General features: G+C 41.9%; 219 protein-coding genes, 6 tRNA genes, 6 pseudogenes, 1 riboswitch and 2 other annotated features (2 of these 234 running past the window's edge). Of the genes and pseudogenes, 37 read left to right on the top strand and 194 right to left on the bottom strand.

The window, feature by feature from the left end:
• Positions 1 to 500, bottom strand: partial view of an epoxyqueuosine reductase QueH gene (locus tag NQ508_RS08335; RefSeq protein WP_006427274.1) — the 5' portion only. The gene continues 157 nt to the left of window position 1, outside the view; 500 of the gene's 657 nt are visible here — the first part of the coding sequence; its start codon is at positions 498 to 500; the stop codon falls past the left edge of the window.
• Between the two features lie 113 nt (positions 501 to 613).
• On the opposite strand from NQ508_RS08335, the gene NQ508_RS08340 reads away from it, so the two are divergent.
• Together NQ508_RS08340 and NQ508_RS08345 are read left to right on the top strand one after the other, a co-directional pair.
• The gene (locus NQ508_RS08340; RefSeq protein WP_006427273.1) at positions 614 to 1390 is read left to right on the top strand and encodes an ABC transporter ATP-binding protein; all 777 of its coding nucleotides are present in this window, start codon (positions 614 to 616) and stop codon (positions 1388 to 1390) included.
• Positions 1374 to 2207, top strand: a complete 834-nt coding sequence (locus NQ508_RS08345; protein WP_006427272.1) for an ABC transporter permease — start codon at positions 1374 to 1376, stop codon at positions 2205 to 2207. The genes NQ508_RS08340 and NQ508_RS08345 overlap by 17 nt, the downstream gene beginning before the upstream one ends.
• A 9-nt stretch (positions 2208 to 2216) precedes the next feature.
• On the opposite strand, the gene NQ508_RS08350 is transcribed toward NQ508_RS08345, so the two are convergent.
• The 18 genes from NQ508_RS08350 to ylxM form a co-directional block, all read right to left on the bottom strand.
• Positions 2217 to 2753 (bottom strand): prepilin peptidase, encoded by a 537-nt coding sequence (locus NQ508_RS08350; RefSeq protein WP_006427271.1) that lies wholly within the window; start codon positions 2751 to 2753, stop codon positions 2217 to 2219.
• Between the two features lie 32 nt (positions 2754 to 2785).
• Positions 2786 to 3895 carry a ComEC/Rec2 family competence protein gene (locus NQ508_RS08355; RefSeq protein ID WP_006427270.1) on the bottom strand — a complete coding sequence of 370 codons (1110 nt, stop codon included), beginning with the start codon at positions 3893 to 3895 and terminating at the stop codon, positions 2786 to 2788.
• Positions 3896 to 3989: 94 nt separating this feature from the next.
• Positions 3990 to 4062, bottom strand: a tRNA-Thr gene (locus NQ508_RS08360).
• 69 nt (positions 4063 to 4131) lie between these two features.
• Positions 4132 to 4260: a hypothetical protein gene (locus NQ508_RS08365; RefSeq protein ID WP_006427269.1), complete on the bottom strand. Its 129-nt coding sequence runs from the start codon at positions 4258 to 4260 to the stop codon at positions 4132 to 4134.
• Between the two features lie 4 nt (positions 4261 to 4264).
• Positions 4265 to 5161 (bottom strand): mechanosensitive ion channel family protein, encoded by an 897-nt coding sequence (locus tag NQ508_RS08370; protein ID WP_006427268.1) that lies wholly within the window; start codon positions 5159 to 5161, stop codon positions 4265 to 4267.
• A gap of 14 nt (positions 5162 to 5175) precedes the next feature.
• Positions 5176 to 6009, bottom strand: coding sequence for a peptidoglycan editing factor PgeF (gene pgeF, locus NQ508_RS08375; RefSeq protein ID WP_006427267.1), 834 nt, complete (start codon positions 6007 to 6009; stop codon positions 5176 to 5178).
• Between the two features lie 9 nt (positions 6010 to 6018).
• Positions 6019 to 6399, bottom strand: coding sequence for a YraN family protein (locus NQ508_RS08380; protein ID WP_044919891.1), 381 nt, complete (start codon positions 6397 to 6399; stop codon positions 6019 to 6021).
• Between the two features lie 64 nt (positions 6400 to 6463).
• Complete coding sequence (locus NQ508_RS08385) at positions 6464 to 7123, bottom strand: ribonuclease HII (RefSeq protein ID WP_022415027.1); 660 nt, start codon at positions 7121 to 7123, stop codon at positions 6464 to 6466.
• Positions 7116 to 7682 (bottom strand): signal peptidase I, encoded by a 567-nt coding sequence (gene lepB, locus NQ508_RS08390; protein ID WP_006427263.1) that lies wholly within the window; start codon positions 7680 to 7682, stop codon positions 7116 to 7118. The genes NQ508_RS08385 and lepB (NQ508_RS08390) overlap by 8 nt, the downstream gene beginning before the upstream one ends.
• 41 nt (positions 7683 to 7723) lie before the next feature.
• The gene (ylqF, locus tag NQ508_RS08395; protein ID WP_006427262.1) at positions 7724 to 8572 is read right to left on the bottom strand and encodes a ribosome biogenesis GTPase YlqF; all 849 of its coding nucleotides are present in this window, start codon (positions 8570 to 8572) and stop codon (positions 7724 to 7726) included.
• 20 nt (positions 8573 to 8592) lie between these two features.
• Positions 8593 to 9252: a signal peptidase I gene (gene lepB / locus NQ508_RS08400; RefSeq protein WP_006427261.1), complete on the bottom strand. Its 660-nt coding sequence runs from the start codon at positions 9250 to 9252 to the stop codon at positions 8593 to 8595.
• 118 nt (positions 9253 to 9370) lie between these two features.
• Positions 9371 to 9718, bottom strand: coding sequence for a 50S ribosomal protein L19 (gene rplS, locus NQ508_RS08405; protein WP_006427260.1), 348 nt, complete (start codon positions 9716 to 9718; stop codon positions 9371 to 9373).
• Between the two features lie 103 nt (positions 9719 to 9821).
• Positions 9822 to 10637: a tRNA (guanosine(37)-N1)-methyltransferase TrmD gene (gene trmD / locus NQ508_RS08410; RefSeq protein WP_006427259.1), complete on the bottom strand. Its 816-nt coding sequence runs from the start codon at positions 10635 to 10637 to the stop codon at positions 9822 to 9824.
• A gap of 14 nt (positions 10638 to 10651) precedes the next feature.
• Positions 10652 to 11158, bottom strand: coding sequence for a ribosome maturation factor RimM (gene rimM / locus NQ508_RS08415; RefSeq protein ID WP_022415030.1), 507 nt, complete (start codon positions 11156 to 11158; stop codon positions 10652 to 10654).
• A 137-nt stretch (positions 11159 to 11295) separates the two neighbouring features.
• Positions 11296 to 11526, bottom strand: a complete 231-nt coding sequence (locus NQ508_RS08420) for a KH domain-containing protein (protein WP_006427257.1) — start codon at positions 11524 to 11526, stop codon at positions 11296 to 11298.
• Between the two features lie 24 nt (positions 11527 to 11550).
• Entirely contained in the window at positions 11551 to 11796 is a 246-nt protein-coding gene (gene rpsP / locus NQ508_RS08425; RefSeq protein ID WP_006427256.1) for a 30S ribosomal protein S16, read from the bottom strand.
• Between the two features lie 80 nt (positions 11797 to 11876).
• Entirely contained in the window at positions 11877 to 13226 is a 1350-nt protein-coding gene (ffh, locus tag NQ508_RS08430) for a signal recognition particle protein (protein ID WP_006427255.1), read from the bottom strand.
• Between the two features lies 1 nt (position 13227).
• Positions 13228 to 13572, bottom strand: coding sequence for a YlxM family DNA-binding protein (ylxM, locus tag NQ508_RS08435; RefSeq protein WP_237998623.1), 345 nt, complete (start codon positions 13570 to 13572; stop codon positions 13228 to 13230).
• Positions 13573 to 13752: 180 nt separating this feature from the next.
• Between ylxM and NQ508_RS08440 the strand changes: the two genes are divergently transcribed.
• The 4 genes from NQ508_RS08440 (at position 13753) to NQ508_RS08455 (ending at position 15695) form a co-directional block, all read left to right on the top strand.
• A complete protein-coding gene (locus tag NQ508_RS08440) occupies positions 13753 to 14421 on the top strand; it encodes a DnaJ domain-containing protein (RefSeq protein ID WP_006427253.1) in 669 nt (222 codons plus the stop codon).
• Between the two features lie 68 nt (positions 14422 to 14489).
• Complete coding sequence (locus NQ508_RS08445; protein ID WP_044919887.1) at positions 14490 to 14792, top strand: hypothetical protein; 303 nt, start codon at positions 14490 to 14492, stop codon at positions 14790 to 14792.
• 320 nt (positions 14793 to 15112) lie between these two features.
• A complete protein-coding gene (locus NQ508_RS08450) occupies positions 15113 to 15391 on the top strand; it encodes a hypothetical protein (protein ID WP_173819802.1) in 279 nt (92 codons plus the stop codon).
• Between the two features lie 34 nt (positions 15392 to 15425).
• On the top strand, positions 15426 to 15695 hold the full coding sequence (locus NQ508_RS08455) for a hypothetical protein (protein WP_006427251.1): 270 nt from the start codon (positions 15426 to 15428) through the stop codon (positions 15693 to 15695).
• 41 nt (positions 15696 to 15736) lie between these two features.
• Here the strand turns inward: NQ508_RS08455 and NQ508_RS08460 are convergent, their stop codons facing one another.
• Entirely contained in the window at positions 15737 to 16213 is a 477-nt protein-coding gene (locus NQ508_RS08460; protein ID WP_022415034.1) for an acyl-CoA thioesterase, read from the bottom strand.
• Between the two features lie 159 nt (positions 16214 to 16372).
• Between NQ508_RS08460 and truA the strand changes: the two genes are divergently transcribed.
• The gene (gene truA, locus NQ508_RS08465) at positions 16373 to 17110 is read left to right on the top strand and encodes a tRNA pseudouridine(38-40) synthase TruA (RefSeq protein ID WP_006427249.1); all 738 of its coding nucleotides are present in this window, start codon (positions 16373 to 16375) and stop codon (positions 17108 to 17110) included.
• Between the two features lie 390 nt (positions 17111 to 17500).
• Here the strand turns inward: truA and NQ508_RS08470 are convergent, their stop codons facing one another.
• The 8 genes from NQ508_RS08470 to garR form a co-directional block, all read right to left on the bottom strand.
• The gene (locus NQ508_RS08470; RefSeq protein ID WP_006427248.1) at positions 17501 to 18247 is read right to left on the bottom strand and encodes a DeoR/GlpR family DNA-binding transcription regulator; all 747 of its coding nucleotides are present in this window, start codon (positions 18245 to 18247) and stop codon (positions 17501 to 17503) included.
• Between the two features lie 78 nt (positions 18248 to 18325).
• Positions 18326 to 19435, bottom strand: a complete 1110-nt coding sequence (locus tag NQ508_RS08475; RefSeq protein WP_006427247.1) for a cation diffusion facilitator family transporter — start codon at positions 19433 to 19435, stop codon at positions 18326 to 18328.
• Between the two features lie 222 nt (positions 19436 to 19657).
• The gene (locus tag NQ508_RS08480) at positions 19658 to 21070 is read right to left on the bottom strand and encodes a GntP family permease (protein WP_022415973.1); all 1413 of its coding nucleotides are present in this window, start codon (positions 21068 to 21070) and stop codon (positions 19658 to 19660) included.
• An 81-nt stretch (positions 21071 to 21151) separates the two neighbouring features.
• On the bottom strand, positions 21152 to 22162 hold the full coding sequence (gene pdxA / locus NQ508_RS08485) for a 4-hydroxythreonine-4-phosphate dehydrogenase PdxA (RefSeq protein WP_006428014.1): 1011 nt from the start codon (positions 22160 to 22162) through the stop codon (positions 21152 to 21154).
• Between the two features lie 15 nt (positions 22163 to 22177).
• A complete protein-coding gene (locus NQ508_RS08490) occupies positions 22178 to 23482 on the bottom strand; it encodes a four-carbon acid sugar kinase family protein (RefSeq protein ID WP_044920258.1) in 1305 nt (434 codons plus the stop codon).
• Positions 23483 to 23775: 293 nt separating this feature from the next.
• Positions 23776 to 25188 carry a GntP family permease gene (locus NQ508_RS08495; RefSeq protein ID WP_006428016.1) on the bottom strand — a complete coding sequence of 471 codons (1413 nt, stop codon included), beginning with the start codon at positions 25186 to 25188 and terminating at the stop codon, positions 23776 to 23778.
• Between the two features lie 118 nt (positions 25189 to 25306).
• Positions 25307 to 26731 carry a four-carbon acid sugar kinase family protein gene (locus NQ508_RS08500; RefSeq protein WP_044920260.1) on the bottom strand — a complete coding sequence of 475 codons (1425 nt, stop codon included), beginning with the start codon at positions 26729 to 26731 and terminating at the stop codon, positions 25307 to 25309.
• Positions 26732 to 26743: 12 nt separating this feature from the next.
• Entirely contained in the window at positions 26744 to 27634 is an 891-nt protein-coding gene (gene garR, locus NQ508_RS08505; RefSeq protein ID WP_171054387.1) for a 2-hydroxy-3-oxopropionate reductase, read from the bottom strand.
• 377 nt (positions 27635 to 28011) lie between these two features.
• Here garR and NQ508_RS08510 point away from each other — a divergent pair, with 377 nt between their 5' ends.
• Complete coding sequence (locus NQ508_RS08510) at positions 28012 to 28656, top strand: GntR family transcriptional regulator (RefSeq protein WP_006428019.1); 645 nt, start codon at positions 28012 to 28014, stop codon at positions 28654 to 28656.
• 62 nt (positions 28657 to 28718) lie between these two features.
• Here the strand turns inward: NQ508_RS08510 and NQ508_RS08515 are convergent, their stop codons facing one another.
• A complete protein-coding gene (locus NQ508_RS08515) occupies positions 28719 to 29723 on the bottom strand; it encodes a bifunctional HD family hydrolase/N-acetyltransferase (RefSeq protein WP_044920262.1) in 1005 nt (334 codons plus the stop codon).
• A 71-nt stretch (positions 29724 to 29794) separates the two neighbouring features.
• Positions 29795 to 30652, bottom strand: coding sequence for a patatin-like phospholipase family protein (locus NQ508_RS08520; RefSeq protein ID WP_006428021.1), 858 nt, complete (start codon positions 30650 to 30652; stop codon positions 29795 to 29797).
• A gap of 254 nt (positions 30653 to 30906) precedes the next feature.
• On the opposite strand from NQ508_RS08520, the gene NQ508_RS08525 reads away from it, so the two are divergent.
• On the top strand, positions 30907 to 32538 hold the full coding sequence (locus tag NQ508_RS08525; RefSeq protein ID WP_006428022.1) for an ABC-F family ATP-binding cassette domain-containing protein: 1632 nt from the start codon (positions 30907 to 30909) through the stop codon (positions 32536 to 32538).
• Positions 32539 to 32750: 212 nt separating this feature from the next.
• Here NQ508_RS08525 and NQ508_RS08530 read toward each other — a convergent pair whose 3' ends face one another.
• Complete coding sequence (locus NQ508_RS08530; protein ID WP_022416009.1) at positions 32751 to 33272, bottom strand: hypothetical protein; 522 nt, start codon at positions 33270 to 33272, stop codon at positions 32751 to 32753.
• Positions 33273 to 33320: 48 nt separating this feature from the next.
• Complete coding sequence (locus tag NQ508_RS08535; protein WP_044920228.1) at positions 33321 to 33959, bottom strand: histidine phosphatase family protein; 639 nt, start codon at positions 33957 to 33959, stop codon at positions 33321 to 33323.
• 204 nt (positions 33960 to 34163) lie between these two features.
• Between NQ508_RS08535 and NQ508_RS08540 the strand changes: the two genes are divergently transcribed.
• Positions 34164 to 34643: an S-ribosylhomocysteine lyase gene (locus tag NQ508_RS08540; protein ID WP_006427928.1), complete on the top strand. Its 480-nt coding sequence runs from the start codon at positions 34164 to 34166 to the stop codon at positions 34641 to 34643.
• 60 nt (positions 34644 to 34703) lie between these two features.
• On the opposite strand, the gene rplT is transcribed toward NQ508_RS08540, so the two are convergent.
• The 17 genes and pseudogenes from rplT to NQ508_RS08625 all read right to left on the bottom strand — a co-directional run bounded on the left by rplT (position 34704) and on the right by NQ508_RS08625 (position 50836).
• Positions 34704 to 35060, bottom strand: a complete 357-nt coding sequence (gene rplT / locus NQ508_RS08545; RefSeq protein WP_006427929.1) for a 50S ribosomal protein L20 — start codon at positions 35058 to 35060, stop codon at positions 34704 to 34706.
• A 36-nt stretch (positions 35061 to 35096) separates the two neighbouring features.
• The gene (rpmI, locus tag NQ508_RS08550; RefSeq protein WP_006427930.1) at positions 35097 to 35294 is read right to left on the bottom strand and encodes a 50S ribosomal protein L35; all 198 of its coding nucleotides are present in this window, start codon (positions 35292 to 35294) and stop codon (positions 35097 to 35099) included.
• A 32-nt stretch (positions 35295 to 35326) separates the two neighbouring features.
• On the bottom strand, positions 35327 to 35821 hold the full coding sequence (gene infC / locus NQ508_RS08555) for a translation initiation factor IF-3 (protein WP_006427931.1): 495 nt from the start codon (positions 35819 to 35821) through the stop codon (positions 35327 to 35329).
• Between the two features lie 294 nt (positions 35822 to 36115).
• Positions 36116 to 36979: a DegV family protein gene (locus tag NQ508_RS08560; protein ID WP_006427932.1), complete on the bottom strand. Its 864-nt coding sequence runs from the start codon at positions 36977 to 36979 to the stop codon at positions 36116 to 36118.
• Between the two features lie 46 nt (positions 36980 to 37025).
• Entirely contained in the window at positions 37026 to 38375 is a 1350-nt protein-coding gene (locus NQ508_RS08565) for an MATE family efflux transporter (protein ID WP_006427933.1), read from the bottom strand.
• 129 nt (positions 38376 to 38504) lie between these two features.
• Positions 38505 to 39869 carry a spore germination protein gene (locus tag NQ508_RS08570; protein WP_044920230.1) on the bottom strand — a complete coding sequence of 455 codons (1365 nt, stop codon included), beginning with the start codon at positions 39867 to 39869 and terminating at the stop codon, positions 38505 to 38507.
• Between the two features lie 85 nt (positions 39870 to 39954).
• Complete coding sequence (locus NQ508_RS08575) at positions 39955 to 40470, bottom strand: dCTP deaminase/dUTPase family protein (protein WP_006427935.1); 516 nt, start codon at positions 40468 to 40470, stop codon at positions 39955 to 39957.
• Positions 40471 to 40615: 145 nt separating this feature from the next.
• The gene (locus NQ508_RS08580; RefSeq protein WP_006427937.1) at positions 40616 to 41389 is read right to left on the bottom strand and encodes an ABC transporter ATP-binding protein; all 774 of its coding nucleotides are present in this window, start codon (positions 41387 to 41389) and stop codon (positions 40616 to 40618) included.
• The gene (locus tag NQ508_RS08585; protein WP_006427938.1) at positions 41382 to 42263 is read right to left on the bottom strand and encodes an ABC transporter permease; all 882 of its coding nucleotides are present in this window, start codon (positions 42261 to 42263) and stop codon (positions 41382 to 41384) included. Before NQ508_RS08585 ends, NQ508_RS08580 begins: the two co-directional genes overlap by 8 nt.
• 66 nt (positions 42264 to 42329) lie before the next feature.
• Positions 42330 to 43346 (bottom strand): ABC transporter substrate-binding protein, encoded by a 1017-nt coding sequence (locus NQ508_RS08590; RefSeq protein ID WP_044920233.1) that lies wholly within the window; start codon positions 43344 to 43346, stop codon positions 42330 to 42332.
• A 151-nt stretch (positions 43347 to 43497) separates the two neighbouring features.
• Positions 43498 to 43767, bottom strand: a binding site (T-box leader).
• 125 nt (positions 43768 to 43892) lie between these two features.
• Positions 43893 to 44054, bottom strand: a pseudogene (locus NQ508_RS08595) (sodium:alanine symporter family protein); the annotation flags it as partial.
• Between the two features lie 238 nt (positions 44055 to 44292).
• Positions 44293 to 45225 (bottom strand): homoserine O-acetyltransferase MetA, encoded by a 933-nt coding sequence (gene metA / locus NQ508_RS08600; protein ID WP_006427941.1) that lies wholly within the window; start codon positions 45223 to 45225, stop codon positions 44293 to 44295.
• 4 nt (positions 45226 to 45229) lie between these two features.
• A complete protein-coding gene (locus NQ508_RS08605) occupies positions 45230 to 46573 on the bottom strand; it encodes an AI-2E family transporter (protein WP_006427942.1) in 1344 nt (447 codons plus the stop codon).
• Positions 46574 to 46778: 205 nt separating this feature from the next.
• A complete protein-coding gene (locus NQ508_RS08610; RefSeq protein ID WP_006427943.1) occupies positions 46779 to 47117 on the bottom strand; it encodes a DUF1540 domain-containing protein in 339 nt (112 codons plus the stop codon).
• A 74-nt stretch (positions 47118 to 47191) separates the two neighbouring features.
• Positions 47192 to 49120, bottom strand: coding sequence for a threonine--tRNA ligase (gene thrS / locus NQ508_RS08615; RefSeq protein WP_044920235.1), 1929 nt, complete (start codon positions 49118 to 49120; stop codon positions 47192 to 47194).
• Between the two features lie 460 nt (positions 49121 to 49580).
• Positions 49581 to 50348, bottom strand: coding sequence for a YdcF family protein (locus NQ508_RS08620; protein ID WP_006427945.1), 768 nt, complete (start codon positions 50346 to 50348; stop codon positions 49581 to 49583).
• Complete coding sequence (locus tag NQ508_RS08625) at positions 50333 to 50836, bottom strand: SEC-C metal-binding domain-containing protein (RefSeq protein WP_006427946.1); 504 nt, start codon at positions 50834 to 50836, stop codon at positions 50333 to 50335. Before NQ508_RS08625 ends, NQ508_RS08620 begins: the two co-directional genes overlap by 16 nt.
• Before the next feature lie 95 nt (positions 50837 to 50931).
• On the opposite strand from NQ508_RS08625, the gene NQ508_RS08630 reads away from it, so the two are divergent.
• A complete protein-coding gene (locus NQ508_RS08630; RefSeq protein ID WP_242654764.1) occupies positions 50932 to 51228 on the top strand; it encodes a hypothetical protein in 297 nt (98 codons plus the stop codon).
• Here the strand turns inward: NQ508_RS08630 and NQ508_RS08635 are convergent.
• The 3 genes from NQ508_RS08635 to cls all read right to left on the bottom strand — a co-directional run bounded on the left by NQ508_RS08635 (position 51198) and on the right by cls (position 54725).
• Positions 51198 to 51377: a hypothetical protein gene (locus tag NQ508_RS08635; protein WP_022415996.1), complete on the bottom strand. Its 180-nt coding sequence runs from the start codon at positions 51375 to 51377 to the stop codon at positions 51198 to 51200. The genes NQ508_RS08630 and NQ508_RS08635 overlap by 31 nt on opposite strands.
• A gap of 352 nt (positions 51378 to 51729) precedes the next feature.
• Positions 51730 to 53022 (bottom strand): adenylosuccinate synthase, encoded by a 1293-nt coding sequence (locus tag NQ508_RS08640; RefSeq protein ID WP_022415995.1) that lies wholly within the window; start codon positions 53020 to 53022, stop codon positions 51730 to 51732.
• Positions 53023 to 53162: 140 nt separating this feature from the next.
• On the bottom strand, positions 53163 to 54725 hold the full coding sequence (cls, locus tag NQ508_RS08645) for a cardiolipin synthase (RefSeq protein WP_006427951.1): 1563 nt from the start codon (positions 54723 to 54725) through the stop codon (positions 53163 to 53165).
• Positions 54726 to 54934: 209 nt separating this feature from the next.
• Between cls and NQ508_RS08650 the strand changes: the two genes are divergently transcribed.
• On the top strand, positions 54935 to 55279 hold the full coding sequence (locus NQ508_RS08650; protein ID WP_022415994.1) for a hypothetical protein: 345 nt from the start codon (positions 54935 to 54937) through the stop codon (positions 55277 to 55279).
• Between the two features lie 167 nt (positions 55280 to 55446).
• Here the strand turns inward: NQ508_RS08650 and pdxR are convergent, their stop codons facing one another.
• From pdxR to NQ508_RS08665, 3 genes are all read right to left on the bottom strand, one after another.
• A complete protein-coding gene (gene pdxR / locus NQ508_RS08655; protein WP_006427953.1) occupies positions 55447 to 56844 on the bottom strand; it encodes a MocR-like pyridoxine biosynthesis transcription factor PdxR in 1398 nt (465 codons plus the stop codon).
• A gap of 59 nt (positions 56845 to 56903) precedes the next feature.
• The gene (locus NQ508_RS08660; RefSeq protein WP_006427954.1) at positions 56904 to 58577 is read right to left on the bottom strand and encodes a glutamine--tRNA ligase/YqeY domain fusion protein; all 1674 of its coding nucleotides are present in this window, start codon (positions 58575 to 58577) and stop codon (positions 56904 to 56906) included.
• A 145-nt stretch (positions 58578 to 58722) separates the two neighbouring features.
• Positions 58723 to 60054 (bottom strand): MATE family efflux transporter, encoded by a 1332-nt coding sequence (locus NQ508_RS08665; RefSeq protein ID WP_006427955.1) that lies wholly within the window; start codon positions 60052 to 60054, stop codon positions 58723 to 58725.
• Between the two features lie 177 nt (positions 60055 to 60231).
• Here NQ508_RS08665 and NQ508_RS08670 point away from each other — a divergent pair.
• Positions 60232 to 60304: transfer RNA gene (locus NQ508_RS08670), tRNA-Thr, on the top strand.
• A 74-nt stretch (positions 60305 to 60378) separates the two neighbouring features.
• On the opposite strand, the gene NQ508_RS08675 is transcribed toward NQ508_RS08670, so the two are convergent.
• The 22 genes from NQ508_RS08675 to NQ508_RS08780 all read right to left on the bottom strand — a co-directional run bounded on the left by NQ508_RS08675 (position 60379) and on the right by NQ508_RS08780 (position 84946).
• A complete protein-coding gene (locus tag NQ508_RS08675; RefSeq protein ID WP_155115991.1) occupies positions 60379 to 61392 on the bottom strand; it encodes a galactose ABC transporter substrate-binding protein in 1014 nt (337 codons plus the stop codon).
• 7 nt (positions 61393 to 61399) lie between these two features.
• Positions 61400 to 62041, bottom strand: a complete 642-nt coding sequence (locus tag NQ508_RS08680; RefSeq protein WP_006427957.1) for a hypothetical protein — start codon at positions 62039 to 62041, stop codon at positions 61400 to 61402.
• Positions 62028 to 63767, bottom strand: a complete 1740-nt coding sequence (locus NQ508_RS08685) for a cache domain-containing sensor histidine kinase (protein WP_006427958.1) — start codon at positions 63765 to 63767, stop codon at positions 62028 to 62030. The genes NQ508_RS08680 and NQ508_RS08685 overlap by 14 nt, the downstream gene beginning before the upstream one ends.
• Positions 63757 to 65355, bottom strand: a complete 1599-nt coding sequence (locus NQ508_RS08690) for a response regulator transcription factor (RefSeq protein WP_080543143.1) — start codon at positions 65353 to 65355, stop codon at positions 63757 to 63759. Before NQ508_RS08690 ends, NQ508_RS08685 begins: the two co-directional genes overlap by 11 nt.
• Positions 65356 to 65547: 192 nt before the next feature.
• Positions 65548 to 66933, bottom strand: a complete 1386-nt coding sequence (gene melB, locus NQ508_RS08695) for a melibiose:sodium transporter MelB (protein ID WP_006427960.1) — start codon at positions 66931 to 66933, stop codon at positions 65548 to 65550.
• A 277-nt stretch (positions 66934 to 67210) separates the two neighbouring features.
• The gene (gene galE, locus NQ508_RS08700; protein WP_055193641.1) at positions 67211 to 68233 is read right to left on the bottom strand and encodes a UDP-glucose 4-epimerase GalE; all 1023 of its coding nucleotides are present in this window, start codon (positions 68231 to 68233) and stop codon (positions 67211 to 67213) included.
• Between the two features lie 128 nt (positions 68234 to 68361).
• Complete coding sequence (sigH, locus tag NQ508_RS08705) at positions 68362 to 68967, bottom strand: RNA polymerase sporulation sigma factor SigH (protein ID WP_022416339.1); 606 nt, start codon at positions 68965 to 68967, stop codon at positions 68362 to 68364.
• Positions 68968 to 69036: 69 nt separating this feature from the next.
• Complete coding sequence (gene rlmB, locus NQ508_RS08710) at positions 69037 to 69801, bottom strand: 23S rRNA (guanosine(2251)-2'-O)-methyltransferase RlmB (protein ID WP_044920247.1); 765 nt, start codon at positions 69799 to 69801, stop codon at positions 69037 to 69039.
• Between the two features lie 45 nt (positions 69802 to 69846).
• The gene (locus tag NQ508_RS08715; protein WP_006427964.1) at positions 69847 to 70290 is read right to left on the bottom strand and encodes a Mini-ribonuclease 3; all 444 of its coding nucleotides are present in this window, start codon (positions 70288 to 70290) and stop codon (positions 69847 to 69849) included.
• Positions 70275 to 71681 carry a cysteine--tRNA ligase gene (cysS, locus tag NQ508_RS08720; protein WP_006427965.1) on the bottom strand — a complete coding sequence of 469 codons (1407 nt, stop codon included), beginning with the start codon at positions 71679 to 71681 and terminating at the stop codon, positions 70275 to 70277. Before cysS ends, NQ508_RS08715 begins: the two co-directional genes overlap by 16 nt.
• Positions 71678 to 72382 carry a serine O-acetyltransferase EpsC gene (gene epsC, locus NQ508_RS08725; RefSeq protein WP_006427966.1) on the bottom strand — a complete coding sequence of 235 codons (705 nt, stop codon included), beginning with the start codon at positions 72380 to 72382 and terminating at the stop codon, positions 71678 to 71680. The genes cysS and epsC overlap by 4 nt, the downstream gene beginning before the upstream one ends.
• 86 nt (positions 72383 to 72468) lie before the next feature.
• Positions 72469 to 72714, bottom strand: a binding site (T-box leader).
• A 15-nt stretch (positions 72715 to 72729) separates the two neighbouring features.
• A complete protein-coding gene (locus NQ508_RS08730) occupies positions 72730 to 74760 on the bottom strand; it encodes a sensor histidine kinase (RefSeq protein WP_006427968.1) in 2031 nt (676 codons plus the stop codon).
• A 49-nt stretch (positions 74761 to 74809) separates the two neighbouring features.
• On the bottom strand, positions 74810 to 75517 hold the full coding sequence (locus NQ508_RS08735; protein ID WP_044920248.1) for a response regulator transcription factor: 708 nt from the start codon (positions 75515 to 75517) through the stop codon (positions 74810 to 74812).
• Between the two features lie 118 nt (positions 75518 to 75635).
• The gene (locus tag NQ508_RS08740) at positions 75636 to 76640 is read right to left on the bottom strand and encodes a GNAT family N-acetyltransferase (RefSeq protein ID WP_006427970.1); all 1005 of its coding nucleotides are present in this window, start codon (positions 76638 to 76640) and stop codon (positions 75636 to 75638) included.
• 85 nt (positions 76641 to 76725) lie between these two features.
• Positions 76726 to 77277, bottom strand: coding sequence for a 2-C-methyl-D-erythritol 2,4-cyclodiphosphate synthase (gene ispF, locus NQ508_RS08745; protein ID WP_006427971.1), 552 nt, complete (start codon positions 77275 to 77277; stop codon positions 76726 to 76728).
• 41 nt (positions 77278 to 77318) lie between these two features.
• Positions 77319 to 77660 carry a hypothetical protein gene (locus NQ508_RS08750; protein ID WP_044920243.1) on the bottom strand — a complete coding sequence of 114 codons (342 nt, stop codon included), beginning with the start codon at positions 77658 to 77660 and terminating at the stop codon, positions 77319 to 77321.
• Positions 77661 to 77943: 283 nt separating this feature from the next.
• Positions 77944 to 78017 (bottom strand) — tRNA-Met (locus NQ508_RS08755).
• 8 nt (positions 78018 to 78025) lie between these two features.
• Positions 78026 to 78099 (bottom strand) — tRNA-Met (locus NQ508_RS08760).
• A 21-nt stretch (positions 78100 to 78120) separates the two neighbouring features.
• Positions 78121 to 78193, bottom strand: a tRNA-Val gene (locus NQ508_RS08765).
• A gap of 439 nt (positions 78194 to 78632) precedes the next feature.
• On the bottom strand, positions 78633 to 79967 hold the full coding sequence (gene gdhA, locus NQ508_RS08770) for an NADP-specific glutamate dehydrogenase (protein ID WP_006427973.1): 1335 nt from the start codon (positions 79965 to 79967) through the stop codon (positions 78633 to 78635).
• A 391-nt stretch (positions 79968 to 80358) separates the two neighbouring features.
• Positions 80359 to 84126 (bottom strand): phosphoribosylformylglycinamidine synthase, encoded by a 3768-nt coding sequence (locus NQ508_RS08775; protein ID WP_006427975.1) that lies wholly within the window; start codon positions 84124 to 84126, stop codon positions 80359 to 80361.
• Between the two features lie 154 nt (positions 84127 to 84280).
• Entirely contained in the window at positions 84281 to 84946 is a 666-nt protein-coding gene (locus NQ508_RS08780; RefSeq protein WP_006427976.1) for a TIGR01906 family membrane protein, read from the bottom strand.
• Between the two features lie 145 nt (positions 84947 to 85091).
• Between NQ508_RS08780 and NQ508_RS08785 the strand changes: the two genes are divergently transcribed.
• A complete protein-coding gene (locus tag NQ508_RS08785; protein ID WP_006427977.1) occupies positions 85092 to 85970 on the top strand; it encodes a LysR family transcriptional regulator in 879 nt (292 codons plus the stop codon).
• A gap of 172 nt (positions 85971 to 86142) precedes the next feature.
• Here the strand turns inward: NQ508_RS08785 and NQ508_RS08790 are convergent, their stop codons facing one another.
• Positions 86143 to 88509: a helicase C-terminal domain-containing protein gene (locus tag NQ508_RS08790; protein WP_006427978.1), complete on the bottom strand. Its 2367-nt coding sequence runs from the start codon at positions 88507 to 88509 to the stop codon at positions 86143 to 86145.
• On the bottom strand, positions 88506 to 89063 hold the full coding sequence (locus tag NQ508_RS08795) for a TetR/AcrR family transcriptional regulator (RefSeq protein WP_006427979.1): 558 nt from the start codon (positions 89061 to 89063) through the stop codon (positions 88506 to 88508). Before NQ508_RS08795 ends, NQ508_RS08790 begins: the two co-directional genes overlap by 4 nt.
• 181 nt (positions 89064 to 89244) lie before the next feature.
• Here NQ508_RS08795 and glgB point away from each other — a divergent pair, with 181 nt between their 5' ends.
• A complete protein-coding gene (glgB, locus tag NQ508_RS08800) occupies positions 89245 to 91029 on the top strand; it encodes a 1,4-alpha-glucan branching protein GlgB (RefSeq protein ID WP_006427980.1) in 1785 nt (594 codons plus the stop codon).
• A 565-nt stretch (positions 91030 to 91594) separates the two neighbouring features.
• Positions 91595 to 92656 (top strand): uroporphyrinogen decarboxylase family protein, encoded by a 1062-nt coding sequence (locus NQ508_RS08805; RefSeq protein WP_006427982.1) that lies wholly within the window; start codon positions 91595 to 91597, stop codon positions 92654 to 92656.
• 100 nt (positions 92657 to 92756) lie between these two features.
• On the opposite strand, the gene NQ508_RS08810 is transcribed toward NQ508_RS08805, so the two are convergent.
• The 15 genes from NQ508_RS08810 to NQ508_RS08880 form a co-directional block, all read right to left on the bottom strand.
• A complete protein-coding gene (locus tag NQ508_RS08810; protein WP_006427983.1) occupies positions 92757 to 93641 on the bottom strand; it encodes a methylcobalamin--coenzyme M methyltransferase in 885 nt (294 codons plus the stop codon).
• On the bottom strand, positions 93638 to 95431 hold the full coding sequence (locus tag NQ508_RS08815) for an ASKHA domain-containing protein (RefSeq protein ID WP_242654766.1): 1794 nt from the start codon (positions 95429 to 95431) through the stop codon (positions 93638 to 93640). The genes NQ508_RS08810 and NQ508_RS08815 overlap by 4 nt, the downstream gene beginning before the upstream one ends.
• Before the next feature lie 37 nt (positions 95432 to 95468).
• Positions 95469 to 96500: a methylcobamide--CoM methyltransferase gene (locus NQ508_RS08820; RefSeq protein WP_006427985.1), complete on the bottom strand. Its 1032-nt coding sequence runs from the start codon at positions 96498 to 96500 to the stop codon at positions 95469 to 95471.
• 80 nt (positions 96501 to 96580) lie between these two features.
• Positions 96581 to 97237 (bottom strand): corrinoid protein, encoded by a 657-nt coding sequence (locus NQ508_RS08825; RefSeq protein WP_044920246.1) that lies wholly within the window; start codon positions 97235 to 97237, stop codon positions 96581 to 96583.
• A 437-nt stretch (positions 97238 to 97674) separates the two neighbouring features.
• Positions 97675 to 99081 carry a dihydrolipoyl dehydrogenase gene (gene lpdA / locus NQ508_RS08830; RefSeq protein WP_006428867.1) on the bottom strand — a complete coding sequence of 469 codons (1407 nt, stop codon included), beginning with the start codon at positions 99079 to 99081 and terminating at the stop codon, positions 97675 to 97677.
• 52 nt (positions 99082 to 99133) lie between these two features.
• On the bottom strand, positions 99134 to 100132 hold the full coding sequence (locus NQ508_RS08835) for a lipoate--protein ligase (RefSeq protein WP_006428868.1): 999 nt from the start codon (positions 100130 to 100132) through the stop codon (positions 99134 to 99136).
• 24 nt (positions 100133 to 100156) lie between these two features.
• Positions 100157 to 101581: an aminomethyl-transferring glycine dehydrogenase subunit GcvPB gene (gene gcvPB / locus NQ508_RS08840; RefSeq protein WP_006428869.1), complete on the bottom strand. Its 1425-nt coding sequence runs from the start codon at positions 101579 to 101581 to the stop codon at positions 100157 to 100159.
• The gene (gene gcvPA / locus NQ508_RS08845) at positions 101575 to 102894 is read right to left on the bottom strand and encodes an aminomethyl-transferring glycine dehydrogenase subunit GcvPA (protein WP_006428870.1); all 1320 of its coding nucleotides are present in this window, start codon (positions 102892 to 102894) and stop codon (positions 101575 to 101577) included. Before gcvPA ends, gcvPB begins: the two co-directional genes overlap by 7 nt.
• A gap of 34 nt (positions 102895 to 102928) precedes the next feature.
• A complete protein-coding gene (gcvH, locus tag NQ508_RS08850) occupies positions 102929 to 103309 on the bottom strand; it encodes a glycine cleavage system protein GcvH (RefSeq protein ID WP_006428871.1) in 381 nt (126 codons plus the stop codon).
• Between the two features lie 115 nt (positions 103310 to 103424).
• On the bottom strand, positions 103425 to 104513 hold the full coding sequence (gene gcvT, locus NQ508_RS08855) for a glycine cleavage system aminomethyltransferase GcvT (RefSeq protein WP_006428872.1): 1089 nt from the start codon (positions 104511 to 104513) through the stop codon (positions 103425 to 103427).
• Positions 104514 to 104581: 68 nt separating this feature from the next.
• Positions 104582 to 105829 carry a serine hydroxymethyltransferase gene (locus NQ508_RS08860; RefSeq protein WP_006428873.1) on the bottom strand — a complete coding sequence of 416 codons (1248 nt, stop codon included), beginning with the start codon at positions 105827 to 105829 and terminating at the stop codon, positions 104582 to 104584.
• Positions 105830 to 105930: 101 nt separating this feature from the next.
• A riboswitch (glycine riboswitch) is annotated at positions 105931 to 106004 on the bottom strand.
• Between the two features lie 285 nt (positions 106005 to 106289).
• Positions 106290 to 107123: an Mrp/NBP35 family ATP-binding protein gene (locus NQ508_RS08865; protein ID WP_006428874.1), complete on the bottom strand. Its 834-nt coding sequence runs from the start codon at positions 107121 to 107123 to the stop codon at positions 106290 to 106292.
• Between the two features lie 5 nt (positions 107124 to 107128).
• Positions 107129 to 107506 carry a RidA family protein gene (locus NQ508_RS08870; protein WP_006428875.1) on the bottom strand — a complete coding sequence of 126 codons (378 nt, stop codon included), beginning with the start codon at positions 107504 to 107506 and terminating at the stop codon, positions 107129 to 107131.
• A gap of 4 nt (positions 107507 to 107510) precedes the next feature.
• A complete protein-coding gene (locus NQ508_RS08875; protein ID WP_044920752.1) occupies positions 107511 to 108458 on the bottom strand; it encodes an ornithine cyclodeaminase family protein in 948 nt (315 codons plus the stop codon).
• 1 nt (position 108459) lies between these two features.
• Positions 108460 to 109854, bottom strand: coding sequence for an MATE family efflux transporter (locus tag NQ508_RS08880; protein WP_006428878.1), 1395 nt, complete (start codon positions 109852 to 109854; stop codon positions 108460 to 108462).
• Between the two features lie 170 nt (positions 109855 to 110024).
• On the opposite strand from NQ508_RS08880, the gene NQ508_RS08885 reads away from it, so the two are divergent.
• The 3 genes from NQ508_RS08885 to NQ508_RS08895 are packed head-to-tail and all read left to right on the top strand — an operon-like array spanning position 110025 to position 113258.
• Positions 110025 to 110957: an ABC transporter ATP-binding protein gene (locus tag NQ508_RS08885; RefSeq protein ID WP_006428879.1), complete on the top strand. Its 933-nt coding sequence runs from the start codon at positions 110025 to 110027 to the stop codon at positions 110955 to 110957.
• 14 nt (positions 110958 to 110971) lie between these two features.
• A complete protein-coding gene (locus NQ508_RS08890; protein ID WP_044920755.1) occupies positions 110972 to 112114 on the top strand; it encodes an ABC transporter permease in 1143 nt (380 codons plus the stop codon).
• Positions 112101 to 113258 (top strand): ABC transporter permease, encoded by a 1158-nt coding sequence (locus NQ508_RS08895; RefSeq protein ID WP_006428881.1) that lies wholly within the window; start codon positions 112101 to 112103, stop codon positions 113256 to 113258. Before NQ508_RS08890 ends, NQ508_RS08895 begins: the two co-directional genes overlap by 14 nt.
• 29 nt (positions 113259 to 113287) lie before the next feature.
• Here the strand turns inward: NQ508_RS08895 and NQ508_RS08900 are convergent, their stop codons facing one another.
• The 23 genes and pseudogenes from NQ508_RS08900 to NQ508_RS09010 form a co-directional block, all read right to left on the bottom strand.
• Positions 113288 to 113809, bottom strand: coding sequence for a phosphatase PAP2 family protein (locus tag NQ508_RS08900; protein ID WP_006428882.1), 522 nt, complete (start codon positions 113807 to 113809; stop codon positions 113288 to 113290).
• Positions 113810 to 113864: 55 nt separating this feature from the next.
• Positions 113865 to 115211 carry an MATE family efflux transporter gene (locus tag NQ508_RS08905; RefSeq protein ID WP_006428883.1) on the bottom strand — a complete coding sequence of 449 codons (1347 nt, stop codon included), beginning with the start codon at positions 115209 to 115211 and terminating at the stop codon, positions 113865 to 113867.
• A gap of 71 nt (positions 115212 to 115282) precedes the next feature.
• Positions 115283 to 115804, bottom strand: coding sequence for a hypothetical protein (locus NQ508_RS08910; protein ID WP_006428884.1), 522 nt, complete (start codon positions 115802 to 115804; stop codon positions 115283 to 115285).
• A gap of 7 nt (positions 115805 to 115811) precedes the next feature.
• The gene (locus NQ508_RS08915) at positions 115812 to 115979 is read right to left on the bottom strand and encodes an excinuclease ABC, A subunit (RefSeq protein ID WP_195369355.1); all 168 of its coding nucleotides are present in this window, start codon (positions 115977 to 115979) and stop codon (positions 115812 to 115814) included.
• An 899-nt stretch (positions 115980 to 116878) separates the two neighbouring features.
• Entirely contained in the window at positions 116879 to 117406 is a 528-nt protein-coding gene (locus tag NQ508_RS08920) for an MFS transporter (RefSeq protein WP_006428886.1), read from the bottom strand.
• 440 nt (positions 117407 to 117846) lie between these two features.
• A pseudogene (locus tag NQ508_RS08925) lies at positions 117847 to 118610 on the bottom strand (ATP-binding protein).
• Positions 118607 to 120151, bottom strand: a complete 1545-nt coding sequence (gene istA / locus NQ508_RS08930; RefSeq protein ID WP_006428889.1) for an IS21 family transposase — start codon at positions 120149 to 120151, stop codon at positions 118607 to 118609. Before istA ends, NQ508_RS08925 begins: the two are co-directional and overlap by 4 nt.
• Before the next feature lie 485 nt (positions 120152 to 120636).
• Positions 120637 to 121224 carry a TIR domain-containing protein gene (locus tag NQ508_RS08935; RefSeq protein ID WP_006428890.1) on the bottom strand — a complete coding sequence of 196 codons (588 nt, stop codon included), beginning with the start codon at positions 121222 to 121224 and terminating at the stop codon, positions 120637 to 120639.
• Positions 121225 to 121242: 18 nt separating this feature from the next.
• Complete coding sequence (locus NQ508_RS08940; protein ID WP_155116006.1) at positions 121243 to 122463, bottom strand: tetratricopeptide repeat-containing protein; 1221 nt, start codon at positions 122461 to 122463, stop codon at positions 121243 to 121245.
• Between the two features lie 25 nt (positions 122464 to 122488).
• Positions 122489 to 122899, bottom strand: a complete 411-nt coding sequence (locus NQ508_RS08945; RefSeq protein ID WP_006428892.1) for a TIR domain-containing protein — start codon at positions 122897 to 122899, stop codon at positions 122489 to 122491.
• Between the two features lie 812 nt (positions 122900 to 123711).
• Positions 123712 to 124815, bottom strand: a complete 1104-nt coding sequence (locus NQ508_RS08950; RefSeq protein WP_044920759.1) for a Fic family protein — start codon at positions 124813 to 124815, stop codon at positions 123712 to 123714.
• Between the two features lie 20 nt (positions 124816 to 124835).
• Complete coding sequence (locus NQ508_RS08955) at positions 124836 to 126185, bottom strand: hypothetical protein (protein ID WP_006428894.1); 1350 nt, start codon at positions 126183 to 126185, stop codon at positions 124836 to 124838.
• A 76-nt stretch (positions 126186 to 126261) separates the two neighbouring features.
• Complete coding sequence (locus NQ508_RS08960) at positions 126262 to 126606, bottom strand: hypothetical protein (RefSeq protein WP_005339644.1); 345 nt, start codon at positions 126604 to 126606, stop codon at positions 126262 to 126264.
• Between the two features lie 73 nt (positions 126607 to 126679).
• Positions 126680 to 126928, bottom strand: a complete 249-nt coding sequence (locus NQ508_RS08965) for a hypothetical protein (RefSeq protein ID WP_242654814.1) — start codon at positions 126926 to 126928, stop codon at positions 126680 to 126682.
• A 50-nt stretch (positions 126929 to 126978) separates the two neighbouring features.
• The gene (locus NQ508_RS08970; protein WP_005339647.1) at positions 126979 to 127164 is read right to left on the bottom strand and encodes a helix-turn-helix domain-containing protein; all 186 of its coding nucleotides are present in this window, start codon (positions 127162 to 127164) and stop codon (positions 126979 to 126981) included.
• A 283-nt stretch (positions 127165 to 127447) separates the two neighbouring features.
• Positions 127448 to 128860: a 23S rRNA (uracil(1939)-C(5))-methyltransferase RlmD gene (gene rlmD / locus NQ508_RS08975; RefSeq protein WP_006428896.1), complete on the bottom strand. Its 1413-nt coding sequence runs from the start codon at positions 128858 to 128860 to the stop codon at positions 127448 to 127450.
• A gap of 83 nt (positions 128861 to 128943) precedes the next feature.
• On the bottom strand, positions 128944 to 129873 hold the full coding sequence (locus NQ508_RS08980) for an NYN domain-containing protein (RefSeq protein WP_006428897.1): 930 nt from the start codon (positions 129871 to 129873) through the stop codon (positions 128944 to 128946).
• Between the two features lie 190 nt (positions 129874 to 130063).
• Complete coding sequence (locus NQ508_RS08985; RefSeq protein ID WP_006428898.1) at positions 130064 to 130309, bottom strand: hypothetical protein; 246 nt, start codon at positions 130307 to 130309, stop codon at positions 130064 to 130066.
• 150 nt (positions 130310 to 130459) lie between these two features.
• On the bottom strand, positions 130460 to 132706 hold the full coding sequence (gene pcrA, locus NQ508_RS08990; RefSeq protein WP_044920762.1) for a DNA helicase PcrA: 2247 nt from the start codon (positions 132704 to 132706) through the stop codon (positions 130460 to 130462).
• Positions 132707 to 132734: 28 nt separating this feature from the next.
• On the bottom strand, positions 132735 to 133172 hold the full coding sequence (locus NQ508_RS08995) for a DUF3783 domain-containing protein (protein WP_044920765.1): 438 nt from the start codon (positions 133170 to 133172) through the stop codon (positions 132735 to 132737).
• 221 nt (positions 133173 to 133393) lie between these two features.
• Positions 133394 to 135295: an ABC transporter ATP-binding protein gene (locus tag NQ508_RS09000; protein WP_006428901.1), complete on the bottom strand. Its 1902-nt coding sequence runs from the start codon at positions 135293 to 135295 to the stop codon at positions 133394 to 133396.
• Position 135296: 1 nt separating this feature from the next.
• Positions 135297 to 137042 (bottom strand): ABC transporter ATP-binding protein, encoded by a 1746-nt coding sequence (locus NQ508_RS09005; RefSeq protein ID WP_006428902.1) that lies wholly within the window; start codon positions 137040 to 137042, stop codon positions 135297 to 135299.
• 66 nt (positions 137043 to 137108) lie between these two features.
• Entirely contained in the window at positions 137109 to 137561 is a 453-nt protein-coding gene (locus tag NQ508_RS09010) for a MarR family winged helix-turn-helix transcriptional regulator (RefSeq protein WP_022415378.1), read from the bottom strand.
• A 218-nt stretch (positions 137562 to 137779) separates the two neighbouring features.
• Between NQ508_RS09010 and NQ508_RS14275 the strand changes: the two are divergent.
• Positions 137780 to 138364 (top strand): annotated as a pseudogene (locus NQ508_RS14275) (DUF1836 domain-containing protein); the annotation flags it as partial.
• Positions 138365 to 138463: 99 nt separating this feature from the next.
• On the opposite strand, the gene NQ508_RS09020 reads toward NQ508_RS14275, so the two are convergent.
• Positions 138464 to 138778: a YerC/YecD family TrpR-related protein gene (locus tag NQ508_RS09020; RefSeq protein WP_022415376.1), complete on the bottom strand. Its 315-nt coding sequence runs from the start codon at positions 138776 to 138778 to the stop codon at positions 138464 to 138466.
• Between the two features lie 64 nt (positions 138779 to 138842).
• Positions 138843 to 139568, bottom strand: a complete 726-nt coding sequence (locus tag NQ508_RS09025; RefSeq protein WP_006428906.1) for a phosphatase — start codon at positions 139566 to 139568, stop codon at positions 138843 to 138845.
• A gap of 244 nt (positions 139569 to 139812) precedes the next feature.
• Between NQ508_RS09025 and NQ508_RS09030 the strand changes: the two genes are divergently transcribed.
• Together NQ508_RS09030 and NQ508_RS09035 are read left to right on the top strand one after the other, a co-directional pair.
• Positions 139813 to 140061, top strand: a complete 249-nt coding sequence (locus tag NQ508_RS09030) for a hypothetical protein (protein WP_006428907.1) — start codon at positions 139813 to 139815, stop codon at positions 140059 to 140061.
• A gap of 110 nt (positions 140062 to 140171) precedes the next feature.
• Positions 140172 to 141164 (top strand): asparaginase, encoded by a 993-nt coding sequence (locus NQ508_RS09035; RefSeq protein ID WP_006428908.1) that lies wholly within the window; start codon positions 140172 to 140174, stop codon positions 141162 to 141164.
• A 79-nt stretch (positions 141165 to 141243) separates the two neighbouring features.
• Here the strand turns inward: NQ508_RS09035 and NQ508_RS09040 are convergent, their stop codons facing one another.
• The 13 genes and pseudogenes from NQ508_RS09040 to NQ508_RS09100 form a co-directional block, all read right to left on the bottom strand.
• Positions 141244 to 141450 (bottom strand): hypothetical protein, encoded by a 207-nt coding sequence (locus NQ508_RS09040; RefSeq protein ID WP_006428909.1) that lies wholly within the window; start codon positions 141448 to 141450, stop codon positions 141244 to 141246.
• Positions 141451 to 141508: 58 nt separating this feature from the next.
• Positions 141509 to 141766 (bottom strand): hypothetical protein, encoded by a 258-nt coding sequence (locus NQ508_RS09045; protein ID WP_006428910.1) that lies wholly within the window; start codon positions 141764 to 141766, stop codon positions 141509 to 141511.
• A gap of 328 nt (positions 141767 to 142094) precedes the next feature.
• Positions 142095 to 143447: an MATE family efflux transporter gene (locus NQ508_RS09050; protein ID WP_006428912.1), complete on the bottom strand. Its 1353-nt coding sequence runs from the start codon at positions 143445 to 143447 to the stop codon at positions 142095 to 142097.
• Positions 143447 to 144736: an L-cysteine desulfidase family protein gene (locus tag NQ508_RS09055; protein ID WP_006428913.1), complete on the bottom strand. Its 1290-nt coding sequence runs from the start codon at positions 144734 to 144736 to the stop codon at positions 143447 to 143449. Before NQ508_RS09055 ends, NQ508_RS09050 begins: the two co-directional genes overlap by 1 nt.
• Before the next feature lie 18 nt (positions 144737 to 144754).
• On the bottom strand, positions 144755 to 145711 hold the full coding sequence (locus tag NQ508_RS09060) for a ketopantoate reductase family protein (protein ID WP_006428914.1): 957 nt from the start codon (positions 145709 to 145711) through the stop codon (positions 144755 to 144757).
• Between the two features lie 267 nt (positions 145712 to 145978).
• Positions 145979 to 146098, bottom strand: a pseudogene (locus NQ508_RS14280) (carboxymuconolactone decarboxylase family protein); the annotation flags it as partial.
• Between the two features lie 20 nt (positions 146099 to 146118).
• On the bottom strand, positions 146119 to 146409 hold the full coding sequence (locus NQ508_RS09070) for a hypothetical protein (RefSeq protein ID WP_006428917.1): 291 nt from the start codon (positions 146407 to 146409) through the stop codon (positions 146119 to 146121).
• Positions 146410 to 146442: 33 nt separating this feature from the next.
• Positions 146443 to 146805: a VOC family protein gene (locus NQ508_RS09075; RefSeq protein WP_006428918.1), complete on the bottom strand. Its 363-nt coding sequence runs from the start codon at positions 146803 to 146805 to the stop codon at positions 146443 to 146445.
• 68 nt (positions 146806 to 146873) lie between these two features.
• Complete coding sequence (locus tag NQ508_RS09080; RefSeq protein ID WP_006428919.1) at positions 146874 to 147290, bottom strand: C-GCAxxG-C-C family protein; 417 nt, start codon at positions 147288 to 147290, stop codon at positions 146874 to 146876.
• Between the two features lie 60 nt (positions 147291 to 147350).
• Positions 147351 to 147479, bottom strand: coding sequence for a hypothetical protein (locus NQ508_RS09085; RefSeq protein WP_006428920.1), 129 nt, complete (start codon positions 147477 to 147479; stop codon positions 147351 to 147353).
• 263 nt (positions 147480 to 147742) lie between these two features.
• A complete protein-coding gene (locus tag NQ508_RS09090) occupies positions 147743 to 149140 on the bottom strand; it encodes a sodium-dependent transporter (protein ID WP_022415374.1) in 1398 nt (465 codons plus the stop codon).
• A gap of 132 nt (positions 149141 to 149272) precedes the next feature.
• A pseudogene (locus NQ508_RS09095) lies at positions 149273 to 149533 on the bottom strand (ABC transporter ATP-binding protein); the annotation flags it as partial.
• Positions 149497 to 149859: a TetR/AcrR family transcriptional regulator gene (locus NQ508_RS09100; RefSeq protein WP_006428923.1), complete on the bottom strand. Its 363-nt coding sequence runs from the start codon at positions 149857 to 149859 to the stop codon at positions 149497 to 149499. The pseudogene NQ508_RS09095 and the gene NQ508_RS09100, both read right to left, overlap by 37 nt.
• A gap of 149 nt (positions 149860 to 150008) precedes the next feature.
• Here NQ508_RS09100 and NQ508_RS09105 point away from each other — a divergent pair, with 149 nt between their 5' ends.
• A complete protein-coding gene (locus NQ508_RS09105; protein ID WP_006428924.1) occupies positions 150009 to 151097 on the top strand; it encodes an ABC transporter substrate-binding protein in 1089 nt (362 codons plus the stop codon).
• A 160-nt stretch (positions 151098 to 151257) separates the two neighbouring features.
• Here the strand turns inward: NQ508_RS09105 and NQ508_RS09110 are convergent, their stop codons facing one another.
• The 7 genes from NQ508_RS09110 to ptsP form a co-directional block, all read right to left on the bottom strand.
• Positions 151258 to 151761 carry a CarD family transcriptional regulator gene (locus NQ508_RS09110; RefSeq protein WP_044920808.1) on the bottom strand — a complete coding sequence of 168 codons (504 nt, stop codon included), beginning with the start codon at positions 151759 to 151761 and terminating at the stop codon, positions 151258 to 151260.
• A 262-nt stretch (positions 151762 to 152023) separates the two neighbouring features.
• Positions 152024 to 153844, bottom strand: coding sequence for a DUF6320 domain-containing protein (locus NQ508_RS09115; protein WP_044920771.1), 1821 nt, complete (start codon positions 153842 to 153844; stop codon positions 152024 to 152026).
• A gap of 31 nt (positions 153845 to 153875) precedes the next feature.
• Positions 153876 to 154838: an alpha/beta hydrolase gene (locus NQ508_RS09120; protein WP_006428927.1), complete on the bottom strand. Its 963-nt coding sequence runs from the start codon at positions 154836 to 154838 to the stop codon at positions 153876 to 153878.
• A complete protein-coding gene (locus NQ508_RS09125; protein WP_006428928.1) occupies positions 154838 to 155575 on the bottom strand; it encodes a DUF975 family protein in 738 nt (245 codons plus the stop codon). Before NQ508_RS09125 ends, NQ508_RS09120 begins: the two co-directional genes overlap by 1 nt.
• A gap of 17 nt (positions 155576 to 155592) precedes the next feature.
• Complete coding sequence (locus NQ508_RS09130) at positions 155593 to 157431, bottom strand: ABC-F family ATP-binding cassette domain-containing protein (protein WP_006428929.1); 1839 nt, start codon at positions 157429 to 157431, stop codon at positions 155593 to 155595.
• A 123-nt stretch (positions 157432 to 157554) separates the two neighbouring features.
• The gene (locus tag NQ508_RS09135) at positions 157555 to 158937 is read right to left on the bottom strand and encodes an NCS2 family permease (RefSeq protein ID WP_006428930.1); all 1383 of its coding nucleotides are present in this window, start codon (positions 158935 to 158937) and stop codon (positions 157555 to 157557) included.
• A gap of 51 nt (positions 158938 to 158988) precedes the next feature.
• Entirely contained in the window at positions 158989 to 160614 is a 1626-nt protein-coding gene (gene ptsP / locus NQ508_RS09140; RefSeq protein ID WP_006428931.1) for a phosphoenolpyruvate--protein phosphotransferase, read from the bottom strand.
• 217 nt (positions 160615 to 160831) lie between these two features.
• On the opposite strand from ptsP, the gene NQ508_RS09145 reads away from it, so the two are divergent.
• Positions 160832 to 161029 (top strand): cold-shock protein, encoded by a 198-nt coding sequence (locus NQ508_RS09145; protein ID WP_006428932.1) that lies wholly within the window; start codon positions 160832 to 160834, stop codon positions 161027 to 161029.
• A gap of 204 nt (positions 161030 to 161233) precedes the next feature.
• On the opposite strand, the gene NQ508_RS09150 is transcribed toward NQ508_RS09145, so the two are convergent.
• The 11 genes from NQ508_RS09150 to NQ508_RS09200 all read right to left on the bottom strand — a co-directional run bounded on the left by NQ508_RS09150 (position 161234) and on the right by NQ508_RS09200 (position 173930).
• Positions 161234 to 161974 carry an SseB family protein gene (locus tag NQ508_RS09150; protein WP_006428933.1) on the bottom strand — a complete coding sequence of 247 codons (741 nt, stop codon included), beginning with the start codon at positions 161972 to 161974 and terminating at the stop codon, positions 161234 to 161236.
• An 18-nt stretch (positions 161975 to 161992) separates the two neighbouring features.
• Complete coding sequence (locus tag NQ508_RS09155) at positions 161993 to 162436, bottom strand: hypothetical protein (protein ID WP_006428934.1); 444 nt, start codon at positions 162434 to 162436, stop codon at positions 161993 to 161995.
• 15 nt (positions 162437 to 162451) lie between these two features.
• A complete protein-coding gene (locus NQ508_RS09160; protein ID WP_006428935.1) occupies positions 162452 to 163783 on the bottom strand; it encodes a phenylacetate--CoA ligase family protein in 1332 nt (443 codons plus the stop codon).
• A gap of 18 nt (positions 163784 to 163801) precedes the next feature.
• A complete protein-coding gene (locus tag NQ508_RS09165) occupies positions 163802 to 164371 on the bottom strand; it encodes an indolepyruvate oxidoreductase subunit beta (protein WP_006428936.1) in 570 nt (189 codons plus the stop codon).
• On the bottom strand, positions 164371 to 166119 hold the full coding sequence (iorA, locus tag NQ508_RS09170; RefSeq protein WP_006428937.1) for an indolepyruvate ferredoxin oxidoreductase subunit alpha: 1749 nt from the start codon (positions 166117 to 166119) through the stop codon (positions 164371 to 164373). Before iorA ends, NQ508_RS09165 begins: the two co-directional genes overlap by 1 nt.
• Positions 166120 to 166229: 110 nt before the next feature.
• A complete protein-coding gene (locus NQ508_RS09175) occupies positions 166230 to 166706 on the bottom strand; it encodes a pyridoxamine 5'-phosphate oxidase family protein (protein ID WP_155116007.1) in 477 nt (158 codons plus the stop codon).
• A 53-nt stretch (positions 166707 to 166759) separates the two neighbouring features.
• Positions 166760 to 167323, bottom strand: coding sequence for a tRNA 5-(aminomethyl)-2-thiouridylate-methyltransferase MnmM (gene mnmM, locus NQ508_RS09180; RefSeq protein WP_044920811.1), 564 nt, complete (start codon positions 167321 to 167323; stop codon positions 166760 to 166762).
• Positions 167324 to 167369: 46 nt separating this feature from the next.
• A complete protein-coding gene (locus tag NQ508_RS09185) occupies positions 167370 to 171911 on the bottom strand; it encodes a PolC-type DNA polymerase III (RefSeq protein ID WP_006428940.1) in 4542 nt (1513 codons plus the stop codon).
• Positions 171904 to 172965 carry a flavodoxin-dependent (E)-4-hydroxy-3-methylbut-2-enyl-diphosphate synthase gene (gene ispG, locus NQ508_RS09190; protein ID WP_006428941.1) on the bottom strand — a complete coding sequence of 354 codons (1062 nt, stop codon included), beginning with the start codon at positions 172963 to 172965 and terminating at the stop codon, positions 171904 to 171906. Before ispG ends, NQ508_RS09185 begins: the two co-directional genes overlap by 8 nt.
• A gap of 159 nt (positions 172966 to 173124) precedes the next feature.
• Positions 173125 to 173583, bottom strand: coding sequence for a hypothetical protein (locus NQ508_RS09195; RefSeq protein ID WP_006428942.1), 459 nt, complete (start codon positions 173581 to 173583; stop codon positions 173125 to 173127).
• A gap of 113 nt (positions 173584 to 173696) precedes the next feature.
• Positions 173697 to 173930, bottom strand: coding sequence for a hypothetical protein (locus tag NQ508_RS09200; protein WP_022415359.1), 234 nt, complete (start codon positions 173928 to 173930; stop codon positions 173697 to 173699).
• A 180-nt stretch (positions 173931 to 174110) separates the two neighbouring features.
• Here NQ508_RS09200 and NQ508_RS09205 point away from each other — a divergent pair, with 180 nt between their 5' ends.
• Entirely contained in the window at positions 174111 to 174470 is a 360-nt protein-coding gene (locus tag NQ508_RS09205; protein ID WP_006428944.1) for a helix-turn-helix domain-containing protein, read from the top strand.
• Positions 174471 to 174477: 7 nt separating this feature from the next.
• Here NQ508_RS09205 and NQ508_RS09210 read toward each other — a convergent pair whose 3' ends face one another.
• The 13 genes and pseudogenes from NQ508_RS09210 to rho all read right to left on the bottom strand — a co-directional run bounded on the left by NQ508_RS09210 (position 174478) and on the right by rho (position 187368).
• Positions 174478 to 175194: a type 1 glutamine amidotransferase gene (locus tag NQ508_RS09210; protein WP_044920814.1), complete on the bottom strand. Its 717-nt coding sequence runs from the start codon at positions 175192 to 175194 to the stop codon at positions 174478 to 174480.
• A 14-nt stretch (positions 175195 to 175208) separates the two neighbouring features.
• The gene (locus tag NQ508_RS09215) at positions 175209 to 176549 is read right to left on the bottom strand and encodes a MurT ligase domain-containing protein (RefSeq protein ID WP_006428946.1); all 1341 of its coding nucleotides are present in this window, start codon (positions 176547 to 176549) and stop codon (positions 175209 to 175211) included.
• Positions 176550 to 176555: 6 nt separating this feature from the next.
• Positions 176556 to 177515, bottom strand: a complete 960-nt coding sequence (locus NQ508_RS09220; protein ID WP_006428947.1) for a carbohydrate kinase family protein — start codon at positions 177513 to 177515, stop codon at positions 176556 to 176558.
• A gap of 404 nt (positions 177516 to 177919) precedes the next feature.
• A pseudogene (locus NQ508_RS09225) lies at positions 177920 to 178960 on the bottom strand (3-deoxy-7-phosphoheptulonate synthase); the annotation flags it as partial.
• Positions 178961 to 178967: 7 nt separating this feature from the next.
• Positions 178968 to 179480, bottom strand: coding sequence for a COG2426 family protein (locus NQ508_RS09230; protein WP_006428949.1), 513 nt, complete (start codon positions 179478 to 179480; stop codon positions 178968 to 178970).
• 12 nt (positions 179481 to 179492) lie between these two features.
• Complete coding sequence (gene hisC, locus NQ508_RS09235) at positions 179493 to 180548, bottom strand: histidinol-phosphate transaminase (RefSeq protein ID WP_006428950.1); 1056 nt, start codon at positions 180546 to 180548, stop codon at positions 179493 to 179495.
• A gap of 9 nt (positions 180549 to 180557) precedes the next feature.
• On the bottom strand, positions 180558 to 181745 hold the full coding sequence (locus NQ508_RS09240) for a pyridoxal phosphate-dependent aminotransferase (RefSeq protein WP_006428951.1): 1188 nt from the start codon (positions 181743 to 181745) through the stop codon (positions 180558 to 180560).
• A 42-nt stretch (positions 181746 to 181787) separates the two neighbouring features.
• Positions 181788 to 182699, bottom strand: coding sequence for a DUF2156 domain-containing protein (locus NQ508_RS09245; RefSeq protein WP_006428952.1), 912 nt, complete (start codon positions 182697 to 182699; stop codon positions 181788 to 181790).
• Positions 182700 to 182759: 60 nt separating this feature from the next.
• The gene (gene prfA, locus NQ508_RS09250) at positions 182760 to 183836 is read right to left on the bottom strand and encodes a peptide chain release factor 1 (protein WP_006428954.1); all 1077 of its coding nucleotides are present in this window, start codon (positions 183834 to 183836) and stop codon (positions 182760 to 182762) included.
• Positions 183837 to 183854: 18 nt separating this feature from the next.
• On the bottom strand, positions 183855 to 184718 hold the full coding sequence (gene prmC, locus NQ508_RS09255) for a peptide chain release factor N(5)-glutamine methyltransferase (RefSeq protein WP_006428955.1): 864 nt from the start codon (positions 184716 to 184718) through the stop codon (positions 183855 to 183857).
• Positions 184690 to 185616: a DUF1385 domain-containing protein gene (locus NQ508_RS09260; protein WP_006428956.1), complete on the bottom strand. Its 927-nt coding sequence runs from the start codon at positions 185614 to 185616 to the stop codon at positions 184690 to 184692. The genes prmC and NQ508_RS09260 overlap by 29 nt, the downstream gene beginning before the upstream one ends.
• Before the next feature lie 110 nt (positions 185617 to 185726).
• A complete protein-coding gene (gene rpmE / locus NQ508_RS09265) occupies positions 185727 to 185930 on the bottom strand; it encodes a 50S ribosomal protein L31 (protein WP_022415351.1) in 204 nt (67 codons plus the stop codon).
• 100 nt (positions 185931 to 186030) lie between these two features.
• Positions 186031 to 187368, bottom strand: a complete 1338-nt coding sequence (rho, locus tag NQ508_RS09270; RefSeq protein WP_055180426.1) for a transcription termination factor Rho — start codon at positions 187366 to 187368, stop codon at positions 186031 to 186033.
• Between the two features lie 264 nt (positions 187369 to 187632).
• Between rho and NQ508_RS09275 the strand changes: the two genes are divergently transcribed.
• The 3 genes from NQ508_RS09275 to NQ508_RS09285 are packed head-to-tail and all read left to right on the top strand — an operon-like array spanning position 187633 to position 190221.
• The gene (locus tag NQ508_RS09275) at positions 187633 to 188781 is read left to right on the top strand and encodes an NAD(P)-dependent malic enzyme (protein ID WP_006428959.1); all 1149 of its coding nucleotides are present in this window, start codon (positions 187633 to 187635) and stop codon (positions 188779 to 188781) included.
• A gap of 1 nt (position 188782) precedes the next feature.
• The gene (gene mnmL, locus NQ508_RS09280) at positions 188783 to 189706 is read left to right on the top strand and encodes a tRNA modification radical SAM protein MnmL/YtqA (RefSeq protein ID WP_006428960.1); all 924 of its coding nucleotides are present in this window, start codon (positions 188783 to 188785) and stop codon (positions 189704 to 189706) included.
• Positions 189707 to 189708: 2 nt separating this feature from the next.
• Entirely contained in the window at positions 189709 to 190221 is a 513-nt protein-coding gene (locus NQ508_RS09285) for a DUF4364 family protein (RefSeq protein ID WP_022415348.1), read from the top strand.
• Between the two features lie 207 nt (positions 190222 to 190428).
• Here NQ508_RS09285 and hemW read toward each other — a convergent pair whose 3' ends face one another.
• The 17 genes from hemW to NQ508_RS09370 form a co-directional block, all read right to left on the bottom strand.
• On the bottom strand, positions 190429 to 191535 hold the full coding sequence (hemW, locus tag NQ508_RS09290; protein ID WP_006428962.1) for a radical SAM family heme chaperone HemW: 1107 nt from the start codon (positions 191533 to 191535) through the stop codon (positions 190429 to 190431).
• Positions 191535 to 193349, bottom strand: coding sequence for a translation elongation factor 4 (lepA, locus tag NQ508_RS09295; protein ID WP_022415347.1), 1815 nt, complete (start codon positions 193347 to 193349; stop codon positions 191535 to 191537). Before lepA ends, hemW begins: the two co-directional genes overlap by 1 nt.
• Positions 193350 to 193391: 42 nt before the next feature.
• Positions 193392 to 194372: a DNA polymerase III subunit delta gene (holA, locus tag NQ508_RS09300; RefSeq protein ID WP_006428964.1), complete on the bottom strand. Its 981-nt coding sequence runs from the start codon at positions 194370 to 194372 to the stop codon at positions 193392 to 193394.
• Between the two features lie 56 nt (positions 194373 to 194428).
• Entirely contained in the window at positions 194429 to 196621 is a 2193-nt protein-coding gene (locus NQ508_RS09305) for a DNA internalization-related competence protein ComEC/Rec2 (RefSeq protein ID WP_044920775.1), read from the bottom strand.
• 3 nt (positions 196622 to 196624) lie between these two features.
• Positions 196625 to 197545 (bottom strand): GerMN domain-containing protein, encoded by a 921-nt coding sequence (locus tag NQ508_RS09310; protein ID WP_242654821.1) that lies wholly within the window; start codon positions 197543 to 197545, stop codon positions 196625 to 196627.
• A 16-nt stretch (positions 197546 to 197561) separates the two neighbouring features.
• Positions 197562 to 199025 carry a sensor histidine kinase gene (locus NQ508_RS09315; RefSeq protein WP_006428967.1) on the bottom strand — a complete coding sequence of 488 codons (1464 nt, stop codon included), beginning with the start codon at positions 199023 to 199025 and terminating at the stop codon, positions 197562 to 197564.
• Positions 198982 to 199671, bottom strand: coding sequence for a response regulator transcription factor (locus tag NQ508_RS09320; RefSeq protein ID WP_006428968.1), 690 nt, complete (start codon positions 199669 to 199671; stop codon positions 198982 to 198984). Before NQ508_RS09320 ends, NQ508_RS09315 begins: the two co-directional genes overlap by 44 nt.
• Before the next feature lie 15 nt (positions 199672 to 199686).
• A complete protein-coding gene (locus NQ508_RS09325; protein ID WP_006428969.1) occupies positions 199687 to 200454 on the bottom strand; it encodes a helix-hairpin-helix domain-containing protein in 768 nt (255 codons plus the stop codon).
• A gap of 64 nt (positions 200455 to 200518) precedes the next feature.
• Positions 200519 to 200950, bottom strand: coding sequence for a DMT family transporter (locus NQ508_RS09330; RefSeq protein WP_044920779.1), 432 nt, complete (start codon positions 200948 to 200950; stop codon positions 200519 to 200521).
• 71 nt (positions 200951 to 201021) lie between these two features.
• Complete coding sequence (locus NQ508_RS09335; RefSeq protein ID WP_044920820.1) at positions 201022 to 202197, bottom strand: aspartate aminotransferase family protein; 1176 nt, start codon at positions 202195 to 202197, stop codon at positions 201022 to 201024.
• A 15-nt stretch (positions 202198 to 202212) separates the two neighbouring features.
• Positions 202213 to 203112 (bottom strand): acetylglutamate kinase, encoded by a 900-nt coding sequence (gene argB / locus NQ508_RS09340; RefSeq protein ID WP_022415339.1) that lies wholly within the window; start codon positions 203110 to 203112, stop codon positions 202213 to 202215.
• Positions 203113 to 203182: 70 nt separating this feature from the next.
• Entirely contained in the window at positions 203183 to 204406 is a 1224-nt protein-coding gene (gene argJ / locus NQ508_RS09345; protein WP_022415338.1) for a bifunctional glutamate N-acetyltransferase/amino-acid acetyltransferase ArgJ, read from the bottom strand.
• Positions 204407 to 204526: 120 nt separating this feature from the next.
• Positions 204527 to 204973, bottom strand: a complete 447-nt coding sequence (locus tag NQ508_RS09350; RefSeq protein WP_006428974.1) for a GNAT family N-acetyltransferase — start codon at positions 204971 to 204973, stop codon at positions 204527 to 204529.
• A 93-nt stretch (positions 204974 to 205066) separates the two neighbouring features.
• Positions 205067 to 206107 carry an N-acetyl-gamma-glutamyl-phosphate reductase gene (argC, locus tag NQ508_RS09355; RefSeq protein WP_006428975.1) on the bottom strand — a complete coding sequence of 347 codons (1041 nt, stop codon included), beginning with the start codon at positions 206105 to 206107 and terminating at the stop codon, positions 205067 to 205069.
• A 407-nt stretch (positions 206108 to 206514) separates the two neighbouring features.
• A complete protein-coding gene (locus tag NQ508_RS09360) occupies positions 206515 to 207897 on the bottom strand; it encodes a permease prefix domain 1-containing protein (protein ID WP_044920782.1) in 1383 nt (460 codons plus the stop codon).
• The gene (locus NQ508_RS09365; protein ID WP_006428977.1) at positions 207890 to 208225 is read right to left on the bottom strand and encodes a PadR family transcriptional regulator; all 336 of its coding nucleotides are present in this window, start codon (positions 208223 to 208225) and stop codon (positions 207890 to 207892) included. The genes NQ508_RS09360 and NQ508_RS09365 overlap by 8 nt, the downstream gene beginning before the upstream one ends.
• 324 nt (positions 208226 to 208549) lie before the next feature.
• Positions 208550 to 209920 carry an NAD(P)/FAD-dependent oxidoreductase gene (locus tag NQ508_RS09370; RefSeq protein ID WP_006428978.1) on the bottom strand — a complete coding sequence of 457 codons (1371 nt, stop codon included), beginning with the start codon at positions 209918 to 209920 and terminating at the stop codon, positions 208550 to 208552.
• Between the two features lie 458 nt (positions 209921 to 210378).
• On the opposite strand from NQ508_RS09370, the gene NQ508_RS09375 reads away from it, so the two are divergent.
• On the top strand, positions 210379 to 211605 hold the full coding sequence (locus NQ508_RS09375; protein ID WP_006428979.1) for an argininosuccinate synthase: 1227 nt from the start codon (positions 210379 to 210381) through the stop codon (positions 211603 to 211605).
• A gap of 55 nt (positions 211606 to 211660) precedes the next feature.
• Here NQ508_RS09375 and NQ508_RS09380 read toward each other — a convergent pair whose 3' ends face one another.
• Entirely contained in the window at positions 211661 to 212623 is a 963-nt protein-coding gene (locus NQ508_RS09380) for a dipeptidase (RefSeq protein ID WP_006428980.1), read from the bottom strand.
• A 281-nt stretch (positions 212624 to 212904) separates the two neighbouring features.
• Here NQ508_RS09380 and NQ508_RS09385 point away from each other — a divergent pair, with 281 nt between their 5' ends.
• Together NQ508_RS09385 and NQ508_RS09390 are read left to right on the top strand one after the other, a co-directional pair.
• Positions 212905 to 213087 (top strand): hypothetical protein, encoded by a 183-nt coding sequence (locus NQ508_RS09385; protein WP_006428981.1) that lies wholly within the window; start codon positions 212905 to 212907, stop codon positions 213085 to 213087.
• A 15-nt stretch (positions 213088 to 213102) separates the two neighbouring features.
• Positions 213103 to 213360: a spore coat protein gene (locus NQ508_RS09390; RefSeq protein ID WP_044920823.1), complete on the top strand. Its 258-nt coding sequence runs from the start codon at positions 213103 to 213105 to the stop codon at positions 213358 to 213360.
• Between the two features lie 476 nt (positions 213361 to 213836).
• On the opposite strand, the gene NQ508_RS09395 is transcribed toward NQ508_RS09390, so the two are convergent.
• From NQ508_RS09395 to NQ508_RS09415, 5 genes are all read right to left on the bottom strand, one after another.
• Complete coding sequence (locus NQ508_RS09395) at positions 213837 to 215651, bottom strand: ABC transporter ATP-binding protein (protein WP_006428983.1); 1815 nt, start codon at positions 215649 to 215651, stop codon at positions 213837 to 213839.
• A 1-nt stretch (position 215652) separates the two neighbouring features.
• Complete coding sequence (locus NQ508_RS09400; protein WP_006428984.1) at positions 215653 to 218100, bottom strand: ABC transporter ATP-binding protein; 2448 nt, start codon at positions 218098 to 218100, stop codon at positions 215653 to 215655.
• A 46-nt stretch (positions 218101 to 218146) separates the two neighbouring features.
• Complete coding sequence (locus NQ508_RS09405; RefSeq protein WP_237998694.1) at positions 218147 to 218644, bottom strand: MarR family winged helix-turn-helix transcriptional regulator; 498 nt, start codon at positions 218642 to 218644, stop codon at positions 218147 to 218149.
• A gap of 186 nt (positions 218645 to 218830) precedes the next feature.
• On the bottom strand, positions 218831 to 219277 hold the full coding sequence (gene dtd / locus NQ508_RS09410) for a D-aminoacyl-tRNA deacylase (protein ID WP_006428986.1): 447 nt from the start codon (positions 219275 to 219277) through the stop codon (positions 218831 to 218833).
• A 15-nt stretch (positions 219278 to 219292) separates the two neighbouring features.
• Positions 219293 to 220168 (bottom strand): DMT family transporter, encoded by an 876-nt coding sequence (locus tag NQ508_RS09415; RefSeq protein WP_044920826.1) that lies wholly within the window; start codon positions 220166 to 220168, stop codon positions 219293 to 219295.
• Between the two features lie 212 nt (positions 220169 to 220380).
• Between NQ508_RS09415 and NQ508_RS09420 the strand changes: the two genes are divergently transcribed.
• Positions 220381 to 220725 carry a hypothetical protein gene (locus NQ508_RS09420; protein WP_006428988.1) on the top strand — a complete coding sequence of 115 codons (345 nt, stop codon included), beginning with the start codon at positions 220381 to 220383 and terminating at the stop codon, positions 220723 to 220725.
• Positions 220726 to 220850: 125 nt separating this feature from the next.
• Here NQ508_RS09420 and NQ508_RS09425 read toward each other — a convergent pair whose 3' ends face one another.
• The 7 genes from NQ508_RS09425 to NQ508_RS09455 form a co-directional block, all read right to left on the bottom strand.
• Positions 220851 to 221171, bottom strand: coding sequence for a DUF6465 family protein (locus NQ508_RS09425; protein WP_022415329.1), 321 nt, complete (start codon positions 221169 to 221171; stop codon positions 220851 to 220853).
• A gap of 84 nt (positions 221172 to 221255) precedes the next feature.
• Positions 221256 to 222032 carry a tRNA threonylcarbamoyladenosine dehydratase gene (locus NQ508_RS09430; RefSeq protein ID WP_044920788.1) on the bottom strand — a complete coding sequence of 259 codons (777 nt, stop codon included), beginning with the start codon at positions 222030 to 222032 and terminating at the stop codon, positions 221256 to 221258.
• Between the two features lie 121 nt (positions 222033 to 222153).
• Complete coding sequence (locus NQ508_RS09435; RefSeq protein ID WP_006428992.1) at positions 222154 to 222633, bottom strand: HD domain-containing protein; 480 nt, start codon at positions 222631 to 222633, stop codon at positions 222154 to 222156.
• Between the two features lie 27 nt (positions 222634 to 222660).
• Positions 222661 to 223164: an NUDIX hydrolase gene (locus NQ508_RS09440; protein ID WP_006428993.1), complete on the bottom strand. Its 504-nt coding sequence runs from the start codon at positions 223162 to 223164 to the stop codon at positions 222661 to 222663.
• An 87-nt stretch (positions 223165 to 223251) separates the two neighbouring features.
• Positions 223252 to 223776, bottom strand: coding sequence for a hypothetical protein (locus NQ508_RS09445; protein WP_006428994.1), 525 nt, complete (start codon positions 223774 to 223776; stop codon positions 223252 to 223254).
• A gap of 235 nt (positions 223777 to 224011) precedes the next feature.
• Positions 224012 to 224082 (bottom strand) — tRNA-Trp (locus tag NQ508_RS09450).
• 216 nt (positions 224083 to 224298) lie between these two features.
• Positions 224299 to 224952: an ECF transporter S component gene (locus NQ508_RS09455; protein ID WP_006428996.1), complete on the bottom strand. Its 654-nt coding sequence runs from the start codon at positions 224950 to 224952 to the stop codon at positions 224299 to 224301.
• Between the two features lie 260 nt (positions 224953 to 225212).
• Here NQ508_RS09455 and coaBC point away from each other — a divergent pair, with 260 nt between their 5' ends.
• The 5 genes from coaBC (at position 225213) to NQ508_RS09480 (ending at position 230201) form a co-directional block, all read left to right on the top strand.
• Positions 225213 to 226409, top strand: coding sequence for a bifunctional phosphopantothenoylcysteine decarboxylase/phosphopantothenate--cysteine ligase CoaBC (coaBC, locus tag NQ508_RS09460; RefSeq protein ID WP_006428997.1), 1197 nt, complete (start codon positions 225213 to 225215; stop codon positions 226407 to 226409).
• A 56-nt stretch (positions 226410 to 226465) separates the two neighbouring features.
• The gene (locus tag NQ508_RS09465) at positions 226466 to 226669 is read left to right on the top strand and encodes a hypothetical protein (RefSeq protein ID WP_006428998.1); all 204 of its coding nucleotides are present in this window, start codon (positions 226466 to 226468) and stop codon (positions 226667 to 226669) included.
• Between the two features lie 198 nt (positions 226670 to 226867).
• Positions 226868 to 228541, top strand: a complete 1674-nt coding sequence (locus NQ508_RS09470; protein WP_006428999.1) for an alpha-glucosidase — start codon at positions 226868 to 226870, stop codon at positions 228539 to 228541.
• An 80-nt stretch (positions 228542 to 228621) separates the two neighbouring features.
• On the top strand, positions 228622 to 229308 hold the full coding sequence (locus tag NQ508_RS09475; protein ID WP_006426148.1) for a helix-turn-helix domain-containing protein: 687 nt from the start codon (positions 228622 to 228624) through the stop codon (positions 229306 to 229308).
• Positions 229308 to 230201, top strand: coding sequence for an IS3 family transposase (locus tag NQ508_RS09480; protein WP_226851847.1), 894 nt, complete (start codon positions 229308 to 229310; stop codon positions 230199 to 230201). Before NQ508_RS09475 ends, NQ508_RS09480 begins: the two co-directional genes overlap by 1 nt.
• 109 nt (positions 230202 to 230310) lie before the next feature.
• Here NQ508_RS09480 and NQ508_RS09485 read toward each other — a convergent pair whose 3' ends face one another.
• A protein-coding gene (locus tag NQ508_RS09485; RefSeq protein ID WP_006429000.1) for a Gfo/Idh/MocA family protein crosses the window boundary here: on the bottom strand, positions 230311 to 230686 show its end. 599 nt of this gene lie beyond the right edge of the window; the window shows 376 of its 975 coding nt (coding positions 600–975); the start codon falls outside the window, past its right edge; it ends in the stop codon at positions 230311 to 230313.

Raw genomic sequence — 230686 nt, forward strand, 5'->3', positions numbered from 1 at the left:
TATGCCACGCCATACTCTTCTGCAAGTTTCAATCCAATCTCATTCAATTTTGCTGCATTCTTAAGCGGGCTGATGCTGAGCGTCGTCGTGAAGTACTCATATCCTCCGGCTTTTGCAATCTCTGCGGCCTCTCTTAAGCGGAGTTCATAGCATTTGAAGCAGCGCACGCCGCCTTCTTTTACTTCTTCCAGTCCCTTTGCCATCGCATAGAATTTCTCTTTCTCATAGCTGCCCGCAATGAACTGCACCGGATATTTCGTATGCATCGCCCCGATCAGTGTCTGCTGTTCGATGATGCGCTTGCTGTATTCACTCTCCGGGTAAATGTTCGGGTTGTAATAAAGTACCGTGATCCTGAAGTAATTGCTTAAGTATTCCAGCACATAACTGCTGCACGGAGCACAGCAGCTGTGAAGGAGAAGGGTTGGTACCTTTTCTTCTTTTTGCAGATGATCGATCAGTTTATCCAGTTCTTTCTGGTAATTTATCTTTGTTAACATCTAATTATCCTCTCTTCTCTACATATCAGCATTTTACCACACCCGCCTTTTTTATTCACCTATTTTCTGTTCCGGTCATATCATATTATATACTTCACATCCAGGAGGTTCCTATGGAACAGATTTTGAACCTACAGCATATTTCTTATACGTATCATACTTTAGAAGGGGAAACCCCGGCCCTGTCTGATATCTCATTTTCTTTGAACAAAGGGGAATTTGCCGCCATCGTGGGACCTTCCGGCTGTGGAAAATCCACGCTGCTTTCTCTGATCTGCGGTCTTTTGCCTTGCAGTGACGGACAGATCACAATCAATGGCAGACACCTGAAAGAGAGTACAACTAATGTAGGATATATGCTGCAACACGATGAATTGTTTGAATGGCGCACGATCTATAACAATGTGATCCTTGGGCTGGAAATCCAGCATGCTCTGACGGCCCGGACGAAAAAGCGGGCACATGAACTTCTTAACATCTATGGTCTGAGTGATTTTGAGAATTCCAGGCCTTCGGAATTATCCGGAGGAATGCGCCAGCGTGCTGCCCTGATCCGTACATTAGTTCTGGAACCGGAACTATTACTTCTGGATGAACCTTTTTCCGCCCTTGATTACCAGACCCGGTTACAGGTTGGCGATGATATCGGACAGATCATCCGAAATGAGAAGAAATCCGCGCTTCTTGTAACACACGATCTTTCGGAAGCTATTTCTCTTGCCGACAGGGTAATTGTTCTTTCCCGTCGTCCGGCAGCCATCATTCAGACTATTCCGCTTATCTTTCATCTGGAAGAAGATACTCCTATGAACAGACGAAATGCACCGGAATTCAAATCTTATTTTAATCTGATATGGAAGGAGCTAAATCAGGATGAAAAATCTTCATAAAAGCCTAGGTACCGGTGCTCCGGCGGCACTTTCCACCGGACACCGGCACTATCTCAGACATTATCATTTTCACAGACTGCTGGTTATATTCTTCCGGATCTTCCTTTTAACGGGATTTTTATTCCTTTGGGAATTTTGTGCGTCACACCAGATCATAGATTCTTTCATCTTCAGCAGTCCCTCCAAGATCATGAATGTTTTACTCTTAATGATTTCGGATCATAGTATTTTTCTACATCTCGGCGTCACCTTATACGAAACTTTCGTCAGTTTCTTTCTTGTTATTTTCGTCAGTATATTATTTGCAATTCTTCTGTGGTACAGTAATAACCTTTCGGAAATCCTGGAACCTTACCTTGTCGTATTAAACAGCCTTCCGAAATCTGCACTGGCCCCTCTTCTTATTGTCTGGCTTGGCGCTACAAAAACCACGATCATTGTAACCGGAATGTCCGTCGCTATCTTCGGTAGTATACTCAATCTGTATACCAGTTTCCGCTCTACAGATCCCGGAAAGATTAAGTTAATCTATACCCTCAGAGGGAACCATCTGCATGTACTGACCAAAGTAATCCTTCCTTATTCTATTCCGGCTATTATCAGTAACATGAAAGTTAATATCGGATTATGCCTGGTCGGCGTCATCATCGGTGAATTTCTGGCCGCCAAAGAAGGCCTTGGATATCTTATTATCTACTCAAGCCAGGTCTTCAAAATGGATTGGCTTCTTATGAGCATATGTATTCTCTGCGTCTTCGCGATATTTTTGTACGCTCTGATTGATTTCGGAGAAAAACTTTATTTTAAACATTTTTAAACCTCCGCATCAGATTCCCTGCCAAAACCATAAGATCAGCTGATCTCCTGCAAATAAGGTCATCATAATTCCCAGCACCAAAAACGGTCCAAATGCAAATTCATCCTTTCTGGTCAGCTTTCCACATTTCAGCATAATAAGGCAATATCCTCCTGCAAGCATAATCGCACATGCCATCGAACAAATGATTTTCTCTTTTCCAAGCAGAAATCCGGAAACTGCCATGAATTTGATATCGCCTCCTCCAAATGCCCCGGGAATCAGAATGGATAAGACCAGCATCGGTCCTGCCACAGCTGCTGCCCCGGGGATCCGGTTGTATAAATCACTGTTCCCTGTCAGTACCATATCTGCTGCTGCGATCAGCAATATATAAATATGATATCTGCCGGGGATCTTACGGGTACTGTGATCCGTTAATGCCACCCGGCATAAGATTCCGAGATAACATAATAACCGTATCCCGTTCAAAGATATTGCAGTGGCTTTCGTATAGTTAAGAAAGCCATCTGCTATTGTTCTTACTTCTACCATCTCCTGATTCATTTACTGTTATTCTTTTTGGGCCATTTTTTGTATCAATAACATTTCCCGCAAGGTTTAAGGCCCTGTGCCTCTGCTTCTTCCTTTGTCTCTTTCTTTGCCGTATCCGGATTCATATTACCGCAGTGGTTCGTTTTATGGTATTTTGAACCAGTTGCCGATACCCATACTTGGTCTTCGGTTACTTTCTGCGTTGTCTGTTTCGTTACCGTCTGTTCCGTCACAGTCCCCTTATCTGATTCATCTCCCGGTGTATAATCATTACACGGTGCCGCACTCCAATTCAGATTTTTACCGTCACTTGTTACTGTGACCGTTCCCTGTTTGTCGGTTCTGTACACCTGGATTTCCATACTCTGAAGTTTATCCATCGTATCTTTGTCCGGGTGTCCGTATTTATTATCTTTCCCACAGCTGATCACCGCATATTCCGGTACGGTTTTCTGAAGGAAATCCCAGGATGTTGCCGTTGCTGATCCATGGTGTCCGGGTACCAGTACATCACAGTTTAAATCTATACCGGAATTGCACATCGCCTTTTCGCTTTCATGCTCTGCATCTCCCGTAAAGATAAAACTGTTCTCTTTATTTGTAAGTTTTATTGCAACGGAATTATTGTTACTTCCCTTAGCTTCTATCGTCTCCGGTGCCAGTATTTGAAACGAAGCACTTCCAAGCCTGTAAGATTTTCCTACCGGCGGATGCTTCATTTTCAATCCGTCTTCTTTCACAGCTTTTACAAATGACCGGTATAACTTACTGGTATGTACATAGTTACTGGATATAACATTTTTCACCTTAAAGCTCTTCAGGCATCCGATCAGACCCGCCATATGATCAGCATCATAATGGCTGCTGATCAGATAATCAATCTTCGTAACGCCCTGTTCTTTCAAATAAGCTACAACAAATCTTGAAGTCTTTCGATCTCCTCCATCATAGATCAGATTTTTCCCATCCGACTGAACCAGAATAGATAATCCCTGTCCTACATCAAGGAAATGCACTTTCACTGTCCCTGATGGAACAGTTGAGTTATTTTCCGCAGCCTGCGTCCGTACACTCACAGACACCCCTGTCATTGCCAGTGCCATAAAGATCGAAAGCAGTGCCGATAACAGTCTTTGCCTCCATATTTTTTTCATTTTTCTTCTCCCCTTTCACACCCACAATTCTATTATACACGAAAAAAAGAATCCCTACATCAAGGATTCTTCTTTATATCTCATTCTGTATATAAGCTGGAAATCGGACTTGAACCGACGACCCCTTCATTACGAGTGAAGTGCTCTACCAACTGAGCTATTCCAGCATGCTCTTATAACAGGCACGAATATAATTATACCGTATTTTCACATATTTGCAAGTACTTTTTTAATTATTATACGTTCTTTTCCGAAAAAGATTTTAACAGATTCTCATATGCAAACCAGAAATTCTGCCACGGCCGCTTAGGATTCTCTCTTCCATGCACGTCACGGCAGATCTGTCTGGCCTTACATATTTTCATCCAGCTATTTATCCTCTTTCATGTGCACCGTCACTTGTGGATATGGAATCTCAATTCCATTCTCATCCAGTTCCACTTTAATTTCTTCCAGCAGTCTCCATCTGGTCGCCCAGTACTCTTCGTTCTTCACCCAGGCACGGATACCGAGCACGACTGCACTGTCCGCAAGATCATTTACAAAGACATTCATCTGTTCTTCTTTTAGAATACTTGCATCTTCCGACAACAGCTTTTCGATCATTGATTTTGCCTTTTTGATATCGGCATTATAAGAAATGCCTACCCGCAGATCCAGTTGTCTTTCGTCTTTTGCCGTTGCATTGGTGATACTGTTATTCGTCAGCATTCCATTCGGGATTACGATGGTCTTATTGTCAATCGTACTTAATTTTGTATAAAAGATCTGAATTTCTTTTACTGTTCCTTCTTTTCCATTCGTATCTTCAATAATATAATCCCCTACCACAAATGGCTTTAACAGAAGAATCAGCACGCCTCCCGCAAAATTGGAAAGACTTCCCTGTAACGCAAGACCGATAGCCACACCACTGGATGCCAGTAACGCCGCCACCGATGTAGTATCAAATCCAAGACTGGAGATCAGGCAAAAGATCAGAATCCCGTACAATCCATATTTCAAAAGTGAGTCTACAAACTGTTCAACTCCTTTATCTGCTTCCGAACGTTCAAATGAACGCCTCACAATCTTCCTGATCCACTTTATCACCAGTCTTCCGATAAAGAAAGCAACCAGTGCCGCCAGCACTTCCAGTCCAAATGTAATCAGTCCCGGAATACTGTCCTGCAGATATTGGGTAATCTGATTTACCTGTTTTACCGCCTGCTGGGTAGCTTCGGTCACTTCCTGAGTCGTATCTGTGATCGTTGTTGTATCTGTCATATCGTTTGCTCCTCTTATTTCAGTGCCAGAAATGCACTTAGATTTCCTCTTTTATTTCCCGTTGTGCGATGTGAAAACAGAATATCCGGGTTACAGTGTGTACACACATTTGTCACAGCAATATGCTTCTTCAAAATTCCGGCTTCCTCGAATACCAATTCATTTGCTTTCCACAGGTTCAACTGATATTTACCGTTTTCTTTCTGATAGAATAATTCTGGCCAGTATTTTTCTTCAAAGCTTTTCTGAAATTTTACAATTACATCTTCACTTACCTCGTAACAGTCCTGACATATAGACGGACCAATGGCCGCAAGTATGTCTTTAGGATCCGAACCATATGTTTTTTGCATCAGTTCCACTGTTACTTTTCCGATCTTTCCAACCGTTCCTCTCCAGCCCGAATGCGACAGTCCGATCGCTTTTTTCACAGGATCTACAAAATACAGTGGTACGCAATCCGCATAAAATGTCACCAGACAGATTCCCGGTACATTTGTGATCATTCCGTCCGTTTCCATAAAACGTCTTCCCTTGTCCTCTGCTCTTACTACCGCCACATTTGTTGTATGTGTCTGGTTGGTAAACGTCATATCTTCCGGCTTTACTCCGATGGCTCTTGCAATCCTTCTCTGGTTTTCCTCAACATCTTCCGGATCATCGCCTCTTGTTGTGCTGATGTTCATAGTTGCCCAGCATCCCTTGCTGACACCTCCGAGTTTTGTAGAAAATCCATGATGCACGATTCCCGTTTCTTCTAACATTGGATAACTCAGAAACGGAACCCCATCTACTGTTTTTTCATCAAATATATGTTCCTGATTTTTATACTGTAATCCAAGACTCATTCTCTTCTCCTATATTTCCACATAATCAAATGCATTCTGATATAAAATGATCCTGTCATCTTCTATACTTACTACATCAAACCTGCACGGGATTTCATCTATTCCATTCACCGTCATATAATAAAGTGCACTTTTTGAGATAACTCTCTGTTTGGCATAATCTACCGCCTCTGCCGGAGTTCCTTTCCGGTCATCTGCCCGGTACTTCACCTCGCAAAACACCAGATAATCGCCATCTCTGGCTATTATATCGATTTCTCCGAGTTTGCACCGATAATTATATTCCAGAATTTCATATCCTTTTTCTGTCAGATATACTCCTGCCATTCTTTCATAATAACTTCCGGTTTCACGGTTATTTCGTCTTTGTCCTCTTTTCGACCCTGCCATTCTTTCATTCCTTTACACTGCTGATTCCATGCCTGGATACCGATTTTCCGCACTGTCTGCATCTTTATATATATTTCTTTATAAAAGTCCTTCTGTGTATCGGAGATGGTCCCAGTTCTTTCAGCCCCTCAATATGCTTCTTCGTTCCATACCCTTTATTACTTGCGAAATCATACCCCGGAAGTACTTTATCATACTCCACCATCAGCCGGTCTCTTGTTACTTTTGCAATGATACTTGCCGCCGCAATAGACACGCTCTTGGCATCACCTTTAATGATCGGCACCTGTGGGATCTCTACCTCCGGTATTGTTACTGCATCATTCAACAAAAGATCCGGCTGCACCTTTAGATTGCCGATTGCCATACGCATCGCCTCATAAGTAGCCTGCAAAATATTGATCTCATCAATTCTTGCCGGACTTACAACACCGATTCCCGTTGCAACAGCACGTTCCATAATCTCATCGTACAATGCCTCTCTTTTTTTCTCTGAAAGTTTCTTTGAATCATTCAGATACAAAATCGGGTCATCCTTTGGCAAGATAACCGCACCTGCCACCACCGGACCTGCAAATGGCCCACGGCCTACTTCATCAATACCGCAAATATACTGGCAGTCGCTGTGTTCTTTTTCATAAACACTCATTGCTTCTGTTCTTTCCAGTTCTTTTTTCAGTTTTTCCTGTTGCCTTTTTAGTTTTTCTTCTTCTCGTTTATTCATGACGGATCACTCCTATATTGTCAAATGGATAAATTCTTACCCATGCCCTGCCAATCAGATCTTCTTTTGTCAGTACGCCTACACTTGGATCCCTGCTGTCCATACTATGGTTACGATTATCTCCCATAACAAAATACTCATTTTCTTTTAATGTAATCGGATCTGCGGCAGTCTGTGGATCTTTGATCAATTCATTTCCATAGATATCGCTCAAAAGCCTCTCTCCGTCAATGTATACATATCCGTCTTTTATCTGCACAGTCTCTCCCGGCATTCCGATGATACGTTTGATATAATATGTATTTTCTTCGTATTTGTACGGAAATACAATAATGTCATAACGTTTCGGATCACGGAAGCGGTAACTGATCTTATCCACGATCAGATTATCCCCGTTTTGCAACGTTGTCTCCATGGAAGATCCACTCACTCTTGTTCTCTGCCCTACAAATGTTATGATAAAATACGTTAACCCTATGATCAGCAGAATATAGACAATCCATCCTCCAAGCTCTCTCAAAATGCTTTCTTCTGCATCTTCTCTTGAACGTCTAGCCATGTTCTTTTGTTGTTTCCCTTCTATACTTTCTGCCTCTGTTTTTAATATGCATCCGGGTACTCCAGTGTCAGTTTGCCCAAACGTCCGTTGCGGAAGTCATCCATCAGAAGAACCGAAGCTTTTTCTGTATCCAGTTCATTTCCACGAACCAGACAATGTCTGCTCTCTGCAATTTTTTCCAGCATTCCGTATGGATCCGTGTCTTCTTCTACATTATATTTATTCTCAAGTACTCCCGGATAATTTTCATTCATAAACTTTACAAGTTCTGCCGCAAGTTCTTCTGTCTGAAGGATCTCATCTTTGATCGATCCGATAAATGCCAGTTTCAGGCCTACTGCCTGATCTTCAAATCTTGGCCACAGGATTCCCGGTGTATCCAGAAGCTCCACATTTTTATTCAGTCTGATCCACTGCTTTCCTTTTGTCACTCCCGGTTTGTTACCGGTTTTTGCACATGCCTTTCCCGCAAGTGCATTGATAAATGTTGATTTTCCTACATTCGGAATTCCCACTACCATAGCTCTGACCGGACGATTCAAAATCCCACGCTTTCTGTCTCTTTCAATCTTTTCTTTACATGCTTCCTGGATCACACCATTGATAGATTTGATCCCGCCGCCTTTCTTGGAATTTACCTTCACAACAGAGAATCCTTTTTCACGAAAATATTCTGACCAGGCATCATTCCACTTATCTTCTGCCAGATCTGACTTATTTAAAAGGATCAATCTTGCTTTATTCTTTCCCAGTTCATCAATATCCGGATTTCTGCTGCTGATCGGAACTCTGGCATCAACCAGTTCAATAACCAGATCTATTAATTTGATATTTTCCTGCATCATGCGTTTTGCTTTCGTCATGTGCCCAGGATACCATTGAAAATGCATATATTATTTCTCCTTATCTTCTATTTCACAAATCCCCAGTCTTTTTTCGGGGATGCCACAAACCATGCCTTTCCATATATATAAGAACGTTTTACTTTTCCTATATCGGCACTACGGCTGTCCTCACTGTTTTTTCTGTTATCTCCCAGAACAAAATATTCATCACCGCCAAGTTTCAACTTCTCACCGGCAATTCCAGCTGTATCTATTTTTGTTGTTTTATAATCTTCTTCCAGTTTTTTACCGTTAATATAGACCTGATTCTCCACAATCTGTACCGTCTCGCCCGGAAGTCCGACAATCCTTTTGGTATAATAATGCGAATTCTCATTGCCTTTCGGTTTGAACACGATAACATCTCCCCTTTTCGGTGAAGAAGCATTGTACACAATCCGGTTTACCAGTACTACATCTGCATTCTTAAGCACCGGACTCATGGAATCTCCTACCGTACTGACCCGTTGTCCCCAGTACCACACAGCAACAAATGCCACCAGACAGGTGACCACGATCTTAAAAATCCAGGTAAATGTAGAAGCGATCATTTCAAGATTAAGATGTATCTTTTTCTTTGCTTTTGGAAGATTTCCGAAGCCTTTTTTCTTTGCTTTGCGTCTGCGATAACCGGTTTTCCGGGATCTTCTTCTTTTTTCAAAATCCAGATTACTTCTGCGTCTCATAAAATCCCCTTATACTGAAAACTTGCCACTGGCAACTTTTCTTACATACTTTGATATATCAGAAAAAGGACAATTACATTATGTAGTTGTCCTTTTTCTCATTTTGTTACATTTTCGATTATTTTACTAATTCTTTAACTTTAGCTTTCTTACCAACGCGGTCTCTTAAGTAGTTCAGTTTTGCTCTTCTTACTTTACCTCTTCTTACTACTTCGATCTTCTCAACGTTTGGTGAGTGTACCGGCCAAGTCTTCTCAACACCGATTCCGTTAGAAAACTTTCTAACTGTAAATGTTTCTCTTGCTCCGCCACCCTGTCTCTTCAGGACTGTTCCTTCGAAAACCTGTACTCTTTCACGGTTTCCTTCTTTGATCTTTCCGTAAACTTTAACAGTATCTCCTACGTGAAATTCTGGTGCTACTTCTTTTAACTGAGCAGCTTCAATGTTCTTAATAATATCGTTCATTATGTGTGACCTCCTTGTTTACTTGGATGTTCTTAATACATTCGTACCAGAGGACCATCTATTTCTTCACAACATGCTACATTTTATCATACCCTGCAACAAATTACAAGGATTTTTTTACTTCTTTTTGCACTTCTTCGGCCAGTTTTTTTTCTTTTTCTGTAAGTTCGGCTTTTTCAAGCAGATCCGGCCGGTTCTTTGCAGTGCGGATCACAGACTGTTCACGTCTCCATTTTTCAATATTGGCATGATGCCCGGACATCAGTATCTCCGGCACTTTTCTGTCATGCCATACTTCCGGTCTGGAATATTGCGGATATTCCAGCAGATTATCCTGAAAGCTCTCGAACTCGGCGGACACATCATTATGAAGTACCCCCGGAACCAGCCGGGATATCGCATCGATCATGATCATTGCCGGAAGCTCACCTCCTGTCAGGACATAATCTCCGATAGATACATAATCTGTAACGATCTCTTCCAACACACGTTCATCAATGCCTTCGTAATGACCGCACAAAAATACCAGATCTTCTTCCTGTGCAAATTCCTCTGCCATGGACTGGTTGAATGTCTTTCCCTGCGGAGACAGATAGATGACTCTGGTACGCTTCTGCTCTCCTGACATCTCTTTCTTCTCACCAGATGCCAGCTTTTCTTCTGTGGCTTTTGCCTTTCTTTCCGTAATCTGCCTTGCCAGTGCATCATAGCACTGATACACCGGTTCTGCCTGCATCAGCATACCTGCACCTCCGCCATACGGATAATCATCCACGCTGTGATGCTTGTTAAATGCATAATCTCTGATATTTAATGCCTCTATAGACAGAAGCCCTTTATTTACCGCACGTCCGATGATGCTGGTATTCAATCCATCCATAACCATCTCCGGAAATAACGTCATAATATAAAAATTCATAGATTATCCTCTTTCTAGATCAGACCATCCATCAGATGGATCTTCATCTTCTGATTTTCTATATCAACATCCAGGATACATTCGCGGATCGCCGGAACCAATACCTCGCCGTGTTCATCTGTATCGATCACATAGACATCATTTGCACCGGTCTCCATAACATCTTTTAATGTTCCGAACGGTTTATCATCCTCTGTTACGACCTCGATTCCGATCATATCGGCGATAAAGTATTCATCCTCTTCCAGTTCCACCGCATCTTTACGTTCTACAAGAAGTGGACATCTTTTATAACGCTCAATATCATTAATATTATCAATTCCCTTGAACTTCAGGATTACAAACTGCTTAAAGAATTTGACACCCTGGACTTCCAGAGATTTTTTCTCTCTTCCGGTGTCTAACAGTACATGTTTTAACGATTTAAAACGATTCGGGTCATCTGTGGTCGGAAATACTTTAACTTCCCCACGCACTCCGTGTGTCGAAGTAATGACACCTACCTGTAATAATTCTTCCATAAATACTCCTTTTTCACTTTCTGCGTTTCCGACGCTCCAGCGGCTTCTTTTGTACATATGATTCTGCCGTATAAGATAAGCGGGACAGACCACAAGCGGGCCTGTCCCGGGACAAAATGGGAATCCCCATTAGTTATTTAGTCCATGATATCTACGATAACTTTCTTATCTTCCTTTGCTGCTGCGGCTTTCACGACTGAACGGATTGCCTTTGCAATGCGGCCCTGTTTTCCGATTACTTTACCCATATCAGATTCAGCAACTCGTACTTCCAGAACTGTCGTCTTCTTCTCTTCGCGTTCATTTACAACAACGCTTTCTGGATCGTCGACTAATGCTTTCGCAATTACTTCAACTAATTCCTTCATAAATGCACACCTCCAGTGGCATAATTATTTTTCGATGCCTGCTGCCTTTAAGATCTTTGCAACTGCTTCTGTAGGCTGAGCTCCGTTAGCAAGCCATTTCTTAGCTGCTTCTTCGTCAACTTTGATTACACTTGGATCACAGTTCGGATCGTATGTTCCGATCTCGTCGATGAATCTTCCGTCTCTTGGTGATCTAGAATCTGCTACGATGATTCTATAGAAAGGAGCCTTCTTCTGTCCCATTCTTCTTAATCTCATTTTTACTGCCATGTTAGTTTACCTCCGTAAAATTATAATATTTTCATAGTTTATTTTTATCTATATAACGCGGAATTCGCGGTATATCATGTTTAGAACGGAAATCCGAATTTCTTCTTCTTTCCCGGCTTGCCAAATTGTTTCATCAGTTTTTTCATCTCGTTGAACTGCTTGATCATACGGTTCACTTCGCTGATGTCCACCCCTGCACCTTTGGCAATTCTGTGCTTTCTGGATGGAGAAAGGATATCCGGATTGGCTCTTTCCGCCGGTGTCATGGAATGAATGATTGCTTCCATTCTTCCCATCTTCCTCTCGGCTTCTGCCGTCTGCTCGTCGTCTAATCCCTTCATCTTACCGCCCATACCTCCAAGGCCCGGCAGCATGTTCATAATATTTCCAAGACCACCCATGTTCTTCATCTGCTTGATACTTTCCAGATAATCGTCAAAATCAAACTGGTTCTTCTTAAGCTTCTGGGTCATCTCTCTGGCTTTTTCTTCATCGATCTCGGCTTCCGCCTTTTCGATAAGCGACAGGACATCTCCCATTCCCAGGATTCTCGATGCCATACGATCCGGATAGAACTGTTCCAGATCTGAAAGCTTCTCTCCCATACCTACATACAGGATCGGCTTTCCGGTAACTGCCTTTACGGACAGCGCCGCACCACCTCTTGTGTCACCGTCTAATTTCGTAACGATCACACCATCGATGCCGACCTTTTCATTGAACTCTTTTGCCACATTTACGGCATCCTGTCCGGTCATTGCATCAATGACGAGTATGGTCTGATGTACTTCTACTTCTTCTTTGATCTCTTCAAGCTCAGCCATCATGTCTTCATCAATATGAAGTCGTCCGGCTGTATCGAGGATCACGAGGTCGTTGCCATTCTTCTGCGCATGTTCGATCGCTGCCTTGGCGATGTTCGCCGGCTTGTGGTTTTCTCCCATGGAGAAGACTTCCACACCCTGCTTCTCACCGTTGACCTGTAACTGCTTGATCGCAGCCGGTCTGTAGACATCACATGCGACCAGCAGCGGTTTCTTGCCCTTTAACTTGAACTTTCCGGCAAGCTTTGCTGTCGTGGTTGTCTTACCTGCTCCCTGAAGACCTGCCATCATGATAACTGTGATGGCTTTTCCAGGCTGAAGCTTAATCTCTGTGGTCTCAGATCCCATCAGATTGATCAGTTCTTCATTTACAATCTTGATCACCATCTGCCCCGGGTTCAGACCGTTCATGACATCCTGACCGATCGCGCGTTCCTGTACGCTCTTAATGAAGTCTTTTACCACTTTAAAGTTAACATCCGCCGCAAGTAATGCACGTTTGATCTCTTTTAAAGCTTCTTTGACATCATCCTCTGTCAGACGTCCTTTGCTTCTCAGGTTTTTAAATACATTTTGAAGTTTTTCTGTCAAACTGTCAAATGCCATGCTATAACTCCTCTATAATTTCATCGGATATCTTCCGGATGTCTGCAACTAACTTTTCCGCATTCTCCTTTTCATATCCGTCCAGCAATTCATCAATCTGCTTTACTTTTTCTCTGATCGACACGAACTTCTCTACCAGATGAAGTTTCTCTTCGTAGCCTTTCAGTGTCTGGGAACATCTCTTTACCAGGTCATGTACGCCCTGTCTGCTGATTCCCTCTTCTCTTGCGATCTCGCCAAGTGATAGGTCCTCAAGAACAAACTGTTCATACACTTCTTTCTGATGATCGGTAAGTAGTTCTCCATAAAAATCATATAATAATGCCTGTTCTAATATTTCATTCATGTCTTTCACCTGTGATATCATATAACACTTCTGTGCAGGTGTCAAGTATTTTTTCTTTACACCTTAATTTTTCAAAATAAAATTGATTTCCACGCAACTTTGTCGTAATATATCTGATGGAAGATATTGCCGTCTGCAGTATCTTCTAATCAGGTCCATATATTATAAGGGGAGAATATAATGGCAAAAAAGAATTATTACAAGATACTTGGTGTGTCACGAACAGCTTCTCCTGAAGAGATTTCTGCTGCCAAGAACAGACTTGCAAAAAAATATCATCCCGATGCCAACATGAAGGATGGTATCGATACAACTAAGAAAATGCAGCGTATTCTGGAAGCTTACCGAATACTTTCCGACCCAAAGAAGCGTGCTTCCTATGACCGCAAAGTATTCGGAAAGCCATCGTCAGACTCTGACCGGAATTTCGATCTGTTCAACCTGCATAATAATATAGAAGAAACAGATCCGGTCATCGGTACACCATTCGTGAATTACTGGCGGGCGGCAGACTCCTTATACGATATCACTTTAGAAAGCGAACAACTTTTCAAAGATAAGAATAAAGAAAATACACGATCGGCCCGCTTGTCAGACCTGGCAGCCCAGGCACTTAGCTATGCCGTAACCCTGCGCGAAGCCGAGATTCCTGAAAAGTACTGGCTGCCCGCGATCATGGACTGGCTGCTTTTCACCTGGTACAAGAACAGAAATCTTCCGGTATCTTATTTATTGAAACTTTACGATGAATATTCAAAAAAAGAACTCAACGGATTCAAACGTGTAAAAATCCAAAAAGAGCAGCTTCATTTCCAGCATTCTTTAAAACGGCTGGTTAATTACGGATAATTTTCATCTCACACATTTACACCATCTGCATATTATGTACTGTAAACATCATTATTGGAGGATTCAATATGAGCGATTTAGGTACAGCAAACTGTGGATGTGGCTGCGAAGGACGCGACAGATTCGGCGGAGACTGTGGATGTGGTGGATGTAACGGCGGATGCGGATGCGGCAACAACGGATGTGGCTTCGGCAATAACAGCTGCCTGTGGATCATCCTTCTTCTCTGTTGCTGCGGCGGTTTCGGCAACGGCTGTGGATGCGGCAACAACGGATGTGGCAACGACAGCTGCCTGTGGATCATCCTTCTTCTCTGCTGCTGTGGTGGTTTCGGCAACGGATGCGGCAATGGCTGTGGATGCGGATGCTAGACAACATAATATTTCCTGCATAGGACTTAAGAGACGGAGTCATTTTTCCGTCTCTTTTTTCATATATATTTATAACGCTGATCCTGGGAGGAGCCACTATGGCCGGAAAACCTTCAAAACCAATGACACCATTTGATAAATCTGTCACACCCTCCTATTTATATAAATTGAAGCTGTTTCTTTCCTTTCTGCCTCCTTCCACTCAGCGCTTCCTTGCCGTCTATATCAAATTTTCCGAATTCCGGTATACGATGGATTATTTCCGCGGACTGCCGTTTCATGCATTTTCTTTTCAATCTATCGGTGAACTCGCACCCTATATGGATGAAAACGAACGGAATATGATGGACCAGATGACTTCTATGCTGCAGATAATGGAAATGATGGTGATGGCACAGACCGATTCTACGTCCGGAGGTTCCGATTCTTGCGGTCCTGCAGGACCTGTTGATCTTATGAAGACAATGATGTCCGGCGAAGATATGGAAATGTTCCAAAATTACATGGACCTGTTCGACCAGGAACTTTCCTCGCCTGGAACCTCTGCCATGAAAGGAGACTCTTCACATGAATGGAACAACGAATCATACAGCGAATGAAAACACTTCCGAAAACAATTTCTCAAACAGTTGGATGGATCATCCGGCCATGAAGGGAATGGACCCGGTCAAACTGGAGTTGATCCGGCTTGCAGCCAAACAGACCGCCGGCAAAAGCGGGAGATCTCTGGCTCCCGTTATGATGGCGCTCATCACCAGTGCGAACAAGAAAGGGATCCAGTTCACTCCACAGGAAATGTCTCTCATCCTCGACATTCTGAAAGAAGGACGTTCCAGAGAAGAACAAAATCAGATCGACCAGATGGTGCAGATGGTCCGTACACACATGAAAAACAATACTTAATTCCTTTTCGTTCTCAGATATGCGCAAAGAAGAAGGACAGTTTAAAGCCCTTCTTCTTTGCGCATCATACGGAGTTCTCTTCTCTTTTCTCCCTTTTCCCATTCTTCTTTTTCTTCTTCCGTCTCAAGGTCCAGTCTTGGCACCCTGACCGGTTTGTCATTCTTATCCAATGCTACCATTGTAAAATACGCATGATTAATCGGTGTACGCTCCCCACTTAACGCTTCTACATACGTATCCACCTTTACTTCCATGGATGTATTACCGACATAGGTTACCTTTCCTATGATCACAACTGTATCTTTGACATATGCACCGCGCAGGAAACTTAAGCTGTCTACAGATGCCGTAATTACATTTCTTCTTGTGTGACGTTTTGCCACCATACCCGCCACTTCATCGATCCACTGCATAAGTGCTCCTCCGAACAAACGGTCTGACGCATTCAAATGTTGCGGCCTTACCATATGGACTGTCTCCACGATTGAATCCGATACCTTTCTGCTTTCTATTTCCACAAAAAACACCTCTCTTTTTCTTTTTAAGCTCTTTTATTATAGCACCGGATTTGTTATACTTAAACTAATTTCAATGTAAGTATTCTGAAATTCATGTATTTAGTTATATACAACATCAATTATTAGACAGGCTGCATTTCGCAGCAGAATGGAGTTTTCATGAGAAATATAAAATTAACGATCGAATACGACGGAAGCCGTTACCAGGGATGGACCAGACTGGGAAAAGATGAATCCGGCAATACCATCTCTAATAAAATTACTGAAGTTTTAAAAAAAATGACTGAAGAAGATGACCTGGAGCTTTTCTGTGGATGCCGCACAGAAGTCGGTGTACATGCCTATGCACAGATTGCCAATTTCAAGACTTCTTCTTCCACAACGACACAGAACATCAAACATTACCTGAACCGTTACCTTCCGATGGATATCGCAATCATCGATGTAAAAGAGGTTCCAGAACGTTTTCACGCACAGCTGAACGCCACATCCAAGACCTATGTATACCGTATGACGATCGACGATGTACCGAGCGTCTTTGACCGCAAATACACTTACCATTGCTACCGTATCCCGGACAAACGTCTGATGCAGCAGGCCGCCGAGAAACTCACAGGACGTCATGATTTCCGCAACTTCTCCAGTGCAAAGAAAACGAAATCTACGGTCCGTGAGATCTTTGATATTGATATCTATGGTGACATTGAAGAAATGCAGATCCTGATCCATGCGGATGATTTTCTTCATAATATGGCACGTATCATTGTCGGAACGCTAATGGATATCGGACTTGGCAACCGATCTGTGCAGGATATTGATGATATCTTTGCGGGAATTCTCGAAGCAAGTGCGCCTTGTGATCCGAAGGGATTGTATTTGCAGGAGATTACGTATTAAATTTAATTACTATTGAATGCATGAAGCGGTCGTTACCCGGACCTCCATAAAACTTAGGAACTCTTTCCTGTTCAGATTCCGTCGGCGGGAAAATCTAAAGGGACAAAATTCTGCTAAAAGCAGGCTTTCAAAATTTGAAACTCGGCATACGCTTCAAACAGTCAAATTTTGAAAACCTAACGCAGAATTTTGTCCCTTAAGATTTTCCAACACCTTCTCCATATTCACTGGAAAGAGTTCCTAAGTTTGGAAGTATACAAAAAGCCGGAAAGTCAAGGTTTTCACCACAACTTTCCGGCTACACACAAAAGTTACAATTCCGCTGTTGAATTTTCAGTAGCATTGGCCAATCACGACATGAGAAAGACCACGATACTGCATTAAACAGGATTATACAACAATAATCCGCACCCGTCTCGCCTTCAGCACTTCCACTTCCTCCGGCAGAAATTCACGATCCGTAACCACTCCTGTATAGTCTTCTAACTGATTGATCCAGGTCATGGATTGTTTTCCGAATTTTGACTGGTCTACTGCCAGATAGGATCTTGCGCACTGCTTCGGAACCTGGCGTTTCAGCCACATCTTTTCATGTGTCGGTGTTGTTACCTGGAATTCTTCGTTGATGGAAGCTGCTCCAAAGAATCCTACATCAAACCGGAAATCCTTCAGCATCTCTGTCGCATATCTGCCAAACAGACTTCCCGTCTCTTTCTGTACCATACCGCCACATATGTATACTTTCGCATCACTGTTTTTTAATACCTGTGCAATCTCCAGATCATTTGTCACAATGATAATATCTGGGATGTCCCGGATTAATTTTGCGATCTCGCAGGTTGTCGTCCCCGCATCCAGAAATACTGAATCTTGCGGATGTACAAATTCTACACATTTTCTTGCAATTGCTTCTTTACTGTTCTTATTACTGGTCTGCTTTGTCTCATAAGCAACCTCTTGTTTCGCGACCGCACCTCCATGACACCGTTCGATCATATTACCGCTTTCCAACTTCATCAGATCTCTCCGAATTGTCATGGAACTTACATTCAATTCTTTAGCCAGCTCATCTACCTGCACACTTCCATTCTCTTTGATCAATTCAACGATCATTGCCTGTCTTTCTGCCGCAAGCATATTATCTCCTCCCACATTACGCCAGATCTGCGATCTGCAGTCTTTTCATTTTTTACTTTATAAATAAATTTATAGAAATTATACAAATTCTGTCTCTATTGTCAGTGATATCTCATATTCCGGATACTGTTTCTTCATATAGTCTGTAAATGATTTTCGCAGTCCCTCCCAGTCTCTGAGCGCATAGTCCACAATAAAATCACAATAAAGAGTATTGGTTCCTTTGCTCAGATATAACGCATGAAAGCTCTTCACGTGCTCATTTACACGTACAAATTTTCCAATGTATCGACGGATGTCAACGACACTTGAAGTATCCTCATCGACTGCATAGATTCCGAATACCATCGTCACATGATATTCTTCCATGATCCGAAGCTGCAGTCTGTGAATCTCTTCATATACCTCTCCAATGCTTCTTTTATGATCAATTTCGATATTCACCGAGCCCGAATAGCGGTCCGGTCCATAATCGTGCAACATCATATCTATCGCACTGATCACCCCGTCTGTTGCACGGATTTCTTTATATAACTGTCTTGCAAGTTCTTCTTTTCCTGAACGACCGATCAGATCCGACGCCGTATTCTTAAGCGCATCTACCCCACTCTTTATAACTACAAAGGAAAATACAATACCCGCATATGCATCCAGTGAAAATCCTGTAAATAAAAATATTACAGATGACAAAATCGTAAGTCCCGAGAAAAACGAATCATTCCTTCCGTCTTCTCCCACTGCCAGAAGTACTTCCGATTCCACTGATTTTCCTATCTTTATTGTATACATTCCAAGGCAGAACTTCGTCACAGCTGTTCCCGCCACGATCAGAACCATCAGCATACTGACCTTCATATCCGATGGATGTAAAATTCCATCTATCGACTCTTTCAACATACTGATCCCCGCATACAAAATCAGAATACCGACCACCATGCCGGTCAGATACTCAATCCTTCCATATCCAAATGGGTGCTTTTCATCCGGATGTTTCCCGGAAAGCTTTGTTCCTACATATGTCAGAAACGAAGATCCTGCATCCGTTGCATTATTGATTCCTTCCGACACGATTGCTATTGACGATGCCAGCGTTCCGATCACAATTTTCACTGCCGCGATCAGTAAATTAACTAAGATTCCTATCAAAGACGTTCTTATTATCCGTTCCTGACGGCTTGATTCCTTCATAATACACCTGTTCCTTCTTTCTTTTTCCTGTGTTTATGATAACATGTCGTTATTTCATTTACAAGATATTGCAGGTGCAGGGCACTCTGCCAAAGCTGTCACTTGCCAAAACATACAAAAGAAACGGCTGTAAGAGCCGACACGCATTCATTAACCTCCCAATGAAGCATATCCGTTCTTCCAGCCGTCTCAGGCTTTTCTTATTATACGATTCGTCTCAGATTACATAAATATATTAAGTATCAACACTTCAACCACACCGACAGCCCATGCTACCGTTGATGTTACAGACCAGATCGTTAACTGATCTTTCGCCTCGCTGACACCTAAGGTTCTGTTTACTACCCAGAAATAACTGTCGTTGAAGTATCCGAAGAATAAAGATCCTACGCAGCATGCCACTGCTCCAAGGATCGGGCTTACGCCTGATGCTGCGATGATCGGTGCTGTGATACTTGCTGCTGTCGTCATTGCTACAGTTCCTGATCCCTGAATGAATCTCATTGCTGTCGCGATCAGAAGCGGCAGGATAATGATCGGGATTGCTGTCTTTGCAAGCCCTTCTGCCATAAATGTTCCAAGTCCGGAGTCTTTGATGATCTGGCCGAGCGCTCCGCCGCCACCTGTTACTAACATGATGATTCCGGCTGATGCCATTCCTTTTTCCATCTCTGCAAGGGCTTCATGTCTGTCAAGGCTTCTTCCCAGTGTCAGGATTGCCACGATCAGTCCGAGTCCGACTGCTACGATCGGCTGTCCAAGGAATACAAGGATATTCATGAATCCTTCTGTCTTGCCCATTGCTGTTGCTACTGTGTTGATCAGGATCAGGATGATCGGGATGATCAGCGGCATGAAGGATTCCAGTGCTCCCGGAACTCCTGTCATATCCATTGCAAATGCTGCCTCGTAGTTAGGCTCCTGATAAGGCATCTCTACGATCTCGCCTTCGTCGTTCGGGATTCTGTAATATTTCTTAGAAAGGAATAATCTTGAGTATGCGATACATGCAATTGCCATCGGAAGTGCAAGTACCAGTGTCAGTAAGATGAATTTTCCTACGTCTACTCCGAAGATTCCGCAGACACCTAACGGTCCCGGTGTCGGTGGTACTAAGGAGTGGGTGATTACAAGTCCTGCTGCCAGGGCTGTTCCAAGTCCGATCACGGATTTCTTCGTTGCTTTGGAGATTGCCTTTGCGATCGGTGCCAGTACAACGAATCCGGAATCACAGAAGATCGGGATAGATACCAGGAATCCTGTCAGTGCAAGAGCTTCCTCTTCTCTCTTCTTACCGAACAGTTTTAAGAATGTATGTGCCATTCTCTTGGCTGCACCTGTTACTTCAAAGATCTGGCCCATCATAACACCAAATCCGATAATGATCCCGATACTTCCTAAGGTTCCGCCAAACCCGGAAGTGATCGAATTTACAATACCAAATGTCTTCTCAACACCGTCTACTTCGATTGTAATGTTTGTAAGTGGCATGCCGCCAATCACGCCAACTACAACTGTACTGATGATCAAGGCAAGAAATGCCTGGATTTTTGTCTTTAATACAAGGAATATCAGGACTGCGATACCTACCGCCAGACCAATCAACATCCTTTCCCCACTAAGTCCGTTTACCATAATGCAGACCTCCTATGTTCTCTCTTTTTATTACGGCAGTTATTTACCTGCCGCAATTCCTTTTCGTTTTATTTCTTAATTTTATTTTTCATGTTTTCCCGTGAAATTCGGTGCATATTTTGCTGCAAGTCTGATTGCTTCGATCATGCTGACCGCACTTACGATTCCTTTTCCTGCGATGTCAAATGCAGTTCCGTGATCTACCGATGTACGAAGGATCGGCATACCATTTGTGATTGCGATCGTCTTTTCGAAGTCCAGTGTCTTGGTTGCGATATGTCCCTGATCGTGATACAGCGATAATACACTGGTATATTTTCCCTGCGCTGCCTGATGGAATACTGAATCCGCCCCGATCGGACCTGCCACATCATAACCTTCCGCTTTCAGTTCTTCGATTGCCGGCATGATCTCTTCGACTTCTTCCCAGCCAAAGAGTCCATGTTCTCCGCTGTGTGGATTTAACCCTGCAATTGCCATAGTTCCTTCTTTCACACCGAGTCTTTCCAATGCCTTAGTACAGCGTTTTACATAATCAATGATCCTGTCTTTTTTGATCATATCCAGCATCTGCCTTAACGATACATGACGTGTCAGGAAGAATACTCTCATTCCATTCGTCTCGAACATTGTCAACGGATCTTCTGTATGTGTCAGTGCTCCAAAGATCTCTGTATGCCCGATATACGGAACTTCTGCCGCATGAAGGGATTCTTTGTTGATCGGAGTAGTAGCCACTGCATCGACCTTTCCCGCATTTGCCAGTTCAATACTCTTTGCAATGTATTCATACGCTGCTTTTCCGCACATAGCGCTGACTTTTCCATAGGCAAATGTATCCATATCCACGTTGTCAAGATTGATCAGGTTCAGGACTCCTTTTTCATCGACTGCCTCTTCCGGCTCTTTGATCTCATTGATCTTCAAATTCTCTCCTGTGATCTCGATTGCTTTTTCTACGATCTTCCGATCTCCGACGATGACACACACCGCAATCTGGAACACCTCATCGGATGCAATGGATTTTGCTACAATCTCCGGTCCTACTCCTGCAGGATCTCCGATTGGAATTGCAATAACTGGTTTCTTCATTTCTCTCACCCTTTCTTAGATATATAATTTTTCTTTCAAATAAGTAATACACTTATTGATCGCATCTTTATTTCCCTGACTTCCACCCTTGGTAATGATATGTACACCTTCAAACTCTCCTTTTAAGAATTGTCCGTAAGCTGCAAGTGGAAGTACTTCATCCAACAGACTTAAGCCTGCGGTATCGAACTTTTTACAGACAGCAACTGTGATATCCCCGCCACTTGTATACAGGCCTTTGAATGTATCTTCTGCCTTGAAGATACGATACGTGATCTCCGCGAATCCACTATTGATCATTTCTGTCACTTCATCCAGTGAACACTGATATCGCTCCATATACGGTGTAAAATCAATTCTGTTCTCCGGATAGATTCCGTCTCCGGTTACGGTTGATATATTATTCCTGTCGCATTCACCCAGAATGGAATTGACCACCCTTCTGATCTCCAGTTCTCTGCGTTTTTCACCTTCCAGAAGTTCTCTTGTATGAACGAATTCATTATGCGTTCTCTGTGAAAGCCACAATTCTTCCATCTGGGCCGTGGTATTGGCATTCACGCTTCCTACCACTGCAAGGATCTTGGTCTTCTGTTTTTTCTTATTCGGCGTGATCAGCTTTCTGGATAACGTTGCGGTAAATACTCCCGGATCTACGGCAATCACTTTTAATCCGCTGGTGATCACTGCATCGGCGATCAAGTCCAGATCTTCCTGTGTAATACAGTCTAAAGTGATGATCCGGCTTCCTTCCTCCACACATTTTTTCATCAGATCAGCAAGATAATGCTTTCCATGCATCAGATCTTTCATATAGATCGTGGATACCTGATATTTACTCTGCTGCTTAAAAAGTTCTCCTACTTCTGATATCTTCACCGGTGTCTTCGGATCAACTGCAATATTCGTCTTATGTAACGGCAGTCCGTCCACCAGCATATATCCGCCACAGATAATTCTTCCCGAAGCCGGAAAACACGGTGCCACAATTGCTATATAATCCTCTCCCAGGCTGTCCAGCATCGCATCGGTCTCACTTCCGAGATTTCCGCGAAGTGTACTGTCAATCCGGTTGGCATATACTTTGACATCGTCATCCTTAAGCAGATTGCAGACATTGTATACCCGGTTATATGCGATTTTTGCATCTACTCCTCTGCTGTCTGTCGGGTATAATACACAGTCACAGTCCGACAAAGTAGACAGTTCGATCCGTTCTGTGTTCATAACTGTGTATGCTTTATAATTCATCTTTTTCAGTAATACTCCTGTTGCATTGGCCCCTGTCAGGTCATCTGCGATTACAACACACTGCGGCATAATCATTCTCCTTTTTTCACATTTTCAAACGTTTTATACTGTTCGTTTATGTTTATATTTTATCTCTAATGTTTATTTATGTCAATATAATCTATTTTTTATCAATCTTTTTGTTTATTTTCACAATATATCATGTTTCTTTTTGTTTATTTTTATTTGGCTAGCCACCAATACATTTTCTTACATACTTTGATAAAAAAAAGCCGGTCGGAAATTATGGGGCACTACTCATTCCACACTTTCCGGCCAGCTCATTTTTGTATATCAAAGTATACAAGAATTTCTGATATTCTTTACATAAATATATTAAGTATCAACACTTCAACTACACCGACAGCCCATGCTACCGTTGATGTTACAGACCAGATCGTTAACTGATCTTTCGCCTCGCTGACACCTAAGGTTCTGTTTACTACCCAGAAATAACTGTCGTTGAAGTATCCGAAGAATAAAGATCCTACGCAGCATGCCACTGCTCCAAGGATCGGGCTTACGCCTGATGCTGCGATGATCGGTGCTGTGATACTTGCTGCTGTCGTCATTGCTACAGTTCCTGATCCCTGAATGAATCTCATTGCTGTCGCGATCAGAAGCGGCAGGATAATGATCGGGATTGCTGTCTTTGCAAGCCCTTCTGCCATAAATGTTCCAAGTCCGGAGTCTTTGATGATCTGGCCGAGCGCTCCGCCGCCACCTGTTACTAACATGATGATTCCGGCTGATGCCATTCCTTTTTCCATCTCTGCAAGGGCTTCATGTCTGTCAAGGCTTCTTCCCAGTGTCAGGATTGCCACGATCAGTCCGAGTCCGACTGCTACGATCGGCTGTCCAAGGAATACAAGGATATTCATGAATCCTTCTGTCTTGCCCATTGCTGTTGCTACTGTGTTGATCAGGATCAGGATGATCGGGATGATCAGCGGCATGAAGGATTCCAGTGCTCCCGGAACTCCTGTCATATCCATTGCAAATGCTGCCTCGTAGTTAGGCTCCTGATAAGGCATCTCTACGATCTCGCCTTCGTCGTTCGGGATTCTGTAATATTTCTTAGAAAGGAATAATCTTGAGTATGCGATACATGCAATTGCCATCGGAAGTGCAAGTACCAGTGTCAGTAAGATGAATTTTCCTACGTCTACTCCGAAGATTCCGCAGACACCTAACGGTCCCGGTGTCGGTGGTACTAAGGAGTGGGTGATTACAAGTCCTGCTGCCAGGGCTGTTCCAAGTCCGATCACGGATTTCTTCGTTGCTTTGGAGATTGCCTTTGCGATCGGTGCCAGTACAACGAATCCGGAATCACAGAAGATCGGGATAGATACCAGGAATCCTGTCAGTGCAAGAGCTTCCTCTTCTCTCTTCTTACCGAACAGTTTTAAGAATGTATGTGCCATTCTCTTGGCTGCACCTGTTACTTCAAAGATCTGGCCCATCATAACACCAAATCCGATAATGATTCCGATACTTCCTAAGGTTCCGCCAAACCCGGAAGTGATCGAATTTACAATACCAAATGTCTTCTCAACACCGTCTACATCGATTGTAATGTTTGTAAGTGGCATGCCGCCAATCACGCCAACTACAACTGTACTGATGATCAGGGCAAGAAATGCCTGGATTTTTGTCTTTAACACAAGGAATATCAGGACTGCGATACCTATCACCAGACCTATCAACATCCTTTCCCCACTAAGTCCGTTTACCATAATACAGACCTCCTATGTTCTCTCTTTTTTACTGAGGCAGAGTTCTTTTCCTCTGCCTCAATTCCTTTTTTTGCGTTTTGTCTATTTCGTCTTGTCTGTTTTTGACATGTTTTGTTATTTATTTTGCTGCCAGCACTTCCACAGCTTCTCTTAATGTTGTGACCTCACCTACGTTTCCAGGGAAGATAACGTATGGTGTCAGAGGGAATTTACTTTCTTCTCCTGTCTGCCATACCGGGATTCCAGGCTTGATCTGACCAAGAACATTCGCTTTCTTTACTGCCAGAGCTTTTGTTCCTACATCACTGGATGTAATTCCGCCTTTTGCGATTACAAAGCTTGGTGTTACACTTAAACGTCCAACCAGTGACTGTACTGCATCGGAGATCTTTACAGATAATCTTAACTCATCCTCTTTATCACCTGTATCAGCAGTAATCAGTGCTCTTGTTGTATAACAGCAGACTGTCTTTCCGGCTTTCATGCAAGTCTCTTCCAGATTCAGACATCTCTTTACTTCTTTTTCAAATGCTTCGTCATCTTTTACAAGTGTTGCATCCAGTTCGATGAATTCAATGTCTGTCAGTTTCTTCAGTTCTTCCACCTGTTTTGTAGTCTTATCTGTATGAGAACCTACAACGATGATTCCTCCGTTGTCTGTCTCTTTTACCACCATCTGTTCTCTGCTAAGAAGCGGCTGATCGGTTACTCCGCCCATAACCTTTACGATAGCTGCCGCCGTACGGAACATGAATACTTTTCCCTTTGCCATTGCTCTGTACAATGCCACACAGAATACTTTTACATCTGCATAATCCACAGCATTTACAATGATCTTATTGAAGTCTTTCACTTCCATCAGTGCTTCTTCGATCTTGTCGATGTTCATATCGTGGATATCTTCCAGTGAAATGCAGGTAACATCGGAAGCTTTGTATGCCCCTTTTGTCTTCTCTTCTACATACTCCGGCATTGTCGCTGCACTGTAGCCAAATGTCTTATCTTTGGCAAACTCTGTCTCATTCGCAGGAATCAACTCTTCACCGTATTTTACATAATGTACATTATCAATCGTATATCTTCCGCCTTCTTTGAAGAATGGGCAGAGGATCTCACCGTCGATCGTCTTTCCTGTATTGGCTTCATAGTTCTTCTTCAGAAGCTCTGTCTCCAGTGGATAATGTCCACGAAGAGTAGAATCACTTCTGCTGATGAATATGTATTCTTTTCCGGTCTCTTTTGCGACTTCGTCAACCACTGCAGCGATCTCATTGTGCGCCTTGGTTGTCTGTTCCGCTGTAAATCCTCTGGAGTTGGTCAGGACATAGAATAAGTTATTCTCCTCATCAAATCCCTGACGGATTGTATCTTTTTCCCAGTTTGTGTATACGGAAATGTCATGTACCGTCTGAACTCCTGTCGGGTCATCGTCTAAGACAACGATCTTTTTATTATTCTTTTCAATTTCTTTCTTTAACAGTTCATCGATATAAGCTTCGTCAATCTTCTTATATGAAGTTAATACTTCTGCATTCAATGCCATGTCCATTCTCCTTTACTCTTCCGTCTTTTTTACTTCTACGTCAGCAAGTTTTTCGAAATACTGAACAATTCCGCCATGATCATCATTCATATGTCCGTGGATCTTCAGTGTCTGAAGGATTTCATAAAGCTGTGCTGTATATGGAATCGGTACATCAATCGAATGTGCTGTATTTACTACGTTCTTGATATCTTTATGGTTGATTCTGATCGGTCCGCCTGGTTTGAAGTTACGCTCGATGATCATCGGGATCTTGGCATCAAGTACTGCACTTCCTGCAAGTCCTCCGCGGATCGCATGATATACTTTTTCCGGATCTGCTCCTGCTTTTGTAGCAAGTACAAATGCTTCAGATACCACTGCAATTGTGTTATTAACGATTACCTGGTTTGCAAGCTTTGTAACACTTCCGCTTCCGCTTCCACCGATCAGTAACGCAGAAGATCCAAGAATGTCAAAATACTCTTTCATTGCATCGAAGTCTTCCTGATCTCCTCCGGCCATGATTGCAAGTGTTCCTGCAACAGCTCCAGGCTCTCCTCCGGATACCGGTGCATCTACGAATCCTACACCTTTATCTTTCAGTCCTTCGTAGCATTCCTTTGATTCTACCGGTGTTACAGAACTCATATCACATACAACGGTTCCTTCTTTGATGGTAGATGCAACACCGTCTTCATCAAATAAGATAGATTTGGAAATTGCTCCGCTTGGAACCATGATGATAATTCTTCCACACTGCTCACCAATCTCTGCGTATGTTGCTTCTTTTGCTCCTGCTGCTACAACATCTGCAACTGCTTCTTTATTTAAATCAGATACCAGCAGCTCTACACCTGCATTCAATAAGTTCTTTGCCATCGGTCTTCCCATGATACCAAGTCCAATAAATCCTACTTTCATTTTCATACATCCTTTCTCTTTTTCACTCCACATGATCGTTTACTTTCACAACATAGTTTACACTTGTTCATTTCCGTTCGGATCAGTGAAATATGTCGTTCTTTTTTGTTTCTGACTACACTTTACTACATACCGGTATACCGGTCAAGACGTTATTTTTCTTTCTCTTATTTCACCAGTTTTACGCCTCTATTTTTGTCTATTTTTAACATATACATCGCTTTTCTTTCGTTATTTTCTTAACATTATAGACAACTTTTTTCACCCTCGTTTTCCTTTTCACTTGACCGATTTCAGCCTGTATTGTATGATATTTATAGCGAAAAACGCATGAATTTTGTTAAATAAATAATTATCGTGAAATATAAGGAGTTACTATGACACCACTCAATGAACAAGCTTATAATTATCTCCAGAAATTGATCATGGAGAATCATTTTTCCTATCAGGAAGTCTATTCCGAGACAAAATTATCAAAAGAACTTGGAATTTCGCGCACCCCGCTAAGAGATGCCGTGCACAGACTTGCACAGGAAGGTTATATTGATATTATTCCCAGCAAAGGATTTATGCTGCATCAGATGAACCGAAAGGATGTAAATGAAACATTTCAGGTACGTTCTGCACTGGAAACATACTGCACCGTTCAGATCAGTAAAGCTTCTTCTACCCGCAAAGCGAAAAAGCTTTTTAAAGAGCTAGACTGGATCATGGAGTGCATGAACGATATTATGGAAACTACACATTCTATCAAAGAATTTTCCGAATATGATTTTCAGTTTCACACAAAAATCATAGATTATCTGGAAAATGAACAGTTTTCAAATGTATTCGCCATGTTCATGTACCGCATGAAACGGCTGGCTGAACTCTCCCTTGCACATAAAGGCCGTATGGAACAGACTTACGAAGAACATATGGCAATTTTGGATTGTATGAAGAATGGCGATACTTCCCACATCTATGAGATTACATTGAAACATATGGAAACGCCCCGCGATATTAACCTGGAAGATCTATAGATATCAGAAAATCCTGAATACTTTAGCCTTTTCCTTTTGAACCAAAAACCGTGTAGCTATTTTTAGCCACACGGTTTTTCCATATATATTTCTTCTGTTTTCTTTGTATTTCCTATTTCCCGGAACCCATATCTTTCATAAAATGCTTTTGCAGTTTGTGTATGAAGCATACCATACAGATGCCCGTTTTCCTTCATGATCTGATTCATCATGATTGTTCCAAACCCCTGCCCGCGATACGCTTCTTCTATGACCAGATCCATCAGGTAAAATGTCGTCACACCATCCGTCAGAACTCTCGCAAATCCGATCTGCCTGTCTTTTCCGCCTTCACTGATGCAGTCACTCAGAAATAATCCATACGGACAGGCATTCTCCATACTTTTTCTGATCAGCTCTTCCGTTCTGTCTTTTGCCCAGTCCGTACTGTGCAGAAGTGCTGCCACTTCTTCCAGATGCATATTCTCCACACCTTTTCTTATATAGTAAGACTGTCCCCTTTCTTCTCCCTCTGAGGCAATCTTATCTGCCGATATCTGTCGGATCACTTCACGCAGCTTCGCAAGATACGGATCCGCCTTACATTCTTTTTCTCCATAAGTCATCTGAAGATCATATTCTAGTGGAAGCCACGTTGCAATATCTGCCTCATTATGTTGGATCAATGCTTCCATCTTATCCAGTGCATGTACGATTTTTGCTTCCATCGTCTCTGCTTTTTCCAGTTCATCAAACAGCGCATCCAGTTCTTTTCGTTCCCTTTCCGGGAGCATCGCTGTCACATTGCTGATTGCACTTTCTTCTACTTCCCGGTCAGAATCTGTCTTCACAAATGCCGGAATATCTCCGGTCACTGCTTCTCCCAGATCATGGAACAGGCTCATCCTCATCACCTTGTCCATATCACAATCCGGGAATTCTTCTTTTACCAGCCATGTAAACACGCACAGACGGTAGGTATGTTCTGCTACACTTTCCCGTCTGTTCTCTGCCGTTCTGGAATGGCGCATATTACATTTCAGGCGTTCTGCCACGCCCATAAAATCTAGTAATGTTCTTGGTTCCATTCTCTGTCTCATCCTGTTTTTATTTTTCTTACTCTGTTTATTTCCATAAACATTATAATCTGCTTTTATATTTATTCGTTCAGATACTCCAGCAGTCCCTGATATTCTTTCTTCATCAGTCTGTTTCCATGCATATAGAAATGCTGCAGCTTGTCATAATCCTTTTCCATACGGGACACAGTCGGGATCAACGGACGGATCACGAATATCTTTCCTTCTTCTTCCAGCTTTTCGATCAGTTTCATCTGCTTGTTGTATACAGCATTTCTTGTCATGATCGTACGTACCAGATTCGGATATTTCTTATAAGCTCTTTTATAAAGCTGTTCCGTTGCTTTTACCGCTCTCTTCTTGCGGTAGCCCGGATTTCTCGTCAATACTACAACAATCTTGTCATTTCCTTTTTCCAGTGCATATTCGATTGGAATGGAATCAGCAAGGCCGCCGTCCATATACGGGATTCCGTCTACATTTGCAATCGGTGCCGCAAGCGGCATACTGCTCGATGCACGGCAGATCTTCATCAGACGTTCCGGATCTTTATCTTCCGACAGATATTCCGCATCTCCCGTGATACAGTTCGTAACCACCAGCTCACATTCCATCTCAGATGCAAAATAAGTCTCAAAATCAAATGGATAAATTTCATTCGGAAATTTATCAAACAGCATATCCATATCCATCAGGGCTTTTTCTTTCAGGGTCTTCTTTAAACCATATACATAATCGTATTCTTTCTCACGATGGATCACACATTCCCGGCTCCGCCCAGCCTGTTTCGACACATAATCAACCGCATTACACGCACCTGCCGATACGCCGATCACATTGGACATATACATGTCCTTTTCCATCAGATAATCAAGAACTCCAGATGTAAATACTCCGCGGTTTGCCCCGCCTTCCAGCACTAATGTTGCTTTTACCATAAGTCTTACCTCTCTTTAGCTTTATAATCTTCGTAAATTTGTCTGCGCATTTTTATCGTTTATCTACAGAACCTGCCACCGACAGCTCTGCGCATGATACTTCTATCATTATATACCCTTTTTCATAGAAGGAAAAGAGGAACTTCCCTTGCTATTTTCCTTTATCTCTGGTACTATATGCTAGTCAGCGTCTGCAAATCCGGGCGCAGTCACTATCAACGAAGATTCAAACGACAAGGAGAATACAAACCAATATGATTAGTACAAGTAATGTAACATTACGGGTTGGTAAAAAAGCCCTGTTCGAAGATGTTAATATTAAATTTACAGAAGGAAACTGCTACGGTCTGATCGGAGCAAACGGTGCGGGTAAATCTACATTTCTTAAGATTCTGTCCGGACAGCTTGAGCCGACGAACGGAGAGGTCATCATCACACCGGGTGAACGTCTTTCTTTCCTGCAGCAGGATCATTTCAAATACGACGAATATCCGGTTCTGGATACCGTTATGATGGGAAATGCAAGACTGTATGAGATCATGAAAGAAAAAGAAGCCATCTATGCAAAAGAAGATTTCACCGATGAAGACGGTATGAAAGCCAGCGAACTGGAAGGTGAATTCGCAGCCATGAACGGATGGGAAGCGGAATCTGATGCTGCCACATTATTAAATGGTCTTGGAATTCCGGTTGAAATGCATTATGAAATGATGAAGAACTTAAATGGTCCGGAGAAGGTTAAGGTCCTGCTTGCACAGGCACTGTTCGGTAATCCGGACATTCTGCTCCTTGACGAGCCTACTAACCACTTAGACCTCGATGCGATCGCATGGTTGGAAGAATTCTTGATCAACTTTGACAATACCGTCATCGTTGTATCCCATGACCGTTACTTCCTGAATAAGGTCTGCACACAGATCGCCGATATCGATTATGGTAAGATCAAGCTCTATGCCGGTAACTATGACTTCTGGTATGAGTCAAGCCAGCTTCTGATCCGTCAGATGAAAGAAGCCAATAAGAAAAAAGAAGAAAAGATCAAAGAGTTACAGGAATTCATCTCACGTTTCAGTGCCAATGCTTCAAAGTCTAAACAGGCTACTTCCAGAAAACGTGCCCTGGAGAAGATTCAGCTTGATGACATCCAGCCATCCAGCCGTAAATATCCTTACATCGACTTCCGTCCGAACCGCGAGATTGGTAACGAAGTACTGACGGTAGAAGGATTAAGCAAAACAATTGACGGCGAAAAGGTTCTGGATAACATTTCCTTTACTCTGAACCACGATGACAAGGTTGCATTCGTCGGAAGCAATGAGCTTGCCAAGACAACGCTCTTCCAGATCCTTGCAGGAGAGATGGAACCGGACGAAGGTACTTATAAATGGGGAATCACTACAACTCAGGCTTACTTCCCACTCGACAGCGGAAGTGAATTCGACAACGATTACAGCATCGTAGACTGGCTGACACAGTATTCGGAAGAAAAAGATGCCACTTATGTACGTGGATTCCTTGGACGTATGCTGTTCTCCGGTGATGACGGTGTGAAGAAGGTACGTGTTCTTTCCGGAGGAGAGAAGGTACGCTGTCTGTTATCCAAGATGATGATCAGCGGTGCCAATGTACTGATCCTCGACGAGCCTACCAACCACCTGGATATGGAAAGCATCACCGCACTCAACAACGGAATGACAAAATTCCCTGGTGTACTGCTCTTCTCTTCCAGAGACCACCAGATCGTGCAGACCACAGCCAACCGTATCATGGAGATCGTACCGGGCGGTAAACTGATTGATAAGATTACGACTTATGATGAATATCTTGAAAGTGATGAGATGGCTCGTAAGAGACAGACTTATACGGTTCAGGAGGAAGATAATTAGATTGCTGTTAAATGCATAAAGCGGTCGTTACCCTGACTTCCATAAAACTTCCCAGCTACACACAAGGGTTATAATTCCGCTGTTGAATTCATTATCATTGGCCTATCACGACATGAGAAAGACTTGGTATTCTGGTTCTGACGTATATGGAGCGATGTTAGAACCAGAATACCAAGTCTTTCTCATGGACCGGGGTAAGCCACGATGATGAACTAAACAGCAAGCCGATCATGCAATCTATAATACACCTGATCAAACGCTTCCTGTCTTCCATCCCCCTTAGTTGTCGACAAAATGGCATGTCTTTTTCCATTTGGTTCTGTCAGGAACAGGGTTTTCTTCACATTTCCTTGTTTTCCCACTTCTACTTTTTCCATATGATGCAGATCGTATATCCATACATCCGCATCAACTACAATGACATAATCTTTTGCAACCAGAAGCTGTTCTTCTTTCAATTCAAGTACATCTGGTGCCACAATCTGGCGGTAGAATTCATTTTTATCTTCTATCTTATCCAGTTTACTGTTGAATGCTTTTCTTCCCTTTGTATTGACCACTGCATAGACTACCGCTACAATTCCCACAATGATTGCAAGCAGATTATTAGAGAAAGAACAGATCAGTGCCAGACAAAAAAGGCTGATCCAGATTATCATCCCCGTCTGCAACGACTTAATTCTTTTCGCAGTCAAATCTGCATACTTCTGTTGTCCCGCTGTTTCAATTGCCATATTCATTCTCCTTTTGCTCTTATGATATCATGATTTTTATAACTATTTTTATTTATCAGCCCATGGTCTTACTGTTTCCTCGTAATATGTAACATTTTCAGAAAGAATCGTCGCCTCTTCATTCTTCACTTCTACTTCTGTTACTCCGCAGTTACTGTGTACCCCGATTCCCCAGTACTTCTCTAACGGCTCTTTTCGGATATTATTCAGCATTCCGGCCAGTGCCGCACCATGTGTGGTGATCAGAATATTTTCATATACACCCTCAGTCTTTTTATACAGACTCTTCAGAAATTCTCCGGTTCTCTTCTTCACATCAGCAAATGATTCTCCGCCTTTCCCAGGTACGAATCCTGCCGGATCATTAAAAAATTTTTGAAAATCCTCCGGGAGTTCCCAGTTATCTCTTGCACAGCATTTTCCTTCATATTCACCAAATGCCATTTCCTCAATTCTGGCATCTTTGATGATCGGGATATCTTTCCCATACAATATAATTCTCGCCGTCTCATGTGCTCTTGACAACGGACTTGAAATACACAGATCAAACGGGATATCCCGCAGTCCTTCCGCTGTTTCTTCTGCCAAACGCTTGCCAAATTGATTCAGCGGGATATCTACCTGCCCCTGAATCCTTTTTACTTTATTCCAATCAGTTTCTCCATGTCTTACCAGATAAAGCTTCATTCTCCTAATTTTTCCTCCTAAAATACCCTTTTCCATCCATGAATACACTCCACAGACACTGTTAACCGCATTGACCTCTAATGCCAATATAAAACTCAGTATATCACACCTTTTCATCTTTTTATAGTCAAATTCTGCTGAAAATGCTATAATATTTCTGCATAATATTTTGAAAAATTGTGAAAAAAAAGAGGTGTATCAATTATGGAAAAAATTGCAAGTTTTACAGTAGATCACCTGAGACTTGTTCCGGGTGTATATGTTTCCCGTGTCGACCAGGTAGCCGGTAATCCGATCACAACTTTTGATCTGCGCATGACCCGTCCCAACAAAGAACCAGTGATGAACACAGCTGAGGTTCACACCATCGAACATCTTGCCGCAACATTCTTACGCAATCATGCAGAATATGCCGACAAAACGATCTACTTCGGACCAATGGGATGCCGTACCGGATTCTATCTGATCCTCGCCGGAAGTTATGAATCCAAAGATATCGTGCCGTTATTAAAAGAAATGTATACATTTATGGCAGAATTCGAAGGTGAAGTTCCCGGAGCCGCTGCCAAAGACTGTGGCAACTATCTGGATATGAACCTTCCGATGGCGAAATATCTGTCTAAGAAATATCTTACCGAGGTTCTTGAGAATATTACTGATGAACAGTTAAATTACCCGGCATAGTATTCTTTGGTATAAAAAAACACGCAGGATTTTCCTGCGTGTTAAAATTCTCTATTAAAATTAAGCTAAAGCAGCTTTTGCAGCTTCTGCAAGTGTTGCAAATCCTTCTGCATCATTTACAGCCATCTCTGCAAGCATCTTTCTGTTCATCTCGATGTTAGCTACTTTTAAGCCGTGCATGAACTTGCTGTATGACAGACCGTTCATTCTTGCTGCAGCGTTGATACGAGCGATCCAGAGCTGACGCATCTGACGTTTGCGCTGTTTTCTTCCTGCGTATGAAGATGTAAGAGCTCTCATTACAGACTGTTTTGCAACTCTGTACTGTTTAGAACGTGCTCCTCTGTATCCTTTTGCTAACTTTAATGTTCTGTTATGTCTTTTTTTAGCGTTTAATCCGCCTTTAATTCTTGCCATGTCTTATTCTTCCTCCTTCACAAATTGAACCTTATCTTAGAGATATGGTAATACTTTCTTCATGTTCTTTACATTAGTAGCATCAGCGATTGTTGCTTTTCTAAGATTTCTTTTTCTCTTTGTAGATTTCTTAGTTAAGATATGGCTCTTGTAAGCTTTATTTCTTTTTAATTTTCCTGTACCTGTCTTTTTGAAGCGCTTTGCAGCTGCTCTATTAGTTTTAATTTTTGGCATGATATGCTCCTCCTTCAACTTGTATTGTATTTTTAACGTTTTTCAGTTAAAACCATGCTCATGCTTCTGCCTTCCATCTTAGCCGGTTTTTCAATGACTGCGATGTCACCAAGCATCTGAGCGAAATCGTCCAGAATATGTTTGCTCTGCTGAACATGTGCCATCTCACGACCTCTGAAACGCAGTGTAACCTTTACCTTGTTACCTTTGCTGATGAACTTCTTAGCATTATTCACTTTGGTATTAAGATCGTTTGTCTCAATATTTGGTGAAAGACGCACTTCTTTTACTTCAACGGTCTTCTGTTTCTTTTTAGCCTCTTTTTCCTTTCTTGCAAGTTCATATCTGTACTTACCGTAATCAATAATCTTACAAACAGGTGGCTGAGCCTTTGGAGCAATCTTCACAAGATCCAGATCTGCTTCCTGAGCAAGCTTCATAGCTTCTCTTGGACTCATGATACCTAACTGATCTCCATTCTCTCCAATCACTCGAATTTCTTTGTCTCTAATCTGCCCGTTAATCATTAAATCGCTAATTGTCGTGCACCTCCATCATAAAATAAAATAAGTGAATAGTTCGAGACTATCCACTTGCATATCTGTATCATCAGATCTATAATCAAATCTGTATTATACTCAATATCAAACCATTAGTCACCTGATTGTGCTAAGGTGAGAGTGGATACTCTACTTTCTTTTTTGCCTTACGCAACATATAATTTACCATATGTATCTGTATCTGTCAATATCTTTTTTCAAGTTTTTTATTATCAAGTTTTTTATTATCTCAGTTTTTATATGCTGCATTCTGAAATTTTATTATCTGTGCACTCCCATGCAGACTACCGCAACCATTCCCGGCCCCGTATGACCGCCGATCACAGTGCCGATATCATTCATCATGATATTCGTTACTCCCATTTTCTTACGCACCAGCTCCGCTACATACTCTGCATCCTTCGGACAATTGCCGTGCGGAATCATCACCATGTCCGGCATCTTTCCTTCGCATGCATCGATTGCCATATCCACGATCTTATTCATTGCTTTCTTTCTGCCACGTTCTTTCTTGATGATCTGAAGTTTTCCTTCATTATCCAGATAAATGATCGGCTTGATCTGCACCATCGTTCCAAGAACTGCTGCCGTCTTCGAGATACGTCCGCCTTTCTGTAAATGATTCAGATCTTCTACCATAAAGAAATGGCAGATTTTTAATTTATTCTCTTCCACCCACTGTGCAACTTCTTCCAGACTCTTTCCTTCTTTCTGAAGTTCCAGTGCTTTATAATCAATCAGTCCTTCTCCCAGACTTGCACAGAGCGTATCGATCACAACGATCTTTCTTTCCGGATATTTTTCCTGCAGTTCCTCTGCTGCTATACACATGCTGTTATATGTACCGCTAAGTCCTGATGAAAAACTAAGATGCAAGATATCTTTTCCTTCTTTCAGGATTGGTTCCAGCATATCGATTGCTGCCTGCGGACTTGGCTGTGATGTCACTGCCATCTCCCCTGCCCTTAACATGCCGTAGAATTCATCTGCGGACAGATCATACATATCACGGTAAGTATTCCCGCCGATCGTACAGTTCAGAGGAACTACCGGGATTTTTCTTTCCCACACCCACTCTTTTGGCAGATCGGATGTACTGTTGATGGTTATTACATATTCACTCATATTGAAAACCTCCTCATCCTCAAGTCTCTTTCATCTTACCATTGTCTTACATATTACGCAAAACTTTTTTCATCGTATAGATAAATACAACACTTGTCGTCACAACAGAGATTACATCTGCGATTGGCTCCGCACGGTAGATTCCCATCACCCCCATGAATTTTGGCAAAATAATTGCAAGCGGGATCAACAGAATAATCTTTCTGAGAAGCGCAATGAACAGCGACACCTTTGCCTGTCCCAGTGAAATGAACGATGTCTGGCACGCACACTGGATTCCAAAAATAGAGATTCCCAGAAAATAAACCGGCATAACCTGGCATGTCAGTTTCAACAGTTCCTGATTATTCGTAAATAATCCGGTATAAATCTGCGGTGCAAGGATTGCAACGCCTGCAAGTAAAAGCGTTCCTGCCAGACATACCAGGATCATCCGTTTCATCGTATCCTTCACACGTTCCTTATTTCCTGCGCCGTAATTATAACTGATGATCGGCTGGATTCCCTGTGTAATCCCCTGCACCGGAATTGTGATCAACTGCATGATACTCATCAGGATCGACATCGAACCAACATACAGGTCTCCGCCGTATCTCTGAAGTCCTGTATTCAGCGTGATCGTCACAAGACTTTCCGTACTCTGCATGATGAACGGCGAGATTCCAAGTCCGGCGATCATCTTGATCACATCCGCTCTCAGGCGCATATTCTTTAGCGACAGGTGCATCACAGTCTTTTCTGAAGTCAGGAAATGTACCACCCATGCCGCGCTGACCGCCTGCGACAAAATGGTTGCGATTGCCGCCCCTCGCACACCCAGATGCAGCACGAAGATAAACACCGGATCCAGACAGATATTCAAGACCGCTCCGATCAGTACCGACAACATCGCCGTCTTCGCTTCTCCCTGTCCACTGATGTAGGCATTCAACCCAAGTGCCAGCTGTACAAAGATCGTTCCGATCAGATAGATAGATATGTAATCTCTTGCATAGACAATCGTTGCATCACTTGCTCCGAATGCATAAAGGATTGGTGTCTTACATATCGAAAAGAACGCCGTCAGAATCACAGAAAAAAGGATCAGCAGTCCTGCCGAATTGCCAAGGATCTGCTCCGCTCCCTGTTTATTCTTTTTTCCAAGCTGGATTGACGCAAGCGGTGCGCCTCCCATTCCGGCAAATGCACTGAATGCCGAGATCATCGTAAGGATGGGAAATGTTACCCCAACGCCGGTCAGTGCCACATCTCCATATCCCGGAATATGACCGATGTAAATTCTGTCTACTATATTATAAAGCACATTGATAAGCTGTGCCGCCACAGAAGGAACCGCCAGAGAAAACATCAGTTTCCCCAGCGGTGCACTTCCGAGTCTTTCGTCTCTGTGATTCATTTGTATCGCTGCCTTTCTCTTGCATATTCTTTTGTATACTTGTTCTCTTATATACTCACTTTAGTATAAAAATTATTATATCATTTTCTTATTTTTGTGTACACATTCATTGCCGCTTTTCACATTACATTATTTCAGGCTCACATGCAGATAACTTCTTCCGGAAAGCGTCTTATTAAAGCAGATACTGCACACCACCAGAATACAGCCCAGTGCGAATCCCCACCAATTAAATAATGCGGTCAATACCAGTAATGCCAGACGCATGAATTTTAACGCATAACCAAGTTCAAAATTCGGCTGTGTATAATTGGCTACTGCCACAAAGGCCATGTATAACATGACTTCGCTGTTAAACCACCCCGATGCTACCGAAAATTCTCCCATAACCAGACCTGCGATCACACTGAGCGGAGTACTTAACATACTTGGCGTATTCAGTGCCGCAAGCCTCAGACCATCGATCGCTACTTCCAGCATCAAAAGCTGATAGATCAACGGTATATTCACTGTATCCTTCACCGCCACAAAGGCAAATACTTTCGGCAGCCAGTTCAGGTTCTGCATAAAAAGCAGGAAGACCGGCGTCAGAAATATCGTCATCAGATTGATCAGTGTTCTGGATATTTTCAGATAGACACTGGTCAGTGTCGGAAAATAATAATCATTGGCCTCTTCGATCATGTCGAAGATCGATGTCGGAAGTATCATCGCAGATGGTGAATTGTCTACCAGAATTACGACTTTTCCCTCCAGAAGACATGCCGATGCCGTGTCCGGACGCTCGGTGAACTTGAACTTCGGGAATGGATTGTACCATTTCCGTCTGAACAGACATTCCGCCAGACTCTGCTGGTTCATTCGCAGATCATCCGTATCCACACTCCGGATCTTGTCACGTACATTTTTCAACAGTTCCTTGTCTACCCTGTCTCCCATGTAGCAGAGTGCCACATCCGTTCTGGAACTGTCCCCGACTTCCATCATCTCCATGATCAGCGCCGGATGACGGATTCTTCTTCTCATCATTGCCGTATTATATACGAGTGTCTCTACGAAACCGTCTCTGGAACCTCGGAGGGACTTATCTTTATCCGGTTCTTCCACACTTCTTACCGGATATGTCCTGCAGTCGATCACAATACATGCCCGGTATCCATCAATGAACACACACGTTTCACCAGACAGCAGGCTTTTCAGTATCTGATCAAAATCAAACAACACTTCAACCTCAACGTATGGAATGCATGCGTTGGCAAACTCCCACACATCCTCTGGCATCTCTTCTTCCTTCACCTTCAGAAGTGCATCCATAATCTTCAACATCGTCTCTTCGCTCGTAAACCCATTTACAAAATAAAAAGAAGAAACCCTTCCTCCAATCAGCAGATCTCTTTGAATGAGGTCAAAGCTTTCCTGGATTGGAAGTGTTTCATTCATATATGCTACATTTTCTTCTCTTGTCTTAAAAACCGGGATTTCCTGGCGCGTCATGTCCTTCTCACCTCTTATATACATAGACTATACTTTCCAGTATGCCCCGGTTCTTAATATTTCATGCAGAATCCGTCATTTCCGGCTATTTTGTCGTGCTGCCGAATCCACCGTTCCTTATCTCTTCCACTTCATCATCTACCGTAATTCCATATTCCATGAAGATTCCCTGCATAAATCCCGTTCCTGCCGGAATTTCCACTGTTTTCCCTTCATTTGTATCATTGGTGATCTTTGCGAAAATATGCCCCTCATTATCTGAATAATAATAATCGCTGTCGATGATTCCTACTGTATTATTCAACTGCAGGCGGAATTTGAATCCCAGACCGCTTCTTGGATAGCACTGAAGCACCCAGTTATCTTCCATCTTCGCACGGATTCCGGTTGGAATCTTCGCCGTCTCTCCCGGTTTTAAAGTGATGGCTGCCGGCGCATAAAAATCATATCCTGCGGATCCTTTTGTTGCGCGTTTTGGAAGTTTTAAGGAATCATAGACTTCCCTGATCTGCTCATCGGAAGCTTCTCCGATCGCATCTGTGTATCCTCCTTTAAACTGTTCAAAACTTACCTTTTCAAATTTCGCAATTCTTTTTGCCATGTGTATGTCCTCTTTCTTATATTCTTTGTATTTTTATACATTTCTTTTTTATCACCGGATCCTTCTCTTTTGTATCCGGCAGCCACAAAAGAAAGCACAGCCTTTAAAGCTGTGCTTTTTACTGGCATATTCAGTATAACATCTTTTAGTTGCCACACTCAATACTGATTTCATTAAATAACGCCAGGATATCATCTACCGACATCTTGTCTTTTTCTTCTCCTTTTTTATCCAGGATCGCATTTCCCTGATGCATCATCACAAGACGGTTGCCATATTCGATCGCATATCTTAAGTTATGTGTAACCATGATCGTTGTAAGATTCTTTTCTTTTACGATCTTATCGGTCAGCTCCATGATCAGTTCAGCGGTCTTCGGATCCAGTGCCGCCGTATGTTCATCCAGGATCAGGAACTCGATCGGTGTCATGGTAGACATCAGAAGTGCCATTGCCTGACGCTGTCCGCCGGATAATGCACCGACTTTGACGTCCATCTTATCTTCCAGACCGAGTCCGAGCTGGCTTAACTGTTCTCTGTAATACTCAATTCTTGACTTGTTCGTTCCTCTGGAAAGGCCGAATACCTTTCCTTTATTGTCTGCCAGCGACATATTTTCCAGAATGGTCATGCTCGGGCAGGTTCCCATTGCGGGATTCTGATAGACACGGCCGATTCTCTGGTTCCTTTTAAATTCTTTCTGCTTTGTAATATCCGATCCGTTGATCAGGATCTGTCCGCCTTCTACCGGAATACTTCCACAGATAATATTTAACATCGATGTCTTTCCGGAACCGTTACTTCCCACAACAGATACGAACTCCCCGTTGTCGATCGTCAGGTTGAAATTCTGGAACAGACACATCTCATTTACGGTTCCCGGATTGTAATATTTATGAATTCCTTTTAACTCAAGCATTGGTGTTCACCTTCTTCTTTCTCTCCATACTGATGATAAGTACAATCAGAAACAGGACTGCTGTTACCAGTTTCATTGCCTGCGGATCAAAATTACGGAGTGCAATTGCCACACAGGCTTTATAAATGATTGAACCGATCAGTACTGCTGTTGTCGTACGCAGCAGCGTCAGTTTACGGAAAATGCTGGTTCCAATGATCACACTTGCAAGGCCGATGACCATTGCTCCGGTTCCCATTGAAATTTCAAATACTCGCTCCTCCTGTGCAAACACACATCCGGCCAACGCTACCAGGCCGTTTGAGATTGCAAGTCCAAGGATCTTGATATTGCCTTTATCTTTTGCAAGAGACACTACCAGTACGTCATTGTCACCAACGGCTCTTAACAGAAATCCGGACTTTGTATTCAGATAAAGGTCCAGCAATACTTTACAGATCACTGCCAGCACCAGGATAATGATCAATGTTGAATACGGTACAAGTGCATCCGGGATGATCTTATCCATCAGGTCATTTTTGAAAATAGTCTTCTGTGAAAACAACGGCACATTGGCCGTTCCCGCTATGTAAAGATTGATCGTCCACAGTGCTGTCATCATAATGATTCCCGAGAGAAGATCTCTGACCTTACATTTCACATGGATCAGTCCGGTGCAGATTCCTGCGACTGCCCCTGCAAGAAACGAAAGGATCAGTGTGATGTATGGATTCATTCCTCTTGTAAGAAGGGCAGCCGTGATTGCTGCCCCCAGAGGGAAACTTCCATCCACCGTAAGATCCGGAAAGTCCAATATTTTGTATGTGATATAAATCCCCAGTGCCAGGATCCCATAGATCAGACCCTGTTCTAATATCGATGTGATGAAATTCATGAAAAAATGCCTCCCAATTTTTGTCTGTCTCAGACGTTTCTCTTTTTGTACTTTGCCCTTTCCGGCTTATTCTGCTGTAATCTCGTCAAAACTTTCTACTGCGTTATTTGCAAGATCATCCGGAACCGTAATTCCAAGATTCTCTGCTACTTTGTTATTTACATAGAATCCAGGCTCTGTGATCGTCTCAAAGTTCTGTTCAGAAGCCTTTGCTTCGCCTTTTAATACTTTTGCTGCCATCTTACCTGTCTGTTTTCCAAGAGCGATATAATCAATTCCTTCTGCTGCAAGACATCCGATCTTTACCTGTTCAATTTCACTTCCGAATACCGGGATTTTCTTTTCATTTGCCTTATCCAGGATAGTCGGAAGAGACGCAACTACGGTGTTGTCTGTCAGGTTGGTGATGCAGTCTACTTTGCTTAACAGATCATCTGCCGCAAGGGATACATCTGCCGTTGTTGTGATTCCTTTTTCTACAAGTTCGAAATCATATTTCTTAACCAGGCTCTTATATTCTTCAATTGCTGATACAGAGTTTGCTTCGCTTGTTGTGTACATGATACCAATCTTCTTTGCATCCGGAAGCATCTCGCGGATCATCTTAAGCTGTTCTTCTACCGGAAGTTTGTCAGATGTTCCGGTTACTTCTCCTACCGGCTTTCCATCTTTATCTGCAAGCTCTGCTGCTACAGGATCTGTAACTGCAGTGTAGATAACCGGGATATCTGCTTTCATTGCTGCATTGTATGCACTCTGTGCACTTGGTGTTGCGATCGCACATACCAGATCTACTTTATCAGATACCAGACTGTCGGAAATCTGTTTTGCAGTTCCCATATCTGCCGCTGCATTTTTATATTTTACTGTCAGGTTGTCGCCTTCTTTGATTCCTTCGTCCTCCAGACCTTTTAAGAAACCTTCTCTGCAGTTATCAAGAGAACCATGCTCTGCAAACTGCTCAATTCCGATGGTATAAGACTCTTTCTTGTCACTTCCGGAATCGGATGATTTGCCACATCCTGCTGCCATTGCTGTTGCCATTGCTGCTGTTAATAATACTGTTACCATTTTCTTTTTCATAATCTTTTTTCTCCTTTTCCTGCATGAAATATTATTGTTGTCTACAGATTGCAATTGCCAGCCCTCTGTAACTGTTAGGAGAGAAAATCTTTCATCGATAACGTCCGTCATACCTTTTTTGGATAAAAAGAAAACCGCCCCAAACCAAAAGGTTTGAGGCGGTAATAAAATCTATTATTATCGCGGTACCACTCAAATTGACGAATCGTCCACTTTCTCATGTACTAACATACACTCCTGATTGATAACGGGTTCGGTTCCCGACAAGCCATACTCTCTTGAATTACATATATTCATAAATTCTTGATTTCAGACTGCCCTCGAAAGGCCATTCACTTATCAACTTCATACAGCAATCACACCACCTGCTGCTCTCTTGGATGTCATTGTATAAGCTACTCCTCTTTCTCAACGGTTTTGCTTTGTTATGGTTATACTTTACTGTATCAAAGTTGTTTTGTCAAGAAGTTTTTTACTTGTTTATCATTTCACTACCGGTACCAGTGTGTCATCTTTTGCATCCAGATTATGAATATATTTCTTCGTATCTTTTTCCACAGACAGTCTGATTCCTTTTGTAATGGTAAAACGCTGGATAAATCCTGTCTTGGCTGTCATATAAATATGTGTACCAAGCAGCAAAATGATCATTGGCCATCCCCAGATGACTCCATTTACGGTTATGACGATTGCATTCAATAACTCCATACCCTCTTTTCCTCCTTATTCCTTTATATGCAAAAAGACTCCGGGGATATTCCATCCTCGGAGTCTTTTGCCTACAATATTTTTTTGATATTATAACACTCTGTGTAATAAACTTCAAGTTAATCTAGGTTCCTGCCTTGGTATTTTCTGCTTTCTGGCTAATCCTTATTTAATACCGTCTGCTTTTCCTGCTGTCATTTCATTTCTTCAACCTGACTCACAATTCCCTGAAAATGCCCTATTTCCAAGTAAAATCCGGTGTTCCTTCAAGGTCATATGGCGTAGCCTGATACACGTAATAATTTAACCAATTAGTATATAAATTATTAGCTGTTGCTCTCCATGTAAGTAATGGCCCATTCTCCGGATCATCGTCCTGATAATAATTCTTCGGAAGTTCAATCGGCAGTCCCTTGCTCTTATCGCGCTTATACTCTCCATCCAGTGTCACACGATCATATTCCGGATGTCCCATCACGAATATCTGACGTCCATTCTGTGCCATCGCAAGGAAGAGACCCACTTCATCCGATTCTGCCAGAATCGTGATTCTCTTATCTGCGCGCACTTTATCCAGTGGAGTCTCTGTGTGACGGGAATGTGGTGCCAGGAATACATCATCAAACCCACGTACCAATGGAATCTTACGGTTTAGCACTTTGTGCCAGAACAGACCGAACGCCTTCTTATCCAGCTGGACTTTATCGATTCCATAATGATAATACATTCCTGCCTGAGCTCCCCAGCAAAGATGCAATGTTGATACGACATTTGTCTTTGTCCAGTCCATAATGCGTGTCAGTTCGTCCCAGTAATCCACTTCTTCGAACGGCATCTGTTCTACCGGTGCCCCAGTGATGATGAATCCGTCGAATTTCCGATCTTTGATTTCATCAAACGTCTGATAGAATTTGTTCAAATGACTCTTTGACGTATTCTTTGACTGATGTGAAGCTACTGCAACAAATGTCACATCTACCTGAAGTGGTGTATTAGACAGTGAACGTAATATCTGCAGTTCTGTCTCTTCTTTTAACGGCATCAGGTTCAAAAGTCCAATTTTGATCGGACGGATATCCTGATGTGTTGCACGGTGTTCATCCATTACAAATATATTTTCACTCTCTAAGATCTCCTTGACCGGGAGATCATTCTGCACTCTGATCGGCATAATCTTATTCCCCTTTTTCTTCTTTATTTTTTTCTATTTTCTGTTCTTCTGTTTCTGCCCCATCATCTCTTTTTTGAAAATATGTACCGTCATTGTCTACATAACTGTCCCCGTTATAGCAGTCCGAATCTGTCGGCAGTTTCTTTTTCTCCAGCTGGTTATCCAGAAGGAGTTTTATAATATAATAGACAACCGCAAACGTCGGCACTCCAAATAACATGCCAAGAATTCCGAACAATCCGCCCCCAAGAAGGATTGATACGATTACCCAGAATGCAGACAGTCCCGTAGAATTGCCAAGGATCTTTGGTCCCAGGATATTTCCGTCAAACTGCTGTAACAACAGTATAAATATCAGGAAATATATCCCTTTCATCGGATCTGCCAGCGCAATCAGGACAGCACTCGGGATTGCTCCAATATACGGTCCGAAGAACGGAATCACATTGGTCACCCCTACAATTACACTGACAAGCATTGCATACGGCATCTTTAAGATCGATGTACCAATAAAGCATAAAATTCCGATAATGATCGAATCTATTATCTTCCCAATGATAAATCCACCGAATATCTCATTCGTCTTTACTGCGATATGAATCAACAGGTTTGCACGTTCTGCAGGAAAAATCGCATAAGCTGCTTTTTTACTCTGATTAATGAACGTCTCTTTTCCAAATAAAATGTACACCGATACGATCACTCCGATCACCGCATGGAACATTTCCATAATCAATGTATACAGACCAACCGTCAGATGCGTCATCACTTCATTCACCTTATCCAACAGATCCGTACGCATCCACTTCTGAAGACTTGCCGAAGCTTCGTTCATTGCATTTTTCAATACTGCTGTCGTGGTCGAATCATCCAACTGTATATTATTGATCTCTTTTACCAGCTGATTGATCTGCGCCGGCAGTGTAAATATCAGATTACGGATACTTGTGATCAGTTCCGGTATCAGCATATTGATCAATGTCGATACAACCGTAATCAATACAACCAGCGCCACGATCACTCCTATACTTCTGGAAACCTTCTTCGCTTTTTCTTTCTTCATGTGCTTTTCCAGCACTGGCACCAGATATGCATCTACGCTCTTCACGATTGGATTCAGAAGATACGCAATCCCGCATCCATACAATACAGGCTTTAAAATCGACAGGATCTTTGACAGTGTATTTGAAATCGCTTCTACCCTCAGCATGGCAAAATAAACCAGAATACAGGCAACAATTACCAGGAAATAGGTCATTCCACGGTTAAATTGCTGTCTTAATTTGGACGGTCCTTTTCTGCCAAACTTGGGACTGTTTTTATAGTATGTATTCTCTTCTTTGTTCATGAAATCCTCTTCTTCCCTGCCAGTTTTGGCATATAAAGCTATTATACCCTCACTGTAAATCTACGTCAACATACTTTGATACGACAAAAACCGGAGTAAAAACTTATTCTTAAGCTTTATTCCGGTTTTTCATACTTTTTTCTTTATCTGTACCTTTTATTCACTGATCGTATACATATGACCTGCGCATCTTTTCTTCCAAAGATTACGCACATCCACATTTGAACGTCGCGCATTCCGTCTCTTGACAGTGACAGGCATTCCCGCCTTCTACACTGATCTTTCCTGCATGACACTGACATTCTTTGTTATACATACAGTCTATTGCCTTACAATCCACGTCACTCTTGGCAGATGCTTCTTTTCCCGCCATGTCCGAGTATGCATTCGAATAGGAGCTTCCACCTTTTCGCTCTTCAAAACTGTCACAGCTTGTCTCATCTGCTTTTTTTGCGGAATTTCCTCCTACTACGATACTGTCAAGATTACAGTAATAATTCTGGTTGTGTGTACAAGTCTGTACGGTACATCTTAAATCTGGCATAATATATCCTCCTTTCAAACTTCAAGATATATTATGCCAGTTCTCTTTATTTTTTATACATTTGTAAAACTAAATTAGTTTTCTTCTTTTACGACTTCACGTCTTGCTCTTGTTGCAATCTCTTCTGTAACAGATGCTACGAACTCATCCAGGCTCTTCTGTCCTTCGTCTCCTGCGAATCTGCTTCTTACAGATACCAGATTTTCTTCCTCTTCTTTTGCTCCTACTACAAGCATATAAGGAATCTTCTGCATCTGAGCCTCACGGATCTTATATCCTATCTTCTCTGCACGTGTATCGATTTCTGCACGGATACCTGCCGCATTCAATGTATCCAGTACTTTCTGTCCATATTCCAGATGTTTATCTGAGATTGGAAGTACCTTAACCTGTACCGGTGCAAGCCATGTAGGGAATGCTCCTGCGAAATGCTCGATCAGGATTCCGATAAATCTCTCGATAGATCCAAATGCTACACGGTGGATCATGATCGGACGGTGTTTCTCACCATCTGCTCCTGTGTATTCCAGTTCGAATCTCTGTGGAAGCTGCATATCCAGCTGGATAGTTCCGCACTGCCATGTTCTTCCGATAGAGTCTGTCAGATGGAAGTCGATCTTCGGTCCGTAGAATGCTCCGTCTCCTTCATTTACCACATAGTCAAGACCAAGGTCATTAAGCGCACCACGAAGACCTTCTGTTGCAAGTTCCCAGTCTTCATCACTTCCCATGCTGTCTTCCGGACGTGTGGAAAGTTCTACGTGATATTTGAATCCGAACAACTGATATACCTCATCGATCAGAGCTACAACACCTTTGATCTCGTCACGGATCTGTTCCGGCATCATGAAGATATGTGCATCATCCTGTGTGAAACAGCGTACACGCATCAGACCATGTAACTGTCCTGATTTTTCATGACGGTGAACCAATCCGAGTTCTCCGACACGAAGCGGAAGATCTTTATATGAACGCGGTTCTGCTTTGTATACAAGCATTCCACCCGGACAGTTCATTGGCTTAATTGCAAAGTCCTCTCCATCAATCTGTGTTGTGTACATATTCTCTTTATAGTGATCCCAGTGTCCGGATGTCTCCCAGAGGTGTCTGCTTAAGATAATTGGTGTAGATACTTCTACATAACCTGCTTTTTTGTGAAGTTCTCTCCAGTAGTCAAGCAGTGTATTCTTAAGAACCATTCCCTTTGGAAGGAAGAACGGGAATCCAGGACCTTCTTCGCACATCATGAAAAGTCCAAGTTCTTTACCAAGTTTTCTGTGGTCACGTCTTTTTGCTTCTTCAAGCATGGTCAGATATTCGTCTAACAGTGCTTTCTTCGGATAAGAGATACCGTAGATTCTTGTAAGCATCTTGTTCTTTTCGCTGCCTCTCCAGTAAGCACCTGCAAGGCTTGTAAGCTTGAATGCTTTTACAGGCTTTGTTGTCATCAAGTGTGGTCCTGCACATAAATCAACAAATTCTCCCTGCTGATAAAAGCTGATCTCTTCTCCTTCCGGGAGATCTTCGATCAACTCTACTTTATATGGTTCGTCTTTTTCTTTGAAATATGCGATTGCTTCTTCTCTTGTCTTTGTAAATCTTTCGATCGGAAGAGCCTCTTTGACGATCTTCTTCATCTCTTTTTCAATCTTTTCCAGATCTTCTGCTACAAATGGTGTCTCGCGGTCTACATCATAGTAGAATCCATTCTCGATTGATGGTCCGATTGCAAGCTTTGTATCTGGATACAGACGTTTGATCGCCTGTGCCATGATGTGAGATGTTGTATGCCAGAATGCACCCTTTCCTTCTTCATTATCAAATGTAAGAATCTCCAGTTCACAATCTTCGCTTACAACGTGTCTGAGATCTACTACTTCACCATTAACTCTTGCAGAAGTCGCCACTCTTGCCAGACCTTCGCTGATATCTTTTGTAATATCCAGTACTGACATACTTCCTTCATACTCTTTGAAAGATCCATCTTTTAATGTAATTTTCATAATTATCATGTCCTCTCTTTTTATTTTTATATCCTATCCTCGGGCATGTATCTTCTTTCCTGCCCGTTCAGCAATCATCCGTAATCTGCTGCTTTTTTCTAAACGCATGGCATCTACAGGACCTGCCACTGGCCACTCCTTACGAACGCGTGGCGAAAAAAAAAGCCCCTTACAGATAATCACTGTAAGGGACGAGTTATCTCGCGGTTCCACCCTGTTTGAACTGACACTTCACAGTCTCTATATTATTCACCAAAGACTTTTATGCCAGAACCTCTTAATTATGACGATAACGGAATCACCGGACTGTTTTGCAGCCACTCAGAGGTAGTTTTCAGAAGGTTCCAAAATAAGAAGCTTTCAGCCCGTGGCTTCTCTCTCTGGCATTTCTTTCCCAGCCTACTCTTCTCTTCAACGTGTTTTCTCATACATTTTCATTATAACACGGCATTTTGCTTTGTCAATATTTTTTCAGCCACAGCTTCCAGACCGCAAAACATTCCCGCACAAAATAATTTGGGAATAATAATGGATGGCAGCTTGCCGGTATCGGAAACGGCTCCTTAAATCCTGCACGTTTTGCATATACACACCCTCGATATACATGGAAATTATTTGAGACAATTCCTACCGGTGTATCTACATCTGCAATAAGGTTTCTGGAAAACTTCAGATTTTCCAGTGTGTTTACCGACACATCCTCCTGCACAATACGCCTGCGGTCAAGCCCTTCACACTCCAGATAACGTGCCATTGCATACGCTTCTGTTACTTCTTCATCTTTTCCCTGTCCTCCGGAGACGATCACATGTACTTCCGGATGCTCTTTCAGATACTCTGACGCGCAGTCCAGTCTTCGTTTCAGTGAATCGGTAATCTTCCGGCCTCTTACCTGCGCTCCCAGTACAATGATCCATCTTGTAGCGGATCCTGTTTTTGTGTCTTCTTCAAAGTGTTCTTTTCTTTTTCCCAAAGGGTTTCTGTGCATTCCTTTTATGATCTTTATCTCTGCGATCAGAAGAAAACATACCGAAATACCAATCATTGCTTCTACGATACACGGCATTCCATATAAACGGATCAGCGCACTCCCTGCAATTCCCACTATTCCGGTCGCCAGCCAGAATCTGGAAAAAGTAGAGTCCCATTTTTTCAGTGCGATACAGACCGCACTGTAATAAATGAGACTCAGGATACCTGTAACCAGAAATATTATCTGCCACAGCATTTTTTATATTTTTTTCCTGATCCGCACGGGCATGGATCATTTCTTCCGATCTTTTTAGGTTTGCGGATTGTTGTAGATTCCTTCTGTTCTTTGTAGAATTTCTTCAGTTCTTCTTCTGAGAAAATCTCTTTCCACTGTGGAAGTTCATACAGCCAGTCAGCTTTTGCCGCTACCATATTCTTATACAGTCTTTCCTTGTCAAATGCAAGACTTACTACTGTATCTTCTTCTACTGTATCAAGATCGATCTCGATCAGAAGACTTTCATTGATACCATCCAGGAAACCGATCATTGTCAGAACTTCCTGTCCGAATTTCTCAGCCAATTCTTTTACTGTTCCTTTTACAACTTCATCCGGATTAGAAAGAAGCTTTTCATAAATTTCTTTCTCAATCTGGAAATAAGTTCCCCAGAATTTTTCTAACTGACTTCTGTCTGCAGTTTCGTCATAAGCGATGTTCTGCCACTGCTGATATAATGTACTCATATTTCTATACTCCTTTGTACGATATTCATTTGCAATTTTTCACTGCTCTCTATATAATATACTAAAGTCTTGATTCATTGTAAAGGATGATTATTATGAAAAATGCAAAACGTATTCTGGCACTTGCTGCCGCCATTTTATTATTTGGTATGTATCTCAGTACATTAATATTTGCCCTGATCGGGAGTCCGCATTCCATCGACCTTCTCTGGGCCTCTATTGCATGTACGATTGTGCTTCCGGTACTTCTCTATGGTTATATGCTGGTATTCAAGCTTACCCGGCATAATACTCCATCTGATGATTCAGCTGACAGCTTTCACAGCCACAGCTCGGATGATATATCTAAGTTGTCACAGTCTCATGACCAGGCAAGCGATGATACCATATAAAACTCAAAGGGCATCAGACTTTCTTCGCGATCGTCTGATCCTTTTTTCTTATGTTTTCTTTCATCTTCTCTGATCTTCTTTCTCTTAGCAAGGTATTCTTCCATTGAAATCACTTCTGCTTCCTCTTTTGTCCAGTCTCTCGTATTCATAGTGCATACCTCCATCTTGATTATTTTTATCCCCTCTTACGTCTCTGGTGTCTGATTACACCGACGTTATTATTATATTTACGATGGTTTCATTATATGCATAGAATGTGTCAACATTATGGAAAAAATCTGAATAAAGCATAAGAAATTTCTTAAGGAAAACATAACAATCTACAGGACCTGCCACTGTCAGCTCCTTACGAACGCATGGCGATGCGGAGAACTTGCCACCGGCAACTTCTCTTTCATACTTTGGTATTAAAAAACAGAGATAGAGCAGCTCTCCTGTCTTCAAAAGACGCATGGCCTGCTTTATCCCTGTTTTTCATCTCATGATTCGAAATATTTTATCTTATTTGGAAAATTTTGACTCTCTGTAAATGATATCATGTCTTTCCGGACCATTCGATACCATTGTAATTGGGTATCCGATCTGCTCTTCTACAAACTCAATGTAGTTTCTGCAGTTTTCCGGAAGGTCTTCGTATTTCTTAATTCCACGGATATCACTCTTCCATCCCGGAAGTTTCTTAAGAACCGGTTTTGCCTTCTCTAACAGATGTGTGGTCGGGAAGTCTGTTGTTACTTCTCCATCGATATCGTATCCTACACATACCGGGATCTCGTCCAGGTATCCAAGTACATCTAATACTGTAAATGCAACATCTGTGGTTCCCTGCATTCTGCATCCATACTTAGAAGCTACACAGTCAAACCATCCCATTCTTCTCGGACGTCCTGTTGTTGCTCCGAATTCTCCACCGTCACCACCACGGCGTCTTAATTCATCTGCTTCATCACCGAAGATCTCGCTTACGAACGCTCCTGCTCCTACTGCGCTTGAGTATGCTTTACATACAGTTACGATTTTCTTGATCTCATATGGAGGGATTCCTGCTCCGATTGCTCCATATCCTGCTAATGTAGAAGATGAAGTAACCATTGGATAGATTCCGTGATCCGGATCTTTCAGTGATCCAAGCTGACCTTCTAATAATACTTCTTTTCCTTCTTTGATTGCATTGTTCAGGAAAAGAGATGTATCACATACGAATGGTTCGATCATCTTTTTATATTCTTGAAGTTCATTATATAAATCATCAGGATTGATCAATGGTTTATGATAAAGGTGCTCCAGTAATACATTCTTCTGTTCTGCCACACGGACAACTTTCTCTTTTAACAGTTCATCATCAAATAATTCACTGACCTGGAATCCAATCTTTGCATATTTGTCTGAATAAAATGGTGCAATACCAGATTTTGTAGAACCGAAAGATTTTCCTCCCAGTCTCTCTTCTTCGTATGCATCAAAATTCTTATGATAAGACATTACCATCTGGGCACGGTCAGATACCAGAATCTTCGGCATCGGAACTCCCTGATCGATAATAGACTGCACTTCCTTGAATAACACCGGTACATCCAGTGCTACACCATTTCCGATAATACTGGTTGTATGACCGTAAAATACTCCTGATGGAAGTGTGTGTAGTGCAAATTTTCCATAATCATTGATAATTGTATGACCTGCATTCGCGCCTCCCTGGAATCTTACGATGATATCTGCCTGCTCAGCCAGCATATCTGTAATCTTACCTTTTCCTTCGTCGCCCCAGTTGGCACCGACTACTGCTTTAACCATATCCATTCCTCCTGCGTTATTAACATGACTTATCAGTCTACTTTAGCGAGTCTAATCAAACCGCCTTAAGCATTATACTATACATTTTATCTTGGTTCAATAATATTTTTACAGAAAATACATATGATTTCCTGTATTCTTTACATTAAAGGCGCAACCAGTCTTAACACCTGCCCGGCTACCTTCATAAGAACTCCTCTGTTTCTCACCTCGGTCACTGTCACTTTGTGACATTTTGCCAGGGTATTCTGGAAGTCTTCTTCTACTTTCTGAACCTCCGGATTATCATAAATAAATACTCCGTTTTCAAAATGCAGATAGAGACTCCGGAAATCCAGATTGATACTGCCTACTGTTGCCGTATCATCATCAGATACAAATACTTTCGCATGTACAAATCCAGGTGTATACTCATAGATCTGCACTCCGCCTTCAATCAATTCTTTATAATATGTCTTTGCTACCGCGAATGCATACCATTTATCCGGAATATGCGGCATGATGATGATCACTTCAATACCACTTTTGGCTGCACGTATAAGTGTTGTCAGCATCTCATTATCCAGTATCAGATACGGAGTCATGATATGCACATACTTCTTCGCATGATTCAGGATATGGAAATACACCTCTTCTCCTACGTTCTCATGGTCAAACGGACTGTCCGCATATGGGATCACGTATCCCAGTCTGTCATTCAGTGATTCCGCTTTTTTTGTAAGATATTTTCCATAAGGCTCAACACCACGCATATCTACATCCCACATCTGCAGGAATATCATTGTCAGGCTCTGGACCGCATCTCCTCTTAACAGAACAGCTGTATCTTTCCAGTGACCGAATCGTTCTTTTTCATTGATATATTCATCAGCCAGATTCACACCACCTACATACCCTGTCTGCCCATCGATCACACAGATTTTTCTATGATCGCGGTTATTCTGGATTGTAGACACAAAAGGCCGGATCTTATTGGACATTTTGCACTTGATCCCGAATTTCTGAAGTTTCTTAGGGTAACTGTACGGCAGCAGATCAAATGCACACATTCCATCATACATGAACCTGACTTCTACACCTTCGTTCACTTTCCGTTTCAGGATCTCCAGGATTGTATCCCACATAATTCCTTCCTCTACAATGAAATATTCCATGAAAATGAACTTCTCTGCTTTTTCCAGCTCTTTAATCATAGAAGCAAATTTATCCTCTCCCACCGGGAAATATTCGACTTCCGTATTGCGGTAGGTCGGAAATCCAAGTTGATGTGACAGATAATAAGACAGCTGTGCATTTGCCGATTTGCTTGCCCAGAGTGCCTCTGTAACCTTCTCATCCTGATCCATATAAGGTTCTGTCTCCATACGAAGTGCCGCAAGTCTGTTCTGTACAAATCTCGTCTCCAGCTGCAGATGTACATAGATATAAAATACCGTTCCTATAACCGGAAGTGCCATCACACACAGCATCCAGGTCATTTTAAATGCCGGGTTCCCTTCTGTATTAATGATATATACAAGAACAACGATTTCCATCACGCTCATCGCACTGTATATAAAGGTTGCATACTCTTTCAGATAGTATGGAATTCCTAAGAATACCAGTAACTGTATCAGAATCAATATGACAAAAATCCCGGCACGGCTGAACACCATTTTAAAAAATTTCTTCTTTGCCACCGTCTTTTTGCTTTGTTCTTTCATACTTTTTCTCTCCTTTATCCAGGACCATACAATTCTCACCGGGTTTTTCCGTCCCAGGCTCCCTTCAGGTACTGATACAGCCAGGATATGATACAGTGTATCATATTTTTATTTTCTTCTCAACTTGCAATAATTTATTTTAATTTAATGGAAAAAAGCATATAATATGTGCTATGATAAGGAAAAGAACGGAAAGGAGTCAGATTATCATGGCAAAATGGAGCAAAAAATTATTAGGTCTTGCAGCAATCGGCAGTGCCGCAGCAGGTCTGGTTTATTATTTAAAGAAGTCAAAGAAAAATGAGGACGATGATTTCAACGATGATTTTGAAGACGAAGACTTCGATCTGGATAATGACCTCCAACCGGTTGACCGTGGATATGTCGATCTGAATGCAGCCAAAACAACTACCGAAGAGGACAATGCAGCAGATGACAGTACAGAAGATACCTCTGCGGACAACACAGAAGATACTTCCGAAGATGCTGATGCTAAGGACACTCCGGATACTTCCGAAGACACTGACGAAGACGACGGAGATGACGAGGATTAATCGGTATTTATTACCTTTACTGCAGAAGACATTTCTGTATCCAATAGTCTTTTTGCATACACAAGTATAAAAGAGCAGTATATGATATCAACAGGGTAATCTTTTTATTCTCCCCGTTTGATATTATATACCGCTCTTTTTTCTTTCTAAAATGTTGGAAACACTTTCTATTTTCTCCAGCATTGATTCAGAATTGCCACAGCTTCTTTGATATCTTCTTCTCTCATATTCGCATATCCCAGAAGGATGGTTGCTTTTTCCTTTTCATCTTTGCGAATCCGGTAATCAGAAAGCCCATATACCCGGATATCTGCTTTTTTCGCCTTCTCGATCAGATTTCTTTCTTTTTGTCCGTTTTTAAATGTTAACAGGATATGAACCCCTGCATGTTCCCCCGATATCTCACAGATATCTCCCAGTGGTTTCAAAGCTTCGATCAACACATCATGCCTGTTTTTATATAACGCCCTGGTCTTATTCAGATGGCGTTCATAATATCCTTCTTCAATAAAGTGCTGCACAATCGTCTGATCCACTTTTGATACCGTAGAATTCACAAAGCTTCCCTTCTTCCGATATGCTTTCAGAATATCTTTTGGCAATACCATATAACTCAGACGTATTGCGGGTGCGATGGATTTGGAGAATGTTCCAAGGTAAATGACTTTATCTTCCGCATCATATCCCTGTAATGCCGGAATCGGTTTCCCTTTATAGCGGAATTCACTGTCATAATCATCCTCTATAATATATCTTCCGTCTTTTTCATATGCCCATTTCAAAAGCTCCATTCTTCTTCCTATCGGCATAACAATCCCGGTCGGATACTGATGGGATGGCGTTACATAAGCAATATCAGCTCCCGTACTTTCAAGATCCTGTATTTTCATACCATGTCTGTCCATCGCCACAGGAACCGTCTCATACCCAAGTGTATGGATCACTCTGTATGCCTGTTTATAAGTCGGATCTTCAAATGCGATCATATGTTCTGTTCCGAGGATCATACCAAGCAACATCAGAATATAATCACTCCCCGCGCCGATCAGAACCTGATCCGGTGTACAGTCCACTCCCCGCGCCTGATACAGATAATTACTGATAGCACTCCGGAAACCATATTCGCCCTGCGGATCCCCTGTACGGAATAATTCTGTCCTGTCATCCATCAGGATATCTTTTGACAGTTTTCGCCACACATTATACGGAAAGCTGTTCAGATCAACTCCATTCGGCGTGAAATCATATTGATACACTTTTTTCTTTTCTATTTTCCGTTCGGACTTCTTTTCTTCTTTTTTCAGTTGATATAATTCATCAATCTGAGCCACGAAAAAACCGCGGTATGGGGCAGATTCAATATATCCTTCTGATAATAATTGTTCATATGCCAGTTCAACCGTGCTGCGGCTGACTTCCAGATGCTTTGCCAAAGCCCTGGTAGACGGGAGTTTTTCCCCGTAAGGAATCCTCCCGTTCTGGATATCAGACTTGATATAATCATAAATCTGCTCATACAGCGGCTTCTTCGAACGACTGTCTAGATTTATCGTTAATTCATTCATTTTATTTTTCCATCTTAATCACAGTATCTTTATTAATGTATTCTACTGTTCATTATTTCTTATTTTTTAGGCAGCTTAAATGAACTCTTCAGCGATACGATACGGTTAAATACCAGATTCTCCGGTGTAGAATCTTTCGAATCGATACAGAAATATCCGTTTCTTACAAACTGGAAGCTGTCGCACGGACCTGCTTCGTTAAAGCTGTCTTCTACATAGCACTCCTTTAAAATCTGCAGTGAATTCGGATTCAGATTCAGGGAACCGTCTTCTTTATTATATACACCCTTCTCTTCATCGATCAGATTCTCATATAATCTTACTTCTGCTTTCTTTGCCTGTGGAGCACTTACCCAGTGGATTGTTCCCTTCACTTTACGTCCGGTAAATCCTGTTCCACATTTTGTCTCCGGATCATAAGTACAGTGAACAACCGTTACATTTCCTTCGGCATCCGTCTCGTAACTTACACATTTTACAAAATATGCATGCATCAGACGTACTTCATTGCCAGGGAAAAGACGGAAATACTTCTTCGGTGGCTCGATCATAAAATCATTACGCTCAATATAAAGCTCACGACCAAATGGCACTTTTCTCATACCAAGTTCCGGATTCTCCAGGTTATTCTCTACATCCAGATACTCAACTTCTCCCTCCGGATAGTTATCAATTACCAGTTTGATCGGATCAAGAACTGCCATCATACGAGGCTTCTTCATCTTCAGATCCTCACGGATACAGTACTCAAGCATTGCATAGTCTACAGAGCTCTGGCTCTTGGATACTCCACACATCTCAACAAACATCTTGATAGATTCCGGTGTGAATCCTCTTCTTCTAAGGGCTGCTATTGATACCAGTCGCGGATCATCCCATCCGTCTACGATACCATCCATAACCAGTTTCTTAATGTATCTCTTACCTGTAACGACATTTGTCAGATACAGCTTTGAAAATTCAATCTGTCTCGGTGCCGGATCAAATTCACATTCTTTCACAACCCAGTCATATAATGGTCTGTGGTCTTCAAATTCCAGCGTACAGATAGAATGTGTGATATGTTCGATCGCATCTTCGATTGGATGAGCAAAATCATACATTGGATAGATGCACCATTTATCTCCGGTGTTATGGTGTGTCATATGAGCCACACGGTAGATGATCGGATCACGCATGTTAATATTCGGCGATGCCATATCGATCTTTGCACGTAAGACTTTCTCTCCGTCCTGATACTTGCCGTCTTTCATCTCTTCGAAAAGTCTTAAGTTCTCTTCTACCGAACGGTCACGGTACGGACTGTTCTTTCCAGGCTCTGTCAGCGTTCCACGATATTCACGCATCTCTTCTGCCGTCAGATCACAGACAAATGCTTTTCCCTTCTTAATCAGTTTTACGGCACACTCATACATCTGATCAAAATAGTTAGATGCAAAATAGAGATGATCTCCCCAGTCAGCGCCTAACCATTTTACATCTTCTTTAATAGACTCTACGAATTCCATATCTTCTTTCATCGGATTCGTATCGTCAAATCTCAGATGAAATGTTCCATTATACTTCTTTGCAAGTCCTGAGTTCAAAAGAATAGACTTTGCATGTCCGATATGCAGATATCCGTTTGGTTCCGGTGGGAATCTTGTACATACTTCACTGTACACTCCTTCTGCAAGATCTTTATCTATTTCCTGTTCAATAAAATTTTTGGAAACTGTTGTTTCTTCTCCCATGGTATCCTCCTTAGGTTTTAACTATACATTATGCTCATTATCTTATCATAAAAAATATGATGAAACAAGGGAAGATACTTTATTTTATCCCAATTACCTTTAGCGCAAATGTACGGATTTTAGAACAGACGGATTTTGCCCGGCCTTACAGATCCATCCATTTTCCTTTCCTTACATACAAAAGCATCAGTAGCATTCCCAGAAGCCAGGACGTCGGATAACACATCATCACATGTCCGAGACTTCTTGTCCATGCCATTGTTCCCGCGATCCATATCACACGGAATCCACACAAAGATACCAGAAATACGACCATTGCCTGCATCGTCTTGCCTGTTCCTCGTATCGTTCCTCCCAGCACATGCAGAATTCCAAGCATCCAGTAAAACGGACAGAAATACCTCATAATATATACACCATACTCCACAACCTTCTGGTTCGTCGTAAAGACACCTATCACCTGTGGAGCAAATATCAGCAACATAATCCCGGTTAACACCGAATAGCCAGCCCCCATCACAGTAGATATATACATTCCTTTTCTGACTCTGTCCGGCTTTCTGGCGCCAATATTCTGTCCCGCAAATGTAGTTGCGGCCATACTGATGCTCAATACCGGAAGGATGTTAAATCCATCAATCTTTATATATGCTGCAAATCCGGCCATAACCGTTGCCCCGAAACTATTCACGCTCGTCTGTACGATCAAATTCGAAAGTGAAATTACAATATTCTGGATTCCCGTCGGGATTCCGATACGGATGATTTTGGAAAGCAGATGGTCATAGCAGCGGATTTCCTTAATCTTCAACTTATATACATCTTCACTTCTGATCAGAAATCCCCATATAAAAATGCATGATATCAACTGACTGATATCCGTAGCCAGTGCCGCGCCAACGATTCCAAGTTTCAGTCCGACAACCATGATCAGATCCAGGAATATATTTGAAATCGCTGCGATCATCAGGTATACCAGGGAACGTCTGGAATTGCCCACGGCATTCAGAACACCCGCCGACATATTGTAAACTACCGAAAATAAACTTCCGCCAAAATATACCTGCAGATAGATTACCGACTGTTCAAATACCTTGTCCGGTGTTCCCATCAGGCGCAGCATCGATGGTGTCACTGTAATTCCGATTACAGTCAGAAGCACTCCTGCTACCAGCGCGATCGCCATCGTAGTATGTACGGCCTTCCTCACGCCTTCTGTATTTTTAGCCCCATAAAACTGCGAGATCACAACACCTGCACCAGTCGATGCTCCTATGCAGAAACCGATCAGCAGGTTAATGATCGCACCGCTGGATCCGACTGCTGCCAGTGCGTTACTTCCCACATAGTTGCCGACAATAATCGAATCCACCGTATTATATAACTGTTGAAACAAATTCCCCAGAATCAGCGGGATTGCAAAAAAAAGTATTTCTTTCCAGATCACGCCCTCTGTCATTGTCTTCATTTTTTTCATGTTTCTCTCCCTCTTCTGTCTACCATGTTCTAAATTACTATTCTATTCCTATTTTCATTTTCCGGCAATATGTTTTCTTTATATTTCTTTTGATTTTCTCCCGGTATCACAAAAAAATGTATTGACAAAATCACCTGATTCATTGTATAGTATCAATGTTGCATATCACTTATGCATGCTGCCTTGGCTCAGTCGGTAGAGCGTCGCCTTGGTAAGGCGGAGGTCGGCGGTTCGATTCCGCTAGGCAGCTTAAAAGAAAAGCTCTGTAAATCATGATTGATTTACAGAGTTTTTTATTTTTTTAGTTCTTCTTTTCTTTTGCTTTCATTCTGTTCCTTCCGCTTTAACGATTGCCTTCGGCGTACTATACCACACTTTCTGATATGATCCTGTATCCTTTTTCAAAATTGCCTGCATCAGCCGGCATATTTCCATTACCTGATCTTCCATCTTATTGTCAATCGTTCCATACATTTCACCCGACATAATCTTCTGGTGCATTTCTTCACTGTTATTAATCCCGATGATCACTGGAAGTTTCAGATTTTTTTCTTTGTAATAATCATATACCCCAAGTGCCATATCATCGTTATTGCAGATAACAGCCTCTACGTTCTGTACTGCCTCGTCATCTAATGCCGCAAACTTTTCATAAGCCAGCTCTCTCTTCCATTCAGCCAGGATATTTCCCTTCTGATTCAACGGAAGTTCTGCACCCGTTTCCAGGAATCCGCTTGTTCTGCGGATTGCATCAAAATGTGATTCTTCTCCTTCTACCAGTACATAATCCAGCATTCCATTTCCATTCCAGTCGAGTATTCTGCTTTGTTTTTTCCAGAGATCTTTCAACAGTTCCCCCTGCATCACACCGGCCGCTCTGGCATCCGTTCCTACATACCAGACATTTTTCGATATTTTCAAGTCCTTTTCATCAATCTCCCTGTTAAATAAGATGACTGGTATGTCTGCATCTTTGGCGTCAGTCAGTACACTTGCCGCCGACGCCGGTTCTACAAGATTTACAAGCATCACATCGTAATCCTGAGCATACATCTCCTGCAGCTGTTTTTCCTGACGGCTGCCGATCCCTTCTGCATCATAGATTTCATAAGATACTTTTTTCCCAAGTATTTTCGTCTGTCCTATCTTATCTTCCAGTTCTCTGATATAACTTTCCATAAATGTATCGCTACGGTCATATACTGCAATTCCGACATGTATATACCGGTCTTCTTTTTGCGGCAGTTTCCATGCGATCACAAGTCCGGTCAGAAGAAGGAGCAAAACGATCAGTATGAGGGTGTATTTATCTATCTTGCATTTTTTACCGTGTTTCATCTTCCGATCACCTTGAAAGCAGCGCATCATATTCACCGCTTTCCATCCTTTCTTTATCCAGTCTTACCGGCTTCAGACAAATATTCTTCATATCTTTTGTCTTTCCTTTCTTTTCTAACATCTGCATGCTTTCATAGCCAAGTCTGTATGTATTTTCTACATAAATGAATGGTTTTTCCCCATTTCTCACCTGCTCCAGCACTGCATCTTCTACCGGCAGACGATATTGTTCTTTCTTACTTTTTAAAGTAGCTGCATAATACTTAAACTCACTCTGCATCGTATCTGTCACTGCCAGAAGATTATTTTTCTTATAACCGCCTTCCTTTTTCTCCAGATACATTTCCGGATATACAAGAAGGATCCCTTCAGAGCCATTCTCCATTTCTTCTTTCACAAGTTCATCAAACGCTTTTTCCGTCAGTCTGCTTTTATACCATACATCCAATTTCACATGGTCATCATAAGCCTGGTCCCGTATTCCATCCAACAGGCCATACAGCTCATTCTGACTGTCTTTCGGTAAGATCACCGTAATCCTCGTCTTTTCCTCTGTGTAATTCTGGCCTGCCATCATCTGCATGGATACAAATGCGATCAAAAGAAGTAAAAGGATCAGCAATATATGTTTTTTTCTACCTTGCATCATCGGTTTCCTCCATCTTTGGAATTGTAATGGTCGCTGTCGTTCCTTCATCCAGTTCGCTCGTGATGGTTACGCCATAATCCTCTCCGTAGATCAGCTGGATCCGTTCGTTTACATTCCGCACACCAATCCCCGATCCGCGTTTGCTCGAAATTACTTTGTTGTGCATGATATGATCTATGGTTTCCTGTGTCATTCCAGGTCCGTTATCTGCTACATCAATTCCAATATCTCCATCCCTATCATAGATCCGGATGGTAATCTCTCCGTCCTCATACATTCCCTCCATGCCATGATAAATCGCATTTTCAAGCAGCGGCTGAATGGATAATTTCGGACACAAGTATTTTAACAATGCCGGATCTGCCTCTATCTGAAATTCAAATTTATCCTTAAATCGGATATTCTGAATTGCGAGATAACTGGATGCATGTTCCAATTCTTTCTCCAACGGAATCATATCTTTTCCCTGACTTAGAGAGATACGGAAAAACTTTGCAAGCAGAGATACCATCTTTCCTGCCCCTTCATATTCCTCACTTCGTATCATCCAGATGATCGAGTCCAATGTGTTATACAGAAAATGTGGATTAATCTGAGACTGCAGCAACTTCTTCTCCATCTGCTGACGCTCGCGTTCGTTCCTTCGGATTTCTTCCATCTGTTCCTGCAGCTTATCTGCCATGATATTAAAATGTGCGCTGAGATTTTTCAGTTCTCCGATTCCCTCTTCTTTTGCCTTAATATCATAATTGCCTTTTCCAAATTCCTGCATCGTCTGAAGCAGACGATAAACCGGATCCGTAAAGCTTCTAAAAAGTAAAATATCCAGGAAAATTAATATCACGCCAACTAGCAGCAGAGTAAACCATGCAACATAGTGCAGATTATAACTTTCAAAATCCAGACTGGACATCGAGTTTACGAGTACCACATTCCATCCGGTATATCCAATCTGCTGGCGCTCAATCAGCCATTTTCCTCCGCTTTGCTCTTCTATTTTATAATTCTTGCAGGCCATTGCCTCTTTCACCGTTTTTTCCTGATACATTTCCGAAGCGATCTCTTTTTCAAATGGATGATACAGTAATCGCCGGTTTGTATCCAGAAGGTAACAGTATGCCGATTTTTGACTCTTATAATGCAGCAATACCTCATCTATCGAATCCGTATAATACTCCAGAAGCAGTACTCCGGACTTCATATTGCCATTTTCCACATATTCTATGTAACGGCTGATTTCATAAACGTATCTTGCCTTGTCCGGTTGTACAAGTTTCTTCTCTCCGTAATGAATCGTCTCTATATTCTTTTGTGCATTTTGAAACCAGGCTTCCTGTTTTACCTCTGCTTTATTCCTGTCCGGTAATTTTTCCGAATGCCACAGACTGCTTCCATCTGCATCGTAAATTGCAGCGCTATAAAGCACCTCTGATTCCCGCACCATACGTTGTTCCATTTCTCTTTGAAACATTTCTGTTGCCGTATCATAGGTCCGGATATCCTGATAATAAATCGAGTTGATCAGTTCATTGATATTCTCTATCTCCGCTTCTAAATCCTGGGCCAGCGTTTTTTTCTGTTTTGATACTTTCTCAATAGTATCTCTTTGAAAATATCCCGAAAAATAATGCGAAAACAAAAACATACAGCTTATAATACAGACCGCAATGGAAACAGACATCACGAACGGGAACACAATGCGGATACTTACTTTTTTATCCTTCATCCGCATCTCCCCCCTGTTTTCTGTATTTTACCGGAGACATTCCACAATTTTTCTTAAATACATAGCTGAAATAATTTGGCTCCGGATATCCCACCATATTTCCGATCACCTGACTCTTATAATCTGTCTGTAAAAGCAGTTTTTTCGCCTCTTCCATCCGACGTCCGGTCAGATAGTTCACAAATGTTCCACCTGTTTCCTGTTTGAAGATTTTCGAAAAATACGATGAACTGACATGAAGCTTTCCACACACGGTCTCTACACTTAAGTCAGGATCCGGAAACCTCTCTTCTACGATCTTGCGCGCATGTTCCGCCAGGATGACATTATTATCAATCTGTTTTTTCTGAATCAGCGACCGGATCAGTTCACAGTAATTGACCAGCCAGTGATCCAGCTCTTCCCCTGTACTTAACGAGAGAATCTTCACTGCCATTTTCTTCGTTCCTGCAAATTCCATATCCGATGTGATCTGATATTTTTTGTAAAATCTAGAGAATGAAAATGAAATTTCCAGGATCAGAACCTGATATTCGTTTAACGAATACTGTCTCCTATGAAGCCATGCAAGCAGACTTTCCACCTGACTTTTTAACTCTTCTTCCGTATAATGTGTGATATTTTTCCCTATATTCTCTACTTTTGTATTCCAGTCTTCTTTGACATCCTGCACCGGCATGATGTCATTATAATACGTATAACTTTCTTCTACCGTTACCAGATTGTAATCCAGTGCCTCAAGTGCCTGTTCATACAATGACGGCATATCCTCAATTTTCTCCCTGCTGACACTGATTCCGCAGGAAATCCTGCTTTGGAAAATACGTTCGATCAAAACAACTGCTTCATCAATCGTCCTTGTGATTCTTCCGACATCATGTTTTTTATTACTGCCCAGAATGAATATCTCATTATCACTCATACCAAATTCGTATACACGTGCGATCTTTTCCAATGCCTCTTTTATGGTCTGCTTCACTGCCAGTTCGCTCAGTACATCCTTTTCATCCCCTCTGCCCACTTTCATGGCAACAACCGAATATACTGCATCTGTAAATTCCAGCTTCAGATTATCAATCTGACTTTGCAACTCATTTTTATTCATTTTTTCTGTTACCAGGCGAGTAAAAAACTGTTGCCGCAAAAGCGGAAGGCTCTCCATATAGGCATGTTCCAACCGGGCACGGTTCATTTTTTCATTGTATTCTTTATCGAGTTCTTCGTGCATCTTCATAAGAAGATTCTGCATCTCCTCATAGTTGATGGGTTTCATAATATATTCCGATACCCCATAACTGATTGCGAGTCTTGCATATTCAAAATCATCCCATCCGGAGAATAAGATTACTTTCGTGTTCATATAATCCTCATGGATATGCTTTGCCAGTTCCAGTCCATCCATAAATGGCATCTTAATATCACTGATCACCAGATCCGGATGCACCTCTTCCATCAGTTCCAATGCTTCTTTCCCATTCTGTGCCACTCCGGCCACACGAAATCCAAGTTTTTCCCATTCAATTCCTTTTTTCATTCCATACAGGATCTGCTGTTCATCGTCTGCCAGAATAATACTAAATATCCTCACGGTTCCTCTCCATTTTCCAACTTATTTTTCATGTCTTTCTTCTGTTTCTTCTCAATCAATGTATTTATTTACTGTTGCTTTTGTAACCTGTTAAGTATTCTTAGATTATATAATGTACCTGCGTATACAGCAATAAGGCAAGCCGATTTTAATTTAAAATCCAGCTTGCCTTATGATTATGTATTTCGCCTTTTATGCTTCCTCTCCGGAGCCATTAATCTTAGCCACTACTTTTTTCATAAATTCATCGCTTAATTTATATTTGTTCTTATATACGATGTATGCCAGAATGACTCCGATTGTCGGTACGATACACATCAGTACACGGATAGAATTCTGTGTTGCCAGCGACTGTACTGCATTCGGTACATATCCGGTAAGTTCCAGTACAAATCCGATTGCCAGTGAAGTAAATGCTGCGGTCAGTTTTACGATCAGTGTCTGTAAAGAGAATACCACTCCTTCATTTCTCGTTCCAAGAACATACTCACCATAATCAACAACATCTGCAAGGAATACAGTCGCACATCCAAGTTCCAGACCAGTTCCTGTCTTAACGATCACACCTGCAACTGCTGTCAGCGCAATGTTATTCGGGCATGCAATACCAACGATCAGTAATAAGATCAACCCGATTGGCGGGAGTACACATGCCATCAGGAACGCTTTCTTTCTGGATAACACCTTTGTTACCTTCGGAAAGATCAGAAGTCCGACTACTTCTGCAACCGATGCACTGATCATAAATGCAGATAACATTCCCGCATTATTACATACATAACTGAAGTAATAAGTTGCAACTCCCATGATTGCCTGAATTGCCACGTTATATAAAAGAATCAGTAATACTGCCCATCTTAACTGATCATTCTTCTTAATGACAGTAAAGAGGTCTTTGAATTTCATCTTGTCCTTTTCCTCAACATCATGCTGGATCTTCGGCAGATTGATCACACATACAGCCATTGTAAAAATAAATGTTGCTGCAATGATCAGTGCAAATCTGTGATATCCTGTGTAATCACCACCAAGTCCTTTAATAATCTGCACACCGAAGCCTGCAATGATCAGTGACTGTCCGATACTTGCAAAAATTCTTGGCAATACCGATACTTTTTCACGTTCCTGTGGATCAGAAGTCAGATTCGGAATCACTGACCAGTATGGAATATCCATGATGGTATAAGTCATTCCCCATAAAATATATACAACCGTCGCAAAGACGCAAAGCTTCACACCTGTCAGATGAAAATCTGTAAATACAGTTACAAATACGAACGCATTGATCAGCGTTCCGATTACAAGCCACGGAACAAACTTTCCAAAACGGCTTCTCGTATTATCCACGATCATTCCCATGAACAGATCATTGAACGCATCCCAGATCTTCGCCACGAAGAACATCGTTCCAATAAACGCCGGTGCAACTTTAATGATATCTGTAAAATAGATCATCGAAAATGTTGCGATCATTCCATAAATCAAATCCTTACCCAATGCCCCAAATGCAAATGTATACTTTACTCTTCCGGGAATCTTTCCCTGGTATACTACACTGCTCTTACTGTTATTTCCCATTCCTCTTTACTCCTTCTTACATTTTTCTGCACAGCTCTTTAGCATGAATAAAGTTTAACATTTGGGAATGCATATGAACATTTGATATTCTATTCAAAAAATATGAATTTCTATTTGGTATCTACCGAACCTGCCACCGGCAACTTCTCTTGCATACTTTGATATCTACAGGACCTGCCACTGGCAGCTCCTTACGAATACATGGCAATAAAAACAGGGCAGCCTGCGAAAAGACTGCCCTGCATATAAATTGTATTTCCAACTTATTTAAAAATTTCTATTTTTCATATCCGTTTGGATTCTGTGACTGCCATCTCCATGTATCGGCACACATCTCATCCAGCCCTTTTTCAGCCTTCCAGCCAAGCACTCTTGCTGCCTTGGCAGGATCTGCATAACACATCGCGATATCTCCGGCTCTTCTTGGTTTGATCTCATATGGAATCTCTTTTCCACATGCTTTGCCGAATGCTTTTACCATATCAAGCACGGAATATCCAACACCCGTTCCAAGATTGATCACATCAAGTCCCGGATTGCTGAAGATATAGTTAATTGCTTTTACGTGTCCTTTTGCAAGATCTACTACATGAATGTAGTCACGGACTCCGGTTCCGTCCGGTGTGTCATAGTCATCTCCGAATACGCCGAGTTTTTCAAGCTTTCCTACTGCCACCTGTGAAATATATGGCATCAGGTTGTTCGGGATTCCCTTCGGATCCTCTCCGATACGTCCACTTTCATGTGCTCCTACCGGGTTGAAATAGCGAAGAAGAATAACATTCATATCTGGATTGGCCTTCTGTACATCCGTCATGATCTGTTCCATCATGGATTTTGTCCATCCGTAAGGATTCGTGCACTGTCCCTTCGGACACTCCTCTGTGATCGGCATCTCCTCCGGACTTCCGTATACAGTTGCAGATGAGCTGAATACGATATTCTTAACCCCTGTCTGTTTCATAACATCCATAAGTGTCAGGGTTCCTGTTATATTATTACGGTAATACTCTAATGGCTTCTGTACAGATTCTCCGACTGCCTTCAATGCTGCACAGTGAATCACCGCATCTACACCCTCTTTTTCCATCATTGCCTTCAATGCAGTTTCATCCATTACATCTCCTTCATAAAATGTAATGTGCTTTCCAGAAAGCTCTTCTACTCTCTTTAAAGATTCTTTTGATGAATTGCACAGATTGTCATATACAACAACTTCATATCCTTCATTCAAAAGTTCCAGTGCTGTGTGACTTCCGATATAACCGGCGCCTCCGGTGATTAATATTTTCTTTGTCATTACGATACCTCCTATTTTTACCTTTACTGCATATATCATTATAAGAATCTGTAATTTTCCTGTACATACAAAAAACTCTACAAAATATACACTTTTTTTCTTCTGGACATATCGTATTTTAATTATATCTATTTTTCCTTTTCCAGAATCCTCTGCATCTTCCCTTTGATCCTCTGAAGTGCATTATCAATCGTCTTCGGACTCCGGTCCAGAAGCTTTGCAATTGTCTTATAATCGGTCCCCATCAGGTGTAAATACAAGACTCTGCGTTCCAGTTCACTTAAATCCTTTTCCAGCCGTTCTTCCAGCGACTTTGCATGTTCCTGACTGACAAGCAGTTCTTCCGGATTTGTCTCATGTTCTGATTCCATCATATCGATCAGAGAACCTTCGCCATCTTCCCTTTCATACAAAGAAATGTAACTGTTAAGCGGGCTGTGTTTCTTTCTGTTCGAAGCTTCGATTGCCGAATAGAGCTGTCTCGTCACACACAGTCTTGCAAAACTGAAGAAAGAAGCTTCCTGATCCACATCATAATCCTGAACAGCTTTGAAAAGACCGATCATTCCTTCCTGGATCAGGTCGTCTGTCTCTCCGCCGAGCAGATACATTGCATTGGCTTCTTTTCTGACCAGATTCTTATATTTTTCCATCAGATAATCTATAATCCCGGTTTCTCCCATGCGGAGTCTGCGGATCAGTTCTTCGTCTGTTAATTTTTTATACTCTGTCATACTTTCCTCCGAAGTCCACATTTCACTCTATACTTATCTGCTTATGGCAATCGCCTGTACTTCACTTTCTTACTGCATCCGCTGTCTTACGATCTCATATGCCAGCACACCTGCTGCTACCGATGCATTCAGGGAATCGATGTCCCCCTTCATCGGGATTCTGGCGGTAAAATCGCAAGTGTCTTTGACCAGACGTCCCACGCCTTCGCCTTCATTACCGATCACCAGACCGATCGGCCCCTTCATATTGACATCATACATGACATCGCCGTCCATATCGGCACACACGAACCACAGACCCTTCTTCTTCAGATCTTCCATCGTCTTTACCAGATTCGTTACTTTTGCAACCGGCGTATAATTCAGCGCACCTGCGGAAGTTCTTGCCACAGTTGCCGTCAGTCCGACTGCACGTCTCTTCGGAATGATCACGCCATGTGCACCTGCCTGATTTGCGGTACGGATGATCGCACCAAGATTGTGCGGATCTTCGATATTATCCAAAATGATCAGGAACGGATCTTCCCCTTTTTCTTCTGCAAGCTTTAACATATCTTCTACTTCTGCATACTCATATGCGGCAACACTTGCGATCACACCCTGGTGTTTTCCGGTCTCTGACAACTGGTTTAAGCGGTCCTTTTCCACAAAGTTCAGGATCGTGTCATGCTTTCTTGCCTCACGGATGATGGATCTGACTGCGCCGTCCTGACATCCGTCCAGTACATACAGCTTGTCTACCGGTTTTCCGGAACGAAATGCTTCCATGACGGCATTTCTTCCTTCTATGATATTTTCATTTTCTTTCTTATCATACGATTTTTTATCGTGCATCTTCTTATCATGTACATTCTTATCGTGACTCATATTCGACACTCCTTATTGTTCTTTGATACTGTCCAGACCTATTTTAACCAGTTCCAGCATTCTTTTCCACTCTTTTTTCAGATACAGATAACCAAGCAGGGCTTCGAATCCCGTCGCACGTCTGTAATCTGTGATCGACTGGTTCTTCGCCGGCGATACACTCTTGGCATTGCGGCCTCTTTTATAGATGGCATGCTCTTCTTCTGTCAGATGTTCCTGCATTGTACGCATCATTTTCGACTGTGCGGATGCCTGTACATAAGAGCTGGTCTTCTGGTGCAGTTTCTGTACCTGACGGTTTCCTTCATTGATCACCAGCGTTTTGATGATCAGATCATAAATGCAGTCTCCGATATATGCCAAAGTAAGAGGTGAATATTCTTTGATATCCACCTCTTTCATCTGGAAAATCTCCTGCATATAAGTGTCAAATTCCCACTCTACGCTCTTTTCCATTGTACTCCTTCTCTGGTATCCTTTAAGATGATACCCTTCTCTAACAGTTCATCACGGATTGCATCGGCTCTTGCAAAATCTTTAGCCTTACGTGCTGCCTGACGCTCCTCGATCAGTTTCTCGATGTCTTCGTCCAGGATCTCTTCTTTCTTATCTACGATCAATCCCAGAACTCCTGTTAACTTCACAAGCAGATCGAATAATTTCTGAAGATATTCTTTTGAACTTTCTGCATCGGTTGTTGTATTGATATATTTTACAAGGTCAAAGATTGCTGCAACGGCATCTGCTGTATTGAAGTCATCGTCCATTGCCTTTTCAAATCCTGCAACAAACTCTTCTGTTTTTGCAAAGTTTTCTGCTTCTGCATCTGTGATTGCTTCTGCTTTTGCATTTTCCATAAGGAACTTCAGATTATCTGCTGCATTTACGATACGCTCCAGACCATTCTTGGATGCTTCCATCAGATCTGCACTGAAATTCAGTGGGCTTCTGTAATGTGCACTCAGCATGAAGAAACGAAGTACCTGCAGATCGTACTGTTCGCTGATCTCACGTACGGTACGGAAGTTTCCGAGAGATTTACTCATCTTTCTGTTATCAATGTTCAGGAATGCATTGTGCATCCAGTATCTTGCAAATTCTTTGCCATTGGCAGCTTCGCTCTGTGCGATCTCATTTTCATGATGTGGGAATACAAGATCCTCGCCGCCGGCATGAATGTCGATCTGCTCGCCTAAGTATTTCTTAGACATCTCTGAGCACTCGATGTGCCATCCCGGACGTCCCTCGCTCCATGGAGACTCCCATGCTGGCTCTCCTTCTTTTTTCGGTTTCCAGAGCACGAAATCCAGTGGATCTTCTTTTTCATCTTCTCCTGATACCAGAAGGGAACGCTCACCGGAACGCAGATCATCCAGATTCTTGTGTGAAAGTTTACCGTAATCTTTGAACTTTCTTGTACTGTAATATACGGTACCGTTCTTCTCGTAAGCAAATCCTTTGTCAATCAGTGTCTGGATCATATCTACCATACCACAGATTTCTTCGGTTGCCAGAGGGTTCTTGGTTGCCGGCTTGATGTTCATACCATCCATATCTTTTTTGCACTCTGCAATGTAACGTTTGGAAATCTCGTCGGCTGTTACGCCTTCTTCAATGGCTTTCTTGATAATCTTGTCATCTACATCCGTAAAGTTTGATACGTAATTTACATCATATCCTTTATATTCAAAATATCTTCTTACGGTGTCGAATACGATCATCGGTCTTGCATTACCGATGTGGATGAAATTGTATACGGTAGGTCCGCATACATACATCTTTACCTTTCCTTCTTCCAAAGGTACAAATTCTTCTTTTTTCTTTGTCATTGTATTAAATATCTTCATTTTCTGATATTTCCTCCTTTTTTTTCTTCCGGTATCGGATTCTCTTTTAAGCACTGCATACATTTTTCCATCTCCTGGATCTGTCTGTGCATTCTTAAATTATCTTCCTGCAGGGCTCTGATATCATTTTCAATTGGATCCGGCAGATGTACCTGATCCATGTCGAGTCTCGGTATCTTCTCATCATTCATTTTAACAACTCTGCCCGGCACACCTACGACCGTACAGTTCGGCGGTACCTCTTTTAATACGACAGATCCTGCCCCGATCTTGGAATTTTCTCCAATGGTAAAAGAACCAAGTACTTTTGCCCCTGCGCTGACCATGACATTATCTTCTAACGTCGGATGTCTCTTTCCCTGTTCCTTTCCGGTTCCTCCAAGTGTGACTCCCTGGTACAGCGTGATATTATCTCCAAGTTCTGCGGTCTCACCAATGATCACTCCGCTTCCGTGGTCGATGAATAATCCTTTTCCTATCGTCGCTCCCGGATGGATTTCAATCCCGGTCTTTCTTGCTGCCCGTTGCGATACCCATCTTGCAAGGAAATAATGTTTCTTCAGATAGAGCTTATGTGCGATTCTGTAATGAAGAATCGCTTTAAAGCTGGAATACAGGAACACTTCCATATTTGACTTAATTGCAGGATCCCGCTCCCGTATTACCTGGATTTCTTCATTGACATATGATATGATGCCCATCTATGATCTCTCCTTTTTATAAGTTTACCGCCCAACCTGCATGCTTTAACATACAAGAAACAAAAAAACTTCGTCTCCTGCTTTACACAAGAGACGAAGTATATCCGCGGTTCCACTCTTTTTAAAGAATACAGTTATATTACCCGTATCCTTCCCTCAGTACACGTAACGTGTGTAATCCCGGATCCGGCTATGACACTTTTCATCTTTTTCACCGGACCGACTCCCGGACGCACTTCACAAAAGCTGTAATCCAAAACTGCTTTCAGCCGGTGACAGTTTCTCTCTTTCGACACATCGCATCTGCTACTCTTTCCGTTCAAAGTCTTTCTCATATAGAATATATATTATGCGATATCATCCTTTTTGTCAACCAGTTTCCAGCGAATCTCCGCTTTAAAAAGATCCGCCTCCGTCTCAATCCAGAATTTTCCTTTCTGAATCTCCACGAAACTTTTGACGATTGCAAGTCCCAGTCCAGATCCTTCGGTATTTCTTGACGAATCCCCTCTGACAAAACGTTCCGTGATCTCCTCTGGGTTAAATGTAAGCTCGTTTGCCGATACATTTTTCATCTGGAACACCGCATCCCCGTCTTCTGCCGCAATTTTCACATATACCCTCGTATGAGGCATTGCGTATTTTGCTGCATTTCCAATCAGATTTTCAAAGATCCTGTATGTCTTCTGTCCGTCCAGTGCCACGATCACTTTATCCTCCGGAATATCCAGCCGGAAGTCCAGATTCGCTTCCGTGATCTTTTCTTCCATTTCCAGCTTCACCTGTTTGAACAGATTCACAATATCAATGTTGGCAATGTTCAGATTCACGGATTTGCTGCTTGCTTTACTGATCTCAAACAAATCTTCGATCAGTGCTTTCAGTCTGAGAGACTTTCTATCCAGCACATCGATATATTCTTTCTGTCTCTCCGGATCCTGTTCAATCTTCAGAAGATTCACATAGGTGATGATCGCCGTCAGCGGCGTCTTAAGGTCATGCGAGACATTCGTTACCAGTTCAGTCTTCATACGCTGGCTTTTTACTTCCTCATCTACCGCCTTCTTGAATCCGCTCTGGATCTTCTCGATTTCTTCTTTAAATGGCTCGAATACACCCAGATTCTCATCGATTTCTACATCCAGATTGCCATCTGCAATCTCATTTGTCGCTTCCAGAAGTCTGTGATAATTCCGTTTCACCTCATTAAAATATTTTTTTAAAACAAAGTACAGGATTGCAGAATAAATGATCAGTGCCATAATTCCATATACCCAGACACTCGTCACAGCAAGGATGATAAAGTTCACCAGTACGATCCGCAGGATTGCCTTACTTCCTTTATCGGTAAAATCAATGTCTGTAACAATCTCATATACTCTGTTGGCCAGTTTTTTCACCTTCCGGTACAGTCTCCCACCGTCCCGTCCGACTCTTTCTGCAGCCGCCGGAGCTTCTTCCCTCAGCGCCTTCCACAGCCGCCATACCAGCGTCCGTTCCGTGACATACTTTCTGAGCCCAATCTTCTGAACCGCACTGATACACGTTGTCACCCAGTATGTGACCGCAAATACACCGACCCAGATTGCAAAATCCATTGGCTGCGGCAAGCCTTCTTCTCTGGTTATGATCCAGTTCAGTTTATCATCCAGAATCCCAAGAGTAATTGACGCAACAACAAAAACAACCTCGAATGGCTGCCGGAAGATCTTTCCGCCACCAATTTTCAGTGTCTCGCTCTGTGCAAAAATCCATGCCGCCACGCATACTGCTGCCATGCAGGCAAGCATCATATACCATGCATCATTCGGAGCTTCATCCCCGAACCAGTACCATTGATTCAGATACTGTTCAATGCTGCTTTTCTTCATTCCGTAGATGTATGTGCGGTTTTTCGGCGTCTTCAGTTCTCCATGCGTAGCGTCCTCAACCGTCTCGCTCCAGTTGTCAATGATCTTTCTGAGAACAATACTCTGCGCTGTCTTTTCGCCGCTCTTTACAACTTTCACATCCGGGTTGCCATGCTCATCGTAAGTCAGCACCATACCAAATGCATATTCTTTAAAGCTGTCATCTGTCAGACCATTTCCGGTATTCGCCGTACTTCGTCCCAGAACCGTTCCCGATCCATCCTCGATCCGGTAATCCAGATAAGGATATAATGCTTCATAATCCTCCATCCACACATCTGCCACATCATTGATCTCATCCTGTGACATCTTGGCTTCTCCTGTCTTGGATGATATCTCCTGATTATAAAGGATATAACTGAATTCCAGAAAGCTTTCCAGATATTCCCTGTCCGAAAGCGACGTCGTATAAGTCTTCTGTGCTTCCTCGACCGCTTTTTCATAAATCACATCATAATTATACAGCATGACATATGCTGCACTTAATATTGTTACAATTATCAGAAAAATTCCCAGTTTACGCCTGCTTTTCAATTTTGTATCCAACGCCCCACACCACCTTTAAGTATTTTGGTTCTCTTGGATTTACTTCTATCTTTTCACGGATATTTCTGACGTGCACCATAATCGTATCGGTGTTGATCGCACGTTCATTCCATACCCGCTCATAGATCTCCTCCGCAGAAAACACCCGTCCCGGATTCTTCATCAGAAGCAGCAGGATCTTGTACTCGATCGGAGTCATCTTTACCGGTTCGCCGTCAACGGTCACTTCTACATTATCCTCATTGATCTCCAGTCCGCCGATCGTATGGATTCTGGAATTTTCTTCTTTATCTCCCAGCCTTTCCATAAAACGGCGGTATCTGCGAAGCTGTGAGTTGACTCTGGCGAGCAGTTCCATCGGGGTAAATGGTTTCGTTACGTAATCATCGGCTCCCATATTCAGTCCCATGATCTTATCCACTTCTTCTGATTTTGCGGAAAGAAAGATCACCGGGAAATCATATTTTTCCCTGAGCTTTACCACCATAGAGATTCCGTCCATCCTCGGCATCATGATGTCCACAATTGCCAGATGGATGTCTTCTTTTTCAATGACTTCCAGTCCTTCTACACCGTCAGCTGCCTGGAATACTTCATACCCCTGACTTTTCAGATATATCTCTACACCTTCTCTGATCTCCTTGTCGTCTTCTACAACCAGTACATGATTCATCTCCATCTTATTTTTCATCCTTTTTCCTAATTCCAGCTGTTTCCTCTGTTGTTATTATATTACCCGGCATTTCTTAAGGGGGACTTCAGAAAATTCTAAAGAAAAACGAAAGACACTTCCTTTTTTACACTGTCTCGTTCAGATAAACCCTTGACAATGGTATGATCTTACCAAGTTCTTCTTTCATACGTTCCGACATGACTGCATCACCATCCGCACAGATTTCTTCTGCAGTCTTTACACCGAATACAAGGCTTGCAAGTGCTCCCACTGTGATCGTTCCTTCACTGTTCTCCGGCTTTCCATCCATCAGCATCACACCCGAGAATTCTGTTCCCGTGATCATCACACAACGATTGTTCTCTTCGATAATTGGATCCGTTACAGTAAAGCATGTACCCATAAATGATTGCAGGCGCAATGACATCAGCATTCTTCTGACATCTACGATACGGATCATGATCTTTGGTTTGCCGCCGTCTACCTCTTCCGCTTCTGCCGCGATCTTGATATCTGTAATTTTACCGTCTTTTTTGTAAATCTTTAATATTCCGCCATCACTTGCATATTCCTTGATCAGGCGTTCATAATACGCTGTGCTTCGTTTTGCATAAACCTGATATGACTGTGTCAGTTGTGCTTCCATATAAGCCGCCATCTCTTCTGCATCCGCATTCACTGCATCCGTTATGACCACGCCTTCTTCTGTTTCCTCCTCCGGATCATAATATGACCGGTTCTGTTCACATACCGTTCGGAAATCAAAGGGCAGATAAATGCTCTCTGATGCAGGCATCAGGAATGTAAACGTCTCTCCGTCTGCGTACATATCATTCAATGCCTGTTTCAACAATCCTGCCATATATCCACGTTTCCTGTAAGATTCTCTCGTTGCAACGGCGACGATATAATTCACATCTTTTTTACTGCCATTCACCGCGAGTTCATATGGATTCAGATGCAGCATAGCCTGTATTTCTCCGTCCTCTTCTACTGCATAAATCTGATTGTCTTTTAGTTTTTCTTCATAATAATAATCAACAAAACTTTTGCTGTCTTCTGAAAACACTTCTTCATACAGCTTTTTCGTGTTCTGTTTTTCTTCTGTTTCCAGCTTTCTTATCTTCATTTTGTTTTTCCCTTTTTCTCTTATTTTTCTATCTGCTTCTGTGCATTTGCTGTCTATCCGCCTGCTTTTATCATTTTTGCGTTATCTAACTTTCCTGCACTTTCATACATCCGCCACAGCCGGCACATCCACCTTCTGAAGGTCCGACTCTGTAACTGTAATTAGCGATCGTATCCAGACTTGCAATTGCCTGTGAAGAAATTCCTTCTCCCGTTCCAGTAAAACCAAGTCCTTCTTCTGTCGTTGCCTTGATATTCACCTGATCCACCTCGATATGCAGTGCCTCTGCCACATTTTTCCGCATCTGTTCAATGTGCGGCGCCATCTTCGGCCGCTGCGCAATGATCGTTGCATCGATATTGCCGATCACATATAATTTCTCGTCGATCATTCTTCCCACTTCTTCCAAAAGCCTGATACTGGACGCACCTTTGTACGCCGGATCTGTATCCGGAAAATGCTTTCCTATATCACCAAGCGCTGCAGCCCCCAAAAGCGCATCCATGATTGCATGTAATAATACATCTGCATCCGAATGACCAAGAAGTCCTTTCTCGTAAGGGATCTTCACCCCACCAAGGATCAGATCTCTTCCTTCTACTAACTTGTGTACATCATATCCCATACCTACGCGCATATATTCTCCTCCTTATTTTTGTTTATCTTTTTGTTAATCTTTTATCTCACTGGTTTGTCATTTTCTGGCGTAGCGCTTTCTTCTGTTTCTTCCACCGGTTCTTCTGATTCATTTTCTTCTGTTGCTTTTACTTCTTCCGTCTCATTCTCAGATTCATTCATACGGCCCCTAATGCTGTCGTCCCGGTATTCCTTTTTCACCATCTTGATTCCGGATCCTACCAGCCAGTAAAGACCAATCAATGCGAATATTACGCCTGCCGCTATATAAAGTATATAATTCTCCGGTTTATCCGCAAGTGAACTGTTGATCAGCTTTTCTCCTAAATATATTACATATGCACCCGCAACAATGCGAATGAATAAACTACTCTTTGGTACCATCTTCGTTAACCTCCTGTTCTTACCATATCTGTAGAATCCGCCAAAGCATCCGCAATGAACTGGCAGTGACAGTTCCTGCAGGCAGCAGTTTCTTTCGAACGCATGGCGATGTAAAATATTATAAACGATTTTACTTTTCTTGTATACTTTGTTAGGTAAATTGGGCATAAAAAAAGAACCGGATTCTTTTCCGACTCTCTTGCTGTGTATACCAATATACTTAGAACCTGCCACCTCCGAAAGCTGTCACTGGCAACTTTTACAGATGTATGGCAATAAAAAATAGCGGGAACTGGATTTGAACCAGCGACACCACGGGTATGAACCGTGTGCTCTAGCCAACTGAGCTATCCCGCCATAATGAGTAGCGGGAACTGGATTTGAACCAGCGACACCACGGGTATGAACCGTGTGCTCTAGCCAACTGAGCTATCCCGCCACAATCAATTTAGAAAATGTATGGGACCAATAGGGCTCGAACCTATGACCCTCTGCTTGTAAGGCAGATGCTCTCCCAGCTGAGCTATGATCCCATATATTTTGTCGTCTCTCTCGAACCGACTTCGTTAGTATAGCATTGGTTTCGTGGAAAGTCAACACCTTTTTTCAAATTTTTTAAATAATTTCTACAATTGATATTTAATTTATTAACTGGGTTGACCTCTCGGTCCTTGAAGGACGCAGTATAAGGCACTTAATTCTTCAGGCATCCGATACCCACGGAATAAAAGTCGGGTATCCTTTCCAGTGAATGTGGAGAAGGTGTTGGTAATACTTAAAGGGGCAAAATTCTGCGTTAGGTATTCAAAATTTGACTGTTTGAGGCGTATGCCGAGTTTCAAATTTTGAATGCCTGCTTTTAGCAGAATTTTGCCCCTTTAGTATTACCCGCCGACGGAACCTGAACAGGAAAGGATTCCTAACTTTTATTCCGGTCCGAGTAGCCGTCGCCTGATAAATTAAATACCAATTCTATACGATTCCCTGAGCTGTCATAGCATCTACAACTTTTTCAAATCCTGCAATGTTAGCTCCGGCAACATAGTTACCTTCCATTCCGTAACGTTTTGCAGCATCGTCCATGTTGTGGCAGATGTTTACCATGATGTTCTTCAGTTTTGCATCTACTTCTTCGAATGTCCAGCTAAGTCTCTCGCTGTTCTGTGACATCTCAAGTGCAGATGTAGCAACACCACCAGCGTTTGCAGCTTTACCAGGTGCAAAGATCACACCATTCTCCTGCAGATACTGTGTTGCTTCTAATGTAGTAGGCATGTTAGCACCTTCGCATACAGCTACGCATCCGTTAGCAACTAACTGTTTTGCATCTTCAAGGTGAAGTTCATTCTGTGTAGCACATGGAAGAGCAAGGTCAACCTTAACAGACCATACACCGCGTCCTTCATGATATTCTGAATTAGGACGGTAGTTCTTGTACTCTGTCAGTCTTGCACGTTTTACTTCTTTGATTTCTTTTAATGCTGCAACGTCGATTCCGTCCGGATCATATACCCATCCTGTAGAATCACTTGCTGTTACAACTTTAGCTCCAAGCTGCTGAGCTTTCTGGATTGCATAGATTGCAACGTTACCAGCTCCGGAAACTGCAACTGTCATTCCCTTGATGTCTTTTCCGTTGATCTTTAATAATTCTTCTGTTAAGTAGAGAAGTCCATATCCTGTAGCTTCTGTTCTTGCTAAAGATCCGCCGTAGCTTAATCCTTTTCCTGTCAGAACACCTTCATACAGGCCTCTGATTCTCTTGTACTGACCGAACATGTAACCAATCTCTCTTGCACCTGTTCCGATGTCTCCTGCAGGAACATCTGTGTCAGCTCCGATATATTTGCAAAGTTCTGTCATAAAGCTCTGGCAGAATGCCATTACTTCTCTGTCTGATTTTCCCTTAGGATCGAAGTCAGAACCACCTTTACCTCCGCCGATTGGAAGTCCTGTCAGTGAGTTCTTGAAGATCTGCTCAAATCCAAGGAATTTGATGATACCAAGGTTTACAGATGGGTGCAGACGTAATCCTCCTTTGTATGGTCCGATTGCGCTGTTAAACTGTACACGGTATCCTGTATTAACCTGAACCTGTCCTTTATCGTCTACCCATGGAACACGGAATTTGATCTGTCTTTCAGGTTCAACAAGTCTTTCAAGAAGAGCGTCTTTTCTGAATTTCTCCTCGTTAGCCTCTACAACAACTCTTAATGACTCTAATACCTCTTTTACTGCCTGGTGGAATTCTGGCTCTGCAGGATTCTTAGCTACTACTTTCTCCAGTACTTCATCAACATATGACATAGCTTTCTACCTCCTAAAATAATATACGTATCCTTTTCAAAAGCGTCCCTGTCCAACAATTTGTCCAAATACTGCGATCCAGCCGCCGGCTGTTTTTTCTACACGCTTTGGAATAAAAAAAGCAGATGACTTACGCCATCTGTTTTTCCCTGACGCCTTTGTCCTTTACTATTGTAAAGCAAACAAGTGTATCTGGCAAGATATTTTTTACAGTTTTTATTATTTTTTGCAACTTTTTACAAAACCCTTGCAGATTTCGCAAGGGTTTTGTGCTTTTTCTCATGTTATATTCATTTTTATGAAACAGATTGCGCTCTAAATTGCATTTATTGTAATACAAGGATGCCAATTTTCATCTCATTACCGAAAGTCTCAGACACCTGAACATTCATTATTTGAAGTATTTTACTCCTGATTCGAAGATCTTCATATCCTGTTCTCCGTAAATGTTCATTGCCACACTTCTGTTTCTTCTTTCTGAATGCGCCATCTTACCAAGTACACGTCCGTCCGGGCTTGTAATACCTTCGATCGCACAGTAAGAACCGTTGACATTCCATTCTTCGTTCATTGTGATATTTCCTTCCGGATCACAGTACTGTGTTGCAACCTGGCCATTTGCGAATAACTTGTCCAGCCATTCTTTATTTGCAACAAATCTTCCTTCACCATGAGATGCAGGGTTGGTGTATACTCCGCCAAGTTCTGCTTCTCTGAGCCATGGAGATTTGTTCGTTACTACTTTTGTATAGACCATCTTGGAGATATGGCGGCCGATCGTGTTGTATGTAAGTGTCGGTGAATCCGGCTGCTGTCCTGTAATCTCTCCGCTTGGTACCAGACCAAGCTTGATCAGAGCCTGGAATCCGTTACAGATACCAAGTGCCAGTCCGTCACGCTCATTCAATAATTTTTCTACCGCTTCTTTCATCTTCGCATTCTTAAATGCTGTTGCGAAGAATTTTGCTGATCCGTCCGGTTCGTCACCTGCACTGAATCCACCTGGGAACATGATGATCTGTGACTGTTCGATCGCTTTTTCAAATACTTCTACAGAATCAACGATATCAGATGCACTCATATTTCTGAATACTTTTGTGATTACCTTTGCTCCTGCTCTTTCGAATGCTTTCGCACTGTCATATTCACAGTTTGTTCCAGGCATTACCGGGATAAATACGGTCGGCTGAGCGATCTTGTGGTCACAAATATAAATATCAGATGTATCATATAATCCTGTCTCCACCTTCGCATCCTGTCCTTCCGCTCCGGAATTGGTCGGGAATACTTTTTCCAGTGTTTCTTCCCATGCAGATACTGCTTCGTCTAACGCAATCTTCACATCGTTATATTCAATAGCTGCGCTGTCTGTTACTTCACCAATTACAGTATAAGTAATTCCAAGTTCAGATACCTTATCAGCCGGTACTTCTGCGATGATATCTCCGAATGCCGGTGCAAATAAGTCTCTTGCGTCTACATCGTGCTCGATCTTCACACCCATGCCGTTACCGAATGCCATCTTGCTGACTGCTGCCGCAATACCATGTCTGTCCAGTGCATAAGCTGCTACGATCTTACCGCTGTGGATATCTTCTGTAAATTTACCGTACTGCTCCATAACTTTCTCGTATACAGGAGTGTCGTAATTATCTGTCTCAATACGAAGCCATACCAGTTTATCTCCGGCTTTCTTAAGTTCCGGTGTGATAATGTCTTTCTCTTTTGCAATGTCCACTGCGAAAGATACCAGTGTCGGTGGTACATCGATGTCTTCGAATGTTCCTGACATACTGTCCTTTCCACCAATGGATGGAAGTCCGTATCCAAGCTGTGCACTGTAAGCTCCGAGAAGAGCTGCGAACGGCTGACTCCATCTGTGTGGATCTTCTGTCATACGACGGAAATATTCCTGGAATGTGAAACGGATCTTGCTGTAATCGCCACCTGCTGCAACAATCTTTGCGATAGACTCTGTCACTGCATAGATTGCTCCGTGATATGGGCTCCATGTTGACAGATATGGATCAAATCCGTAACTCATCATACTTACGGTATCGCAGTCTCCTGTTAATACCGGAAGCTTGGCAACCATTGCCTGCGTCTCTGTCTTCTGATATTTTCCACCGTGCGGCATGAATACAGAAGCTGCTCCGATGGATCCGTCGAACATTTCTACCAGACCTTTCTGTGAGCATACATTCAGGTCTTTTAACATACCAAGCCATTTTTCTCTTACGTCTTTTACTTCTTCTCTTACGAGGATGCTGTCTTTTCTGTTCGGGATATCAACCGCTACAGTTGTCTCCTGGTGTGCTCCGTTGGTATCAAGGAATGCACGTGAAAGATTTACGATCTCTTTTCCTCTCCATGAAAGGACCAGTCTTGGATCTTCTGTTACGACAGCCACCTTTGTTGCTTCCAGGTTCTCTTCGGATGCATATTTCATAAATTCATCTACATCTTTTGGATCTACAACAACTGCCATACGTTCCTGTGATTCAGAGATTGCGATCTCTGTTCCGTCAAGGCCGGCATATTTCTTAGGTACTTTATCAAGGTCGATCTGAAGTCCGTCTGCAAGTTCTCCGATAGCAACAGATACTCCGCCTGCTCCGAAGTCGTTACATTTTTTGATCAGCTTGCTGACTTCTTCTCTTCTGAATAATCTCTGGATCTTTCTTTCTGTAGGTGCATTACCTTTCTGTACTTCTGCTCCACAGGTCTCGATAGACTCTTCTGTATGTACTTTGGAAGATCCGGTTGCTCCACCGCATCCGTCACGTCCGGTACGTCCGCCGAGAAGGATAATGATATCTCCCGGATCTGAAGTTTCTCTGATGACTGCACGTCTTGGTGCTGCCCCGAGTACTGCTCCGATCTCCATACGTTTTGCAACATAATTCGGATGATAGATCTCTTTTACTGCTCCAGTTGCCAGTCCGATCTGGTTACCATAAGAGCTGTATCCGTGTGCTGCTTCTCTAACCAGTTTCTTCTGTGGAAGCTTTCCTTTTAATGTATCTTTTACAGATACGGTTGGATCAGCGGCTCCTGTAACACGCATTGCCTGGTATACATATGTACGTCCTGACAGTGGGTCACGGATGGCTCCTCCGAGGCAGGTAGCAGCTCCACCGAATGGCTCGATCTCTGTCGGATGGTTATGTGTCTCGTTCTTGAAGTTCACAAGCCACTCTTCTTCCACACCGTCTACTTCGATCGGCACAACGATACTGCATGCATTGATCTCATCGGATTCTTCCTGATCCTGTAATTTTCCTTCACGTTTTAATTTTCTCATTGCCATCAGTGCAAGATCCATCAGGCAGACAAATTTGTCTTCTCTTCCTTTGAAGATCTCGCTGTGATCAGCGATGTACTGTTTGTAAGTCTCTTCCATCGGCTCTCTGTAATCGCCGTCGCCGAATGAAACGTCTGTAAGTTCTGTCGAGAATGTTGTATGACGGCAGTGATCTGACCAGTATGTATCCAGAACGCGGATCTCTGTCATGGAAGGATCTCTGTCTTCTTCTGATTTAAAATAATTCTGGATATGCTGGAAGTCCTTGAATGTCATGGCAAGTCCGAGAGAATCATATAATTCTTTTAACTTATTTTCTTCCATATCTTTGAATCCGTCAAAGATTTTTACATCTGCCGGCTCATCAAATACGGTAACTAATGTCTCCGGCTTTTCGCCCTGTGCTTCTCTGGAATCTACAGGGTTGATGCAGTGTTCTTTGATTGCTTCAAATTCTTCATCTGATAAGCTGCCTTCTCCTCCATGGATCACATAAGTTGTCGCGGTACGGATGACCGGCTGCTCGTCTTCTTTGATAAACTGAATACACTGAACAGCGGAATCCGCTCTCTGGTCAAACTGTCCCGGAAGAAATTCTACAGAAAAGATTCTGCTTCCTTCTTCTGCCGGAAATTCTTCTTTATATAATGTATCTACAGGTGGTTCAGAAAAGATGCCATTACATGCTTTCTCAAATGTCTCATCGGATACATTTTCCACATCGTAGCGAATCAGTACACGAACACTGTCCACGTCTTTGATTCCAAGATAGCTGCGGATCTCAGTCTTAAGCTCCTTGGCCTGTACATCAAATCCTGATTTTTTCTCCACGTACACTCTTTTTACATTGCTCATAAGTAATCCTCCATAAATGAATTTTTACACATTTTCTATTGTTAGTATAACACAACATTCATTATTTAATACAATTAATATATCTAAACACTTTTATAATCTGTACTTATTAATCCTTTATCATTTTCATTCCCGTCAATCCTTTTTTACAGATTTACGATTCCTCTGGCTTTTTATAATATTTTTTAATAACGAACAATACGATCCATATCACTACCAGCACTGCTCCAAATACCTCACTGATACGGATTACCATATCAGAAAAGAATCCTTCCGGCAGCATCCGGATCATATAATCAGTCTCCGGATTGAATATCCATAGATTATTGGTAAAAAACAGTTTATGAAAAATCGTAAAACACGTCGTAAAATCTATACTGAAAGCAATGCCAAGCAGTACACCTATGACTAGCCATACACCAAGTGCGATCGAATATGCCCTGCAAAAAAGTCTCTTCCAGTCTTTTTCCCGCTTTTTAAACATCGTCAGTATGGCTGCAGCTACAATCAGGCAAACTCCCCCGACCTTAATACCTCCCAGGAATAGATTCCTGACATCTCGCATATGCAGCCGGTCTCTTTCATTGAAGAAATCCTGCTCTTTTCCTTCCACCGTTGTTACAACTGACAGCTTCTCTTCTTTTCCGATCAGATAGTTCATCATATGTTCTGTCACGTACATGACATGGTCGATGTTCATATCCAGATCTTCTGTCACTTCATATTTCTGGTATTCTTTTTTGTAAAATCCATAATGACTGTCTCCATATACTGCCGCCCAGATACTGAATGCAAGTGCTGCGATCACTGCACACATCATGGCCACAACCGATATGAGCGTTGTTAATTTCTTCAAGTTTTTTTCCTCCTGTTCTTCATTATTATAACACTTCTATTGTAAATACGGTTGTAATTTTCTTTCATTTCACTTATAATACAGTTAAGATTCATTAGGAGGACTTATCATGGATATTAACTATGAGTTATATAAAGTATTTTACTATGTAGCTTCCACCTTAAGCTTTTCGGAGGCTTCCAAGCAGTTGTTTATCTCGCAGTCGGCTGTCAGCCAGTCGATCAAGGCATTGGAGAAAAAGCTGGATCAAACCTTATTCATCCGAAGTACCAAGAAAGTACGTCTTACTACCGAAGGAGAGATTCTTCTGCGCCATATCGAACCGGCGATCAGCCTGATCAAGCGTGGGGAAAGCCAGCTTCTCGATGTCGGCGTACGCGGAGGACAGCTTCACATCGGAGCCAGTGATACGATCTGCCGTTATTTCCTGGTGCCTTATCTGGAACGCTTCCACCGGGAATTTCCGGGAGCGCATATCAAGGTTACGAATGCGACATCGATCCGCTGCGTAGAACTCCTGGAGACCGGGCAGGTGGATCTGATCGTTGTCAATTCACCGAATTCCTATCTCGGAAATGTTCCGAATGTGAAAAAGATCAAAGATTTCCAGGATGTGTTCATTGCCAATGAAGCATTTAAAGAATTAAAAGGAAAGAAGGTTTCTTTCAAAGAACTTCTGGACTACCCGATCCTTATGCTGGACAGAAAGAGTACAACCAGCGAATATCTGCACAACCTGTTCCTTCAGAATCAGCTGGATCTGGTTCCGGAGATCGAACTCAGCAGTAATGACCTTCTGATCGACCTTGCCCGCATCGGACTTGGAATCGCATTTATTCCGGATTTCTGTCTTTCCCAGACAGCCGATTCGGATTCTCTGTTCATTGTTGAGACGAAGGAATCGCTTCCGGAACGCGAACTTGTCATTGCGCATAACGAGAAGGTTCCGGTATCCAAAGCCGCACAGGAGTTTTTATCTTATTTTTAATATGTTTACAAACTCTTTTTCCTGCCAAAGTATCCCTGGAGAACTACCGGTGGCAGCTACTTTTATTTACTTTCGCATAAAATACCATGTGGCATATGTCCCTCATGGTATTTTTTCCTATCATATTGTTCTATAATATATTTTTCTATAAATAATATTTTTCTGATTCTGCTTACCTCTTATCCATCTGTTCTTCCTTCCAGAACCCTGCTATCTTTTCTTCGATATTTTCACTGTTACAGATCTGGAAATCATTCCACTCCCTCGGAAACACCTCCTGGCACCGCCGGTCCATAAAACGTTCATCCAAAAGTGCAATCACCCCTCTGTCCTGATCAGTCCGGATGACTCGTCCTGCCGACTGTAGCACCTTATTCATGCCCGGATACAAATAAGCATAATCGAATCCATTCAGATTCTTCCGGTCAAAATAATACTTTAAAAGTTCCCGTTCCAGACACACCTGCGGAAGTCCTGTCCCGATGATCATTGCCCCGATCAGTTTATCTTCCGTCAGATCAATTCCTTCTGAAAAAATACCACCCATCACACAGAAGCCGATCAGGCTGTGTGCTCTTTCCTGTTCGAATTTTTTCAGGAATTCTTCCCGTTCCTGCTCCGTCATATATTGGGACTGTACTGCAACTTCAATCTGTTCCTGCGGCAGTTCCATGAATGCTTCCCACACTTCTTCCAGAAATCGGTAAGACGGGAAAAAGGCAAGATAATTTCCTGTTCTTCCTTTTATCACACGCATCATATATTCTGCATACTTACGGTACATCTCCGGTCCGCGTCTGGTATACTTCGTGCTGACATCATTTCCCAGAAGCAGTAATCTTTTGCTTTGTTCAAATGGAGATTCTGCATAGATCGCATAATCATCCTTTGCCGCAGATAACAGTTTCTTATAATAATTGATTGGAAGAAATGTTGCCGAAAATAATATCGTACTATTTCCTTTTCCCATATATTCCTGCAGGCATCCCGCCGGATTGACACAGAACAGATGCAGGTAAAACTTTCCTTCTTCACTTAGTTCTGAATAAATCAGATAATTTTCATCCAGCCGGTCATGAATATATATGAAATTACGGATACCAAAGTAAAACTCCAGTACCCCTTTCCGTATTACTTCATCTTTACAGTCTTCTATAAACTCTTCCAGCTTTGTCATCAAAGACAATAGCTTAATATACACATGTGACACACTATTCAGTATCTGGCAGCCGTCACATTCTCTTTTTAACTCCAGAAGCTGCTTATTGCAGCTCTCCAACGCCGAGACAAGTTTCGGTTCTCCGTATTTTACCAGCTTTTTGATTTTCAGAAAATCTTCCTTGCAAATACTGGTGCTGTACATGGTCCTCCCACGTTCGACCAGATTGTGTGCCTCATCGATCAGAAACAGATATTCTCCTTTGACGCCGTCTCCGAAAAAGCGTTTCAGATGTGCATTCGGATCAAAGACGTAATTATAATCACATATAACCGCATCTACCCACTGCGATACATCCAGTGCCATTTCAAACGGACACACATTCCATTTCCTTGCCTGTTCTTCCAGCACTTCCCGGCTCATTTCATCTGTCGATGTGAGCAGTTCATAAACAGCAGCATTTACACGGTCAAAATGTCCTTTGGCATATGGACATGCATCCGGATTACAGATAGTTTCCTCACAGAAACAGATTTTTTCTTTTGCCGTCAATGTGATGACTTTCATCTTCAGATCCTGCTTCCTCAGGATCTCGAATGCCTGACTTGCCACCGTTCTGGTGATCGTCTTCGCCGTCAGATAAAAGATCTTTTCTCCCAGTTCTTCCCCGACTGCTTTCACCGCCGGAAATACGGCCGCCATTGTCTTGCCGACTCCGGTCGGTGCCTGGATAAATAATTTCTTTTTTCTCAAAATTGTCCTGTATACCGACGCAACCAGTTTCTTCTGTCCGTCTCTATATTCGAATGGGAATTCCACTGTTTTGATTGAAGCATTTCTCTTTGCTCTCCATTCCATCTGGTATCTTGCCCATTTTTCATATTCTGATACAAGTTCTTCGAACCATTTCTTAAGTTCTGCCCGGGTATATACCTCCTGGAATCTCCGGATTTCTTCGGTATCTAAATTACAATACGTCATCTGTACTCCGATTTCTTCCAGATTTTTCTGTTCTGCATAGATATAGGCATAGCATTTTGCCTGAGCCAGATGTAAAAGCTGCGGTTCTTTCAGACGTTTCAAATCCTTAAATACTCCTTTGATCTCGTCGATCACCACACGCTTCGGAAGTTCTATGATCCCGTCCGCTCTTCCTTCTACACTCAGGATAAATCCATCGCACGCTATCTGATACTTTAACGGGACCTCTGCACGGTACTCTGCCCCCTGCTGTCTCTGGATTTTCCGGTGTATCCGGCTGCCCTGCTGCATAGCCTCCTTATCTGCCCCGCCGGTCCGGTTGTCAATGTCTCCATGTCTCAATATAAATTCCACCAGATTCCGCACTGAAATGCGGATACATGGTTGTTCCAGATTCATGATCTGCTCTCCCCCAATCGTTCTTCATACATCGGTCGAACCGCTCCCGTCATCCCTGCGATCACATCGATCACCGTCATGATATCTCCGCTCCGATTCTTCTGATAAGCATGGTAGCTTCCCTGAATGCAAAAACTCAACATCACGTTCATCGCCGTATCTTCTTCAAACTCCGGATATTTTTCAAAAATCATCTGCTTGATACTCCGCTCAATACTGTCCGCGAAATGATTTGCCTGACTGCCGGAAAATAATATTGCCGTCAGAGAATTCTGAGATATATAGGCCATCAGAAGTTCCCTTGCGAATTCTGCCGGATGCTCCAGAAGATATTCCGGATGCTGAATACTGTTCGCAATCGACTGTACCACTTCTTCTTCCATCGCATCTGACAGATCGTAGATATCTTTATAATGTGCATAAAAGGTAGACTTATTGATCCTTGCACTTTCACATAATTCTTTTACTGTTATCTTTTCCAGAGGTTTTCTGGAACGCAGTTCGATAAATGCATTCTTGATTCCCCGCTCTGTTTTCTCAATCCTAAGATCCATTTCATTTTCTCACTTTCCCGACACTTTTTCCCATTCGTCGGTTATCCACCCATTCGTCGGTTTTGTCGGTGGATACCTTCCCGCATTTCTCTTATAATATGATTATAGATCAAAAAAGCAACTACTGTCCATTATCTTTTCGGCAGTTAATTATTTACGTTACATTTTTACGGAGGTTAATATGGATTTTTACGGATTTTACACAGGAAAAATATTCGACGCCTATGAATTTCTCGGCGCACACCCGGACAAAGACGGAACCACATTCCGTACCTTTGCACCTGCTGCATCACGCATTACAGTCATTGGGGAATTTAACGACTGGCAGGAATGGGAACTTAATAAAACTTATGACGGAAATTTCTGGGAATGTTATGCCAAAGGTGCAAAGCCTGGCATGATGTACAAATACCGCATCTACAGACAGGACGGAAACTGCGTAGAGCACTGCGATCCTTACGGCTTCGGCATGGAACTCCGTCCGAACTTCGCGTCTATCATCCGCGACCTGTCCCATTACAAATTCAAAGACAGCAAATGGATGCAGAAGCGTTCAGTATGCAAGGACAAACCACTCAATATCTACGAACTGCATTTCGGCTCATTTAAGAAGCCTTCTGAAAAGGCAGACGACTGGTACACTTATGTAGAAATGATCGACATCCTGATCCCTTATCTTAAGGAAAATGATTATAACTATATCGAGATCATGCCGCTCAGCGAACACCCGTGTGACGAATCCTGGGGATATCAGAATACTGGATTCTTCAGCCCGACATCACGCTATGGAACTGCCGAAGAACTGATGAAATTCATTGATGCCTGCCACAAGAACGACATCGGTGTGATCATGGATTTCGTGCCGGTACATTTTGCCGTTGATCACTATGCACTGGCCGATTATGACGGAACTTCACTTTATGAATATCCACATCAGGATGTTGGTGTCAGCGAATGGGGAAGCTGCAACTTCATGCATTCCAGAGGCGAGGTTCGAAGCTTCCTGCAGTCTGCTGCGAACTACTGGTTAAGCGTATATCATGTGGACGGAATCCGTATGGATGCAATCAGCCGTATCATTTACTGGCAGGGTGAACCGGCAAGAGGTGTCAACAATAATGCAGTAGACTTTATTCGTGAAATGAACCGCGGATTAAAAACACTGCACCCGACAGTTATGCTCTCTGCCGAGGATTCTACTTCTTTCGAAGGCGTAACAAAACCTGCTGATCAAGGCGGACTTGGATTCGATTACAAATGGGATATGGGCTGGATGAACGATACACTTGACTACTTCCGCACCGCACCGGAATACAGAAGCCGCGATTATCACAAGCTTACGTTCTCCATGATGTACTATTATAACGATGTTTTCCTTCTTCCGCTTTCACATGACGAGGTGGTTCACGGAAAGGCAACCATCGCCCAGAAAATGCATGGAGAATACGAAGAGAAATTCCCACAGGCACGTGCCTTCTATATGTACATGTATGCACATCCTGGAAAGAAATTAAACTTCATGGGGAATGAGATCGGACAACTCCGTGAATGGGATGAAAAACGTGAACAGGACTGGGATATCCTGAAGTATCCAATTCACGATGCATTCCATCACTTCATGCAGAAACTGAATCATCTGTATATGACAACTCCGGCTCTTTCCGCAAAAGACTATGAAAACGCCGGTTTCCATTGGCTGGACTGTCATCAGGAAGAACGCTGTATCTATGCTTTTGAAAGAACGGATGGCAAAGAACGTATTGCCGCTGTCTTTAATTTCTCGGATGAGGATCAGAAAGGCTATGAACTTCCGGTGGAAGATGCGAAAGAACTGGAAGTGATTCTGGCTAGTGATGATGTAACATTTGGAGGAAGTAAGAAGTATACGAAGAAGAAAGTGAAGGTTACGGATGGGAAAGCTGTGCTGGATCTTTCGGCGTATTCAGCAGTGTATTTTGGGATTTAATTTATTAACGGGAAAGCGGCCTCTCAATCCTTGAAGGAAACAATAGATAAGGATTATTGTTTCCTTCAAGTCGTGACTGGCAGCGGATGGTTAATAAATTAAATACCAAATTTCTGGATTTCCTTATTCACCCGGTTTCTCAACATAATCAAATACATATCCGACTTCGGATACCGCTTAAATAACATTTTAATTCTCCCATAAATGGGATTGTGATCACTCGATCCACCATTTTCCCTTCTCCTGCCGACGTAATCCGTTCCGCCGGTGTCATCTGGTCTTATCTGTTTTTTTCTAATCTCATGTTTCCTCCCGGATAAAATTTCTGTCAAATTTTTCTGTCTTTTATTATACCTGCTTCACAGTCTTGTTCAATATCGTCTATACTATTTTTTCTCATTAATTTTATTTATATTTTGCATTATTTATAAGTATTTTCAATCAGATATTTCTAGCTTTCTCTGACATTTCCTTTCATTTAGGATATAATAATATTATCATAATGCTAAGAATCTGCCATTGACATTTTCTTAATGCATACTACAATAAAAGGAGTGTACTTATTATGCACAAAGATGATCAAATGACACCAAAGGAGCGTGCTTTCGCCCTCTTCGCCGGAAAACCTGTAGACCGTATGCCTATCAAGCTTTTTTCTCCGTACATCGGAATGAACTTTGGAGCATCTTACCAGGATGCTTTTGTAGAGGCGAAATCCCGTGCCCACTGGCTCATTGAAAGTTACAAACGTTTTGGTCAGGATGGCTTAAGCGTTAATTACCGTATCGATGGTATTCCGGTTGCGTTCGGTGCCGCATCTACTTATGATGCATTCGGAATTCCGATCATCAAGGAATCTGTTCTGGAAAATATCGGTAATGTTGACCAGTTAGATCTTGAAAAACTTCGTTTTGAAAATGACCATAATGCCCAGGTTGCTTTTGACGCCGTCCGCTATATCCAGGATGAATTGAATGATGAGATTTTCACCGGAGTAGGACTGATGGGACCATTTACGACCGCTGCCAACCTTGCCGGCACAGAAAAAATCTTAAGAGCTATGCGCAAAGACAAAGAGAATCTTCATAAGCTACTTGACTTTGCTGCTGACGCAACGATTGAAGTCGGACGCAAGTTCGTAGAAAATAAAATCGGTATCGGTCTTGCCGAACCGACTGCTTCTTTGTTATCACCAAAACAGTTCCGTGAATTTGTCATTCCATACTATGTAAAAGTTATGGATAAATGGAAAGAATGGGGCAGCCATGGTTCCGGCTTCCACATCTGCGGTGACACTACCAAACTCTTAGAAACCTTCCCTGAAATGGGTATCCGTGGCATCAGTATCGACAGTTCTGTTGATATCGCTTACGCAAAAGAAACAGTCGGCGATAAGCTTTCTATTATGGGAAATGTATCCCCTATGGAAATCTTAAACGGTACTCCTGAAAGTATCGAACAGGCTGTTATCGACTGCTTCCGCAAATGCTGGGACAACCCTCGCGGATTCACGATTGCACCTGGATGTGATATTCCGGTTACCACTTCTCTTGAAAATATCGATGCTTATATGCGTGCAGCAAGAAAATGCGCAAAATATCCGGTTCAGCCATCAAACTGGGAATAAAGGCTAATAAAGCTTGTGAGTAAAGACTTTTTTTTACTCACAAGCTTTTTATACGATATGATATGCCAAAATCACCCATAATATATTCTATAAATCACTCTTATAGTATGTGGACTTCCTTCATAATTCCATTCTTCATCCTATAATCCAGATTTTTTATGCACATCTGTCCTGCAAAACGTATTTTCCCTTTCATCCGAATGCATGCTTCCGCATAACTTAATGAATCTTCTTCCTGACTTCTATCATCATGAATCTGGCAATCAATTAATTTCGCTTTCCCCGTTCCAAGAAGTGCGAATGTCGTCTTCGGACAGAGCAGAATCATTGTATGCTCATCTGCCAGTTTTCCCGCCTGTTTTACAAAATCATAAGTAAAAAGATCCACCATCTGTTCGGCCATTTTCGGTCCCAGAATGTTGACACCACCGGAAGAATCCGCATAACTGATAAAGTCTGCCCCTTGTTCTTTCGCTAGTTTCATATAAGCAAGTATCTCTTTTCCTAACTTCGCAAATATCCGTTCCATAAATTCCGGTTTTTTCCGCATTCCTTTGAATACATACTTAGGATCGATCAGAACATTCAATATCGTCAGAGGTCCTGAGACTTCAAATACAATGTGTTCTCCTTTTTCATGCAATATACGGCAGGCTTTTAAAACCTCCTGTATTCTCCCTTTTCCGAAATCAATTGCCGGAAGTTCTAATATTTCTTCTATATCCGTACACAGATATTCTTTCGCTCTCGGTCCGGTCTTCTCATTTCCATAATTAATGATCCCGCCCATCGCCTCTGCTTCAACGGTATGGCAAAACGGAAGTTCACAGAACGGCGCCTTGTCACATTCCTTAAGTACTTGCGCCAGTTCTGCCATCGTTTCCGCATGCTTATATGCATCCGGGAACGTCAGATTTGTTCGATTTGTTACCGCTTCACGGATGCCTGCTGAATTTCCATATGTACATTTAAAATCCTGAATCATTCCGTAATCTCCGACTCATCCGGGAACATCAGGCAATCTGCAAACAGTCGCTCATATCCTTCCGTTGCTCCCAGTTCCATATATTCCATATGATGTGCCAGTTCTTCCATCTCCTGTTTCGCTTTACCGGACATCAATGCCAGATAAGCTCCTGTTTTGGAAGAGTTTCCCACATAGATCAGTTTGTCTTTCACTTCTTTCGGTAATATTCCGGTTCCGATCAGACTTTCTGCCGGAAGATGTGCTCCAAACTGACCGGCAATCATAACCTGATCCAGATCTTCCATTGTCCTTCCTGCCTTTTTCAACAGTGCATAGAATCCTGAAAGGATCGCCCCCTTTGCCAGCTGGACCTGCCGGACATCACCCTGTGTGATTCTAAGTCTTTCCGTCATCTTGAATTTACGCTTTCTGCCATCTAATTCTAACATCGGATAACGGTAATCTTCTTCACTGATATCCTTCGGCTTTATAAATGCACCATCTTTCCGGATCAGTCCGGTTCTTCTAAGTTCTTTTACTACCGCAAGGATTCCACTACCACAGACTCCTTCCGGTTCCTCTTGCCGGTATTCTTCCTGCCCGATTATCTGCAGTTTCACTCCCTGTTCTGTGATCTTTACATCTTCGATCGCACCGGCCGCCGCACGCATGCCGGAACTGATATTCATTCCTTCCAGTGCCGGACCTGCCGCACAGGAACAGCTAAGCAGCCTTCCATGATCTGAGAACACAATCTCTCCATTCGTTCCGATATCTATAAACAATACATTCTTCTGTTGCTCACGGAGTTCGCAGACATATGCCCCCGCAACAATATCCGCACCGATATAAGCAGATACCGATGGCAGACAATAAAGCCTTGCACCTTCTCCTGCCTGAATGCCGATCTCTGCTGCACGCAGATTCTTTGATTTTACGAATGCAGGAGCATACGGTGCTCTTCCGATAGATCTGGCAGATACACCAAGCAGCATATGCATCATCGTACAGTTCGCCGCCACCGTAATCTCATAAATATCATGCTTCTCAATTCTGCCCTTTCCCGGCACCTCTGGTTTTCTGCAGACTTCGTCTAACATTTCATTAATGGAATCTATAATCGCTTTCTGCAAATGTTCTTTTCCATCTTCCGGATGCTCGGTCTCATAACTAATCCTGGTCAGAACATCCAGACCAAACTCCTTCTGAGCATTGATTCTTGACGCGGTTCCCAGTTCTTTTCCTGTCATCATATCAATCAGTGAAGTTACTACCGTTGTCGTTCCGATATCAATTGCCACACCATAAAGATAATCTGTCTGATCACCGGGCTCAAGTGCCATAAGGCTTTTCTCTGACCAGATGACTGCCGTATAAGTTCCTTCTGCTAATTCCAGATGCTGTAGCAACGAAAATGGAATCTCTACATTTTCCAACTGGCTCAGAAGCTGATCTTCCATGGATGTTTGGTCTTTCAGATTCGGTTTTCTGATATGGATCAATTGCTTTTTGAGCTCTGTATGCTTCTCAAATTCCGGAACATAACCTTCCGAAAGAACTTCAGTCTTTTTCTCTTCCTTAAAGGTTTCCACTTCTAATTCTTCTTCCGGATAGACCATACAGGAAAGCCGGATTCCCCGCGCCAGTTCTTCTTCACTTAAAAAGCGCCTTTCTGTTTCTGTGACTTTACCTGCGTCACCACTTAATATTTTCACTTTACATTTTCCGCAGATTCCTTTTCCATTACACGGATTTTCTACGAATCTTCCTTCTTTTCTTAATTTTTCCAGAAGATTTTCTCTTTTCATATTTTTCATCGTCATTTCGTAATTTACTGTCTTTCTTTCAGACTTCAACTTTTTCTTCTGTTGCTTTCCGGATTCCCAATCTGATTGCCTGAATATTCGTAAGTGGTGATTTTGTTCCCAGACCACATGCCGGTGAAATAATCCCGGAACCATCTCTCCAACATTTGACTGCTAACTGTTCCACTTTCTCCGGATTCCCAAATTCCAGTGTCCATGTGCTGACATTTCCCATCAGCACATGCTTTTTCAAATGCTTCTTCGCATCGCTCATCGCTACACAGGAATCAAAACTCAGCACATCCGAATGGATCATTTCCACCTGCGCATACACATTTCTCATCTGCCCGCAGATATGTACGATCACACCCATCTTTTCTGCCTGGAGATGATCAATGATACGGTTAATGTAGTGCACCGCATATTCCTCGAATAATTTTGGTCCCAAAATCTCTCCTGTTCCACTCGGATCCGAAATTGCTATAATATCCGCCCCTGCATCAATCTGCGCTCTCGCAAAACGGATGATCTCATCTGCTACCAGTTCCATATATTTATGGGCATCTTCTTTTTTCTTACGCAGTTCTTTATAAAATATCACCGGTTCCATTACCGAGCTTGCTGTACTGACCGGTCCTGTAATATTTCCAATGATCGGCACATCCAGATTCCTCGATTTCAAAATGCGAATTGCATCCAGTACAACCTTGACTCTCCCGTAATTCATATCCATCGGCCTGATTTTCTCCCATTCTTTCACCGAATGCAAGGCATATTCTGTCACATGCGGCTCATGCACCCTGTCTCCCAATGTGACTTTTGCACCCATGGACTCTGCCTCGATCGTCATGCAGAATGGAACACCTACATTCTCAAAACAGCCATTTTCATAATTGGCCTGTGCAAGATCCGCCATCATCTCTGCATTCAGATGTGCTTCCGGCCATGTAATCCCAGATTTGTCCATCAAATCTGTCGTGATCATATTCATCATTCCGCCCGGACAGATACATGGCGGCCGGTCTGTCTTTTCATGATGTAACGCTTTTTTTAGTCTTTCTTTTTCATTCATTGATTACTTTTTTTCCTATCTGATATCTTCTATTCGAATGAATAACTTTACAACCTTAACGTGCTCACTTTCATAACATACTATGCAATATTCAGTAATTCTTTTGCAACTCTGACTGCTTCTACTGCATTAACAGAATAGCCATCCGCTCCGATATCATTTGCATATTTCTTCGATACCGGACTTCCCCCGACCATGACTTTCACATTATCCCGGATTCCTCTTTCTTTCAAAAGTTCGATGATATCTTCCATACCGCTCATTGTGGTCGTCATCAATGTGGAAATGCACACCAGTTGTGCCTTTAATGCTTCTGCCTGATTCACAAATTCTTCCGCCGGCACATCTCTTCCAAGATCATGCATCTCAAATCCTGCAGTTTCCATCATAATCTTAACCAGATTCTTTCCAATATCATGCGTATCCCCTTCTACCACTCCGATAACTGCAATCGGTTTTGCAGCCTGTTCCTCTTCATCCGGCAGATATGGTCTTAATACCTCCAGTCCGGCATACATTGCATCGGAACACAACAGAATATCTGTCACAAAATACTCTTCCTCTTCAAACAACTCACTGGCCTTATTCATACCATCTACCAGACCTTCCATGATTCCATCCAGTGCCGGATAACCTGCTTCAATATATTCTTCCGCTACATCAACAACCTCTTCATCCTCCATTTCCAGAACACATTCTGAAAGTTTATTCAATAATTCTTCCTTTGATGTCGTCATCTTCAACGTCCTCCCAATATTTTTCTTAGTCTTCTCATTATCTTTCATCCAATTCTACTTTCATTATAAATTTACACGTTTCATTTTGCAATAATAATTCATACCTAAAGCATCTTTATCTTATTACTATTGATTAGCTTCCATGAAACTGGGATTTAATTTCATTCTTAAGGCATTTGATACCCACGGAATAAAAAGTAGGAATCTGTTCCAGTGAATGTGAAGAAGGTGTTGGAAATAGTTAAGCGTCAAAATTATGCGTTGGGTTTTCGAAATTTGCCTGTTTAAGCCGAATGGCGAGTTGCAAATTTCGGAAGCCCGTTTTTAGCATAATTTTGACGCTTTAGTATTTCCCACCGACGGAACCTGAACAGGAACAGCTTCCTACTTTTTATGCAGGTCCGGGTAATCATGCCTTCCTGAATTAAATCCCAAATTTATTTTTTCTTCCTCGGCACCACATGCACTGCGCCGCCTTCGAGTTCCTCGAGTGCTTCCCCGATTCCTTCATTATAAGTCGGATGCGACCGCATTCCTTTAAGCATCTGCTCTACAGTCAGCCCATTTGTAATTGCAGTCACAAATTCTCCGATCATATCCGTTGCTCTGGCACACATCATCTGAGCTCCCAGGACCTTGCCGGTTGCTTCGTCTGCTACGACTTTGATGAAGCCCCGTTCTTCCTGCGTAATGATAGATTTTCCATTTGCACTCATGATGAACTTGCCGCATTTTACAGCAATTCCATTTTCTTTTGCCTGATCTTCTGTCATTCCTGCAGATGCGATCTCCGGATCTGTATAGACACATCCCGGAACAATACTCAGATCTATGGATGGTTCTTTTCCGGCAAGTTTTTCTGCTACCACGATTCCCTGGGCACTTGCCGCATGTGCAAGCTGTGCACCAAAGATCAGATCACCGATTGCATAGACCCCCGGGATGCTGGATTCAAAGTTCGCATTCACCAGCACACGGCCGCGCTCCATATCTGGTTTTACATTTTCCCCAAACAGACCATCCGTATTCGGGCAACGTCCTACTGCACACAAAACGTAATCTGCCGTTACTTCCTGTTCCTGATCCTTCTCTATATAGTGACAGGTACAGGTTCCGTCTTCTGTTGTTACCCCCTGTACTGCAGCCGAAGTATGAATATCAATACCTCTCTTTTTCAAGATCATCTTCAGATTCTGACTGATCTCTTTATCCATATTCGGTACTAACTTTGGCATTGCTTCCAGGATTGTAATCTTGCATCCAAGGTTCGCATATACTGTGGCAAATTCCACACTGATAACACCGCCTCCGATAATGATCAGACTCTTCGGAGCTTCTTTCATCGCAAAGAGTGCATCACTGGTCAGGACTCTTTCACTATCCATTCCTGGAATTGGAAGTATTAATGGTTTGGAACCGCTGGCAAGGATAATATTTTCCCCTTCTAGCACAACATCTTCCTGTTCTTTCCTGATCCGCACTTTCTTTTCTTCCAGAAGCGTACCTTTTCCATCGTATACGTCTACGCCATTTGCCTTCAGAAGTTGCTCGACTCCCTGCACCAGTTTGTCCGTTGTTTCTTCTTTATAAGCAACAATTTTTCCATAATCATATGTTACATCCGAAGCTGATATTCCGAACCGTTCTGCCTCCTGCATTTCTCTGTATAACGAAGACGCATGGATCATTGCTTTTGCCGGAATACATCCACGGTTCAGACAGGTTCCACCGGCTCTTCGTTCTTCTATAATTGCCGTCTTAAGCCCGAGCTTTGCAGCTTTGATCGCAGCCACATATCCCCCCGGTCCGGCGCCGATTACCACAACATCATATTTTCCGCTCATTTCATTTTCCTCCTGTAAAATCTGTGATCTTTACAAGGTTTTCTTATCATTCTTATAAATCCGTTTCCTGAATCCAGGCAATCACATCATTCATCATATTTTCGACATTCTCATCCTTCGACCAGAATAATCCAAGCTGCACACACATGGTTTCTTTTCGGTATTTGATTCCTTTTAAAAATTTTGGAATTGCCTCCGCCAGTTCAATGTTCAGCGCATCGGAATAGACTTCCACATCCTTGATCTTTCCTGCATCTACCTGAAACTGCATAGTAATCCCGCCCCATGCAAATCTGTGACTCAGCTCGTACTGGAAGTCCAGTTTTCTTCCATACAGCCATTTCCAGGATGAAAAATGTGCTTTCTTTTCTTCAACCTCATCTGCATCCAAATCTTCCATCTTCTTTTCTTCCGATTTCAGATTATAAACCTCTTCAAAAGATTCGCGAAGTGCCTTCTTTAACTCTTCCAGTGTCAGTTCCGGAAGATATTCCCTCAGATTTGTCACTCTGGATTTCACAGAATCCACACCTTTGGATTTCAACTTATCTTTGGATACGGTCAGATACCGGGACAGTATTTCCTTGTTTACATCTACCATAATGGTTCCGTGATGATAGCAGTGTTTTTCCTGCTCATAAAATGCATTACCGGAGAATTTCTTTCCATCGATCAGGATGTCGTTTCTTCCGGATTTTTCTGCTTTCAATCCCAACCGTCCCATTGCATTTATGATTACCTGTAACTGTTTTTCCAGACTATATTCATCTTTATTTACCAAAAATGTAAAGTTCAGATTTCCCAGATCATGATAGACTGCTCCGCCACCGGAAAGTCTTCTCGCAAGATGACCATTCTCTTCTTCTAATTTTGTAACTTTACATTCTTTCCATGCGTTCTGGTTACGCCCGATTACAACGGTATTCTGATTCTGCCAGAGATACAAAATACACTCTTTATCCTCACAGTGGAGGAGTAAATACTCCTCCACTGCAAGATTCTTATATGGGTTCACCTGATCGCTTTCTATATATGTAAGCTTTGTGACCATAACTGTTCCTCTCTTCACTTTTCCTTAAAACACATACCTCAGATGCGGATGTCTTGCCGCATTGACCTCATCCAGTCTTGTAACCGGAGTTGTCACAGGTGCCTGATGTAACTTTTCAGGATCTGTCTCTGCCAGTTCATATAATTTGCGGAATACTGCGATTGCATCGTCCAGTGTTTCTTTCGATTCGGTCTCGGTTGGCTCTACCATCAGTGCTTCATCCACGATCAATGGGAAATACATTGTAGGCGGATGAATACCATTGTCCAGCAGACCTTTTGCAATATCCATTGCCGAGATACCGGTCTTCTTTTTCAGATCTGCAAGACTCATAACAAATTCATGCATACAGATCTCATCATAAGCCATCGGATACAGATCTTTTAACTTATTCATCATATAGTTGGCATTCAGTACTGCATTCCGACTTGCCTCCGGAATACCCTCTCTTCCGAGTGTCTTGATATAAGTCAGTGCTTTTACCACTACAAGGAAGTTACCGTAGAAGCTCTTCATTTCACCGATACTGTTTGCCGGTTTTTCCAGATGCAACGTCTCTTCACCTTCCACCAGATAAGATGGCAAGAAGTCGGATAACATTTCCTTACATCCGACCGGGCCGCTTCCCGGGCCGCCGCCGCCATGTGGTGTGGAGAATGTCTTGTGAAGATTCAGATGGATAACATCGAATCCCATATCGCCAGGACGTACCGTGCCCATAACTGCATTTAAGTTTGCCCCGTCATAATAGCAGAGGCCGCCGCATTCATGGATGATATCTGTAATCTCCAGAATGTTCTTATCAAAGAGACCGACTGTGTTCGGATTGGTAAGCATCAGTCCTGCTACATCGTCTCCTGCTGCCTCTCTTAATTTCTCAATATCTACGCCTCCATCCGGTGCAGATGGAATGCTGACAACTTTATATCCGGCCATCGCTGCACTTGCCGGGTTCGTTCCGTGTGCGGAATCCGGTACAAGAATCTTCGTACGCTTCTCGTCTGATCGGCTTTCGTGATAAGCCTTGATCAGAAGCAGTCCGGTGAACTCCCCGTGAGCTCCGGCTGCCGGCTGCAATGTCATGCGATCCATTCCCGTGATCTCACACAGGGAATTTTCAATCTCTCCGATGACTTCCAGACACCCCTGTACGGTATGTTCCGGCTGTAATGGGTGGATTTCTGTAAATCCAGGCAGTGAAGCCATATCTTCATTGATCTTTGGATTATACTTCATCGTACATGATCCAAGTGGATAGAACCCGTCATTCACGCCGTGTGATTTCTTTGCGAGTTCTGTATAGTGTCTGCTCAATTCACCTTCGGACAATTCCGGAAGGTGAAGCGGCTGTTCTCTTTTATCTTTTTCTTCCGGTAAGTAGATTTCTACATCTGATGCCGGTAACAGGTCGCAGCCTCTTCCCGGTCTGCTTTTTTCAAATATTAACATCCCTGCACCTCCCTTAAGATATGGACTGCCTGATCCATCTCTTCTTTTGTATTGACCTCGGTGCAGCACCACAGAATATGATGCTCATCTAACGGATATCCGCCAAGGATTCCTTCTTCTTCCAATGCTCTTAATATCTTATCCGAATCCACTTCTGATCTGGTGACAAATTCATGGAAGAACTCTGCCTGGTTACAAACTGTCAGACCGATCTCTTCCAGTTTCTCTGCAAAATAATGTGCTTTAGACATAGACAGAATTGCTGCCTGTCTGACACCTTCATTTCCCATCGTTGCAAGATAAACACCGACTGCCAGTGCACAAAGTGCCTGGTTCGAACAGATATTGCTGGAAGCTTTTTCTCTCCGGATGTGCTGCTCTCTTGCCTGAAGTGTCAGTACATAACCAGTCTTTCCGTTATGATCGACCGTCTCACCAACAATTCTTCCAGGGAGCTTTCTCATCATCGCTTCCTTACTTGCCATAAATCCAAGATAAGGTCCGCCGAATCCGAGAGAAAGTCCGAGCGGCTGTCCTTCTCCGACTGCCACGTCTGCCCCGTATTCTGCCGGAGTCTTGATTACTCCCAGAGAAATCGGATTCACTCCCATCACATATTTGGCTCCTGCCTCATGTGCGATCTTGCCGATCTCTTCTGCGTCTTCCAGATTACCGTAATAGTTCGGATGCTGGATATATACGCAGGCTGTCTGCGCATCGATATGTTCTTTTAAATATTCTTTGTCCGTCAGTCCGTCTTTTTCCGGAATGACTTCCAGTTCCATTCCATTTCCGAAGCAGTAAGTCTCTACCACTTCCAGTACATATGGCGGAACCGTTCCTGAGATCAGTGCTTTGTGTCTCTTTCTGTCCTGACACATCGCAACACCTTCTGCCGCTGCAGTTGCACCGTCATATACAGATGCATTGGATACATCCATTCCGGTCAGGTCGCAGATCATCGTCTGATACTCGAAGATCGACTGTAAGATTCCCTGACTGATTTCTGCCTGATATGGCGTATATGCCGTCAGCAAGTTTTCTTTGGATGTCACATTTTTTACCATTGCCGGGATAAAATGTCTGTAAGCTCCGGCTCCGCGGAAGATCGTCTTGAACACCTGGTTCTTTTCTGCAATCTGTTCCATCTCGCGCCGTACTTCAAACTCTGTCTTTCCCTTCGGAATATTCAGTTCCCCTTTTAATTTTACTTCTTTCGGAATATGTGCAAATAAGTCCTCAATGGACGAATAGCCGATTTCCCGAAGCATTTTTTTCCGTTCTTCTAACGTATTCGGTACATAGCTTCCCATCGCTTTTTCACCGCCTCTTTCAATGACTTTGTGTTTATTCCTGCTCGCTTTCTACAAATGCTTTGTATTCTTCTGCAGTTAAGAGTTCTTCTGTTGCTGATACATCTTTTACTTTGATGAACCATGCTTCATAAGCATCGTCATTGATCAGTTCCGGTGAATCTAAGAGTTCTTCGTTAATCTCCGTTACTTCTCCCGTTACCGGTGAATAGACATCGGATACTGCTTTTACAGATTCTACGTCTCCGAATACTTCTCCTGCTTCTACGATATCTCCTACTTCCGGAAGATTGACGAACACCAGATCACCAAGTTCTGACTGTGCGTAATCTGTCAGTCCTACAACTGCTGAATCTCCATCTAATGCTACCCATTCATGTGATTTTGAATATTTTAATTCTTCTTTTAAGATCATGATATGTTACTCCTTTATATTCTCTTATTTTCCCTTTTATCTCTTTTTCTTCTATTTCTTTTTCCTCAGGTTCTTTCCCCTGCTTTTTCTCTTTTTCCTTCAGAATGTTCCCAGATTATTTTTCTCTCTTATAAAACGGAAGTGCAACCACTTCTGCTGCCACTCTTCTTCCACGTACATCAGCCTCTACTGTATCCCCAATTTCTACAGAATCGGCATCAACGAGTGCCATTGCGATCGGATATCCAAGATACGGACAATGAGTTCCGCTTGTTGTATGGCCGATCTTCTTATCTCCTACGTATACATCCTGATGTTCACGGATGATTCCTCTTCCGGTTACTTTAAGACCGATTCGTTTGATGGATGGAGTCCCCTTCTCCTCTAAAGCTGATTTCCCAATAAAATCATTCTTTGCCATCTTCACTGCGAATTTAAGTCCCGTCTCCAGTGGAGTGATGTCATCGTTCATCTCGTGTCCGTATAACGGCATCGCTGCTTCCATACGAAGTGTATCTCTTGCACCCAGTCCGCAAGGAATCAGTCCTTCTTCTTTTCCTGCTTCTAACAGTGTATTCCACATTTCTTCTGCTTTCTCACTTGCCAGATACAGTTCCACGCCATCTTCACCTGTGTATCCTGTCTTGGAAATGATACATGGGATTCCGGCAACTTCCGTATCGAATACTGCATGGTAATATTTCTTTGGAATATTCTCTTCTGCGGTCAGCTTCTTAAGGATCTGCATTGCTTTCGGTCCCTGCAGTGCAAGCTGTGCATACCCGGAAGATACATCTTTGAATGTTACTTCTCCGAACTGGTGGCGTAACATCCACTGATAATCCTTGTCCTTGTTCGCTGCATTCACTACAATAAAGTAGTGTTCATCAGATTTCTTATACACGATCAGGTCATCTACTGTTCCGCCGTGTTCATTACACATCGGGCTGTATCTTGCCTGTCCGTCTACCATGTTGGTAAAATCATTCGTCAGGATCTGGTTCAGATTCGCCAGTGCATCTTTGCCTTCACATAATACCTCTCCCATATGTGAGACATCGAAAAGTCCTGCCTGTGTACGTACTGACATATGTTCTTTGATCACACCTGTTCCATACTGTACCGGGAGAAGATATCCCCCAAATTCTACGATCTTTCCACCGGCTTTTACATGTGCGTCATAAAGTGGAGTCTTTAATTCCATTGTCTTTTCCTCCTTGACATTCTGTGTGTTAGTGCAATACCAGTTCGAATCCGTTGCATTACTAACTGTTAAACATAAAGTGGATATTTACCACAAATCTCATTTACTGCTGCACGGATCTCATCTGCTTTTGTATCAAAGTCTGTAACGGTCATCTTGATCAGTTTTGCGATGGTCTTCATGTCTTCTTCTTTCAGACCTCTCGTTGTCACTGCCGGTGTTCCGATACGGATTCCGCTTGTTACGAACGGGCTTGCCGGATCATTCGGCACTGCGTTCTTATTGACTGTGATATAGACTTTGTCCAGTCTGTTCTGCAGTTCTTTTCCTGTAATATTCATGTTCTGCAAATCCACTAACATCAGATGGTTGTCTGTTCCGCCGCTTACCAGGTTGAATCCCTCATCGATCATAGCCTGTGCAAGTGCTTTTGCATTCTTGATCACCTGTTCCTGATACTCTTTGAACTCCGGTTTTAAAGCTTCTCCGAAACAGATTGCTTTTGCGGCGATGATGTGCATCAGCGGTCCGCCCTGTGTTCCAGGGAAAATGGCTTTGTTGATTGCTTTTGCATATTTTTCTTTGCACATGATCATACCGCCTCTTGGGCCTCTGAGTGTCTTGTGTGTCGTTGTAGTTACTACGTCTGCGTATGGAACCGGACTCTGGTGAAGTCCAGCTGCCACAAGTCCTGCAATATGTGCCATATCTACGAACAAATACGCTCCGACTTCTTTTGCGATATCTTCAAAAATGTCAAACCGGATCTCTCTCGGATATGCAGATGCGCCTGCAACGATCATCTTTGGTTTGCATTCCTGTGCGATCTTACGGATCTCATCGTAATCCAGATATCCATCGTCGTTCACATTATATGGTACGAAATGATATAAGATTCCGGATAAATTCACCGGTGAACCATGTGTCAGGTGTCCGCCATGTGCAAGGTTCAGGCCCATAACGGTATCGCCTGGTTCGAGAAGTGCCTGATACACTGCAGTATTGGCATTGGCTCCGGAATGCGGCTGTACACATACATGCTCACATCCGAATAATTCTTTTGCTCTTTCAATTGCCAGATTCTCCAGAATGTCTACATCTTCGCATCCGCCGTAATATCTCTTTCCCGGATAACCTTCTGCATACTTATTGGTCGGTACGGTTCCCATTGCCAGCATCACTGCCGGGCTTACAATATTTTCAGATGCGATCAGCTCCAGATTTCTTCTCTGTCTGCCAAGCTCTAATGCAAGTGCTTCCCCAACTTCTTTGTCACATTCTGTGATGTAGTTTGTTACATCTTCGATTCTGTTCATTTGTTTTTACCTCCTTCGGAATCTGCCTGCTTTTCGCGCCCATTCCCCATTTTGAGCACTAAAAAAGCAGGCAAAAAATACTTTCTTTTCAAAAGTGTTTTTTGTCTGCCTCTGTCCTTTTACCTGAAAGATTACTTCTTCGGTACAATTCTTATTGTTCTCCAGAGCGTCGTCCGAATTCGTTCCATTTTACCTGAGAGTTTCTGCATGCCCCTTCGGCTCCTATGCTGCATGGTATCTTTGCTTCCTTCTACGCATTTTATCAAAATAATACGTTCCACTTCATTTATGCACTTTGCACATAGGTATCTCACAAATTCATCTATCAACTATGCAATTAGCATAACAGGTTATGTCCTTTAAGTCAACAGTAAATCCATAAGTTAATTATTTATCACAAAAGATGGTACCTGTCAAAGTATTTCAACTCTGCCAAATACCATCTTCTTATCTCCATCTCTTAAAGCTTATTTACTGCTTCCGCAAGATAATCATTGCTTACTTCTGCAAAGTTCTCATTCTCCACTGCCTCTGCAAGACTTGCATCAATCGGCATCTTACCGATGACCGGAACGCCGAGTTCTTCTGCCACTTCGTCGATGTGGCTCTCGCCGAATACGGAGATCTTACGTCCGCAGTCCGGACATTCCAGATAACTGTAGTTCTCCACGATTCCGAGTACCGGGATATCCATCTGTCCTGCCATGTTGTAAGCTTTCTTTACGATCATGCGTACCAGATCCTGCGGAGAAGTTACGATCACGATGCCTTCTACCGGAAGGGACTGGAATACGGTAAGCGGTACATCACCGGTTCCCGGCGGCATGTCTACGAAGAGATAATCCAGTTCTCCCCATGCAACATCTGTCCAGAACTGTGTGACAACACCTGAGATGACCGGACCTCTCCATATAACCGGATCATCTTCTTCCGGAAGTAAAAGGTTGATGGACATGATCTTCGTTCCATCCTTTGCCTCACATGGGAAAATATTTTCTCCATCCCCTTTTGCTTTTTCATGGATTCCATACATCTTCGGAATGGATGGACCTGTGATATCTGCGTCCATGATACCTACAGAAAATCCCTGTTCTCTCATCAGCCTTGCAAGCGATGCGGTAACCATAGATTTTCCAACGCCGCCTTTTCCGCTGACAACTGCGATCACATGGTTGATGTGTGATTTTTTATTTTCCGGTTTGATCAGACTCTGCGGTTTGCTTCCGCATTCACCTGCATGGGAACAGCCCGCACAATCGGACGGGCTGCAGCCTGTTTTTTGTCCTTCTGCCATTTGTCTTACTCCTCTACAGCCGCAATAAGTTCTACTTCACACAGAACTCCCTTTGGAAGTGTCTTTACTGCAACACAGCTTCTTGCCGGTTTTGATGTAAAGTATTTTCCATATACTTCGTTGAATGCTGCAAAGTCACTCATATCTGCAAGGAAGCATGTTGTCTTTAATACCTTGTCAAATGATGTTCCAGCTTCTTTTAAGACCTCTCCTAAGTTCTTGCATACCTGCTCTGTCTGTGCTTCAATTGTAGTTGCTTCTACATCATTCACTTCCGGATTGATTGCGATCTGTCCTGCTGTATACAGTACTCCGTTGTGTACATATCCCTGTGAGTATGGTCCAAGTGCCTTTGGTGCTTTTTCTGTTGCTACGATTTTCATAATGTTATTTCTCCTTTGCTACTTCATATAATTTCTGTGCGATACACACATCAAATAATCCCATTCCAACCGATTTGAAATATGTTGTCTGACCTTCTTTGATCTCTTTTTCCCCCGATACGAGATATTCATGCATCAGTTTTATGCGGTCTTTTGTAAGTTTTCCACTTGCCAGGGGCTGGCTTAGATCTCCGCTTTCCTCACATGCGTATGGCAGTTCTATGTATACATTGTCCACCAGATCCAGTACTGCATCCGGGATTTCCCTCATCTCCGGCATATAAGAGCCGATCGCAATGATGCATTTTCCTCTCAGAAGTTCTTTGTCATCCGGAAGAACAGGTGTGGTAGAAGGAGTTGTTGTACAGATGATATCACTGTTTCGTACAAGCTCTTCCACTGCTTTACATTGTACTACCTTTACGTCTTCCTTATCAATAGCTTTTTTCAGTCTTTCCAGATAATCTGTCAGATCACGGTCACTGTGGTTGAACACATATACGGTATGGATATCTCTTGCCGCACATGCATACACAGCCTGATGGAATCCCTGCATTCCTGCTCCGATGATTCCTACGGTGCGACAGTCTTTTCTTGACAGATGGCGGATCCCCACACCGCCGACAGCTCCGGTTCTCCATGCCGTTACCGATTGCCCGTCCATAACAGCAAGCGGCGCGCCTGTCGTATAATCATTCAGTAACACGATACCATCTATCGACGGCAATCCCAGTTTAGAATTCTCCGGGAAGATCGACAGGATCTTTGTCCCTATGATATCCTTTGTGTAACATGGCATATACATGAGCTGCTTATTTTCATGTTCTACCGTTGGTCTTGGCGGCATATAGAACTCGCCTGATCCATAGATCCGGTATGCCTCTTCAATCTGATCCATCATCTGATCCGGATCGACCATTTCTTCGATCTGCTCCTTGCTTAATACGATCATTTTACATTTCCTCCAGTTCTTTTTGTTCCCTTGTGACATCTCTCAGCCACTTGTATGTCAAATACCGCTTTAAAGTAATCGGTACTTTGATCAGTTCATCACTCATCAGTATAACATATACGACCGGCACACTGGCATGCAAAATAAATGCCGCCACTGCCCCAAGTAAAATGGAGAATCCCCACATCGTCGATACATCCATGATCAATCCGAATTTCGTATCCCCGCCTGCACGGAATACCCCCACTACCATTGTGGTATTAAATGCCTGTGCCACAGTAAAATACGACATAACGAAGAACATGAAACTTAAGTAATTCTTTGCAGGTCCGGTCAGTGCCAGATTCGCATTGGCGATTGGTGCCGAGATCAGTATCAGAACACCACCCAGGATTCCAAGAATCAAACTTAACCACACGAAACGTTTTCCGTATGCCTTTGCCAGTTCCATCTTGCCTTCCCCGATCGTCTTGCCGAGATAGATCGCCGTTGCATGGGAAATCCCGAATGTTACGACTGTTGCAAGCTGTCTTGCCACCTGCGCAACCGAGTTAGCTGCCACTGCTGCGCTTCCAAGATGCCCGATCACCGCCGTATTCGCTGACGTTCCCAGTCCCCACATCAGTTCATTTAATACCACCGGCATAGAATAAACTGCGAAATCTTTTAACAGAACCTTATCGATCTTCACCATATCTTTAAGCCGGATCCTTACTACTTTATTTCGGAAGATGGCATAAACGAGAACCATCACTGTCTCGGCTGCTCTGGCACACAGCGTACCGATTGCCGCACCTCTTACTCCCATTACCGGGAATCCAAGTAGTCCGAAGATCAGGACCGCATTTACCACAATATTCATCAGCAATGAAATCAGATAAATAAATGTAGCCACCATTACCCTCTCGATACTGCGCATAATATTCAGATACACCTGTGTCACCGCCATGAACACATAGGAAAATCCTACGATTCTTAAATACTTTACTCCTTCTGCAATAACTTCCGGATCAGAGGTATATATCCGCATCAGTGTCTCCGGCATGCCAAGAGCTGCTCCTGCGAATACTACCGCAACGATGAGTCCGGCACTTAATCCCATACCCAGAACTTTTTCTATCGTTCTGGTATCTTTCTTTCCCCAGTACTGCGCCGTCAGAACGATTGCTCCGGAAGTCACTCCGTAAAAGATCAGTGTCATGATATACTGGATCTGTCCTGCAAGGGATGCCCCGGATAATACTTTCTCTCCGACTTTTCCGAGCATGATCACATCCGTTGCCGTGACTCCGACATTGATCAGATTCTGGATTGCGATCGGGATGACCAGAGCGAATACATTCCGGTAGAATTGCTTCCTGTTGATTGTTTTTGTATATTTATTTTTTTCTTTCATTTATTTTTTCTCTGCTCCTATATTACATTGTCACATTCAATTTATGACCTATGACACTACCATTATAATCAGTCATACGCTATACTACAAGTAACAAATGTCATGACCGCAGAAAGTAATCTTCCATTTCTTCTGCAGTACCAACATACATTCATCAAGGAGGTAATCTTATGCTTGTACATATAGAAAATCTGGTAAAACGTTACGGTAATCTGTTAGCGCTTGACCACCTGTCACTCGACATCGAAGAAGGCGAGATCTTCGGACTGCTCGGACCAAACGGTTCCGGTAAAACCACCGCCATCAACTGCTTGCTCGCACTGTTAAAATATGACAAAGGAACGATCACGATCTTTGGAAAGGATATGAAGCCGGACAGCTACGATATCAAGCAGGATATCGGTGTTGTCATGCAGAACGTTGCCGTCTTCGAGCAGATGTCCGTCTATGAAAACATCGATTATTTCTGCGGACTCTATATCAGAGACAAACAAAAACGAAAAGAACTCGTGGAAGAAGCCATCGCATTCACCGGTCTGTCCGATTTCCGTAAGATGCGCCCTAAGAAACTCTCCGGCGGACTTCTACGAAGACTGAATATCGCATGCGGCATTGTCCATAAGCCCAGACTCATCATCATGGATGAACCGACCGTTGCTGTAGATCCTCAGAGCCGCAACAAGATTCTGGAAGGAATCGTAGAGCTCAACCGCCAGGGATCAACTATTATCTACACTTCCCACTACATGGAAGAGGTCGAACAGATCTGTACCCGTATCGCGATCATTGATCATGGCCGTGTACTTGCTTCCGGCACAACCGAAGAACTAAAAAAAATGATCAAGACCGGTGAGACGATCACGATCGAAGCGGTTGCGTTAACGAAAAACAACCTGGCAGATATCCGCTCCCTTTCACATGTATTTGACTTATCATACCAAGATCAGACAATGATCCTACGCTGCAGCGGTGCAAAACACAATCTGATCCGAGTACTGAATTACCTGCAGGAACAGGACATTCCATTCGGACGCGTCTTCTCCGAGCTTCCGACTCTCAATGATGTCTTCCTTGAGATCACAGGAAAAGAACTCAGGGATTAAAGGAGGGACACTTTATGTTACATTTATTAAAATATCAGTTCTTACAGACAATACGTTCCCGCTCTATCATGTTCTGGGCTCTCGCATTTCCGCTCATCCTTGGAACCCTGTTCTATGTGTCCTTTGGAAATACCGGTCTTGCAGGAACCGGAGAGACCGACTGGGAACCGGTTCCTGTTGCCATCGTCACAGTGGAAAGCAGTTCCGCAAATGCAGCATCTTTCCTGACATTTCTGAATGAAACGGATCAAGACATGATCGATATCCATTCTTACAAGACAGAAAAAGCTGCCAAAAAAGCGCTCCGGCGGGAGGAAATATCCGGCATCTATTACGTGAAGTCGGTTCCTTCCCTTACCATTGCTTCCAATGGCATTAACCAGAGCATTCTGTCTTCCCTTCTGGACAGCTATGAAAAGAATGCTGACATGATCCGGGATATTGCCACACAGCATCCGGAAAAGCTTTCGGACGCCCTTTCATCCCTGAACGACTATCAGACACTGGTGAAAGAAAAGTCCTTAGGCGGACATTCCTTAGATCCGACACTGACTTATTTTCTCGCACTGATCGCATTTGCCTGCTTAAGCGGAGTCTACTTAAGCATCCATTCCACGGTTCAGCTTCAGGCGAACTTAAGTGCACTCGGAGAACGGCGCAGCATCACACCGACCCACAAACTTTCCCTGATTCTCGGCGATCTGCTGGTACTGGAAAGTATTCATTTCGTCAACATCCTGATCCTGGAGCTTTACCTTACCCAGGTACTTCATATCAGCCTTGGGCATGACATTCCGAAACTTCTTCTCATTACATTTATGGGAACCCTGATCGGTATCTGTCTCGGAATCCTGATCGGATGCACCGGCAAACTGTCCTACAGTGTCAAATCCGGAATCGGTGTCCTCGTTACACTGTTACCGAGTTTCCTTGCAGGCCTGATGTTCGGTGGAATGAAAAATGTGATCGAACAGCACTGCCCGGTCATCAATCGGATCAATCCTGCCAGTGTACTGAGTGATGCATTCTACTGCCTCAGTGTCTATGATGATGCTGTCCGCTACCGCAGGTGTATCCTGATTCTTGTAATCATGTGCCTGCTTTGCATCAGCTTCTCATTTCTCATGATAAGGAGGGAACGTTATGACAGTATTTAAAGGATTTTTAATCATAACCAAACGCAATCTCCTGATGGTATTTATGTATCTGGCAATCTTCCTTACGATCGGAATCCTTGCCTCCGGCAGCGACAGCAATACTTCCGGCACCGGGTTCCATGCCCAAGCACTCACGGTAGGTGTGGTAGATCATGACGGAGGCGTGCTTTCCAAAGGACTTTCCACATACTTATCACAGTATCATACCATCAGGCAAATGCCGGATGACACTGCGAAACTCCAGGACGCACTCTTTAACCGGAATGTCTCTTATATCGTGACCATTCCGAAAGATTTTAAAACCTCCTGCCTCCGTGAGCATCAGGCATTGCCGGTATCCAAGATTCCGGGAAGCACAGACGGGTACTACGTCGATCAACAGATCAACACCTATCTGAATCAGGCACGTGTCCTGACAGACAGTGGTTATTCCGATAAAGAGGCAGCTGCATATATTCTGAAACATGCAGACAGTTCTTCTCATGTTACGATGTTAAAATCTGCTTCTTCTGAAAAGGCGCCGGGTTATGGTTACATGTATCAGTATCTGCCATATGTGTTAATCTCCATACTGTGTTATGTAATGGGACTGATCATGATCGCATTCCATCAGCCGGATCTGCAAAAGCGAATCCTTTGCTCGGCTGTGTCCATCAGAAGCCAGAATCTGCAGCTTGCACTGGGATATCTGGCAGTCGGATGCTCCGTTTGGCTGCTCACAACATGGATCCCTGCTTTCTTCTTTTACCGGAAAGCATTTTTCCAGTCGTCAAAGATGCCATATTATATGCTCAACAGTCTGACCCTGCTTCTGGTCGGTCTTGCTCTTTCCTTCCTTCTTGGTACATTTATCACCAAAGAAGATATCCTGACCGCCCTCGTAAATGTTGTCACACTTGGCATGAGCTTCCTGTGCGGTGTATTCGTTCCACTTGATATCATGGGAAAAGGCGTGAAAACCGTGGCTCATTTTCTTCCGGTCTACTGGTATGAGATCAGTAACAATCTGCTGAATAACTCTGCTGTTCTCACTCAGGCACAGAGACAACTCTTATACCGCAACTATGGAATCCAGTTACTTTTTGCCGCTGCGATCTTCTGTATCGCACTGGTAGTCAGTAAAAGAGCAAGGCAGACAGCATAATGCTGCCTGCCCTGCTCTTTTTTCTATCTCTATTTTATCTTTTTCTTCTGTATCCATTCCACAATCTTATATCCCAGATATCCGGAAAGACTTCCGAATATCACGCCGCCGATAATATCAGTCGGATAATGCACATACAGGTACAATCTTGATAATGCAATCAGAACCGCAAGTACAAGAGCCGCTTTCCACATCTTCTTCTCCCCGGCAAGATACAATGCCGTAACCGAAGCAAAGGAAGCCGCCGTGTGTCCCGACGGGAAAGAGTAATCCCGCGGCTTTGCGACCAATAATTGTACTGCTGTATTGACATCGAATGGTCTGGTTCTTGCCGCCAGATTCTTTATGAGCACATTGCAGAGCAGCACATCCACCAGCAATGCCGCCATCATGATCACCCCTGTCTTTCTTGTCTTCGGAATGATCAGTAATAATACCGTCAGAATGATCCATACGATTCCCGCATCTCCAAGTCTGGTAATGAGCGGAACAACCGCATCTCCTATTGGCGTTCTTAAATTCTGGATCATATCAAGAATATGTATCTCCATCTATCTTATCCTCTCAAATTGATTTTTCTTATTTATATTTTTTTATATTTCCCCTCTATATTTTTCCATCTGTCTTTTCTGTCCTGAGTACCGGCATCCGGAATGTCTGGATCAAAAGCGGGATTACCATAATGAACCACACGATCGGTTCACAGATGATCACACCCGTATATCCAAGCCACGGAACCAGAGTGGCCGCGATCACGATCTTCCCTGCCATCTCAAGGCCGCTGGAAATCAGTGGTGTAATGTGATCCCCTAATCCCTGCATCGCATTTCTTAAAATGCAGATCAAGGTAGTCACAATATAAAACAGCGTATCAAACTTCAGATAATTTGTTGCATTTAAGATTACTGTCTTATTATGACTTCCGGTTACCAGATATACCAGCCATCCTCCGATCGTATAACTTGCAATGATCGTAAGTCCTGACCAGATCGCAGTGTAGACAATCGCCAGCCAGATGCCTCTCTTCACACGGTCGATCTTCCCTGCTCCCACGTTCTGTCCACAGTAAGTTGCCATCGTCTGTCCGAATACACTGAACATGATCATGAATATCTCCGTGATCTTTCTCGCCGCTGTATGGGCAATGATAATGTCTTTTCCAAGCTTATTGATCGCCGTCTGTAATGTCAAAGTACCGATATTAACCAGAGAACTCATAAATCCCATCGACATTCCGGCACTTATCATCTCTTTTACCATGATTGGACTTGGATCTTTAAAATCCTCTTTCTGAAGCCTTAATATCTCATATTTTCTAATCATATAGATCCAGCAGATCACAAATGCAATGATCTGTGCCAGTACAGTTGCAATTGCTGCTCCTTTTACGCCAGTCTTCAATACCACAACGAAGAACAGATCCCCCACGATATTCAGTGCTACAGATATCGCCAGAATGATCAATGGTGTTACTGCATCTCCGATTGCACGAAGCGTCGCCGCACAGGCATCATATAAAAATGTTGCAAGCAGTCCTGCTATGATGATCGCGATATATCCTTTCGCCACCGGAACCAGATGCTTTGGCACATTTAAGAAATGTAAGATCGATTTCAAAAATAGCAGTCCTGCTATCGTAAATAAAATGGATATTCCAGTCCCGATCACAAGCGACATTGCAAAGGACTTTTTCATATCTGCGATGTTCTTCGCACCAAATTTCTGTGCGGTAATAATCGCAAATCCGTTGGATAATCCCAGTAAAAATCCGATGATCAGACCGCTCAGTGTGCTGGTCGCACCTACTGCTGCCAGTGCATCTTCTCCCAGAAACGAGCCGACAATCCTGGTATCTACCAGACTGTAGGTCAGCTGTAATAAGTTTCCTAAAAATATCGGTAATGCGAAACTTAGTATCAGTGCCGAGGGCTTTCCCTTCGTTAAATCTTTCATTCTTTCTCAATGTCCTTCCTTTTTCAGTATGATTTTCTCTTTACAAGAAAACATGCACCGCTCATTATAGATCATACTTCCGAAGAGAGCAATCTCTGAAAGAATTTTTTCCGCTTTCTTTCTGTCACCGGACTTCCGCTGCGGATAACCTGTGAACGGATTCCGATGTTGGTCAGTTCCTGCTGAAGCTTAACGGCTTTCTCCGCATCCATACCATCCCGGATCAGAAATGGTGCCATAGACAGGTCTTCCTTCGTTTCAAAATTATATTTTTTCGCAAGCTGTAAGAAGCCATTTCTCTGACCATAATATTCTACAATTCTCCCAAGTACAATGACCTGTCTGGATGGATAGCCGCACACCTCACATGTTTCTTCCAGTGGTGTGATCTCGTATTCTACTTCATAAAAATCAAACGCCTCTTTAAAATATTCCATGCCTTCTTCGTCCAGATTATCAAACAGTGTGGCTGGAAGGTTCGATACGATGCGGTTAGCCATCACTTTATCGAGGCCTGTCAGAAGCTGCAGATAAGCGGATATCTTCTGGTCTTTTCCGCTGCATTTTAATAAACGTATTTTATATGTTCTCATGTAATTTTTATCCTCTTTCTGTTTTCAGATATTTTTCGGTTATGCTCTGTTCTGACGCCATAATATCCTCTGGCGTGCCTGCTGCTACAATCGTTCCCCCGGCATCTCCATCTCCCGGGCCCATATCAATCATGTAATCTGCATTCTTCATCACATCCAGATCACGCTCGATCACAATGACAGGTGCTACATTTCGCTGTAGTTACCTATCATGTCCGGCTCTACCTGAACCTCCATGAAAGTTGTTCTTTCGGGTGGGGTATTGCTTTTGGATGTATGTGAATATTTCTTGTTGGTTCATGGGGGATTCCTTCTTTTTGTCAATAAAATAATCTCCCCGTTGGACACATCACTTGAGTTTGTGAGAGGTGTGGGGAGATCTGGGTTTGTGGTTTTTTATGTTTTATGTACTGTATTTTTCAATATGTTATAAATACATTTAATTAAAAATAGTTCATTCCATTTATCTGCATAACCGCACCAAAAGCAACTTTATTACGATCTGTATATCTGATATTCGGTACTTTTGTAACTCCTCTTTTCTCTTTTTCATAATTTTACAGAAACTGATTGTATTTCTCATTTATACGATAAAAATCCATATTTATCCTCCGTAGCAAAGCAAAACAGGGAGATATACACTTATCTCCCTGATAATTAACGGTTCGCATTCAAAGCTGCGAAGCACTTAAATTAAAGGTTCACATTCAAAGCAGTGAAATACTTAAATTAAAGGCTTGCACTCAAAGTAGCAACGCACTTCAAATTGAACAAATCTCTTTGTTCAACTATATTATATTCAATTTCTGTAAAAAATCAATAAAATTTTTTCTTTATATTCGCTCTTCCCTGTTTGCAAGGATATTATTTTTCAATCTCTTTTACATTTTTTATTCGTGCAAGACTCGTTTTCCAAATTTCGCCACTATAATAAACTTTTATATTATCTCCCGGCGATATAACTGAATAATCATATTTTTCTGGCCAATAACAGATTATTTCTTCTTGTATATCTGTTTCTAGTATTTAAAACTGCTCATTTTTTTCATTCTATTGCTCCGCTTTATTATTGAATCATTTTTTATTTGTGCTTTTTATTTCCGCTACCAGTTCTTCATACTTACGTTCGTCAATAATATTTTTCTGACTGATTGCATAGATATTGCTTATAATCAGTATTAACGCAACAACCGCCTGATCAACTGCACTGGCCAGCTTTGTTGCAAAAGATCTTACTGCTGAGATAATACTGTCATGTCGTTCATGAAACCGGACTTCATCATACTCTATGGTATTATTTAACATGACAATTATCGTCATATTGAATGCTCCCTGCGAAAAGAAGATCAGGAAACCGATGATATTCAGTAAAACAATACTCTTTGGTAAAATGTAGCCTACACTCATAAAAAGCATATACCCTATGACTTTAATGATGGTAGCTGCAGTTATAATCTGATTTCGTGTGAATTTTGAGGAAAGCCACGCAAAAGATGCCTCTGATATCAGCATTCCTAATCCATACATAATTGTAAACCAAAATACAAGACTGCCGCCTACAGAATATCCAAATTCAAAATAAAAGAAATTCATTCCAATCATAATCTGGTGACACTTGGGAAAAAGGCATACAGGTGGAAAAAGGTGACAAGGGTGACACTGAGTCGAAAAGCGAACAAGGTGATACCGGGGAAAAAGGCGACACTGGACCTCAGGGTGCGAAAGGCGAAAAAGGTGACAACGGGGAGACACCCGTAATCACCGTAGTTGAAGATACACTTCTCACATCACGCAATGCTTGAATCAATGGCGCAAACCAACGCAAGAATGCCGCCTTGGAAGATTTTTCCCTTTTACCTCGGCTTTGTCTTGATTAACCTATTCCGGTACAATCCATGCGCTATAAAGTGTGTAAATAATTCTGTGTAAACTAAATACGTGATATGTATCCTCTGAATATTACGGTGCGGCAGAGCCGCCTGTCCGGTGTGGCGAGAGCCACCTGTCCGGACTAACATAGCCACCCCATTTTGTTTATTAAGTTACTTTTCCATTGCTGGATTCAGTCCATATACTTCTCTCATAGAGAGGTCTTTAGATGGGTCAACACTTTCAATATCGATCTTATAGGAATCATACGATATACGATCCATGATGGCATCGGCAAGAGTACTTTCACCATCACAGATTTGCTGGTACCATTCACTTTCACGGAACTGAAAACAAAAGATCGTTGAAGATTTTCTTCGTCGTTTATGTATCAGTTCAAAAAGATTCCTGGCTTCAGCTTCTGTCAGTTTAAGAAGCAGCCACTCATCAATGATCAGTACTATTGGCTTGGTGTATTTCTTCAGGACAGTCGAGAAAGTTCCATTGTCCCTGGCAGCCTGTAAGTCCAATAATAGATCAGGAAGCCGTACATACCGTACTGAGTAATAGTGCTTGCATGCTTCCATGCCAAAGGCACAGGCCATATAAGTTTTACCACTTCCGGTTGCTCCAGTAATAAAGATGTTTCGGTATTCTGTAATGTATTCACAGGTTGCCAGACGGTTGATCAGTGCTTTGTTCAGCTTTCGTCCAGAATGGTAATCAATCGCTGCGATGCTGGCATCTGGCTGTTCAAACTCAGCCTTTTCAGACGATTGTTTTTGCGGTTGCTGTATTCGACATCAACAAGCATGCCGAACCGATCTTCGAATGGAACTTCCTTCATTGCAGGATCATCCATCTGGATGCGGAATGCATCTGCCATAGCAGTCAGATGCATTTCAATAAGTTTATCGATTGTACTTTGATTTGTCATGATTTTTTACCTCCATAGTATCTGGCTCCTCTGGTTATGCCATGTGGTTTTACTGCTTGAAATGATTCTGATTCGGTATCAGGTGCATCCTTTGTTGCAGCCAATAGATTTTTGATACTTTTATAGCTGGGTTTACCGGAATAAGAGAGCGCCTTAGCGCAGACCTGTTCCAGTTTTTCTGGCGAATATTTTTCTGCCAGTTTCAGTAATCCCATGCAGCTTCTGTAGGATTGCTGTTCAATCCTGCCGGAGGTAAGTATTGCATCGACAACCTTACTTGTGTTAATTCCAATCGAATCAGCCCACTTACGGAATCGGTCACCGTTCCATTCCAGATATTTCTGGTGTTCCTGCGGCATATGTTCTGTCACTGTAGAATACTGACCGCTTCGTCCATAGAGTCGTCTGTGAGAGGCAATACGATTGTGATTATAAAATATTTCAACCGTTGTATCTGTTATACGCACATCAACCTTATTTTTGATATACTGATAAGGCACGGAGTAGAACATTCTGTCTACTGCGATGTGATAGTTAAACTGGACGGTGGCTTGTTTCCACTCAGCCAGTTCAAAAGGTGTAGCAGGCAACGGAGCCAGTAATGGCATTTCTTCCCCAAGAAATAAACTGAGTCTGCTACATTCCTTTTTCTGGAATTTACGGGCATTGTAGGCATCCAGTTTTTCACGGATTGAAGCATTCAATTCTGCAAGAGAGAAAAACTGTTCATTGCGAAGGGCTGCTGTTATCCATGTGGATATCTTTCCTACCGATCCCTCTACATTCGGTTTATCTTTGGGTTTCCGGACTCTGGCCGGAAGGATGGCAAGATTGTAATGTTCTGCCATCTCATGATAAGTTGTGTTTAAGGCAGTGTTGTACCAGTCACTCTTTTTATGATTCACTGCGGTTGTGCAGTTATCAGAAACGAGCATAGGTGTGACACCGCCAAAGAAATCAAATATCTGGACATGAGCTTTGATCCAGTTGTCGGTTTTCTCATTCATATATGCTTTTACAAAAGCATACTGACTGTAAGTTAATACACCTACAAATATCCATGCATTTGTGATTTCTCCGGTGTCCGGATCAATGATGTGAGCAGGGTCACCGGCCCAGTCAACTTCAATCTGTTCACCTGGTTTTCTAGGAATATGCATGGTAGCCCTGCGTTTTTCTTCATCCTTCTGGATGTAGTAGCAGAACTGAGAATACATTAGAGGCTCTTCGCTGCTCATGCGGCACTCCTCACAGTATTCTACCCAGAGAAGTTTTTTGTTTACGCCGTTCCGCAGAAGTTCTTTGCGGATGTAGTCAAAGTTTGGCATACGTTTATTCGTTGCCGACTTATCTTTAGGAAACATCAGCTCCTCTAGCGCACTGTCGGTCATGTCAAAATCCAGCGGCCATGAAAGATTGATTTCCGCTGCTTTTTTCAAAACCTTGGCGACTGTGTTTCTGGATACACCGCAACTTTGTGCGATGTTCTTCTCACTGAATCCTAAGCTTTTCAAGCGTAGGATTTCACGATACTTGGTCATAATTTACAACCTCCTTTATCTGTATTCACACCAAAGGTGTGTATTTACAGTATAAAGGAAATATATGTAATAGAGTCCAATAAGGTGGCTCTGAATTACCGGAATATATGGCTCCCATTCTCCGGAATGGTGGCTCTCAAAGTCCGGACAGGTGGCTCAGAGAGTCCCGGAATAATCAAGCAAGAGCTAAGAATCCCGTACACAATCATTTCCATGTCTTTTTCGTAAATCTAATGCTCCTTTCATTTTGGGTAATAAAATAACCGTCCAATAAGAACGGCTAGAAATAGAAAAGGAACGTCATCTTAGGCATTCCTTTTCTATGAGATATTCAATTTTAATGCTTATGTGCTGTTCCATATATCTTGCATAAAAGTGTATCACAACGTATCAAGAACCATTCAATGGTAATAAATTGATATGTGTTACTCCTTGAAAATACTAATACATACTGTTATGAACACTTATTACTTTAAACATGATTTCTATGGTCTAACTTTTGTTTTTTTGGATATTTCACTTTTGCGCTTATTGAAAGCATTATCGATATATGTTTCTGGGTCATTTTTAAAATCTTCCCATTTGACAAGAACACAATAACGCTCATCTTCTGACCAAGAACATCCACTTTCTTTAGGAATATAATAATTATAACTAAACTCTTTTATGGTAGTATTATCGTTTATACATACAATGTTGTGGTTCTTTCCACATACTGAACACTGCTCCTTACCTTTATATACTTTGTCATACATAGAAGGTAAAACGATACCTAATATACCATTCTTCGTATTGTTCTCACCATTATACAAAGATGCTTGCAATTCTCTTTTAATATATGTTTGGTCTTGTAGAAATGAATTTTCAGCACTATATTCTCCAATAAGATAAATTGTCACTGTAGAATCAGCAAGATAATCCTCTCTAATTTTACGCATAATATAATCTTCATCATCAGAATTGATGGGTTCATCCAATGATTTATCTATCATATCAATATCCATATCTTCTTGAATCTTTTTCTTATAATCCATATCTTCTGTTTTAAAAGATATAAAACATTTATGTGCCATATTAAGCCTCTCCTCTTATTATTCAATCATAAGTATTTTCTTTGTATCAGCAATAGTATTCTTGTATGTTTCTATTTCCCATTCAATAGTAGTGTTTGCCAAAAACTCTGCTTCATATTTTTGGTAGTTTTTCTCATCCTTTAGACAAAGATAGCAAGTTGCTAATGTTGCATACATCCAATAATTTATTTCATTGTCTCTAATATTTTCTTCTAGTAACGATATAATTTCTCTGCATACCTTTTTGCTCTCAAATTTTAAATATTCGATTTCATCTACTTCTAAATCTGGTTTTTGTGTTTTGAGTAATAAACAGTTTGAATAATTTTCACCATTATAGTAGTCATTTTTTATTATAAATCCTTTTTTATAATAGTTTATTGCTTCGTCCAAGTAATCATAATTCTTATTTAGTTTAAATAAATTCTTATAAATAGCACCAGTGATACCTATAGTCTCTAAATCTAAAGATTTTTTTGGATTTAAAGATTGTATAGTATTCAAGGCTTCTCCAAGAGCTAGAGTTGCATTAGGATACTTAGATTTGTATTGCACCAAAGCTAATTGCTGGACAACATAGTCGTTATTTGGTAATATATCCCGCAATTTCTTCCATTCAGAAATTGATTCCTTGAATTTACTTTCATTTTTTAAGGCTTCCGCCTTACCCACAAGATTTGATATTGTTTCTTCTTTTGTCTTGGCTGTATCAAGCAATTCATCTAATTCTCTATCGGATATATTAGGGGGAACTATATTAGGTAAGTATGTATATAGTGGACTATCAATGTTTTGTTCTTCACTTGCTTTGATGAACGAATGAAGATTTGTTTTTATTTTTTCAGCTTCTTCATCATCTAAGACTTCACCGAAATCTTTATAGGTGAGAATCCTACAATGATTTAAGTCAAAAGGAATTTTCTCACTTTCCTGCATCATAATAATTGTTGAGAACGGTTTCGATGCATGTCGAATCCCAAGTTCGTATATTGCATTTTCATTCATCGTTGTAATATCAGCTATTACTAAATCTGCTTTCAACAATAATGAGTACATACTAACATCAATTATTTCTGAGCCAGAAATTTCATCAGCTCTAATCAATTCATATTCTGTTAAGCTGTCAAATAAATTTTTAATCACTTTTTTATAAATGATATCTAAATCTACCTCCTTAGAATTTCGATAGTCCATCTTCTTACCAAATCCCATTGCTACAAAACAAATTTTTCTAGACACAAATAAACTCTCCTTTTCTTCAAAATTATAAAGCGTAATTCCTTATAGTTGAAATTAAACTAGCAGAATTCCATCCAACTAAAACAGTGGCATTATTTTGTATCTTTAAAGGAACCCGTTCATTTCCCCACGGTTTAATTGCTATTATAGGTTTATTCATTCGTATTGCTTCGTTAATTTCATAATCAATCCATTCACTATACAAAGTATACATTCCCGATACTACTATTATTGCATTACACCCTCGTATCTGTTGTGTTAACTGCTCTTTTAAAGCAGTTTTTGTCTTCGTATTAAATGGGTTATCTGCCGAAACTGAGTGGTTTGACCACTTAAAGTTTGAAGCTGTATTTAGCCATTCGAGAATAGTATCATACTGTGTAGAATACTTCCATGAGTGACTTATAAGTAATCGATAGTTTTTTAATTCTGGCATAATATCCCTCCTATGTTATTATCCGTAATATTTTTCTACAATAATTATACTACAAAACACCCTAATATCAAAGATATTTCAACTATTACATAAGGAAAAAGGTTACATTGTAAAAAGCTTATTTTTTCACATATATATTATTTTAACAGGTACAACAATTGTCTTTTTTTGCAATCTTCTTCGTTATTACCTTTATTCGTGTAATTAACTAACTCCGTATACCATACTTTACTTAAAAAAATCCTATACATAATCGTTTCAATAGCATTTTTTATAATTCTAAATGCGTATTTGTAAACTTCTTACATCGAAAAAGGAATACCTCTTTTTTCGAGGTATCCCTTAAACATAAGAATTAGTTTGTTGTATCTCCACACTCTATATCAACTACTACTGAAACATTAATATAGTTTTTAATCTCTTTATTTCGGGTTTTATCGCCCTCACTTGTAAATACGATATGCTTGAAAAAGTGCCTAAAATTAAGGATTTCTACATAGTTCGTCTTTGTAGCAACACACAAGTCTCCACGTGCGGTGTCGTTTTTCACTGCTTTAACAGTACGCGAACCCGCATAGTTACTGAGTTTTTACACCCTTTGACAGGTTGCTAATATCTGCAATCATAAGGTTAAGACATGGCGTACAGACCGTTTGACTTTGCAAACGTGTGGCGGGTACGCCGATATTTTGTAACACTTTTATAATACAAAATTATTCTAAATACTGCTACCAAATTTGGTAATATATCAGTACGCCGATTTGTTTTGGACATTTTTGCGAATGGCATTAACACCCTTTCAATGTTCACTTTTATTGAAACCGATATTTTCCTTTTCCATGTCCTGTTACAGGTACGATTACCTCACTATCAACCAACAGTTTTATTAACTTGGAAGCTCCTGATGGCTTTAATCCAGTAATTTCTTCAACTATCGTTCTTCCGAAACAATTTTCTTTTCCACATTTTGAAAATATTTCTACTGTATGATTTATTGTTTTTTCTGAAATCGTATCTGAGAAAGAAAGTAATTTATTTCGAATGTCCACTTTTGTGCTTTCAATGTCCACTTTTACTCTTTCAATGTCCACTTCTGCAAACCTTCCACTAATGTGCATCGTACGATTATGAAGTTCATTCTTCTCATCCAACAATAAATTTCTTAAAAACAATTCCAAATACTCGGTTGTTTCATGAACACCATTTTTCAAATCGTTATAATTGGCCCTAACAAGTGCATTTCTAAAATACCATGCATTCTCCGCAAAAATATCGTTAGTTGCATCAAATCCAAGTGTTCTAAGATACTTAATAAAAAATACTGCCGTAGTTCGTGTATTTCCTTCTCCGAATACATGTATCTGCCATAATCTTGATACAAAAAACGCCAGGTGGTGAATAATTTCTTCCATGCTCAAGTTTTTATAACTAAACTTCTTTTCCTCTGCAAAATCATAGTCCAGGGTTGCACGAAGTTCTGATGCACTTCCATAAAGAATCGTTGCTCCATTCAGCACCCACTCTTTTTTTGTGATATTATAATCTCTAAGTTTTCCGGCATGTCCATAAATCCCTGTAAATAACTTTTTATGAATAGAGATATACTCATTCGGAGTAAAACTAAATGCTTTCTCCGACAAAATTTTTGCTATTCTAACGGCAACTTTGTCGGCCTCTTCCGTACGGTCTTCTATATCTGCTTTTGGATTTTCTTCATAATACGTGTTGAGAAGTTCTTGCGCTTCATCAATCGAAATATCACCTTCAATATTCTTTATTGCAGTATCAATCAAATACTTCGAAGTCTTTAATCCATCCACTGCTTGAAGTCCGATAGCTGTATGCCAGGCATAACCTTTGTCTCTTTTATTCGGTTCTGATTGTTTCATATACTCTTTAAAGGGATCTTTATCCATCAAATTGCCTCCATTCATTTTTACCAATACCAGCTCTTTCTGATACTGTCTTGTAAAGATTTTTCCTTTTCTTCAGCATTTTTTTCGTGCTGACGTTTTCCCAGATATTCATCCTCAGTCGCTATAGACGGATCATACCAGTCAGCTTTCTTCCGGGCCCATTCAATCCACGCTGGAGTAATATCTTCATTTCCACTATCTATCATAGCCTGAATATATTCTCTTATTTCCTTTGCAATTCTATAGTCTTCAGCTTTATTTACAAGTTCTTTTACAAGACGAATTTCTTGTTCTTTTCTTTGTCTATTTTCTTCTCTGCGTCTCGCTTCTTCAACTCTCTTACGTTCTGCCTCTTCACGTGCTTCTCGTACAATTCTATTCTCTTCTGCCTTCTCATACAGGGTAACCAAAATATCACCCAGTCTATCTTCTAATTTTTCAGAATCGTTATCTCTAATGTAGCTTCGCTCCCCAAACACAATACGAAGTTTACCATTATATACCTTGTCATACTTTCTTATTTGCGGTTTTGAAGCCCATCTATGATTTTTGATATCATCATTATACTTTACGAGCGCCTGTGCCTCTTGCTTAGTCATTTCATGCTTCACCTGATCTTGACTCTCAACCATACGAAATCTAACAATATCACCTCTAATTCTCACAGACAAATCACTATTAATACTTCCACCTAAAGATTCAATTGATTTGAATACGGTATCTAATATAGCAATTGCACGTGACATACACTCATCAGACATTTCCTTAAAGAATGCAGGTTCGTTTTCTGGTTTATTATGTCTTGGATTATAGTATGGTCTACTCTGTGCTTCTTTCAGTTTTGACTTATAATCTGCAATATCCTTCTTGTATTGGACCAACATTTTATGCAATCGTGTACTTTGACTTATCTGCAGATTGCACGCATATTCTAATACTTTATTTCTTTCTGTCGCATCCAAATAATCAAGAATTCCATCCGGCCACTTAGGTATATTCTCCGTTTTTTTCTGCGATAAATCTTCCTCGACTGCTACGTCCAATTCTTCTGTTACATCAGTATGCACTTTCTCTACTACTTCTGCCTTAGCTTTCCGAATACGCTTAACAACCGCGTCTTTCGTTATTAATGAAATTTCTGTATCTTCCAATCCAGAAAATTCTACAATCTCATTCGATACATCTTTTCCCATATTCTTCTTAGTCCAATAACCAGAAGAAGGAAAAGATATATTTTCTACTTTACAAGTTGCTATCAGTTTACCATAATTCAAGTTATATTTTCTGGCTACCCCTGCAACTGAAAGAGCCCATATTTCATCATAGAGCTGCTTACGAGTCAATTTAACTATTCCTTTTTCATTCTCCATCCTGGCAGCTCCTTTCCTGCATATTTTTTGTCAACATCTTTGTATTTTCCCAGCGAAAACGCATATTCATAAAGCTCTAATTCTGCTGATCCTCGTTTTCGCTTAATAGAAAAACCAAATCTTTTTTCATTTCTTCAAACTGTTCTATTATAGTATTTAGACTCTTTTCTATATTTTGAACTTGTACTTCTGATGTTTTCCCATATTTATATGCAATCAATCTCTCACCAATTATGTGATAGGACCAACTCTCAGAATATGTTCTATCTCTTTCTTCATTGTGAATTGCAAAACCGATCGGTAAAAGATCATTTCTCATGCCGATACTAACCGCCATAGGGGATATGCCTAGGTAATCTGCCGCTATCTTACATGTTATTTTACTCATATTTCTAATATCTTCATCTGTGTATTTAGGCATAATTTATCTCCTTTAATAAAAATATTTTTCCGCCCTGAACAAGAAAAACTTTTTAAGCTATAAGTAAGTCGCCTTAATCTAAAAAATCAAACTGAGATGCTTTTGATGCAGTTTTGAACCCATCATTTCTATCATGCTTTCCTTCTTCGTTTATTTCTGTTAATATATCTTTAATTTTACTTAAGCCACTTATCTTAAATTGAATTCTTATAGCAGTTCCATCAATACTATTAGGCAGATATTCATTTCGAGTCACTATATCCCAACCGGCATTTCTTAATTGCTTATCAATTTTTACACGAGCTTTTTCTTCCGGTAACATAGGCATACTCTTCCTTTCTAATCCATTCTCCCATATCTGTTGTCCCAAAATCAGGACTTGATATACTTCCCGGACTTAATTCTTTTATCCGCTGGTTTTACAGCATTCTTTGGAATAGCCCAAGTATTACCAAACTTCATAGCCCCTTCTATCATTCCTTCATTGCAGATTGTCTGCACTCTTCTAACTGATAGGTTCCACTTTTCTGCTGCTTCTTTAATAGTCATAAACTCCATATTTTCTTACCTCAATAAAGTTATAAAATGCGACATTTTATCCTAATTTCTATTATAAGCGCCAAGACGCCGAAAATCAATCTAAACCTACATAACTTTCGGCGTACAGTCTATTACTTCTCCGCGTACAAAATCCCATAAAAATAACCTTTCAGCGTACTCTATACGAACTACGCCAAAAGGTTGATTTTCACTACACCCGTATTCTATTTTTCATTTCATGCACATATTTTATAGGCTTATTTTCATAATATGTTCTAGCAGATATACCCCTCACCCCCGCTTAAACTAGGCATTTCTTAGAGAGGAGGCATACCGTCTCCACATGATAAGTTCCCGGGAACAAATCCACCCCGCTGATCTTCTCCACTTTATATCCACGTCCCTGTATCATCTCCAGATCCCGTGCCAGACTGGTCGGTTTGCATGCAATATATACCAGACGTTCCACGCCGAAATTCAGGATCTTCATAAGTGCCTTCGGATTCACGCCGTCTCTCGGTGGATCGAGCATGATCAGATCCGGAACTTCGCCCAGTTCATCAATGACTTTCAATACATCGCCTGCCCAGAATGTACAATTGTCCAGATTATTTAACTTCGCATTTTCTTTTGCTGCCTCTACCGCTTCTTCTACAATCTCCACACCAACCACTTTCTTCGCAACCGGTGCGAGGATCTGTGCGATCGTTCCTGTTCCACTGTACAGATCGAAGACAACTTTTTCATTCGTATCTCCGATGTATTCTCTGGCTGTCTCATACAAGACTTCCGCTCCCAGCGAATTAGTCTGGAAGAATGAGAATGGTGTGATCTTGAATTTTAATCCAAGTAATTCCTCGTAGAAATAATCCTGTCCGAACAGGACTTCTGTTCCTTCGTCTTTTACGACATCTGCAAGGCTGTCGTTCTTTGTATGCAGGATTCCGACCAATGTTCCATCAAAGTTCATTGCTGTCATCTTTTCCAGCCATGCATCCTTAAATGTCTGGATTTTTTTCATTGCCTCTGCTGGGTCAACTCCGAGTTCTGCCGTATCGGATGCTGTGACCAGATCCACCAGGATTTCTCCTGTCTTTACTGCTTTTCTTACCAGCAGGTGGCGGAAATATCCGACATGACGCATGCGGTGATAATATGGAAGGCCTGATTCTCTGGCACATTCCAGTGTACATGCAAGAATTTTCCTGTAATCTTCATCTACGATCTGACAATCCGTTACATTAACAATATCATGAAAACTTCCTCTTTTGTGCATGCCAAGTGCCAGCGGTCCGTCTTTGTATTCATCTCCGAATGAGAATTCCATCTTGTTACGGTATTCGGATCTGACCGGACTTGGTTTGATGCCTTCCCAGATATATTCACCATTTACCGCTTCATCCATCATCTTTTTCACCTGCTCATTTTTCATCGCAAGCTGCTCCTCATATGGAAGATTCTGGTACGTACACCCTCCGCACTGACCGAAATGTGGACAGGCTGACGGGATCTCGCTTGCTGACGGTTCCACCACTTCTAAAAGGCGTCCCTCTGCCTTTCCTTTCCGGATCTTATTCACAGAAAATCTTACTTTCTGTCCCGGCACGCCGTTCTTTACGACTACCCATCTGTCTTCTTCCGGCACGTATATGCGCCCTTTATTTGGAAATTCCACGGATTCTATAATTCCTTCGTATACCTGTCCTTTTTTCATATATATCCTTTCTGCTGTAACTCTTTTTCTATTCTCTTATTTCAAATCATCTACTGTTCCGGTATTCTATAAAAGCTTCCATATTATCCTTTATACACGGCCTTCAGTATCGTTCCTTCCTGCTCTACCCGTACATGTTTCAGACTCTTCACATACTGGTTAAACTGGGAATATCCATAATCGCGAATTTTAAAATCTTTGTATTTCTCATACATTTTATTACCAAGTGTACTGAGTTCTACTCCTGCTTTTCCGGCTTTTTTTACGATCTGCACAACATAGCTGTCAATATTTTCCTTCAGATCCTGATCTTCTCTTAAAGTAACAGACACAATGTTGCCATGCTTTACCATCTGTATCCTTGTAAATTCTTCTAGGAATTTGGACAACATATTATATCCGTAACTACGTACATCAAAATCCGGATACAGACTTACCAATCGGCTTCCAACTTCGCCCAGTCCAGTCGGCTTGTTAATATCCTGGTTTTCAATGATCATCTTGATGATCGCATCTTCAATCTTCTCCTTGCTACGTTTGTCATGTGATGTCTCATTCTTTGTGGTTCCAGGATTCTGTTCACTCATCAGATTTTCTAAGATTGTAAATTTATCACACGCTTTTCGAAATGGCTCCGGCGTCTTATTCTCTCCCATACCGATGACCATCTTTCCACTTTCTCTTAATCTGCTTACCAGCCTTGTAAAATCGCTGTCACTGGATACGATACAGAAACCGTCGACATCATTGGTATACAAAATATCCATTGCGTCAATGATCATAGCCGAATCAGTTGAGTTCTTCCCCTGTGTATAGCTAAACTGCTGGATCGGCGTGATTGAATTCGTTAAAAGTTCATCCTTCCAACTCGAATGCTGCGTGCTGGTCCAGTCTCCATATATTCTTTTGTATGTAATAATCCCGTATTTTGACAACTCTGTCAATATTGGTTTGATGTATTTTGCTGATACATTATCCGCATCGATCAGCAGTGCATAACACTGTTCTTCCATTCTTTCCCTCCCGTTACTTATTTATATATCTATATAACCTTGCCTTTTATTTTATATGTTCATAGATTTATATCTTCGGATTGTATTGGATTGCACTCGAGACCGCAAGAGAAAAGCAGGCCAGTCGCCTTTCTTATATCAGATCGGTTTCTAACCTGCTTCTTTCTTCACTTATTCATTCGCCCGGTTCTTATACCTGATCGTCATCATCGAAAAAGTCATCGTCGAAATCATCATCATCGAAATCGTCTTCGAAATCTTCCAGATAATCCGGGGTGAAGAAACAATATACTGCATAAGCGATTCCTGCAACTGCAGCTACAGCTCCAACTAATGCCAGGATCCAGAGTACGGTCTTGCCGTGTTTGTCCTCTTCTTTTTTATTCATCAGTTCGCTAAGCTTGGATGCTGCAATAATATCTTCTACTTTACTCATGCTTCCACGTCCTTTCCTCTGCTCTTTTGGCAAATCAATTCTGCGTTTATTATATCACTTTACATGATGTATTACTACTTATTTTTTTTAGATTTTTATTCTGAAATCTATACACATTTTTCTAATTGTATGTAATATTTTATCTGATTTCTACACTTTCTGAAGTCTGGCAAATGCTGCAAACATCTTTTTCGTTCCCGGTCCGTCAAAATCAACGGTGACTTCATAATCTCTTCCGCCTTCCGTGATCGCAGTCACGGTTCCTTCTCCGAATTTGATATGTTTCACACGGTCCCCGACTCCGTAAGGAAGCTTTCCGCCCTTCGGTGTACCGAACTGCTGTACCGGCTTCGGTGCGGTAAATGCTTTGGTCTTGAAAGCTTCTTTTGCCTGCATGAAAGAAGTCTTCACTCTTACCGGTTCGCTTTCTTCTTTCTTCTCTTTCTTTGTGGACGGTCCTGTTTCCAGAAGTTCTAACGGAATCTCTTTTAAGAAACGGGACATTTTCTTATACTGCGTCTCGCCATGCACCATACGTTTTCTTGCGCAGGTCAGAGTCAGATCTTTCTCAGCTCTTGTGATTCCCACATAGCAGAGACGTCTTTCTTCTTCCAGTTCTGCCGGATCGTCGGCTGTGATCGTCATGTAGCTTGGGAACAGACCATCTTCCATCCCTGCCAGATATACATGTGGGAATTCCAGACCTTTCGCACTGTGCAGTGTCATCAGTACTACATAATCCGTACTTTCGTCCAGACTGTCGATATCTGCCACCAACGCTACATCTTCAAGGAAACCGCTGAGTGTCGATGCCTCATTCTGTGTCTCACAGTTTTCTTCGTAAGCTGCAATCTTGTTACGGAGCTCGTCTATGTTTTCGATTCTTGATGTTGCTTCTTCACTTTCACATTCATGGATCAGCGCATCGATATAGCCAGTTTCTTTGATGACTTCTTCCATCAGTTCGGATACACTCATATCCTGTACATCATTTTTGAAATGCTCAATCATCGCAACAAATGATTCCAGTTTTGCCTGTCCTCTTCCGATGTTCGGGATCAGATCTACAGCCCGGAGTGCGTCATAGAAACTGCATTCTCTGGATGATGCATATTCCTGCACACGGTTGATACTTGTCAGTCCGATACCGCGTTTTGGAACATTTACAATTCGTCTGACAGCCAGATCGTCTCTTCCGTTATCAATCGTCTTAAGATACGCAAGAAGATCTTTGATCTCACGTCTCGCATAGAAGTTCACGCCGCCGATGACTTTATATGGAATACTGTCACGGACGAAACGTTCCTCGAACATACGGGACTGTGCATTGGTACGATAAAGTACTGCATTATCTTTGTAACTGCAAAGTTCTTTATTGACATGACGTCTGATGTCCCCGGCTACATATTCTGCTTCTTCATAAGCAGAATCGAACTGGCGGAACTGGATCATATTTCCATCTTCGTTCTCTGTCCAGAGAGTTTTTTCTTTTCTTCCATGATTGTTCCGGATCACGGCATTGGCAGCATTCAGGATATTGCCGGTAGAACGGTAATTCTGTTCCAGTTTGATCACCTTGGTATCATCAAATACATGTTCAAAATCCAGGATGTTCTTAATGTTCGCACCGCGGAATTTATAAATGGACTGGTCATCGTCGCCAACCACGCACAGGTTACGGTACTTGGATGCCAGCAGATGGATTAGTTCGAACTGTACTGTATTCGTATCCTGATACTCGTCTACCATGATATAACGGAAACGCTCCTGATAATATTCCAGTACATCTTTCTGCGTCTGGAAAAGCTGCACCGTCTTAAACAACAGATCGTCAAAATCTAACGCATTATTTGAACGGAGCTGTTTTTCATATTCTTCATATACTTCTGCAATTTTTTTCCGGCTGTAATCCCCTTCTGCACGCATTCTGTATTCCTGCGGTGTCACCAGTTCATCCTTTGCTTTGGAAATCTCTGACAGCAGTGCTCTTTCCCGGAACATCTTCGTATCAACCTGCAGAAGCTTGCAGACTTCACGCATCAGTGTCTTCTGATCATCACTGTCGTAAATCGTGAAGTTGGTATCGTATCCAAGCAGATCAATATGGCGTCTTAAGATACGCACACACATGGAATGGAAGGTACTTACCCAGATGCTTTCGGAACCGTAGCCGACTAATTTATCGACACGTTCCCTCATCTCTCCTGCTGCCTTATTCGTAAATGTGATCGCCAGGATATTCCATGGATTCACCTGCTGCTCTTCGATCAGATAAGCAATCCTGTGCGTCAGCACTCTGGTCTTCCCGGATCCCGCACCAGCAAGGATCAGAAGTGGTCCTTCGGTATGGAATACGGCTTCTCTTTGTTGTTCATTTAATGTATCGTATATACTCAATCTTATAGTTTCCTTTCTTTCCGGTTTTCTATTCTTCTTTTTTCTTTCCGGCCTGTTCTGCTTTCGTCATGGATTCATGTTCTCTTTTTACTTCTTTATAAAGAGCCGTTGATGTCCAGTTCTGGTTCTTTGCAGTAACGATTGCCTTTAGCGGAATCTGTACTTTTTCTTTTCTCATCTGGAATAATAACTTATCCAGTGTCTGATTGTCTGCCAGCAGCATGACAATCATCTCTTCTTCAAAATCTGTCATTTCTTCATTTTTTGCATTGTCTGTCCCGGAAGTTTCTTCCACAGATGCTTCTTCCGCCACTTCTTCTTTCAGTCCGGTCAGTACTCCGATTGTTTTAGAATACTCTTCTTTTTCTACATATTTTACACGAAATCCAAGAAAGCTTCCCAACATCCCGATCTTTCTGCCTTTTTTCGTGCCTTTCAGATTATAACATAACATGATTGATCTCATATGCATTCTACCTCTTTTCGAATGTCTGTTTCCATTATAGTGATTTTAGGTGTGTTCTGCAAGGCACATTTTAAATCCTTACGAATACATGACACTACAGAAAACCTGCCCCTGGCAGCTCTTTATGAACGCATGGCGATAAAAAGCTTCCTTCCGGATCATAAGATTTTTCTTATTTTCCCAAAGGAAGCTCTTTTATTTTTCTTTATTTTTTTATGTTCTTATGCGCTGATCGCATTTCCCGTATACAGCTGATAATATCTGCCTTTCTCTTCGATCAGCTCATCATGTGTACCTCGCTCTATGATTCTTCCCTGCTCCAGTACCATAATGCAGTCGGAATTGCGGACCGTTGATAATCGGTGGGCAATGACAAATGTTGTTCTTCCGTGCATCAGCTTATCCATACCATCCTGTACGATCCGTTCTGTTCTGGTGTCGATGGAACTGGTCGCTTCATCGAGGATCAGTACCGGCGGATCGGCGATGGCTGCTCTCGCAATGGCAAGAAGCTGGCGCTGTCCCTGGCTTAAGTTCGCTCCGTCTCCGGTCAGCATCGTATCATAACCATCCGGAAGCCGGCGGATAAAGCTGTCGGCATTGGCAAGCTTTGCTGCTGCCACGATCTCTTCATCGGTCGCATCCAGTTTGCCAAAGCGGATATTGTCACGCACCGTTCCGGTGAATAAATGTGTATCCTGCAGAACGATTCCAAGTGAACGCCTGAGATCTGCTTTCTTGATCTTATTAATATTAATTCCATCATAGCGGATCTTACCGTCCTGAATATCGTAGAAACGGTTGATCAGATTGGTAATCGTCGTCTTACCTGCACCGGTCGAGCCGACGAAAGCAATCTTCTGTCCCGGTTTCGCATACAATTTGATACCATGCAATACAATTTTCTCATCATTATAGCCGAAATCCACGCCATTGAATACAACTTCACCTTTGACTTCCACATAATCCACACTGCCATCATTCTGATGTGTATGTTTCCATGCCCAGCGCTCGGTTCTTTCTTCACACTCTGTGAGCTTTCCGTCTTCTTCTTTCGCATTGACCAGTGTTACATAGCCTTCATCCAGCTCTTCTTTTTCATCCATCAGACGGAAGATACGATCAGCCCCGGCCATTGCCATAACGATTGCATTCATCTGCATACTGATCTGATTGATCGGCATACTGAAGCTCTTATTAAATGTCAGGAAACTCGCCAGTCCTCCAAGCGTAAATCCTCCGACTTTTCCAAGTGCCAGCACACCTCCGACGATCGCACAGATTACATAACTGATATTTCCAATCTGTGCATTGATCGGTCCTAAGAAGTTGGCAAATGTATTCGCTCTGTCTGCGCTGATATATAACTCATCATTCAGTTTCTTGAAATTCTGCATATTCTCTTCTTCATGACAGAACACCTTTACGACCTTCTGCCCGTTCATCATCTCTTCGATGTAACCGTTCACAGTTCCCAGGTCTTTCTGCTGTTTTGCAAAATATGCCCCGCTCTGTCCTGCAGATTTCTTCGAACAGAATACCATGATTCCGACCATGACCATCGTTACGACAGTAAGCGGGATGCTTAAGATCAACATACTGATAAATACACTGACGATCGTAATCCCACTGTTTAAGAGCTGTGGCATACTCTGGCTGATCATCTGTCTCAATGTATCGATATCATTCGTATATACCGACATGATGTCACCATGTGCATGGGTATCAAAGTATTTGATCGGCAGCTTTTCCATATGTGAAAACAGATCATTTCTTAAGTTACGGAGTGTTCCCTGTGTCACATTTACCATCAGACGGTTATAACCGAACGTTGCAAGTACACCCAGCGCATAAAATGCTGCCACTTTGGCGATCGCATGTGCAAGCGGTGTAAAGTTCGGATTATCCGATAATAAAAATGGTGTAATATATTCGTCGATCAGGTTCTTCATGAACATCGTTCCCTGCACATTACAAAGTACGCTGACAACGATCAGTACTACGACACTGATGCAGTGGAATTTATAGTCTTTCAATACATATTTCATAAGGCGGAGGAATAATTCACCCGGATTTTTTACCTGTGATTTCATTCCTCTCGGCTGTCTTCCCGGTCCCGGCATCTTATTCCCCCTCCTTCTCGTCAAAATCGCCACCACTGGTCTGTGATTCATAGACTTCACGGTAGATATCATTCTGTTCCAGTAATTCTTCATGTGTACCGAATCCATTGACCTTACCGTCTTCCATAACGATGATACGGTCCGCATCCTGTACACTGGAGATTCTCTGTGCAATGATCAGTTTCGTCGTATCCGGAATCTCTTCACGGAATGCTCTCCGGATCTTCGCATCCGTTGCGGTATCTACCGCACTGGTACTGTCATCCAGGATCAGTACTTTGGGCTTCTTAAGTAATGCTCTTGCGATACAAAGTCTCTGTTTCTGACCTCCGGATACGTTGCTTCCGCCCTGCTCGATATAGGTCTCATATCCTTTCGGGAAACGGTCGATGAACTCATCCGCACATGCAAGTTCACACGCGTGTCTGCATTCTTCCAGAGTTGCCTCCTTGTCTCCCCAGCGGAGATTATCAAGGATTGTTCCAGAGAACAGCACATTATTCTGTAAGACTACTGATACCTGATTACGAAGCACTTCCATATCATAGTCTTTGACATTTTTGCCACCAACCAGTACTTCGCCTTTCGTCACATCGTAAAGACGGCTGATCAGGTTAACCAGACTCGTCTTGGCACTTCCGGTTCCTCCGATGATTCCGATCGTCTCACCGGAACGGATCTTCAGATCAATATCTTCCAGTACCGGTTCGTCACTGTCCTTTTTATACGCAAAGTCCACATGACGGAATTCAATACTTCCGTCTTCCACTTTCATGAACGGATGTTCCGGATTCTTAAGATCACTCGTCTCATTTAACACTTCGGAGATACGTTTCGCACTTGCCATACTCATTGTGATCATAATGAATACCATGGAAAGCATCATCAGGCTCATCAGGATATTCATACAATATGTAAGAAGACTCATCAGTTCTCCTGTCGTCAGGGAATTACTTGCGATCATCTTTGCTCCGAACCAGCTCACTAACAGGATACACGTGTATACCGCTGTCTGCATCATCGGGGCATTGAATACCAGGTTTGTCTCTGCTTTTACAAAAATGTTATAGATATTCTCACTTGCTCTTCTTAACTTGGATGTCTCCTGTTCCTCTCTTACATATGCCTTTACGACACGGATCGCAGACACATTTTCCTGTACAGACTCATTCAGGTCATCGTACTTTGGAAATGCCTGCTGGAAATATTTTGTCGCATGGCTCATGATCAGGAATAACAATATTCCAAGAATAATAACCGCTACAAGATAGATGCATGCAAGTCTTGCATTGATCGTAAATGCCATGACCATCGCACAGATCATACTTGCCGGTGCTCTGGTGAACATACGCAGAATCATCTGGTATGCATTCTGTATATTGGTTACATCTGTTGTCATTCTGGTTACAAGTCCCGCCGTGCTGAATTTATCAATATTCGCAAATGAAAATGTCTGAATATTGTTAAACATCGCCTCTCGTAAGTTTCTTGCAAATCCTGCCGATGCTTTTGCACCGTATCTTCCGCCCATCATTCCGGCGAATAATCCGATGGCCGCTGCAACGACCATGATCCCGCCGACCTTGTAAATATGCTGGATGTCCCCGGCATTGACACCTTTATCGATGATCGATGCCATCAGAAACGGGATGATCATCTCCATCAATACTTCAAGGATCATAAAGAGCGGAGTTGCAATGGATGCTGCTTTGAATTCTTTGATCTGTTTTGCTAATGTCTTAATCATTCCATTTACGCCCTTTCTGTTTCATTTATTGTTTTATAGTTACATTTATAACTCCGATTTTCCGGATTACCTGACTTCATATTTCTTCACATTCTGATTGATCCGGTCTAATACCTTATAAAAAATATGAAGTTCTTCTTCTGATATTCCTTCGGAAAGCTCTTCTTCGATATGCTCCACAATATCTTCAAAAGATTCCTGGCTTGCAATCCCTTTTTCTGTCAGGATTACTTTTTTTAACCTGGCATCCTGTTTTACCGATTCTCTTTTTACGAATCCCTTCTTTTCCATTAATTGGATCAGATTCGTAACCGTAGATCTACCTACTGCAAATCTTTGTTCAATATCTTTCTGAAAAATATCCTGCTCCCGGTTCTCATACAGATACCGTATGATCCAGCCATGCATCATCGTCACTTCATCCACTCCGGATTTTCTGACATGTGCTGACAGATTTCTTGACAGTTTCAGATCTGTACAATGAATTTCCGGGCCAATCTTTCTGTCTTCTTCTTTCACATTACCATCCTTTCTCTATTTGTCAAAAAATGTTTGTTTTCGAATTGTTCGTTATCAAATTGTTTGCTTTCAAACATATTTTATCATCATACTTAAGAATGTCAACACTTTCCACAAATTTCAGAAAATTTTTTCAACATTTTTCCCTTTCTGTATTCAAAAAAATGCTTGCTATCTAGTTTTCAAAACTATATAATAATTACATTGAGGTGATAAGAATGACAATAGACACAAAAGATATGCTGAACAGCATTTTATCAAGCATCTCACGAATTGATTACGTGAGGCCGGATGACATTCCGAATATAGATTTGTACATGGATCAGGTTACTACCTTTATGGAAAAAGAACTGGCATCCAGTAAACGCCACGAAGATGATAAGATTCTTACCAAGACAATGATCAATAATTACGCCAAGAATAATCTTCTTCCACCACCGGTGAAGAAAAAGTATTCCAAAGAACATTTACTGGTAATGATCTTTATCTATTATTTTAAGAATTTTCTTTCTATTAAAGATATTGAAACCATGTTAACACCTATTACAGATAAATACTTCGATACCGACAAAGATTTTGATATCACTTCTATTTATAAAGAAGTATGTGAACTGGAAAAATCACGGATTCCGGAATTCGAAAAAGAAATCCTCCGTTCCTATAATACTTCAAAAAAAAGCTTTGTCGAGGTCCCGGAAGATGACAGAGATTCTCTTCAGTTATTTGCATTCATCTGTAATCTGAGTTTTGATATTTACGTAAAAAAACAGATTGTCGAAAAATTATTGGATAATTTCCCCGATCTGCTTCATTCCGAAAAGAAAAATTCAAATAAGAAAGATTCAAATAAAGACACGAAAAAAAGAAATAGGGCACAAGGTCCTATTTCTTTTTTTCACGTCTTATTCTGCTTTTTCTTCTTTGGCTTCCCCAAGTCCAATTCTTTCAAAGACCATATCATATCCGTCATTTCCATAATTCAAGGAACGATTCACACGACTGATCGTTGCTGTAGAAGCACCTGTCTTCTCTGCAATCTCAAGATAGGTTTTGTGTTCTCTTAACATCTTTGCAACTTCAAATCGCTGTGATAATGAAAGTAATTCATTAATCGTACAGATATCTTCAAAAAATGTATAACACTCCTCTTTATCTTCGAGGCTTAAAATTCCCTGAAACAGATAGTCAACTGCCTCTGTTCTGATTTTCTTACTCATAGCATTATCTCCTTTTGTAGCAGATTCATTACTGTTACATTTTAACACACTAAATTCATAAAATCTATAGCTTTTTGCCATATTTTATACAAGCTTTCAATTTTTCCAGTGAAAGATTGGCAATCAGTTCCTCCGGAAAATTTGCTTTCTTCAAGATTTCTTCCGCGTATGGATATTCTGCAATATCTGCATCCACATGAGAATCACTTCCGAGTACGATCATTACTCCCTGTTCTTTACACTCCTTTACCATTCTCAGACAATTCTCTTTCGTATTCTCCCTAAAGCCCTCCGGACGCAGTGACGAATTATTTACTTCCAGTAACGTTCCTGTCTTTTTTGCTTTACTTACCAGACGTTTCATATCTACAGGAAATCTTCCGTCATCCGGATGTCCAATGATGTCAACATATGGATTTTCCATAACATTCTCATATGCGGCAGTCACATTCTCTACAGTTCTTTCATCTCTGAAACATGGAATATGAATACTTGCAATTGCGATATCAAGTGTCTTAAGTACATCTTCAGAAAGATCCACTTTACCCTCCGCATTCATAATATTCAGTTCGGTTCCTAATAAAAGTTCAATTCCAAATCTCTTTCTCGGAACAATCCTTAAATTCTGAAAATAGTATAAATGACAGGTCCCGGGCATCTCCGGTGCATGTTCCGTAATCGCAAGGCCTTTTAATCCCTTATCTGCCGCTGCTTTTGCCATTTCATTCATTGTATTATATGCATGTCCGCTTGCCAGCGTATGTGTATGAGTGTCAATCTCAACTCTCATCTTTTAACTCCTTTCCTTTTATTTTTTAGTTCTTTTATTCATGCTTCTTTATTTTCTAATCTGTATCTGATTGTTGCTTTCATTCTTTCTAGCTTTAACACTCTACAATTTTGCAACAGGAAATATTATACAGTATAATTTTCTTTTTTTCCACCTATTCTATTCTGGAAAGCATATTTTCATCATTTTTTACTAAATATCAATTATTTATTCGTATTTCTAATGAATGTAAGGAGTTTTTATTATGAAAGATGTAAAACAATCGACCCGCCTAAGACCTCTGACCAATCAGGAACTGATTGATTCTTATGACTATCTTTCCGGTGCCGCCTCGTCCCAGGATTGTACCGGCCTTATTCCATCTGCCCCTCTTTCCGAAGCAGAACTTGATTCTTATGAAGAATTGTACCCGTTTCTTCCTCCTGTTCCTCCGGCTTCCGATATAAAAGACAACAACGAAGCCCCTGAAGATACATCTGGTATCACCGGATAAAATCCTCTAAAATCCATTGTTTAAATTTCTTTTTTCCTTGACATGCCTCTTAATCACGACTAATCTTATAGAAGAGTTTAAAACAATGAATTATTGAGAGGTAACTGATCATGAAAAACATACTAATGATAGCAACCGGTGGTACGATTGCATCCAAAGAAGGGGATCTTGGACTGACACCGGCTGTAACAGGCGAAGAACTGGCAGCCAGCGTACCTGGTATCAAAGATATCTGTCATCTGGAAATACTTCAGCTTATGAATATCGACAGCACGAACATGCGCCCGCGCCAGTGGCTGATGATCCGCGATGCGATCATGGAAAATTATAATCATTACGACGGCTTTGTCATCCTGCATGGAACAGACACCATGGCATACACCGCCGCTGCCCTGTCTTATCTCATTCAGGACAGTGTAAAGCCGATTGTACTCACCGGTTCCCAGAAACCGATGGCCAATCCTTATACCGATGCGAAGATCAATCTGTTCCAGAGCATTCTGTATGCTGCCGACGATCTTTCCTGCAATGTCTGCATTGTATTTAACGGAAAAGTTGTCGCCGGAACACGTGGACGCAAGCAGCGCACCAGAAGTTTTGATGCCTTTGACAGTATGAACTTCCCGGAACTTGCCATCATCCGTGACAGCCGCATCATCCGTTACTATACGGAAAAACGTCCTGCTCCGCAAGATCTGAAATCTTACGCAAGTCTTAATGACCGTGTCTTTGTGCTGAAGCTGACACCGGAAGTCAAAGCTGAGATTTTTGATCTGCTGAGTGGTCACTATGATGCTATCATCCTGGAAACCTTTGGTATCGGCGGTATCCCGGAATATGATGATTCCTTTGAAAAGGCAATCTTCTCCTGGGTGGATTCCGGCAAGACGATCGCCGTCACCACACAGGTGCCGGAAGAAGGCTGTGATCTTGGTGTATATCAGGTTGGAAAAAAATTCAATAATCATAAAGGAATCCTTAAGTCCGATGATATGACGACAGAATCCATTGTTGCGAAACTGATGTGGATTCTTGGTCAGACGGATAAACAGGATGAGATTGCACGGTTATTCTATCGCGAGATCAATCACGACAGAGTCTGATTTTTTTGTTTTATGCATTATGGCGGCTATCACCGACTGGTGATAACCGCCATAATAATAACAAACTAAAATTCTACAACTACTTTATCGCTTTCTTCTCCAGCTTCCTCATGTGTTTCAGATAGATGAGTAACAACAACCCTCCGGTAAAGATCCACGATGCAACATACACATTCATCAGCATCTCATATGTCGGAACCATCTTAAAGACAGTCAAAAGCCAGATTACACGGAATACCACTGTTCCAAGCACCGTAATAATTGAAGGTTCTAAAGATTTTTCCATTGTATTACCCTAAATTTTTAATAATGTTCCAACTTATCTTTTGTTTTTGATATTTTTCCTACTTATCAAAATCTACTTCGAATGTTCCTTCCGGTGTTTTCATTGTCAGAACTCCCAGATTAAAATCCTCGTCATTAATAGTAATATGATATTCAAATATCACATCATCCTCAAATTTCGAAAGCAGCAGATATGTCCCATTTTCTTTTCCGTCAATCTGATCACAGATATCATCATATACATCTGCTCCGGAAATCTGACGTGGATATCCCGATTCCTTTATTTTCTTTTCAATTAATTCATATAATTCGTTCATTTTTTTCTCCTTTGATTTTCTTTATTATGATTTATTTTTCTCTATAGTAATGCCATATATTTTCACGCCTATTGCCTTCATCCCCCCCATCTTTGCAGGTTCCTGCCATCTCATACCCCATTGATTCATAATACTGATTAAGAAATGGATTGTCGATGGAACAGTCCAGGCGCACTCTTTCTTTGTGATCATTTACTGCCAGTGCTTCGACAGCTTTTATGATTTCTCTTCCAGCCCCTTCTTCAGTCAGGTCGGTTACAAAATTGTGCAGATAACCATTGTTGTTCCACTGATCGATTCCTTTTTTCGTTCATTCACTACTTCATCTTTAAATCACCTTATACCTTAACCATCTTCTGCTATGGAATCTCCATGTAAATATTACTGCACGCACTGTCCAGTCGGCAAACATACCGATCCAGACGCCCATCGGTCCAAATCCCAGAAATCGGATCAGTATCACGCACAGACAAAATCGGCACAGCCACATGACCAGACACGACGTGATCATAGAAAATTTTACGTCTCCCGCCGCACGAAGTCCGTATGCCGGAACAAATGCCAGCGTCCATACAATCGGCTTCACAAGCGTAATCCAGGTTACCATATGGAAACACATCTTTGCACTTGCAGGCTCCATGCCGCCAAGAACTGTCACAGGCCTGATCAATGCAAATACCAGCAGGCAGCTTACAATGATTGCCACTTCTGCGATCACACTTAATTTTTTTATGTAATAGACCGCCTCGTCTTTTCTGTCCGCTCCCATACACTGACCTACAATTGTCATCAACCCTACGCCAACTCCGATTGCCGCCATTCCATTCAGATTCTCCAGAATATTTGTCATTGCCTGGGCTGCAATTGCAGTTGTACCTAATGTTGATACGGTAGACTGTATTGCCAGTTTTCCAAGCTGGAACATACTGTTTTCCACACCGGACGGAATTCCAATCCCGAGTATTCTCCGGATCATCGCCCAGTCCGGACGGATTTTCAGGTAATCTCTTACCACAATTGGCTGCCGGTCTTTTCTTAATTGAATCAATACTACCACTGCACAGAATATACGGGAGACCAGTGTAGAAATTGCCGCACCCGCAACTCCCATATGGAAAATCCAGATCATAATTGCATTTCCAACAATATTCATCGCATTCGATATCATGGAAATGAGCATTGGACCCTTCGTATTCTCCTGCGCGCGAAAAATGGATGCCGCCGAATCATATGCCGCTATGAACGGAAATGAAATAGCTGTATAAAAGAAATATGTCTCTGAGGCTCTCATAACGTCAGCTTCTACTGAACCAAAAATCAGGCGCAAAAGCGGTTTCTTAAATCCCAGACATAACACACTGACTACGATCGAGATGGCCGTGATGATGAATAACACCTGTCTTGCAGATTCATTCGCCATCTTTTTATTCTGTTGTCCGATATACTGTGAACAGACAATTGCTCCTCCTGCTGCCAGTGCCGAAAATGCCTGTATCACAAGAATATTGATAGAGTCCACCAGCGATACTGCCGAGATAGCTGCAGATCCAATATTACTTACCATCATCGTATCTGCCGTTCCCATAATTGAATTCAATAACTGTTCCAGAACGACCGGTATCAGAATACCGGCGATCATTTTATTTGAAAACATATGCTGTTGTTTCACTTTTTCTGTCATCACTTTTTCTGCTCCATAATATGAATGATTTCTTTATCCGTCTGCGCCATCCCCTGATTACCGATCTGTGCCATATGACGGATACAGTCTTCCGGTGTCTCTGCACAGATACCGTCACTCACACGAAGCGGCGCATCATGAACGGCCGTCAGCGCACAAAGCAGGGCTGCCGATGATCCTGTTGCAACCTTCATTGCACAGCCGACCTTTCCGCCGTCACAAATCATTCCCGTTACCGTCCCGGACATATTTCGCACCGCATACCCAAGCTGTTCGTCACTGCCTCCCAGCAGGTAAGCAATTCCTACGGATGCAGCCGTTGATGATGCCATGACACAGGAGCACATCGGTGACAGCTTTCCTATATAAGCATTGATATAACGGTTCACCAGGTGAGCAATTGCAAGCGCACGCACCTTTTTCTCCATTGACACTCCCAATGCGTCTGCTGCTTCACTGACCGGCAGGATCACTACCAAACCTTTTGTTCCCGCACCGGAACTGCTCATCGTCGGCAGCGGACAGCCGTCCAGACGACTCTCGGCTGCCGAACTTACTTTCAGCATAATTCTGGTCAGCAGATCATTCTTCAACACCTCTGAACCTTTTTCACTCCGAAGCGTATCTGCAATTCCTACTCCGACTTTCTTATCTTCGGAATAAGCTGCCAGTCTTTCATTCATTTCCACTCCATCCATCAGGAAATGTAATTCTTCCTCTGAAGCTGTATCTGCAACCTGGCGGATCTGTGCAATTGTCATCTGTTTCAACGTCTCAATCAGAGCATTATCTGATGCCTGTCCGTTTTCCTGATTTTTTTCATATATAATCTTTCCATTTTTCTCCAGATATACAAGATTCGTATGTGTTCCTCTGATGACCGATGTGATCATATCTGCTTCTGTCTTAATCTTACATTTCACATACAATCCCTGCTCCTGCTCTTTAATCTTCACGGATACAGCAGCCATACCGCACAGTTCTTTCATCTGTTCCAGAATTTCCGGTGTGATATCTTCCAGAAGTTCCAGCCCTTTTTCCGGATTCTTAAGATATGCTCCCAGTGCTGCTGCATATGGAAGTCCTACATAATCACAGCCTGGGATTCCTGCCGACATTCCATTTTTATAGATTCCTGCATTTACTTCCACTTCTATCGAGCGGATCTTATTTTCCGTCATTTTCCCTGCATTTGCTGCGCACAGTGCTACACATACCGGTTCCGTGCAGCCAAGTGCCGGAACTACGTCATTCTTTAAAAGTGTAATCATTTCTTCTTTTTTTAACATATCTCTTCCCCAAACTTTTTATTTCGACCAGGTTGGTTCTTCCTCTCCTGTATAGGCAAATCTGCCGTCATTCTTTTCTTCCAGTGCTTTGATCATATGATAGGTATAGTCATTATATGGTGTTGGAATCCCCAGTTCTTTTCCCATACGCATCAGCGCTCCGGAGAACATATCGATCTCCGTATGACGTCCTGCATCCAGATCCTGTAATGTGGAATAACGGGCCATTGGCGGAACCGCACTTCCCCGTCCGGACATTCTGTCCGCTTTACTGATGTCAATTCCTTTCGCTTCTGCAATTGCTTCCAGTTCTTTTTTCAAACCATTCTGAATTGCTTTCATATGTTCACTGTCCCGGTAACAGCCAACACCTGCTCCCAGGATTGCCTGTGGCAGATTATTGCAGACATTCAGACGGAATTTACACCACACTTCTTCTATTGCATATTCCGTTGAGCGGTAATGGATTCCCGTACCGGCAAACAGTTCTTTCACCGCCTTTACCCTTTCACTTTCGTATGGGGCTTCATATTCACCGAAGATGATCCCAAGTGTTGTCTCCGGATCGAAATGATATCCGTCCGCTTCTCTGTGTGACGCTACTTTAATCACAGCCGGAAGAATGTGTGACTTTCCAATCTGTTCTGCGATGATCTCTTCGCTGTCCACGCCATTCATCAGGCTCATTACACTGGTATCTTTTCCAACTATTTTTCGGATGCTTTCCAATGCTCCCGGTAATGCACCGTATTTTAACGAAACGATCAGGAAATCCACATTTTCTGCTTCCTCTGGTGTCCACACCTCCGGATGATAGACCTTTCCGTTGATTGCACAGCCCTGACGGCTCAGTCTTTCCTTTCTCTCTCCTTCGGCGATCACGCCAAGCTTTATATCTTCACGGTTCGCAAGTCCCCAGATCACATAGGAACCTACCGCACCTGCACCTAATACTGCAACTGATGTTATCTTCATGATTCTTGTCCTTTCATGTTCTGTCTCTGTTAATCCTCAGAATCGTCCGCCAGCACCTTCTCTTGCATACTTTTGTATCTACATGACCTGCCACTGGCAGCTCCTTACGAACACATGGCGATACCAAAAAAATGGCTGCAATCAGTTCCCTGACTGCAACCATTTTATCACATTTTTTATACTTCGGTAGGATTATTTCAATTTTCCGTATTCTTCATCGGATACTGCCTCGCACCATTCATTGGAAGTCTCTTCTCCCGAAACTTCTACTGCCCATGCCTTCGGCCATCCTGCATAGAATCCCACGTGTGTGATCACTGCTGCGATCTCTTTCTGTGTCACTCCGTGATCTTTGGCGTTCTGAAGATGGAATTTCAGGGAAGAATCTTCTTTCAATGCTTTCTTTGTTATCCCTGCTGTCCATTCGCCTGACGGATCATATCTTCCACAACGATATCAAAGATTTCTCCAACAGAATTGCAATACTCCAGTATCTTCCACGGCTCATTCGTATGGAAATGAATCTTCACCAGATCTTCATCACCTGCTGCGATCAGACTGTTACCTTCAAAATGTTCTGTAATATAATCTGCGATATCATCTTCATCCAGATCTTCGTCTCTTCTCTCGATCAGTAACTGTGTATCGTAACGATATGCGAACTGATCATCTTCTGCATCAATTGATTGAACTCCCATCTTTCTTATCCTCCGTTATCATTCCAAAATTCTTTACATCGGTGTTCCTACTTCGATCAGATTGCCATCCGGATCATAGAAACGGACCACCTTCTGCCCCCAGCTGTGTGTCATCAGCCGGTTGACATACCTAACATTAGGATACAACTTTTCAAGCTTTCTGGCAAATGCTTCGATATCCGGTTCTTCGAAATATAACTCACTGGCATGATTTTCCGGAATAATATCCTTATTCAGAACTTCTTTCCATATCTTTTCGTCCTGAAGTACCAGGCCTTCCGTTAATATCACATTGCCGTCATTGTCAAGAATTGTATTCAGTCCGAACAGGTCATGATAGAATTGTTTGGAATGTTCGATATCTTTTACAACAATTAATATATTTTTTAATCGCATTTCTTTTCTCCATTATGCATTGACTTTTCCCGGATTTCATTTTCCCTGAGCTTTATTTTATCCAGACTTTATTTTCCCTGCTCTGCCAGATATTCTTCTGTCAAAGCTACGGCATCTGCGATACACTGTGGACAACTGCAGAGAACTTTTCCTGTCTCCACACCTTTTAACTCCCGGCAGATGCAGGAACCATTTTTCTCTTTGAATTTTTCTACTTTGCTTCGGATCTTCTTATATGTATCCCCTTTGGTTCTGGATCCTTCTTCTGTGCCTCCCTGACTGTTATCAAGACCGATGATCATTGCCATTCCAGACAATGCACCACACATCTCCATCACGCCCATACCCAGACCAAAACCTTCTGCGATACGAAACATATCGTCTTCACTGATTCCGAATTCTTTGCAAAATGTACAGGCTACTGCCTGGGCGCAGTTGCATCCTCTCTGGTGTAATTCTGCTGCATGTTCTGCTTTTGTATTCATGTTAGTCTACTCTCCTTTTGGTTATATATTTTTACTTTTTATTTCATTTTTAGTTAATTCTTATCTATCTCCGTTTCCGATCTTAATCAGATTATTCATGCTTGCCGCTTCCAATGTATTTAATTGTTGTACCGTTAACTGTCGTAATAATTTCATCCGTTCTTTCTGATTCTTATTCTGATTAATCAAAATAGCATTATAACTCTCCTAATTTGCTAGTACCAACCTTTCCCCATTGCCCCTCCTGTTATAATATCGCATACTTTATTAAACCAAATTACTATTATTTAATATATTTTAACATAAAACTATACACAATTGCAATTATTAGTTAATAGCAAAAAGTAAAATCCATACGCCCAACACCTTTCATTGACTTTTCTAGATACTCAGATTACAAAAAGAAGCCAGATTTCTCCGACTTCCTTTCAAACTACGATTTCTATATATTCTTATTTCATAATCAAATTCAACACACCTGTTGACTGCAGGAATAAAATCATCATAATGACTGGCATAATATAACGCATCATCACATTATATAACTTTTTACGCTTGAATTTTTTGCCATTCAGTTCCATTTCCTCCGCAATCCATGACGGTTTCATGATCCAGCCGATCAAGATTGCTGATAACAGTGAGATAAACGGCATCATAAAGCTGTTACTGATATAGTCCATGATATCCAGAAGCTGTCCCGTACTTCCGTTTGGAAGTGCAACTTCTACATAGAAGACGCTGTATCCAAGTGCGATCACTGCTGTTGCGATCAGGTAGATCACCGATAACACTCTGGTCGTCTTCTTACGCTCTGTGTGGAATAATTCCATACAGTTTGCGGTAATGGATTCCAGTACCGAGATGCAAGATGTTAACGCCGCAAATCCTGCCAGCACGAAGAACAGAATTCCGATGATTCTTCCTACCACTCCCATACAGTAGAATACTTTCGGCAATGAGACAAACATCAGTCCCGGGCCTGCTGACATACCATCCAGTCCGGAGAATACGAATACTGCCGGAATGATCATAACACCGGCAAGGAATGCAACTCCTGTATCCATAATTTCAATCTGCGATACCGCTTTGTTCAGATCTACATCTTTCTTTACATAAGATCCATATGTAATCATAATTCCCATAGATACACTCAGTGAAAAGAACAACTGACTCATTGCATCCAGTGTGATCTGAAGGAAACGTCCAATCGTGATTCCTGTCAGATCCGGTTTCATATACACCTTCAGTCCCTGTAATCCTGTACGGACCGTTCCGTCATCCAACGTAGTCTTTAATGTAAGTGAGAAAATTGCGATTCCAATTACCATGATCAACAGAACCGGCATGATAAATTTGGAAACTCGTTCAATTCCCTTTTCTACTCCGTTATATACGATCAGTGCAGTCAGGAACATAAAGATCAGTCCATACCATACGGAAGACGGAGAAGAGATAAATGAAGTAAAGCAGTTATCTGCTACTGCCTGCTTTCCTGAACTTGTAAGATAGATCACGATATATCTTAAGATCCATCCACCAATCACCGCGTAATAAGTCATGATCAATACCGGAACCAGGAATGTGATCACTCCAAGAAATTTCCATTTTTTTCTCATTGATTCATAGGCATAGATTGCGCTTTTTCCCGTCTTGCGGCCAATTGCTATATCTGTAGTCAGTAACACAAAACCAACCGTCAATACCAGCACAAGATAGATAATCAGGAAAAGTCCTCCCCCGTCTTTTGCTGCCAGATATGGAAAACGCCAGAGGTTTCCCACGCCGACTGCGCTTCCGGCTGCTGCAAATACGAAGCCAATCTGCCCGCTAAAGCTATTTTTTTGTTTCATACTCTTTTTTCCTCTCATTTTTTCGTTAATACTTCAATATTTTACCACTAATTCATAGAAAATAAAACAAAAAAGACCAGTGGAGACGTGAAAAAGTAGCTTTTTTTCTGTCCCCACTGGTCTTTCTGCTATCTACAGGCTCCAGTCTGCTGCCATTAGCTGTGTCTTCATCATATTCGCATAGATGCCGTCTTTCTTCTTCAATTCTTCCGGCGTACCACTTTCCGCAACTACACCGTCTTTCAATACCACAATCTTATCCGCATCTGTGACTGTTCTCATTCTGTGTGCAATGATCATGACCGTCTTATTCTTAATCAGTCGTGACAGGGATTCCTGTATCATCGTCTCGTTATCTACATCCAGAGACGCCGTTGCTTCATCCAGAAGGATGGACCGATCAGTGCGGTAACTTCGCCCTGTTTTGCCTGCTTATCCGGGTCTGTCGCATCGAATCTCTCCTGCACACTTACAAACTTCTCTGTAAATTCTCTCGCTACCGGTTCTACGATAGCGGAAAATAATCCTTCTTTTCCACCGTAACGCGAATAAATCGAACCTGTCGTTGTATCCGCTTCCTCTGCGATCGTTCTGAGCGATGCATCCACATATCCTTTCTCCAGAAATTCTTTTTTTGCACATGCTTCTATCTTTTCAGAAACACCTTTTACCTGTTTAGACACTTGTACCTCCTGTTTCGTAACAATGTTATATAACATTGTTATAATGTATATTCTGCTGTATGTTTCGTGTCAATATGACGGAAAACAAATCCTGTCTATTGATATATTTTCTCGATTTTCCATCACTGTTTTCTTCTTTCCGAATATACTATAAACCATAGAATATATTTCACCGGGAGGATCTTATGAAAAAGCGTATCACTGCACTTCTTTTACTCCTTACACTATCTGTCACTTCACTTTTTGCATGTACATCTGCTGACAAATCGGAATCCGCATCAGACAAAACAGCAAAAACTTCAAAATCCACAAGTACTAAAAAACAGGAACTGACTCCTGTTACATTAAATGAAGTAGCACACTCCATCTTCTATGCTCCGATGTATGTGGCAATCGAAAAGGGATATTTTGCCAACGAAGGAATCGACCTTTCTCTTGTGACTGGTTTCGGAGCCGACAAAACTATGACGGCCGTCCTCTCCGGAACTGCCGACATCGGCTTTATGGGTTCGGAAGCTTCTATCTACACATATAACGAGGGGGCGAATGATTATGTTGTAAACTTTGCCCAGCTCACCCAGCGCGCCGGGAACTTCCTGGTTGCCAGGGAAGATATTAAGGATTTCAAATGGGAAGATCTGAAAGGCAAGAAGGTCATCGGCGGTAGAAAAGGCGGCATGCCTGAAATGGTATTTGAGTATATCTTAAACCAGAACCATATCGATCCGGCTACAGATCTCACCATCGACCAGAATATTGATTTCGGTTCTACTGCGGCGGCCTTCGCAGAAGACAAATCCGATTACGACTTCACCGTAGAATTCGAACCTGGTGCAACCAATCTTGAAAAACAGGGTAAGGGATACGTTGTCGCCTCTCTTGGAACGGACAGCGGCTATGTTCCGTACACTGCTTTCTCTGCAAAGAAGAGTTACATCAACAAACATCCGGAAGTCGTCCAGGGATTCACCAATGCACTGCAAAAAGGTATGGACTACGTGGCATCCCACACACCGGAAGACATTGCCCAGGCAATCGCTCCTCAGTTCAAAGAGACCACACTGGATACGATCACAACCATCATTTCCCGCTATTATGAGCAGGATACATGGAAAAAAGATCTGATCTTCCGGCAGGAAAGCTTTGATCTTCTTCAGGATATCTTAGAAGAAGCAGGCGAGCTTAAGGAACGCGCACCTTACAAGGATCTCGTAACTACTACTTATGCAGAAAAGGCAGCAAAAGCAAGCAACGATACCCAGAAAACCAATTAATTCTGTACTCCGATATCTACAAAACCGGCAACTTCTCTTGCTTACTATGGTATAAAAAATAATGCTGCAAACTTTTCTTCGTTCTGCAGCATTATTTTTAAATTATCATATATTCGTAAGAACCTGCTATCAGCAGTTTTCTTTTTCTTCCTATATTCGCCTATGCCAGCTCCGCATCCAGGTGCTCTTTCACATAACCGCTGACTTTATCTCTCGGAATCTCCATCACCACTGCCAGTTCTCCATACAGGAACTTCTCGGCACTGGACATATATCTCTCATCAACGTTGATCGTCTTTTTTCCCGCCAGTAATCTCTTCTTATTTCTTCCATATGAAGTCTTGATCAGTGAGATCCACTCCCGGCACTGATTGTGTAACAATGCGTTCTTGTACATTCCTTCCCGCTGTTTTTCATTTGTCACACCAATGATATCGATCTTTGGCATCTCTTTGATCAGATTCTCCGCCTCTTCTTTTGTGATCAGTTTTCTGATCTGATCCCGCTTATTATCGACTGGTGTGTATACCGTTCCACCTGCATCATATACCGGTTTTAACGTATAATACTCTTTGTCCGAACTGCCCATGTCAATCTTGCCAATATTTACTACTTCGCAGACGCCCTCCTTATAATGCGCCACATAATCTCCTATTTTGAACATTTCTGCCTCCTGTTCTAACACTTCTCTCATGGTAACCTGCAGATGTATGACAACGCTAAAAGAGCGCACAATCCGAAGTTATATCGAACTGCACGCCATCTTTTCTGGTATCGTATTATGAAATTTGTAAACGCGCTGACATAAACTCTTGATATACCTATTATATCACAACCATTTCACGGATGTAAGATTTTTTTAAGAATTTCTCTCAAAATCAACCCTGCACCGCACAAAGCCACCAATATTTTCCTTTGTATCAGTATCAGCCAACGTGGAATTTTTTATGCATTTCTTCTTTAAATTCTTTTCGTTTGAATAAAATTAATCCGATCAACAGCAGAAAACTGCACCCGATACAGATAACCGATGGAGTCTTGTAATGGATTACTCCTGTCACTAAAAGAATCAATGGAAGAATCATCGAATAGACAGCGGCCATCACATAATAGATCATATATTCTCTCGGTGACAGGGAACGTATTCCTGATATGATCAACATTACAACCTGGATCAGCAGGCAGATATCCGGAATTCCGATATTCACAGACCAGCCTCTCCATCCGGTTCCGAGATCCCACAATACACAGATCCCTGACATGATCAGAAGCTGCCATGCCGCATTCTTCAGCAGATTGAACCGTTTCACATAACCGACTGCCATTGTAAGCCACATCGTCGCACACCCAGCTGCCACGAACACCGACCAGTGCACGCCGGGCGATATAATGATATCCGTCATCATACTGATCACGATCGCTGCAATACAGCAAAATGTAAAGATCTGTAATACTTTCTTTCCTTCATAATTTGGTCTTGCATCCTCCGGGAAATCCGGTTCTGCCACTTTGACCGAAGCCCCCAGTTCTTTCAATATCCGGTAGAAATTCCGCTGGATATTCGTGCTGTCGTATCTCGATGTAAAGCCAAGTGATAACGTATCTTGAAAAGAACAGATACATAATTCTGTTCGGTTCGTACTTGTATACACGCCAAACTTTTCAATATATTGCGCATAATCTTCCGGCATCTTTACCACACTCATGTTCGAAAGCACGGCGGTTACTTCCTGCTCCGCCATCTTGGCACCCGCACGGATACAGCGGTTTTTCAGTTCCAGCGGTGCCCATTTTAAGATCTTATGCTTTTCTATTGCAATCAGTTCATTCATCCGTCCTGCCATATGCTCTTTGGACAGATTCTCCTGAAAATATAACTTTACTGCCTCCAGTACATCTTCAAAAGAATCTTTTCCCCCTCCGAACTGATACCCCGGCTCTATATAACCGAAGAAATTCAGCATCGAATCCGATGGAAAAATCTTTCTTAAATTCACCGGAACCATCAGGATAACCGGCTTCTTCTCCTGCATCCGGCTCATTTCTTCATGGATTGCACAGATAAATGCAGCCGTCAGGAGCACCGACATGGAAACTTTCTTTTCTCTGGCAATCCCCAGCAGTTCTTTTACCGACATGGAAGCTTCATTGATCTGTAGCTCTTCATATCCTTTTCCACCCTTTTTGATCTGAACCGCCCTGATCTTTTTCTTTTTCTTTCTTGGAAAATCCGGATCATAATATCGGCTGAAACTGTCATCTTCCTGATCTTTTACCGTCAGATACTGGTTTGACAGCTCCACCGGCTCCAGATCTTCTTCGTGGATCAGATACAGATAATTCTTCACCAGTTCTCTTAGGAATTCTGTTGCACCGGTTCCATCTGTCAGCGCATGGAATACTTCAAAATTGATCCGTTTTTTATAATATGTCACTTCAAATAAAAGTGTCTTTTTATCCCGTACATACAGGCTGCTGCAAGGTTCTTTATATTCTTCCCTTACCACCGGTCTTAATTCACTTTTCTCCAGATAATGCCAGAAAAGCCCCTTTCTCATAACCGACAAAAATACGGGATACTTTTGTATCGTCTGATTCAGAGCTTCCTGTAATATCTCTTCTTTTACTTCTTCTTTCAGCTCACAATAGAACCGGAACACTCTGGTATCTTTCGGGCTGCTGGCTGCGGAAAATAACTTTGCCGCATTATCCAGACTTCTCCAGTAAGCACGTTTTTGCTCAAACACCGGCTTTCTCCTCCCCCTTTACTTTCCCGCTTTATTCTTCGTTTGCAGGACTAACCTTCCGGCTGTTTTCATCAGATGTATAGCCGCTCAGGAAACGGTTAATAATAGCAAAGCTCTCCTGTACATGGTAATATTTTACTCCCAGTGCAAAGAATCCGTGAAGTGCATCCTGTATTCTGTGCACCTCCACCTTATTGCCCGCTTCTTTTAACCTTCTTCCATACTCTTCCCCCTCATCTCTGAGAGGATCACATTCCGCCGTTAAGATCAGTGTATCCGGCTGGTTGCTGTAATCGGTCTCCATGAGAGGTGCAAGATATTTACTTTTCTTATCTTCTTCTGCCGATGCATAGAAATTAATATAATCCCGCATCTTTCCCGCAGTCAGAAGATATTCCGTCCCGTAACGTCTTACCGACAAATATGGGGACTCCTCACTGTAATCATTATTTACCGCAGGATAGATCAGTATCTGTCTCTTCGGCAGGAATTCTCCCTGATCTCTTGCCATCAGTGAAACAGCTGCTGCCAGATTCCCACCGGCACTGTCTCCGATCAGTGTAATCTTATCCGGATCTGTATTCAAGATAAACTGGTTCGTGTACATAGCCTTTGCCGCCATATAACAATCGTAAAAACCAATGGGAAATGGATACTCCGGCGCCAGCCGGTACTCTACCGATACAACGATATGATCTGTTGCCGAAGCAAGACGGGCACAGATTCTTTCATAATTATCAATACTTTCCGTTACCCATCCTCCCCCGTGAAAGAACAGAAATACCGGCAGATCATCCTCCATCTTTTCCCCTGGAAGGAATATCCTTACAGGGATCTGATGATTGCCGTTATAAATCTTATAGTCAATCGTCTTATGAAATATCTTCATCGGATCAATTGCTTTTAAATTCGCCAGGTGTCTTGAAGCCTCCACTTCAATGCCGTCGAAGGACAGCGCTTTTAATACCCGCCTCATTGATTTGTTGATCGCCATTATCTGATATATCCTTCCTCATATGCTTTTGCTTTATTAAATGCATATAACTCTGCAAAAGTTGCCTGCTTGTATGGAGAAGCGTAGAAAATCCCCACCATTCCACATGTGATAACCGTAAGAATATCCCATCCAAGGAATGACAGATCCAGAATAAACGTCTCCATCTTCTGTCCGTCCATCATACGCTTACTGATCTGGAATGCTTCTTTTCTGTCCATTCCCGGATTCTCTGCAAGAATGTAAGGAATCATTAGGTATTCATAATGCTTCACGATTCCTGGAATCACCAGCAGTAATGTCCATAAGGATGTAAAAAGTTCTCTTAAGAACATGGTCAGTACAATATTCACATAATGTCCGGAACGGAATGCATCAAACATCGTTCCAACCGTTGGATTCTCTGTCTTATTCAATACGAAGAAACGTTTTCCACCTACTTCCAGAAGATTTCCCACGAATATCTTCAGTGCCCATATTACAATCGTTAATATAATCGCAGCCATTGCAATTGCCAGCCCTGCAAATGGGAATCCCCATCCGTAATGATATGAGAATGAAAACCCGTCATTCCCATACAGACTGTTCTGTGAAGCACCACTTCCGGTTCTTCCTCCGCTTATGCTGCTAAGTCCCGTGATGATTCCCATGATCACTGCTACAGCCACACATGCCCAGTAATTCTTCTTAAATGCAATCTTACCATTTGTTTTCAGTCTTTCTCTTGTCCAGTTCATATACTTTTTCTCCTTGTTTATCCCTGTTGCTTTGCATCTTGAATCTTTTCATTTAAATCATTCAGATATACCCATCGGTCCATCTTCTCATCCAGTGCATTCTCAGTCTCTTCTTTTTTCTCCATAAGTTCCCGCAATTTCACCGAATTAGTCGCATTGGCTGCAATCTGTGCATCCAGTGTCTCAATCTTTTCTTCCAGTTTTGCAATGTCATCATCGATCGACTCGAACTCCCTCTGCTCTTTGAATGTGAATTTCAGCTTTGGTTCCCGCTGTTTCCAGGTGTCTTTCGAAGAGCTTTCTGCCTTCTTCGGCTGTTCCTCTATCCCGGCAGCATGTCCTTTCAATGACATCTCTGTATCCAGACCTTCCAGTTCTTTGCGGATCAGATAATCCGAATAACCACCCTCGAACTGTCGTACTTTTCCGTCTCCTTCAAATGAGAAGATACGGTTCACAATACGATCCAGGAAATAACGGTCATGTGATACCGTGATGATAATTCCGTCAAAGTGATCCAGATAATCTTCCAGGATCGTCAGCGTCTGGATATCCAGATCGTTGGTCGGCTCATCCAGGATCAGTACATTCGGTGCACTCATCAAAACACGCATCAGGTACAGTCTTCTCTTTTCTCCCCCGGAAAGCTTCTCAATCTTTGACCACTGCATGGCTCCGTCAAATAAGAAGCGCTCCAGCATCTGGGATGCCGTGATCTTTCCGTCTGATGTCGTAACATATTCTCCCACTTCTTTGACATAATCAATCACTTTCATGGATGCATCCATATATTCATTCTCCTGAGAGAAATATCCGATCCGGATCGTCTGCCCAATCTCGATCGCGCCATTATCCGGTTTTACAATCCCATTAATAATCTTAAGAAGTGTCGTCTTTCCACAGCCATTCGGTCCGATGATTCCGATTCTGTCATTTTTTAGGAAAATGTAACTGTAGTCATCGATCAGCTTTCTTGCTCCATAAGATTTACTGATGTTCTGAAGCTCGATCGTCTTATTTCCCATACGGGACGCTACGGAATCCAGTACCACTTTCTTTTCTTCCTGAATGTCCTTGATCTCCTGCATTGCCTTGATGCGGTCAATGTGTGCTTTCTGCTTCGTACTTCTGGCTCTTGCACCTCTTCCCAGCCATTCGAGTTCTGTACGCAGAAGACTCTTTCTCTTTCTTTCTGTCGCCAGTGCCATATCCTGACGTTCTGCTTTTAACTTGACAAACTCCGAATAATTTCCAGGGTAGCTGTATAATTTCCCCTGATCTACTTCCACGATCCTGGTTGCCACACGATCCAGAAAATAACGGTCATGGGTAACCATCAGGATTGCCCCGCGAAATCCGATCAGATATTCCTCCAGCCACTCAGACATCGCATTATCCAGGTGGTTGGTCGGTTCATCCAGTACCAGGATATCTGCCGGTGTAAGCAATGCATTGACCAGTGCAATTCTCTTCTTCTGACCGCCGGACATATGCTCTACTTTCTCGTCATAGTCATAGAAGCCAAGCTTGTTCAGCATGGATCTGGCATCTGCTTCAATTGTCCACTGATTCAGCTCATTCACATTGTCTGCGATTGCCGCACGCAACACCGTTGTTCCCTCTTCAAATTCCGGTGTCTGCGGCAGATAACAGATCTTGACCTGATTTCCTATACTGATCTTACCTTCATCGTATGGTTCTATCCCGGCTGCCACTTTTAAAAGCGTAGATTTTCCCATTCCGTTAATTCCGATCACACCGATCTTTTCATTCTCATTGATGCTGAATGCAACATCATTCAGAAGGACACGGTCAGTATAAGCCTTCGTAATATGCTCCATCGTAAGTAAATTCATACTTTAGTTCTCCTTCATAAGCCTTTCGGATCTTCCCATCGGCAGTCCCTGTAAAATGCCTGACAGGCCAGAAAAGAGACCGGAAACTCCGATCTCTTTTCGTTCTCCTCTTTCTATTATATTTTACAGAAAGACATATTTCAATATGAATAATACCGTAAGTACATACATTAATGCGCTGATCTTCTTTTCTTTTGCTTTTCCAGTCATCAGATTCAGGATCACATAAGAGATAACTCCCATAGAGATACCTTCTGAAATGCTGTAGAAGAATGGCATAGCCAGAATACAGATGTAGCATGGCAATGCCTCTGAAAAATCATCAAAATCAATGTGTGTCACATTTGTCAGCATGTAGAATCCAACCACGATCAGGGCCGGTGCTGTTGCAAATGAAGGAATTGCAAGGAAGATTGGTGACAGGAACAGTGACAGGCCGAATAAAATAGCTGTCGTTGCAGAAGTCAGTCCCGTTCTTCCTCCTTCGGATACACCGGATGCACTCTCTACAAATGTCGTAGTCGTTGTTGTTCCAAGCACTGCTCCAACGGTTGTTGCAACCGCATCTGCCATCAGCGCACCTTTGATATTCGGAAGACGTCCCTCCTCATCTAACATACCTGCCTTTGTAGACACACCGATCAGTGTTCCGATCGTATCAAACATATCTACAAATAAGAATGCAAAGATGACAACGATAAAGTTCAAAGAGAATATTCCGCTGAAGTCAAGCTTTCCAAATACCGGCATGATGCTTGGAATTGTGAATCCCTTGCTGAAATCCGGAAGCAGGCTGTAAAATCCAATTTCTGGATTCGCTACATAGATACCCGCCATCTGACAGATGATTCCAAGAATCCATGTAATCAGGATTCCCCATAAGATATTTCCCTTTACATTCTTTATTACCAGAATTCCTGTAATTCCCACACCGATCAATGCAAGAATGACCGTGATTCCTACGTTACTCATAGAAGCTTCCACACCTTTGGCACTGTTATATCCATCAATGGAGAATAACTGCAGAAGTGTAGAACCTCCTACTACGATATTCGCATTCTGAAGTCCGATAAATGCAATGAATAATCCGATACCGACACTTACTGCCGACTTCAGATTCTTCGGAATTGCATTGAAGATTGCCTCACGGATATTCGTAAGTGAAAGTACGATGAAAACGATACCTTCTACAAATACTGCCGTTAATGCAACTTCCCACTTATAACCCATTCCAAGAACAACAGTATAGGCAAAGTATGCATTCAGTCCCATTCCAGGTGCCAGTGCGAACGGGTAATTGGCGAAGAACGCCATCAAGAATGTACCGATCATTGCAGCCAGCGCTGTCGATGTAAAGATTGCACCGGAATCCATCCCTGTTGCAGACAGGATACTCGGATTGACTGCAAGTATGTACGCCATAGTCATGAACGTAGTGATACCTGCCATAACCTCTGTTTTGGCATCGGTTCCGTTCTCACGAAGCTTAAATAATTTTTCCAACATGTTTCTCTTTTCCTCCTTATACTCTCAAAAAATAAGATAACGACAACAAAATTACTGTATCTCTCTTATTTTTTTTCTTAAAGCAAGTACCTGATTTGGTGCTACGGATAACTCATCGATTCCCATCTGCAGGAATTGTTCTGTCATGTCCAGATCTGCTGCCAGATCACCACATATGCTGATTGTTTTTCCCTCCAGATGTACATTATTCGCAATAATACGTATCATTTTAAGCAATGCCGGATGATGCGGATTATAAAAATGATCCAGTTTAGAATTTGTTCTGTCCATTCCCAGTGTAAGCTGCGTCAGATCATTCGTTCCTATACTGAAAAAATCAGCCTCCCGTGCCAGTTCACCGCTTATCATAACCGCTGCCGGTGTTTCAATCATAACTCCGATCTGTATTTCTTCATTAAACGGAATCTTCTCATCTTTTAACTCTTTTTTTATCTTTTCCAGAAGCAGTTTTGCCTGCTGTACTTCTTTTACATCTGTAACCATCGGGAACATAATAGACATCTTTCCATAAGCAGATGCACGTAAAATTGCACGTAACTGCGTCTTGAATATCTCGTCTTTATCCAGTGACACACGGATTCCCCTATATCCCATCTCAGGATTATTCTCTTCTCCCAGGTCCAGACACTCTGCTGTCTTTTCACCGCCCAGATCTGCTGTACGGATCACAACCTTTTTCATTCCCATCGCTTCTGCTGCCAGACGATATACCTGAAACTGCTGTTCTTCTGTCGGAAGTTTCGGACCATTTTCCATATAAATAAATTCACTTCTGAATAATCCGATTCCACCCGCATCACTGCGCAGAACGCTTTCAATGTCTTCCCTGCTTCCGATATTCGCGCACACATCAATTTTTTGTCCGCTCTGCGTAATATTTTCTTTTCCCTTCAGACGTTCCAGACTCTGTACCTGCGTATGATTCTCATCTTGTCTCTGTTTCATCTTTGAAATCGTTGTATAATCAGGTTCGATATATACTTTTCCCTCAAAACCATCGATAATAATGGTCTTGCCTTCGTATTCTTTCTTTAAAGACTCTCCCAGTCCGATCACAGATGGAATTCCTTTTGTTCTTGCAAGCACTGCCGTATGAGAATTAATTGTTCCGTATCTGGTAACAAACCCAAGAATCTTGCTCTTATCAAGCTTTACTGCCTCACTTGGATATAATTCACCGGCTGCCAGTATAAACGGTTCATCTGTCAGCATCTTATCTTTCCATGCCCTTGCAAGAATCCGAAGTACCCTTGTCGACACATCTTTAATATCTGCTTCGTGTCCCTGTACATAACTTTTATTACTTTTTGCCGCACTTGCCAGTACATTTTCCACCGCATTTTTTACAGCATACTCTGCATTCAACTTATGCTCTACGATAATATTTGTAATCTGCCTGATGATTTCCTGATCTTCAAGGATCATCTGCTGCATCTCAAATATAGCTGCATTCGCTTCACCTACTTCCTTAGAAGCCGAATCATACAGATCCCTCAGTTCCTGCAACGCTTTCTGCCTTGCTTTCTGAAAACGCATAACCTCTTTTTCTACATCTTTTACATAGATTCTGCGAATCTCTTTTGTATCCCGCTTATAAAAGGAAAGTTTTCCGATTGCAATTCCTTCTGATATTTTTTTCCCAGTCAATGTAATCATAGTTTTCCAACCCTTTTAAACCTTTATTAGTATGAACAATAATACTTTACACGTTTGCCGTTCATTCGTCAAGTAGATTACTTTTTTGTATAAAAACACAAAAACATTCCTTAAATTCATTGACGTCTTTATCAATATATGCTAATCTGACAACAGTGCAATTCATAGAATACTTTTATAAATTGCACGATTTAATAATTTTTATGGAGGTATAATCATGAAAGGTACTGTAAAATGGTTTAACAACCAAAAAGGCTACGGTTTCATTTCTGACGCTGAGGGTCATGATGTATTCGTTCATTATTCAGGACTGAATATGGAAGGATTCAAGACACTTGAAGAAGGTCAGGAAGTGGAATACGAAGTTACAGAAGGTGCTAAGGGCCCACAGGCTGTTAACGTAACACCACTCTAATCGCAACAATCTAAGTTTTTAATGTCCCTTTTATATATTAAAATATATCTATTTCGGATTTAAATATTTAAAAGTAATACATGACTTAACGAGAGAGGATTATGAGAAAAAGCTAGATAACTGCAGTTATCTGGCTTTTATCATATCTGCCAAACCGGTCATCTGAAGATACACAGATGACCGGTTCTTCTGTATTATTCAGTATTATTTCTGTGGTCTTGAAACATTCAGCTGAAGATCAATTCCAAATGGATTAACCACAACTCCCGTAACTTCCGGGCCCATTGCTTCCGGAATTCTGGCTGCTTCGACAACTCCCATTGTATACTTCATATCTCTGTTCTCATTCTGGAATTTCAGGAATTCCTGAACGTCTGTAAAGATCGGCATCAGTACCTGTCCGTCATCTTTATTCAAAATCGGCATTTTTTTATCTTCACTGATTGCCGTGATATATCTGCCCCTCTGATAATGTGCCATCAGTTCTTCCTGCAGTTCCTTTGTTTCATCCGTGAGTTTTAATTCTTTCTGGCTTCTTACCTTCTGCATAAAATACATTGCAGTAATCTGAAGTTCCGGATTCTCAATCGGTTCTTCGCCCGGCTTCTGTTCCGGTCTTCTAACCAGTTCCCCTAACTGAATCGCAATCTCTTCTTCTGTTCCTTTACCGATTACCATACAGTTCACCCCGATTGGGAATAAACTGCTATAGAAAGGAAGCAGGTATTTTTTTTCAATATTAAAAATTTTTAACGGATTATTCGCCTTCAGGAATTCCTGTCCTCCGCGCATTGCATCTTCTTCTGAAAAGAATACAAACACTTCATCATCATACGTCTCCGGATCACATACCACAAAAGGCATTCTTGTACAATCAGACATCAATACATAGATGGCATCCGATTCCCGTAACTTTTTTAAAACGCTGTTTTTGTCTACACTCATACTGTTCCTCTTTCACTTCTATTGATTAGCACGATATGCCTCGTCCGCGCTATACACGTCGAAACCACTACCTTTAAGAATATCGATCACCCTTCCAGGATCATCACTCTTTAATACAGCTGCTGCATCTGCTCCATTTGCAAATGCATACATATATTCAATATTCACTTCTCCATCTACAATCTGATGCATTGCTTTATTCAATGAACCGGTTGCATGTGGTACACGAAGTGCTACAACATCTGTCAGCATTGCTGTAATTCCAGCTTCTTTCAATGCTGCACGTCCTTTGTGCGGGTCAGAAACGATCAGACGAAGCATTCCATAATCTGATGTATCCGCAAGACTCAGCGCAACAATATTCACACCTTTTTTTGCCAGTACATCCAATACTTCTTCCAGACGTCCTTCTCTGTTTTCCAAAAAAACTGATAACTGTTGTACAGTATTACTTACGCCCATGTTATTCCCTCCTGTTTATAAACCTCTGTTATCAATGACACGTTTTGCCTTGCCTTCGCTTCTTTCGATTGTCTTAGGCTCTACAAGTTTTACTCTTACTGCAACACCAAGTGCCTGTTTCAGTACTGCAGCAACTTTGTTCTTCAGTTCATCCAGCTTACGGATCTCATCTGAAAAATATTTTTCATCTACTTCTACCATTACAGTCAGTACATCCAGGTTATTTTCACGATCTACGATCATCATATAATGTGGTGCAACACCGCCTCCGATAGAAAGCAGGGCTGTCTCTACCTGTGTCGGGAATACGTTGACTCCGCGGATAACCTTCATATCATCTGTACGGCCTTTGAACTTGGAAATTCTAGGAAGCGTTCTTCCACACTCACACGTAGAATGATCAATACTTGTAAGATCCTTTGTTTTGTAACGAAGTAACGGCATACCTTCTTTTACAAGTGTGGTAAATACAAGTTCTCCTGTCTCCCCGTCTGCACATGGTGTATGATCTGCCGGATTCAATACTTCCGGATAGAAATAATCTTCATATACATGCATTCCTTTATGATGGATACATTCCAGTGCAACACCCGGACCTGTAATCTCACACAATCCATAGATATCAAAACAGTTAACATTTAACAGTTCTTCAATCTTCAGACGCATCTCTTCTGTCCATGGCTCTGCGCCATTGATTCCTACTTTTAACCGAAGCTTATCTACGATGCCTGCCTCGTTGGCAGCTTCTGCCAGATATAAAGCATAAGATGGAGTACATGCAAATGCAGTCGCACCAAAATCTTCCATACACATCAACTGTCTTTTTGTATTACCTGCTGACATCGGAATAGCCATTGCTCCAAGCTTTCTTGCTCCGAAATCCAGTCCCATTCCTCCTGTAAACAAGCCATATCCATAGCAGATATGCAGACGATCCTCTGCAGTAAGTCCTGCCATCGTAAGTCCTCTTGCCACACATTCTCCCCATACATCTACATCTTTCTGTGTATAAGAAGCAAGAGTCAGCTTACCGGTTGTTCCTGATGTTCCCTGCACTCTGACGATCTTTTCCTGTGGAACAGCCAGAAGTCCGAATGGATAATTCGCTCTTAAATCTTCTTTTGTCGTAAATGGAAGTTTACCGATATCTTCAATCCCCTTGATATCTCCCGGTTCGATTCCTATATCATCCATTTTCTTGCGATAAAATTCTACGTGATCATATACATTCTTAACCTGTTTTACCAGACGTTCACTCTGAAGTGCAGTCATCTCATCCCTGCTCATGCACTCAATCTTAGGATCTCTGATCTGTTCTTTCCAGTCCTTTAATGCTACCTTTGCCATAACCTCTTATGTACCTCCTTATAAATGATAACCAACATCAAATGCCTTTTTATTTATCTCAATAGTTTTCGGAGGAACTGTCTTTTCAATCACCTCATACCATTGTTCTTTTGTAAAGTCCATGTGCTGTGCTGCAACTCCAAGCACAATCAGATTGAATACTCTGGAATTACCGATTTTTTTTGCTTCTTCTGTTGCATTTACTGTATATACTTTGTGATCTTTCCCCAGTGTTTCAATAATGTCTTCCGGGTATTCTGCTGCCCCGATCACAACCGGCATCGGATCAATTCTCCAGTCATTGATGATCAATGCTCCGTCTTTTTTCAGGAAATGTGCATATCTCAGTGCTTCCAGACGTTCAAATGCGATAATCACATCTGCCTGCCCTTCTTCTACGATTGGTTCTGCCACCTGTTCTCCGTACCTTACAAATGTTACAACGCTTCCTCCACGCTGAGCCATTCCATGTACTTCGGAAAGTTTTACGTCATATCCGCCGGTAATGGCAAGTCCTCCTAAGATTCTGCTGGTAAGCAGTGTTCCCTGTCCGCCGACTCCGACGATCATAATATTCTTTGTTGCCATTATCTGTCACCTTCCTTTACTAACTCAATCGCATCGAATTTACACAGGCTTGCACAAAGTCCGCATCCAGTACACATCGTATCATCGATGGACACTGTTCCGTCAGCATTTTTTGTCATTGCAGGACATCCAGGTTTCATGCACATACCACACTTCTTACATTTATCTGTATGCGTCTGATATAACGGTTTCTTTGATTTGTCCAGAAGTACACATGGTGTCTTCGTAATGATCACGGATACTTCATCTTTGGCAATCTCTTCTTTTACAGCCTTTTCCACAGCCTGAATATCTCTTGCATTGACTTCTACCACATTCTTAACACCTATTGCACGACATAATGCCGGAATATCAATTGCATATGTCGGATCTCCCTGCAGTGTCTTTCCTGTTGCCGCATGATCCTGATGTCCGGTCATACCGGTTGTAGAGTTATCCAAGATGATGACGGTTCCTGTTGCTTTGTTATACATCATATTCATCAGAGAATTGACACCCGTATGTAAGAATGTAGAATCGCCGATCACAGCAACCCAGTTCTTAATATATTCTTTTCCTTTTGCCTTTTCCATACCATGAAGGCTTGAAATACTTGCTCCCATACAGATGGTTGTATCCACAACACTAAGTGGTGCTACTGCGCCCAGTGTATAACAGCCAATGTCACCTGCCGCATGAATCTTTAACTTGTTCAGTACATAGTACACACCTCTGTGTGGACATCCCGGACATAAGATTGGTGGTCTTCCCGGTGCCTGCGCAGGCTTACTGATATCAAGTTCTTCTTTCAGAATTGCCTCACGGAGCATATTGGCACTGTATTCCCCCTGTACCGTGAAGATTTCTTTTCCGATTGCTTTGATGCCCCAGGATTTAACCTGTGTCTCAATCACCGGGTCCAGTTCTTCTACAACATATAAGGTATCTACTTTTGAAGCAAATTCTTCGATCAGCTTTCTTGGAAGCGGATTTACCATACCAAGTTTTAATACAGATGCTTCCGGAAGTGCTTCCTTTACATACTGGTATGGAATACCGCTGGTGATTACACCGATCTTTGTGTCATTCATCTCTACTTTGTTGATTGGAAGTGTATTAGCAGCTTCCGCAAGTTCGAGATTGCGCTTTTCAATCTCTACGTGGCGGAGTTTTGCATTTCCCGGCATCATAACATTCTTGCGGATATTCTTCTCATATGGTTTATCTTCTATTTCTTTGCGTTCGTTTAATTCTACAAGTCCCTGGGAATGTGCCAGTCTTGTTGTTGTACGGTAAACAAACGGACGGTCAAATTTCTCACTCAGATCAAATGCTACTTTGATAAATTCTTTTGCTTCTGAACTGTCTGAAGGCTCGATAACAGGGAGCTGTGCCGCACGTGCTACCATTCTTGTATCCTGCTCATTCTGAGAACTGTAAAGTCCCGGATCATCCGCAACAACAATGACAAGTCCTCCGTTTACACCCATATAAGAAACTGTATATGTAGGGTCTGCTGCCACATTAAATCCAACGTGCTTCATACAGGACATCGCACGTACCCCCGCTACAGATGCACCGATCGCTACTTCTGTCGCAACTTTTTCATTCGGTGACCACTCGCAGTATAAACTGTCTTTATATTTGACCAGGTTCTCACTGATCTCTGTACTAGGCGTACCTGGATATGCTGCCGAAACCTTTACTCCGGCCTCATATGCACCTCTGGCAATCGCCTCGTTTCCAAGCATAATTACTTTTTCTGACATACTTCTTTTCCATCCTTTCGTGTAAGCGGCATTCCATTTACGCCACCTTGTAATAGTATAACACAATACTTTCGCGAGTTAAAGCATTAATTTGGCAGAAACATGGTTTTTTATATATGTTTCTTGCAGCTATACTCATTCAGGTCTATACGAATGATTGCTACCGCTTTTTCAAGATTTGGATTTTTCTGGAATTCATCAAATGTTCTGCCGGTCTGGTGCTCCATGATAACATTCAGGGCCTTTAGCTTTTCTCTTGGATTATCGATAATACTTGCAGCTCCTTTTCCGATGATACTTGCATAGTAATAACTGTACTGACATGCGGTATCTCCTTCCACCAGTTCATGTCTGTAATCAATTTCAACTCCGACATTTGCATTTTTTCTGATCAGATCGATCTTTTTTCCTTCTCTTGCACCATGGATATAAAGGATCACTTTTCCTTCTTCCCTTACGTATCCATAGTTCACCGGCACAATATACGGCCCGTTCTCATCCATGATCCCGATTCTGCACACCTTGCATTCATCAAAAATCTGTTGGATTTCTTCCATCTCTGTTACTTCTCTGTCTTTTCTTCTCATCCGCATACCCTCATTTCTGATTTATTCTTTTCCGATTCCTGTCATCATCCGACTTATTCCTTGAAGATAAATACCGGCATCGGCGGACAGTTCTTCCGGTTATAGTATTCATTGACGATCACGGTATACTCTTTTCCCGGAAGTGCTTTCACATATTGCAGGATTTTTTCTTTCTCTTCAAACCCGGTATCTCCGCCGCTGTAAATGCACAGGCTCATCATACCACCGTGTTTCAATATGCCAAGGCCTTTTCCGATTGCCTCAATACTGGTCCTGTATGTGGTTGCAAGATTATGATCGCCTCCCGGAAGATATCCGAAATTAAAGCAGATCACGTCTGCACTCTCTTTTCCGGCATACCGGTCCATATGTTCATGACCATCCAGAATTAATTCTGCCTGCATTTCTTTTCCATGCGTTTTCAGTAATTCTTTCGTCACATCAAGAGCTTCCTGTTGAATATCAAATGCAAGTACCTTTCCTTTTTCTCCGGCAAGCTCACACAGGAACAGGGTATCATTCCCCTTTCCCATGGTCGCATCGATATAATATCCGCCTTCTTCTGCCTGCGAGCGGATGATCTCGTGACACCAGTATGTGATCTGTGACTGTTTCATTCTTCCCATCTGTTATCTTTCTCCTGCTTTTTTGCTATCTGGCACTCTAAAAATCAAACAATGACAGCTGGTTCGATGCCGGAAGATCTGCAAGGATCCCAAGCTCTACCATCGTGTCAATAACGGTCTTACTTGCTTTTGTTCTCTGTCTGAAGTCATCCAGTGACAGATAAGTTCCGTCTTTAGATGCTTCTGCAACTGCCTCGGCAGCTTTTTCTCCCATACCGTCGATACTCGAAAGTGGCGGCATCAACTTGCCGTTTACGATCAGGAACTTTGTCGCCTGTGCTTTGTAGATATCAAGCGGCTCAAATTCGAATCCTCTTGCATACATCTCCTGCACAATCTTCATATCCTTCATCGTATCCTGTTCTTTTTTACTGAGTGTCGCAGAACGGCGGTTGTAATCATCAATATAGTACTGAAGCTTTTCCTTCCCCTGGCACATGATCTCGTAAGAAAATGCATCTGCACGGATTCCAAAATACGCCCCATAATATGCCAGTGGATAGTTGATCTTACAGTATGCGATACGATATGCCATCATAACGTATGCTGCCGCATGCGCTTTCGGGAACATGTATTTGATCTGTTCACAGGACCAGACATACCAGTCGGGTACATTGTGTTCTGCCATGTCTTTTTTGAACTCCGGCCATTCTTTACATTTTCCTTTTGCAACGGTTCCCTTACGGACACGCTCCATAATGGTAAATGATTCCTCACTGTCCATCCCCTTGTTGATCAGATAGGTCATGATATCATCACGGGTACAGATTGCCGTGGAAATGGTTGCCTTTCCGCTCCGGATCAGTTCCTGTGCATTATTCAGCCACACGTCCGTTCCATGTGACAGACCGGAGATACGGATCAGATCCGAAATTGTATTCGGCTTTGTATCCACTACCATCTGGATAACGAAATCAGTTCCAAATTCCGGGATTCCAAGGCATCCGACCGGACATCCGCCGATATCATCCGGCTTGATACCAAGTGCCGATGTATCATGAAACAAAGAAATTACCCCCGGATCATCCAGTGGAATCTTCGTAGCATCAAAACGGTTATCCGTCTCATTGTATTCGTTGTCCATCGCCGGGGAACTGATATATTCCTCCAGTGTCTTGATCATAGTCGGATCATCATGTCCGAGAATATCAAGCTTTAACAGGTTGTGGTCTATCGAATGGTAATCGAAATGTGTGGTGACGATATCCGTCGTCATATCATTCGCCGGATGCTGTACCGGTGTAAAAGAGTTGATCTCTTCGCCAAGCGGAAGTACAATGATTCCTCCCGGATGCTGTCCGGTACTTCGGCGGATTCCCGTACACCCCTGTACGATACGGTCAATCTCACATTTTCTTTTACCCTGTCCATGTTCTTCGTAATAATTCTTTACATAACCGAATGCGGTCTTGTCCGCCAGTGTACCTACCGTTCCGGCACGGAATGTCTGACCCGCACCAAAGATAACCTCTGTATACTTATGCGCATTACTCTGATAATCTCCCGAGAAGTTCAGGTCAATATCCGGCTCTTTATTTCCCTTGAATCCAAGGAAAGTCTCGAACGGAATATCAAATCCATCTTTTATAAGCTTCTCTCCACATACCGGACATACACGGTCCGGCATATCCCATCCGCAGCCTCCGGCAAATTTCCTGACTTCTTCCGAATCAAAATCACTGTAATGACATTTCTTACAGTAATAGTGCGGACTTAATGGGTTAACCTCTGTGATTCCCGCCATGGTCGCTACAAAAGAAGATCCTACGGAACCACGTGAACCTACCAGATATCCGTCTTCCACTGATTTCCATACCAGTTTCTGTGCAATAATATACATAACGGCAAAACCATTGGATATGATTGAATTCAGTTCTCGCTCCAGACGCTCGGTAACAATCTCCGGAAGATTCTCTCCGTACATGGAATGTGCTTTATTATAACAGATATCACGGAGCATCTTGTCCGAATCCGGGATAACCGGCGGACACTTGTCCGGACGCACCGGCGTGATCTTTTCGACCATCTCCGCGATCTTCACCGGATTCTCGATGACAATCTCTCTTGCCTTTGCAGACCCCAGATATTCGAATTCTTCCAGCATCTCATCCGTGGTCCTAAGATACAGCGGCGGCTGATTGTCCGCATCACCAAAGCCCTTTCCTGCCATGATGATTCTTCTGTATACCTCATCTTCCGGATTCATGAAATGCACGTCACAAGTTCCGACAACCGGCTTATTGAACCGTTCACCAAGTGCGACGATCTTCCTGTTGATCTCTTTTAAGTCTTCCTCATTCTGTACCTTCGTGATCTTCGGGCTTTCAATCATAAACTGGTTGTTTCCAAGCGGCTGAATCTCCAGATAATCATAAAAGTTGGCGATCTTTGCAATGCGTTCTTCTGATTTGTCATTCAGTATTGCCTGATAAAGTTCTCCTGCCTCACAGGCACTTCCCACCAGAAGTCCTTCTCTGTATTTCGACAGTTCACTCTTTGGAATTCTCGGTCTTCTCGCATAATATTTCAGATGTGACATTGAGATCAGCGTATACAGATTCACGCGTCCCACTTCATTCAGTGCCAGAATGATCACATGGTATGATGGAAGCTTGCGGACAGCATCCGCATTATTTTCGCCGAACTGGTTCAGTTTTGCCAGGTCATAAATCCCCCTGTCTTTTAACATTTCTACAAATTTCACAAATATCTCTGCTGTTGCCCCGGCATCATCAACAGCCCTGTGATGATTTTCCAGCGAAATATGCAGTGCATTCGCCACTACATTCAGCTTGTACTTTGAAAGTGTCGGCAGAAGAATACGCGCCATCGCCACGGTGTCCACCGATGTGAAATCCGGCTGGATATCCTGATATCTGCAATTTTGTTCAATAAAGCTTACATCAAAGGATGCATTGTGTGCGACCAGTGCCGCATCACCGATAAATTCCAGGAATTGTGGAAGAACTGTCTCGATATCCGGTGCTCCTATAACCATCTGATCTGTAATACTGGTAAGCTGTGTGATTTGAAATGGAATCGGTACTTTCGGATTAACGAATGTGCTGAACTTATCAGTAATCTCTCCATGTTCTACCTTCACCGCACCAATCTCAATAATCTTATCCTTAATTGGACTGAACCCTGTCGTCTCAAGGTCAAATACTACATAAGTATCATCCAGTGGCTGTCCCTTTTCATTCACTGCCACATCAGTCAGGTCGTCCACCAGGTAGCCTTCCACACCGTAAATCACTTTAAACGGATCATCCTTATCCAGCGACTCAATATAATGGTTCGCATCTGTAAACGCCTGGACGACACCGTGATCTGTAATCGCCATCGCCGGATGCCCCCAGTCATGCGCCTGTTTCAGCAATGTTGTTACATCAGTTACCGCATCCATATCGCTCATCTTTGTATGGCAGTGAAGCTCCACACGCTTTTCCGGTGCCGTATCCACTCTGGATTCTGTAAAATCACTGATCTTTTTGATTCCGACTACCGACTGGATATTCAGTTCCGAATCAAAACGGTCAACCGTTGTCACACCTTTTAATTTCAGAAATGCGCCATTCTTAATATCCCCCAGGATATCTGCCAGCTGATCATTCCGCACAAACATTTTCACCATAATAGAATCCGTAAAATCCGTAACTGCAAACATAATGATCGTCTTCTCGTTACGTATCTCTCTGGTCTCCATGCTGATGACTTTTCCGCGGATGGTAATCTCTCCCATCTCTCCCAGGACATTCTTAAGTTCTATCGTCTCATCGTCAAAATCACGTCCGTAGATAAGGTTTGGATCATCGGTAGCTTTACGTACAAAGGAATATCCACCTTTTCCGAATGAGCCGCCCTTCTTAAATCCACCTGAACTTCTTCCGCCACTTTTGGTATTGTTCCCGCTTTCTCCTGCTGAGTTGCTTTTTGCTTTGGTCTTTTCGTCTTTCTTCTCTTCTTTTTGTTCCAGTTCCTGTGCTTTCTTTGCTTTTACGGCCTGCGACTGTTCTCTGATTGCTTCGATTTCCTGCTCTAATTTCGCCTCGTTGTATTTCAGCTTGCTGTCTTTTGCTTTTTCATAAAGAACACGGATCTCCACAGGCCTGTGAAACCGTTCTTCAAACACATCTGAAAGATATGTAGATAGCGAATCCTTTTTTCCCTGTGCAACAATGGTATCAGTCAGTGTCAGACAGAGGATATTTCCGTTTTCAAATTCATAACTTGCATTCTGCAGCATATTCCGCTCTACTACGCTTCTTTGATCCAGTTCCATCAGGAAGCTGTCATAATATTCATTCATCAGATTTTCCGGTGTATACTGTTCTGAAAGATCATACTGCTCTTTTACCGACACCTGGATATGACTTCTGGCAAACAGCTGCTGTTTTAGCAGGCGTTCTACTTCGTAAATATGTTTTTTCTGGATCAGATGTCTGCTGTAAAGGCTGACACGGATAAAATCCCTTGTTGAATTGGTAGAAACTTTCGTCACTTCCACACCCTGAAACATCATCTGTATATCATCTTTTACTTTTAATGTCGGAAATACCTCAAAAAACGGTTTACTCATTCCAGTGTAACAACTCCTGTCTTAACGTTTCCAATAATTCTTCTTCTTTTACTTTTTTGACAATTTCACCTTTCTTGATCAAAAGACCTTCTCCGCATCCTCCGGCAATTCCGATATCTGCTTCTTTTGCTTCTCCAGGTCCGTTTACCACACATCCCATAACAGCAACTTTAATATCCAGTGGAATATCCGCCACCATATCCTGCACCTGATTTGCGAGTCCGATCAGATCAATCTTGGTTCTTCCACAGGTCGGGCAGGATACTACTTCTATTCCACCCTTTCTAAGTCCCAGTGTCTTTAAGATCAGCTTGGCCGATTTGATCTCTTCTACCGGGTCTCCGGTAAGAGATACACGAATCGTATCTCCAATCCCCTGACTTAAGATCAGTCCGAGTCCGATCGATGATTTTATATTTCCTGCAAGTAATGTTCCTGACTCTGTAATACCGACATGCAGCGGGTATGGACATTGCGGTGCAAGCAATTCATGCGCTTTTACACACATCATCACATCTGAAGATTTGATACTTACTACAAGATTATCATATCCCATATTTTCGATCAGATGCACTTTATCCAGTGCACTTTCTACCAGTCCTTCTGCTGTCACTCCATGGTATTTCTCTACCAGATGTTTTTCAAGCGATCCACTGTTCACTCCGACACGTATCGGTATATGATATTCTTTTGCTTTTTCTACCACTGCTCTGACTCTTTTTTCATCTCCGATATTTCCCGGATTGATACGGATCTTATCCGCTCCGTTTTCGATTGCTGCAATTGCCAGGCGATAATCAAAATGTATATCCGCCACCAGTGGAATATGGATCTGCTTTTTAATCTTGCTGATACTTTCTGCCGCTTCCATCGTTGGCACTGCCACACGAATGATATCACATCCTGCTTTTTCAAGTCTTAAAATCTGTGCCACACATGCTTCTACATCTTCCGTCTTTGTATTTGTCATAGACTGGATCGCAATTTTTTCTCCACCACCGATGCATACATCCCCAATTTGTACTTTTCTGGTTTTATTCCTGTAGTTATCCATTTATTTTCCTCCTTTTTCCATATCCATGCAGAGAACTTGCCACTGGCAACTTCTCTTGCATACTTTGGTATCTACATAACCTGCCACTGGCAGCTTCTATTTCATACTTTGGTATGTATAACAAACACCCCTCTATACACTGCATAGAGGGGCCCTCATCTATTTTTTATTGAACATCATCTGCTCACCATATTCACGTTCTGTCAATGTCATTGTTCCGCCATCAATACTGTATTCAAATGTCGTTCCTATCGACTGCACTGCATTCTTTAACGTCTCTTCTGTATACTGACCATTTGATTTTTCTGCAATTTCCTGAATCTTATTATCATCCTCCTGAATGGATATCGTCTTGGATTCCTTACTGAGCGTATATGTCATCGGGACTTGCGTTTCTTCTCCATCCCCGGATGCCGGAAGTATAACTGTCATCTGTCCGTTCCGACCGATCTTAAGATCCATATTACCGTCTTCATCTGTCCATGATCCCTCCAGTGGGTTTCCTGTAAACATCTTCATTAAAAGAAAGATTGCTATAATTACGATCAGGACAGATGTAACAGCCGTAACGACTGTCCATATCTTACTTCTTTTTGCCTCATCATTGTTTGCTATCATCTATCCATTTCCTTTCTTTAATAATTCTATTTTTTAGTATTACCATCATATTAAATTATATGTGGTTTTTACTTTCATGTCAACGACGGGGTGATCGTTTGTTTCTTCTTTCATTACTCATCAATCTCTACTAACAGATAAAATCCTCTGTCTGTCTGTTCGATTTTCTGTATTTTTCCCTTTCTTGACTTTATTCTCTGTCTTGTACGATAAATTCCTGACATCGCAATGGATGGCTCTACAAGATAAGTGTACTGACCTGTCACAGCACTTCTTTCACTGATCTCAACTTCCTGTCCTTCCGTTACCAGTCCTTCTCTTTCCATTTTAAAACGTTCTACTCTCACTTTATCTGCTTCCTTCTCTTAATATTCACTTCAATCTGTTTGTTCTCCACTTATGCACTTTCGCCTCTTTTTGTTCCATTTCGGCACATCTGCGACACATTTCGTTGAGAATCGACACTTTCCGTGTTCCGAAGTGCAACACTTGGTAAAATATACCAATCAATTTAGGAGGTATCCGACATGCCATTTTCTGAAAAACTAAAAAAATTACGTGAAGAAAATCATTATACCCAGAAATATGTTGCAAAACATCTCAATGTTGCACGTTCTACCATTGCCGGGTATGAAACAAAGAATCGTCAGCCTTCTCACGAAAAACTGACGATTCTTGCTGAGCTTTTTCATGTTTCAGTTGATTATCTGCTGGACGATGATATCAGTGAAATCACACTTTCCGATAAATCAACGGCTCAAAAATCAGAGCACTATCTTCTCACCCATTTTCACCGCTTATCTAATTCTTCTAAAAAAGAATTGTTAAACTTTCTTCAATACCTGGAACAGCGGGATGAATCCGCACGCAGCAAATCAGCTCTTTAATCCTGCATTATTTCACAAAACGGTGATAAATATAATCATTTGCTTCTTTTTCCTGACTGTCATCCAGAGGCATTAACTGAACTTCCCCGTACTTTCTTTCGAGCGCTTTCTGGATCAGATAGTCACTCACCTGTGGATTCTTTGGAAGCAACGGACCATGCAGATAAGTACCGATTACATTTTTGTAAACTACGCCTTCATAGCCGCTTTTCCCGTCATTTCCCGCTCCGTATAATACTTTTCCAAATGGCTTATTTCCATTGAGGTATGTTCTTCCCCCATGATTTTCAAATCCAACCACCGGCATATCTACAAGATCACTGTCCAGTACAATATTATCTATGAGACGTCCCTCTTCCTGTTCCGTATAAATGTCAACCAGATTCAGTCCCTCGATCATTCCGGCATCTGTCTTATAATATTTTCCAAGAAGCTGATATCCTCCGCATACTGCAATAACAACTCCTCCGTCTTCCACATAATCCTTGAATTCACTTTGAATCTCAAGAAGACTTTTACATACGATTGCCTGTTCACGGTCTGAACCTCCGCCTAACAGTACAATATCCAATTTTGAAAAATCAATCTGATTCCCTGTATTAAACTCTATCGTCTCTGCTTCAATTCCACGCCAGATACATCGTTTCATCAGACATGCGATATTCCCTCTGTCGCCGTACAGATTCAAAAGATCTGGATACAGATGCCCTATCGTAATTTTCATATCTTTTGTATCCATTATCTTTCTTCCTCCATCTTTTTCAATACATTTCTGGTACTGAACAGAGCCGTATAATTCACCAGTACATACAGATTGCCACAGCCATCTTCAACCCTTTCCCGGATTGCCTTTTCAACATCTGCTTCCAGCATAGATGGGATGTCCACATATTTCATACGAAGTCTCATATCCTGACAACGGATACCGCTTACTGTAATCGAATTCACATTAGCACCCTTAAATCTGTCAAAGTCCACATCCCAAAGCCACGAAACATCCGTTCCATCCTGTGCATTGTCATTGATCACAATGATCACATCCTTCATGGAATCATCCTGCATAACCGCTGAGATATTCTGATTGAATCCTGCCGGATTCTTCGCAAGATTCAGCACGATCTTTGTGCCTTTTACCTCAAACTGCTCCATACGTCCGTTTTCCGGGTTGAAATCTGTAAGCATATCCTGAAAATGCTCCAGCTCAAGCCCTCCGGTTCTTCCAGCCGCGTAGGCTGCCAGAATATTATATACATTATAGAAGCCTTTATAATTGGCCTCCAGGCGTCTGCCATCTACCGTAAATGCAAGATGGTCGCTGACTGCCACATCCGATGCATCATATTCAATTGCCGGACGCTTAAAATCACAGCCTGTACATGCATAATCGCCAAGCTGGCTGTAGTGATAGAAATTATATTTTAACGGTGCTCCGCATTTCTTACAGAAACGTCCCTCTCTGATCTCATGGGAATCCTTATCATCCACTACCTTTTCACTGATTCCGTAAGTTACATACGGATTACCGCTTTCCATTGCAAGGTAAGCAGACAATGCATCATCCCCGTTCACGATCACCTTCATCTTTGGTGCACTCTGCATCACTTCTTTTAAGATATTCATTGTAATGTCGATCTCACCGTAACGGTCAAGCTGGTCACGGAACAGATTCGTCAGTACCATATAATCCGGCTTAAAGTGTGGAAATACCCTTCTTGTCGAAGCTTCATCAGTCTCGATACATGCATAATCCGCATCCAGATTACCACTTAAACCCGCACCTAATACAAAGGCTGCCACAACACCATTCAACATGTTGGAACCGGTATGGTTACAGATTACTTTATAACCTTCCTTCTCGATTGCTGCACAGAGCATATTGTTGGTTGTCGTCTTTCCATTGGTTCCACATACAATAAAAATGTCTTTTCTGACTTGTCCCGCAAGATCATGCAGGATGCTTGGATCAATCTTCAGTGCAATCTTTCCCGCCCAGGTCACACCCTGGCGGTGAAAGATATGTACACTTGCTTTTTCACTTATCTTCGCTGCCCATACGGCCAGCATTCTGCGTACTCCCATAATTACCTATTTCCCGATCAGTTCTTTGATATTTTCCGGTTCCGGCATCGAACGGATCGCACCTTTTTTCATTGTGATCAGTGCTGCACCTGCATTCGCATATGTCAGAATCTCTTTTAATTTTGCCTCATCCAGATTATCCAGACCGTACTTTAATACACCGTTGATCGAACATCCGCAGAATGTATCTCCTGCTCCTGTTGTCTCAATTGCTTTCACAGTAAATCCCGGCTGCTCTACACGAAAGTTTTTATAGTAGGCTCTGCTTCCTTCTTTTCCCATCGTCAGGAAGATAAGAGGAATCTGATACTTTTCCTGAAGATACTTAATTCCTTCATCATAATCTTCTTTTCCTGATACAAACTGGATCTCATTGTCAGAGATCTTCAGTACGTCACAATTTTCGAAGCCATATTCCATCTGTGCTTTTGCTTCATCCAGAGTCTTCCACAGCGGCGGACGTAAGTTCGGATCAAATGTGATCATGCAGCCTGCTTCTTTAGCGACTGCAAGTGCCTTCTTTGTTGCACTCTTCACCGGCTCATCTGTCATAGAAAGTGTTCCAAAGTGAAATACCTTTGACTGGCGGATCAGATCATAATCTACTTCCTCTTCCTTCAGCATCATATCAGCTCCCGGTTTGCGGTAAAAAGAAAATTCTCTGTCACCATCCGGGAAAGTATGTACAAAAGCCAGTGTCGTGTGGATATCCTGATCCATCACAAGTCCTTTTGCTTCTATTCCGATATTTGTAATCGTATCTCTTAACAGTTTACCAAACTGGTCATCCCCAACTTTTCCAATGAATGCGGTTTTTCTTCCAAGTTTGTTCAACATTGCAAGCACATTACACGGCGCACCACCCGGGCAGGCTTCAAACAACTGATTTCCCTGCTCACTTTCCCCATTCACTGCAAAGTCGATCAGCATTTCTCCAAGTGCTGTTACGTCATATATCTTTTCCATCCTAAAATCTCCTTATCCTAAATCTTACACTTGTTTCATATTTCATTTTATCATAGAATTTTACATTTTTAAAGACACAGGCTCTTAAAGTGCATATTTGCCAATTCTTACAAAAATTCCGTTATTTTTTTGTCATTTTGCCTATTTACGAATCCGAAAATGATTGATAAAATAATAACAAATAATACAGTTACCTGATGTATTATTTTATTATGTGAAACGACGATTTCGCAAATTGTTCGTGTTTGGATGGTACTACCCCTCCCACGAACCCTCTCTTGATAGCGTTTTGTAAGAAAGTCACATGAGAAGTTTCCGCCAAAACTTTTCATGTGACTTTCTTCATTTATTGTCTACAGAACTTGCCACTGGCAGGTTCTGTAGATAATTCTTCTGTTTTTATTTTAACATTCTTCAGCAATTTTATAGATCAGCTTTTCTGTATCTTCCCATCCAATACATGGATCTGTGATCGATTTTCCATAGATCATATCAGCCGATATATCCTGTCTGCCTTCTTCCAGGTAACTTTCTACCATAACTCCTTTAATCATCTTCTTAAGATCCGGGTTATATCTGCGCGAATGCAGTACCTCACTTACAATACGAATCTGTTCTTTATATTTCTTGTTTGAATTCGAATGATTCACATCAATCACTGCTGCCGGATTCTTAAGATCTTTTTTCTGATATAATTCCCAGAGTCTTACACATTCTTCATAATGGTAATTTGGTATGCACTGTCCGTACTTGTCAACTCCGCCACGAAGGATCGTGTGTGCAAGTGGATTACCAGACGTCGTTACATCCATCGTTCTGTAAATGAACCGGTGTCCCATCTGTGCTGCTACGATCGAGTTGAGCATTACAGAAAGATCTCCACTGGTCGGATTTTTCATTCCAACCGGAATATCCATACCACTTGCCGTCAGCCGGTGCTGCTGATTCTCCACCGATCTTGCACCCACTGCCTCATAGGAAAGGATATCATCCAGATAACTTCTGTTTTCCGGATATAACATTTCATCCGCTGCTGTCAGTCCGCTTTCTTTCATTGCACGAATATGCATCTTACGGATTGCCATAATTCCAGCATACAGATCCGGAGCTTTATCCGGATCTGGCTGATGAAGCATTCCCTTATATCCTTCACCGGTCGTCCTTGGCTTATTGGTATAGATTCTCGGAATCAATACCAGGCGGTCTTTTACCTTTTCATTTACCTTCGCCAGACGGCATACATATTCACATACAGAATCTTCATTATCTGCCGAACAAGGTCCGATGATCACTGCGAATTTATCGGATTTTCCGGTAAAAATATCACGTATTTCTGCGTCTCGTTCTTTCTTTAACTGAATCAGTTTCTCTGACAGCGGATATTCTTCTTTCAGTTCTGCCGGTGATGGCAGAACTTTATTTACTTTCATAGACATATCTTTTCCCTTATCTTTATCCTAACAGATGTACCCCTCCAAGAAGTACATACGATATAAACCACATAATTACAGTTGCCATACAAATTCCAATGATAACAGCCGGAAATGCTTTCTTAAATTTCATTCCCAGAAGTGCTGCAATCAGAGACCCTGTCCATGCGCCGGTTCCCGGAAGAGGGATTCCCACGAATAACACCAGTCCCCAGAATTCATATTTTTCAATCTGGTCCTTCTGCCGCATCGCCTTGGATTCCAGTTTATCCACCAGCGGCTTGAATGTTTTCGTTCCCTTCATCCAGTTAAATACCGGTGTGATCAGAAGCAAAATAAATGGAACCGGAATGATATTTCCGATAATGCAAAGTGGAATCGCAGTCGATACCTTTACTCCAAGGATCGGTCCTGCAACAAGCAGCGCCCCGCGAAGTTCAAGGATCGGGATCATCGAGATCAGAAATACGATCACTTCTTTACTCACACTTCCGCTTAACGCATCAATAATCCCATGTATTAACGTATTGGTCATAAGAAACTCCTCTTATTTATTCATATATTTTTTCAGAAATGCAAACATTGCTTCCATCTCTTCTCTGGTTCCCACAGTGATACGCATATACTGTTCAATTCTTTCACTGCCCCAGAAACGCACATAGATGTCATTCTCTTTCAGTGCTTCAAATAATTCTTTTGCATCATAATCCGGATGCATGGCAAAGATGAAGTTCGATTTGGAATCCAGACAGTGGAATCCTAGATTCTTTAACTCTTCTTTCGCCCATTCCCGTGTCTCGATAATCTTATTCACACATTCTTCAAAATATGCCTTATCTTTCACCGCTTCCACACCGCATACCAGTGATGTCTGATTCATGGTGTAAGAGTTGAAAGAATACTTTGCATCATTCAGGTACTTGATCAGTGTCGGATTACTGATCGCGTAACCAATACGCATTCCTGCCATTGATCTTGCTTTTGAAAACGTCTGAACGATGATCAGATTTTCATATTTATCGATCAGTTCCATTGCAGAACGTCCTGCGAAATCAACGTAAGCTTCATCCACGATCACAATTACATCCTGATTGTGTGCGATAATATCTTCTACATCAACCAGATCTTCATAAAGTCCTGTCGGTGCATTCGGATTTGGGAAGATCACACCACCATTTTCTTTGTAATAATCTTCTTTTACAATCTTAAAGTTCTCGTCAAGCTTCTGGCATTCATACGGAATGCGGTACAGATCTGCCCATACCTTATAGAAAGAATAGGTGATATCCGGAAAAAAGATTGGTTTCTCTGAGTTAAAAAATGTCAGGAAACACATGGATAACACATCATCCGATCCTACTCCTACGAATACCTGATCCGGATTCACATGATAAAAATCAGCCAGCGCGTTTACGAGTGGTGCCGCCGTCGGATCCGGATACAGACGCAGACGGTCTGTATTCATCTCCTCCAACGCCTTTGTCACACCCGGTGCAGGTGCGTATGGGTTTTCATTGGTATTCAACTTGATTACTTTGCGCTGTGGCTGCTCGCCCGGCACATACGGTTCTACTTTTCGAATGTTCTTTTCAAATGCTTTCATGCTGCTCTCCTAGAAATATTCTTTCGCCAGTTCTTTGAATTTTGGAAGGGAATTCACGATTGTCTCATGTGATACGCAGTACGCAAGTCTTACATATCCAGGGCATGCAAACGAACTTCCCGGCACGATCAGAATATTATATTTCTTTGCAGCCTCACAGAATTCCTTCTCATTCGGAACCGGTGATTTCACAAACAGATAAAATGCTCCCTGTGGCTTAATGCACTCAAATCCGCACTCTTTCAGTCCGTTATATAGATCTTCTCTGTTGCGATCATAGAAAGAAAGGTCTGTCTTTTCATTCAGGCATTTTTCTACTACTTTCTGCTGCAGTGTCGGTGCATTAACAAATCCGAGGATACGTGTTGCGACATTGGCTGCGGAAAGTACTTCTTCACTGTCTTTTAATTCATCCGGAATAACCAAGTATCCGATACGTTCTCCCGGAAGTGACAATGATTTGCTGTAGGAGTATCCCACTACGGTATTGTCATAATATTTTGTGAGATACGGAACTTCTACTCCGTCATAAGCCAGCTCACGATAAGGCTCGTCGGAGATCAGAACGATGTCTGTTCCGAATTCTTTCTGCTTTGCCTCCATGATAGCGGCGAGCTTTTTGATCGTCTCTTCGGAATATACAACACCAGTCGGGTTGTTCGGATTATTGACGATAACGGCTTTTGTCTTTGGTGTGATCTTTTGTTCAAATTCATCCAGTTTTGGCTGGAAGTCAACGGTATTCGGTGAGATTTCTACCAGTACACCATCGTAGTTGTTCGTATAAGAACGATATTCTCCAAAATATGGTGCAAATGCGATCACTTCATCTCCCGGATTGATCAGCGCTTTCAAGATAACATTTAATCCACCGGCTGCACCAACCGTCATGACAATATTTTTGCCTTCAAAATGCGTATCAAAACGCTTATTTAAAGAATCAGCTACTGCCTCTCTTACATCTGCATATCCGCAGTTGCTGTTGGTATATCCGTGAAGTACGATTGGATCTTCCTCACTTACAATCTCAATGATCGCATTCTTCACGGCCTCCGGTGCCGGCACGTTCGGATTGCCCAGACTGAAATCAAATACATTCTCAGCTCCGTAAATTCCTGCCAGACGGTTACCTTCCTCAAACATTGCACGGATAGCCGAACTGTTGGCTACCATATTTTTCATCTTATCCGCTATCATTTTGTTGCTCCTTTCTCACTACAAGTCTTTCATTTGTAAGTCTTAGCCCTGCGCTTTCTCTGTCACATCACCCTTTTCTACCATAAAAGCTGGACGGTAAGAAAGCTTTGCCTTTCTAAGGCCTTCTGCTCCGGTATCATCTTCCCGGTTTACATATTTATAGTTCATGCATTCATGCTCTACAAACTGCTGATTGATCATCGTATATGCGCCCTGTACATCGGCATATGCTTTTTCAATATGCACGACATAAGTGTCTTCGCATATCGGCTCTCCGATCGTAAATGCAACAACTTTACCATCGATCCTTAAGACTCCTCCCGTCAGATGAAGTTCTTCAAACAGTCTCAGGGAATTCAGTGCTACGCACATCTCTCCCCTTTTTTCATCATCATCTTCACAGTCATTCTCTGTCCGCCACTTAAGTGCCATCTGGAAACATTCTTCCAGATTATCTTTTGTCATACTTTCATAAGACCAGCGGTCTTCGAACAGGCTTTTGAATTTGTTGATATGATTCCGCTTTCCGTGAAGTTTCTTTCCCGAAAGTGTTGCCAGTTTCTCAGATTCATAGACGTAATCTGCAGAATCTCTGTCGTATTCAATCTGGAATCTTCCCGGATACCACTCCTCTAACTGGGCAAAATATTCCGGTGTCACATTGTACATCAGGAATGGCCTGCCCTTCGCTTTGGAATATTCCATCATCTCTTCCAGGGCATTCTTCACATCTTCCGGTGCTCCGGCCGGGTAGGCAAAGGATACGTGATTCTCATCCTCACTTTTGAATACCAGTGCATTCTTGATGATCGCCCATTTTACCGGATACTGTCTGGACCAGAGATACACATTGGCAAATGTTCTCTCACAGCTTCTGCTGGTATGATGTTCAAAGTAATGTGAGATAATCTCCTGATCCTCTAATTCTGCACGTTTAAACTGTGTTGCTCCCATATTCTGTATTTACCTTCTTTAATTTTCCGGATTCTTTCTAAAATCTTATATTCCGGCTTCTTACATTTCTTCATTCATATTTGCAAGTTTTGCTGCCTGATCAGCCGCGATACAAGCATCAATGATCTCCTGAATATCACCGTTCATGATCTTATCCAGTTTGTATAATGTAAGTCCGATACGGTGATCTGTCACACGTCCCTGTGGGAAGTTGTAAGTACGGATCTTTTCCGATCTGTCTCCGGTACCGATCTGGCTCTTTCTTGCTTCTGCTTCTGCATCATGACGTTTCTGGCATTCCAGATCATATAACTTCGCGCGTAAAAGAGCGAACGCTTTGTCTTTATTCTGTAACTGAGATTTCTCTGTCTGGCTGTAGATTACAATTCCTGTCGGATAATGTGTCAGTCGTACAGCAGAGTCCGTGGTATTGACACACTGTCCACCGTTACCAGATGCACGCATAACATCGATACGGATATCTTTCTCATCAATCTGGATATCTACATCTTCTGCCTCCGGCATCACCGCTACTGTGATCGTAGAGGTATGGATACGTCCACCGGATTCGGTCTCCGGTACACGCTGTACACGGTGTACCCCGGATTCGTATTTCATCTTGGAATAAGCACCTTTACCATCGATCATGAATGTTACATTTTTCATTCCGCCGATACCGATCTCTTCACATTCTACCAGCTCGACTTTCCATCTCTGGCTTTCTGCATAATGCATATACATACGGTAGATCTCTGCCGCAAAAAGTGCAGCCTCATCTCCGCCTGCACCGGCACGGATCTCAACGATAACGTTCTTTTCATCGTTAGGGTCCTTTGGAAGAAGAAGGATCTTCAGTTCCTGTTCCAGTTCTTCTACACGTTTCTTGTTATCATTCAACTCTTCTTTTGCAAGTTCACGCATCTCTTCATCGGACTCTTCCTCTAACATCTCAAGGCTATCCTCAATTGCCTGCTTGCATTCTTTGTATTCATTATACGCCTCTACAATCGGAGTCAGATCATTCTGCTCTTTCATAAGTTTGCGGAAGCGGTTCTGGTCATTTGCCACATCCGGTTCCTGAAGTTCATTTAATATCTCATCCAGACGGATGCGCAGATCTTCTAATTTATCAAACATGGTATTTCCTCCTTAACATTACTCTTTATTGTACCTTCCCATAACTACGCGGTCAAGTCCCGCTAAATCCTTTTTTATCTCGATTTCCTCATATCCTTCGTTTTTCAAAAGTTCTGATACATCTTTTCCCTGATCAAAGCCAATCTCGAACAGGATATATCCTCCCTTGTTCAGATATCTTATACTGTCTTTTACAATCAGACGATAAAAATAAAGTCCGTCCTCTTTTCCATCCAGCGCAATCCATGGATCATGAAGTTTTACTTCCTCATCCAGACGACTGATTTCTTCTGTCCTGATATAAGGCGGATTAGACACGATCATATCGTATTTTTCGGTGACAGATTCAAACAGATCACTTTTTATAAATCTTGCATCTGTTCCCAGACGGCTGTTGTTTTCTCGTGCAACTTTCAATGCCTCTTCCGAAATATCGCAGCCGGTTCCTTTCAGATGCATCTGTTTTTTTTCGCCGAATTTTAAAATACTTTCCAGAATACATCCCGAACCGGTACACATGTCCAGGATCTGCATATCTGGTCTGATCCGTTTTAAAGCCTCTTCTACCAGAATCTCTGTATCCTGTCTTGGAACCAGCACATTTTCATTCACTTTAAAATTTAATCCCATGAATTCCTGTTCACCGGTAATATGCTGAAGTGGAATTCTTCTTGCTCTTGTGCAGATATCTTTCTGATAGCTTTCTGCTTTTTCTTCTTCTACTTCTCTGTCCGGGTCTGCCAAAAATACTGCTCTGCTGATTCCGGTCTTATATTCAAGCAGATACCAGGCATCCAGTTTTGCTTCCCGTATCCCTGCCTTTTCAAGTTTTTCTGTTCCACTCTGGTAGAGATTACGAAGTGTGAAAATTTTCCCGTTCATACGCCCTCCAGTCAAATACAGCTTCTACTGCCTGTATCGCTACTTCTATCATATCATCATCCGGTTCACTGGTTGTCATCATCTGAATTGCCATTCCCGGCTTACTTAACAGATTGACCAGGGCATTTTCACTGTTCCCCGCCAGTTTCAACACCTCATAAGAGATTCCGGCGATCACCGGAAGCAGTGCAATACGGACAACCACCCGCATCAAAGGAGATTCCACCCGAATCAGCAACAGTAAAATAATACTGATCGCCAGCACAAAAAACAGAAAACTTGTCCCACATCTTTTATGCTGTCTCGAACTTTTCCTTACATTCTCCACCGTAAGCGGCAGCCCATGTTCAATACAGTTGATACACTTATGCTCCGCACCGTGGTACATAAATGTTCTCTGAATATCCTCCATTCTGGAAATCAGCAAAATATACACAATAAAAATTCCAATCCGGACAACACCTTCTATCACGGTTCTAAGATGATACGACGGAATAACCGGTTTCATAAGTGTCGACAGAAAATACGGCAATATCATAAAGATTGCAACTGCTGCAACAATGGAAAAGGCAACCGTTCCTGCCATCATCAGGTTCTCTTGCTTTTCTTTCTTTTTCAGATCTTTTCCGGAAAGCTCTTTTTCTTCTTCCTCTTCATAAAAACTCGCCGAAAAAGTCAGCGTCTTGATTCCAAGTACCATGGAATCAATAAAATTAAAAACCCCCCGGACAAAAGGAATCGTAGTCAGTTTTTTCCAATTGCCGGTAATACTGTGAAACGTCTCTGTCTGAACAAAGATCTCTCCGTCCGGTTTTCTGACAGCCACAGCATAACGATCCTGATTCTTCATCATGATTCCCTCTAAAACTGCCTGTCCGCCGATATTTGATGATTTCATATATTCTCCTTATACCACATCTTCTGGAACAAAGACTATCTCTTGCCCGAAGATCTATTGTAATGAAAAAAGGGTTGAGATTCAAAAACCTCAACCCAATACTTGTAATCTTATTTGTCCATTCCGTATTTCTTATTGAACTTATCAACACGGCCACGAGCCTGAGTTGCTTTCTGCTGTCCTGTATAGAATGGATGACATTTAGAACAGATTTCTACGTGGATTTCTTCACTTGTAGATCCTGTTACGAATGTATTTCCACAGTTACAAGTTACAGTTGCCTGATAATAATTTGGATGTATTCCTTCTTTCATGATTTTCACCTCTTCTTTATTTTTTGACACGCACTTAATGTGCAGTAAATTTCTTTTATTTACACAGCTCGTTCATTGTAACACAAGAATCAAGTTTTGTCTAGATAAATTTTGTCTTTTTTACCATTTGTATTAATTCTTCATTATTCCGCGTTCTTGAGAACATATTCAGTATGTTATCTACCGCCTCTTCCGGACGCAGTCCGTTCAGTGCTCTTCTCATACTTTCAACAGCTTCCTGTTCCTCTTTTGAAAGCAGAAGATCTTCTCTTCTTGTTCCTGATTTTAAGATATCAATAGCAGGAAACATTCTTTTTTCGGAAAGCTTGCGGTCCAATACCAGTTCCATATTACCGGTTCCTTTAAATTCTTCATATACAACATCGTCCATCTTGCTTCCCGTATCCACAAGTGCCGTTGCCAGTATTGTAAGACTTCCGCCTTCTCTCATATTTCTCGCCGCACCAAAGAAACGCTTCGGCATGTGAAGTGCTGCAGGATCAAGTCCTCCGGATAATGTTCTTCCTGACGGAGGTACTGTAAGGTTATAAGCTCTTGCCAGTCTTGTAATACTGTCAATCAGGATCATGACATCTTTTTTGTGCTCTACCAGTCGTTTGGCCCGTTCGATCACCATCTCTGATACACGCTTATGGTGCTCAGGAAGCTCATCAAACGTAGAATAGATTACTTCTACATTCGGTCCCTCTATTGATTCACGGATATCCGTTACTTCTTCCGGACGCTCATCGATCAGAAGAATCAAAAGATGTACTTCCGGATTATTCTTTTGTACGGATAATGCAACCTGCTTTAATAAGGTTGTCTTTCCTGCTTTCGGTGGTGAGACGATCATACCTCTCTGTCCTTTTCCGATCGGAGACATCAAATCCATAATGCGCATTGCAGTACTTGTCTTTCCACATTCCAGACTCAGTCTTTCATTCGGAAAGATTGGTGTCATATCTTCAAAATTTTTTCTGTGCATAGCCTTCATAGGATCCATCTCATTGATCTTTGAAAGATATAAAAGTGCACTGAATTTTTCCTGCTGTGTTTTGATTCTTGTATTTCCTTCCAGTATATCTCCTGTTTTCAGATTAAATCTTCGGATCTGAGACGGAGATACATAGACATCGTTTTCCCCCGGCAGATAATTAGCACTTCGGATAAATCCATAACCATCCTGCATAACTTCAAGAATCCCATGTGCCGTAATTCCACTGTCCAGCTTATCTATATCATGTACTTCTTTATCTCCTGTATTAGCAGATAATTCTTTCACGGTTTCTCGTGCCGATTTCTTTTCTTTTTCATCTTCTTCCAGCATACGCTCTATCAGTTCTGCCTTTTTCATGGTGGAAATTCCCTTTAATCCTCTTGCTTTAGCGAGATCTTTTAACGTCGCCAGCGGAAGAGATTCATATTTTTCTCTCATCATATTAGTCCTTTCACATCAAACTGCTTTCATTCTAGTTTCTTCATTTATTAAGTAGCATCTCTTACTTTACTGGAAAATCACGTCAGAAATGACGATACTATTTGAAACATGGAGATATTATACTACATCTTTGTTCTTTTTTAAAGTTCTTTTTCATAACGGTATATCTATTCTACCCAATTCCTCTTTTGTGCGTATATTGACTTGAACTTCTATGAATGATATGATTAAACAAACTTATGAAAAGGTGGTATCCATAAAATGACGAATAGTGAAAAAGCCCTGAAAATGCACGAAGAATGGCATGGAAAGATTGAAACTTGTGCAAAATCCCACGTAAATTCACGTGAAGATCTTGCAATTGCCTATACCCCTGGTGTTGCAGAACCTTGTAAGGTAATCGCAAAAGATCCCGAGGCTGCCTATACTTATACTATGAAATCCAATACTGTAGCTGTTGTTTCTGACGGAAGTGCCGTACTCGGTCTTGGTAATATCGGTGCTCTTGCGGCAATGCCTGTTATGGAAGGAAAGGCTGTTCTTTTTAAAGAATTCGGTGGTGTCAACGCTGTACCGATCTGTCTTGACACACAGGATACTGAAGAGATCATCAAAACAGTTGTAAATATCGCCCCTGCTTTCGGAGGGATCAATCTGGAAGACATCAGTGCTCCAAGATGCTTTGAAATCGAAGAACGACTGAAAGAACTGCTGGATATTCCTGTATTTCATGATGACCAGCACGGAACTGCTATCGTAGTTCTTGCCGGAATCATTAATGCTATGAAAGTAACCGGAAAAGATAAGGAATCTTCCAAAGTTGTCGTAAATGGTGCCGGTTCTGCCGGAGTTGCTATTACCAAACTGCTCCTGACCTACGGCTTTAAACATGTCACCATGTGCGACATAAATGGAATTCTCGGAAAAGATTCCAAAGACCTCAACTGGATGCAGGAGAAGATGGTTGAAGTAACCAACCTGGAACAGAAAACCGGTAAACTCGCCGATGCATTAAAAGGCGCTGATATTTTTGTCGGCGTATCGGCTCCGAATATTGTTACACCGGAAATGGTTGCTTCTATGAACAAAGATGCCATCTTATTTGCCATGGCCAATCCGGTACCTGAGATCATGCCGGATATTGCAAAAGCTGCGGGCGCTAAAGTAGTAGGAACCGGCCGTTCCGACTTCCCGAACCAGGTAAATAACGTGGTTGCTTTCCCTGGTATCTTCAAAGGTGCTCTCGAGGGACGTGCTACTGCCATCACCGAAGATATGAAACTGGCTACTGCAAAAGCAATCGCAGGTCTTGTTCCTGATGAAGAGCTGAATGAAAATAATATTCTTCCTGAAGCATTTGACCCACGTGTTGCAGATGTTGTAAGCCGTGCTGTAAAGGAACTGATCTGATATGACCGTACACTGGGGAGAAAAAAGATACTATTCTCTGGATTATTATCTGAAAAAGACTTATGGTGAAAAGCTCTATAAGATATCTCTCGACGGCGGCATGACATGTCCAAACAGGGATGGTACCCTCGGAACCCACGGTTGCATTTTCTGCAGCCGTGGGGGTTCCGGCGATTTTGCCGCCAGTCGTACTCTGTCTGTCACAGAGCAGATTGAAGCCGGGAAGCAGCAGTCTGCAAAAAAATATACCGGATCATCTTACATTGCTTATTTTCAGGCATATACCAACACTTATGCTTCTTTAGAATATCTGGAAACATTATATATGGAAGCAATTACACATCCTGATATCCGGATTCTTTCCATAGCTACCAGACCGGATTGTCTAAGCGAAAAGATTCTGGATCTCCTGGAAAATTTAAACCGGATCAAACCAGTCTGGGTTGAACTTGGTCTTCAGACTATTCATGACGAAAGTGCCCGATATATCCGCAGAGGTTATGAGCTTCCGGTATTTGAAAATGCAGTATCCGAGCTTCGAAAGCGTGGAATCGATGTTATTGTCCATACAATCCTGTGTCTTCCAAATGAAACCGAACAGGATATACTCAAGACCATAGAATACCTGAACCACCAGGATATTCAGGGCATCAAACTGCAGCTTTTACATGTATTAAAAGATACCAATCTGGCCGACATCTACCTGGCCTCTCCATTCTACATTCCCACACCGGAAGAATACTACCAGCTTCTCGGGATGTGTATCAGCCACTTAAGACCGGACATCGTTATCCACCGATTAACCGGAGACGGACCAAAAAATCTTTTGATCGCCCCTTTATGGACCTGTAACAAAAGGCAAGTTCTGAATCAGTTCCAGTCTTACTTAAAAACACATGACATCTGGCAGGGAAAGGAGTGTTAACCTTGGCCAAATCTTTTACGTTATATAAATTGATCATTTTGTATATGTTGAACGAAGTTGATTTTCCTCTTACCAATTCCCAGATATCAGAATTTATTCTGGATGAAGGATATACAACCTACTTTAAATTACAACAGGCTTTATCCGAACTTCTGGAATCAGGATTTATTCGTGAAGAATCTACTCATCACCGTACATTTTATCATCTTACGGAAGACGGAGCAGAGACCATCCATTATTTTACAAACGATATCTCTCCTGCAATCCAGCATGATATCGACGAATTTTTAAAAGAGAAACATTACGAATTAAAAAATGAGATGTCCGTAAAAGCGGACTATTTCGAGAATTCCAACATGGAATATTCTGTACGCTGTCAGGTCATCGAACAGGGACTTCCTCTGATCGACCTCACTGTAACAGCCCCGACAGAATCCGAAGCTGCAACCATTGCAAACAACTGGCAGAAACGGAACCAGGAGATTTATGCGTTAGTAATGGCGAAGTTGTTGTAGTAATTATTTTGGTGACTTACCCCGGACCTGAATAAAAGAATAGAAGCCATTTCTGTGCTGATTCAATCATGGAGAAACTCTAGAGTTACTAACCATGACCTCATATGCACAGAAATAGCTTCTATTCTTTTATTCAGTTACATTTTTGTATGCCATAATAATTATATAATAGAACCTTAACCGTTGTGATATCTTGATTGGAACAATTTAAAATAGAAACTCGCTCATGACATAGTTGCTGACATCGATTCCTTTTTCTGTTAACCGGATGTATTCGCCGGTGTCTTCAAGCAGCTGCTTTTGGTACATATCGATCAGTACTTTTCCATATGCATTTTCAATACTTCTTCCGAAAGTCTGCCTGAAGTCAGTCTTGGATACTCCTTCGATTTTTCTGAGCCCCAGAAACATATATTCTTCCATCTGATTCTGCAAACTAAGAACTTCGATCTCACCGCCTTCTACGAATCGTTGGTTATTGATAAGAGATGCCGCACCGGTTCCGATTCCCAGATATTCTGTGCGGTTCCAGTATCCAAGGTTATGCCGGCATTCATATCCTTCTTTGGCATAATTAGATATCTCATATCTGTGATAGCCGTAACTCCACAAAATATTTTTTGTAAACTGATACATCATCCGTTCTGTATCTTCATCCGGAAGTTCTCTTCTTCTTCTCGCCTCAGCGCGTTCACCCTCTCCGTACTTTTCATAGAACGGCGTTCCTTCTTCGATGATCAGACTGTATGCGGAGATATGTTCTGGACCAAGTTCTGCCACTTTTTTTAATGTATCTTCCCATCCTCCCAATGTCTGAAATGGAATTCCCGACATCAGATCTACATTGATATTCTGAAATCCCACTTCTCTTGCAAGCGTATAGGTATCCAGGAAGTCTTTATATGTATGAATTCTTCCGAGCATCTTTAATTCCTGATCATCCGTTGACTGTAATCCGATACTCAGACGATTAATCCCGACATTCCGATATGCCATCAATTTCAACTTATCTACTGTCCCCGGGTTCACTTCTACCGTGATCTCCGCGTCCGAATCAATTGGAAATGTAGCACGTATCGCATCGAAGATACTCCTCATCTGCTGAGTTTCTAATATGGACGGTGTACCGCCTCCTATAAAAATACTGCTTACATGGTACATACCGGCAAGATCATAATAAGAACGGATCTTCTGGCACAAGCCCATGACATACTCCTGTCTCGCTTCAGGTGTTGCAGGCGCAGACAGGAAATCACAGTACCGACATTTTTTTACACAAAATGGAATATGGATATATAACTCTAATGGTCTCATTATTTATCATCCAGCTTCAATACACTCATAAATGCTTTCTGCGGAATCTCTACGTTGCCCACCTGACGCATACGTTTCTTTCCTTCTTTCTGTTTTTCCAGAAGCTTTCTCTTACGGCTGATATCTCCACCATAACATTTTGCCAGCACGTCTTTACGCATCGCACGAACTGTTTCACGCGCGATGATCTTACTTCCGATTGCTGCCTGGATTGGAATCTCGAATAACTGTCTCGGGATCTCTTCTTTTAACTTCTCGCACATCTTTCTTCCGCGTTCGTATGCAGTATCTGCATGAATGATAAATGACAATGCATCGACTTCTTCTTTATTGATCAGGATATCCAGTTTGACAAGTTCTGACTTCACATAACCGGCCATCTCATAGTCAAACGAAGCATATCCTCTTGATCTTGATTTTAATGCATCAAAGAAATCATAAATGATTTCATTAAGCGGGAGCTGGTAATGTAATACTGCACGTGTCTCTTCAATATACTCCATACCTTCATATACGCCTCGACGTTCCTGGCACAGATCCATGATCGCACCGATAAACTCCGCTGTCACCATGATCTCTGCTTTTACCATTGGCTCTTCCATATATTCGATCTCTGAAGGATCCGGAAGGTTCGATGGATTCGTAAGCTCTATCACATCTCCATTTGTCTTGTGTACTTTATAGATAACCCCCGGCGCAGTTGTTACCAGATCCAGATTATATTCTCTTTCCAGACGTTCCTGAATGATCTCCAGATGCAGAAGTCCAAGGAATCCACAGCGGAATCCGAATCCCAGTGCAATTGAAGTCTCAGGTTCGAACTGCAGTGATGCATCATTTAACTGTAATTTCTCCAACGCATCCCTGAGATCCGGGTATTTTGCGCCATCTGCCGGATATAATCCACAGTAAACCATTGGATTTACTTTCTTATATCCCGGAAGCGGTTCTGCACATGGATGTGCCGCATTGGTTACCGTATCACCCACGCGGGTATCCTTTACGTTCTTAAGACTTGCCGTAATATAGCCTACCATTCCGGCACTCAGTTCCTCACACGGAATAAACTGTCCGGCCCCAAAATAACCAACTTCTACTACTTCTGCCTTAGCTCCTGTCGCCATCATAAGGATCGGTGTTCCTTTTTTTACAGTTCCTTCTTTGATTCTGCAAAATACGATAACACCTTTATACGCATCATATAAAGAATCAAAGATCAACGCCTGAAGCGGTGCTTTCGGATCTCCGGTTGGTGCCGGTATCTTTGCCACGATTTCTTCCAGCACCTGATCTACATTCAGTCCGGTCTTTGCAGAAATCTGCGGCGCATCCTCTGCCTCTATTCCGATCACATCCTCAATCTCTTCAATCACACGTTCCGGATCGGCACTTGGAAGATCGATCTTATTTAATACCGGTACTACATCCAGATCATGATCCAGCGCAAGGTATACATTGGCAAGCGTCTGTGCTTCTACCCCCTGTGCGGCATCCACTACCAGAATTGCCCCGTCACAAGCTGCAAGGCTTCGGGATACTTCATAGTTAAAGTCTACATGCCCCGGCGTATCGATCAGGTTAAAGATATACTCTTCTCCATCCTTTGCCTTATATACCGTTCTGACTGTCTGGGCTTTGATCGTGATTCCTCGTTCTCTTTCCAGCTCCATATTGTCTAACACCTGGGACTGCATCTCACGACTGGTAAGAAGTCCCGTCATCTCAATGATACGGTCCGCCAGTGTTGATTTACCATGGTCAATATGTGCTATAATACAAAAATTTCGAATTTTACTCTGATCTATTCCTGACACTAATATCTTCTCCTTAATTAAATGTTTATCTTATCAATTCTATCATGCAGCACTGTATTTTACAATGAAAAGTTCCACACTCATCACATCATTCAGGCGTCCCGTCTTTACCATCTCTTCGGTATCTACAGCCTCTTCCAGAATGTTCCTTAACTCTTTCTTTTCAAATGTGCGGCATTGCTGCATATATTTTCCCGCCACAAACGGATGAAGTCCGACTGTCTTTGCGATTGATGATTTATCGTAACGTTTCCCCACCAGATCTTTCACTTCCAAAAGCAGCTTAAACTGTCTCGTCAGAAGGTATAAGATACGCATCGGCGGTTCTTTTAATGCCAGAAGATCATAATAGTAATCAAGCGCCTTTTTCTGGTTCTTCATTGCAACCGCTTCTACCATATCAAAAATCTTATTTGTAATCTGTGTTGTACAGATTGCTTCTATATCTGATATCTCAATCTCTTCTTTTCCCATACAGTAACAAAAGAGTTTTTCCAGTTCTTTTTCCAGATTCTCCATATCCGTTCCTGTTGTTGACAGAAGATATCTGGCCGTCTGTTCCTTGATCTTGTAGCCTTCTTTTTTTACATTACCTGCAACCCAGTATAATAATGTCTTCTCATCCTGACGCGCCATCTCAACTACGCGTCCTTTACTCTTCACCGCTTTATACATCTTTCCTCGTTTGTCCGCCTCATTTTCCACGAACAAAAAGCATGCCGTATCCGGCATCGTCTTGATATAATCGGCCAGATCCGGTGTTGCATTTTTAAAAAATCCCGAATTTTCTACCACTATCAGACGACGCTTTGCAAAAAACGGCATTGTCTCGGCAAGATCTATGAGTTCACCCGGATTTATCCCTTTGCCTTCATAATATGCATAATTTACCGTATCCCCATCCGGAAATATTGCCTTGGTTATCCGGTCTCTGTATTGCTTTTTCAGATAAGCCTCTTCCCCATACAGGAGATATACCGGCTTAAAATTTCCTGTTTTTATATCTTCATTTAAACTTTTCATCGGTGTTCTCCTATCTTTTTCACCTCTTAAAAGTATACTGAATTCTCCTTTTAAGTTCAACCGTTTCTCCCATGAATCCGCATACTTTTTTTATTTACAGTTATTCCAAACGCACCGTTTTCCTGTGTAGAATATATTTTCGCGCCACTGTTTTCAAGTCTTTCCAAAGTATCTTTATGTGGATGTCCGTAACGATTCTTCCTTCCTGCCGAAATCCATGCATATCTTGGTTTTACATTTTCCAGAAATGCTTCCGTTGTAGAATTCTTTGATCCATGATGTGCAGTCTTTAATACCTCCCATGAAATCTTCTTTTCCTGTAGATAAGAGAGCGTATCTGTCAGACTTTCTTCTCCTTCTTTTTCCACGTCTCCTGTAAAAAGCATGTCAAATCCCTCGTATTCCAGATGTAGGATCATGGATGCTTCATTTCCGGGATTCATATTCTTTTCTTTCGGCCCCAGACAGGTGAATCTCAACTTTCCTTCTCTGATCTGCGTTCCGTTTTCCATTTCCCAGACCGTCGTTCCATTATCTTCTGCTACACTTATAAGCTCTTCTAACTTTTCATCCCGGTACGCTTCTCCTGTCACAACAAGATTCCGTATTTTTATCCCGACCTGCTGCCTTTTCAGCATTTCTTCAATTCCATTCATATGATCTATGTCTCCATGAGATACGAACACATAATCAATACTTCCTATTCCTCTGTACTTTAAAAACGGTTCTATCCGATATTTCCCGACATTTTTTATATCACTGCTGCCTCCATCGATCAGATAAGTCTTATGCTCCGGTCCCTCCACACAGATACAGTCTCCCTGTCCTACATCCAGCATCGTAACCTCTGCTCCGGTTCTTACCCAGGGGCCCGATATCAATATCAGAAATCCAACCGTATAAAGCGTTATACTTATGATATATTTTTTCCCGTTTCTTTTAAATTTTAATATCAAAATCACTGTCATAAGCACCAGATAATAGATAAAGATTCTTCTCTTATCCGGCCTTCCCGCCACCCATCTTGCCATCGGAAGCTTTATTGTAAAAACGCAGCATTTATCATACACCCATAAGATACATCTGCAGATCCACAAAATCCATTTTCCGGGTATCCACCCAGCCATCTTTATAAATGACCCGATCATTCCACAGGTTAAAACTACCGACATCAGCGGAAGTATTATAAGATTCAGCAGTATACTATACACCGGAATCTCAAAAAAATTATATAAGATCACCGGCCACAATAAAACATTGATTCCCAGGCCTGCACACAGGCTCTTACACCGCATCTCATTTTCAAGCACCGGTATCACCGTACAAACTGCAAAAACAGCTCCAAACGACAACCAAAAGCCACCATCATACAGATAAAGCGGATGGATCCCGACCGTTAGCACAGCTGAAGCCGCAAGTGCCGTCGGCATATCATAATGTCTACCGGTAATATCCGCACCTATCCGAAATACGAACATCACCCACGCCCGGATCACCGACACGGTCATTCCGATCATCATCACATACAGACACAACAGAATCCCTCCCGTGATTCCACCTGCCTTGTATGAACCTGTCATTCTCCTTGCTATCCGGTATACTCCAAGTCCCGCAAACGATAGATGAAGTCCGGAAATCGCCAGGATATGTCCAATCCCGTTTACCTGATATAATTCTTTCATTTCCTGATCCATACCGCTTTTTTCACCAAGGAGTATCGCTGCAAGTGCTGAACCATCCCGTTCTCCCATCTCGCGTTGCAGCATTTTCTGCCAGTTCATCCGGAATTTTTCAAGTCTGTCTTTTAATTTGTTTCGTTTGTAATCCGTAATCTGTATATCATCCGATCGGACTTTCCCATGGATTCCCTGTTTTTGATAATAAAATTTCTGATCAAAATTTCCCGGATTTCTGGCCTCTTCATAAAATGATACCTTTCCACACACTTTAATCTGGTTTCCTATATGTAATTTTGGGCTGGAATTTGTATAAATGATAATTTTCGATTCTTGAAATTTTTTTGAGTTTGAATAAATAGAATTTTCTTTCAGATAGATCATCCGGCAGTTCTCTTTTTGCTCTTGCCTGTATATTTTGCCGCAAATGGTAATATTATCACCTTCTGCGGCATATCGTTCAATCGGGGAAGGACGAAGTTCTTTTATGAACCGCTCTCTTCCCCACACAACCATAGAAGCAATGATGCATAGAACCATCAGACACACACTAAGAAGCGGTCTGTTTTTCACATGCTACTCTCCTTCCACAATATTGGGATTTCTGGAAAGAGGTTTTTCCAAATTTATCTTTCCCATATAAGTAATATCTGTTTTTCCGTCAATCAGGATCTGTACTCTGCTGATCGCACTTCCATCTACAATAGAATTCACAATTGCATATACCGGAACTTCCGGATTCATTACATTCGTCGTATCAAGGAATCCGGCATCCAGATTCACGTAACAGATATGATCTTTTACCGATACACTAAGTACTTTTGTTCCTTCTGGGAGCACTGCTGATTCATTATCTGAATCCGGTCCCTTGATCAGCTGTTCGACCAGTGCTTTTTCTCTGGACACACTGCTACTGTATCTGACATTTACCTTTTCTTTTACAAGACGGGTGCCCTTTTTATTTCCATAATATAAAAGAAATGTCTCATTCTGATAAGCATGCAGACTGGATCCCGTATTCTGTACAAAATCCGATGGCTGCATATATCCTATCTCCTGGCCGTTCTGATCCTCCAGCGGCTCTCCTTCTATCGTAAACAATACAGTATCTACTCCATCTATCTGTCCAAGCGACTGTACCACCGATGCCCGCAGTACAATTTCTTCCGTTACACTCAGTTTTTGATATGCACGATTAAAATCCACTGTCAGATTTTTGGAATGAAGCGACCAGTTCTTTATCTTTACACCTTTCACAAAGGCACTGCGATAATTAATATTATCTGTATTTTTCTGGACTTTCCCTAACACATAATTAATCTGCGCTTTTTTTGTCTTTCCTTTGATTCTTGTGCCCTTCTCAACCAGTGAAACTCCCTCTGAGTCTGTATAGTAAATCCTGGTGCCGCTAACCTTGTCCTCTTTTTTACATCCTGATACTGCTATGATGCAAACAGCTATAAGCAGCAGGATCTTGTAAATTTTTTTCATTTTCATCTTAATCTCCTTCTGCCTAAGATACATAGTTTAACGGAATTCTTACCGTAAAAGTAGTTCCTTCCGATGGCTGACTGAATACTTTGATCGCCCCTCTGTGCATAACCACTGCACTTCTTGCGATTGCCAGACCAAGTCCTGTTCCGCCAATTTCTCTTGAATGGGACTTGTCCACCCGGTAGAATCTCTCAAATATATGTTCCTGTGCTTCAGCAGGTATACCGATTCCCGAATCCGCCACCTCAATATAGCAGTTTTTGTGATCCGCATTTAAAGATACATGCACCCATCCATTTTCCTTATTATACTTGATGGCATTCTCCACCAGATTCGATATTGCCAGAGAGATCTTCATCTCATCTACCTCTGTCGTCACCGGACGAAAACTTTCATAGACCAGTTCGATATTTCTTGTAGCCGCAATCGGACGCAGTCTCTTTAATATCTTTTCTATCAGTTCGTTCATATTTTCTGACTTTATATTCATTGTATTCGCGGTCTTGTCCATCTTGACCAGCGAAAGCAGGTCATTAATAATCTTATTTTCTCTCTCGATTTCTTCCGACATGTCCCCCATAAATTCTTTATAGAGTTCTACCGGTGCATCTTCCTGCAAAAGCAGCGAATCCGCCAGTACTTTCATGGATGTCAGCGGTGTCTTTAACTCATGTGACACATTCGATACGAATTCATTTCTCGAGTCATCCAGAGTCTTCATGCGTCCCGACATCTTATTGAACGCTTCCGATAATTCCATTGTCTCTGTGTACGTATTCTCATGAAGGTAATCATCGTCATAGCCTTCTGTAACCGCAGAAATGGATTCTGTAATGCGTTTAAAAGGTTTTAACATAGCCATTCCCGAAAGCACAGCAATCATAAGGATAACCAGGATCGATGCAAGTGCTGCCACATCTGCTTTGTTTCTTAAAATCTCCAGACTGTCCAGGACAGAATCTGTCGGTGCACTGACAAGCAATACTCCTACAATCGAATCATCTTTTCCTAAAATCGGCGCTGTCACTTCTATATATCTGTTTTTCTTATTATACTCGCTGGTTCCTTTTTCTTTGAAACATCGGATCACATTACCTGATACGATAGTTTTTCCTTCATCCATTTCATATGTATCTTCCTGGATCTTAAAATTACCATCGATTACCATTACCCGGCCGCTGTAGATATTAGATAGCTGAATCAATTCTGTTCTGATCGTCTCTGACGTATCTCCCGTAAGATAGCCCGAACTGCTCAGCTGATTACTGAGAATGGTACATTGATTCTGTATCTCAGCAGTTCGTACCTCCACTGCTCTTTTCTCATAGCTGGTCAGGAACACCCCTCTCATAATCAATACCGGAACAATCCCTGCCAGTGCCACCAGCAGGATGATCCGGAATTTCATGCTCCTGAATATATTCTTTTTAAAATATTTTTTAACCCCTGAAATAATAACCCACTCCCCATTTCGTATAGACATATTTTGGATCACTTGGATTCGTTTCGATCTTTTCACGAAGTCTCCGGATATGTACATCCACAGTTCTTGCATCTCCCGGATACTCATATCCCCATACGATATTCAAAAGATTCTCTCTGCTGTAGACTTTACCCGGATTCATGGCAAGCAGTTCCAGAAGATCGAATTCTTTTGCTGTCAGATTGATTTCCTTTTCTCCGATGATCACGCGTCTGCTTTCGCAGTCAATCTTCATCTCGCCTTTTACGATCACTTTTTCATTTTCCTGATTTTTATCGCGCTTGCTGACACGGCGCATAATGGCTTTGATCCTTGCCTTCACTTCCAGAATATTGAATGGCTTTGTTATGTAATCATCTGCTCCATAATCCAGTCCCAGGATCTTATCCATATCGTCGCCTTTTGCTGTAAGCATAATGATCGGAACATCCGAATATTCCCGGATCTGCTGACACACTTCAAAACCGTCATATTTCGGAAGCATGACATCCAGAAGAATGATATCATATGCATTCTCCTTTGCCAGTTTCAGTGCCTCTTCTCCGTCATAAGCACAGTCCACATCATATCCATCCTGCTCCAGACTAAACCGGATTCCTTTTACTATCAGTTTTTCATCATCCACAACCAATACTCGTCTGCTCATGTTCCTACTCCCTTGTCAGATCTTAATTTGATCTTTTACTTTCTGAAATACACCGTCTTTAATACCTTCCACTTCCATCAGATCTTCTATCTTCTGAAACTTTCCATGCTCATCTCTGTAACGAATGATCGCGTCAGCCTTCGCCTCTCCGATTCCGGATAGTGTCATCAATTCGTCCTTCCCGGCCGTATTAATATCCACCTTGCCATCTGCCGTACTTCCGGCATCTGTGCTTTTTGTTGCATCTGTCTTTTCATTATCCGCATTCTGTACGAAAGTACCGTTGTTCTCTGTTCCGGCTTTTGCCTCTTCTTTCGTCGGAACATATATTCTGGAACCATCTTCAATCTTTTCTGCCTGATTCAGAGCCTCACCTGCTGCCTCATCCGTAAATCCTCCAGCCATCTGAATAGCTTCATACAAACGACTGTCCGATGTCAGTTCATACACTCCTGGAGACTTCACTGCCCCGCATACATGTACATAACAGATCTGTAGTTTTTCCTGCTTAAGGCCATCTTTTTCTGTCATATTATCATCCGTTCCCGCTTCTGATCCTTCAGCCTCTTTTGCAGTATTTCCATCTGCTTTTTCCACATCCGGTTCACGCCCGTCCAACGAAATAAGTTCCGTCTGTTCCTGTGATTTTCGGTCTCTGCATCCGGTCAGATTCACGACACATATCATACTCAGTATCATGGTAAAGATCAGCAATATACGGCATATTTCCTTCTGTATTTTTCTCTGTTCTGTTATTCTGTTCTGTCTTTTTTCCCTATGCATAACTTCTCCTTTACAGCCTGTCGAAAACTGTAAATCCCCGCATATGCCTAGTGAAATAATTGTACTATTTCCACTGAAAAATTGCAACACCAATCAGGGCAATGGACATTCCAATAATTTTACGGATTTCCAATGGTTCTTTGTCTACTCCGAACAATCCGAGAAGTTCTATTACGTACGCTACGATCAACTGCGAGATTACAATCAGAAGCGCTGCCTTCGCCGGTCCCAGTGTCTCCATACTCTTGATCACGGTCCATGTGATCCCTGCACCGATCACTCCTCCGAGGAGTACATATTTGGGCTCTACCTTCCACAAATTCCCGATAGAATCCCGCCCGGCGATCAGCCATGCCGCTGCACACAGCAGAAATGCACTAAACTGCACCCATCCATTACTCACCCACATCCCCGTTGTCTTCGTCACCCGCGTATTAAATACTCCCTGTACACTCATAAGCGCTCCCGACAAAAGCGCAATCAAAAAACCAGTCATCTCCATACCTCCTGCTTATGCAGATAATATGTCCCATGACTGGTTTTTTATGCTGTTAATTTCAAAAAATATTACAGTACCTTCTTTAAAATCCGGATCATCTCATCCACATGCTCTTTTTCAATAATAAGAGGTGGTACAAAACGGATCACATCGTTTCCGGCTCCGATGATCAGAAGTCCTTCTTTTAAGGCCTCTTTCGTAATCTCGGATAATGGCTTTGTCACCTGTATTCCCTGCATCAGTCCTTTTCCTTTAACGGCCTTTACGCAGTCACATTCTGACTTCAGTTCTTCTAGTTTTTCTGTCAGATATGCACCGAGTTCCTGCACATGTGCCACAAGATTCTTTTTTTCAAAAATCTCGATCGTCTTACTTACAGCTGTACATGCCAGAGGATTTCCGCCGTAAGTAGTTCCGTGATCACCTGGCTCCAGTGAATACTTCGCGATCTCTTCTGTCATTGCAAACGCTCCTACCGGAATTCCGCTTCCGATTGCTTTTGCCATAGACATAATATCAGGTCTGATACCATAAGACTGCCATGTGAACATGGAACCGGTTCTTCCCATACCACACTGCACTTCGTCACAAATCATCAGAATTCCTTCTTCATCGCAAAGTTTGCGGATCCCTTTCATAAATTCCTCTGTAGCCAGATTGATGCCGCCTTCTCCTTGAAGCGGCTCCAGGATAATCGCACATGTTTTGTCTGTTACCAGTGCTTTTACACTGTCCAGATCATTATATTCTGCAAATGACACTCCCGGTACAAGTGGCTCAAACGGTGCACGATATGGATCATGACCTGTTACCGATAACGCTCCAAAGCTTCTTCCATGAAAAGATTCCTTCATAGCAATGAATTCATAACGGCCGGTTCCTTTTTTGTATGCATATTTTCTTGCCGCTTTTAAAGTTCCTTCTACCGCTTCTCCGCCACTGTTGGTAAAGAAAATCCGATCCATTCCGGTAATACGTTTCAGATCTTCTGCTGCTTTTCCACATACAGTATTGTAATACAAATTAGATGTGTGAAAAAGCTTGTCAATCTGTGCTTTTAATGCTTCATTCAACTCCTGATTGCCGTATCCCAACGAAGACACCGCATATCCGGCTGCAAAATCCAGATATTTCTTTCCTTCTGTATCATACAGATATGCACCTTCACCGTGATCTAACACAACCGGAAACTGGTTATAAGTATGTAACAAAGCTTCGTTTGTTTCTTTCATATATTCATTCATATATTCATTCATAGCCTATTCTCCGTGATAATATCTTTCTTCTACATCATTTTTGATTGCTGTTCCGATTCCCTTATTCGTAAAGATTTCAAGAAGCAGGCAGTGTGGAATTCTTCCATCCAGAATATGTACTCTGGATACACCGTTTTCGATTGCATCAATACAGTTCTGGATCTTCGGAAGCATACCTCCACCGATATATCCTTCCTCCATCAGCTTCTTCCCTTCGGAAACATTTAACTCTGAAATCAATGTAGACGGGTCATTCGGATCTTTGTATACACCTTCAATATCTGTTAAGAATGCAAGTTTCTCTGCATTGATTGCTTTCGCGATTGCACATGCCGCATCATCCGCATTAATGTTATAAGTATTGTATTCATCATCCAGACCGATCGGTGCAATAATCGGAAGGAAATCTTTTTCCAGAAGATCATAGATGATATCCGCATTCACTTCTTTGACATCGCCGACAAATCCGATATCTTCACCGTCTGCCAGTTTCTTATCCACTTTCAGAAGGCCGCCGTCTTTTCCACTGATACCAATGGCTCTTACACCGAGCTGTTCCACTAACTGAACAAGACTTTTGTTAACTTTACCAAGAACCATCTCTGCGAGTTCCATTGTCTCTGCATCCGTCACACGAAGTCCATTGATAAAATGTGGTTCCATGCCGACTTTTCCAACCCATTTGCTGATCTCCTTGCCACCGCCATGAACGATGATCGGTTTGAATCCAACTAATTTGAGAAGGGTTACATCCTGAATGACTCTTGCTTTTAACTCTTCGTCTACCATAGCACTTCCACCATATTTTACTACAATAACCTTACGGTTAAATCTCTGGATATATGGAAGGGCTTCAATCAGTACTTCTGCTTTGTCCAGGTATTTCTGCATTGCTTTTTCCATCTTTTGATCTCCTGTCTTTTCATTTCTGTCTGTTTGCTGCATCTGTATACTTTAATCTTTGCATTCTGAATTAGCTTCTGTAATCTGCATTAATCTCAATATATCCGTGAGTCAGGTCACATCCCCATGCTGTTGCTGTCTTATCTCCCATCTTCACATCTGCAATTGCTGTAACTTCCGGCTCAGACAGAATTTTAGTTGCCTCTGCTTCGCTGTAATCTACAGCCGTACCATTTTCAATGATCTGGATCTTTCCGGCTTTACTCTCAAAGAACAGGTCAACTTTTTCAGGATCGAACTGTGCTCCGGAATATCCCATTGCGCAGAGAATTCTTCCCCAGTTTGCATCATGTCCTGCAATCGCTGTCTTTGTAAGATTAGAGCATACGATAGATTTTGCAAGTGTCTTTGCCTGTTCTACGCTCTCACAGCCAACTGCCTTGACTTCGAATAATGCGGTTGCACCCTCTCCGTCTCCTGCAATCTTCTTTGCAAGATATTCGTTGATCGTATGTAATGCTTCTGCAAAATTTTTATAATCTTCTGTTCCATATGTGATCTCCGGGTTCTCTGCCAGACCATTTGCCAGCAATACAACGGAATCATTCGTAGAAGTATCTCCGTCTACAGAAATCATGTTGTAGGTATCTCCGACATCTTCGCTTAATGCTTTCTGAAGTGCATCCTTTGTGATCACTGCATCTGTTGTAATAAATGCAAGCATCGTACACATATTCGGATGGATCATTCCGGATCCTTTTGCCATACCTCCGATAGTTACTGTCTTGCCGCCGACTTCGATTGTAACGGCCAGTTCCTTCGGAAATGTATCGGTTGTCATAATTGCTTTAGCTGCTTCTGTTCCATTTTCAAGTGTATCATTCTTCTTTCCTGCCAGCGCTTCGATTCCAGCTGTCAGTTTGTCGATCGGAATCTGTTTTCCGATAACTCCGGTAGAACCGATGAGAACACCGTCTGCGGAAATGTTCAGTGCTTTCGCTGCTGCATCTGCTGTATCTTTACAGTATCCAAATCCTTCTGCTCCGGTGCAGGCATTAGCGATTCCTGAGTTTACAACGACTGCCTGTGCTTTTGCCCCGCTTTTTACAACCTGCTGATCCCATTTGACCGGTGCTGCTTTTACAACATTTGTTGTAAATGTTCCTGCTGCCACGCATGGAACCTGGCTGTATACCAGTGCCATATCCGTTCTGTCTTTATACTTAATTCCTGCTGCTGTACTTGCTGCTTCAAATCCTTTTGCTGCGGTTACTCCGCCTTTTACCTGTTTCATCTGTTCTTCCACCTTTCTTAATTCTCTCATTTTATATTACCGGCTGTTCATTAGTCTCAATTTTCTCGTTTTATCTGCCGGTTCTTTTATATGCTCTTTTATTTTATCTTCCTAATCTGCTTACCGGATAAACGCCGTGATATTTGCTTCATTCAATGTAAAATCATAATAATTCAGATCTTCTCTTTTTGTCCATCCGATTTCTTTCCAGAATGCATTGCCGATATCGTTCTGTGTAAATGCGATCAGAGATACTTTGTTAATGCCTTCTTTTTTCAGCGCTTCCATGGTAAATACTACCATAGCCTTCCCGATTCCCTTCATCCTGTGATTTACATCTACACACACATGATACAGACAGCCTCGTCTTCCATCATGCCCGCAGAGAATCGCTCCGACGATTTTTCCGTCTTCTTCGGCAACTACACTTGTCGTAGGATTTCTTTTTAAAAAGCGTTCTACGCCCTCTTTCGAATCATCCACACTTCGTATTCCGAATCCCTTGATGCTCATCCAAAGCGCGTGCACCTGGTCGAAATCTTCAATTGTCATTACTCTTATATTCATATGTATTATTTTTCTCCTCTGCCTGTATTTTCAGATGAACTTAGGATAATGCTCCCTTACGTTTCATCTCATCTGCATCCTTTTTCCGAAAATTTATGGGAACATTGGCACCAGTTCCAGACCTTCTGTCTCCGGAAGTCCGAACATCAGGTTCATATTCTGTACTGCCTGTCCTGCCGCACCTTTTACCAGGTTGTCAATGGCTCCCATCATGATGATACGGTTGGTTCTTGGATCGATCTTGAAATTGATGTCTACATAATTACTTCCTTCTACCCATTTTGTCTCCGGGCATACATCCTTTTCCAGAACACGGACGAATTTCTCATCTTTATAATATTTATCATAGATTGCTTTGACTTCTTCGTAGGTCACATCTTTTTTCAATGTTGCATATTCCGTCGCCAGAATTCCTCTGTTCATCGGAACCAGATGTGGCGTGAAGTTGATCAGCACTTTCTCTCCTGATGCATATCCGAGTTGTTCCTCGATCTCAGGTGTATGTCTGTGGCTTGCAACACCGTACGCTTTCATATTCTCATTCACTTCACAGAAAAGGTTCGGCACTTTTGCACCACGTCCTGCTCCGGAAGTTCCGGACTTGGCATCCACGATCAGGGTATTCATATCAATGATTCCTTCTTTTGCCAGTGGATAAGCAGTCAGGATCGAACAGGTTGTATAGCATCCAGGATTGGCTACCAGTCTTGCTTTCTTCACATCTTCTCTGTTGATCTCGCAAAGTCCGTATACCGCTTCTTCGATATACTGTGGGCTCTTATGTTCAATTCCATACCATTTTTCATAAGTAGCAACGTCTTTGATACGAAAGTCTGCACTTAAGTCGATGATCTTTGTCTCACTTAAAATCTTGTCATTCATCATCGATGCGCAGAATCCCTGTGGCGTTGCAGTAAAGATCACGTCTGCCTGCTTTGCCAGTTCTTCCATATTATCATCCAGACATTTCGCATCTACGATCTGGAACATATTCTGATATACATCTGCATATTTCTTATCTATGTAGCTTCTGGAACCGTACCATACAATCTCAGCATCTTTATGTCCGGCGAGAATTCTTACCAGTTCTCCCCCGGCATATCCAGTTGCTCCAATAATTCCAACTTTAATCATCTATATAACACCCTTTCCGATATTGAATTTTTATAAATTATCGTACGTTTTATAGTACCCCCATTTCCTGTAATTGTCTAGTTTGGTCGGATTGTTTTTTCAAAAATCCATCTATTTACTTTTGTGTGGTAAAAGAGGAACTTGCATAAGTATACATCTATAATGCATATTATGCAAGTCTTTTTTAATTATATTTCTATTTAGTTCATCATCGTGGCTTACCCAAGTCCATGAGAAACTGCCAGCGACAGATTATATAGATACACTTCCGGTCTCACAACGGTTACGGTTCAGCTGTTTAATTATTATAGCATGCGATAACGCGAGGAAGAAAAGGAAGAGAGTCCAGCTGCACGCAGCTGGACTCTCTTCCTTTTCTTCCGGCCGGGTATCAGCCGCTTAATAGATTAAATAGAAATCTCCTTCTTCTTCACCTCCGGCTCCACCAACACATTCTGATACCGGTAAATACTAAGTAATATTCCAAACATAATATAACTGATCATCATCCCACTTCCCCCGGTCGTCAGAAACAGGCAATAATTATTTGAAAGTGGAAAATATCCAAGATTTTCTAATACATATCCAATGAACTGAATAAGCAGGACCACCACACATCCGGTTCCCATGATCATGCCGAGTTGATTTTTCTGGTGTCCTGTCTTTTGCAGGAACCATATCAGAATGCCTCCTACAATAGCAATTATCAGAACCGCTGCAAATATTCCATAATAATGTATAATAAAGGTCAGCATATAATCTCTGTTAAAGAACTTTATTTTTTCACAATCTCCACGTCCGGCAAGATGTGCTCCGGAGATCATATTTCTTATCATTCCCCCTAAGGTTCCGTCATTGCTTTCTGGATGGATAAAAGCGGATAGTCTTGCCATCTGATAATTTGCTACATAGTCCAGTTTTACGAACAACCTAATTCCTGCTGCCGGAAGCAGAATTACCAGACTCCACAGTGTAATCAATGTTCTTTTTCTATTCACCTCAAACCATTCTTTCCAAACTGCAATTGATAACAGAATCATAAATGTAACTTCTACGCTGATTGCCATGGACAGATTCGGAATGCGTAAGATGATCCACACCGGCAGTATCTGCCACAGCATTGCCTTTACAACACCGAAATAACCAGATTTTTTTCTTCGCATGCTATACAATGTTGCCGCATATGCAGGAACAATCAGATATAAAAATGGACGCAGCGGTAATACCCGGCCAAATAAAAACAGGATCCCGTAAGCAGCTCCATTGATATATACTGCACCCATGAACAGGCTCAGTCCCATAACCACGATCCAGCCTCCGGTTAACAACTTGCCATACTTTCCTATTCTGCTGTAATCAAAATAACAGATTCCTATCATACAAGCCAGACCAATGATCGTCCACATAACACTTTTCAGATAGTTGATATTACCACCAATTCCCGATGCGATCCATTCTACATCTCCCGGATTATTTCCTGCATCTGCCAGGATGCTTGTTCTTATGAGATACATTAGTACAATTCCTGCCAGATTCAAAATCGCAATCAGTCCGATCATCTTCCAGGCCATCTTCGGTCGATGGATACGGTCCATTTCAACACCAACCTCTACCGGATCACCCATTTCCAGAACTGCCGCTTCTTCTGCTTCTTCGGCATTCATTCCTGCTTTCATATAATCACTTTTCTGATCTTCGATGTGTCCTTCCAGTTCTTTTGTTACCAGCGGAAGTGCCCGCTTACACCGGATCTGTTCTGTTACCGTCTGTATATATTTCTTTTTATCCAAAGCACACACCACCCATCACATCCAGAACCGCTTTTGAATACTCTTTCCATTCTTCTGACTTCTTTTTTAATTCTTTTTTTCCGGATCTTGTAATATGATAATATTTTCGGATCTTTCCGACTGCTTCTTTCTCATAAGACTCTACGAATCCTTTTTCTTCCAGACCATGCAAAAGCGGATACAAAGTTCCTGCTTTTAACTCAAATACATTCTTTGATTTTCCCCGGATGGTATCGATCATTTCATATCCGTACATGTCCTTTTCTTCTAATAATTTTAATACCAGCATCGTAGTACTTCCTGATACCAGACTTTTGTCTACTGCCATCTTCTCTTACCTCCTTTTTATAATCCAGTATGTAGATTATCTATATACTATATCGTTCGCCTATATATTATATCGGTAATCTACACAAGTCAAGATTTTTATTATTTTTTTACAAATTTCCTTACGAATGCATTGCAATACAGAGAACTTGCCACCGGCAACTTCTCTTGCATACTTTGGTACAAAAAAATTCCGTGTCCTACTCAGCTATCAACTGAATAAAACACAGAATTTCTTATACTATTCTTACTTTATACTGTTTTTTCTGTCAGCTCTTGCCGTCCTTCCGTTTCGGATGTCAGCCAGTTCACAACCGAACTTGTTCTAAGCTTCTTCAATAATATGTCTTGCTACATACACCCCACTTGCAGATGCATGCGAAAGTGAATGTGTCACACCACTTCCATCTCCGATCACATACAGTCCTTTATGACAACTTTCCAGATTTTCATCAATATCTACTTCCATGTTGTAGAATTTAACCTCCACACCATACAGAAGTGTATCATCATTAGCTGTTCCCGGTGCAACTTTATCCAGCGCATAGATCATCTCAACAATACCATCCAGGATTCGTTTTGGAAGTACAAGACTTAAATCTCCCGGTGTTGCTGATAAAGTCGGTGTTACCAGGCCCTCTTCGATACGTTTCTCTGTACTTCTTCTTCCACGTACCAGATCACCAAAACGCTGTACGATAACACCTCCGCCAAGCATATTGGAAAGTCTTGCGATACTTTCTCCATATCCGTTACTGTCTTTGAACGGCTCTGAGAAATGCTTTGCAACCAGAAGGGCAAAGTTTGTATTATCAGTCTTTTTCTCGTTTCCTTCATAGCTGTGTCCATTTACCGTGATGATTCCGTTAGTATTTTCATTTACAACAATTCCGTTTGGATTCATACAGAATGTACGTACATTATCTTCGAATTTTTCTGTTCGATATACGATTTTGCTTTCGTAAAGTTCATCTGTCAGATGTGAGAATATAACAGCCGGAAGCTCTACTCGAACACCGATATCTACACGGTTGGATTTTGTAGGGATTTCCAGATCCTTACATACCTTTTCCATCCATTTACTTCCGCTTCGTCCTACAGATACAATACATTTTTCACATTCATAACTGCCTTTTTCACATACAACTTTGTAGCCATTTTCAATCTTTTCAATTGTGTCTACCGGTGTATCAAAATAGAAATCCATATGGTCTTTCATCTGATTATACAGATTCTGAAGTACCACATAGTTGATATCTGTTCCAAGATGACGAACCGATGCATCCAGAAGATTTAACTTATTCTGCAGACAGAGTTTTTTGAATTTGGTTCCTGCCGTAGAATAGAGCTTTGTTCCTTCTCCACCGTTCTCCATGTTGATCTCATCCACATATTTCATCAGTTCTACTGCCTGTTTCTTTCCGATATACTCGAACAAAGTTCCACCGAAGTCATTCGTAATGTTGTATTTTCCATCCGAAAATGCTCCGGCTCCTCCAAATCCGCACATGATCGAGCAGCGCTTACAATTGATACAGCTCTTGATCTTATCTCCGTCAATTGGACATTTTCTCTTTTCAAGCGGATAGCCTTCTTCAAATACAGCAATCTTACATTCCGGTTTCTTTTTCATCAGCTCATATGCCGCAAAGATTCCTCCGGGACCTGCTCCAATAATAATTACATCATAATTCATACGTATCTTTCTCCTTTTATATATAAAAATATTATTTCGAAATTTTTTCTTGCGCTGATATTTTCTTAATTTATTTTTTGCGCAAATTGCCGGATATATTCTACGTTGTCGTCATGGATTCGTCAAGCATTTTTCGCAAGATCTTTCATCATTTCTTAATTATGTTTTCTAATCGAATTATGTAAACTTATCTAATCCCCTTTTAATTTTCCATTTATATATTCAAATATTCATCCATCATACACTTTCCCTTTATTTTATGCATATTTTTGCATATTTTTTAATTATTTTCACTTTTTTATCATTTTTTCTTGCATAATTATAAAATCAGGTGTATAGTATTCCTTGCAGTCAAAAATGTTCTTTATAAAAGAAAGACTTGACTTTTAAGACTGCATACGAGAAGATTATTTTAAAGCGATTGATAAAACTATATTTCATGTAGGAGGATATATAAGATGAAAGAAAAAGTTGTATTAGCGTACTCAGGTGGTCTTGACACCACAGCAATTATCCCATGGCTGAAGGAAACATTTAACTATGATGTTATCTGCTGCTGTATCGACTGCGGACAGGGCGAAGAACTGGATGGACTGGAAGAAAGAGCCAAACTTTCCGGTGCAGCCAAATTATATATTGAAGATATCGTAGATGATTTTGCCGACAATTACATCGTACCTTGCGTTCAGGCACATGCCGTATACGAAGATGAATATCTTCTGGGAACTTCTATGGCTCGTCCTGCAATTGCAAAACGTCTGGTAGAGATTGCACGTAAAGAAAATGCTGTTGCAATCTGCCACGGTGCTACCGGTAAAGGTAACGACCAGATCCGTTTTGAACTTGGTATCACAGCACTTGCTCCGGATATCAAGATCATCGCTCCTTGGAGAATGACAGATCTCTGGACTATGCAGTCACGTGAAGACGAGATTGATTACTGTAAAGCACACGGAATCGACCTTCCATTCGATGCAAAACACAGCTACAGCCGTGACCGTAACTTATGGCATATCAGCCACGAAGGTCTGGAACTTGAGGATCCTTCCAACGAGCCAAACTACGATGACCTTCTTGTAATGTCAACAACTCCGGAAAAAGCTCCGGACAAAGCCGAATATGTCACAATGACATTTGAAAAGGGTATTCCAAAGAGTATCAACGGCGAAGAGATGAAGGTATCTGATATCATCCGCAAATTGAATGAACTTGGCGGAAAACATGGTATCGGTATCATTGACATTGTTGAAAACCGTGTTGTTGGTATGAAATCACGTGGTGTATATGAGACACCTGGTGGAACAATCCTGTATGCTGCACACCAGCAGTTAGAGGAACTGATCCTTGACCGTGCTACAGCAGAAGTAAAGAAAGAAATGTCTGACAAGCTTGCTCAGCTCGTATACGAAGGAAAATGGTTCACTCCGCTTCGTGAGGCAATCCAGGCTTTCGTTGAAAGCACACAGGAATATGTAACTGGTGAAGTCAAATTCAAACTTTACAAAGGAACCATCACAAAAGCAGGAACAACTTCTCCATATTCTCTGTACAGTGAATCACTTGCAAGCTTTACAACAGGTGATCTCTATGATCATCATGATGCAAGCGGATTCATCAACCTGTTCGGACTTCCTCTGAAAGTTCGTGCAATGAAGCTGCAGAATGTAAATAAAAATCAAAAATAAATACATACTATGCGATTGAATAAAGCAGGGGCTGATAACCGTCCCTGCTTTATATTTAAATACTTTTCAAAACTCTCATCGCATTCCGATACCAGATCTTATCAAGCTGTGACTCCTTTACTCCTTTTTGCTTCAATATTTCCCACAGCTTCTCCATCTCATCCGGATGTCCAATTTCCATTACTTCCATCTCCCCGAAACCGTCAAAATCAGTTCCAATTGCCGGGAAATCACTGCCCCCTTTATTTAACATATGTAATATATGAGCTGTCATATCCTCAATCCTGGATTCTTTCTCTCTTCCAAGGAACGGACCATACAGATTAAGTCCCGCAATACCACCTGCATCTGCAAGCTGCCAGATCATCTCATCTGTCAGATTTCTCGGATGCTTTGCAATCTCCCTGCAATTAGAATGAGACGCAATCACCGTTCCTTTTGCGATTGCCATTATATCCCGGAATGTTCCATCCGATGCATGGGATACATCTATGATCATTCCCAGTTCTCCCATTCTTTCTATCACTTCTTTTCCAAAAGGTTTTAACCCCTTCCACATTACAGATTTCTTTCTGCTGTTTGGATATCCGATGCAGTTTTCATAATTCCATACCGGTGTCATAAGCCTGATCCCATGTTGATACAGCTCTTCCAGCCGCTCCATATGACCGTTTAAAATTCCCCCTTCTTCCACAGTCATAATCGCAGAGATCCGTCCTGCGAAATCATTCCTGTCTACATCATTCCACGAATATGCCAGTGCCAGATCTTCACTGTACCTCTCCTGCTGCTGCCTTAAATATCGCACCATATCCTGTACATGAACGAATGCCGCATCATATCCTCCTTTCTTCTTATAATCAGCCGCCTTCGTAAAACAGGCAAAAAGCTGCACGACGGTTCCCGCTTTTTTCATAGATGGAATATTGATATGGCAATCATTCTTCATCAAATCTCCCTGGCCATCCAAATCGATCAATTTCCACAAAGTATCACAGTGCATATCAATCATTCTCATGTTGTTTTTATCCCCTTTTGTTTATTCGTTTTATTACACAAATCACATTATGTAAATCATCTGTTATCAGTATACGACATTTTCCATAGTTTTTGTCGCTTTAACTGATAGTTTTTTCTATACATTTCCATATATATAATCTGCGTCTATTGCACATACTGTATATGTCATATCTACAGAACTTGCCGCTCGCAGCTTCTTTCAAACGCCCGGCGCTGCAAAGAACCTGCCACTGACAGTTCTTCACAGATATATAATAATAAAAAGGAGGAACGTGTACTATGTCAGAAATTTCAATACTTGATCTTCAGAACCTGCGTCATTTAATTGGCGGATTTGAAACCAGCCAGTGCAAAATGCAGGACTATGCCTCAGAAGCCAAAGATCCTGAAATCCGCAAGCTGTTTCAGGATGCTGCAGACAGTGCTATGAAGAACCGACAGGATCTGATGAAATTTTTATAGGAGGAACTATCTATGCTGGATGAAAAAACGATGGTAAGCGATGCCCTTGCCGGTGTCAACGGAGAACTTGTACGTTACGGAGAAATGATTTCCCAGACGGAAAACAAAGAATTGAAGCAGAAACTGAAACAAATACGTAATGACTGTGAAATGTCCCAGGAAAAACTTTATCAGATTGCCCGCGAAAAAAGTTATTATGTTCCTGCCGCCAAAGCTACCGATCAGGAAATCTCACATGTAAAAAACATTCTTGCCGGAATTTCCACACATTAGTATCGAACGCACGCAATACAGAGAACTTGCCACTGGCAACTTCTCTTGCATACTTTGGTATCTAAAATGCACGCCGGGACATTTCTTTTGTTCCGGCATGCAACATTTTGTTGCGTTTCTTTTTATTCGTTTATTATACTATACTTTTCTTACCGCGAGTGATATAATTTAATTACTTTAAATATTCATCGGATTTTGTAAGAAAACTGTCAAGTGGCAGCTTTTCCTACATAGCATTTCTTAAAACGATTCATGCCTCTCCTTTCTTATTTTACTTATATATTTTACGTAAGAATGGCTACACAATAATAATATTTCATTATTTTACACCCTCTATATACGTAAAATAACAAAAGGCAGCGCATCAAATGAATCCCCTTCCGCATATGTCAATGCACACAACAAAAGGCGCACCCGATATTCTTCGGGCAGCGCCTTATTTCTTTTAGCATGGACTTCTCTATCTGTAAATATCCTTATGCACTTCTCTCAAATTGTGAATTATACAGTTCTGCATAGAATCCATTTTGTGCTAATAATTCCTCATGATTTCCCTGCTCTACAATATCCCCGTCTTTCATAACAAGGATCACATCCGCATCACGAATCGTAGACAGCCGGTGTGCAATTACGAAACTTGTTCTTCCTTTCATCAGCTGATCCATCGCCTTCTGGATCTGGATCTCGGTTCTTGTATCTACCGAACTTGTCGCCTCATCAAGAATCAGAATCTTCGGATCTGCCAGCATGGCTCTTGCGATCGTCAGGAGCTGTTTCTGTCCCTGTGATACGTTACTTGCTTCTTCATTTAACTCCATCTGATAACCACCCGGAAGCGTCTTTATAAAGCGGTGTGCACGTGCTGCCTTTGCGGCCTCCACAACCTCTTCATGCGTTGCATCCAGTCGTCCATAACGGATATTATCTTCGATGCTTCCCTTGAACAGCCAGGTGTCCTGTAATACCATTCCGAACATTTTTCTTAAGTCATCACGGTTAAAGTCGCGGACATCATGTCCATCTACTTTGATCGAACCACTTCCAACATCATAGAAACGCATTAATAATTTGATCATCGTCGTCTTTCCGGCACCGGTCGGTCCTACGATTGCAACCTTCTGTCCTGGTTTTACATCCACACTGAAGTCATTGATGATTGTGTGATCCGGATTATATCCGAAATGTACATGGTCGAAGCTTACGCTTCCTTCCAGTTTATCGATACATACCGGATTCTCTACCGTCTGGTCTTCTTCCTTCTCCTCAAGGAATTCAAACACACGCTCGGAAGCTGCCGCTGTAGACTGTAACATATTGGCCACCTGTGCAACCTGCTGGATCGGCATCGTAAAACTTCTTACGTACTGAATAAATGACTGGATATCTCCAACCTGGATCGTACCTTTCATCGCAAGGTAACCGCCGAGGATAACCTCACCGACATATCCGAGATTTCCGACGAACTGCATGATCGGCATCATCATTCCTGACAGGAACTGCGATTTCCATGCCGATGTATACAGAATATCATTGTCACGCTTGAATGTTGCAATTACATCCTCTTCTTTATTAAACGCTTTGATGATATTATGACCGCCATAGATTTCTTCCACCTGTCCGTTTACATGACCCAGATATTCCTGCTGACTCATGAAATATTTCTGTGAACGTTTCACGATCACTGAGATCAGTCCCATTGAAACCGGAAGGATCAGGAGTGCTACTACGGTCATCAGCGGGCTGATACTGAGCATCATGATCAATACACCGATGATCGTTGTCGTCGATGTGATCACCTGCGTCGCACTCTGGTTCAGACTCTGACTTAAGGTATCTACATCATTGGTAATACGCGATAATACTTCACCATGTGTCTGCTTATCAAAATAGTTCATCGGCAGACGGTTGATCTTCTCAGAGATTTCTTTTCTCAGACGGTACGTCAGCTTCTGTGACACACCCGTCATAATGTACCCCTGTACAAAGGAGAATACCGCACTTGTCAGATACAGGCATAACAGCGTCAGTACGATATGCGCGATCTTGTCAAAATCTATTCCGGATCCTCCAGATACTTTTCTGACCAGTCCTTTAAATATCTCAGTCGTTGCCTTTCCAAGAATCTTCGGTCCTACAATATTGAATATCGTACTTCCGATAGCAAATACGATTACAAAGAATATTCCAATCTTATATGCGCTCAAATATGCCATCAGCTTTTTCATTGTGCCTTTAAAATCTTTTGCCTTTTCATTTGACATCTGTGGTCCACGTCCTCTACCTCTTGGCATATTATTCCACCTCCTTAAGATCTTCTTCTAATTCTTTTTCTGATAACTGTGAAGAAGCAATCTGATAATATGCTTCGCAGTTCTTCAGTAATTCTTTATGTGTACCCTTTCCGACGATCTGACCATCTTCCAGTACAATGATCTGATCTGCATGAAGGATCGTACTGATCCTCTGCGCAACGATCATAACAGTACTTTCCGCTGTCTTCTCCTTCAGCTCTGCACGGAGTGTTGCATCTGTCTTATAATCCAGTGCCGAAAAACTATCATCGAATATATATACATCCGGATGTTTTGCAATTGCTCTTGCAATCGAAAGTCTCTGCTTCTGACCACCGGATACATTGGCTCCTCCCTGTGAGATCGGGCTCTTATATTTTTTCTTCTTCTGATCAATAAATTCTGTTGCCTGTGCGATTGTTGCTGCTTCAATCATCTCAGCTTCACTTCCATCCGGGTTGCCATATAAAATATTCGAAGCAATATCACCGGAGAACAGTACAGCTTTCTGCGGTACATATCCCAGTTTTTCACGCAGTTCATGCTGTGATACATCTCTGACATCTTTTCCGTCGATCGTGATCTTACCATCTGTAACATCATAAAATCTCGGGATCAGGTTTACCAGCGTAGACTTACCACATCCGGTACTTCCGATAAATGCCGTGGTCTTTCCCGGCTCTGCCGTAAAGGAAATATCATGCAGTACATCTTCTTCTGCTCCCGGATAACGGAAGGATACATGATCGAATACGACCTTTCCTTTTCCTTCTTCCGGAATACGTAACGGCTGCTTCGGATCATGGATCATTGTCTCACTTGTCAGTACTTCATCAATACGGCTTGCAGATACTGCTGCTCTTGGAAGCATAACCGAAATCATACAGATCATTAAGAATGCCATGATGATCTGCATTGTATACTGGATAAACGCCATCATATCTCCAACCTGCATTACACCGTCGTTGATACTGTGACCGCCTACCCATACGATCAGCAGCGTAATACTGTTCATTACGAACATCATAAGCGGCATCATAAACGTCATCGCACGGTTTACGAAAAGGTTTGTCTTCGTCAGTGCTTTGTTCGCATCATCAAACCGCTCTTCCTCATGCTTTTGTGTGCCGAATGCACGGATAACCGAAAGTCCTGTTAAGATTTCACGACTGACAAGATTCAGTCTGTCGACCTGATTCTGGATCAGTTTGAACTTCGGCATAACTACAAAGAATAAAAATCCTACGATGACTACAATGATTGCAACCGCAAGTCCGATGATCCATGACATGCTGACATTCGTGTGGAAGACCTTCCAGATTCCTCCGATTGCCATAATTGGTGCATACAGAACCATTCGGAGGATCATCACAATCAACAGCTGGATCTGCTGGATATCATTCGTACTTCTTGTGATCAGTGATGCCGTAGAGAATTTGTCAAACTCTGCATTGGAAAATCCGACAACCTTACGGAATACATTCTCACGAAGTCCGCGTCCGACACCGGCTCCGACACGAGATGCTAATAGTCCGACCATAATACTTGCCGCCATTCCAAGGAATGCAAGTGCCAGCATCTTGGCCCCTGTGTGTAAGATATAACTGGTTTCGATCTGATCGGTATCGATTCCTACATGTGTGTAAGCATCTTTGATATAGGTGGAGGCTGCCTGTTCAATGATTGAATCCTGCATGGAATTCATCTTTTTATTCATCTGTTTGATCAGCGCGTCTCTGCCTTCTGCTCCCATGAAGTTCAACATATCATAGATATCCATCTTGTCAAAATCCGGAACTTCTGACATCTGCGCTGCTGCCTTCTTTTGTGCTTCCTGCATCTGAGTCTGTACCTGTTGTGCCGCTGCCTGCATCTTGGCCTGCACCTGGGCCTTCGCCTCCGGTGTCTGGGCCGCCGCCAGTGCATCTGCAAACTGTACATTAATCTTATCTTCTGCCTCTTTCTGTGCTTTTTCCATCTGCGCCTTGGCCTCAGCCTGTTTTGCTTCAACCTGTTTCTTCATATTTGTACGCATCTGGTCTTCGATTCTTTGTGTCATGTCACTGCCGGAGTCAAATCCTGCCGCCAGAAGCATCGGCTTTCCGAGGATATCGGAGAGCTTCTCCATCTTTTTATCATCTTCTTTTACAGAAGATTTTAATTCCATAACGGTTCCCTTATAGTCGTATTTCTTCGTTGATTTCGTATAAGCATTCTTTACAAGCTCCTGCTTATCCGACGGAACCAGAAGTAACAAATGGTTCAGATCTTTTTTAGAAATCGTATCCGGTACGGTCTCATCGATACCACCCTGCTGGATACCGACATTCACAATATCCGAGGTATATGTCGGCAATGACAGGTCACAATATGCCTGCACGACAAGTATACAGATAATCGCTACAACCGCACCTGCATACGGTTTCAGAAATTTTAATAATTTTCCCATATCTTTTATGCCTTTCCTTTCTGTCCTATTTATATCAAAACAGTTCCTACATATGTTTCATAGAAGGATGTGTTTTTTCCATAATGGTCTGCATATCCACTCCTTTGAAATCCTTAGACTCCAGAAGATTATTCTTCATCTCTGTAAGCAGACGCTTCATCAGAAGTACCTCTTCTCTTGATATCCCCTGATAGATTATTTCTTCCATCTCTGTAAGGACACAGCGTATTCCATCTATACATTCTTCCCCTTTCGGAGCAAGCTGTATCCTTGTAATCCTCTGATCCTTCTCATCCGTCTTACGGCTTACATAACCTTTTTCTTCCATCTTGCGAAGTGCGACTGTCATAGACGGTGGAGTAATCCCAACTCTTTGTGCGAGCTGTCTCTGTGACTGTTCTCCCCAGCATTTCAGTGAAAATAATATTCCTGCCTGACTCGGCTTGATGTCCAGTTCTTCCATTCTTTTCATTCCCTGATATTTCATGAACTGCATCAATTGGAATATCGAAAAGAACATAGATGATTCCATCTCTTTGTGCATATTATTTCTCCTCTCCCAATTAATTAGATGTCTAACGATTATATTAGTCATTTTCACCAGTAATGTCAATGTTTTTATATTTATTTAATAATCATTCCGTCATTTTAACAAATATTTAATTAGTTATATAACTAAAAAAGAATCTCCGGAACAACTTTTGTCCCTGAAGATTCTTCTGCCCTTTGATTATAACTTTTCTGAATCAAGTACAATGGTAAACGGACCGTCATTTACAAGACTTACTTTCATATCTGCGCCAAATTTTCCCCGTTCAACTACCGTTACTTGTTCCTTACACCTACTGATGATATATTCATACATCTTCTCCGCCATATCCGGTTTCCCTGCTTCTATAAAACTTGGCCGGTTTCCCTTCTTACAGTTCGCATACAGAGTAAACTGAGAAATCAGAAGCAACTCTCCTCCTACCTGATCCAGCGAAAGATTCGTCTTTCCATTCTCATCTTCAAAAATGCGAAGTCCTAACATCTTCTTTAACATCTTATCTGCTGTGTCTTTTGTATCCGAATCCGCAACTCCAATCAGGACCATGAATCCTTTCCCGATCTTGCCTATCACTTCACCATCTACTTTTACACTACTTTCTGTTACTCTTTGAATTACAAAACGCATCTGATTTTCTCCCTTTTATCTCTTTTTCTTTTCAGGAACCTGTGCCAGGATAATTGCAGCAAACATCAATATACATCCCGACATTTCCCTTATTGACAGTCTTTCTCCCAGCACAATCCAGCCGGCCAGTACAGAAAAACACGATTCCAGACTTAAAAGCAGTGATGCCACCGCCGGATTTACATTTTTCTGTCCCAGTATCTGTAGTGTATAAGCAACTCCACAAGATAATACCCCGGCATATAAAATTGGCATCCATGCAGTCATTACAGCTGTTATCTTTGGTGTCTCCAATGCAAACATAAATGGCACGGACAAAATTCCGCAGACAAAGAATTGTATACACGACATCTTCACACCATCTACCTTAGGTGCAAAATGATCGATCACCAGGATATGTACCGCAAATACAAGTGCGCATAAAAATACCAGAATATCTCCTTTGCCAACAGAAAACGACTCTGTAATACACAGGAAATAAAGTCCCGCAACCGCCAGCACTACTGCCAGCCATATCTTCCAGCCTATCTTTTTATGAAGAAAAACTCCCATCACCGGAACGATCACGATATAAAAAGCGGTGATAAATCCGGCCTTTCCCGCTGTCGTATATTTAATACCGATCTGCTGAAGACTGCTTGCCGCAAACAGTAACACACCACAGGCCAATCCGCCCGTGAGCAGATCCTTTTTCGTGCCTGTATCTTTCGATCTTCCATTTAATTTCTGCAAGATCCAGATACATGGCAAAAGTGCCGCTCCTCCAATCAGGCTTCTTACTCCATTAAATGTAAACGGTTCCAGATAATCCATCCCCACACTCTGTGCTACAAATGCTGTTCCCCAGATAAAAGCTGTAAGAAGCAGCATTAAACCATTCTTAATCCTCATATCATTCACACTCTCCATATATACATGTCCTAAATATATTTACATGAATTCTTTCCTTCACTATTTTTTATACTGCTGTTTATTATACGATACATTCCGGTGATTTGCAAAGAATCTGTTTTACTTTTTATAATGATATTAATACCAGAATCCCACTTGACTTTTGTATCAAACAACGGGATACTAATAGATAAGAAAAGGAGGACTTCACTATGTTATCAGAACGAATCTTAAAGCTTCCGGGCTTTCTTTATCAGATCGGGAACAATTATTATTATCTTGGAAAATGGATCTGCAAGGAATGCACCGACCAGGCTGCCACTGATTGTGTCACCATGTATCAGATGTGCCGCGCCGGAAAAGAAGAACCTGAAACAAATACTTATTTTCAAAAGCTCCGTGCTTACAGTGATTTCGCATTAGAAGTACCGTATAATCCTTCTAAAATTGCTGCAGATATGAAAGCGATTTTGGAATCTCTTTCTGATGAACAGCTTCACAATCTCACGGAACAGATTGATCATCTTGAAGAAGATATTACCCGTTATTGCGGCTAAATTCTTCTTTTCAACCGACTGCCTGTGTTCTTTTTTGCAATATAGTGGTACAAAAATAAGAGGAGCATTTCCATACACACGGAAACGCTCCTCTTATTTTTGTTCACAGTCAATCCGGCAAATCACTAAATAGTAACTTTGCCTGTTGTCTCTTCATTTATTACATAATAAGCTGCAGCTTCTTCTGGTTTCAGATATACATTCAGAGTTTTGATTTCTTCCACACTCTTACCATACTCTTTTGTCCATACTTCATGCACTTTTTTTGTAATCTCTTCTGTACTGATCTCTTTACCCATATACTGAAGATAAAAGCTTGTCTTTGCTTCTTTCTTCACGTCTTCTGCCTCTTTCAATACACCTGCTCTTGTCTCGATTGCCTTAGTTGTGTCTTTTGCAGTTGCGATTGCTGCCGGTCTTGAGTTGTTTCTTCTATTTTTTTTCATATTGATAACCTCCTCAATCTACAAATAGAACATTACCTTCTCTATTATAAAGCATTTGCGAAAAATGTCAAAAGATATCCGTTTTTATTCGTCCCCGCGTCCATATTGGTTAATTGTCAGATCCTTTACCACTTCCCCTGCAAGAATCAGTCCTGCAACCGACGGAACAAATGCAATGCTTCCCGGTATGTCTCTTCTTTCGGTACATTTTCTGTCCGTTCCCGGAGGACATACACAGTGCTGTCTGCAGCTGATACTCATATCTTCCAGCGGACGTACCGGCTTTTCTTCTGAATATACAACTTTCAGTTTCTTTACGCCACGTGCCTTTAATTCTCTTCGCATAACCTTTGCAAGCGGACACATCTTCGTCTTATAGATATCTGCCACCTGAAATGCCGATGCATCCAGTTTATTACCGGCTCCCATACAACTGATAACCGGAATTTCTGCGGCTTTTGCACGCATAATGATCTCAATCTTTGCCGTTACCGTATCTACTGCATCTACCACGTAAGAGTATTCTTCAAACGGGAATTCATGTGCATTCTCAGGAAGATAAAAGCATTTCCTTACTTCTACATCTGCGTCCGGATTAATCTCAAGGATTCTTTCTTTCATCACATCTACTTTATATTTTCCAACCGTCTTCCTTGTTGCAATAATCTGACGGTTAATATTCGTCAGACATACTTTGTCATCATCTACCAATACAAACGAACCGACACCGCTTCTTGCAAGTGCTTCTACAACATATCCACCAACACCGCCGATTCCAAAAACTGCAACCTTTGCATTCGAAAGTCTGTCCATATTATCAGCTCCTAAAAGAAGCTGCGTTCTGGAAAACTGATTTAACATAGCTTTTCCTCCACTCATACTTTATATTTTTTTCTGTCCGTATTCTTGACTTATCATTCACTCTTCGCACCGTTTCACAGCGCAATCCCTATTATAGTAGTAGGATATATAGTAAGTCAACTTATTTCTTATATCTTCTTATATGAATTCTTCTGACGATGGTCTCTTTCGATGCACAGATCTTATCTGCCAGACATACCAGCCAGGCTTCTTTACACATTGGTGGAACGATATTAAGAGGAAACATATGCCGCGAAATGATGTTTTCTTCCCGTCTGGTCAGTTCAAAATCATTTTTTGCATTTTGAAGCGCACGTCCTGCATGGATAAAACCGTGAAATCTGTGTCCCGCATTTTTTTCATGCCAGTCATACAAAAAATAATCATGCAAGAGCGCACCTCTGATCAGCTCTTTTCTATTTACATTTAGGGAAAATCTTTCTGCAAGCTCCACACTTGTGTACGCTACACTGATACAATGCTTATACACGGATATATCACTGTGCTGCATATATCTCTGTGTATATTTCATACGCCCCTGTTCATCCAGTTCTTTCAGTATTTCTTTGATGTCTTCCAGAATCCGGTCCTCATCATTCATACAGTCAGCCCCTTACTCTCCATATAATTATTCTTCGAACGCCTGTCTGATACTGTCATAATGAAGAAAAATTCCTTCATCAGCATATCTCTTAATCTCATTCAAATCCGCAATCGCAAAGCCAGACACTTCTTCTTCCTGTGTCTTTACATCTGATTCATCAAACTCCAGCACAAATTTATAAATATCCACAAAATAATTATTTTTCTCTTCCGGATTCACTCTCTTATAAGAAAATGCATATCCTCCTTCTGCATTCGTTACATCAATTCCCGTCTCTTCTTTAATCTCACGGATCACTGCATCTTTCGAATCTTCTCCGGCGCGTACACCGCCTCCAGGCACTTCCCACCATCCTGCTGCCCATTCTTTATCCATTCTCCTTCGGGTGATCAGATATTTTCCATCCGGTCTCATTAATACTCCAAGAACCGTCAGGTGGAATTCCCCCGGCTTCATATTCCAGTCATTATGTTTCATTGTACGTCCTGTACGTTCCTTGTTCTCATCGTAAATATCCCATAATTCCATCTTTTTATTATTTCTCCTTCTTACGAACACATGGCGATATAAAACAAGTGGAAAACCAGTATTCCCGACTCCCCACTTTTTAATGTCTTAATATTCCTCGTTCACAATCATCTTTTCAAATTCTTTTTTTATAAAATCGCAGGTTGGCTTTGTCCACTGAGTTCCTTCCAGTCCCTTCTCAGACTTGATAAGCTGCAGTGAAAATAACAACGCCTCCAAAATCTCCTTATGTTCCAGATTCTGAAGATTTGCAACAACATATTCCTTTGCCTCTTTCGGCTGTATACCAGCTTTTTTACTCAACATCCTGCTGAACTGTTCGAATGTAATAATCTTCTTTCCATATTCCCAGAAATGATTTTCATACTTTTTATACTTCTGTACATATTCCTGAATGATTTCCAGCGATTCGGAATCCAATGTATAGCCATACTTTCCGGCAATCTTTTCCAGTTCTTTCCACCAGGAAACATCTACAGCCGAATAATCCATGCTAATCCGGAAGCAGCCTCCGGTCTTGTGAATTGCTTTTTGAAATTCATCTTCCCAAGTTGGACATACCAGCATCTTCTCTCCATTTACAATTCCACCTTGTATTATCTTTTCTTTCATCCTCCATGTCCTCCTTACGATAGATTCGTCATATCCTCAGCTCAAATCACTATGAATATTATAACATTATTTTTATCCGATTGCAAAGCCGAAGTATTTACCCAGAGCACGTCACCGACAGCTTCTTTCGAACGCATGCCGATTTATATTATGGTCGATATCTAAAATTTATTTTTATAACGCAAAAAGAGCGGAAAACCTTATAAATTAAGGCTTTTCCGCTCTTTCATAGGAGCAGGGGATGAGAGAATCGAACTCCCGCCAAAGGTTTTGGAGACCCCTATCATACCACTTGACCAATCCCCTATATTCTATTTTGTTGTACATCATCGCTGAGCACTCATTATTTATACCATATTAATCATACATCTGTCAACAAAATTTTTCAATTTTTTTATTTTTTTGCAAAATTTCTGTTTTTTCGTATCTACAGAACCAGTCACTGGCAGCTTCTTTCTTATAAATACATAGCAAAAGAAGACCTCCCGGCTCTCTTTCTTGAGCCGGAAGGTCTTCTTTCCTCTATACATTTGCTTTCGCAACATTTCCAATATTCATTTTTCGAAATACACCAAGTAATACTTTTCCGATTGCCAGAACCAAAATTGCTGCTGCAATCGCCTCTGGAATTCCGGATGCTGTAACAGTTCCCATTACCAGTCCCCATACGGCACTGACTGCCACATCTTTTGCTTCTGCATACTGTTTTGCAAAAAGAATATAGATACTTCCCATTACAGTGATAGTATTAACCATTGCTCCTGCAAATCCCACGATTGGAAGTGCGATGATACTATTTACTTTCAGTTTTGAAAAAAGAATCCAAAGCCATCCTGCTGCCACACCAATTAATATCCTGCATCCTACTGAAATCCAGACTGCTTTTATTGCCCCTGGTATTCCTGTAGTACTCATAAACGGCGAGAACGCAAATGATAAAAGTGTCGGTGCCATCGTGTTACTGATCAGTGAACAGATGCCAAATACACCGCCCAGGATTGCGCCTGCTGCAGGTCCTAACAAAATTGCTCCAAGAATTACCGGAATATGTACAGTTGTTGCCTTAATGATCGGAAGCTGTATCATTCCAAGCGGTGTGTTCGCCAGAACGATTACGATCGCTGCCATAAGTGCAACACTGACCATCCAACTAGTGTCATGTTTCTTTGTCTTCATATTTAATTTTCCTCCTTGTTATCATTCCCGGTGACCGGGATACAATACAATTACGAGTCCGATTATAGCATTTCGGGAACTGCCAAACAAGTATAAAAATCCATACAATCTGCTTATTTTTCACAGTTATTACTATGATTCGTCTTTTCCTGCGGGTTCTATGTATTTTTATTACTATTGCTTGCAAGAATGAAGAAAAAGCGATATAGTGATTATAATTGTATTATTTTATTTGAACATTGAAATGAGGATGAATACTTATGTTAAAAGGAAAACATGTCCTGCTTGGCGTGACCGGAGGTATTGCTTCTTATAAAATTGCAACACTTACAAGTCTTCTGGTAAAAGCAGGCGCTGACGTTCATGTCATCATGACTAAGAACGCCACCAATTTTATCAATCCAATTACTTTTGAGACTCTGACAGGACATAAATGTATCACAGATACATTTGACCGAAATTTTGAATTTAAAGTAGAGCACGTTGCACTTGCCCAACTTGCAGACATTGTCATGATCGCACCGGCAACTGCTAATGTCATGGCAAAGCTTGCGCATGGTCTCGCCGATGATATGCTGACAACTACCGTTCTTGCAAGCCGTGCACCAAAGATCATTGCACCAGCCATGAATACCGCAATGTATGAGAATCCTGTCACACAGGATAATATTGAATTGCTGAAGCATTATGGCATGGAGGTGATCACTCCTGCCAGCGGACACCTGGCATGCGGTGACAGCGGAGCCGGAAAGATGCCGGAACCCGAGACCTTATTCCAGTACATATGCAAAACCATTGCACACGAAAAGGATATGGCCGGTATGAAAGTACTTGTCACAGCCGGACCGACACAGGAAGCCATTGATCCAGTCCGTTATATCACAAACCATTCATCCGGTAAAATGGGTTACAGCATTGCAAAAGCCTGCATGCTCCGCGGCGCTGATGTCACACTGGTAACCGGGCGTACCGCTCTTGATGCACCGCTTTTTGTTAACACCGTTCCTGTCATATCAGCCAAAGATATGTATGAGGAAGTAACTTCCAGAAGCCATGACATGGACATCATAATCAAGGCTGCTGCCGTTGCAGACTACAGGCCTTGTAATGTTGCAGATGAAAAGATCAAAAAGAAAGAGGGAGATGTCATGTCTATTCCATTGGAACGTACTGATGACATCTTAAAGTATCTCGGCGAGCACAAGGAACCCCATCAGTTCTTATGTGGTTTTTCTATGGAAACACAAAATATGCTGGAAAATTCCAAGAAAAAACTTATGAAAAAGAATCTGGATATGATCGTTGCCAACAATCTGAAGGAACAAGGTGCCGGATTTGAAACCGATACAAATATTGTTACGATGATCACGCAAAATGAAGTATTTGAACTGGAACTGATGAGCAAAGAAGAGGTCGCTTTCCATCTGCTCGATAAAATATTAGAACTTAGAAAATAAAAGTGAAAATATAATATAAGAAAGAAATTTCGTGAATTTACAGGAGGATATACGAAATGGATGCTAATTTATCAATGGAACAGATCCGTATGGATGTAAAGAATGTAACTGCTCTGAATCAAGAAGGATATGACATGAACGTCATCTCCCACAAACTTGATCTTTCAAAGGACTATGTACAGACAATTCTTACCTGTGCACAGGGATTTACAGAAGATGACACAATGGCTGTTGCTGTTCTCGTCGAAGCAAGTTTATAATTCCTATATTGACAAAAAATGTTACCGGCATGTCTGGTAACATTTTTTCTGCATTCTTAAAATGCAAGTATTGTATCATATTGCAATATCATATTACAAGAAATTCTCATTCAGTACTTCTATAATTGATACTTGCAACCATTATTAAAAAAGAAAGGTGTTACGACAATTCTCCGTAACAGACAGGTTTTATAAATCATGAAGAAAAAATGGTGGCATGACAAAGTTGCCTATCAAATTTATCCAAAAAGCTTTTTGGATACAAACGGAGACGGAATCGGCGATCTTGGCGGAATCATCTCCAAATTAGATTATTTAAAAGAACTGGGAATTGATATCATCTGGCTCTCTCCAATCTACAAATCCCCTTTTGTAGACCAGGGATACGACATTTCCGATTATTATGCAATTGCAGAAGAATTCGGTACAATGGAACAATTCGAAGAACTGCTTGCAGAAGCAAAGAAAAGAGATATGTACATCATTATGGATCTGGTTATCAACCACTGTTCTGATCAACACGAATGGTTCCAGAAAGCACTGGCAGATCCGGAAGGCGAATATGCCGATTATTTTTATTTCCGCAAGGGAAAGAATGGAAATCCACCAAGCAATTACCGTTCTTACTTCGGCGGAAGCTGCTGGGAGCCGGTTCCGGGAACGGATCTGTACTACCTTCATATGTTCGCCAAAGAGCAGCCGGATCTTAACTGGGAGAATCCGGTAGTCAGAAAGAAGCTTTATGAAATGGTGAACTGGTGGCTTGAAAAGGGTCTCGCCGGATTCCGTATTGACGCGATCATCAATATAAAGAAAGACCTGACTTTTTCAGATCTTGATCCGGACGGACCGGATGGGCTTGCAAACTGCTGGAGGATGGTAGAAAACGTAGATGGTGTCGGCATTTTTCTCGAGGACTTAAAGAAACATACTTTCCAGAAATACGATGCCTTTACTGTCGGTGAAGTATTCAACATGAAAGAAGGCGAACTTGCAGACTTCATCGGTGAAAATGGTCATTTTTCCACAATCTTTGACTTCAGTGCTCACATACTCAGTGAAGGGGAACACGGATGGTACGATGCCCCACCCGTAGACTTTAAAGAATGGCGGAAAGCCATCTCTGACTCCCAGCTCAGAGTGCAAACTTGCGGACTGGAAGCCAATATCATTGAAAATCATGATGAACCAAGAGGTGTATCCCGCTTCTTACCAGATTATGCGCAGAATCCTGCCGGAACCAAAATGCTCGGAACCGTCAGTATCCTTCTCCGCGGCATCCCATTCATCTATCAGGGACAGGAAATCGGTATGCAAAATGCGGTATGGAACAGTGTCGAAGAATATAATGACATCAATACCATTGATCAATATCATACTGCAAGGAATGCCGGTCTTACCGATAAAGAAGCACTTAAGGCTTGCAGCAAACTAAGCCGCGATAATGCCAGAACCCCCGTACAGTGGAATGCTCGGGAAAATGCCGGATTTACCGCAGGAACTCCTTGGCTGAAAGTAAATGACAATTATAAAGAGATCAATATGGCTGATCAGGATCAAGATCCAGACTCTATATTAAATTATTACCGGAGACTGATTGCGCTTCGAAAATCTCCAACATACAAAGAAGTCTTTACTTATGGTAAATTTCTCCCTGCTTATCAGGACACAGAGGATGTCATGGCCTATTACCGGAAAGATGAACATACACGTATACTGGTCGCCGCTAATTTCGGAAAAGAATCTGTCGAACTTCCGTTAGATTATCCGGTGAAACAGGTTCTTCTTTCTAATCAGCACAAGCAGCATAATTATAATACCGAATCCCATCTTTCACTTGAAAGCTGCGAAGTAATCGTATTCGAATTATAAGTTCAAAAACCCCCGACACTTTGATATGCTACCCTCATATAGGACAATGAAATATAAAAGTCCTATATGGGGGTATTTTCATGTTCAGAAAGAGTAAGATAGAACCAGTAGAAAAAGTAAAAATAGTCGAACGCTACCTTGCAGGAGAAATTGGCATACAGCAAGCAGGAAAAGAATTGGGAGTTGATCATCATAGTATTCGAAATTGGATTTCTATTTATCAGTATGATGGACCAACTGGATTACTCAATCAACCGAAAAACAAATCTTATTCAAAAGATTTAAAAATATCTGCTATAAATGATTATCTTAACGGAGAAGGATCTCTTCAGGATATTTGCACAAAATACGGAATTCGTTCACACAGACAGCTTTCCGATTGGATTAAGGTGTATAATTCTGGTGGAATATTAAAAACATCCACTGGAGGTGCTTACATGAAAAAGGCAAAGAACACTACACTTGATGAGAGATTAAAAATAGTAACAGATTGTCTTGCAAATGATAAGAATTATGGTGCAATGGCACTCAAATATGATTGTTCCTATCAACAAGTTCGCAATTGGGTAATACGATACGAAAAGATGGGTCAAGCGGGTCTGGAAGACAGACGTGGACGTCGTATAGCTTCTCTTCCAAGCAGAACACCTGAAGAAGAGCTACGTGACAAGATAGCTGAACTGGAAAGAAGAAATCTAGACTTACAAATGGAGAATGATCTGTTAAAAAAAGTCAGAGAACTGGAAAGGAGGGGTCGCTATCTTTAATCCATCGGTTAGCCGAATATGAAGCCATCCAAAAACTATCGTCTACTAAGCATTATCCCATAGATAGACTTTGTAAATATCTTAATGTTACACGTTCTGCGTATTACCGCTGGGGAAAATATCCGAAAAGTAATAATGAACTTCGAAACGAAAGACTATCCACTGAAATCCAAAGGATTCATCACCAGCATCCAGATATGGGATACCGAAGGATTCGTGATGAATTAGATGGACATAAAGGAATTCATGTGAATGATAAACGAGTACTTCGTATTTGTAGGAAATACGATATAAAATCAAATATTAAATGGAAACCTAAGAGTTGTACCAGAGGAGACAGAAATCCTGATCACATAGCAAAAAACTATTTACACCGTGAATTTCACGCCGAAAAACCGAATGAAAAGTGGCTTACAGATGTTTCTGAATTTAAATACTACAACGGAATAGAAGTTCATAAAGTTTATCTGAGTGCTATTTTAGATTTATATGATAGAAGGATTGTTTCCTTTAAAATCAGCGATCATAATGATAATCCATTAGTTATGGACACGTTTGATGAGGCTGTTCGTCAGGAGCCAGATGCACACCCATTAGTTCATTCTGATCGAGGCTTTCAATATACAAGCGCACAGTTTTATACTAGATTAAAAAAACATCATATGAAGCAGAGTATGTCTAGAGTTGCCCACTGTATTGACAATGGACCAATGGAAGGGTTTTGGGGAATTCTAAAACGAGAAATGTATTATAAACAGCGTTTTAATGACAGAAGCTCTTTGATTACTGCGATAGCTAATTACATAGATTACTACAACAACCAACGACTTCAAAGGAAACTGCATGTAATGACACCAATGAAATATCATGAGCAATATACAAAAGCAGCATAAAATATCGCCAGCCATAGCATGGCTGACGATACAAAAATTTATTATTTTTTATTGTCCTCTTGACGGGGAGCATACCACATTTTATATCTTGTGTCGGGGGCTTCTTTTACTATTCCTCTTCCGGATAAGTAAACTTCCATGACTTTCTGAATTCCGTCATCATATCCATAACATCTTTTGTATACTCAAAATGCATGCATTCTTCATCTCCTGCTATCGCTTTTTCCATATCCGCAAGTTCATAAGCAAGCGCATCGGCATTCTCCCCGGCTCTTACGACTTCTGTATCACCGGTTTCTACGTATGTAATTCTTGCCTCCCATGCTCTTGGATACTCCATAATCTCAATATATCCCTTTTCACAGGAGATCATTCCTTTCTTTGGCTGTTTGGAATGAAGCGACAACATGACCGTTGCCATCTGTCCTTCTGGGTTCATGAGCAGAAGTCCCGCCTGTTCATCTACTCCGGTCGGTGCTGCTTTG

It is taken from the genome of Dorea longicatena (assembly GCF_025150085.1).
GTDB classification, from domain to species: Bacteria; Bacillota; Clostridia; order Lachnospirales; family Lachnospiraceae; genus Dorea_A; species Dorea_A longicatena.

What these genes read in the sequence shown, in the direction of transcription:
- NQ508_RS08775 (WP_006427975.1), bottom strand. Translation starts at nt 84,126, where the DNA reads ATGAGCAATGTAAAAAGAGTGTACGTGGAGAAAAAATCAGGATTTGAT.
- NQ508_RS08635 (WP_022415996.1), bottom strand. Translation starts at nt 51,377, where the DNA reads ATGAATACGAGAGACTGGACAAAAGAGGAAGCAGAAGTGATTTCAATG.
- iorA (WP_006428937.1), bottom strand. Translation starts at nt 166,119, where the DNA reads ATGTCAGAAAAAGTAATTATGCTTGGAAACGAGGCGATTGCCAGAGGT.
- NQ508_RS09310 (WP_242654821.1), bottom strand. Translation starts at nt 197,545, where the DNA reads ATGAAAATGAAAAAAATTTACAAGATCCTGCTGCTTATAGCTGTTTGC.
- NQ508_RS09205 (WP_006428944.1), top strand. Translation starts at nt 174,111, where the DNA reads ATGCCATTTTCTGAAAAACTAAAAAAATTACGTGAAGAAAATCATTAT.
- NQ508_RS08455 (WP_006427251.1), top strand. Translation starts at nt 15,426, where the DNA reads ATGGATCATCCGGCCATGAAGGGAATGGACCCGGTCAAACTGGAGTTG.
- NQ508_RS08785 (WP_006427977.1), top strand. Translation starts at nt 85,092, where the DNA reads ATGGATATTAACTATGAGTTATATAAAGTATTTTACTATGTAGCTTCC.
- NQ508_RS08875 (WP_044920752.1), bottom strand. Translation starts at nt 108,458, where the DNA reads ATGATCGTATTAAGCAAGGAGCAGATCGAAGAAATGGTCGATCCGGAT.
- gdhA (WP_006427973.1), bottom strand. Translation starts at nt 79,967, where the DNA reads ATGTCATATGTTGATGAAGTACTGGAGAAAGTAGTAGCTAAGAATCCT.
- NQ508_RS08715 (WP_006427964.1), bottom strand. Translation starts at nt 70,290, where the DNA reads ATGGAAAAGAGCGTAGAGTGGGAATTTGACACTTATATGCAGGAGATT.
- NQ508_RS09370 (WP_006428978.1), bottom strand. Translation starts at nt 209,920, where the DNA reads ATGAATTATGATGTAATTATTATTGGAGCAGGTCCCGGAGGAATCTTT.
- NQ508_RS08365 (WP_006427269.1), bottom strand. Translation starts at nt 4,260, where the DNA reads ATGAAAATATGTAAGGCCAGACAGATCTGCCGTGACGTGCATGGAAGA.
- NQ508_RS09245 (WP_006428952.1), bottom strand. Translation starts at nt 182,699, where the DNA reads ATGGGAGCAACACAGTTTAAACGTGCAGAATTAGAGGATCAGGAGATT.
- lepB (WP_006427261.1), bottom strand. Translation starts at nt 9,252, where the DNA reads ATGAGACGCAGAAGTAATCTGGATTTTGAAAAAAGAAGAAGATCCCGG.
- pdxA (WP_006428014.1), bottom strand. Translation starts at nt 22,162, where the DNA reads ATGAAGAAACCAGTTATTGCAATTCCAATCGGAGATCCTGCAGGAGTA.
- rpmE (WP_022415351.1), bottom strand. Translation starts at nt 185,930, where the DNA reads ATGAAAGAAGGAATACATCCAAATTATTATCAGGCAACTGTAACTTGT.
- NQ508_RS08985 (WP_006428898.1), bottom strand. Translation starts at nt 130,309, where the DNA reads ATGAGTAAAGTAGAAGATATTATTGCAGCATCCAAGCTTAGCGAACTG.
- NQ508_RS09155 (WP_006428934.1), bottom strand. Translation starts at nt 162,436, where the DNA reads ATGGGCGTAAGTAATACTGTACAACAGTTATCAGTTTTTTTGGAAAAC.
- NQ508_RS09385 (WP_006428981.1), top strand. Translation starts at nt 212,905, where the DNA reads ATGTCAGAAATTTCAATACTTGATCTTCAGAACCTGCGTCATTTAATT.
- dtd (WP_006428986.1), bottom strand. Translation starts at nt 219,277, where the DNA reads ATGCGTTTTGTAATTCAAAGAGTAACAGAAAGTAGTGTAAAAGTAGAT.
- prmC (WP_006428955.1), bottom strand. Translation starts at nt 184,718, where the DNA reads ATGAACGGGAAAATTTTCACACTTCGTAATCTCTACCAGAGTGGAACA.
- NQ508_RS08650 (WP_022415994.1), top strand. Translation starts at nt 54,935, where the DNA reads ATGGCAAAATGGAGCAAAAAATTATTAGGTCTTGCAGCAATCGGCAGT.
- NQ508_RS08680 (WP_006427957.1), bottom strand. Translation starts at nt 62,041, where the DNA reads ATGATGCAAGGTAGAAAAAAACATATATTGCTGATCCTTTTACTTCTT.
- NQ508_RS08890 (WP_044920755.1), top strand. Translation starts at nt 110,972, where the DNA reads ATGTTACATTTATTAAAATATCAGTTCTTACAGACAATACGTTCCCGC.
- garR (WP_171054387.1), bottom strand. Translation starts at nt 27,634, where the DNA reads ATGAAAGTAGGATTTATTGGACTTGGTATCATGGGAAGACCGATGGCA.
- NQ508_RS08585 (WP_006427938.1), bottom strand. Translation starts at nt 42,263, where the DNA reads ATGAATTTCATCACATCGATATTAGAACAGGGTCTGATCTATGGGATC.
- lpdA (WP_006428867.1), bottom strand. Translation starts at nt 99,081, where the DNA reads ATGAGCGGAAAATATGATGTTGTGGTAATCGGCGCCGGACCGGGGGGA.
- NQ508_RS08480 (WP_022415973.1), bottom strand. Translation starts at nt 21,070, where the DNA reads ATGGTAAACGGACTTAGTGGGGAAAGGATGTTGATTGGTCTGGCGGTA.
- argJ (WP_022415338.1), bottom strand. Translation starts at nt 204,406, where the DNA reads ATGAAACAGGTAAAAGGCGGAGTAACCGCAGCAAAAGGATTTGAAGCA.
- NQ508_RS08955 (WP_006428894.1), bottom strand. Translation starts at nt 126,185, where the DNA reads ATGGAGAATGAAAAAGGAATAGTTAAATTGACTCGTAAGCAGCTCTAT.
- NQ508_RS09465 (WP_006428998.1), top strand. Translation starts at nt 226,466, where the DNA reads ATGGATGCTAATTTATCAATGGAACAGATCCGTATGGATGTAAAGAAT.
- NQ508_RS08535 (WP_044920228.1), bottom strand. Translation starts at nt 33,959, where the DNA reads ATGAAGCTTTATCTGGTAAGACATGGAGAAACTGATTGGAATAAAGTA.
- rpsP (WP_006427256.1), bottom strand. Translation starts at nt 11,796, where the DNA reads ATGGCAGTAAAAATGAGATTAAGAAGAATGGGACAGAAGAAGGCTCCT.
- NQ508_RS08970 (WP_005339647.1), bottom strand. Translation starts at nt 127,164, where the DNA reads ATGGAGTTTATGACTATTAAAGAAGCAGCAGAAAAGTGGAACCTATCA.
- NQ508_RS09335 (WP_044920820.1), bottom strand. Translation starts at nt 202,197, where the DNA reads ATGAATGAATATATGAAAGAAACAAACGAAGCTTTGTTACATACTTAT.
- NQ508_RS08795 (WP_006427979.1), bottom strand. Translation starts at nt 89,063, where the DNA reads ATGGATCTTAGGATTGAGAAAACAGAGCGGGGAATCAAGAATGCATTT.
- NQ508_RS09030 (WP_006428907.1), top strand. Translation starts at nt 139,813, where the DNA reads ATGAAAGATGTAAAACAATCGACCCGCCTAAGACCTCTGACCAATCAG.
- NQ508_RS09475 (WP_006426148.1), top strand. Translation starts at nt 228,622, where the DNA reads ATGTTCAGAAAGAGTAAGATAGAACCAGTAGAAAAAGTAAAAATAGTC.
- rplT (WP_006427929.1), bottom strand. Translation starts at nt 35,060, where the DNA reads ATGGCAAGAATTAAAGGCGGATTAAACGCTAAAAAAAGACATAACAGA.
- NQ508_RS09400 (WP_006428984.1), bottom strand. Translation starts at nt 218,100, where the DNA reads ATGGGAAAATTATTAAAATTTCTGAAACCGTATGCAGGTGCGGTTGTA.
- coaBC (WP_006428997.1), top strand. Translation starts at nt 225,213, where the DNA reads ATGTTAAAAGGAAAACATGTCCTGCTTGGCGTGACCGGAGGTATTGCT.
- NQ508_RS08490 (WP_044920258.1), bottom strand. Translation starts at nt 23,482, where the DNA reads ATGCCGCAGTGTGTTGTAATCGCAGATGACCTGACAGGGGCCAATGCA.
- gcvT (WP_006428872.1), bottom strand. Translation starts at nt 104,513, where the DNA reads ATGGAATTAAAGACTCCACTTTATGACGCACATGTAAAAGCCGGTGGA.
- NQ508_RS08810 (WP_006427983.1), bottom strand. Translation starts at nt 93,641, where the DNA reads ATGATTCAGGATTTTAAATGTACATATGGAAATTCAGCAGGCATCCGT.
- NQ508_RS08445 (WP_044919887.1), top strand. Translation starts at nt 14,490, where the DNA reads ATGAGCGATTTAGGTACAGCAAACTGTGGATGTGGCTGCGAAGGACGC.
- NQ508_RS08730 (WP_006427968.1), bottom strand. Translation starts at nt 74,760, where the DNA reads ATGCTGTATAATTATGATGTGATTTATGAAAAAGCGGTCGAGGAAGCA.
- epsC (WP_006427966.1), bottom strand. Translation starts at nt 72,382, where the DNA reads ATGGGCATCATATCATATGTCAATGAAGAAATCCAGGTAATACGGGAG.
- rlmB (WP_044920247.1), bottom strand. Translation starts at nt 69,801, where the DNA reads ATGCACGATAAAAAATCGTATGATAAGAAAGAAAATGAAAATATCATA.
- NQ508_RS08610 (WP_006427943.1), bottom strand. Translation starts at nt 47,117, where the DNA reads ATGCCAGATTTAAGATGTACCGTACAGACTTGTACACACAACCAGAAT.
- NQ508_RS08530 (WP_022416009.1), bottom strand. Translation starts at nt 33,272, where the DNA reads ATGGCAATTGAAACAGCGGGACAACAGAAGTATGCAGATTTGACTGCG.
- pdxR (WP_006427953.1), bottom strand. Translation starts at nt 56,844, where the DNA reads ATGAATGAATTAACGATAAATCTAGACAGTCGTTCGAAGAAGCCGCTG.
- NQ508_RS08440 (WP_006427253.1), top strand. Translation starts at nt 13,753, where the DNA reads ATGGCAAAAAAGAATTATTACAAGATACTTGGTGTGTCACGAACAGCT.
- gcvH (WP_006428871.1), bottom strand. Translation starts at nt 103,309, where the DNA reads ATGATCTTAAAAGAAGAATTAAAATATTCAAAATCACATGAATGGGTA.
- NQ508_RS09350 (WP_006428974.1), bottom strand. Translation starts at nt 204,973, where the DNA reads ATGAATATAAGAGTAATGACAATTGAAGATTTCGACCAGGTGCACGCG.
- truA (WP_006427249.1), top strand. Translation starts at nt 16,373, where the DNA reads ATGAGAAATATAAAATTAACGATCGAATACGACGGAAGCCGTTACCAG.
- NQ508_RS09470 (WP_006428999.1), top strand. Translation starts at nt 226,868, where the DNA reads ATGAAGAAAAAATGGTGGCATGACAAAGTTGCCTATCAAATTTATCCA.
- NQ508_RS09330 (WP_044920779.1), bottom strand. Translation starts at nt 200,950, where the DNA reads ATGACTGGTTTTTTGATTGCGCTTTTGTCGGGAGCGCTTATGAGTGTA.
- NQ508_RS09160 (WP_006428935.1), bottom strand. Translation starts at nt 163,783, where the DNA reads ATGGCAAAGGTAGCATTAAAGGACTGGAAAGAACAGATCAGAGATCCT.
- NQ508_RS08820 (WP_006427985.1), bottom strand. Translation starts at nt 96,500, where the DNA reads ATGAATGAAAAAGAAAGACTAAAAAAAGCGTTACATCATGAAAAGACA.
- NQ508_RS08580 (WP_006427937.1), bottom strand. Translation starts at nt 41,389, where the DNA reads ATGCTTGAGTTAAAAGGAATTCATAAATATTACAATCCGGGAACCGTA.
- NQ508_RS09220 (WP_006428947.1), bottom strand. Translation starts at nt 177,515, where the DNA reads ATGGAAAAGATATATGACGTAACAGCACTTGGAGAAATGCTGATCGAC.
- NQ508_RS08860 (WP_006428873.1), bottom strand. Translation starts at nt 105,829, where the DNA reads ATGAACAGAATCGAAGATGTAACAAACTACATCACAGAATGTGACAAA.
- NQ508_RS08625 (WP_006427946.1), bottom strand. Translation starts at nt 50,836, where the DNA reads ATGAGTACATTATATCAGCAGTGGCAGAACATCGCTTATGACGAAACT.
- NQ508_RS09025 (WP_006428906.1), bottom strand. Translation starts at nt 139,568, where the DNA reads ATGAGAGTTGAGATTGACACTCATACACATACGCTGGCAAGCGGACAT.
- NQ508_RS09130 (WP_006428929.1), bottom strand. Translation starts at nt 157,431, where the DNA reads ATGAATTTACTTACGATGGAGCATATTACGAAGGCTTATACTGACCGT.
- NQ508_RS08835 (WP_006428868.1), bottom strand. Translation starts at nt 100,132, where the DNA reads ATGGTCACAAAGCTTACATATATAGAAAGCGATCAGGTGAACCCATAT.
- NQ508_RS08895 (WP_006428881.1), top strand. Translation starts at nt 112,101, where the DNA reads ATGACAGTATTTAAAGGATTTTTAATCATAACCAAACGCAATCTCCTG.
- NQ508_RS09090 (WP_022415374.1), bottom strand. Translation starts at nt 149,140, where the DNA reads ATGAAACAAAAAAATAGCTTTAGCGGGCAGATTGGCTTCGTATTTGCA.
- NQ508_RS08805 (WP_006427982.1), top strand. Translation starts at nt 91,595, where the DNA reads ATGCACAAAGATGATCAAATGACACCAAAGGAGCGTGCTTTCGCCCTC.
- cysS (WP_006427965.1), bottom strand. Translation starts at nt 71,681, where the DNA reads ATGAAGATATTTAATACAATGACAAAGAAAAAAGAAGAATTTGTACCT.
- NQ508_RS08780 (WP_006427976.1), bottom strand. Translation starts at nt 84,946, where the DNA reads ATGATGTGTGCAGTGATCGCAGCACTTGCATTCAGTATCTGGGCGGCA.
- prfA (WP_006428954.1), bottom strand. Translation starts at nt 183,836, where the DNA reads ATGTTTGATAAATTAGAAGATCTGCGCATCCGTCTGGATGAGATATTA.
- metA (WP_006427941.1), bottom strand. Translation starts at nt 45,225, where the DNA reads ATGCCGATCAGAGTGCAGAATGATCTCCCGGTCAAGGAGATCTTAGAG.
- NQ508_RS08945 (WP_006428892.1), bottom strand. Translation starts at nt 122,899, where the DNA reads ATGCCAGAATTAAAAAACTATCGATTACTTATAAGTCACTCATGGAAG.
- lepB (WP_006427263.1), bottom strand. Translation starts at nt 7,682, where the DNA reads ATGGCTAGACGTTCAAGAGAAGATGCAGAAGAAAGCATTTTGAGAGAG.
- ffh (WP_006427255.1), bottom strand. Translation starts at nt 13,226, where the DNA reads ATGGCATTTGACAGTTTGACAGAAAAACTTCAAAATGTATTTAAAAAC.
- NQ508_RS08740 (WP_006427970.1), bottom strand. Translation starts at nt 76,640, where the DNA reads ATGAAGATAAGAAAGCTGGAAACAGAAGAAAAACAGAACACGAAAAAG.
- rimM (WP_022415030.1), bottom strand. Translation starts at nt 11,158, where the DNA reads ATGGAAGAATTATTACAGGTAGGTGTCATTACTTCGACACACGGAGTG.
- NQ508_RS09110 (WP_044920808.1), bottom strand. Translation starts at nt 151,761, where the DNA reads ATGTTCAAAATAGGAGATTATGTGGCGCATTATAAGGAGGGCGTCTGC.
- NQ508_RS08605 (WP_006427942.1), bottom strand. Translation starts at nt 46,573, where the DNA reads ATGAACAAAGAAGAGAATACATACTATAAAAACAGTCCCAAGTTTGGC.
- pgeF (WP_006427267.1), bottom strand. Translation starts at nt 6,009, where the DNA reads ATGAGTCTTGGATTACAGTATAAAAATCAGGAACATATATTTGATGAA.
- NQ508_RS08560 (WP_006427932.1), bottom strand. Translation starts at nt 36,979, where the DNA reads ATGAGTGAATATGTAATAACCATCAACAGTACATCCGATCTGCCAAAA.
- trmD (WP_006427259.1), bottom strand. Translation starts at nt 10,637, where the DNA reads ATGAATTTTTATATTATGACGTTATTTCCGGAGATGGTTATGGATGGA.
- mnmM (WP_044920811.1), bottom strand. Translation starts at nt 167,323, where the DNA reads ATGAAACAGTCACAGATCACATACTGGTGTCACGAGATCATCCGCTCG.
- NQ508_RS09165 (WP_006428936.1), bottom strand. Translation starts at nt 164,371, where the DNA reads ATGGCAACAAAGAATATTATGATCGTCGGAGTCGGCGGACAGGGAACA.
- NQ508_RS08885 (WP_006428879.1), top strand. Translation starts at nt 110,025, where the DNA reads ATGCTTGTACATATAGAAAATCTGGTAAAACGTTACGGTAATCTGTTA.
- galE (WP_055193641.1), bottom strand. Translation starts at nt 68,233, where the DNA reads ATGACAAAGAAAATATTAATCACCGGAGGCGCCGGTTATATCGGAAGT.
- NQ508_RS08950 (WP_044920759.1), bottom strand. Translation starts at nt 124,815, where the DNA reads ATGGATAAAGATCCCTTTAAAGAGTATATGAAACAATCAGAACCGAAT.
- NQ508_RS08495 (WP_006428016.1), bottom strand. Translation starts at nt 25,188, where the DNA reads ATGGTAAACGGACTTAGTGGGGAAAGGATGTTGATAGGTCTGGTGATA.
- NQ508_RS08685 (WP_006427958.1), bottom strand. Translation starts at nt 63,767, where the DNA reads ATGAAGGATAAAAAAGTAAGTATCCGCATTGTGTTCCCGTTCGTGATG.
- NQ508_RS09080 (WP_006428919.1), bottom strand. Translation starts at nt 147,290, where the DNA reads ATGAATACAAAAGCAGAACATGCAGCAGAATTACACCAGAGAGGATGC.
- NQ508_RS09420 (WP_006428988.1), top strand. Translation starts at nt 220,381, where the DNA reads ATGTTATCAGAACGAATCTTAAAGCTTCCGGGCTTTCTTTATCAGATC.
- NQ508_RS09020 (WP_022415376.1), bottom strand. Translation starts at nt 138,778, where the DNA reads ATGAGTAAGAAAATCAGAACAGAGGCAGTTGACTATCTGTTTCAGGGA.
- NQ508_RS09185 (WP_006428940.1), bottom strand. Translation starts at nt 171,911, where the DNA reads ATGAGTAAACCGTTTTTTGAGGTATTTCCGACATTAAAAGTAAAAGAT.
- NQ508_RS08870 (WP_006428875.1), bottom strand. Translation starts at nt 107,506, where the DNA reads ATGAAAATCGTAGCAACAGAAAAAGCACCAAAGGCACTTGGACCATAC.
- NQ508_RS09455 (WP_006428996.1), bottom strand. Translation starts at nt 224,952, where the DNA reads ATGAAGACAAAGAAACATGACACTAGTTGGATGGTCAGTGTTGCACTT.
- NQ508_RS09405 (WP_237998694.1), bottom strand. Translation starts at nt 218,644, where the DNA reads ATGCACAAAGAGATGGAATCATCTATGTTCTTTTCGATATTCCAATTG.
- NQ508_RS09415 (WP_044920826.1), bottom strand. Translation starts at nt 220,168, where the DNA reads ATGAGGATTAAGAATGGTTTAATGCTGCTTCTTACAGCTTTTATCTGG.
- glgB (WP_006427980.1), top strand. Translation starts at nt 89,245, where the DNA reads ATGGATTTTTACGGATTTTACACAGGAAAAATATTCGACGCCTATGAA.
- NQ508_RS09120 (WP_006428927.1), bottom strand. Translation starts at nt 154,838, where the DNA reads ATGGCGATCAACAAATCAATGAGGCGGGTATTAAAAGCGCTGTCCTTC.
- NQ508_RS09150 (WP_006428933.1), bottom strand. Translation starts at nt 161,974, where the DNA reads ATGAGTGTAGACAAAAACAGCGTTTTAAAAAAGTTACGGGAATCGGAT.
- NQ508_RS09215 (WP_006428946.1), bottom strand. Translation starts at nt 176,549, where the DNA reads ATGGGAGTACGCAGAATGCTGGCCGTATGGGCAGCGAAGATAAGTGAA.
- NQ508_RS08355 (WP_006427270.1), bottom strand. Translation starts at nt 3,895, where the DNA reads ATGAAAAAAATATGGAGGCAAAGACTGTTATCGGCACTGCTTTCGATC.
- rho (WP_055180426.1), bottom strand. Translation starts at nt 187,368, where the DNA reads ATGAGAGAAAAATATGAATCTCTTCCGCTGGCGACGTTAAAAGATCTC.
- gcvPB (WP_006428869.1), bottom strand. Translation starts at nt 101,581, where the DNA reads ATGTTAATATTTGAAAAAAGCAGACCGGGAAGAGGCTGCGACCTGTTA.
- thrS (WP_044920235.1), bottom strand. Translation starts at nt 49,120, where the DNA reads ATGAAAATTACATTAAAAGATGGATCTTTCAAAGAGTATGAAGGAAGT.
- rplS (WP_006427260.1), bottom strand. Translation starts at nt 9,718, where the DNA reads ATGAACGATATTATTAAGAACATTGAAGCTGCTCAGTTAAAAGAAGTA.
- NQ508_RS08350 (WP_006427271.1), bottom strand. Translation starts at nt 2,753, where the DNA reads ATGAATCAGGAGATGGTAGAAGTAAGAACAATAGCAGATGGCTTTCTT.
- NQ508_RS08965 (WP_242654814.1), bottom strand. Translation starts at nt 126,928, where the DNA reads ATGTTACCGGAAGAAAAAGCTCGTGTAAAAATTGATAAGCAATTAAGA.
- NQ508_RS08665 (WP_006427955.1), bottom strand. Translation starts at nt 60,054, where the DNA reads ATGAAAAAAATGAAGACAATGACAGAGGGCGTGATCTGGAAAGAAATA.
- ylqF (WP_006427262.1), bottom strand. Translation starts at nt 8,572, where the DNA reads ATGCATTTTCAATGGTATCCTGGGCACATGACGAAAGCAAAACGCATG.
- NQ508_RS08450 (WP_173819802.1), top strand. Translation starts at nt 15,113, where the DNA reads ATGGATGAAAACGAACGGAATATGATGGACCAGATGACTTCTATGCTG.
- ispG (WP_006428941.1), bottom strand. Translation starts at nt 172,965, where the DNA reads ATGGATAACTACAGGAATAAAACCAGAAAAGTACAAATTGGGGATGTA.
- NQ508_RS09435 (WP_006428992.1), bottom strand. Translation starts at nt 222,633, where the DNA reads ATGAATGATGAGGACCGGATTCTGGAAGACATCAAAGAAATACTGAAA.
- NQ508_RS08960 (WP_005339644.1), bottom strand. Translation starts at nt 126,606, where the DNA reads ATGCCTAAATACACAGATGAAGATATTAGAAATATGAGTAAAATAACA.
- NQ508_RS09075 (WP_006428918.1), bottom strand. Translation starts at nt 146,805, where the DNA reads ATGCGATTAAAAAATATATTAATTGTTGTAAAAGATATCGAACATTCC.
- NQ508_RS08510 (WP_006428019.1), top strand. Translation starts at nt 28,012, where the DNA reads ATGACACCACTCAATGAACAAGCTTATAATTATCTCCAGAAATTGATC.
- NQ508_RS08660 (WP_006427954.1), bottom strand. Translation starts at nt 58,577, where the DNA reads ATGGGAGAAGAAACAACAGTTTCCAAAAATTTTATTGAACAGGAAATA.
- holA (WP_006428964.1), bottom strand. Translation starts at nt 194,372, where the DNA reads ATGAAAAGTTTAAATGAAGATATAAAAACAGGAAATTTTAAGCCGGTA.
- infC (WP_006427931.1), bottom strand. Translation starts at nt 35,821, where the DNA reads ATGATTAACGGGCAGATTAGAGACAAAGAAATTCGAGTGATTGGAGAG.
- NQ508_RS09315 (WP_006428967.1), bottom strand. Translation starts at nt 199,025, where the DNA reads ATGTCTATACGAAATGGGGAGTGGGTTATTATTTCAGGGGTTAAAAAA.
- NQ508_RS09440 (WP_006428993.1), bottom strand. Translation starts at nt 223,164, where the DNA reads ATGGAATTATGGGATATTTACGATGAGAACAAGGAACGTACAGGACGT.
- NQ508_RS09000 (WP_006428901.1), bottom strand. Translation starts at nt 135,295, where the DNA reads ATGCCGGGACCGGGAAGACAGCCGAGAGGAATGAAATCACAGGTAAAA.
- rpmI (WP_006427930.1), bottom strand. Translation starts at nt 35,294, where the DNA reads ATGCCAAAAATTAAAACTAATAGAGCAGCTGCAAAGCGCTTCAAAAAG.
- NQ508_RS08385 (WP_022415027.1), bottom strand. Translation starts at nt 7,123, where the DNA reads ATGAATAAACGAGAAGAAGAAAAACTAAAAAGGCAACAGGAAAAACTG.
- NQ508_RS09100 (WP_006428923.1), bottom strand. Translation starts at nt 149,859, where the DNA reads ATGTTATATAACATTGTTACGAAACAGGAGGTACAAGTGTCTAAACAG.
- NQ508_RS08515 (WP_044920262.1), bottom strand. Translation starts at nt 29,723, where the DNA reads ATGGAACCAAGAACATTACTAGATTTTATGGGCGTGGCAGAACGCCTG.
- hemW (WP_006428962.1), bottom strand. Translation starts at nt 191,535, where the DNA reads ATGAGACCATTAGAGTTATATATCCATATTCCATTTTGTGTAAAAAAA.
- NQ508_RS08340 (WP_006427273.1), top strand. Translation starts at nt 614, where the DNA reads ATGGAACAGATTTTGAACCTACAGCATATTTCTTATACGTATCATACT.
- mnmL (WP_006428960.1), top strand. Translation starts at nt 188,783, where the DNA reads ATGACCGTACACTGGGGAGAAAAAAGATACTATTCTCTGGATTATTAT.
- NQ508_RS08995 (WP_044920765.1), bottom strand. Translation starts at nt 133,172, where the DNA reads ATGAGATCAATCATGTTATGTTATAATCTGAAAGGCACGAAAAAAGGC.
- NQ508_RS08790 (WP_006427978.1), bottom strand. Translation starts at nt 88,509, where the DNA reads ATGAATCTGGAACAACCATGTATCCGCATTTCAGTGCGGAATCTGGTG.
- NQ508_RS08590 (WP_044920233.1), bottom strand. Translation starts at nt 43,346, where the DNA reads ATGAAAAAGAAAATGGTAACAGTATTATTAACAGCAGCAATGGCAACA.
- NQ508_RS08675 (WP_155115991.1), bottom strand. Translation starts at nt 61,392, where the DNA reads ATGAAACACGGTAAAAAATGCAAGATAGATAAATACACCCTCATACTG.
- NQ508_RS08865 (WP_006428874.1), bottom strand. Translation starts at nt 107,123, where the DNA reads ATGGCAGAAGGACAAAAAACAGGCTGCAGCCCGTCCGATTGTGCGGGC.
- NQ508_RS09125 (WP_006428928.1), bottom strand. Translation starts at nt 155,575, where the DNA reads ATGAACTGGACAAGAGAAAGACTGAAAACAAATGGTAAGATTGCATTT.
- NQ508_RS09375 (WP_006428979.1), top strand. Translation starts at nt 210,379, where the DNA reads ATGAAAGAAAAAGTTGTATTAGCGTACTCAGGTGGTCTTGACACCACA.
- NQ508_RS08980 (WP_006428897.1), bottom strand. Translation starts at nt 129,873, where the DNA reads ATGGAAGAACAGTGTTATGCACTGCTGATCGATGCGGATAATGTATCA.
- NQ508_RS08900 (WP_006428882.1), bottom strand. Translation starts at nt 113,809, where the DNA reads ATGGAGATACATATTCTTGATATGATCCAGAATTTAAGAACGCCAATA.
- argB (WP_022415339.1), bottom strand. Translation starts at nt 203,112, where the DNA reads ATGGAAAAAGCAATGCAGAAATACCTGGACAAAGCAGAAGTACTGATT.
- NQ508_RS08345 (WP_006427272.1), top strand. Translation starts at nt 1,374, where the DNA reads ATGAAAAATCTTCATAAAAGCCTAGGTACCGGTGCTCCGGCGGCACTT.
- hisC (WP_006428950.1), bottom strand. Translation starts at nt 180,548, where the DNA reads ATGAAAGCATTTGAAAAGAACATTCGAAAAGTAGAACCGTATGTGCCG.
- NQ508_RS09380 (WP_006428980.1), bottom strand. Translation starts at nt 212,623, where the DNA reads ATGAGAATGATTGATATGCACTGTGATACTTTGTGGAAATTGATCGAT.
- NQ508_RS09325 (WP_006428969.1), bottom strand. Translation starts at nt 200,454, where the DNA reads ATGCATAGGGAAAAAAGACAGAACAGAATAACAGAACAGAGAAAAATA.
- NQ508_RS09060 (WP_006428914.1), bottom strand. Translation starts at nt 145,711, where the DNA reads ATGAAGATAACATCAGTTGCAGTATTAGGTGCAGGTGCGGTAGGTTCC.
- NQ508_RS09105 (WP_006428924.1), top strand. Translation starts at nt 150,009, where the DNA reads ATGAAAAAGCGTATCACTGCACTTCTTTTACTCCTTACACTATCTGTC.
- NQ508_RS09195 (WP_006428942.1), bottom strand. Translation starts at nt 173,583, where the DNA reads ATGATAGCAAACAATGATGAGGCAAAAAGAAGTAAGATATGGACAGTC.
- NQ508_RS08825 (WP_044920246.1), bottom strand. Translation starts at nt 97,237, where the DNA reads ATGACGACATCAAAGGAAGAATTATTGAATAAACTTTCAGAATGTGTT.
- NQ508_RS08735 (WP_044920248.1), bottom strand. Translation starts at nt 75,517, where the DNA reads ATGGAGATGAATCATGTACTGGTTGTAGAAGACGACAAGGAGATCAGA.
- NQ508_RS08920 (WP_006428886.1), bottom strand. Translation starts at nt 117,406, where the DNA reads ATGATTGGAATGAATTTCTTTTATTTTGAATTTGGATATTCTGTAGGC.
- NQ508_RS08525 (WP_006428022.1), top strand. Translation starts at nt 30,907, where the DNA reads ATGATTAGTACAAGTAATGTAACATTACGGGTTGGTAAAAAAGCCCTG.
- NQ508_RS08380 (WP_044919891.1), bottom strand. Translation starts at nt 6,399, where the DNA reads ATGGCAGGGTCGAAAAGAGGACAAAGACGAAATAACCGTGAAACCGGA.
- sigH (WP_022416339.1), bottom strand. Translation starts at nt 68,967, where the DNA reads ATGACAGAGTATAAAAAATTAACAGACGAAGAACTGATCCGCAGACTC.
- argC (WP_006428975.1), bottom strand. Translation starts at nt 206,107, where the DNA reads ATGATTAAAGTTGGAATTATTGGAGCAACTGGATATGCCGGGGGAGAA.
- NQ508_RS08540 (WP_006427928.1), top strand. Translation starts at nt 34,164, where the DNA reads ATGGAAAAAATTGCAAGTTTTACAGTAGATCACCTGAGACTTGTTCCG.
- NQ508_RS08905 (WP_006428883.1), bottom strand. Translation starts at nt 115,211, where the DNA reads ATGAAAGATTTAACGAAGGGAAAGCCCTCGGCACTGATACTAAGTTTC.
- NQ508_RS08620 (WP_006427945.1), bottom strand. Translation starts at nt 50,348, where the DNA reads ATGCTGTGGCAGATAATATTTCTGGTTACAGGTATCCTGAGTCTCATT.
- NQ508_RS08475 (WP_006427247.1), bottom strand. Translation starts at nt 19,435, where the DNA reads ATGAAGGAATCAAGCCGTCAGGAACGGATAATAAGAACGTCTTTGATA.
- NQ508_RS09145 (WP_006428932.1), top strand. Translation starts at nt 160,832, where the DNA reads ATGAAAGGTACTGTAAAATGGTTTAACAACCAAAAAGGCTACGGTTTC.
- NQ508_RS08630 (WP_242654764.1), top strand. Translation starts at nt 50,932, where the DNA reads ATGAAAAATGCAAAACGTATTCTGGCACTTGCTGCCGCCATTTTATTA.
- ptsP (WP_006428931.1), bottom strand. Translation starts at nt 160,614, where the DNA reads ATGATTACATTGACTGGGAAAAAAATATCAGAAGGAATTGCAATCGGA.
- NQ508_RS09320 (WP_006428968.1), bottom strand. Translation starts at nt 199,671, where the DNA reads ATGAGCAGACGAGTATTGGTTGTGGATGATGAAAAACTGATAGTAAAA.
- NQ508_RS09045 (WP_006428910.1), bottom strand. Translation starts at nt 141,766, where the DNA reads ATGAACGAATTATATGAATTAATTGAAAAGAAAATAAAGGAATCGGGA.
- NQ508_RS09425 (WP_022415329.1), bottom strand. Translation starts at nt 221,171, where the DNA reads ATGAAAAAAAATAGAAGAAACAACTCAAGACCGGCAGCAATCGCAACT.
- NQ508_RS08470 (WP_006427248.1), bottom strand. Translation starts at nt 18,247, where the DNA reads ATGCTTGCGGCAGAAAGACAGGCAATGATCGTTGAATTGATCAAAGAG.
- NQ508_RS09070 (WP_006428917.1), bottom strand. Translation starts at nt 146,409, where the DNA reads ATGGGAGTTCAATCAATTGATGCAGAAGATGATCAGTTCGCATATCGT.
- NQ508_RS08370 (WP_006427268.1), bottom strand. Translation starts at nt 5,161, where the DNA reads ATGACAGATACAACAACGATCACAGATACGACTCAGGAAGTGACCGAA.
- NQ508_RS08750 (WP_044920243.1), bottom strand. Translation starts at nt 77,660, where the DNA reads ATGGTACCAAAGAGTAGTTTATTCATTCGCATTGTTGCGGGTGCATAT.
- rlmD (WP_006428896.1), bottom strand. Translation starts at nt 128,860, where the DNA reads ATGAAAAAAGGACAGGTATACGAAGGAATTATAGAATCCGTGGAATTT.
- NQ508_RS09210 (WP_044920814.1), bottom strand. Translation starts at nt 175,194, where the DNA reads ATGAAAATTACGATAGGGCATCTGTATCCAGATCTTTTGAATCTGTAC.
- NQ508_RS09055 (WP_006428913.1), bottom strand. Translation starts at nt 144,736, where the DNA reads ATGTTAAAAAAAGAAGAAATGATTACACTTTTAAAGAATGACGTAGTT.
- NQ508_RS08520 (WP_006428021.1), bottom strand. Translation starts at nt 30,652, where the DNA reads ATGGTAAAAGCAACATTAGTGCTGGAAGGCGGGGCAAACCGCGGAGTA.
- cls (WP_006427951.1), bottom strand. Translation starts at nt 54,725, where the DNA reads ATGAAAGAACAAAGCAAAAAGACGGTGGCAAAGAAGAAATTTTTTAAA.
- NQ508_RS08935 (WP_006428890.1), bottom strand. Translation starts at nt 121,224, where the DNA reads ATGGCACATAAATGTTTTATATCTTTTAAAACAGAAGATATGGATTAT.
- NQ508_RS08640 (WP_022415995.1), bottom strand. Translation starts at nt 53,022, where the DNA reads ATGGTTAAAGCAGTAGTCGGTGCCAACTGGGGCGACGAAGGAAAAGGT.
- NQ508_RS09230 (WP_006428949.1), bottom strand. Translation starts at nt 179,480, where the DNA reads ATGACCAATACGTTAATACATGGGATTATTGATGCGTTAAGCGGAAGT.
- gcvPA (WP_006428870.1), bottom strand. Translation starts at nt 102,894, where the DNA reads ATGGGAAGCTATGTACCGAATACGTTAGAAGAACGGAAAAAAATGCTT.
- NQ508_RS09395 (WP_006428983.1), bottom strand. Translation starts at nt 215,651, where the DNA reads ATGCCAAGAGGTAGAGGACGTGGACCACAGATGTCAAATGAAAAGGCA.
- NQ508_RS08575 (WP_006427935.1), bottom strand. Translation starts at nt 40,470, where the DNA reads ATGGCAAAAAGAATTGCGAAATTTGAAAAGGTAAGTTTTGAACAGTTT.
- istA (WP_006428889.1), bottom strand. Translation starts at nt 120,151, where the DNA reads ATGACCAAGTATCGTGAAATCCTACGCTTGAAAAGCTTAGGATTCAGT.
- NQ508_RS08880 (WP_006428878.1), bottom strand. Translation starts at nt 109,854, where the DNA reads ATGAAAGAAAAAAATAAATATACAAAAACAATCAACAGGAAGCAATTC.
- NQ508_RS09135 (WP_006428930.1), bottom strand. Translation starts at nt 158,937, where the DNA reads ATGTTGGAAAAATTATTTAAGCTTCGTGAGAACGGAACCGATGCCAAA.
- NQ508_RS08815 (WP_242654766.1), bottom strand. Translation starts at nt 95,431, where the DNA reads ATGAAAAGAGAAAATCTTCTGGAAAAATTAAGAAAAGAAGGAAGATTC.
- NQ508_RS09050 (WP_006428912.1), bottom strand. Translation starts at nt 143,447, where the DNA reads ATGACAGAAAAAGTGAAACAACAGCATATGTTTTCAAATAAAATGATC.
- NQ508_RS08500 (WP_044920260.1), bottom strand. Translation starts at nt 26,731, where the DNA reads ATGGCATTGAATGCAGAAGTATTAACTTCATATAAGAAGATTGACGAA.
- NQ508_RS09175 (WP_155116007.1), bottom strand. Translation starts at nt 166,706, where the DNA reads ATGAGAAGAAAAGACAGAGAAGTAACAGAGATGGAAGAAATCCAACAG.
- NQ508_RS09365 (WP_006428977.1), bottom strand. Translation starts at nt 208,225, where the DNA reads ATGGCAGTAGACAAAAGTCTGGTATCAGGAAGTACTACGATGCTGGTA.
- NQ508_RS08565 (WP_006427933.1), bottom strand. Translation starts at nt 38,375, where the DNA reads ATGAATCACAGAGACGAAAGACTCGGAAGTGCACCGCTGGGGAAACTG.
- ylxM (WP_237998623.1), bottom strand. Translation starts at nt 13,572, where the DNA reads ATGAATGAAATATTAGAACAGGCATTATTATATGATTTTTATGGAGAA.
- NQ508_RS09275 (WP_006428959.1), top strand. Translation starts at nt 187,633, where the DNA reads ATGACGAATAGTGAAAAAGCCCTGAAAATGCACGAAGAATGGCATGGA.
- NQ508_RS09260 (WP_006428956.1), bottom strand. Translation starts at nt 185,616, where the DNA reads ATGAAATCATCAAATATCGGCGGACAGGCAGTTTTAGAGGGAATCATG.
- melB (WP_006427960.1), bottom strand. Translation starts at nt 66,933, where the DNA reads ATGGGAAATAACAGTAAGAGCAGTGTAGTATACCAGGGAAAGATTCCC.
- NQ508_RS08910 (WP_006428884.1), bottom strand. Translation starts at nt 115,804, where the DNA reads ATGAGAACATATAAAATACGTTTATTAAAATGCAGCGGAAAAGACCAG.
- ispF (WP_006427971.1), bottom strand. Translation starts at nt 77,277, where the DNA reads ATGCGCGTAGGTATGGGATATGATGTACACAAGTTAGTAGAAGGAAGA.
- NQ508_RS09040 (WP_006428909.1), bottom strand. Translation starts at nt 141,450, where the DNA reads ATGGAAAAATCTTTAGAACCTTCAATTATTACGGTGCTTGGAACAGTG.
- NQ508_RS08570 (WP_044920230.1), bottom strand. Translation starts at nt 39,869, where the DNA reads ATGACGCGCCAGGAAATCCCGGTTTTTAAGACAAGAGAAGAAAATGTA.
- NQ508_RS09240 (WP_006428951.1), bottom strand. Translation starts at nt 181,745, where the DNA reads ATGATAGCGGATAAGATGAAAAATATGGTAGCCAACAGTTCGGCTATC.
- NQ508_RS09005 (WP_006428902.1), bottom strand. Translation starts at nt 137,042, where the DNA reads ATGATTAAGACATTAGCAAAACAGATCAAAGAATTCAAAGCAGCATCC.
- NQ508_RS09430 (WP_044920788.1), bottom strand. Translation starts at nt 222,032, where the DNA reads ATGTTAAATCAGTTTTCCAGAACGCAGCTTCTTTTAGGAGCTGATAAT.
- NQ508_RS09035 (WP_006428908.1), top strand. Translation starts at nt 140,172, where the DNA reads ATGAAAAACATACTAATGATAGCAACCGGTGGTACGATTGCATCCAAA.
- NQ508_RS08420 (WP_006427257.1), bottom strand. Translation starts at nt 11,526, where the DNA reads ATGAAGGAATTAGTTGAAGTAATTGCGAAAGCATTAGTCGACGATCCA.
- NQ508_RS09445 (WP_006428994.1), bottom strand. Translation starts at nt 223,776, where the DNA reads ATGAAAGAAAAGATAATACAAGGTGGAATTGTAAATGGAGAGAAGATG.